Below are 230686 nucleotides of genomic sequence, written 5' to 3' on the forward strand. Positions count from 1 at the left end.
AAAGCTGCCGAACCAGCAGCGTGCCGCCCGAGCCAGCCCCGATAATAAGCGCGCGGGAAGAGGAGCTTTGTTTCTTCCCGATCGTTTCCTTCAGCACTCGCGAGACCATGCGGCTGCCGCCGATAAACAAAAGCTGGACCATCCAGCTGACGGCCAGAAGACGGAACAAGACCGTATGGAACACCGCATATTGAATGGCTGCCGTCATGGCGGCAGACAGCGTAATCCCCTTGATCAGAGCGAGCAGTTCACCGATCCCCGTATACGTCCACACCTGCTTATATTGATGAAACAAAAAAGCGCATACATGGTGGCTGATAAGCATGCTGACCGCAGTCAGCAGCAATGCTCCGGAGTCGTGAAAATGATAAGAATCCTCAAAAAATTGATATCCTATAATAACAGAAAGTAAAACGAGATAAGTATCCAATGCGAAAATCATTGAAAGTCTTCTCCGGTAACTCAATCTTTCCCCTCCTCATTTATCGGTTTAGCTGATACGGTTTTCTTTTAAAAAAACAGGCGTAACAGCTAAACCGATAACCTGTATCATCTTGAAGATAAAATGGGCATTTAACCCGTCCTCACACCCCGCCACCGACGACCAGCATCTAAGGCAGCTTCAACCGCTGCCCACAGCAGAGCCGAGTGCCTCCGTTGATAAAGGTAAGGAGACATCACCTGCATCGCTCAATACGAGTAATGCTCTGTTTTTTTGATTTTCTTTTTATTGAGCAGCGCGCCCAAGAGCTTCGCTTTAGACTGCTGGAGCGCGTCCCTCGCTTTTTGGACGGTATCCATTTTGGTTTTTCCGCTTAATACGACGAGCACGCTTCCATCTGTCTGATTCGCCAAAATCTGGCCGTCCGCCACTGCCAAAAGCGGCGGAGAATCAAAAATCACCAGGCTGTACTGGGTATAGATCTCCTGGATCAGCTCTCCCATCGCTTTTGAAGAAAGAAGTTCAGCCGGATTCGGCGGCGTCGGCCCGCTCGTTAATACGTAGAGATTATCAATCAGCGTTTTTTGAACCGTTTCACCGAGTGAAGCGTTTCCAACCAACACATTCGTCAGGCCCTGTACATTTTCAAGCTGGTAAGTCTCGTGAATCGTCGGTTTTCTTAAATCCGCATCCACAAGCAGCACCTTTTTCTCCTGCTGCGCGAATACTGCCGCAAGATTAGCGGCGCTGAATGACTTTCCTTCTCCCGGAACGGAAGACGTGACGAGAATGGAGCGTAAATGGGTCTGGACAGAGGAAAACTCAATGTTTGTCCGAATGGTTCGATATTGTTCGGCTACCAATGATTTATGATGTAACACGGATATTTGAGCCAACCCTCGTCTTGTTTTCTTTTTTCTAAAGCCCAAACGCCTCACTCCCCGAAATATTTTTCGTCAGATTGTGTCTGCTGATTTTTGATGTCATACACAACCCCTAATACAGGCAAGTTTGTTTTTTCGCTAAGCTGCCGCTCACTTTTAACGGTTTCATCAAGAAAATGCAGAAAAAACGCCAGTGTAACACCTGCCATAAGAGCCGCACCGAATGCCATGATGATGTTTCGGATGCGCGAAGGCTTGACCATCGGACTTTCCGAAGCCTTTGCCTCAGACAGAACGACCACACCTTTCATATTCATCCTGTCGCGGACCTCTTGTTTAAATGTTTTGATCAGCGTGTTCGCAATAGCAGCCGACCGGGCCGGGTTTTTATCCTGCACTGCAACCGTAATGATTTCAGATTCGGTTTCGCTGCTAGTCACAATCTTTCCTTTTAAGGCAGACGCCGTTTCAGAAAGGTGTAAGGAGTGTTTCACCTTCTCCAGCACAACCGGGCTTTTCATAATGGTTTGAAATGTGTTGTTGTAGTGAAGATTCAGCTGGATGTCGCTGAGACTCGAGTTTTTTTCACCGCCTGTTTCATGAATGAGCACTTGGGTCGACGCCTGATAAACGGGAGAGATCACCCGAAACTGAATGTATCCCGTTATGAGCGTCACAACTGCAGTCATGATGAAGATCAGTAAAAATCTGTGCTTGATAATTCCGAATAACTCTTTAAAACTCATATTCTCATTCATGTAATATATAGCCCTCAGCCTTATTGCAGCAGGCTTTTACGCCCCCTTCTGTTAATGATTGGATTATAAAAGAAAACCTTGAAATTTGAAAATTTCAAATTAAGCCATTAAGTTCTCTTTAGAGAACATTATCATGATTTTCCTCTTATTTACTGCACTTACCTTATAATTTTAAATTTTATAAAGAACGAAAAATTTCTTATAATGAACGAAATAATGCCAGTACACAGGGGAGAATCCAGCACAATGATTGGAAGAATAATTCGTTTATACCGCAGAAGAAAAGGCTACTCTATTAATCAGCTAGCAGTTGAAGCGGGTGTCTCTAAATCTTATTTAAGCAAGATAGAAAGAGGCGTTCACTCAAATCCGTCTATACAGTTTCTGAAAAAAGTATCATCCACCCTGCAGATAGATCTGACAGAACTTTTTGATGCAGAGACGATGCTGCATCATATGGGGGAGACAGAAGATGAATGGCGGATTCATCTTGTGCAAGCCGTGCAGTCGGGACTGCCAAAGGAAGAGCTGTTCACCTTTACGAACAAACTGACCGAAAAGCGGCAGGAGCCTGCCCGCTACAGAAACAGAAAACTGACTGAGTCCAATATCGAAGAATGGAAAGCGCTCATGCAGGAAGCAAAAGACCTGGGCCTGTCCGTACAGGAGGTCAGATCATTTTTAGAACGGAAGCGATACTCATGATATGCTTATGAAAGGGCTTTTATTCGCTTCCTTTCATCATCTCTGTTTATAATGAAAAGAAAAAAGGGGATGATGTTATGACTAGACTTACCGTTAAAACTCGTTACGGAGCCTTAAAAGGAACAGCCGAACATGGCGTCCATTCATGGAAAGGCGTTCCGTATGCACAGCCTCCGGTCGGAAAATTGAGATTCAAAGCGCCTGAGCCGCCCTCATCTTGGGAAGGAGTAAAAAATGCCGATTCATTCGGTCCGATTTGTCCGCAGCCGAGTGATTTGCTGTCCATGTCATTTTCAGGAGACGTGCCGCCCCAATCTGAAGACTGCCTTTATTTAAACGTCTTCGCTCCCGGCTCCCCCGGAACGAACCGGCCTGTCATGGTATGGATTCACGGCGGCGCGTTTTATTTAGGAGCAGGCAGCGAGCCGATGTACGACGGGTCTGTGCTTGCCGGACAGGGTGACGTCATTGTGGTGACACTCAACTACCGGCTGGGCCCGTTCGGTTTCTTACACATGGGTTCAGTTGATGAATCCTATGCCAACAACATCGGCTTGCTCGACCAAATCGCCGCGCTCCAATGGGTGAAAGACAATATCTCCGCTTTCGGCGGCGACCCTGATAACGTCACGGTGTTCGGAGAATCTGCAGGCGGCATGAGCATCGCATCCCTCATGGCAATGCCTGATGCAAAAGGCCTGTTTCATAAAGCGATTTTAGAAAGCGGCGCCTCTCAAACGATGCCGGCGGACATGGCCAAAGACATCACAACGGCATTTATTCATGAAGCCGGCACTGATCAATTGCAAGCGCTTTCCGTTAATGACATTCTCGAGACTGCGGATAAAGTGCGGAGCACAATTGAACAAAACATTTTTCAGCTTTTGTTTCAGCCCGCCATCGATCCGGCCACATTGCCTGCGGAGCCGGCAAAAGCCATAGCAGACGGAGCTGCGGCAGACATACCGATGATCATCGGAACCAATCGTGATGAAGCATATTTGTTTTTCACCCCTGATACAGAAATTCACTCTGAAGAAAAGCAGCAGGATTATTTGCTTTACCACCTCCAAGAAAACTACTCCAAACAAGCGGCTGATTTGTACCCGCATTCCTTAACCGGTCAAATCGATATGATGACGGATTTGATTTTCTGGCGGCCGGCCGTCGCTTTCGCCCAAGGACAGTCGCAACACGCGCCGGTCTGGATGTACCGCTTTGATTGGCACGGCGAAACACCGCCGTTTCATAAAGCCGTGCACGCTTTAGAATTGCCGTTTGTGTTCGGAAACTTTGATTCTCTGAAAAAGACACTGCAAGAACCGCTTGGTGAGGACACAAAACAGCTTTCCAAACGAATACAGTCCGCATGGCTGGCTTTTGCAAAAACCGGAAACCCGAACACTCCTCACTTCAATTGGCCTGAGTATCAAACCGATTCACGCGACACTTTCATTCTTAACACGGCTGCAGCTGTTGAAAGCGATCCCGAATCAGAAAAACGCCGCATCCTCTTTCAAGCATAAAAAACCCCAAGGGAGCCGGCTCCCTTGGGGTTTCATTTTCATTTTACTTCATAATGCAATTCAGCAAATTGCTTATAACGCCTGACATCAGTCAGCTTCAGCCTGGTCTCCCGGTCTCTCGGTTTAAATAACGGAATTCCCCGGCCGAGCAGAACGGGAGCAATCTGAATGATAAACTCATCCACAAGTTTTTCCTCCAGAACCGGGTGCAGCAGCTCACCTCCGCCGACAATCCAAATTCGCTTGCCCTCTTGACGTTTCAACGCTTTGATAAAATCAGCAGGATCTTCATGAATAAATTGCACATATTCAGCAGAACCGGTCAATGTCTGGGAAAACACAAAGCACTCTTTACCCTTATACGGAAATTCCTCAGGCAATAAAGTTAATATTTCCTCGTACGTTTTTCTGCCCATAATGATCGTATCGACAGTTTCATAGAAGTCTGCATAATCGGTATCTTCTTCACCTTCAGTTCCGATTAACCAATCCAAAGAATGATTTTCTCGGGCAAGATAACCATCTGCGCTTACCGCTCCGTAAAATACCAGCTTTCTTTGACCGTCCATCTTCAGTCCCCTCTCGTTCTATGCCTCTGTTCATAATGAATTTACACAGACCATTATACTGCAAAGAGCCGGATAAGCAGGCAGATAAAAAAATCGAAATTTACTTTTACAATCGCTGAAGCCGGATACGGTTAAATGGTGACATAAAACTCGCCCGCACCGTACCACTTGAGAACGGAAGTTATAAGCTGCAGTTTGAAAACGGACAGACGGCCGTCTTTGATCTTATCATTGCAGCCGACGGCGCCTTTTCACGAATCCGTCCGCTTCTCAGCGATGCCCCATTGAATATTCCGACGTCAGCATGCTTGAGCTCAAAATAATGAATGCGGCCGCTGATTTTCCTGACATTTCTGCAGTTCACGGCATCGGCAGCATGTTCGCCCTTGATGATCGGAAAGCCATTATGCCCAGCTCAATGGGAATGGCAAATATTTACCAAATAGAGGGGAATATGTTATATTTCACCGCAATGAAACCCACTCAGTGAAAAAGGAGATATTGTATGAGAAACTCAGGTTATATCGGGGCTGCTGCCGTGGTGATTGGAGCGATCATCGTTTTACTTTCATTCCTCTTTCTTCGTGACACTATTATTATCCAGTCCGGTGGATAGGAATCGTTCTTATGTTCGGTGGCTGTACTTACGGTCCAGCCTCTACGGCCAAAAAATCAGAAAACAGCCATAAAAAAGAAACCCGGTAGCCGTACCGGGTTTCTTTCCTTATTATTTCAATTTCCCCGCGCGAATATCATCGGTCATTCCTTCATACGGAGCTTGAGATATTAATGTTTCGTTATTGATCCCCGCATTGTTGAGATACGTAATATCCGCAAATTCAGGAACGACGTATTTAGGATACGTATCATATTTCTCACGGGATTCTTTCATGACGTCAATGAAATCATTTTGATAGCAAACCGTGATTTCAGGATGCTCATGAACCCATTTCGGGAAGAAAATGATACCGTGCATCCGTTTTTCATTCGGCATAAAGTTTAATGAAACGTCAGTGCCTGTCGGTTCAGTCCAGGATACTTTAAATACGCCTTCTGTCAGCTTCACGATATTCACTTCCTGGTCGCGCACCCAGCGTCCGCCTACCATGCCGCTATGAATCCGATAGTCAATCGTATGGTCATTTTTAATATAAATTTCATACTCCCAGCCGTTTTCATACGTATAGATCATGTGGCTTCCGATAAAGTTCTCCATTCTGATTCACTCTCCATTTTCATTATTGACTTCATAAATATCTAATAGAATGCGATCCGGCATTCTGACGAATGATCTGTGCATCAGCGCCGCCCGTAAGAACACGTCCTTTTATAGCACCGCTCACGGTTCCGTCCCGAATCGGAAACAGCTGCCTCTTCCCCCATTCAGTCTGCCCAGCAACAATCTTCATCCACTTCGATTTGCACAGACAGCGCTTTTTCCAAAGAAGATTCATTCAAGCCGTATCACTTCCATTGGTATTATGTCTATATATACATGTAACTATTTACATAATTAATTGTAACTCCGTTATCATAAGCTGTCAAATGTTCCGCCCGCTTTCTTTGAAAAACAAATAACAAAAAAAGACAGGGGATCTCCTTGCCTTTTTACGCCCTTATCGTTTTATACATTTAAATACTGAGCCTGCGCTGGAGATTCAATGTCACTAAATAAAAAGAGTGATGAACGTAGATCCGCTCACCACTCCCTTTATTCTTCCTACATATCCTTCCTTCTGAAAGGCCACCAGTTCCCTTCTCTAAACGTTACGATAATTGCCGGAATCAGCAGAGGAATGATGATGATTCCATAAAGCAGCAGGCCAATAATGACAACAGTTGCCACTTCCATCAGCGTAGTGACTCCTGAGGGCATCATGGCTGCAAATGTACCCGCCAAAATGATAGCAGCCGTCATGATAACGGATCCCATTTTGCTCATTGATTTTATGATGCCTTGCTTGATGCCGAGATGGACTTCTTCTTTAAAGCGATCAAGCAGGAAGATTGAATAATCTATTCCTAATGCAATTAAGATGACAAAACTAAAGAATGGAACAGCCCAGCTCACTCCATCATTGCCAAGGATATTTACATAAATTAATTTCGTGATAGAGATCGACGTGTAATACGTGATTAACAATGATGCCATCATATAGAGCGGCATGATCATCGAACGGAACAGAATGGTTAATACGATAAACAAACTAACAAGCATAATCACCATTGTTCGTGATAAATCTGTTGTTGAGACATCTTGTAAGTCTGCATTCTGGCTGGTCACTCCGCCGTAAACAATAGCGGAACCTTCCAGAGGCGTATTGATCACTTCATCAGCTGCGGCTTTTTTTATTTGATTGACTGTGGTAATGGCTTGTTCCGAGTAAGGATTGATGTCCAATACTACACTTAATTGAACGCCCTTGCCATCCGCAAATCTGTAATTGTCTATGGATTTCTTAAAATTTTTGTTTTTCATGACGCGATCTGGAATGAAAATCCCGGTGTCCTGAACGGTTGAGCTTTTACTCATTTTCTTCAGCATATCACTTGATGCCGATATTCCGTCAGAAATTTTTGTCAGGCCGTCTTTTGCGCTCTGTACGCCGCCCGCAAGCTGACCGAGACTATTCTTTAAGGTGCCGGCTTGCTTCTCTTGTTCTGCAAGCTGCTGATTTGCCTGCTCAAGCCCGCTCTGAATTTGCCCCAGCTGTCCGCTGATGGCTGTCAGCTGAGATTCCGTTTGATTGGCATTACCCGTTTGAGCGGTCTGCTTTGCAACGAGCTGCAGCTGCCCGTTTACTTTTCCTAACGCATTCGCTGCATCTGTCAGTGAGCCTCCAGATTCTCCATTTTCAGCTGAACCAGCGGTTTGTCCGGCTATTTGTCTTAAACCGCCTTCTATATTGGATAAACCGTTTTGAACATCGCCAATTCCTTTCGTTGTTTTATCCAGCCCGTCTGACACTGCTCCCAGCTGATGATGAACCGTTATATCCGTTATTTCCTTTCCGGTTGGCTGGGTTATTGTCATCACGGATTCAACATGATCCACTTTTTCGATAGCTTTACTCACGTTTCCGAGATAAGGAATGATGCCGGCTGTTGTCAGCTTTTTATCTCCCTTGATCACGACATTCACTGGGAAAGCTTTTCCTTCGCTGAAGCCTTTCTTTATGGCCTCAAGTCCTTTTATTGATTGATAATCACTGCTTATTTCTGCTGTAGAATCGAAGGAAATTTGTTTATCATATGTCAAAATAAAAGGCACGGTAATGATCGCTGTGATGATGAGAAATAGAAATGGGCGGGCAACAGAATGCTTGCCGAGAAAGGCCCACAGCTTATTATCACGATGAGATAAAGCTTTCTTAGACGGCCAAAATATTTTCTCCCCCATCATCATCATAAAGATTGGCAGCAAGGTATAAAGAATAATCAATAATACCGCAACTCCGACTGCCACTCCCACGGCAGATTGAAAGATCGCAAATTTCGCAAAGCCTAAGGAAGAGAACCCGATCAGTACAGCAAAACCGCTGATAAGGATCGTTTTCCCCGCTGTTTGGTATGCTGTAAAGGTTGATTCAATCTTGTCATGTCCATTTGCTAATTCTTCACGGAAACGATTGAGAAGAAGTATACAATAATCCGTCCCGATTCCAAACAGGATGGCCACTAAAAACGATTGGGTGAACGAAGAAATAGGAAAATCAGCATATTTAACTAAAATCGCCAATAAGGATTGGCTGATTAAATAGGAAAACCCAACAGCAATAATCGGTATAAAAGGAGTGACGATTGATCTGAAAACAAGCAGCAGCAGCCCAAGAATCAAAAACACCGTTATGAATTCCGTTTTCTTTAAGCCGGCCTCTGAACTGTGCGCAAAGTCTTGATTGATAAGAGATGCTCCTGTAATGTACGCCTTCATGCGGTCAGGCATGATCCGATAAATGTGATCCGCGATGTTTTCCGCCTGTTTATCCGCTCCCGTTACATTAACAGGAATAAGCACCGTCTTTTGATCCTTAGATATAAGCTGATCGCGGATGTCCTTGTCACTTGAAAGCGGAGATGTGACACCTTCGACCCCATTGATTTTTTTTATGTTATCTGCTAATTCGCGTATCTTCTTTTGATCGTCTTTTTGTAAAGCATGGTCAAGTGTAATGACAACACTTATCGAACGATCATTTTCCCCGCCCTGTTTTAAAAGCGTGCTTGCTTTTTGTGATACAGCATCAGCCGGAAGCTGAAATTGGCCTTCTTGACTAGCCAGCTTCGTTAAATTAGGAGAAAATATACTCAATATCACGGTGAATACTAAAATAGCTGCCGCAATGATCCATTTGAATTTGGCAACAAACCTCATTCTCCAGGCCCTCCTTTGAATTTGTCTTTTAGCATAGTGAATATTTCAATAAAGGAATCCAAATGTTCTTCATCTGTATCATCCATTACTTTTTTTACAGCATTATAAATAGCCTTATCTAAATTCTCTTTTGTTGCTTTGCCTTTCTCTGTAACTTCAATAAGCTTAGATCGTTTATCGCTATTATTTGGTGAGTCAGTCCATTCAACTAACCCTTTTTCTATCAGCTTCTTCACCCTGTTTGAAATCGCGCTCTTATGTACATTTTGTATAAGAGCCAAACTGCTCGGAGAAGAAGGGCCTTTAATTGTTAAAATCGTTAACAAATCAAGCTGTTCCCTTGAAATATGTTTCATTACATCTTGATTAATTTCACGATGCACAAACTCCGATCCTTCAAAAAGGACTTCACAAAACAGAGCGATTGCTTGAGATAGCTTTTGTTCCAATGCCTTTCACTCCTTATTTAGTTGATACCTCTAAACCTTCCGCGAAAATAAGTTTATCCCTATAAACTATGTATTGTCAACAATATAATTACCGGAAAACCGAATGTTTATATGAAGGTGTACGCAAAAGAGCTAAAACGCTGATTTTTTTTATTAAACTAACGATGCAGGATATTCTAATAAAGCTGTTGTATAGTTTATAGTACTGTTATCACATGACAAATCATGATTTCTTTCATGCGATAAAAAAACGTTAAAAGAGGTGTTTTTCAATGGTTATAGGGATTTATCCTTATTTAGTAATGAACGGGAATGGGCAAGAAGCTGTTACATTTTATGAGAATGCATTGGATGCAAAAGTTGTCAGGGTACAAACTTTCGGAGAAATGCCTGAAAATCCGGAATTCCCTACTCCCGCTGAAGCAAAAGACCGTGTATTGAATGCACATTTAAAAGTGGGTCATACGGACCTTATGATTTCTGATACATTCCCGGGCCAGCCGTATCAAATTGGATCACAAGTGACCGTCGCCGTCACGATAGACAATGCAGAAAAATCGATAGAAGTGTTCGAAAAACTAAAAGAAGGCGGGAAGGTAGAAATGCCGCTTCAAGAAACGTTTTGGAGTCCATCATATGGACAAGTAACAGACCAATTCGGTATCACCTGGCAAATTTCGACACAAGCTGCTGATAATAAGTAATGAATGAAAACAAAAAAAGACAAGGGCGGCAATTTGCCAAAACCCTTGTCTTTCCTGACTTTATAAGACGCGCTCGGAGGGATTCGAACCCCCGGCAGACGTGGTACCGGAAACCACCGCTCTATCCAACTGAGCTACGAGCGCACGTTTTTTCAATCAGATACCTTTATATTATAATAAAGAAACGTACAGAAAGCAACTCTTTTTCAGTGAATACGTGTTCTTTACAGCCATAATAAAGAATGGCTGTGTTGAAGTATGCATAGTGGCAGGATTATGCAGCGCCTAAAAGCAGCATCATCCTGCATCACTAAGAAAAAGGCGTCGGTTCAGCGGCTAATGGGTTTCACAAGGAATTCACGGGCTGGCACTCTATGAAACGATTTATATTTCAAGTTGTTTAATCAATTTAGCTGGATTACCCCCAACTACAGCATTATCTGGTACATTTTTAGTAACTACAGCACCTGCACCAATAACAACATTGTTACCTATCGTTACTCCTGGATTTATTACCGAACTTCCTCCAATCCATACATTATTTCCGAAAGTAATGGGCTTTCCATATTCTAATCCCGTATTGCGGTCAGTCGGAAGAAGCGGGTGTGCAGCTGTATAGATTTGCACACCCGGCCCAAGCATACAATTATCTCCGAACCGCACTTCACATATATCTAATATGGTACAATCAAAATTCGCGAAAAAGTTTTCGCCTACAAAAGTGTTATATCCATAATCAAACCTGATATTTGGTTCCATATATACGTTTTCTCCTGTTGAACCAAGTAACTCCCGCAATAAATTAGTCCGTTTAACTGCTTCGGTTTCTAAAGTCTGATTATACATTCTAACCAGCCGTCTTGCGTTTTCTCTGTCTTTTGCTAATTCGGAGTCAGCCGGGTTATATAATTCCCCGGCTAACATCTTCTCTTTTTCTTTTATCATTACTATTTTCTCCTCTTATGTGTTGTTACAGACAGTTATGCAGGGGTGTCACCCGTTTATCAAAGACTTTATTTTTCATTGATTCCCCGCCTGGACGAAATAAAGTTCAGCACATGCTGTTTCCCCGGTGCCGCGTGAATCGCTCCTTTTACAGAAGCGGTGAGGGCTCCGCTTGCATTTGCAAACGTCAGCAAGCGGCGGTGATGTTCACTTATCTGTTCGCACAGCGTCTCCTTTGATATGCCGATCGACATCAATTCAGATAAAAAACCGCCGATAAAGGCATCGCCCGCACCGGTTGTGTCGGAAACAGCGACTTTAAAGCCTCTATCTTCATATGACTCGCCATTTTTTAAATAAACCGCCGCACCTTCGCCTCCTTTTGTCAGGACAACGGCGTTGACACGGCCGGTAAAAAGCGAAGCAACGGCTTCTTGCTCGTCATCGATGCCGGTGATAAACCGCAGCTCCTCATCAGAGACTTTCACGATATCCGCAAGAGGCAAAAACGTTAGAATCGTCTCTCGGCAGCTTGCTTCATCAGGCCATAAAGGGAGCCTGATATTGGGGTCAAAACTGATCATCCCGCCGATTTTTTGAAAGTCTTCGATCACTTTGATATGCGCTTGCTTCATCGGACTTTCAACCAAGTCTATCGAACAAAAGTGAAGCAGATCTCCTTGATGAAACCATTCCTGCTTTACCTCTTCCGGTGAAAGCAGCAAATCAGCGGCATTCTTCCGGTAAAAATGAAAACTTCTTTCCCCGGACTTATCTACGGAGACAAAAGCCAATCCGGTTTCGCCTTCATCGCTTCGAATGATATAAGAAACATCTACGCCATTTTCCTCAAGGACGCCAACGATATAATCCCCGAAATGATCATTGGCGATTTTCGTCAGCATGACGGCATTCGCGCCGTATTTTGCAGCAGCGATCGCCGCGTTCATCGGCGCGCCGCCGGCAACCCGCTCAAAACCTGTGACCTCTTGTAAAGCCTTTTCTTTTTGGACGGGAATAAAATCAATCAGTGTTTCACCGATGCAAAATATTTTTTTCAAGCGATTCATCTTCCTTCCCAAATGTCTTTTAGCGTCCAATGGGTGAATTCTTCAACCCTTACAGAGCCTTTCTCAGAAAACAGCTCAATCCCCAATCTGCCTTCTTTCGGATAGATACGGCTTGTCATCGTTGTTTCCCCATGGTTGGCGAATACTTCAATCGAGGATCTGTCAATAAATATACGCAGTGTCAGTCTTCCATTTGCTTCCGCCCGCGCCTTTCTCACACCATCCTGCGCTTTACCCATCTTGGTGCAATCGAGTGTCAGCTTTTTATCCGTTAAGCCGTACTTGATAACTGTTTCTTCTTCTTCAAGGCCGCGAATCTTAAAACCTACTGTTTCGGCACTGCAATCGTTTAAATCATACACGACTTGAACTTCAAGAAGCTCTTCGGCTGTTTTTGCCAAGTAACTCCCTGAGATCGACTGATTGGCACATTCCCGGTGTTCCAATTTCCGCAATAACTTGGTTTCTTCCACAGGATTCATCAAAATTTTATGATCATCACGCAATGTCAGTTCTCGCGGCAAAGTCAATGCACCGCACCACCCGTCTGCTTTTGTCGGCATCTCAGATTCCCACATTTCCATCCAGCCGATGGCAATTCTGCGTCCTTTATCATCTAATAATGTTTGCACGGCGTAAAAGTCATGGCCGTGATCCAGTTCTGTAAAAGCGCCGTGCGCAAAGTCGTTCGTTTCGTCATCAAAATCGCCGATCAAATAGCCGGTTTGAAACAGGTTTTTATATAAATCACCGTCCGCCTCTATGCCTTGCGGAGAGATCAGCAAGACATGTCTGCCGCCTAATTCAAAGAAATCGGGACATTCCCACATATAGCCGAGGTGTCCGTCACTTTGGGCGAGAACGCCTGCGTATTCCCAATCCCGCAAATTAGGTGAGCGGTATAAAATGACCCGTCCGACGTTTTCTTTTGAGGAATTTCCGACCACCATATACCAGCAGCCACGATGCTTCCATACTTTCGGATCGCGGAAATGGCGGGCGCTGTCTTCCGGCGGTTCCGCAATAACAGGGTTTTCTTGAAGCTTTTCAAACACGGCCCCATCTTGGCTGACAGCGATATTTTGAGTTTGATAGAAAAGGTCTTTCTCTTGATCTATCATATTATGCCCTGTATAGATTAATGCAAGTCTGCCATCATCATCGACCGCACTTCCCGAAAAACAGCCGCTTTCATCGAATTCGTCGCCCGGAGCTAAAGCGATCGGCAGGTGCTCCCAATGAATGAGATCTTTGCTTTTCACATGCCCCCAATGCATCGGCCCCCAATTCTCATCATAAGGATGATGCTGATAAAAGACATGGTATTCTCCTTTATACTGGATCAGACCGTTCGGATCATTCATCCAGTTGGCCCGCGGCATGATGTGATACCCTAGCCGATATCGTTTATTCAATCTTTCCTCCGCTTTCTTCAGTGCTTTTTCCGCCTGCTGAATTCTTTCCATTTGTGACATCCTCTCTATCCGATTTTTTGTAAACGTTGCACACGTCCGCTGTTTTTTTTCGAGTCTGCTAAAGTAAAAATGGAGATCATAGTAAAACAAAAGACCAAGATTCCCATGATGAGATAGGTTTGACGGAACCCTACGCTGTCATATAATCCTCCCGCAAGCGGCGATAGAATTGACGCGCCTGCTTGGGATGCAAATTGAAAGCCGACGAGATAAAGGACGGACGAAAGACGCGTATCGAAATTGGCCGCCAAATATTTAAAAATCGCGATCAGCATAATCGGCAATTCCAGTGCGTGGATGAGTTTCATTGATGAAATCCCGAAAGGCCCGGCTGCAATTCCGGATCCGACGATGCGGAAAGCCATTAAAAACCCCGCTATAATCAAGCTGTTTTTCGCCCCAAATTTATTGACGATAAAAGGCGCAAGAAACATCATGCCAGCCTCTAAAAATACCTGGAATGAATTCAGATAGCCAAATACTTGGTTGCCCATCGACGCCGCAGGAAATAAAGAAGCATAGTAGATCGGGAACTGCTGATCATAGACGCTGTAAACGCAAGTCACCCCGATAATGTACATCATAAAAAACCAGAAATCTTTTAATAAAAAGAGCTGACCCACATCTTTTAACCGGACCGAATCCGCTCTGTTCCTCTCATAGTCGGTCATTTCGATTTTCACAGACATGATAATGGCCATTAATATAACCGCTGAAACAGATGCAACCCAGAAGTTGATATTCGGGTTGATATTGAAAAGCTGCCCTGCAAAAAATGCAGCTGCCGCCCAGCCCAGCGAGCCCCACATTCTTGATTTTCCATACTCGAATTTATATTTCCGGCTGACCTTTTCAACGTAGGTTTCAATCGCACCTATCCCCGCCAGAAAAGCGGCTCCTAAATAGAAACCTCCGACAACGGCGCCAAGGAAGACATTGTATTGCAGGAGCGGCCCATAGATGAAGATATAAAACGGACCTGTAAATATGAGAAGAAAGCTGATCATAAACAATATCTTTTTCTTCAGCCCCAATTTATCAGAGATAAAACCGTAAAGAGGCTGCATGCACAAGGCAAATACGGCGTTTACAGAAAAGATAATGCCTGTCGCCGATCCGTTTAAATTGATTTCTTGCCCTAACCAAATCGCAAATAAAGAATAGCTGGAAGACCAAGTGAAAAAGAAAAAGAAAAAATAAGCACTCAGTTTCCAATACAGACTTTTTGAGCTTTTCATTTTTACCGCTCCTTTAATCGGACATGGATATTTATTTAATCCCCGTTCCCGAGCCGCCAAGCCCCTCCAAAATATAGCGCTGAGCCACAATGTAGATCAGAATCAGCGGAATGGTGGAAATCGTCAATACAGCCATTACCTGATTCGTATAAACCGGCTCTGTGCTGTTGATGGCAGTAATCGCCACTTGGATCGGGAATTTCGACTTATCCGTCAACACCATCAGCGGCCAAATATAATCATTCCAGCTGCCGATAAAGGCTAATGTTCCGACGGTTGCGACAGCCGGTTTAGACATCGGTATCATAATCCGCCAGAAAATCTGCCATGTATTCGCCCCGTCAAGCTTTGCTGATTCAATCATCTCTCCCGGAATTGCCATGAAAAAATTCCGGAACAAATAAATATTGAAAGCTCCGGCTAACGCCGGCAAAATAACGGCGAGGCGTGTGTCGAGCAGACCGATCTTATGAATGATCGTAAACTGTGAGATTAATATCGTTTCAAACGGCACGATTAAAAGCGCCAGCAATATGCCAAAGAGCACCTTTTTCCCCGTGAACGGCAGCTTAGCGAAGGCGAAGCCCGCCATTCCGTTGATTACGACGGAACCGGCTGCCACGCACAACCCGTAAAACAGACTGTTGCCGATATACATAAGCAAATCAAAGCGTGACAGCACTTCTCTATAGGAAGAAAACCATTCCTCCGGATGAAGAGACGGCAGAAACGCTTTAATGCTGCTCAGGTTGTTGTAAATTTCCGCTTCGGGTTTCATCGAGGATGCGACCATCCAAATCAGCGGAAACATAAACAGAATGGCCAGCAAAACGAGGCACAAATATTCCAGAATCGTCAAAGGCCCGAATTTCCGTCTCATTCGGACTCATCCCCTTTCACCAGCTTGCGCTGTGCAAGCGTCACTAATCCAATAATCGTTCCAAACAAGAGCGCGATCGAGCTTGCATAGCCGACCATCCGATCGGTAAACCCAGTTTGATAAATATAATAGACAACCGTCATCGTTGAATTGACCGGCCCGCCTTGGGTCATCACCATCGGCTGAACGAGGAGCTTAAACGCGCTGATCAGCGTCGTGATAAAGATAAAAACCGACGTCGGTTTTAACAAAGGCAAGGTAATGTAAATAAAACGCTGCCATTTATTCATGCCATCCAATTGCGCCGCCTCGTACACATCCGCGGGAATGTTTTGCAAGCCCGCTAAAAAAATCAGCATCTGAAAGCCTGCTCCCTGCCAAGCGGAAACGGCAACAATCGTAAAGATCGCCTGATCAGGGCTTGTCAAAAACGGCTGCGGCGATAAGCCGAGGTGCGTGAGTACATTATTCATCATCCCTTCATTCGGATTCAGCAAGTACAGCCACAAAACAGAGATGACAACAAGCGACATAACGACGGGACTAAAGTATGCGACTTTGAAAAACGTGTTGGCCTTGCGCTTTTTATTCAGCAGGAGGGCAAGCCCGAGAGCTGTCCCGACCTGTAACGGAATCAAAAAGACGACAAATTTAAGAGTGTTGCCCAAACTTTTCAAGAAAATAGGGTCGTTGAAAAGTTTGATAAAGTTATCTAAACCGGTAAACTTGCGCAGATCAGGCGTCAGCAAATAATAATCTGTAAACGCGTAGTACACAGCCATGATTGCAGGAATCACGAGAAACACTGACAAAATCAGCAGCGCCGGCCCTAAAAACATATATGCAGCCGCATTCTCCCGCCAGCGTACATTATTCGCACCTCTCCTTACATGAAAGGCAGGCCCGGTTTCTTTCAACGGAATTTTATTCATGGCTCCACCCTCTAGTCCGCCTTATCGACGGCTGCTTGTATTTCTTTCGCATGCGTATCCAGCACTTTTTGAATGTCCTGATTTTGGTCATAGAAGCTGATGTCATCGACCGCTTGCTGAAATGCCCGGGTCACCTGCGGATATGCCGGTGTCACCGGCCGTGCACGCCCTGTTTCTTTCAGTTGCTGCATGAAGACATTCATTTCATCCGGGAATTCTTTTGCCAGCACTTTCTCTGATGAATAGCGCACGGGCAGCGCGGCGATCGAACGGCTCAATTCAAGGTTGGAATCCTTATTTGTCATCCAGCCGACCAATTTTGCCGCCCATTCTTTGTTTTCGGACGTCTGTGTCATGGCGAACTGCCAGCTTCCCGAAGGAGAAACAAGCTTTTTGGTTTTTGACGCCACAGGATACGGCATCACCCCGTAATCAACGTTTGAAAAGTTTGTTTTCAAGTCGGTTACCGTCCACACACCGCTCATTTTCATCGGATATTTTTCAGTTTCAAACGCTTGTTTCACAGGGGTTCGCGTCGTATAGCCCTCTTTCAGCATCGTTTGAATAAATGTCATCGCTTCAACGGTTGGTTTGCCGTTAAAAACACCATCCGCTTTCTTGCCGTCTTTTGAAAGAATATCGCCGTCAGCAGACCAAACAAACGGTAAGAGCGCGTATGTCAGCATTTCGTCTTTTGACTGTAATTGCATATCGATGGCTGGTTTGCCGTATTTATTTTTCAGCTTTTTGCAAAGCTCAAGAAATTCATCCCATGTCCAAGGATTACCAACCGTTGGCAGCGCTTTCAAATCAATACCGGCACTTTTGAGCATTTTTTTGTTATAGTAAATTCCTGCCGACGATTCGCTGATACCGATCGCATACAGTTTACCTTGGTAGGTCCCCTGCTGCTTAATACTCGGCAATAAATCATCCTGGTCATTGATATACTCATCTAATGGCGCAATAACGCCCGATTTCGCATAAGCCGCCGTATTTGGTCCGTCCAGAGTGATGACATCCGGCAGCGTATTCGTGGTCAGCGCCGCATTTACTTTGTCCTCATAACCGCCTCCGTTCCCGCTTCTGGGAATGAATTCAATTTTGGCTTCGACATTATCTGAAGCGTACTTTTTATTAAAAGCATCCACCCGCTTCTGATACACCTTTCCTTCTTCGTTATCATCAGATACATGCGCCCATATCGTAAGCGCTTTTTTACCGCCGCTATTCGCACTTTCGCTTTTGCTGCATCCCCACATCGCAAGCATCAGCAGCAACAATAAACTTCCCGCCAGCCATCTCTTCATATTCGTCACTTCCCCTCATTTTCCGTATAAAATGTAAAGCGCTTTCAAAAAGAATTGTATGTCAACCGGTTCCATATGTCAATCGGTTGACATGAATTTTTCTGATTATTCAAATTAACCAAAACACACCTCGAAATGTGAAAACAGAAACATGGAATTTCCTTGCACATGTCAGCCCTATTCTCTAAAATAAGTGCGTGACGAGAATTGTAAGCCATTTCAGTAAAGCAGGAGGGCAAGGGAATGAAGCCTAACATTCACGATGTTGCAAAAATAGCGGGAGTTTCATCTACAACCGTTTCGCGGGTATTAAATAACCGCGGCTATATCAGCGAAAAAACAAAAGAAAAAGTTTACAAGGCGATGGAAGAAATCAATTACTTTCCAAACGATTTGGCCCGCTCTTTATTTCGAAAACGAACCAATTTAATAGGGCTTATCATCCCAAACTCCAGCAACCCGTTTTTCGGCGAACTCGCCTTTCATATTGAAAGCATCTGTACGTCCATGGGCTACAAACTGCTGCTTTGCAATAGTTTAAATCGAAAAGACAAAGAAGAAAAATATTTGGAAATGCTGATAAGAAACCAAGTGGACGGCGTCATCGCCGTGACTTACAACCGGGGAATCCTCAATTACCACCAGCAAAATCTGCCGATTGTCGCGATTGACCATTACTTATCGGACACGATTCCCGTCGTCGGCTCAGACAACTATGACGGCGGAAAAAAGGCGGCAGAACTGCTGATCGAAAAGGGGTGCCGGCACATCGTCCACATCAACGGCCCGATTGAACTCAAAACACCGGCAAACCTCAGAAGAAAAGCATACGAAGATATCATGCATGAACACGAACGGCAGCCCATTACATACGAAGTGCCCTTTTATCAAAATTACCAGGACATTATTTCAAAGCTATTCGATGAACAGCCTGAAGCCGACGGAATTTTTGCCAGCGATGATATCATGGCAGCAGCAGTGATTACTGAGGCCAAAAAACGGGGAAAAGACATCCCGGATCAATTAAAAGTGATCGGTTATGACGGCACTGAAACCGTTCAATCGCTCCTGCCGGAATTGACAACCATCCAGCAGCCGATCGAGTTAATTTCCAAAACAGCCATCGAGATCTTAGCAAAAGAAATTGAAGGCGAATTTGATGATTTTCCGCTGGAAACGTATTTGCCAGTACAGCTTATGGAAGGCCGGACAACTTAATATGGCAGGATGGCCGTTCTTAGACAGTTCGACCGTACGGTGCCGGTGTGCCTGCGGTCTATTTCGATTTCTACGGCCATATAATTACTTTCTAAAAGCTCCAGCAATAAAGACCGGCTATTCCTCATATTCATCGCTATACAGACTCATCAAGTCAGGATGCAGCTCGGCAGTCCAAATGATCACTGACCATTTACGAAACACCTTGTAACATCGTTTTTCTTTTACTGTTTGAACTTTTTATTTTCTGGGAAAAATGGTGTTAGAAGAAAAGGTTGGCATTTTACTCAGCGTTTTGTTTGACCTTTATTGACCAAAAATGTATCATGTAACTACATACTTACCTAAAAGGTGAAGGAGGAGCATTATGAATTTAATACCTACAGTCATTGAACAAACGAACCGCGGGGAAAGAGCCTATGACATTTATTCCCGTCTTTTGAAGGACCGTATTATTATGCTTGGATCTGCGATTGATGACAACGTTGCGAACTCCATCGTGTCACAGCTTTTATTCCTTGAAGCGGAAGACCCTGAAAAAGATATTTCAATTTACATCAACAGCCCGGGCGGATCAATCACTGCCGGTATGGCGATCTACGATACAATGCAGTTCATCAAACCGAAAGTGTCAACGATCTGCATCGGAATGGCCGCATCAATGGGAGCATTCTTACTCGCCGCCGGTGAAAAAGGGAAACGGTACGCGCTTCCTAACAGTGAAGTCATGATTCACCAGCCGCTTGGCGGAGCGCAAGGGCAGGCGACTGAAATCGAAATCGCGGCAAAACGCATTCTCTCGCTTCGCGATAAATTAAACAAAGTGCTTGCAGAACGCACAGGCCAGCCGCTTGAAGTCATTGAGCGCGATACAGACCGCGACAACTTCAAATCAGCTGATGAAGCCTTAGAATACGGCTTAATCGATAAAGTGCTGACACGCAATACGGAAGATCAGAAGTAATACACTGCCTGCAAGAGAAATAATCTCTTGCAGGTTTTTTTATTCTAAAGAGATTTCCCCATCATTTCCCGGCATCCCATTGCATCGGTGTTCTTGCAGATCCAGTCCTTTTTTCGCAGCGGCTTTTAAAAAATCCTCCTCTGACATCGCCTTGTTTTTGATCACCAAGTCCCGATATGCACTTTTTATTTCGAGATCATCATACATCTCTAACGGAAAATCGCTGTTGACCATGCCGATTTCTTCTCCTTGATAAATAAACGGCGTTCCCTTCATACCGCAAAGAACTGTTGCAAATGCCTTGGCACACTGTTTTCGTAAATTACGATCATTGCCCCAGCGGAAAATCACCCTTGGCTGATCATGATTTTCAAAATACAGACTGTTCCAGCCGACATTCATTAGAGCGGTCTGCCAGCGGGTCAGCGTCTTTTTTAAAGCAATTGGATCAAACGGCTTAAGCTGCCATTTCCCATTAGGCGAACGCTGGTCTGTATCAATATCCATACGTTCAAAGGTAAAGATCATATTCAGCTCTCGCCTGCCCGCATCCCTATACTTTTTTGCCTCTTCAATGTCTGAGCCGTTTGCTTCTCCAACCGTCATTTTAGAAACATTCGCTTTTTTCGCCATATCTGACAATGTTGCCATTTTTCATCCCCGCCTCACCAGTGAATATTTAAATTATTAACAAGTCTGTTTTTGGGATTTGATAACAAATTCATTATATTATGTAATCCAGGAGAAAGAATAATAAAGGAGATTTCCTTTAGGAAACATCATGCCGCTGAAAACTGCTTAATCTGCAAGAATTCAAACATATAAATCATTTCTGTCAGATGCGCTGTCATCAAATGCGAAGATTTATCGACACGCAAAAAGCCATCCCTTACGGATGGCTTTTTTGATTAGATTTCTGTCCACTTCTTTTCTAAAATCGGGTATGAATAGTTCTCCATCTGTTCAATCAGTTCATCCGGCCGGGATGAGCTGTGAATCAGCTTCAAATGCGAATCATTCGAAAAACCTTCTTGAATACTGTATTTAACCATTTTCATCATCGGCTCGAAATATCCGTTGACATTGTAAAGGCCGATCGGCTTTTGATGGATACCGATCTGCGCCCAGCACAGCACTTCAAACAGCTCTTCATATGTGCCAAATCCGCCCGGCATGGCGATATAGCCGTCCGCCAGCTCACTCATTTTCGCCTTTCGTTCATGCATGCTGCTCACTTCAATCAGCTCTGTCAGATTTTGATGAACAATTTCACCGCTGAACAGTCCGCTCGGCATCACGCCGACCGCTTTTCCGCCGCCAGCCATCAGCGCATCAGCGACGGCTCCCATCAGGCCGACCCGTGAGCCTCCGTAAACGAGGCCGATGCCCTGCTCCGCCATATAAGCGCCAAGTTCTGTCGCTTTCCGTTTGTACTCTTCATTTCCCCCCGGGTTTGATCCCGCAAATACACAAATCGTTTTCATCTTGTCATCTCCGCATCTATATATGTACATAAAGAAAGTGAAATACACTATATATTGTCCCATCTCCATGTGATAATATCAATAGGAATCATACAGAGATAAGGAGTGTTTCACATGCAGACGGCTGAAGCTGAAAAATGGATGAAAGATTTTTATGAAAAGAGAGGTTGGACGGAGTATGGACCGTTCATACGGATCGGCTTTTTAATGGAGGAGGCAGGCGAACTCGCGCGGGCTGTCAGAGCGTATGAAATCGGGCGGGACCGGCCGGATGAAAAAAACGCCACACAGGCTGAGCGCAAGCAGGAGCTGATCGAAGAGATGGGAGATGTCATCGGAAATCTGGCCATTCTCGCTGACATATACGGCGTAACATTAGAGGATGCGATGAAGGCCCATCAGCAAAAATTGATCAAGCGGTTTGAAAACGAATAAAAAAAACGGCTTGTCCTTGAAAAATGATGGACAAGCCGTACCGTTTAACCCGTTATTTCGTCCTGATGTTCAAAGAAATGCTGCTTTCCGATTTTATGAAACAGCCCTGTCTTTCGGATCAATTCCCGCGGCTGGGATTGAAGCCCGACGATCATCAATCTGCCGTTATGGCGCTTGATCCGGTTCATAACGTTCCCCAGCACTGCTTCCGCGGAGGTATCCATGTAATGCACATTATTCATGAGAAGAATCAGCGTCTTCGGCTTTTCCTGAAGCCGTTCTAATAACGACGTTTCCAATGAATCAATCGAACCGAAAAACAGCGGACCTTCGATCGAATACGTGCTGACAGACGAATCGTTTTTGACTGCAGCTTGCGGAGCTTTGATGCTTGTCGTTTCACTCATTTTTCTGATGAAGAAAACAAAAGCGAGCACGAGTCCGGCAGAGACGCCGATGATTAAATCAAAGACCACCGTCAGTAAAAAGGTCACCGCCAATACGAATGAATCCGTGTTTTTCAGCCGCATCATATTGGCGACTTCCTTCCGCTCACTCATATTCCACGCCACAACCATTAAGACCGGCGCCATACTTGCCAGCGGCACGTGAACGGCAAACGGAGCGAAGACTAGCAGGACGAGGAGGACGACCACCCCATGCACAATACCGGAAATCGGAGAAACAGCGCCGTTTTTAATATTTGTTGCGGTCCGCGCAATCGCTCCCGTTGCCGGTATGCCGCCAAACAGCGGCGCGGCCATGTTGGCAATGCCCTGCCCGACCAGCTCTTTATTGCTGTCATGCCTTGACCCCTTCATATTATCTGCGACCATTGCTGATAATATCGATTCAAGACCGCCGAGAAGCGCAATGATCAGAGCGGACGGAAACATCATGATCATGTTATCAATCGAGAAATCAGGAAGCCGGAAAGCCGGCAGATGGCGCGGAATTTCCCCGTAAGCCGAACCGATCGTCGCCATTTTATCAGGGAAAAACACGACGGCCGCTAATGTTGAAACCAGCAGCGCCACTAGCGCTCCGGGAATTTTCGGCATCAGCTTGGCTGATAACAGTAAAATAGCCAAGGCGATTCCCGCGATTAAAATGCTGTACAAATTTAAGGTGCCGATCTTCTTGCCGATTTCCGCAATATTAAGCACAAAGCTTTCATGCTTTTTGACATCGCGCAAGCCGAGAAAATGAGTGATTTGTTCCGAAAAAATCAGCACGGCGATACCTGCAGTAAATCCGACAATCACCGGCTTCGGCACAAATTTCATAATCTTCCCGAGCTTAAAAACGCCGAACAGCACAAGCATCACGCCGGCCATAAAACCGGCGACAAGCAAATTATCAAAACCATACTGCATCACGATGGCAAATAAAATAGGAACAAACGCCCCCGTGGGTCCTCCGATCTGATATTTAGATCCGCCGAACATTGAAATGAGGATGCCCGCCACAATCACGGTATAGAGCCCATATTCCGGTCCCACCCCGGAGGCGATGGCAAAGGCCATTCCAAGCGGTATCGCTACAATCCCTACGACAGTACCTGCAATAACGTCTTTCTGAAATTTCTGCAAATTATAACCCTGATACCTGCCTGAGAATTGCATGGTCAGCTGCATCCTCCTTTGACTTTTTCATAACCGTCCGCGACAACCTCTAACGTTCCCGTCCCCGGATCGATCACCAATCCGTGTACCGGAACCTCATCCGGCAAGAGCGGGTGATGCTTGACCATGTTCACACTGTAGGCCACGCTTTCTTCGACGCTGTGAAAACCGGTCAGCCACGCTTCTAAATCGACTCCTGCATGATGTAAAAGGCTGAGGCATTTTTCCTCCACGCCGCGCTCTTTCGCTTTATCCAAAATAGAAGCCGCATTTAATCCCGACATTCCGCACTCGCGGTGCCCTACGATGCAGACTTCCTCAGCTTGCAGTTCATAAATGGCAACCAAAATACTGCGCATGACACTTCCAAATGGGTGAGAAACAATGGCTCCTGCGTTTTTTATGATTTTGGCATCGCCATTTCTGAGTCCCATTGCCTGCGGCAGAAGCTCCGTCAGCCTTGTGTCCATACAGGATACGATGACAAGCTTTTTTTTCGGGAATTTTGTCGTTTGGTAAGGCTCATACTTCCTCTCTTGGACAAACTGCTGATTGTGCTCCAAAATGCTTGATAAAGAAACCATTTTCTATTCATCTCCCATCCAATTATATTGCAAGCCTTCTTACCCAGCTTACAGTAAGGAATTATAGCACAGAACAAGGCGGCGAAAAGGCTTTCAAAAAAAGACACGATAAATTGACTGTAAATTCAGATTATGTTTATTTATATCTTTCAAAAATAATAAAATTTATATTTACACCATCCTATAAAGCTCTGAAAAACAGCGGAAAAACTCAACTTCAAGGAGGAAATATAGGTGAATCTTGATATTGAATGGAGAAAAAAAGCATTTAAACATCTTTCTCGAACATTTTAAGTTCAAAAGAACCAGAAATTCATTAAAACCGCAAGAACATTTCTCACTTTCCAGCATGTCCTATATAATAAAATAGATAAAGACAAAGGAGGAGAAGCCGTTGAAACCATATGTATTCATCGCAAAACCGATACCGCCCGAAGTCGAACAAATGATAGGCGAACATTGCCGCTATGATATTTGGAAAGAGGATACCATTACAAAAGAAGAGCTGTACGAAAAAATGAAGGATGCTGAAGGCCTGCTGACATCCGGGACAGCCATTGACAGTGATTTATTGGATCACGCGCCGAATCTCAAGGTCGTCAGCAATAATTCAGTCGGTTATGACAACTTTGATACAGAAGAAATGAAGAAAAGGGGTGTCGTCGGCACGCACACTCCGTACACCCTTGATGATACTGTTGCTGATTTGGCTTTTTCGTTAATTCTTTCATCCGCCAGACGGGTTGCCGAATTAGACCGCTTCGTCCGCGCCGGCAAATGGGGCACCGTTGAAGAAGAATCTCTTTTCGGAATGGATGTTCACCATCAGACACTAGGCATTATCGGTATGGGCAGGATTGGCGAACAGGCTGCGAAACGCGCGAAATTCGGCTTCGATATGGACGTGCTGTACTATAACCGCCACAGAAAACAAGAAGCTGAACAGCAGCTCGGCGTTACATATGCGGACTTAGATACGCTGCTTAAAACGTCAGATTTTGTGCTGCTGATTACGCCGCTTACTGACGAAACCTATCATATGATGGGAGAACGGGAATTTAAACTGATGAAGGATACGGCATTTTTCGTCAATATTTCCCGGGGAAAGACGGTCGATGAAAAAGCGCTCATCCGCGCTTTGCAAGAAGGCTGGATAAAAGGAGCCGGTTTAGATGTATTCGAAGAAGAACCGACAGCTGAAGACAATCCGCTTTTACAGCTTGATAACGTCACATTGCTTCCGCATATCGGCTCAGCAACGGCTAAAATCCGTCTTAATATGTTCAAGCAAGCCGCGCAAAACATGATTGATGCCGTATACGGAAGAACACCGAAAAACCTGACAAAGGAATTTCAATAAAACTCCAGCCCCGGTTGCCTAAGCCGGGGCCTATTTCCTAACTAGCCGAAAAGGACTATTTTCAAATTGCGCCTATTCCTTTCTTCTATTGCTGATACAATAAAAAGGAATTAGCTTCATATTTTTTAAAAACGGGAGGGATTACATTGAAAAAACGATTATCGTGGATTTCCGTTTGTTTGCTTCTGCTTTTCTCTGCGGCGGGTATGCTGTTCTCAACGGCTGCCAAGACGGAAACATCTGCCCACACGGCACACACGCAAGCTCAAACGCAGGTTATTAACACCTTTGACGGAGTGGCAGATTATCTTCAGACCTATCACAAGCTTCCTGATAATTACATTACGAAGGCAGAAGCCCAGGCCCTCGGTTGGGTGGCATCGAAAGGCAATTTGGCAGATGTCGCCCCGGGGAAAAGCATCGGCGGAGATATATTTACAAACAGGGAAGGCAAGCTCCCGGCCAAAAGCGGACGAACATGGCGTGAAGCAGACATTAACTATACATCAGGCTTCAGAAATTCAGACCGGATTCTTTACTCAAGCGACTGGCTGATTTACAAAACAACGGACCATTATCAGACCTTTACAAGAATCAGATAACGAAAAAAAAACGGCTTCCCCGAGGGAAACCGTTTTTTATGAATGACAAAAGAATTCATCAAGCTTTCGCTCAAAGTCATGAGGCGTAATTTCTTCTTTGCCCGTTTCGCCTTTTTTGCAGACCGTAAAATGACGGTCAGACAAAACCAAGTGCCCCTCCGGCGTCCGCTTAGAAGCGAGCGGGCTTTTGTTGAACGGGGATTGGTCATGCTCACAGATAATATGTTTCATGGCCCCCAGATCCTCTTCACCGATTTCTTCAAGAGAAAATGCGTAACCGGTCTGCCAGCCGAATTTCAGCACCAGTTAATTCTCGAAAACCTGGAATGGGAATATAATAATCCATAGCTGAAAAAGAAGGAGATTTATTTCTGATTGCTTGTTGAATCTTTTTACCTGCAATTTGATTAAGTTCTTCCTCTGCATAATTTTTATCAGCGATCTTTTTTCTAATTCACTTGCTTAGCATATTGAAGTCCGTATTTTTAATTTTTTGAATCATACTCTTTTTCACAGATTAACTCCCCCAAAAATGCATTAAAATGTATCATATAAATAGAGTGTATCAACAATTATTTTCATTAAAGAGATTTTTTGATATCGTTGTAGTAAATCTGCGAAGAGAGTGATTAATTTGAAAAAAATATTAATAATACTCTCTATTCTTTGTATTATTTCTGCTTGTGAAAAAAACTACACAGGTACATACACTGAATTGGGAGATACATTAACTGAAAGCAATAAAAAGTGCTTTAAAGAAAACCAAATTCCTTATAAGATTGACAACGGTAAAGTATACATACCTGAGGATGCTTTTGATATAGCTATTAAAACTTGTTCTTGATAGGCGTACATAATAGATGTATTTAATGAAAAAGCTGTTTCTTTGAAAACTATATTGAGGCTGTAAAAGTTCACTTCCTTATTTAGTTAACTAAACAAAAAGCTTGCAGAGATGCTGCAAGCTTTACACTTTACAAAAAATGAGAATTAAATTTCTTTTCAAACTCTGAACGGTCAATGCTGCTTTTTTGCAATGTACCGTTGTTTCTTTGAATCGTAAAATGACGGTCAGACAAAACCAAGTGCCCCTCCGGCGTCCGCTTAGAAGCGAGCGGGCTTTTGTTGAACGGGGATTGGTCATGCTCACAGATAATCTGTTTCATGGCCCCCAGATCGTCTTCACCGATTTCTTCAAGAGAAAATGCGTAACCGGTCTGCCAGCCGTCTCCTTTGTTGATTTCAAGCAGATGTGTTCCGAATTCCGTTTGTTCTTTTCTCACACGAAACGCCCCGGCGGCAGATACCGTCTCGGCGCCGGACAGCGGAACGGGCTGCATGGCGAGATTAAGGCCAAAGCCTGTATCGGCGATGAATTGATCCCCTCCGGCAGAAAGCAAGACAGCCGCATGCGTGTCGGGCAGCGCCCAGCCGTTATTCCAGACCGTCCCGCGAATCAATTTGACGTCAAATCCGGCTTCTTTCAGGATGAAATAAAGCAAGCCGTTCAGGTCATAACACAAGCCGCCATAAGGCTCCTTGACCATATGCCGCCAAAGCCCTTCTTTCGTGACGTCATACTCTTTTCCTTTTAAAACTGAGCGATTTTCAAATGGAAACCGGTATGCAAGCGCCTCTAAAAAATCGGGAAGGTCGTCAAAATCAAGTGATTCCTTTTCCCAGCCTATCGTTTGAAAACAGTCTTTCAGGAACTCATTCATAGTCCCGGCCCCCTTACAAAGCGCTTACACTTCTTCCTGAACGTAAGCCGTCAGCTTTTCAAGCGCTTCCTCTTCATCTTCGCCGTCTGCGATCAAGGTGACTTCCGCCCCCGTGCTGACCGCCAGGCTCATTAATCCCATAATGCTTTTGGCATTAACTTTCTTTCCGTTCTTCTCAAGAAACACATCTGAGGCATAACGATTTGCTTCTTGTACAAATAATGCAGCGGGACGCGCCTGCAATCCCGTCTTTAATCGCACTTCCACTTTCTCTTGAACCATAAGATCTCCCCTTTTCTGTACGGTTATTTCAAAGTGATGCTTTGCCCTGTCCGCAGCTGTTCTGCGATTTCGTCGAGCTTTCTCAGCCTGTGATTGATGCCGGATTTGCTGATTTTCCCGCTTGTTACCATTTCCCCTAGTTCTTTCAGCGTGACTTCTTGGTAATCTATCCGCAGCTGCGCAATTTCACGCAGCTTTTCGGGCAGCGCCTCAAGCCCGATTCGTTCATCAATGTATTTAATATTCTCCACTTGTCTGAGTGAAGCCCCGATAGTTTTGTTTAAGTTGGCTGTTTCACAATTAACGAGCCGGTTCACTGAGTTTCTCATATCTCTGACAATCCGCACATCTTCAAAACGCAGAAGCGAATTATGGGCGCCGATGACATTCAGAAATTCAGTGATTTTTTCCGCCTCTTTTAAATAAGTAATATAGCCTTTTTTGCGCTCAAGCGTTTTGCTGTTAAGCTGAAACTCATTCAGCAGCTCGCATAATGAATCGTTATGTTCCTTGTAGAGCGAAAAGATTTCCAAGTGGTAAGACGAGGTTTCCGGATTATTGACGGAACCTCCGGCCAAAAACGCCCCTCTCATATAAGAGCGCTTGCAGCACCGTTTTGCAACCAACTCTTCAGAAATATTCCGTTCAAATACAAAGTTCTCTCCGAGTATTTTTAATTCCTCTAAGATCAGCTTTGCGTTTTCAGAAAAGCGTACAATATAGACATTATTTTTTTTCAGCCGCATTTTTTTTCTGACTAACAGTTCGACCGATACATCATATTGTTTCTTCAGCAATGTATAAATGCGGCGGGCAATCGCCGCATTTTCGGTTTGAACGTCAAGCACGAGATGGCGGTTTGAAAATGACAGTGAACCGTTCATTCGAATCAGTGCGGACAGCTCCGCCTTGGCACAGCAGCCCTTCACTTCCAGATTCGTCAGTTCTTTTTTTGTTTCTGATGCAAATGACATATGAGCCACCTCATTTCAAGGCTTCTAGTCTCTTAATAAATCCACGAGAAGAGAAGCCACTTTATGTGTATCGTGACGGATTACGCCATTTTTATACGTTATGATTTGATCCCTGATCACCTCAAGCCCCATGGCTTTCAGTTTCTCGACATTAAAATCGACCGGGCGTGCCAGTTCCTTCGCATACTTACTCTTTATTTCGTCAGGAATGTCCTCATTGTTGATTAAAATCGTATCAATAAACGGCTGTTCCATATGGTCATTCAGCGCTTTGACATGATCAGCCGCGCTGTAATTGAGCGTTTCGCCGGGCTGTGTCATGACGTTGCAGATATATACCTTTTTGGCACTAGCCTTGACGACTTCCTCGCCGATTTTCGGCACGAGCAGGTTTGGAAGGATGCTTGTGTACAGGCTTCCGGGACCGATAATAATTAAATCGGCTTGACGGATCACTTCGATCGTTTCCGGCAGCGGATCAATTTTTTCAGGTGTCAGAAACACCCGTTTAATGCGCTGCCCGTAAGAAGGGATCGTTGATTCTCCCGAGACGACCTGCCCGTCCTCCATTTCAGCATGAAGAACGACACTGGTGTTGGCAGCGGGCAGCACCCTGCCGCGGACATTCAGCACCTTGCTCATTTCGGTGACAGCGTGAAAGAAATCACCGGTTATATTCGTCATTGCTGCCAAAATTAAGTTACCCAGTGAATGGCCGGTTAAGTCGCCTCCTTTATTGAAGCGATGCTGAAACAGATTTTCAACGAGCGGCTCTACATCTGATAAGGCGGCTAATACGTTGCGGATATCACCCGGCGGCGGAATTTGCAGTTCGTCCCTCAGACGCCCCGAACTTCCGCCGTCGTCAGCGACCGTGACAATCGCCGTAATATCAACGGGCTTATGCTTTAATCCGCGAAGCAGCACGGACAGCCCCGTTCCGCCGCCAAAGATTGCGATTTTCGGTTTTTTATTCATTTTATTTCCTGCTTCTCTTTTCAATGTCCCGGTGAGTGACATGAGTATAAAAATCCTTTTTAAAATAGTCAGCCAAATACTCAGCGAGTGTGACGGAACGGTGCTGGCCTCCCGTACATCCGATCGCGATGACGAGCTGGCTTTTTCCTTCCCGTTTATAAGACGGCAGCATAAAACCGAGCAAATCAACAAGCTTTTCAATAAACTTCTGTGTTTCATTCCACTTCATGACATACGATGAAACTTCTTCATCTTTCCCCGTGAGCGGACGCATGCTTTCAATGTAAAACGGATTCGGCAGAAACCTTACATCAAACACAAGGTCGGCATCAATCGGCAGCCCGTATTTAAATCCGAATGACATGACGTTAACGGTAAAGGTTTCCCCCTGATTCGTAGCAAAGTGCGCGACGATTTTTTCACGCAAATCGCGGGGCTTCATGTCTGATGTGTCATAGATCAGCTGGGAACGTCCTTTCAGCTCATCAAGCAGCTGGCGCTCAAGAGCGATTCCTTCAAGAGGAAGCCCTGTCGCGGCCAGCGGATGGGAACGTCTCGTTTCTTTGTATCTCGTCACAAGCATTGAATCCTTTGCATCTAAAAAGAGAATGCGCGGTGTAATCCACGGGCTTTCTGCCATTTCATCCAGCGCCTCAATCAGCCTGTCGAAAAATTCACGGCCCCGCAAATCCATGACAAGCGCAACCTTGCTCATTTTTGAACTTGATTCTTTCATCAGCTCCAAAAATTTCGGCAGCAAGGAAGGCGGCAGGTTATCGACACAAAAATAACCGAGGTCCTCAAAGCTTTGAATTGCGACGGTTTTCCCCGCTCCAGACATTCCCGTTATAATGACGAGCTGAATATCATGATTTTCATTCACACTCATCTTTCTCCCCCCTGAGGTCTTTCATTTATTTAATTTGCTGCGGATCTAAACGATAGCTGAGCAGCTTAAAATCCGGCGTATACGTAAAGGTGCCGTGTAAAAGCCCTTGCCCCTTGATCATAAAATCAAGGATATGCCCGTCTCCGGGCGCCATCGGAAGGCTGTGGATATCTTTTACATCGTGCCACTGCAAAATGCCTTCTTCAGATTCAGCGACATTTCGGCCTGTGTAGGAATCTGCGACAAATGTAAACATCATCCACTCTGACACGATTTGTTCCTGTTCCTTCATAATAAAGGTGAATACGCCTTTTAACTGCGGATTTAATATATAAATACCCGTCTCTTCTCTATACTCTCTGATGACGGAATCTCTGACTGATTCGCCGCTCTCCATTTTCCCGCCGGGCGCGACCCACCAGCCGCGTCTCGGCTTTTGGAGAAGGAGAACTTGATCATCAGTCTGAAGCACACAATTTGTCACTCTTTGCACAAGTACGTCACCTAACTTTCTCAACAAATCATCGTCTCTTCATTATACCGTTTCGGCATGCCTCTCACAATGCAGAGACACCGACAACCTTTTCTTTTATTTGACAGAAAACAAAAATTCGCAAAAAAAGGACACGGATACTGGAGGATCCGTGCCAAAGTGTATTCATATAAAAAGGGGGTCAATTACTAGTTTTATCTTAAAACATCAGTATTTCACCCGTGTTACAGAGGAATTAAAACCCAGTAACGATTAGAAAACCAAACATTACAGCCGATTATTTGACGGTTTTCAGCGTCTCTTGAAGCTCTTCTACATAATGCTGAACGCTCTGCGCGGCAACACTGCCGTCGCCAGTGGCTGTTACGATTTGACGAAGTGATTTTTCACGGATGTCTCCGGCAGCGAAAATACCGGGCACTTTTGTTTCCATCCGGTCATTTGTTTCGATGTAGCCTTCTTCATTTGTAATGCCCAGATTTTCAAACGGTTTAGAAAGCGGAAGCATGCCGACGTAGATAAAGACGCCGTCTGCTTTAAATTCTTCCTCTTCTCCGCTGACTGTATCCACAAGAGTGAGCTTGCCGACTTTTCCGTTTTCCTCATGAATTTCTTTTACGGTTTTATTCCATTTGAAGTCCACTTTTTCGTTATCAAAGGCACGTGCCTGAAGAATGCTTTGTGCGCGCAGTTTGTCACGTCTGTGGACAATTGTGACCTTTGAAGCGAATCGTGTTAAATAGACGCCTTCTTCAACCGCGGAATCTCCGCCGCCGACAACGACAAGCTCCTTGCCTTTAAAGAAAGCGCCGTCACATACCGCACAGTACGATACGCCGCGGCCGCCCAACTCTTTTTCTCCGGGAACGCCGATCTTTTTGTATTCTGCTCCTGCCGAAATCACGATGGCGCGGGCCTTGTATTCTTTTGCTCCTGCTTTGACCGTTTTGTACTCTTTTCCGTCAACGATTTCTTTAATGTCGCCGTACGCATATTCCGCACCGAATTTTTTCGCATGCTCAAACATTTTATTAGAAAGTTCAGGGCCGAGAATGCTTTCAAAACCCGGATAGTTTTCAACATCCTCTGTGTTGGCCATTTGGCCGCCCGGAATTCCTCTTTCAATCATTAATGTGGATAAATTCGCTCGTGATGTGTATACGGCTGCCGTCATCCCCGCGGGACCCGCGCCGATAATGATCACATCATAAATCTTTTCTTCAGACACCATGATTCACTCCTTTTCGAAATGGGGTGTAACCTATATGATAAGAATCCCCATCAATCGTATTCCTTACCCATATCCTATAAAATCTTAGGGCAATTCGCTATTTTTTTGCTCATATTTTCTAAAAACCATGATTAAGCAAGTCTTAATCGGGTATACAAATAAAGAAAGAGCCTTCCGGGATAGAAGGCCCTTGTCTGTATCAATTATTGTACGACACGTCTTACGTTGCCGTTGAATGCTTTTTTCCAGTAAGGATTGCTCATAGAATCAACAGATACACCATGGGATGTATTGTCATTCAGGAACGTTCCGTTACCTAAGTAAATGCCGACGTGGCCGTTTGTTTTATACGTATTGAAGAATACTAAGTCGCCGCGTTTCATATCAGACGCGCTGACTGCTTTTCCTCTTCCGATTAATGTATCAGTGTTTGTTCCGCTGGCAGGTCCAAGGTTAACGCCTGCGTTAGCGAAAGCCCAGCGTACAAATGATGAGCAGTCAAAAATACGGTTATTAATATCAGACTGAGTGCGTCCGCCGCCGAATTTGTACGGAGATTGTCCGACAAGGCTTGATCCTACGCTGATTGCACCTTCAATGCCGCCTGAATTAGAAATAACGGAGCCGCCGTCAGAGTCATCTGAACCCCCGCTGTTATGAGACGAGCCGCCGGATGTGCTTTTTGGCGTGCTTGAGCTGTCAGATGAGCTTGATGTATCAGCTGAAGCTGCTTTTTGGACAGTTTTTGTTGTCGCTGCAGGCTGGCTGTCATCTGTTTGGTTTTGGTCTTCAGAAGCTTTTTTCGCTTCTTCTTGTTTTTTGATCAACGCAGCTGCTGCCGCTTGCTCTCGTTTAATGCGTGCCTGCTCTTTTTCAGTGCTTGCTTTTTCATTTGCAAGCTGTGACGCTTCTTTTTTCAGTTCAGAAATAGCGGATGCCGCTTTCTTCTGGCTGTTTTTCGCTTCGTCAAAAAGCTTGTCCTTTTGATCGAGCTGTTTGTTCAAGTCTTTTTGCATTGATTCGAGCTTCGCTAAATCGTCTTGAACCTTTTTCAGCTTCACGTTAAGTTCCGCTTCTGAATCTTCTAATTTCGCTTTATCCTGTTCCTGCTGTTTGATCAGGTCTTTATCTGCGTCAACGATAGAAGATACCGCAGTCGCACGGGAAATGAAGTCTCCGAAGCTTGTTGCTCCTAAAAGAACATCTATGTATCCTTGAGAACCGCCGTTTTCCTGTAAAGAACGAACACGCTTTTTCAGGATTTCATTGCGCTTTTCAATGCGTGCTTCTGTTTCTTTGATTTCTTTTTTCAAATCAGCGATTTGTTTTTTCGTTTTATCGTTTTCTGCTTTTTTATCTTCAATTTTATTACTTGTATCCAACGCCTTCGCGTTAATGTCTTTCAGTTCTTTTTCAATCTTCGCCTGCTTGTTCTGAAGGCCGGACAATTCCTTTTCCTTCTTTTCAATGCTTGAAGCCACGTCAGATTGCTTGCTTTCAATTTTCGCTTTTTTGCTGTCTAATGTTTCCGCCGATGCAGTTTTTGTAAACGGGATCAAAAAACTGCTTGTCCCGATGACGGAAGCCAAACCAAGTGTTAATAAACTCTTTTTCACTTTTTCTTTCCTCCCTTTTACTTTAAACCTGTTCTCATTTGGAATTTCTATTATGAACATCAAAGTTACGCTTCCCCACACACAGTGAGGCTGATGATATTTATGGTATAAATCTCTGAAACTGTTTAACTGGCATACATTTCACAACATATGTAAAAAAAACTAATCTCTTATGTACGAGACTCATTATACCATCATGTTTCGACAATTTTTATTACAGTTATGTTTCAATGTGATGTCAAGTTTCATATTTTGCAAAATTAACTGCAATAATGCGCTTCGTTTTAAGCATAAAAGGTCGGAATACGTATAAAAATCAGCTTTTTTATCTGTAAAGTTCTGTTTTGCGATATTCAGTTCCGATCTTTTTGACATGGCAGCAGTGAATCTGCCGGATGTTACATGAATTTTGCTTTTCAGGCAAAAAAAGAACCGATTCTTTATATAGAAAGAATCGGTTTTTTCCTATTCTAATATGTCATCGATTTGTTTAATATATTTTGTCAAGGTTGCCGGTGATACTCCGTAACCGGCGGCTGTTTCTTTTTTCGTCGTCTTTTCGCCGTTAGCTTCTTTCCAGACGTATGCAATGGCGGCGGCCCAAGCCCGTTCATTTTTTACCGCAGCTGCGGCGCGGATGTGCTGGATGACGTGAAAAACCCAGCAGCTCATGACGTCTGTCTTTAAGCTGGCTCCTTCCGCCTTCTCCAAAAGCTTGACCGTACGATATGTGAACAGGGCATCGGGAGAGACGCGGGTTGCGTCTTTTTCTCCTGCAAGAAGCAGGCGGACGAAATCTTGTTCGAACGGGGATGTGATCCGTTTAGACGTCAGCACCTTTTCAAGCTGGTCAGTCTCTCCTTTGGCGCTGCTGATATAATACGCGGCAAGCCGCTGTTCAAGAGATACAGGCAGCGGCTCCTGCCGTTCCGCCCAAGGCGCCGGCCGGTCTGATTCCGGAAACTCGTCCTTCAGCTTTTTCCAGATGGTTTCGGCGAACGCCCGGCGGCCTGTCCAATATGCCGAACCGGCAAGCCAGTAATAAAACGTGTCATCGCCTTCAAACCCGCTTTTATACAGAGAACGGAGCCATTTGTAGCCGAGGTCGTGCCTGCCGACAAGCGCCAGGGTGGCCCCCAGTTTATAGCGCTGTTCGAATAAGATCGGGTATACGTTGGCGAGCCTGCCGCTTAATTCACCGACTTTCTCATCCTCCCGCTCGTAATAGCAGAAAACTAGGAGGTTGCATAAGGCGTGAAGGTTGCCTTCGTTTTTTTCAAGCACTTCATATACTGTCTGTTTCGCCTTTGAGACATTGCCTGAATAAAAATAAGCGAGCGCCAAATTATTGTAAGCGGACCAAAGTTCAGGATAATCGGCTGTAATCTCCTCAAGCATGACAACCGCCTCATCAAGCCGCCCGCCTTCAAGAAGCGCTTTAGCCCGGTCTTGTTTGACAAGCAGGTCATCCTGATCATACAATGACTCGTTTTCACCGCCTTCTCCGAAATCAAGCAGCTCCATCAGATCTTCAATCTCTTCGCTGAATTCTCCGTTCGGCTCTGCGTCGGAATAAGCAGCCGCTTCCTTGTACGCTTCCTGAAAGAGACCCAAATGCGCGTAATTATTTGCTTTAAAATAGTGGCACTCCGGCATTTCTTCCTTCAGGTTCACCAAAATGAAGTCAAACAGCTCGTTTGATTGCTGGTAATGGCCCATCTCCGAATAGATGACAGCCAGCCGCGAGAGCATTTCAGAATCGTTCGGCTCCAGACTGACGGCGCGCTGGATGAGCTTGCTTGCCCGTTTTAAGTTCCGCTCTTTATATGCTTTTAAGCCTTTATGAAAAAAATATTGTCCATCTTGAAGCAGCTGGACAATTTGTGCGTGTTTTTTATGTTCAGAAGTGTGTTTTCCCACAAATACCCTCCGTTTTATACGTATTACCGTCAGTAGTATACCATAAAACGGCATTGCCTCAATAGTTCAAAAGATAGGATTCACTGTCTTTTTTACTGGCTGGATCGACCAGATTTTAGATGTTTTTTTCACGAGGCTCAGCAGGAAGCATCACCCGAAAGCAGGTTCCTTCTCCGGGCTTGCTTTTTACCTCTATCGTACCTCCGTGAAGCTCAACCAATTTATGGGCGATGGACAGGCCGAGTCCGCTTCCTCCGGCATTTCTCGCTTTGTCCGCTTTGTAAAAACGTTCAAACACCCGCTCCGCCTGTTCAGGCTCCATTCCGATTCCGTTGTCGGCGATTTCTACAGCCGTTGCTTCCGGCATGTCTGTAATGTTAATTGAGATGCGGCCGCCTTCACCGGTAAATTTCACCGCATTATGAATGAGATTCATCCACACTTGGCTGAGCAGCGCTTCATCTCCATAAACAAACGACTCTTTTAAATCAATGAGAAACTCAATCTGTTTGGCAGACCACTCCGGCTCGCAAGTCAGCACGACACGCCGCAGCTGTTTGTCAATGCGGAACGGCTTTTTTTGAATGGGTTCCTTTTGGCGTTCCAGCGCAGTGAGCTTCAGCAGATTTTCACTGATTTTTGATAATCGTTCCGTTTCTGTTTCAATGATGTGTAAGTAGCGTCCCCGCTCCTCATAGGATAAGTCCGGTTTTTTTAACAAGTGGGCATAGCCTTTTAAAGAAGTAAGCGGGGTCTGGATTTCATGAGAGACGTTAGAAATAAACTCTTGTTTCAGCTTTTCCATTTCATTCAATTCCAGGGCGAGGGTTGTCAGTTCATCCGCAAGCTTCGTTACCGGGTGATCCCTTTCAATTTTCTCCATCTTCCGGGCGGCAGCTTCAGTGAAGTTGCCGCTCGACATTTGCTTAATTATGGCGGTTAACGAATCCCAAATCGCATGATGTCTTTCACGCGCTGATCTTGAGAAAGCAACCATCGATAAGATCAGCAATCCGAAGACGAGCCAGAGCGTGATGATCTGCTCTGTATACGGCGTTAATAAAAACGGCCACAGCAGCCCGCATCCCTGAATGACCAGGTGGGCGATCAGCCATAAGAAAGCGGTAAACGCTAAAAGGATGATGATTTTCCCTGAGGTTCTGATGACCCGTTTCATTCTGTCACCACAAACCGATATCCGAGCCCCCGCACCGTATGAATGACAAACGGGTAGTCACTTTCCGGAAACCGTTCTCTCAGCCTTTTAATATGAACATCAACCGTGCGCTCGTCGCCTTCGTAATCAAAACCCCAAATATCTTCTATTAATTGCTCTCTTGAAAACGTCTTATTCGGATACTCTGCAAGCTTAAACAACAGCTCGAATTCACGCCGGGGGAGGGTCATTCCCGTCCCGCCGCTCTGTGTTACGGTGCGTGATTGTTTATCTAATGCCACCGTGCCGATTGTAAGCAGCTTTTCCGCAGTGATCCGATAGCGCTTCAGCAAGGCCTTAACCCTTGCTTCAAGCTCAAGCGGCTCAAACGGTTTAACGAGATAATCATCCGCCCCGGCAGTAAAACCTTGGACTTTGTCCAAGGTTTCGCCTTTTGCAGTCAGCATTAAAATCGGAATATCCGTAAAGCTCCGGACGGCTTCGCTGACTTCAAAGCCGTCCATTTTCGGCATCATCACATCCAATATAATGAGGTCCGTGTGTGATGATTCTATCAATTGAACCGCCGCTTCGCCGTCTTCGGCCTCTATGACGTCAAAACCGCTTTGCTGCATCATGAGACGGACAAGCTCACGGATATGGCGGTCATCATCCGCAACCATTATGACAGCCATCAAAATCACTCCTCTACACAGCTTTGTTTTCTAAATCGGCGTTCAGCTTAAGCTGCTGCTCAGCAAAATCGCGGTACAGAGAGTGGGCAGCCATCAGTTCGTGGTGTGTTCCCCGCCCTGTAATTTCTCCCTGCTCAACAAACAGAAGCTGATCCGCATCGACAACCGTGGATAAACGGTGGGCAATCACGATGGTTGTGCGTCCCTTCATCAAGACCTCAAGCGCCTGCTGCACCCATTTCTCGGACTGGCTGTCAAGGCTTGATGTCGCTTCATCCAGCATGAGAATGCTCGGATTGCGCAAAAGCGCTCTGGCAATGGCGATACGCTGGCGCTGTCCGCCTGACAGCATTATGCCCCGTTCTCCGACTTCGGTGTCAAATTGCTTCGGTAAATCTTCAATAAACTGAAGGGCATATGCCATATCGGCCGCTTTTCTGAGTTCTTCATCGGTCACATCGCGTTTTAATCCATAGCAAATGTTTTCGCGGATCGTGCCGGACATTAACGGGCTTTCCTGAGACACGTAGCCGATGTGTTCCCGCCATGATTCAAGCGAATAACCGTCAATCGGTTCATCTCCGAGCTTAATCGTGCCGGCTGTCGGATTGTAGAAGCGTTCAAGCAGCTTAAATAATGTTGTTTTTCCGCCGCCGCTCGGCCCGACAATCGCAGTTACCTTGCCGGCTTCAATCGTGGCCGTAATGTTTTTTAAGATGATTTGATCCTGCTTATAGCCGAATGATACTTGTTCCAGCTTAATCGGCTGATCAGCGTTTTGGATGTCTTTTCCGGATTGGATGTCTTCTTCTTTTTCAGCAAGAATTTCAATCATACGCTCCGTTGCGCCGATGGATTTTTGCAGCTGTGTAAAAAATGAAGTGATCTGGCCCATCGGCATAATGATTTGAAACAAATACAAAATAAATGCGACGAGTGCGCCGGCGCTCAGTTCGCCTGACGATACCTGCATTCCGCCGTAGCCGATGACAGCCACCAGCGCGGCCATTAACACAAGTGTAATGAGCGGACCGACGAGCGACTGCACCTTCGCTTCACGCAGACCGAGCTTGAACAGCGCCGTAATGCCTTCTTTTCCGCGGCCGTATTCGGCGTCTTCAGCGTTAGATGCTTTGACAAGTCTGATTTCCGGAAGAATGTGGTTCAATAATCCCGTGAATTTTGCTGTTTCATCCTGCGTTTCCCGTGAAATCTTAAACATTTTCCGGCCGATCGGCACTAAAATGAAAGCAGCCAGCGGCACGACGACCACGACAAGCAATGTCAGCTTCCAGTTCATAATAAATAAAATCGTAAGTGATCCGATAACAGAAATCACTCCGGTAATAAACCCGCTGATATTATTTGTGATCAACTCTTTCACAACCATCGTGTCATTAGTGACGCGGCTGATCGTTTCCCCTGAGGCATTTTTATCAAAATAAGAGACGGGCAGTTTAATTAATTTCTTCCATAATAGATCACGCAGCCCCGAGATGATTTTCTGGCCGCTGTAATTAAGCGCGTATGTCGCGTATGCGCTTAAAGCAGCCTGGACGACAAATACGGCTATGATCAGACCGATTTGTCCGCCTGACAATGAAGACATGGAAAAGCCGTCAACGAGCTGCTTTGTCAATAATGGAATCAGCAGGCTGACGAGCGTCGTCACGATACTGAGGGACAAGGCAAAGGCCAGCATTCCATATGATGGTTTTGTTTTTTTGACTAACGAAAAAAATGAACTGAATTTCCCTTTTGGTTTTGGTTGTTTATTCGGCATATGTTTTCCTCCTATATCACTGTCTATACTATAACGGCTGAGCATGAACGGAATATGAACAAAACGCACATTTTTTATAAAAACCGGTCTGATTATACACGAAAAATATTCGTTCTGCTTCTACTAGTCAATATTACCAAATTCACTTCCGCTAGATTGCAATATTAGGAATATTTCATTAAAATATAAGAAACCTCACGGATCATCCCCGTGAGGTTTCTTCAGTCAGACTCAGAATGGCGTTTTTTGAGCACCTCAAGCACATCATCAAGCGGAAGTGCCTGCTCGCGTAACAGAACGAGCAAATGATACAATAAATCGGCTGATTCCCATTTTAATTCTTCATGGTCGCGGTTTTTCGCGGCGATGATTACCTCAGCGGCTTCTTCACCCACTTTTTTGAGGATTTTATCGACGCCTTCCCGGAATAGGTACGTCGTATAGGCTCCTTCCGGCATCTCTGCCTGCCGTTTGGCGATCACACTTTCCAGCTCATTTAAAATACTGAAGCGATCCGCCCCTTCCGCTTTTTCCGGTGAAAAACAGCTGTAGCTGCCTGTATGGCAAGCGGGCCCGGACGGCTCCACAAGCACGATCAGCGCATCCTGGTCGCAATCGTAACGAATGCCTTTGACGGCTTGGGTATTCCCCGATGTCCCCCCTTTATGCCATAGCTCCTGGCGTGAACGGCTGTAAAACCATGTTTCGTTCGTTTCCAGCGTTTTTTCATAGGATTCCCGGTTCATGTAAGCCAGCGTCAGAACTTCCTTGCTTGCCGCATCCTGTACAATGGCGGGAATCAGCCCGTCCTCGTTAAACCTCAGTTCATCTGCCCGCTTCATCTTACATTCACCCCGTGTTTCTTCATATAGTCTTTCACTTCTTTAATCGATGTTTCTTTGTAATGGAATATTGATGCCGCAAGCGCGGCATCCGCTTCCCCCTTTGTAAAGGCTTCAAGCATGTGGCGGGCGCTGCCCGCGCCGCCTGAAGCGATCACCGGCACGGGTACGGCTCTTGACACGAGCTTTGTAAGCATATGGTTAAAGCCTTTTTTCTCCCCGTCTGAATCCATGCTTGTCAAAAGGATTTCGCCGGCTCCGCGTTTGACGGCTTCTTTTGCCCAGGCTGTAACCTTCCAATCGGTTTTCTTTCTGCCGCCGTGTGTATAAACCTTGAAGGAGTCACAATCCTTGTCGTATTTGGCATCAATGGCCAGCACGATGCATTGCGAGCCGAAGAATTCCGCTCCTTCCGTAATCAGCTCGGGGCGGAGGACGGCCGCAGTATTGACCGACACCTTATCCGCGCCGGCGCGAAGAATTCTTTTCATATCACTCAATTGATTGATGCCGCCGCCGACCGTAAACGGAATAGCCAGCTTTGCCGCAACTTGTTCAACGACGTCTGTCATCGTCTTCCGCCCTTCATGCGAAGCGGAAATATCGAGAAAGACGAGCTCGTCAGCACCCTCCCTGTCATATGCCTCAGCCAGCTCGACAGGATCGCCTGCATCTTTCAGTCCGAGAAATTGAATGCCTTTGACAACGCGGCCCTCTTTGACGTCAAGACACGGAATCACCCGTTTCGTTATCATGTGCTCTTCACCCCTCTGAGCGCTTCCGCCAGTGTAAACTGTTTCGTATACAGCGCTTTTCCGATAATCGCTCCTGATACGCCGTCTTCCTTGAAGCGGGCGAGCGCCTTGAGATCAGCGACCGAGCTTACTCCGCCAGAGGCGATGACTGTTTTGCCCGTCTCCTTCGCCAGCCGAACGGTACTTTCGATGTTCGGTCCGGAGAGCATTCCGTCGGTTGCAATATCAGTAAAGATGAAAGTTTCAGCTCCTTCATCCGCCAATTCACGGCCCAGCTCTTCTGCCTTTACCGCAGAGGTCTCAAGCCAGCCTTCCGTTGAGACAAAACCGTTTCTCGCATCAAGTCCGATCGCGATTTTCTCTCCGTATTGTTTCAGCATTTTTTTCACAAACGACGGGTTAGAGACGGCTGAACTGCCGAGAATGACACGATCAACGCCTTGAGATAAGCAGCCGTACACATCTGCCTCGGAGCGTATGCCGCCGCCGACTTCGACTTTCACATCAAGCTGCTGCGCGATGTTAAGCACATGGCGGTCATTCACTTTCTGCCCTTCTTTCGCCCCGTCGAGGTCAACGAGATGAATCCATTCGGCTCCTTCTTGTACAAACAATGCTGCCATGTCTAACGGCGAGTCTCCGTAAATCGTTTCCTTATCATAATCACCTTGAATAAGGCGGACGCATTTGCCGTTTCTCATATCTATTGCCGGATATAATGTAAAAGCGCTCATTTCTTCACCTTCTGTTCCTCTGCCATTTTTGTAAATCGGGTTAAGATTGCCATTCCGACGGTGCTGCTTTTTTCCGGGTGGAACTGCGCTCCGAAAACATGATGTTTGCCGACGACCGCGGGAACAAGGACGCCGTAATCGGCGCTTGCCAAAAGCGCGCTGTCTTCCATCCCGTCTATATAGTAGGAATGAACGAAGTAAGCGTATCCTTCCTCAACTTCCGAAAGCAGCGGAGACTTATTGTGAAACGTCAGGCGGTTCCAGCCCGTATGCGGCACCTTCAGCCTGTTTCCTTCTGCATCCCGGTCTTTCAGTTTGACGGCTTTCCCGGTTAACAAACCCAGTCCTTTTGCAGATCCGTTTTCTTCGCTTTCTTCAAAAATGAGCTGCATGCCGAGGCAGATGCCGAGAAGCAGCTTGCCTTCATCCGTAATGCGGTGAATGAATTGATCAAGTGCCGAGCTGCGTAAATTGTCCATCGCATCGCTGAATGATCCGACGCCGGGGAGAATGAAGGCATCTGCCTTTTGCAGCTCTTCCGGCCGGTCAGTTACCGTATAGGGAGCGCCCACTCGTTCCAGTGCCTTTGATACGCTGTATAAATTGCCCATTCCGTAATCTATCACACCGATCATTTACAGCATCCCTTTCGTAGATGGTACCCCTTTGACGCGGGGATCGATGGCCGTTGCTTCATCAAGCGCCCTTCCAAGCGCCTTAAACACGGCTTCTATCATGTGGTGGGTATTCGTTCCGTAATGAACGATGACATGCAGATTCATTCGTGCTTCCAGCGCAAGTTTCCATAAAAACTCATGGACAAGCTCGGTATCAAATGTGCCGACCTTGGCCGCCGGAAACTCAGCGCGCATCTCTAAGTGCGGCCTGTTGCTCAAATCGACGACAACCTGGGCGAGCGCCTCATCCATCGGCACAAACGCCGAGCCGTAGCGTTTGATGCCTTTTTTATCACCGAGTGCTTCAAGGAGAGCCTGCCCCAAGCAGATGCCGATATCCTCAGTCGTATGATGATCATCAATCTCCGTATCGCCTTTTGCATTGACGGATAAATCAAATTGCCCGTGCTTTGTAAACAAATCAAGCATATGTGTCATAAATGGCACGTCCGTGCTGATGTCCGCTTTTCCTTCTCCGTCTATTCCGAAAGCCAGCTGAATATCCGTCTCATTTGTTTTTCTGGCCCGTTCCGCTTTTCTCATCTTTTATTCCTCCGTTTCTTGCCTCGATGGATCTTGCGTGTGCTTCAAGTCCTTCCAGCCTCGCAAAGGCGGCAATGCTGTCCGCGTGTGTTTCAAAAGCGGTTTGGCTGTAGGAAATGATGCTTGATTTCTTTTGAAAATCAGTTACATTCAGCGGACTCGAAAACCGCGCCGTTCCGTTTGTCGGAAGCACGTGATTCGGCCCTGCAAAATAATCGCCGACCGGTTCAGCGCTGTAGCGGCCTAAAAAAATCGCCCCCGCGTGTTTGATGCTGCCAAGCAAGGTCTCAGGCGAATGGGTAATGATTTCTAAATGTTCAGGTGCGAGCGCGTTAACCGTATCAATCGCATCTTTCATCGTTTCCGCGACATAAATCTGTCCGTAATCCGTTATGGATGCTTCCGCAATCGCTTTTCGCGGTAGGGTTTGAAGCTGTTTGCCGACCTCCTCGGATACGGCTTCGGCAAGCGTCTGAGAATCTGTGACGAGCACGCTTGAACTGAGCATGTCGTGCTCGGCCTGTGAAAGCAGGTCAGCGGCGACTTCCTGCGGTACGGCCGAATCATCGGCCAGCACGACAATCTCACTCGGCCCGGCAATCATGTCGATATCCACATCACCGAATACTTCGCGTTTTGCCAGCGCCACAAATATATTTCCCGGGCCTGTGATCTTATCAACCGGTTTTATCGTTTCCGTGCCATATGCAAGGGCGGCAATGGCCTGAGCGCCTCCTGCTTTGTAGATCTCCCGGATGCCGAGCTCGGATGCCGCCGCAAGCACGCCCGGCGAAAGCCGTCCGTCCTTTCCCGGAGGACTGACGAGTACAATCCGTTCCACTCCCGCAGTTTGCGCGGGAATGACATTCATTAAAACAGACGACGGATAAGCGGCCGTCCCGCCAGGCACATACACGCCCGCGGAATCGAGCGCCGTTATTTTCTGCCCGAGCATCGTGCCGTCCTTACGATGGTAGAACCAAGAGGATTGCAGCTGCCGTTCGTGATATTCTGTAATGTTTGCGATCGCCTGTCTGATCACTTGCAGCAGCTGATCATCAAGGAGACGGTACGCTTCAGCAATTTCTTCTTCGCTGACGGCAGTCTGAGCCAGATCGATGCCGTCAAATTTTGCTGTGAAGGCGGAGACGGCTTTGTCGCCGTTTTGCCTGACGTCTTCAATGATGGCTCTGACGGTTTTCCGCTGTTCTTCCGTTCCGCTGTCGATGGAACGCTTCAGAGAAAACCGGTCGCTGCTTGTAATGGCTGTTATTTTCATTTTGCCGTTTCTCCTTCCACAACCCGCGCCAATCGGGCCGCCATTTCATCAATTACTTCATCTTTCATTCGATAGCTGACCGGGTTGACGATAAAACGGGATGTAATGTCACATATATGTTCTGATTCGACGAGTCCGTTTTCCTTTAGCGTCCGGCCTGTTGACACAATGTCAACGATTCTGTCAGCAAGCCCGATTAACGGCGCCAATTCGATTGAACCGTTCAGTTTGATGATTTCCACCTGCTCGCCCTGCTCTCTGAAATAACTTGACGCAACATTCGGATACTTCGTCGCAATCCTCGGAGCGACGCCGTTCCAATCAGCGTCCGGCAGTCCGGCAACGGCAAGATGGCATTTGCTGATTTTCAGATCGAGCACCTCATACACATCGCGTTCTTCTTCAAGCATGACATCCTTCCCCGCAATACCGGCATCAGCGACACCATGCTCGACATATGTTGTGACGTCCATCGGCTTTGCTAAAATAAAACGGAGACTTTCCTCGGGAACGTCGATGATCAGCTTTCTCGATTCTTCGAACTCCTCCGGCAGCTTGTATCCGGCCTGGCGCAAAAGACTCGCCGCTTCTTCAAATATCCGTCCCTTTGGCATTGCCATTGTGAGTACCTTACCCATTTTGCTCTTCCTTTCTGGCACCGATAAAGTATGTGACGTTTGCGAATGATTTTGTCATATGATCAATATTTTCAATTCCTGATAAGTCCTGCAAGACGACTTTTCTGCCATTCGCCCTTTCTCCCTCAGCGAATAAAATGGCTTGCGCCCGCTGTTCCTTGCTGAAAATAACGGCGTCCGCTTCGCTTGTTTCACCTTTAATGCCGAGCGCTTCAATCAGCCTGTCAACGCGAAGGCCGAAACCTGTTGCGGGGGCCGGATTGCCGAAATGGCCGAGCAAATTGTTATAGCGGCCGCCGCTGCCGATGACAAACCCGACGTTTGCCGCGTACACTTCGAATAAAATACCTGTGTAATAACTCATATGGCTTACCATGTTCAGATCAAGGCGGACGTTTTCAGTACAGCCGTAATCTTCAAGAATGTCCCATAAATCTTTCATCTCCTGAATTACGCTTTTGCCGGAAGTTCCGATGATGTCTTCCGCTTTGGCGCAAATCTCTTTTCCGCCCCGCAATTCGAGAAGCCCGATCAGCCGGCTTTTATCGATTGAAGAAAGCGGGAGCGATTTGACGTGCTCTCTGTAGCCCACGTAGTTTTTTTCATATAGAAAGCGCCGCAGGACATCCGCCCGTTCTGCATTGCCGAGCACCTCCACAAACAGTTCATCCGCAAGCCCGGCATGGCCGATAGCGATTTTAAATTGGTGCAGGCCGGCGTTTTTCAGAGCGCCGGCCGCCAGCGCAATGACCTCGGCGTCCGCGCTTGTTGAACCATCACCGATCAGCTCCGCGCCGACTTGTTCGAATTCAGCCGGACGGCCGCCTTCACGCTCTTGGGCGCGAAACACGTTCGCCACATATCCGGCCCTGAGCGGATGATCGTGTTTGTGGAGCTTTGACGCCGCCACCCTCGCAATCGGCCCGGTCATGTCGGGACGCAGCACCAATGTTTTTCCGTCCTGATCCAGAAGCTTGAACAGCTGCTGCTCTTCGATTGCGGACTGGACACCCACCGTTTCATAGAACTCAAGTGTCGGAGTCTCCATAAATTGATAACCCCATTTATCAATCAAATCCGTTAACGCGAAACGGACCTTCTTCTTTGCTTCATATAAACCGGGCAGCGTATCTCTCATGCCGTGCGGTTTTTCGAACATAAACATTGCCTGTTACACCCCCGCTTTGTACTGAAGGAAAATTCCGAATCCTTTAGTTCGCTAATATGATAATATGTTAGCAGATAAAAGAACGAAATGCAACGTCAATTGTCCGCCTATTCTTTTCCATAACCATGAATAAATCATGAACAAATCTGTAAACCTATTGGATCGCTCTAATTTGTAAGAACAGAAATGCTATAATACAAAAAACAGCTTCATCAAGAACAAGGGAGAGTATAATGAAGACGCTCGGAACATTATGTGTGCTGATCCTGATAGCCGTTCTTGCCTATCTGGGATTCAACATATACACAAACGACATTAATCTGCCATTTTTTCATCAGTCCGACCCGGATCCTGATGAGAAAACGCCATTGAAAGGGAGCGCGGCACCGATGAATGTTGTGTTATACAGACAAATGGACGCGCCAAAACTGTACAATGGCTGTGAAGTGACAAGCCTTGCCATGGTGCTGAACTATGCGGGATATGATGCATCAAAAAATACGCTGGCGGACAAAATCGACACAGTGCCGCTGACATACAGCAGCGGGCTGAAGGGAAATCCGAATGATGGATTTGTCGGAGACATGGCAAACGGCCCCGGCCTGGGAGTCTACCATGAACCGATATATAAGCTTGCCAAGAAATACGCAGGAAACCGGGTTTATGATCTTACCGGAAAAGATATTTCCTCCGTGTACCGCCAGCTTGAAAAAGGGCGGCCGGTCTGGGTGATTATCACCACTGCCTTTAAGCCGGTTGATAATATGCAGACTTGGAATACGCCAAACGGAAAGGTCAGTATTACATACAGCATGCACAGCGTAGCCGTTACCGGATATGATCAAGATTACGTGTATGTCAATGACCCTTACGGCTATCAAAACCGAAAAACGGACCGGACCAGCTTTGAAAAAGCCTGGAAGCAAATGGGCAGCCAAGCCATCGTGATAAAGAAATAACAAAAAAACCCGCTGACTCTTTAATCAGCGGGTTTTCCCATTCGTTCCTTCATTTCTTTGTCCGTATAAATCAGCTTCATCGGGTTGCCGCCGACAAGTGCCCCTGCCGGCACATCTTTATGCACAAGCGTACCGGCGGAAACAACGGCCCTATTACCGATTGTCACGCCCGGGAGAATGGTTGTATTCGCCCCGATCATCGCCTCGTCACCGATTTTCACATGGCCGATCCGGTACTCATGAATTAAATATTCATGGGCCAAAATCGTCGTGTTGTAGCCGATAATGCTGTTTTTTCCGACAGTAATCTTTTCAGGAAACATGATATCAGGCATCACCATCAGTGCGAAGGATGTCTGTTTCCCGATGTCCATGTTCAAAAAAGTGCGGTACAGCCAATTTTTCATACCTAAAAAAGGCGTATACCTCGCGATTTGAATCACGATGAAATTTTTCATCACCTTTAAAAAAGGAACCGTTTTGTAAACATGCCACAGTGAATTCGCACCTGAAACCGGATGACGGTCTGTTTTTCTCACGGATCACTTCACTCCGGTGATTTGTAATAAATCACTCATTTTCTCGAGCATGTAATCCGGTTTGTGCTTGGCAAGCTCTTTTGCGCCTTTGATCGTCCATGCGACACCCGCGGTTTGCGTGCCGGCGTTTTTTCCCGCCAATACGTCGTGATAGTTGTCGCCTACCATCATGGCTTCAGAAGGTTCGCTTCCAAGCTGCCGGAGCGCGAGACGCACAGGCTCCGGATCAGGCTTCGGGTTTTTGACATCATCAAGCGTGACGACCGTTTCAAAAAACGGCCCGATCCCCGTCAGCGCAAGACCCATATTTACGGTATCCCTTAGCTTCGTGGTGACAATACCGAGCTTATATCCCGCCTTTTTCAATTCATCAAGCGTTTCATAAACCGTTTCATATTCTGTCACGAGCGCATCATGCATTTCATGGTTAAATGCCCTGTACATGCTGATCATTTCATCGCATTTTGCTGCGTTTATACCTGAAAAAGTTTCGTACAGAGGCGGGCCGATAAACGGAAGTACGTCCTCCCGCTGATACCGTCCCGGGCAATAATGGTCAAGCGTATGGAGATATGAAGCGATAATCAGCTCATTCGTATTAATCAGCGTGCCGTCAAGATCAAATAAAATGGTGGTTACACGTTTATCAGTCATCATACGTCCTTTCCGGTTTCCAGACGTCAGTCTGTGTCCGCATACCGCTTATCGGCATAGCCCTTGACTCGTCTGAAAATCATCAAAATGATAGCAAGAACAATTAACACAATTGAAATCACTTGAGCGATGCGAAGGTTGCTCGTCAGCATCAGGCTGTCCGTCCGCATACGCTCAATAAAGAATCTGCCGATGGAATACCAGATGATATAGGTCAAAAACAGGTTGCCCCTGCGCAGGTTCGCGCGTCGGAGCAGCAGGAGAAGAATGACGCCGACAACACTCCACAATGATTCATACAAGAAAGTCGGATGATAATATTGCCCGTTTATATACATCTGGTTCACGATGAAATCAGGCAAATGAAGGCTTTCTAAAAATGCCCGGCTGACAGGCCCCCCGTGAGCTTCCTGGTTGATAAAGTTCCCCCAGCGCCCGATGGCCTGCCCGAGTAAAATACTCGGCGCGGCAATATCCGCAAGCTTCCAGAAAGAGATGCCTCTCACTTTCGAAAAGACGATTCCCGTCGCAACCGCACCGATTAAACCGCCGTGGATCGCGATGCCGCCCTTCCAGATTTTTATGATTTCTCCCGGGTGTTCTGAATAATAGCCCCACTCAAAAAGAACATAATACACCCGTGCGCAAATAATGGCGATGGGAATGGCAAAAAGAACAAGGTCAATAAAAATGTCTTTTTTCAACCCGCGCTTTTCACTCTCTCTCATCGCCAGCCACAGCCCTAACAGAGCGCCCGCGCCGATAATGATCCCGTACCAATGGACGGAAAGGGGTCCCAGCTGTAAGGCAATCGGATTGATTGGTGTGATTGCTTCATTCATTGTATTGCCAACTCCTATTCGTCTTGTTCCCCGTCTTCAATGACACCCGCCAGCTTATGCGTAAATTGCTCGGCAGCATTTAAGCCCATCCGTTTTAATCTGAAGTTCATCGCCGCAACTTCGATAATGACAGCGAGATTTCGTCCGGGACGGACAGGGATTGTAAGTTTTGTAATTTCTGTATCAATGATTTTTATTTTCTCTTCTTCAAGTCCGAGACGGTCGTATTGTTTCCCTTGCTCCCATAGCTCCAGATCCATAACGATTGTAATTCGTTTATTGCTTCTGACGGCTCCGGCGCCAAACAGCGTCATGACATTGATAATGCCGAGCCCCCTGATTTCGAGCAGATGCTCAATCAGATCAGGCGCATTGCCGACAAGCGTATCCTGATCCTCCTGACGGATTTCGACGCAGTCATCGGCGACAAGACGGTGTCCGCGTTTGACAAGCTCCAGCGCGGTTTCGCTTTTTCCGACGCCGCTTTTACCCGTAATGAGTACGCCTACGCCGTATATGTCCACGAGCACGCCGTGAATGGCCGTCGTCGGCGCAAGACGGCTTTCAAGAAAGTTTGTCAGTCTGCTTGACAATCTGGTTGTTTTTAAAGGTGATCTGAGCACCGGGACACCGTTTTGTTCGGACGCTTCAATAAGCTCCGGCGGAATCGGCATATCTCTGGAAAGAATGATAGCCGGTGTGACATCGGTGCAAAGCGATTTCATTCTTTGTTTCTTATCTTCGTCAGGAAGCTGTTCAAAAAATGACAGTTCTGTTTTCCCTAGAAGCTGCACCCGTTCCCTCGGGTAATATGTAAAATAACCGGCGATTTCAATACCGGGCCGTGATAAATCACTCATCGTAATCGGGCGGTTAACCCCTTCTTCTCCGCTGATCAATTCTAAATTGAACTGCTCCATTACGTCTTTGGTCCGAACCTTTGCCAAGATATGTTCCTCCTGTTCTGGGATGTTCCGAGCTTTGAACAGTTATATTTTATCACTTTAGAGACTGAACCAAAACAGATTTATACAATTACGGCATAACTGGTCTAGATAACTAGTCTTAAAAGGAGTAAAATAAACATAACAAATCATCCAGAAAGGCGTGTTTTTAGTGGCTGAAAGCATTTTAATCAGCGGTGCCCGCATTGTAACAGAAAATGGAATCATCCAAAACGGATTCCTCGGAATGAAAGACGGCGTTATTTCGTATGCGGGTGACAAGAAGCCGCAAGAAACGTTCGATAAAGAGTGGCGGGCGCCAAAAGACTCTTATGTGCTTCCCGGTATGATTGATATTCATATCCACGGCGGCTATGGCGCAGACACGATGGATGCCGATTTTTCGGCTCTTGATACTTTGTCTTCCCGTCTGCCTGAAGAAGGAACGACATCTTTTTTAGCAACAACGATCACACAGCATCATGAAAGCATTGAAAAAGCGCTTGTTAACGCAAAAGAATGGACATCTTCCTCCGCACAAGCGGGTAAAGGCGCAGAGCTGCTCGGCATTCACTTAGAAGGCCCGTTTGTCTCGCCAAACAAGGCCGGAGCACAGCCAAAGCAGTGGATCACCCCCGCAGATCAGGACCTTTTTCAAAAATGGGAGCGGCTGGCGGGAGGGCTGATCAAAATCGTAACGCTTGCACCGGAAGAGGACGATGATTTCAGCTTGATCCGTTATTTAAAAGGGCAAGCGATTATCCCGTCAATGGGGCATACAAACGCAGGCTCCGAGCTTTTAACAGAAGCGGCAGAGGCCGGCGCGCTGCATATGACCCATCTTTACAATGCTATGAGCTCTTTTCATCATCGCGAGCCGGGGGGCATCGGTACGGCTCTTGCCTGTGAGAACATTACGGCCGAGCTGATTACTGACGGTATTCATTCACATCCCTTAGCCGTAAAGCTTGCTTATTTGGCGAAAGGCAGCCAAAAGCTGATCATGATAACCGACTCTATGCGGGCAAAAGGGCTTCAGGACGGCGTGTATGAATTCGGAGGACAGAAGGTGACGGTCCGCGGGAACACAGCCCTTCTTTCTGATGGAACGCTGGCAGGCTCCATCCTGAAAATGAATGAAGGCGCAGCGCTCATGCGCAGGTTTACAGATTGTTCTTGGCTGGATATAGCTAATATGACGTCAGCGAATGCCGCGCGCCGGCTTGGCATCTATGACCGCAAAGGAAGCATTGCGGAAGGAAAAGACGCGGATATTATTCTGACTGACGGACAGTGCAGCGTATTGGCAGCCATTTGCCGCGGAAACGCCGCATACATCTCAAAGGAGGTTGACTGGTCATGAATGTGATCAAATGCAGAAATTATGAAGAACTAAGCCAAAAAGCCGCAGCTATCATCGCTGAAACAGTGAAGCAAAAGCCCGATGCCGTCCTCGGCCTTGCGACTGGCGGCACACCGGAAGGCGTATATAAAGAGCTGGTGCGGATGCACCGAACGGAAGGCCTGTCATTTCAAAATGTCAGCACCATCAATCTTGATGAATACGCAGGGCTTTCTCCTGAGGATAAAAACAGCTATCATTATTATATGAATACACATTTATTCGCACATATCGACAGCCGTAAGGACCGCCATTTTCTTCCCGACGGACGGGCAAATGACCTTGAGGCTGAATGCGAACGCTATGACCGATTGGCGGAATCGCTCGGCGGCGCAGATATTCAGCTGCTGGGCATCGGACAAAACGGCCATATCGGCTTTAATGAACCGGGCACGCCATTTCAATCCCGGACGCACGTCGTTGAACTGGACGAAGAGACAAGACAGGCAAATGCGCGATACTTCCCATCAATCGATCAAGTCCCGAAAAAAGCCGTTACAATGGGCATTGAAACAATTTTGTCCGGCAAGCGGCTATTGATCATGGCATCCGGAAAAAGCAAGGCCCAAGCGGTTAAACAGCTGCTGGACGGGAATATCAGCGAATCATTCCCCGCCTCGGCCCTGCATTCACACCCGGATGTCACGGTTTTGATCGATGAAGAGGCTGCGGGCTGACGCTTGAAAGGATTTTAACCTATGCATATTGATAAACAATCCCCGATTCCGATTTATTTTCAGATTATGGAGCAATTAAAGACACAAATCAAAAACGGCGAGCTGAAAGCGGACGCGCCGCTTCCATCGGAGCGCGAATACGCGGAGCAGTTCGGCATCAGCAGAATGACGGTGCGGCAGGCTCTTTCCAACTTGGTAAACGAAGGGTTTTTATACAGACAAAAAGGCCGGGGAACCTTCGTCAGCAAACTGAAAATGGAGCAGCCGCTGCAAGGTCTGACAAGCTTTACGGAGGACATGAGGAGCCGCGGTATGAAGCCGGGAAGCAGATTGGCAGAATATCAGCTGATTCCGGCTACTGAAGAATTGGCTTCTATTTTAGGATGCGGATATCCCTCAATGCTTCATAAAATCATCCGCGTCCGGCTGGCCAATGATATTCCGATGGCGCTCGAGGCTTCGTATATCCCGTTTGACATGGCGGGGAAGCTGGATGCCTCCCATTTTCGGTCATCCATGTATGAGCACATCGAGGAATACAATCAAATGCCGATTTCACGCGCAAAGCAGGAGCTTGAACCGGGAACAGCCTCACAGGAGGAAGCAGAGCTTCTCGGCATTCAGCCCGGCGCGCCCGTCCTTTATATTAAGCGCACCACCTACCTGCAGGACGGCACGGCCTTTGAGCATGTCAAATCGGCATACAGAGGCGACCGCTACACATTTGTGCATTATATGGACAGACTCAAATAAAAAAATCTCCAATCCGTCATGGATTGGAGATATAATTTAGAAAAACAGCTATAAATCCGCTTATCATCAAGGGTTTATAGGAATTAAATAACCGCTTATTCAGATTTCTTACTCCATTTTACTCCACTGTAATAAAGTAAGTGGAGCACCAAGAAATACTTCCTCCCATTCCGTTAAAGAACGAGGGGAGTTTTTTTATGCTGCCACTCTATCCGAGGCAACTTTCATCGTTGTATCAGTGCCATTCACGTCATACGGCACAAACAACAAAATACTAGTCAATGCCACCACTGTTAATAGAATCCGGCTTATTTTCATTGATAACCTCTCCTTTTTTGATTTTCTTTCGTGCTTCCACACTTAATCTGTAATACTCACTTGATCTTTGAAAATCACGTTCCTGGTGAAAATAATCAGCAACATCAACAGCATAATTCTCCAAGTCAGCATACATCTTCATCATATCAAGATACCTAAAAGCCTCTCTAATTAAATCATATTCACCATTAGAAAAATAAAGTCCTTCTAATATTTTGAACTTTGCAGAATATTCATCATCGTTATTTTTAACAACTAAATCGCACCCTTTTTCAAAGTATAACTTGGCTGATTTTTTATCCCCTTGTTTCACTTTGACATGAGTTAAGATAAAAAGAGTCTTAGTTACAAAACTATGATCTGTAATTTCAAGGAATTCCAATGCACTTTCCAAATGGAAGGAATGACGCCTTGGAATATTCCTCTAATTCATCATAACAAATACCAGTATTAATATGAGCCATACCAATCAAGTAATCGACTTTTATCTTTTCTGCAATATTCAATGAATCCAGAAACGTTTCTAAAGCCTTTTCGTATTCTAATGAGTCTAAAAGGTTTCCACCCACTATAAATTTACACCTTAAAGATTGGATAAAATAGTCATCATATTTTTCATAAATCTTCAGCACTCTATTTGCATAATTCATCGAAAAGTATGTTTGCTTCATATAATAATAAACATAAGAGACTTTAAAGAAAAATTCAGCTTTTTCTATCTCATCATCTAATTCAGCTAATTTATATTCTGCCTTTCTATGCCGCTGTTAATTCCTTTCTTCTGAACTCATACATTCCCATAAAGAAATGAAAATAATATTCTAACATTCCCGTTACATTACCTGAAGCTCTAATTTCTTCATTGCTATTTAACTCTTCCATCTTTTCAGAATTTAAATAATTTATCATTAGCTCATGTCTAAATTCAAGCAATTGATAATACAACAAAGCATCTTTATTTTCTTCCATGCTTTTAAGCTCCAACTCTACTTCTTTTTTTATACTTTCAGCCCGGTTTACTTGATCGTTTTTATAAACGTATACCAAGCGTTTAATTTTTTGGCTACTACATCATATGGAATTTTATCTTTATCCACAAAAATCTGATACAAAAAAACTCCCCCCATCCATACAAAAATTGTTATAATTTTTACATTAATTGTATTATGGCAGATTGAACATTTCTTGACAAAGTTAAAATGCAAAAAGGTACGAATTGTCTATTGAAGAATTTATTCTTTTCGTCTTTATTGCGGTTATTGTAAGTCTCTTTTGTTTCTTGACAAGAAATCAGCGCATAAAAAAAGAGCAGACACAAAGTCCACTCAACTATTTGAAGGGTTATGCGGTTTTAGTTTTATTTCTAAACAATCTTGTTATCAGGGTAACTAAGGAAGAGGATATTAAGCTTACCAAGATAGGATTCACAATTGTTACAGCTTGTATTCCATCTCTATATAGCTAAACAAAAGAAGAATTATTAGAGAACTTATACACACCCCTTGTGGGTGCTAAAATCTTACGATTTCCGTCAAGCGTGTTATTGCTATAAAGAGAAACTAGAAGTCTATTTTATTTGCCTTAAAAAGGAGTACAGAAATTATCTTCTGTACTCCTTCAAAATCTAAATATGAAATCAATCTTGAGATAAATAAATCCAATTTATATCGTCAAATTCTTTAATAACATAATCTGATCCTATACTTCGTAAAATTCTATTAAAGAAAATGATGTCATCTTCATCATCGTAATCATATAAATCCTTTTGAACATATTCTTTAATAATAAAATTCGTTAAATTTGTGTTATTAACAAATTCGGAAAAGTAAGATCTTATAGAAATTGAATCATCTTCATTTAATTTTTCATCATTAACAATTGAAATCTTAAAAACATTTAAAATCGCATTAATATCTTCTTCGTCCATATAACATAATGGTTCTAGTTTTTTGTCTTCTTCTGTAAATGGCTTTCGAGTATCTTCAATTATTACGTAAGATAAAATGTTACCATCTTTCAGCACACGAAAAACTTCTAAATCTCGTAATTTTAAAGCTCTATTAAGTGATATCATAATTTCCCCCTACTCAAATATTACCCAAATACTAACTTTGGATGCTTTAGTAATTGACCCATTGTTACACCTACTAAAGCTGCTAGCGTTATCAAATATGAAGGGTGCCATAATATATCAGTCCAACTAAATTTAGAAACTTTTTTTCGTTCTTTATCTAGTTTTTTCTGTTTCTCTAACGCTTTTTTAAAGTCACTAGTCTTCTTTACATTTTTTTGTACAGTTTTAGGAACGCCAGCTGAATTTAGAGTTTTATTATGACTTTTCCCTCCAGTTACTCTTTCAGCTCCTTTAATCTTACCTTTTTCAACATGTACATGCCAATCATTATTGACTCCATCAACATGTGGTCCGTCAACACGATATTTCCAACCAGGAGAACCCGGTACTTGTTTCATAGTAGCAGCTGAAGCTTCACTAGTTCCAAGGCATAAAAACATAGTTGAAAGGAATAAAGTACATATCATTGTTAAAATAAAACTCTTTTTCATAAAAACCTCCAAATATATAAAATTATTGTAGTACTAATGATATATAAATGGAGACTTTATGTATATATTAAATTGTTAAAATTAAGGTAATTTTAATAAATGAGACGCTTGACAATTTCATTTTCTTCAAAATTTACTATATTCCTATATATTTCAACAAAATAGATGGTGCAAGTAAGTAGTGCTGTCATAGAAAGTACAGCTGTACTAAAAAACCCCTAGAATAAGTCGGTATTCATTTCTAATTGATTATAAAATTCTTAATGCCAACATGCCAATGCGCCATGACCTTAAATGTCTCCTACTACCTCATCACCATCTTCTTCAATCCTGATCAGATCTCTATCCTCGGGATCCGTCAAATTGAGTTCCTAGTGTATCTCTTTCAAGACCCCACCGTAACCGATCAATTTCCTGGAAACCAAAGCATCATCCAAATAATAGACCGTATCCAAGTTCTCCTCGGTCACTTCATTCCCACGTATCACATCCTTGACTTGATACTTCAAGATTTAAAGAATGATTTCTATGTAAATTTTACAACTTGGTTACAACGTTATCAAGTCTTATTTAAGCAATATTTCTCATGCTCCCTGAAAAATTTATTAGGAGTAGACATTAAGTCTACTCCTTAGTTTTTGTTTCCTTGCCTTTAACTTCTTCATAATCCGGTGTTTTCTTGTACAAGCCTAGGCGGTCATACTCTCCAGTCGAAGGCATATGCTCCATTTCTTCATAATCATTCCCCATTTTTTCATAGTAATCATACGTTGAATAATTGAGCAAGCCATCATTATGGAAAGCGAGCTGAATATATTTCCCACCATCATATACACGTATTACTGCACTATCCCTTTTGACATCATCAGTATCATAACCATCCTCAATTAAAGAGTCCTTATATTTTTTAATTACATTATCAATCGCATCATCATATTTATTTCCACCACATGCAGGCAATAGAAGGGTGGCGGAAATACTAAGGAAAATAAAAAGGTTCTTCAAAATATGTACCCCCTCTTTTTTCAATATTCATTATACTCAAAATATAGGAGTTTTTCCACTTCTTACCCATTTCCTTTCACCTGTACATCATCGACCAGCCACTTGTTTTTTTCCTTTTTCATCTTCGTTTGAATAATCAGCACTTTCTGGCTGGTTACTGAAACCTTCACTTCAATAAATATGATAGTCACAAAAAAATAAATCCTTATTTTAATGATTGTGTAATTAAATTGTTAACAGAAGAAGACATCAGCCAATACCGAGAGTCACTTAAAAAAGAAAATTTAAAGCATACGTACATAAATAAAATAATGGTTTATTTAAAACTAATTCTCTATTTAGCAATAGACGAAGGAATGTTAAACCAACATCCCATGAGAAGAATGAAAAGTTTATCTAATAAAGATACAGTCGAAGAGGATATTAAGTTTTGGACACCGGAACAATTCAAATCTTTTCTCCCCCTTATTAGTGATAAAAAACACTTTTTCAAAAAAGTATATTTCACATTTGCCTACTTCACAGGTGCAAGAGTGGGGGAAATGTTAGCTTTAGAATGGTCAGATTTTAACAGCTACACAAACGAAATTAAAATAAACAAAAACTTGTCTAGAATAAAAGAAAATAACGATTTTCTTGTTACCACTCCCAAAAATCCAAATTCGAGAAGAAACATTTTAATAAACAAAAAATTGGTACTCAAAGAGTGGAAGTTGAAACAAAAAGAAGGGCTAAGGAAATATGGTATAGAACAAACAGAATCTACAAGAATTTTCAAATTCAATCACAATACTCCTGACAGAGCAGGATTAAACCTTTATCTCAAAACACTCTGCAAAAAAACTCCAGCCTTAATTTACCCCCAATTAGCATACATGATTTCAGACACTCACATGTTGCACTACTCATAAATAGGGGCGAAGATGTTTATTTAATTTCCAAAAGGTTAGGGCATAAGAGTATAAAAACGACCCTTGATACCTATGGCCACCTTTTCCCTGGCAGACAAAAAGAGCTTGCTGATCGATTAGATGATTTGTTCTAAACAATCAGCAAGCAACATCAAGAAAACAAACCAATTTTACTCCACAATAGAAAAAAGAATATAAAAAACAAGCAAAAATGAATAAAAATTAACCATTTTAACAGCCAAAACAAACTATTTAAACGAATAAACAGTTCGTCATGGATTGGAGACATGCCTGAAATCAAGCTGATCTGGAGAAGGGTGATAAGGCGGGTTCCCCGTTTTTAACATCCAGATCGGCGATTTTGTTTTGCCATTGAACGGGTCCTTCACGACGGTATACCAATAATAAACGGAATCTGCCTGAAGATCGTTCCAAACCCAATGTGCCGTTTTTCCGCTTTTTACGTGCTTTTTATGACCGAGCAGCTCATTCGTATAGATATTGCATTCAAAGTAATCGGTCGCTACCTTTTTCATTTTCGGTTTTAAATCCATTCCGGCTGAGAAGTCATCTTTATCGCCGAACAGGTCTGCATCGTAGTAATTGATGTCATCTGTATACGGCGAGTAGGAGAACATATGCACTTGATTGGAGGCCTGGTCAAATTGCATCAGACGCATGTAGCCTTGTCCGCCTTCCGGGCCGTCCTGATAATCAGTCAGGATTTGATGCACGAGGCGGTCCGCTTTTCCGTCCCCGTCATCATCAAGCGCGTCTGTTTTTCTCATTGCGTTATGGTAGTGGCCGCTTAATACCATCATCACATTGCGGTTCGGCTTGACGACTTTTTTGTAAATCGTCTCTCCGATCGGGCTTCTGTTCCCGCTCACAAGCAAATATTCATGAAAGCATAAAATCGCCGTGCGGTCAGGATACTGCTTGAGCACATTGTTGATCCAGTCAATATCTTGGCCGGTAATGCCCCAGCCCATATAAATCATAATAAAGTCATTCCCGCTGCTTGACACTAAATCATAATGGCCGCGGTTATTTTTATATGATCCGCCGTAATGCAGTTTCTGATCAAAACGTTGGCTGCCGAAGTAATCCCCGAATGTCCGGTATGTGCCGTCCTTATGGCCGACATCATGATTACCGGCAAGCACTCCGTAAGGAATCCCCGCTTTATCGAGAGTGCGCATCGAATGATCGGCGTTTTTCCACTGTTTCATATCCGTTGAATCATCGACAATATCACCCGTGTGAAATACATATTTAATATTGTGCTTTTCCTTATTTTCTTTCATCCAATCGGTCATCTTATCAAAAATATGCGGATGGCTTTTCGCATAATACTGCGTGTCCGACATCCAGACAAACGTATAATCGCCCTTTGCCGGGATCTCGTCCTGCACGATGACATTCATTTTAGAATGCTTCACAAAATCAGCTGCCGAAACGGAGGCCTTTAAGGTAAACGTTTTTTTATTTTTGGCGAGAAAACTGTCAGCCTCCTGCCAGCAGCTTGTCCGGTAATTCCATATATACATGGTTACCTTTCTGCCGGGCAAAGAACTTCCTTTCCAAACCGCTTCAGCCTGATCCGTTTCATCAACAGACGGATCAACCGTTACTTCAAACCGGTGATAAGGGAAGCGCTCCATATTTTCGGTTGTTACTGTCTTTCCGTCATTTGCCGAGATCTGATTCATTTCCGGCAAGGTAAAAGGCGTTTCATTTTCCTTTATTCCTTTCGGCGGCTCAGTCACCGAGGCGTGTTTATACACTTTTACGCTGCCCGGGTTCCGCGCCGTATAACGGAAGCCCCGATAAAAAGATAAATCCATCGCGTCCTTCGTCGGATCTTTTACACGAACGGACAGTTTTGCTTTATGGCCGCTCACTTTCTGACCGATCAGCTCAGGCTGGTTCGGCTGCTCCCGTTCGGTGGTGAAGGTGCGGACTGCCGTCGTCTCATTTCCGGCCAGGTCAGCCGCACTGATTTTAAGAGTGTGCTTTCCGGGCTCAAGCTCCGCAGATGACGTATGGTACGGGAGTGAAATGCTTTCTCCGTCCAAAAACGCTTTTACCTCTTCAACCTTACTCCATGTATCACGGATTTTCGCTTGCAGCACCAGATTTCCTTTCACCTTTTGGCCTTCGGTGATTCCGGGATCAATCTCTGGCCCCGTGTTATCAACGCGCACGGACATACTGACCTGTTCTTCACCGTCGCTGACAAAAACATGGTGATAGCCTTCAGAAAGCTTCGCCGTATTCCACTCCAAAAGACGGGATGTGAACAAATGATCCGGAAGGCTGAATCGGAAAGAAATGCTGTGATTCGCGCGCTGATTATCCCCGATAAACAGCTGCTTTCCCGGAGCTTGCTCCCCGTCTCTGATGACGGTTCCGTCGGAAAGCACAAGGCGGGCATTTTTCACCAGAAAATCATCGCGATTTTCCCCCGTGTCATAAGGGGAAACCTTTGACCCTGAACGGATCGCGACGCTCGGTGTCTTTCCGCCTTTTTGCAGCAGCCGCTCCGGCAGCAGAACCGAGTACGTTCGGTAGCGGTGGGTCGGATCGTCAAAAATTTTAATAACCTCGTTTTCCATCATGACCGCATTTTGAAAATAGAGATTCGTTTTTCGGGTATCAAAGGCAAAATAAACCTCTTTCTCCAGTGCCGGGCGTGTCTGCTGAAGCTTCCCGTCAATCCACAGCTTAATCTTATCCGCGCTGATGTCTGATGTGGCTTTAAGCAGGTGTGTGCCCGATATCGTATCATTAGATTCAATGTTCATTCGCAAACCGTGTGACTTGCTCGTCTGCTCAATGTCAATCATTTTGACAGGCGTTTTCGCTTCATTTTCTCCGTCACCTGCAGCGATATAATACTCAAGCTGATCCTGTCCGATCAATTCGGGAGAATAAATGATATGGTGATATAAATTATCGTTGCGGTCTTTTTCGGCCAGTATTCTTTTAAATGGTTTCTTTTCATTGGTCCGATAATAAAAAGCAGCCGTTTTGACAAGGTTTTTGTCACGAATGTCAGCTTTCAATTCAATGCTTTCCGTCGGGCGGACGGGTTTTCTATTCGTGAGGTCTTCAATGACTGGCTTTTCCTTGTCAGGCTTAGTCGGCCGTTTTTGCTGAGGGACCTGCGCCTGATAAACGGAGCCCGGTGACGGCTTCTGTTCGCTTGTGGAAATCGCCAGCAGCTCTTCCGTTCCGTTCAGCGGATATTTATAAAGCAAAGAAGACAGGCGCCTGAATGCGTGCTTTCGGTAATGCGCAACCGCTATGTCTTTTCCTGTATTCGTCGACAGCACCACGGCACGCGGCCGTGAATTCGCCATTCCTTCCGTCTCTTCAATGACTGCAAGATTTTCCCCTTCTTTCAAACCGGTTCCGTAATAGCGGTTAAAATCCTCTGCTGTAAGCTCTGATGAAGCGCGCCTCAGCCAAAACACATAGGCGCCGCCGGATGGAATGACCGCGTCTTTTGCCGGCTTCCATATTAAATCGGATTCCGGCCCTTCCTTGGGATAGCGGTAGCGGATTTGATAATCTTTAAAATGAATCGGCCTGTCCGTTGTGTTATAGACCTCAATAAATTCATAGGCGTCACCGCGGCTGTCATTTTTCGTATCAACGGCCAGCTCCGTAATCATCAGCTCGGGAATGTGCGCCAAATCGGCTTGATAACCGTCAAGCTTCAGCCGCTTCTTTTCCGATTCCGCACGCTGTTTGCCGTTCGAGAAGACAATGTAATATTCTAATTCCCCATTCCAGATCTCACGTTTTGAAATCTGCGCCATAAATGCCTGAATGGAACCGGGTGCAGGCTCCATCGGCACCATTTTAAACCCCAGCTCATTGCTTTGTTTATAAAACAGAAAAGCCGAAAATGCTTTATATGAGGCATCGCGTACATGAGCTTGTATGAACAGGTTTCTTTTCATTTCCGCCTTCACTTCTATTTGGGGAGGACTCTCCAAAAGCGGTATGTAATGAGGCGGCTGTCCGAAATCCTGCTGAATTACGGGGGTCACCGTTCCTTTGTGCGCCGCGTCTGCAGAAGGACTCACACAAAGCAAACCAATCAGAAAAAAGAGCGTCATCACACATTTCATCTCATTACCTCCCTATGCATTATGTTGCGTCAGGAGGGGGCCGCTTATGTAAACGGCAAATAAAAAAAGCTGCCGGCAGACAGCTCTTTTTTATCTCTTTCTCAGCGGCTCCAATATACCTTTTTGAATCAGCAAATGAAAAACAGAAAGAACGACGGATGCCCAAATGGCGGTGCCGAAGCCGTCGATTTGGAAGCTGCTTCCCATTAATGCCGCGGTCATCATTAAGGTAATGGCATTGACGACAAACAAGAAGAGACCAAGTGTCACAACAGTAACGGGCAATGTCAAAATGATGATGATCGGTTTGATCAGCACATTTAACACAGAAAGAATCAGACTTGCGATGACAGCCGCTCCGATACTGCTGATATGGACGGAATCAAAATATCCCGCAATGACGATTAATAATAAAGCATTTACTAAAATGCTGACTGCCCATTTGATCATTTATTTCAAATCTCCTTCTAAAGGTACAACAAAACACCAAATAATATAAACAAGCGGTACGAGCCCGCTCGTTAAAAGCGTTAAGACAACGGCTATGATGCGCAAAAGTGACGCATCCATATTGAGATACTCCGCCAATCCGCCGATGACACCCGCAATTTTACGATTTTTTTCTGAACGATAAAGTCTTTTCATACGATCACCTCTGAGTATGCTTTAGCTTAATTGCGCCTGTTAATGATTCTGAGAAAATGGATATGCTCTGATCATGGCCTTGATTTGACGCCAGCATCAATTCTTTTTGTATTGTATCGTTTTTTTCCTTTAAAATCTCCGCATCAATCAGCTCGTGGGTGAGAGAGCCGAGATTGCTTTTCAGCTCCGCCTTAACGGCCACATCATCAGGCAGGGCAAGATCCACATTTCCGGTCGTGGTTTTTGTGTAAACGGAGCGGCAATGCGGCGCTGTTACGGTGAGCGTAATATTGCCGTTAAAGCTTTGAACGTCAATGGATTCACTCTCACCGCGTAAATCAATCAGGCCATTGATTGTTTCCGCTTCAATCGTTCCGCATTTGTGTCCGGCCAGCTTGATTTGTCCGTTAGCCGTTTCCGCCGACGCTTTTTCAGCCGTTAAATGGGAAAATGACAGAACGCCGTTTGTCGTTTTCGCCGAGAATTCTTTTACATGTAAATGTTCCCCTCTTATCGGGCCGTTAAACAGCTTCACCCGTATCTTATCGTACTCCTTTTGGGGAACATACAGCGTCACGTTGGTCTTCATTGTTTTCTTTTCCGTGCGGATAAAAAACTTATTGCCCTTCACTTCACATTCAATATGCTGAAGAAACGCGGTGCGCGCAGCGTCCTGGCTGTCCGCCCGGTAAACCTTTGCCTGGCACTCCGCCCTGATATCTTCGTCCGCCCACGGCACGATATTGACGCTGCCGTTTGCAATCTGCATGTCAATGCCGGAGAATTCACTGTCTTTAAATTGGAAAATATGCTGCACATCGTATGCATGGCCGAAATTTAAATCAAGATCAGCTTCTTTCACTTTTTTCACGGCCGAATCAATCCAGTCAAACAGCTTAGCCCCGAGTGACGGCTTTTGGGCTCCTTTGACTCCGCTTTCCGCTTCTTCGGCAGAGTCAATTACATTCGTTGATAACGCGGTGATCTCCTCTTTTTTTTCTTTATATTCATTGTCCAGCTTCTCAATGAGCGTAAGGGCTTCCTGCGCAGTCAGCTTCCCTTCCTCCACCAGCTTTAAAATCCGTTCTTTCTCCTGCTTCATACAAAACTCCTCCCCATCTCTTCTTATGCCTGGCGTAAAACCTTAATTCCCTGAATAACATTCCAAATGACCATCCCAATGACGATGAGGAAATAAACAATCGCTCCTGTTATCATAACAAAAACCGGAAGTATACTCTCCTCCTGAGCCGTGATCGCTCCGCCGACAACTCCGGCAATGACAATCAGCCCTCCCGCAAACGGAATGATGTGAGAAATAAGAGCGCGTACGGCATGCCGCTTCGTTTCTTTTTCATCGACGACAAAATAAGCCACGATCGGAACGATAAGCGGTGCGATAAACACGCTGAAATAACAGATGGATGAAATAAGCGCTTGATTGCGATTCAAATGAAAACACTCTCCTGTGATATAGTTTAAAATACCATTCCTTATACATACGTATGACGAAACTCTGGGTTTCATTTTCATTCTATGGACATGCTTCAATATGCGTAATTTTTGATTTAAGAGAATTCGCTATAGAATCTTTCCCCCGAACCGATTACAATATGTAACAAAGCCTGACCGTATGCAAGGAGGACATACAAATGGAGAAAGACCCCGGAAATGAGCAAGTAACAGAAGAAAATCTGCTGAAATTGATTCGTGAACAAAAAAGGATGAACAACGAAATGCTGGCTGAGCTGGAACAAATCAAAGCAGCTTCTCCCATTTCTCATGATATTCAATATATAAAAGTGCTGCTGGACAGCAGCAGCACCCATATTCTTCAAGATCTGATGAGTTTAAGCAGACAGCTTCCCCATCAGAAAAAAAGCCTGTAAAACAGAAGCCCAAAACCGTTCAGTTTTGGGCTTTTTTCATTCATATATTACGTAGCCGCTGTTTCTTTTTCGGCCAGAAGGGTTTTCATTCGTTTTTTATCGCGTTCCATGACCGGTTTTAAATATCGGCCGGTATATGATTCTTTCACTTCGGCAACCTCTTCAGGCGTCCCCGACGCTACGATCGTACCGCCGCCTGATCCGCCTTCCGGCCCCAAGTCTACGATATAATCCGCCGTTTTAATAATATCGAGGTTATGTTCAATGACCAAAACGGTATCCCCGTTGTCCACAAGTCTTTGAAGCACAACTAACAATCTCGCGATATCATCCACGTGGAGACCTGTCGTCGGTTCGTCCAGAATATAAAGCGTACGGCCTGTTGAGCGCTTATGCAGCTCGGAAGCAAGCTTGACGCGCTGCGCTTCTCCGCCTGACAGCGTCGTCGCCGGCTGGCCGAGTGTCACATACCCTAAACCTACATCAGCAAGGGTTTGAAGCTTGCGTCTGATTTTCGGAATACTTTCAAAGAAAGCCAGAGCATCTTCCACGGTCATATCGAGCACGTCGGAAATGCTTTTTCCTTTGTATGTGACCTCAAGCGTCTCCCTGTTGTAGCGTTTGCCGTGACACACTTCACACGGCACGTACACATCAGGCAAAAAGTGCATCTCAATTTTAATGATTCCGTCGCCGCGGCAGGCTTCACAGCGCCCGCCCTTCACATTGAAGCTGAACCGGCCTTTCTTATAGCCGCGCACCTTCGCCTCATTCGTCTGCGCGAACACATCGCGGATATCATCAAACACGCCTGTATAGGTTGCCGGATTCGATCTCGGCGTTCTGCCGATCGGCGCCTGATCGATATCGATCACCTTATCGAGATGGTCCAGCCCCTTGATCTCTTTGTGGCTGCCCGGTTTCGCTTTTGCTTTATGAAGTTTTTGCGCCAGCGCCTTATGCAAAATTTCGTTAACGAGCGTGCTTTTTCCGGAACCGGACACACCCGTTACCGCGGTGAATGTTCCGAGCGGGAATTTGGCATTCGCTTTTTTCAGATTGTTTTCTGCAGCGCCTTTAATTTCAATGAATCGGCCGTCTGGTTTTCTTCTTTCCGGAGGCATCGGGATAAATTGAGCTCCTGATAAATATCTTCCGGTTAAAGATTTCTCATCATTCATGACCTCTTCAGGCGTACCCGCAGATATGACCTGACCGCCATGAATGCCGGCTCCGGGGCCGATGTCTATTAAATAATCGGCCGCCATCATCGTATCTTCATCATGCTCGACGACAATCAGCGTATTGCCGAGATCCCTCATGTTTTTCAGCGCGCTGATCAAACGGTCATTGTCACGCTGGTGAAGGCCGATGGACGGTTCGTCGAGAATATAGAGCACACCCGATAAACGGGAACCGATCTGTGTCGCAAGCCTGATACGCTGCGCTTCCCCGCCTGACAGGGTTCCTGCCGCACGGCTCAATGTCAGATAATCGAGCCCGACTTTGTCTAAGAAACTGAGGCGTTCCACGATTTCCCGCAAAATTAAATCGGCGATCTGCATATCTTTCTCTGACAGTGTCAGATTCTTAAAAAATTCGAGCGCATCACGTACGGACAGCTCAGTGATGGTGCCGATATGCCGTCCGTTAATTAAGACGGCAAGCGCTTCTTTTTTCAGGCGGTAGCCTTTGCACGTCGGGCACGGCTTCTGGGACATATATTGCTCCATCTGTTCACGAATATAATCAGAGCTTGTCTCTTTATATCTTCTCTCGATGTTGCGCAGCACGCCTTCAAATTCAATCTCATTTTCGCGCACTTGTCCGAAATCATTTTCGTATTTAAAATAGATCCGTTCATTGCCGCTGCCGTACAGCACCTTATCAAGCTGATGCTTCGGCAGGTCTTTGACGGGAATCTCCATATCTATTCCGTAATGGCTGCACACTGCCTGAAGCAGCTGCGGGTAATACTGTGAACTGATCGGCGTCCACGGCGCAATCGCATGTTCCTTCAATGACAGCTCCTGATTTGGAATGACCAGATCCGGGTCCACCTCAAGTTTCAAGCCAAGTCCGTCACATGTCGGGCATGCGCCGAACGGACTGTTAAACGAAAACAGACGCGGCTCAAGCTCGCCAATCGAAAAACCGCAAAGCGGACAGGCGTGATGCTCACTGAACATCAGCTCCGCCTGGCCGATTACATCAATTAAGACACGGCCTTCGCCTAAGCGGAGGGCGGTTTCCAGCGAGTCGGAAAGCCGCGCGGCAACGCCTTCCTTCACAACAATCCGGTCAATGACAACTTCAATGGAATGCTTTTTATTTTTCTCAAGCTCGATATCATCGGAAAGTTCGGCCATTTCTCCGTCAATCCGAACTCTCACATAGCCTTGTTTTCTGATTTGTTCAAGCACTTTGACGTGCGCGCCTTTCCTGCCGGATATAATCGGCGCGAGCACTTGAAGCTTTGTCCGCTCAGGATATTCAAGAATCCGGTCGACCATTTGTTCGATCGTTTGGGACGTAATTTCAATGCCGTGCTCCGGGCAGTGCGGCTTACCGACTCTCGCATATAAAAGACGGAGATAATCATAAATCTCCGTTACCGTTCCGACTGTTGACCTCGGATTGCGGCTTGTCGTCTTCTGGTCGATGCTGATGGCGGGAGAAAGCCCCTCAATTGCATCAACGTCAGGCTTATCCATCTGGCCTAAAAATTGGCGCGCATAGGCAGAAAGCGATTCGACATATCGTCTTTGTCCTTCTGCGTATATCGTATCAAAGGCAAGGGACGATTTTCCCGAACCGGACAAACCCGTCACGACGACGAGCTGATCCCTCGGAATCGTCACATCAATGTTTTTCAAGTTGTGCGCCCTTGCCCCTTTCACCTCGATCCGGTCTATAGCCATGTTTTCATCATCCTTCCGCTTTTAGCTCTAACAATAAGTCACGAAGCTCCGCCGCCCGCTCAAAATCAAGCGCTTTGGCTGCTTCTTTCATTTCAAGTTCCATTTGCTCAACGACTTTCTGGCGTTCTTTTTTCGTCATTTTCGCCAGCTTCGGCGCGGCTTTTGTTTTATATTCTTCTTTATCCTCGGCAGCTTGCGTCGCGCGGATCACATCGCGTATTTCCTTATTGATCGTTTGCGGCGTGATGCCGTGGATTTCGTTAAAGCGCTCTTGTTGTTCACGGCGCCGCTTCGTCTCATTAATCGCGACTTCCATGGAATGCGTCATTTTGTCGGCGTACATGATAACGCGGCCCTCTGAGTTTCGGGCAGCCCGGCCGATCGTTTGAATCAGCGAACGCTCGGAACGGAGGAACCCTTCCTTGTCCGCATCCAAAATGGCGACAAGCGACACTTCCGGTATATCAAGCCCTTCTCTCAGCAGGTTGATTCCGATTAACACATCGTGTTTGCCGAGACGGAGATCCCGAATGATTTCAATCCGTTCCAGCGTCTTAATTTCGGAATGTAGGTAATTGACTTTAATGCCGATTTCCTTCAGATAATCGGTCAGATCCTCTGACATTTTTTTCGTCAGCGTCGTGATGAGCACTCGTTCATTCCGTTCAGTTCTCGCCTGAATCTCGCCGATCAAATCATCAATCTGCCCCTCAATCGGACGCACCTCAATGATAGGATCAAGAAGCCCCGTCGGCCTGATGATCTGCTCGACCATTTCCGGTGTATGTTCGATTTCGTACGGTCCCGGCGTAGCCGATACATAAACGATATTGTGCATGTGTTTTTCAAATTCCTCGAATCGAAGCGGGCGGTTATCAAGCGCGGACGGCAGGCGGAAGCCGTGGTCCACAAGCACCTGCTTTCTTGCCTGGTCACCGTTAAACATGCCGCGCACCTGCGGAATCGTCACATGTGATTCGTCAACGACAATCATAAAGTCGTCGGGAAAATAATCAAGCAGCGTATACGGCGTAGAGCCTGCCGGACGGAGCGTTAAGTGTCTCGAATAGTTCTCAATGCCGGAGCAGAAACCCATTTCCCGCATCATTTCAAGGTCATATCTCGTCCGCTGCTCCAGACGCTGCGCTTCAAGGAGCTTGCCGTTTTCATGCATGACTTTCAGGCGCTCCTCAAGCTCTTTCTCAATGTTTACAACCGCTTTTTCCATCTTTTCGGCCCGGGTGACGAAGTGGGAAGCAGGGAAGATCGCGACATGGTCGCGGTCGCCGAGAATTTCTCCGGTCAGCGCGTCAACCTCTCTGATCCGCTCAATTTCATCGCCGAAAAATTCGACTCTGATGCAGTGTTCGTCACGGGAGGCCGGGAAGATTTCCACAACGTCTCCGCGCACGCGGAACGTCCCGCGCTGAAAGTCGATGTCATTGCGGGCATACTGGATGTCTACAAGCTTTCTCAGCAGCTCGTTCCGTTCAATCTCCATTTCCGTTCTGAGCGAAACGACCATTTCGCGGTATTCTTCCGGCGAACCGAGGCCATATATACAAGACACACTCGCGATAATAATGACATCTCTCCGTTCAAAGAGAGAGGATGTCGCGGAGTGCCTGAGCTTATCAATTTCATCGTTAATGCTTGCGTCTTTCTCTATAAATGTATCCGTTTGAGGCACGTACGCCTCCGGCTGATAATAGTCGTAGTAGCTGACAAAATACTCAACAGCGTTGTTCGGGAAAAATTCTTTGAACTCGCTGTAAAGCTGTCCGGCAAGGGTTTTATTATGAGCGATGACAAGTGTCGGTTTGTTTACTTCTTTAATCAGATTCGACACTGTAAAGGTTTTACCCGTTCCCGTCGCTCCCAGAAGAGTCTGGTGTTTTCTGCCTTCCTGAATGCCTTTGACAAGCTTCTCAATCGCTTGCGGCTGATCTCCCTGGGGCTGGTATTTCGAGACTAACTCAAAACGATCTTTCACAAAAAAGCCTCCGTTTCTTTACGAAATCTTCCTATTGATATAGTAACACAATGACGGTAAAAATCACTAAAAATACGAACTAAAGTTCGATGGCTTATTTTTTCCAAGTTAATTTCTGTATAAAAAACCTGCTTTTATGGTGTAAAAGCAGGCATTCACATTTCATATTCACTATGTCAGGCATTATCTTTCTTTTTGTCTGCTTCTTTTTTGGCCATGTACAAACCGCCGGCCACCAAAGACACCACATCTAATCCAACGATAAAATACGTTTCTGTGTACCCTTTTAAGTAGGATGCGAAAAGCAGTGCGGCGGTGAGAGCAATAGCCACATAGTGGTTAAATGTAACCCGCGTAAAAAGGACGACCAGCATAAAAGGGAAACATAATGCAAAAACGGCTTTTGTAATCACAAAAACCCTCCTCGGGAATTCTTCATCTCATCTGATTATAGTAAAAAATGAAGAATCGGACAATCGTTCCCCTATTATTACAATACCCTTTTTCAGCAATCTTCAATCATTCATCTGAAAAATATGAATGTATATCAATTGAACTATTAACAAGATGAATCGTTATACCTTTATTCATCCAAAAGGTGCAGGAGGATTAGGCCTTTGTGTCTTTGACAGTTTCTTCCTCTCTCTTTACAATGGAATGATAGTGTTCACTATCATTTTCTTGGTGATCAAAAGAAGGGGGCCATATCACATGTATTCAGTACTTTTTAATAAAGCTGAGGAATCCAGCCGCTTAGCCGGCGCAAAAGGGATGAATCTGATTAAACTGACGAAAAACGGTCTGCCCGTTCCCGACGGTTTTGTCATTCAGACGAATGCCCTGACACGTTTTATAGAAGACAACCAGCTTCGGGACGGCGATGAACAGATGGGGCGCGCTATCATGAACGGAACGTTTTCTAAAGAGCTGAAAGATGAACTGACCGCATCGTTTTATGATTTGAGAGAATCATATACTTCGGTGGCCGTACGTTCCTCATCAGCATCTGAAGATCTGGAAGGCGCTTCATTCGCCGGTCAGTACGAAACCTATTTAAATATAAAAACGGAGGAAGAGTTTCTCGGAAAAGTGAAAGAATGCTGGGCTTCCTTTTTCTCAGCCCGGGTGAGCCGTTATAAAGAGAAAATGCAAAATGACATTACGGAGCCGTTAATGGGCGTCGTTGTGCAGGGATTGATCGAGTCAGAAGTGTCAGGCGTCATTTTCAGCCGCAACCCTGTCACGCATGATGACGGAGAACTCATGATCTCAGCGAGCTACGGCCTCGGGGAAGCAATCGTCTCCGGCAGCGTGACGCCCGACACGTATCTCGTCAATAAGGAGACATTTCAGATTGAGAAAGAAATCGGATTAAAGGAAATGTTTATATTTTCTCAAGCAGAAGGCGTGGCGGAAAAGGAAACGAGCGATGATATGAGAAGCCGCTTTTGCCTTGATGACGAAAGGGTTAAAGAGCTTGCCGAGCTGACGAAAAAAACGGAGGCGCTGTACGGTTACCCCGTTGATCTTGAATTCGGAATTGCCGAAAACAAGCTGTATCTGCTTCAGGCCCGTCCGATTACCACAATAGAACAGGATCAAAAAGCGGCTGACGAGGAGCGTGAATTTATGATTACACCTCTCGATCAGAAGGATTTTTGGCTGAATATGGAGTCCAATATCGAAGGACCCGTCAGCCCGTTATTCGCCTCTCTCATCGTTCCGGCTTTAGAATACGGGCTGCAGCAGAGCGTGAAAACATTTCCTGTAATGGGTGTGGAAATTGAGCGGGTAAAGCTTCATCAGGGCCGTATTTTTTCCAAACAAAGAAAAGTAGCGGAGCAGCCGCCTTCAGAACAAACAGAAGCGCTTTTTCCGGTTTTAGCTGAACGCATGTACGATATTATTAACGAAACATTTCTTCCTTTTTATAAAAGGCTGGACGAACTGGCGCATGTCACCCATACGCCTGAGAGCGCCCTTGATGCGTTCCAAAAACTGAAAGCCTTCTATTTAAAAGGATATGAAGAACATTTCAATATCATCTTTCCCCAGATTGCTTTAAGCATGAAACTGGAAGCCATGTACGGACAGATCGAAGAAGAAAACAGCGCCCTTTTGTACGAGATGCTGGCGGGAGTGATGAATAAATCATTGGAGACAGACAGGCATCTTTGGCTGCTCGCGCAAAAAGTGAATAACAGCCCGGCATTACAGCGCGTATTCAGCACCTATCATGCCGATGAACTGCATCAAACGCTCCTGCAATCCGAAGAAGGGAAGCGCTTTCTCCAGAAAGTCGGCCACTTTTTAGAGGAATATGGATGGAGATCTGTGAAAAGTCATGACCTGATTGAAGAAACTTGGGCGGAAAACCCTTATTTCGCATTGTCCAATATCCAAAACTATGTCCGCAGCGGCTACGATTTTGACAGCGAATTCAGCAAAACGATTGAAAAAAGAAAACAGCTCTACGCTTCGTTTTTGGAAAAAGTCGAGGATGACGGCTTCCGGAAAACCTTTGACCGCTATTATCAGTGGACGCTGTCTTCATCCGTGATTAAAGACGATCACCATTTTTATATTGACGCGATGCTTGACGCAAAAGCACGCCTATGTCTCTTGAAAATCGGCGAGCTGTTAAAAGAGCAGGGCGTTATCAATGATCGGGAGGATATGTGGTATTTATACGGCGATGAAGTCGAGGAAGCCTTAATGTCTCCGGCGCCGATGCAAGAAAAGGCGGCCGAACGGAAACAGCTGCTTCGAGACTATCAATTGCTTGAAGCGCCCGCTTATCTCGGCACGCCGACTCCCGAACAGCTAAAAGCGGCAGAACAGATTACAGGATCAATTACAGAAGATGAAAAAAACACCGAACAACATATTTACGGCCTCGCGGCTTCAAGCGGCATCGCCAGCGGTCCGGTGAAGATCATTCGTGACGCGAGTGAATTTTCCCGCTTTTCATCTGGAGATGTGCTTGTCTGTAAAATGACGACACCGCTTTGGACCAGTCTGTTTCAGGATGCGAAGGCAGTCATTACAGACACCGGCGGCATCTTATCGCACGCGGCCATCATCGCAAGAGAATACGGGCTTCCTGCCGTTCTAGGCACACGTGCTGCGACTGACAGGCTGAAAGACGGCGACACCGTCACAGTTGACGGCACGAGCGGCAAAATCACCATTGTCAAACGCGCTTCATATTAGGTTTCCCTCTTTATCATACCGGCGGGGCGGGTGTATACTTGTCCTGCCAGTAATTACGCGAGGTGAAACATGTTGAGGACGACAAACAGGAGAATTCTTGACGCTGCAATGGACCTTATTATTAAAAAAGGGTACCGCGCCGCAACAACAAAGGAAATAGCGGAACAGGCGAATGTAAGCGAAGCAACGATTTTTCGTAATTTCAAAAACAAACAAGGATTAATGAAAGCCATCATTGAGCAGCATACGCAAACCCCGGAAAGCATCATCGAAAAGACAGAAGGCGACCCGTATAAAGATTTGCTTCATATCGGCTCCTGTCTCTTAAAACAATTAGAACATAAAAAAGAGGTGTTTCGGATTTGCTTGCGTGAACCGGAAATGTTTGAAGATCTGCTCCAGGATATTGTCGTGTGTCCGCAATCTATAAAAAAGTATTTGATTGTTTATTTTAAAGGGCTGACAGAGAAAAACATGATCCGCCCCGGCTGTGAAGAAGCAAATGCAGACGTTTTTATGACGATGATTTTCGGTTATTTCATGCACCGCCTGCAGCTTGGGAAAAGAGTCATTTCTCTTCCTGAAGAAACCATGCTGAGACACAGCACTGAGATTTTTGTCAAAGGAATCATCAGCCGGTAATTCCGGCTCCAAAGGAGGATATGAATGGGTTCAAAGAAAGAATGGGCGCTGATCGTTTCACTTTTGCTGGGGGCAATTCTCGTCCCTATCAATTCTACGATGATCGCAGTAGCCCTTTCATCCATTTCCCGGTCATACAGCGAATCTCTCGCCAGCATCACTTGGGTTGTGACCGTCTATTTAATTGTAATGGCCGTGACACAGCCCATTGCCGGCAAGCTCGGTGATATGTACGGAAACAAAAAAATGTATTTATGGGGCGTCGGTCTCTTTCTGATTGCGTCGCTGGGATGCGCCCTCTCGCCGAGTCTTTTCTTATTAATGGTTTTCCGCGCGCTCCAGGCAGCCGGCGGCGCTTTGCTTACGCCAAACAGCATTGCCATCATCCGGCATGTCGTGTCTGAAAAACGCCTTCCGAAAGTATTCGGTTTTTTCGGCCTCGGCGCCGGCCTGGGCGCGGCTCTCGGCCCGTTTATCGGTTCACTTTTGATTGAAAGCTTCAGCTGGCATTCTATCTTTTGGGTCAACATCCCGTTTCTCGCTATCGCATTTGTGACGGCATTGATGATGTTTCCTAAATATAAAGAAAAAACCTCTGACGCGCCGCTTGATTTGATCGGCTCGCTTTTGCTTGCCGGAAGCATCGTATCTATTATTTTGCTGACGAAAAATGAAAGCACTTGGGGCTATTGGCTGTACGGCCTGCTTATTCTTTTGTTTGTTCCGTTTTTTTTCAGACGGGAGATGCGGACGAAACATCCCATTATTGATTTTGACCTTTTCAAAAACTCAACCTTTACGAGCGCCAATTTGTCAGTCTTATTAAGTAATTTAATGATGTACGCCGTCTTATTGATCATGCCGCTGTTTATGACAAACCATTTCAGTTTAAATACATCTCAAAGCGGCATGGCGCTGTCGGTCTTTTCCGTATTCATGTCAGCAAGCAACTGGGGCGGCGCTCAGCTTCATCATAAATGGGGCGCAAGAAGAATGATTTTTCTGTCATTCGGATTGATGGCCGGAGCGAATATCTTATTTTTATTCTTGGTTCATTCCCATTCCGTTCCGTTCCTCATGACATCGCTTATTTTAGGAGGCCTCGCTTCAGGTGCAGGACTGACGAGCATGCAGGTGTCATCCCTTGCGACGGTCGAGCCGGGCATGTCCGGAATTGCGTCCGGCATCTTTTCCACCTTCCGCTATTTCGGAAGTATTATATCTTCCGCTTTGATTGGTTTGATTTCCGGGTTTCATATTCTGTTTATGATCCTGATCGGTGTTTCCATTATCGGCTTGTTCGTGTCATTAGGCATTAAGTCCGGCGAAACAGCCCAAACGCAAAATCATTCAGCTTAACAGAAAACGGTTCCTGAGAATATGATTCTCGGAACCTTTTTCTGGTTTTTATCCTTAATTTTCTCTCTCGAAGTACCGCCGTCCTCCCCGCCGCCTAGAGTATCGTAACGCCGTTTGATATAAAAAGAGAGAAAAGGGGAATGTAAATGGCTGAGAGTTTAAAATAAGTTCGCCCGCTGGCGCCGGTACTGATCGTCAATGCCGTTCAAAATAATGCGGAAGGAACGGCAGCTGATCCTGTTCTTACCTATTCGCCAGATACGGCAGATACTGTCACAGGCACTATTGCATCAGAAATGCATCCCGATGACATCGTGTTCCGCCCATAAACAAAAACAGCCCGGCTGCACCGGGCTGTTTTTTTATAATGCAGCTGTCTCTTCCTGCTCATGTTCATCTTGCACAAACAAAATACCTAATTCGTGATGTTCGCCCTCATAAGACGCACGCTGATCAAAACGGATTTGGCCGTTTAAACTGATGATCTCCATTTTTACAAATGCGCGGTTTTTTTGAAGTGCTTCATAAAACTCCGATACATGCTTCACAGGGATGCCGTTTACTTTCGTAATGATCTCACCGATCTTCAGGTCGAGGTCCTCTGCCGGCGTATTCGGAATGATGCCGAGAACCATTAAACCTTGATCACGTTTAGAAAAATAAAACGGAGCCGCGTTATCATTCATGCGCTGCCTTAATGACAAAAACAGACGTCCGGCCACCGCTGTACAAGCAGCAGTCCCCGCAAGCGGAGTCCACCAAAGACCCGCAGCTCCGACAGCCGTAACAATAAGCCCGAGAATCATGATCCGTTTCGCCGTTATCCTTATGCTTATTTTCGGAAGCGACCCTTGCACACGCTGTCCGAAACCGACAATGTAAGGAATCCAGATAAAATGGAAAGAGCCGCCCGGCACGGTAAAGACAGGCCACCAAGAAAGGTGTGACTCAAGTCCGTTGCCCGGCACCAATATGAAAAGCGGAAGCAGCCAGGCGCGATTCGCCAATTGACGCCCAATCGGCAGGCCCCTGCTGCTGACAACAAGCGCAGGAGACGTTTTCAGATGGGCCGAACGGTATGCAGCCGTTCCTTCCGTGATAATCAAAAGACCCAAAAACACGGCGGCAGAAGCCCAATTCACTCCGAATGCTTGCGGAAACCGCTCTGAAAAAGGCTCCGACTGGTTAAACTGAAGGATAAAGGCAATCAGCATAGCCGTGCTGACAATATAAGCCGATGACAGCCAATTCATGCGGAAAGTAAGCGCCGCAAGAGCCGTTACAGCAGCAATAATGCCTAAAAGACCGAGCGGAATTGAGATCCCCAGCCCAAATAACAGTATCGAGAGAAGAATTCCCGGTATTAGACCTTTAATGTATGTAAAAGTAAGCTCATCATACATATCTGCGATTTTCGTATGAAACGTATGCCTTTCACGTTTAATCCGCAAATATCCGCACGCGAGACTTATGATGATAAAAAACCAAAATAGCGGGTGCAAAAAAAACAGACCAACACTTTTTAACAGTTCAATCCCCCATTGAACAGACACTACTTTCACCGCCTCAAGCCAAACATTTTAATTCTATTCTACCAAATAATAATTGGCTTGGATATGATTAAACGCCTACCTCTCCTGTGTCATCCACAGCGTAACATTCGAGAGAGAGAAATCCTTCAGATAATGGTCGACTTCAGCATCGATCACTCCGCTGATCAAGAGCATCGACCTTTTGATGTCCGTCAGATTGATTCCCAGACGTTTATGATTTTTCATTAAGTAAGTGAAATAATGTTCTGCACATTCCTCGTTAATGTCGTTAACGCATTCAACATTTGTGTAATTCACCAGATATCTGCTGAACAGCATAAGAAGACTTAGTGCTTTTGTTGCTGAAAATGTGACGTCTTTTGTTCTGTCTTTTAGTTGTTCCACTAATTCGTAATATTTTTTTTCACGCACAATACTTGCCCTCTTCAATTGTGAACCCCCATTTTTTTATCCAAATAAGCACGGGTGATTACAGCTGCCGTGCTGAAGTGCTGACAGTCGCTGCCGGCACTATTCAATTCGAAGTGCAGCTGCCAAAAAACGAAATCTGTTCTCTATTAGAACCTTCTTTAATTGTAAGAACTAAAACAGGCTGAGGCAACTTGCAAAAGTTTCATTTTAAATACATATTAACTCGGCATAAAGTCTCTCTTCTCTATAAATATCGGGTATTGTTTGTCCTTTATAAATGTTTAAATGTGAAAATTTTTTTAATATCTTGTCAAAATCGTCATAAATATGTGTCTTTTAGTTCATTTATACAACGTGACAAAAGAAACAGGAGGCGAAAAAACCGCCTCCCTTCCTTTATTTCACAAATAATGATTTTAATGCTGTTTGCAGCTGTAAATCATTATTTTCATCAGATTTCTTCTCATTGATCAGCTGGTTCATTTTCTCCGCTGTTTTTTTGTCAATGACTGCCGTTTTATCAAGCTTGTATCGATCTTGAAAAGCAAGAACGGCTTTTTTCATCGTTTTGCTGTAATATCCGTCCGCCCGGCCCGGATCAAAGCTTAAGCCTTTCAGCAGAATTTGGGCGTGTTTCACATCCGCATTGTTCATATCAGGCTGAAGAGGCTGTTTAAGCTGAAGAGGCCCCGCAGAGAAATACTCCGGCTGGCTCATGGCGATTGTCGGCGTAATTCCTTTTTTATGAATCCAGTTGCCTTTCGGTGTGAGCCATTTGTAAAGCGTCAGTTTAATGTTGCTTCCGTCACCCATAGGCACGGCCTGCTGAACCGTTCCTTTTCCGAAGGAGGTATCGCCGACAACGTCATAATGTCCGGCTTCCTTCAAAGCGCCCGCGAGAATTTCAGAGGCGGAAGCACTTCCTTTATCCGTAATGACATTTATGGGGTACGGCTTTTTCTGTTTTAAGGTTGAGAAATATTGTTTTTTATCCCCGTCACGTTCCGCGATTTGAATGTACGGCATGTCCTTTGTAATGAAATGCTTCAGAATCTGCTCCACGCTTTGGAGATAGCCGCCGGGGTTCCCGCGCACATCAAGAACCAATCCTTCAATTCCTTGTTTTTCAAGCTTGCTCAGCGCTAATGAGAAGTCTTCTGCCGTATGTTCTGAAAATGTCGAGATCCCGATATAGCCGACAGGACGCCCCCCTGCTTCTTTTCGGGAAGAAAATACGGTTTCCAGCGGAATCTCCGCTCTTTTAATGCGGAAGGACAGCTGTTTTTCCGTACCGGGACGCTGTACTTTAATGGAAACCTTCGAGCCTTTTTTTCCTCTTATTTTGAGTACGGCATCATTTAAATCTTTCCCGTCCATTGATTCGCCGTTAATGCTGATGATCTCATCATTCGGCTTGAGGCCGGCTTTTTCTGCCGGTGATTGCTTAAACGGTGATACGATAATAATTTTATTGTCTTCCATTCCGACTTCAGCGCCGATTCCTTCAAAAGAGGAATCAAGCGAATCAGAAAACTGCTTGGCTGTCTGCTTGTCCATATAAACGGAATAAGGATCGTTTAATGTAGACAGCATCCCCTGAATCGCTCCTTCAAGCAGCTTTTCCCTATCTACCTTCTCTACATACTCATTTGAGATTAAGTCATATGCTTTTTCAATTTTCTCCATCGCTTCGCTTCTTTCAGCGCCGGATGGATCAGGCTGTGCCGCCGCGATGTCCGCACCGCCGCACAATATGCTGGCTGCCGCTATGACTGCGATCATTTTTTGCTTCATCTTTTACCTCCTCCTGTCCTTTTACGAAAACCTGGAGATAGTATATGTAAAGCTGAAAGAATTCATGTAATGACAGTAAAAAAATGAAAACGTTCGATTGTTTCACATAAATGGATAACGTATAATATTTTGTATGAACTACATCAAATATACAGAAATGAGAATCCAATATGAAAAGGAAAATTTCTATTTTATCTGCCGCCGTCTTAGCTGCTGGCATTACCGCCTTTGCCTTTACTAAAACGGAGGCCAATGAACAAAATCAGGCTGACTGCCTGTACGTTTCCCCTAGCGGAAATGACCAAAATGAAGGAACGAAAGAAAAGCCGCTCCGCACGCTGAAGCATGCGTCTGAAGAAGCCGCAGCCGGAACAACCGTATTGATTCGGGAAGGGACATATGATGAAACCTTTGAAGTGAAGCACAGCGGCACGGCCGAAAAGCCCATTACGTTTAAAAACTATGAAAATGAGAAAGCGGTCATCAGCGGAAAATCTGCTGCGCGCACCGATTCTGAGACGCCGTTAATTCAGATACGCAATAAGAATTACATTACCATTCACGGTGTAACGCTTGAGAACCTTTCTGTCTCATCAGAAGATGCAACAGCCATGGGGATTTATGTGACTGGATCAAGCAGTCATATTACCATTGACAGCAACCATGTTCAGAACATTAAAACAACGGCTGATGAAGGCAATGCACACGGAATCGCGTTCTACGGCACTGACGGCATGAAGGACATCAAAGTCACAAATAATACAGTTGAAAAGCTGACGCTCGGCGCAAGCGAGGCAGTTGTGCTGAACGGAAACATTGACGGCTTCACGATCGCTGACAATACAATCCGCAACAATAACAATATTGGGATTGATGTGATCGGATACGAAGGAACAGCGAAACAAAACGATTATGTGCGAAACGGCGTCATTGAGAACAATACAGTCAGCGATAATTCCTCTTACGGAAATCCCGCATATGGGAACGAATACTCAGCGGGCGGAATTTACGTTGATGGGGCAGAACATGTCGAGATTAAGAAAAACACCGTTTATAACAATGATCTCGGAATTGAAGCCACATCTGAACACAGAGCGAAATACGCCACAGATATTCGGATCACTGAAAATAAAGTGTACAATAATGCTTACACGGGTATTTCAGTCGGGGGCTATGACACAAAGCGCGGCGGCACAATGAATTCTGTGATCGCTCACAACATTCTTTACCGCAATGATACGAAGGGGCTTGATGGCGGCCAGCTGCTGCTTCAGCACGATACAAAAGGGAACACCATCGAGAAAAACATCATGACGGCAAGCCGTTCACGTATATTTATCGCAAATGAATTTACGAAAAATGAAGACAATATCGTCAATCATAACGTCTATCACAAAGAAAGCGGAAAAGACGGCACCTGGTTTTGGAAAAAGAAAGAATATGGCACATTTTCAGCCTATCAAAAAGGAACGGAAAATGATTCGGCTTCGATTTATGCTGATCCGATGTATCGTGACGAAGCGTCTTACGACTTTACATTAAAGCCGGAGTCACCGGCATGGCCCGTCATCAAGTAACGGAGATATCAAAAAAGCCAGTCTGTTATCAGACTGGCTTTTACATTACACACGTAAGAATTTGCGAATAGATGTCAGGCTTCCCCATACGCCGATCACCGCACCGATCAGAATAAGCACTAGTGATATTTGGAACACAAACGGACTGTATGGCAAGAGGGAAACAAATGATCCCTGAACCTTCGGAGCCACCCAGCCGACCATTGATTGATACGTACTCAGTACGAGAGCGATCGGTATGACTGAACCGAATACCCCAAGCAGCAGCCCTTCAAGGAAAAACGGCCAGCGGATAAACCAGTTTGTCGCGCCGACAAGCTTCATGATCTCAATCTCTTTTCTTCTTGCGAAAATCGTAATCTTAATCGTGTTGGAAATAAGAAACATTGCCGTAAACAGAAGGCCGATAATTAACGCAATCCCGATATTGCGTGATACGCCGACGACTTTAAACAAACGGCTGACTTCTTCTTTTCCGTATGTCACTTTATAAACATGATCAAGTTTTTCTATTTTTTTCGCCACTTTCGGCGTATCATGCGGATCTGTCGTTTTGACAACAAACGCGTTGTTCAGCGGATTTTCCTGATCTTTCATTTTCATGGATTTTCCGCTGTCGCCAAAGCTTTTGACCAATTGGTCTAGCTCTTTATCTTTAGATGAAAAATCCACGCTTTGAATGCCCGAGAGCTCTTTAATCTGGCTCTGCAGCGTATCCTGCGCTTTTTTATCAGCTGTCAAATCAATTAAAACCTTAATTTCCACTTCTTTTTCAGCGTTTGACGCCATATTATTTAAATTCAGCATAATGACTAAAAACACGCCGACCAAAATCAGTGTAACGGTTACCGCACTGATAGATGCAAATGTCATCCATGTGTTTCTCCCGAGAGATTTAAAACTCTCACGCAAATGGCGCCCGAGAATTTTAATCATAAGAACCATACTCCCCTCTTGACTCATCACGCACAATGATCCCGTCTTCGATTGCAATGACCCGTTTCTTCATGGTGTTTACTATTTCTTTATTATGCGTCGCCATAACGACAGTCGTTCCGCGATTATTAATCTCTTCCAGCGTCTTCATGACTTCCCACGAAGTATCCGGATCGAGGTTTCCCGTCGGTTCGTCAGCTATGACAACATCAGGGTTGTTGACGATTGATCTTGCTATGGATACACGCTGCTGTTCCCCGCCGGAAAGCTGGTCGGGAAATTGTCTCGCTTTATGCTTCAGCTGCACAAGATCGAGCACTTCAAGCACGCGTTTTTTAATGACTGACTGCTGCTCGCCGATCACCTCAAGCGCAAACGCGACGTTTTCAAAAACCGTCAGTTTCGGAAGAAGTTTGAAATCTTGGAAAACAACTCCTATTTTACGCCGCACGAAAGGAATCTCTTTCTCCTTAACCGTTGCGAGATCTTTATTATTAATCAATATTTGGCCTTTTGTGGGCTTTTCTTCTCTGTAAATCATTTTGATAAAAGTGGATTTTCCGGCTCCGCTCGGTCCTACGACATATACAAATTCTCCGGGATGAATCTTGATTGACAGCCCGTTAATTGCCTTTACACCGTTTGGATAGGATTTATATACTTCTTTCATCTCTATCATGAAATCACCTAATCTTTTATTTATGTCTTGCAGCCATAGAGTTCGCTCATTACCGGCGGTTTATGGCCGAATGTCAGGAAACAGATGAAAAATCTGAAAGTTCCTTTTCCTCAGTACACTTCATTATACGTCAAATTTAGACATAATACTATTACAGTTTCTTTTCATTCCCAGTCCGTGAAAAAACCTTGCCGTCATGAAAGGCAAGGTTTTTTGCTGTTATTTTTTCTGTGACAGCCATTTCGCGATCTTCGCGGCGTCCTCATCACTTACAAGGTGGCTCGGCATGTTGCCGCGGCCGTTTTTAATAATGCTTTCAATTTTGGCTTCATCATACTTCCCGCCGACTTCTTGTAAATTCGGGCCTCCGCCGCCTTCTAAATCCTTGCCGTGGCAGCCGATGCAGCTTTGCTGATAAAGCTCTTCCCCTGCGGAAGCAGACGCTTTTGAGCTTCCTGAGCTTTCTGAGCTGTCTTTTTTCGAATCATTGGAACCGCATGCCGCCAGCAGGAAAGACATGGTAAGAACCAGAATAAGTATCGCCCATTTTGATTTCATATGTAAGATGCACCCCTTTACGATATTATAACCTCGTTCAGGCGCGTTTGAAACCCTCACCGAGCACCTCGCTTGCGTCTGCCACAATGACAAAAGCCGACTCATCAATTTGTTTGACCACTTGTTTCAGTTTTGTGAATTCTGATTGCCCAACGACACACATTAGAATCGGACGGTCATGATCGGTATATCCCCCGACAGCTGAGATTTTTGTCACACCTCTGTCAATTTGCGTAAATACAGCCGATCTGACCGCTTCTTCATGTTCTGTAATGATTAAAGCCATTTTAGAACGGTTGAAGCCGACCTGTACGACATCGATCGTTTTGCTTGAAATAAACACGCCGAGCATCGCATAAAGGCCCTGTTCAATACCGAAGACCAGCATGGCGCTTACGACAATTAATCCGTCAATAACGGCAAGACAAGTCCCTAAAGAAAGCCCCGTGTATTTATGAATGATTTGTGCCGCCAGAGCCGTTCCCCCCGTTGAGCCTTTTCCGAGATACACGATGCCGATCCCCGTTCCGATTCCGACGCCTCCGAAAATAGCCGCAAGCATTTCATGCGTCGTGGCGGGAGGCAGATCCCGTGTTAAAAAGACGACGAGCGGCAAAACGATAGACCCGACAAGTGTCTTCATTCCAAACTTGCCGCCGAGAATGATCACTCCGGCAATAAACAATGGAATGTTAATAATCCACTGCACGTAAGCCGGTTCAAAACCAAACATCTGCAAAATGGTGCTGATTCCGCTTACTCCGCCCGCTGCGATCCGGTTCGGCAGTAAAAACACATTAAACGCCACACCTGTAATCGCCGCGCCGATAATGATATACAAATAATCCTTTATCAGGCGGAGCGGCTTATTGTGATTCACATTCATAATAAATCCTCCGTTCTCCGATTTTCTCTCGATAGCATTTTAAGTCTTCCCGGCTTAGAAGTAAATAACAGCCGAATACCGTATTAATTGGCTAAAGCGCTATTGTGAAAACGGATAAAGCGAATGGAATAAAAAAACACACCCTGCCGGAGGCAGGTGTGTTTTCCTTATTATGAAAGCTTAGAGCGCAAATAAGCATCGATGAAGATGTCAATATCGCCGTCCATTACCGCTTGTACGTTCCCCATTTCTGTATTTGTCCGGTGATCTTTCACCATGGAATACGGATGGAAAACGTAGGAACGGATTTGGCTGCCCCAGCCGATTTCTTTCTGTTCGCCGCGAATTTCGTCAAGCTCAGCCTGCTGCTCTTCAATTCTGCGCTGATACAGCTTCGCTTTAAGCATTTTCATCGCTCTGTCGCGGTTTTTAATTTGCGAACGTTCCGTCTGGCATGTGACGACCACATTTGTCGGCAAGTGGGTAATCCGAACGGCCGAATCCGTCGTATTGACGTGCTGTCCGCCCGCACCGCTGGCCCGGTACGTATCGACTTTAGTATCCTCTGTCCGGATGTCAATATCGATTTCTTCATTAAATTCAGGCATAACCTCACATGAAACGAATGACGTGTGGCGGCGGCCTGAAGAATCAAACGGAGAAATCCGCACGAGACGGTGCACGCCTTTTTCAGCTTTTAAATAGCCGTATGCGTTATGGCCTTTAATCAGCAGTGTAACTGATTTAATTCCTGCCTCATCTCCCGGCAGATAATCCAGCGTTTCAACTTTGCATCCGCGTCTTTCCGCCCACCTGGTATACATTCTGAGCAGCATGGAGCCCCAATCTTGAGATTCCGTACCGCCGGCACCCGGGTGAAGCTCTAAAATCGCATTATTTTTGTCATAAGGTTCGCTGAGCAAAAGCTGAAGCTCAAATTCATTCAATTCCTTCGTTAATGACTTCAGCTCTTTCTCAAGCTCCTGCTGAAGCTCCTGATCAGGCTCTTCTTTTAAAAGATCATACGTCATTTGCAGCTCTTCATGAGATTCGCTCAGCTGATGATATGAGTTCACGTAGTCTTTTAAACCGTTTGCTTCGTTTATGACGGTTTGGGCCTTTTGCTGGTCATTCCAAAAGTCCGGCTCCGCCATTTTTTCGTCTAATTCAGCAATGCGGGCTTCCTTTGCTTCGAGGTCAAAGAGACCCCCTAAAGTCCGCTAAACGAGAAGCCATATTTTCGAGCTCTGCCCTGATTTCTGAAAATTCCATTCCACTCACCTCATTAAAAGATCCGGGGCGCCAAAAGGCGCAGACCCGGTCGTTTATCGCTTATATCCAGACGGATTTTATTCTGTCCGGCCGCAGCAATTTTTATATTTTTTTCCGCTTCCGCAATGGCAAGGCGCGTTGCGTCCGATATCAACGACTTTGCGAACCGGCGCTTTTTTCGCCTGTTTCGCCTCATCGCCGTCCTGCGGCTGATGAGCAGTCGTTTGCCCCTGAACAACCTCTTCACGTTCCAGATTGCTTTCAATTTCGGCCTTCATCACAAACTTCGCGACCTCGTCCTCAATGGACTCGATCATGTTCTCAAACATCGCGAAGCCTTCCATTTGATATTCACGCAGCGGATTTGTCTGCGCGTAGGCGCGAAGGTGAATCCCTTGACGCAGCTGATCCATCGCGTCAATATGATCCATCCATTTTGAGTCGACGGCGCGCAGCACGATGACTTTTTCAAATTCACGCATCTGCTCTATGCCGAAGTTCTCTTCTTTTTCATTATATTTCGTCATGATCCGATCCATGATCAGTTCATGCATTTCTTCCGGTTCTTTACCGAAAATGTCGCTCTTCTCAAGCGCACCTTCATCAAGATACGTCGTATTTACAAGCTCCGCGAGCCCGTCAAGATTCCACTCTTCAGGAAGTTCCTCTCTCGGCGTATAAGCGGCGATCGCCCGTTCAAGAGATGACTTGATCATGCCTTCTACAATATCCCGCAGGTTTTCAGACTCAATGACTTCAAAACGCTGCTTGTAAATGACCTCGCGCTGCTGGCGCAGCACATCGTCATATTGCAGAAGCTGTTTACGTGAATCGAAGTTGTTCCCTTCCACACGTTTTTGAGATGATTCCACGGCGCGCGACACCATCTTGCTCTGAATCGGCGTCGAGTCATCCATACCGAAACGGTCAAGCATCGCCATCGTCCGCTCAGCACCGAATCTGCGCATAAGTTCATCTTCCATAGAAAGATAAAACTGTGTAATGCCGGGGTCTCCCTGACGTCCTGAACGCCCGCGAAGCTGATTATCAATCCGGCGCGATTCATGGCGTTCCGTACCGACGACAGCAAGGCCGCCCAGCTCTTTTACGCCTTCGCCGAGTTTAATGTCGGTTCCGCGTCCGGCCATGTTCGTCGCGATCGTGACAGCGCCTTTTTGCCCCGCTTCTTCAATGATCTGCGCCTCACGCTCATGGTTTTTCGCGTTCAGCACCTGATGCGGAATTCCTTTATTCTTCAAAAGCTTAGAAATCAATTCAGACGTTTCAACGGCAACGGTACCGACCAGCACAGGCTGTCCCGTCATGTAGCGCTGGGCCACATCCTCAGCCACCGCCTTGAACTTTCCTTCCATTGAACGATAGATTAAGTCCGGACGGTCGTCACGGATAACGGGCTGGTTAGTCGGAATGGAGACTACCTGCATATTATAAATATTGCGGAATTCTTCCTCTTCCGTTTTGGCGGTTCCGGTCATCCCGGCAAGCTTTTCGTACATCCGGAAATAGTTTTGGAACGTAATCGTCGCCAATGTCATGCTTTCGTTTTGAATTTCCAGACCTTCCTTCGCTTCAATCGCCTGGTGAAGGCCTTCGCTGTAACGGCGTCCTTTCATCAGACGGCCCGTGAAGGAATCGACGATAACGACCTGTCCGTCCTCAACAACGTAATCTACATCCTTCTGCATTGCCGCATGGGCTTTTAAAGCTTGGTTGATATGATGATTGAGCGCGACGTTTTTGACATCAAACAGGTTGTCGATGCCAAAAGCGTTTTCCGCCTTCGTCATTCCTTCTTCCGTAAGCTGGACACCCTTCGTTTTGACGTCATACGTGTAATCCTGATCCTTCTTCAGCGTGCGGACAAATGCATTTGCCTGCACATAAAGCTTGGTCGATTTTGCAGCTTGTCCGGAAATGATCAGTGGCGTTCTAGCTTCATCGACTAAAATCGAATCGACCTCATCAATCACGGCAAAGTGAAGCGGGCGCTGCACCATTTGTTCTTTATAAAGCACCATGTTGTCACGCAAATAATCAAAGCCGAGTTCATTATTCGTTGAGTAAGTGATGTCGGCTGCATATGCTTCGCGTTTTTCGTCTTTTGACATCGAATTCAGGTTCAGGCCGACCGTCAGACCCAGAAACGTAAAGATTTCGCCCATTTGCTGAGCATCACGGCTTGCCAGATATTCGTTGACCGTTACGATGTGAACGCCTTTTCCGCTCAGCGCATTTAAATAAACAGGAAGAGTTGAAGTCAGCGTTTTCCCTTCCCCTGTTTTCATTTCAGAAATATTCCCCTCATGAAGGGCGATGCCCCCCATGAGCTGCACTTTAAACGGGAACATGCCGGTTACGCGGCGTGAAGCTTCCCGAACGACCGCAAACGCCTCAACGAGAAGATCATCCATCGTTTCTCCTTTTTCAAGACGCTCCTTAAATTCAATTGTTTTATGTTTAAGCGCATCGTCAGAGAGGTTTTCGTAATCTCCTCTTACAGCATCAATATCGTTAGCTATTTTTTCGTATTTGTTCAGCGCACGTTTGGTCGGATCAAACATTTTATTTAAAATCCCAAGCATCTATAACGCTCCTCTATGTTCACATGCGTTTTCACGCATGGATAAATAATAATTTACTGTCCATGTATACCTCTCATTATCATACCATACCTTTTGTTATTTCCAAAGAATTTGCAATTAAAGAAAGAGAAAAACCTTCCGCGTGTTCACGGAAGGCTGGATGTGTTTATTCAGTCGGTTCAATTAATCCGTATTTCCCGTCATTCCTGCGGTAGACGACATTTGTGAGATTCGTCTCCGCATTTGTAAATACGAAGAAATTATGGCCGAGCATATTCATTTGTAAAATCGCTTCTTCATTATCCATCGGCTTTAAATTGAAGCGTTTTTGACGGACAATATCAGGGCTGTCATCCTCTATTTCATCCTGAACTGCTATGCCCGTATCAGCGGCGCTGCCGTTTTCGAATAAATGTTTCGGTGATCCCTGTTCGCGGAATTTGCGGTTTACCTTCGTTTTATGCTTGCGGATTTGACGTTCCAGCTTGTTTGTTGCGAGATCAATGGCATTGTACATATCCTCGTTATGCACCTCAGAACGAAGTGCCAGATCAGTCATCGGAATGGTAACTTCAACTTTTGACTCCTTATCGTTGTAGAATTTTAAGTTGACGTTTACGTCGGCGTTGACGCTTTGCTCGAAATACCTCTCCAGCTTGCCGATTTTTTTCTCCACATGATCCTTTAACGCGGGTGTAACCTCAATGTTTTCTCCTCTGATATTGTAGTTCATCAAAGAACGCCTCCCTTTATCTAAGGATATGTATCTATTTCTCTATTACCCTTTATGATCCCTGCCGAAACGAAAAAATATTGTGTAAAATCAGTGAACGATGACGAATGTTGTCGGTTTTGCCTGACTTCCCTCAGCCAGTTACAAGTATATGCAAAACACGCAGGCAAAAGACCTGCCAGATTCCAGCAGGTCTAGTGGATGACATACGGTTTGATACAATGGTGGGTCTGCTCCATCCACAGCTTATAATGGGGCAAAAAGCTGTTTTTTAAAAACTCCTGAAATGATTCAGACGGAAAATCATAATTATTTAACACGCTGAAATCCTGAAAGATATCGTCAAATGATTTGATGGCGATTTCCACGCATTGATTTTCAACAATTGACAGAAGGAGCGTATGGGAAGAATCAAGATGGAAAAAAGCCTGAATCAGATCGTTGTAAATCCGTTCGCCTTCCGTCTTAAAAAAATCATCATGCGTATCCAATAAGTAGCAAAGCCCCTCATCAATCGTAAAAAGAAGCTGGTAGTAAGCTGACACCAAGTGGTAATCGTTCAAACTTCTCAAAACACTCACCTATTTACGTTTGTCGTAATAACGGCCGTCACTCGTTGTTTGATGATACGGATTAAAATACGTGTTGTGATATACACGTTTTTTCTTAAGCATCTTGATTTCGTTTCTGACAATCTCTTGAACCCTTTTCACTTCGTCTGTAATCAGACGGTCCCAAGCCGTCACCTGCTGCAGCATCGCTTTTTCTTCCTCGGAGAAAGGCGGCTTTATAGACGCAAGCATCCCCTCCCTTTTCTCCGTAAACGCCGTGATGCTTTCAACGAGGCTGTCACTTTCCGGAGCGCCTTTTAATGCCGAATACATGTCCTTCGTTTCGTTATATAGAGAAAAGACACCGCTGTTCATCAGGCAAGACCGCCTGTGCCATGGTTATTTTTCCGTTCAGTCTGCATGGCCTGCTTCCACGTATCGCGAAACTCAGTAACAAGCTTTTCTGCCTCATCTAAAAGATCTTCATTATTTTGCACATTCGCTTCGATTAAACGGCCGCGGATGTAATCATAGATAGATGACATCTGCTCAGAAATTTCAATCTCCCGGTTTAACGTAAGGCTGAGCTCTCGAATAATGTTTTGCGCCTTCACGATATTTTCATTTTTGGCTTCAGGGTTTTTTTGCCGCATAGCCTGCTTGGCCAATTTGATAAAACGCAGACATCCGTTATAAAGCATGAGTGTAAGCTCTTCGGGGGCGGCTGTATAGACGGATGTTTGCTGATAAGCAGCAAAGGGATTATTTATTGCCATTTTTATTAAACCTCCAAAATTATGATGTTGAAGATCCTAACATCGAAGTGAGATATGAAGATTGGCTGTTCAATTTCTCCAATGCCGACTCCATAGCGCTGAATTTTTTATAATATCTCGTTTCGATGTCATCCAGCTTCGTTTTCATATCAGAAATATTCTTTTCTATCTCATTCAAGTTTTTTCCGATTGAAAAGCTGGTCGATACAGAGCTTTCAGTTCCGGCTTGTTTTGTGATTTTTGTTTGCATCGCGCTTAACGTATCTTTTAATCTTCTGGCAATGCCCTGCTCTTCCGGATTTTTGATGGTCTTCCCGGTTGTGCTGTCTGTAGTCGTGCTGTCTGCATTAAACAGCTTAGCCACCAGAGAAGGATTTTCAGTAATTTTCGCTTTCAATTTCGCTTCATCTTTAATGACGAGCTTTCCTTGATCGGCATAGTTCTCAGACGTTTCGATACCAAAATCGGCAAGCTGATATTTTTTCCCGTCAATCGTCACGGGTGAATACAAATCAATCCGCATCTCCGTCAAACCGCTTTGCAGCGTGCTGTCGCTCCGAAGTAAACCGCTTTTTGCTTTTTCCTCCCACTGCTCAATCTGCTTATCAGTCATTGCCTCTCTTTGTTCATCGGTTAACGGTGTATAGTCGCGATACTTTGATTCAGTCACCTTCGCGTTTACATTTTTAATTAGCGTATTGTATTTATCAACAAAATCTTTAATATTATTAAAAATGCCGTCTGTATCGGTCGTGCTGTTAATCGTTACCGTCTTATTGTTTTCCGTTACGCTGTTTAACGTATATTTGATCCCGTTGATCGTAAAATCATTTGACGTTTTCGTCATTTCAAGACCATTAAACGTAAATTTAGCGTTTTTTCCTTCCGCATTGGCTGTCAGTTCATTTGTCGTATCATCAACGGCAAAGCCAAGCTGACCCGTCAAAAAGCTTTTTGTCGCATCATCTGCGGCTGAAAGTTTGAACCCTTCCCCTGTTTTATTGGATGTCAGCGCGATCGTATCCACATAATCCGTGCCGTTAGAAATCTTTTCTTTTAAAGCCGTGACACCGAGACCGGATTTGTTCAGTTTAGAAACGACATCATCAATCGTGTCGGTTGCAGTAATACTCACGCTTACTTCAGTCGGCTTTGTTTCTCCCGGATTTGTGACATTGAATTTCAGGGTGCTGGCTTGACCTGAAGTGAAATTGATGGCGCCCGCGGATTTATACGTCGTCGGCGTTGCCAGCTGCTGAACTGACATGCTTGTTGATATATTTTGCTCGGCACCGACTGCAACAGCGCTGACGCTGGAATCCGAACTCGTCACTGTTTTTTTATTCCAGTTTGTGGATAGCATCATATTATTAAAAGTAGTTGAATACATGTCGGTAATTTGGGTATTCATGTCCCGATAAGCATCACGCTTCCATTCAAGCGTCTGCTTTTTCTGACTTAATTTATTCAGCGGCTGTTTTTCGGCATCCATCAGCTTTTTAACCAATGAATCTACATCAAGACCGGAATTAAGGCCTGTAATTCTTGTGACCATATGTACCTCTCCTTTTCGACTTTAGTCGTAGACGGCTCTATGAAAACAGGGAGTTTCCGACTGTTTATCATATCACAGCACCGTGATTGCATGATCTTATTCTTATATCGGTCAGATTAAAATGTTTTCAATATTTTAACTGCAAATTATAACGTTTCATTTTGTTAATTTTGTTCTTGCTTTAGGGCGCCGTGTGAGGTTTTGCCTGAGGGGGAATGCTGAAGAAACAAAAAAAGACCCTGGATAACCAGGATCTTTCTGTCATTAACCTTTAAGCAATTGAAGAACTTGCTGAGGCTGTTGGTTAGCTTGCGCAAGCATCGCTTGAGAAGCCTGAGTAAGGATATTGTTTTTCGTGTACTCCATCATCTCAGAAGCCATGTCTACGTCACGGATACGTGATTCAGCAGATGTCAGGTTCTCAGAAGAAGTACCAAGGTTGTTGATTGTGTGCTCTAAACGGTTTTGAACCGCACCAAGTTTAGCGCGCTCGCTTGATACTGTGTCGATAGCTGTTTTGATTGTTGTAAGAGCTGAAGACGCAGCTTTAGCAGAAGATGAGATGTCGATACCTTTTGTTACTTTATCGCCTGCAGTTAATTTTTCAGAAGCTACGATTTTGCCATCAGCATCGTAATACCCAGCAGCTTTATTTGTGGCCGCGTCTGCATCTGCCCAAGTGGCAGTGCTTTTTCCGTCAGCCGATGTAAGTGTATTTTGATCATCAGATACAGTATAAGTCGTACCGACCTTCAGGCTTTCAGAATCCATTTTATTAATAGACAGGCTCATTGTTTGGCCTTCGTTAGCTCCGATTTGGAACGTAAGGTTTTGCGCAGTACCGTCAAGAAGTTTTTTCGTGTTGAACTCAGTGTCAGTAGAGATTCTTGTTACTTCAGACGCTAATTGGTCCATTTCTTTTTGAAGCTCAGAACGGTCAGAATCAGTGTTCGTATCGTTCGCCGCTTGAGTCGCAAGCTCGCTCATACGCTGAAGAATGCTGTGAGTTTCGTTTAATGCACCTTCAGATGTTTGGATAAGAGAGATTCCGTCTTGAGCGTTTTTAGACGCCATGTCTAAACCGCGGATTTGAGAACGCATTTTTTCAGAGATCGCAAGACCCGCAGCGTCATCACCAGCGCGGTTGATGCGAAGACCTGAAGATAATTTTTCCATGTTTTTTGAAGCAGCGTTTGAACCTGCGTTCAGCTGACGGCTTGTGTTAAGAGCCGCGATATTGTGGTTGATTCTCATTTTGTATTTCCTCCCTGAATTGTTTTTCGCACGTCCTTGTGCATATTTGCAGCTTCATTCAAAAGAAAATATTTCCTCCCAATGGCTACATTATATATATCGGACGGCCGCTTCTATTGTTTATATGAAAATAAAAAAATCCTCACTTTTTTTGTGAGGATAAATTAAGCAATAAATCAGTATTAAAAGAAACCGCTCTGTTGTTTTCTTCCAGAATGGACAGGTATATTTCTTTGCGGTGGATATCAACGTGCTGAGGAGCCTCGATTCCCAGCTTCACTTGCTCGCCTTCAATCGCAATCACTTTTATTTCAATATCGGGACCAATCTGAATCGATTCATTCACTTTTCTCGATAAGACTAACATGATCCTCCTCCTATCAAATGTTTAGTTTCAAAGGAAGCATCATGTAGTATGATTTGTTTTGCCTTCATTTCCTTTTTATTGACGACAATCGGCGCTTTTAAATTGGCAGTTGTGTTTTCAAACGGCTCTTCAATCGTTAAAATCGCCATAACCTCAACGTCTTCTATGTTTTCGATCTTCAAAAGCTCAATCGTCGCGTTATCAATGTCGAATTCATACCCTTTAAAGAAAATAAACGGACTGGCGACAATGAAGGCGATGTGCTCCTGTTTGACAGATTGCAGCGCTAAAAACGGCGAATCCTCTGACAAAGGAAGAACAACAAACTGGGTCTCGTCATTAAACCCGGGCAAGCCGTTTTCAAATGAGATGATCTGCCCTTCGTCTATTCTGATTTCCCCGTGGTATTTTGTTTGAATAATCATGCTTCACAATCCTTTACAACTTTCATCTTTTATTCTGTTTTGCCGTCTTCAACCGATATCGTTACTTTTGGGTCTTGTATCATATTAATCTGCACATTAGCCGGTGTGAAATTCCATATCGGCTTATGGGCGGTTGCTTCAATTGACGGCTTGTGAGCTTCAATATCAACCGTAAGCTCTGAAGGAATACAGTCAATGTCGACAAGAAACTGCGCAGGCAGAAAGTCACTGAATTCGCCAAATGGGTCGGGCGGGCTGACATCGGCTGCCTGTCTGGCCATTACATTACCCGTTTTCTTTTCAATAGCGGCCATTTCTTTGCCTTCCCTGACCGTTTTTGCAATAAATTCACTGCAGGCTTCCGCCCCTTTTTGGGCAGCTTCGGCGTTGAACTTATCAAACGACTTCAGATTCAGATTCTCCCAAGCCCTCGTCTGATCAATGGTCAATTTTGCAGGTGTGCTTTCAATTTTTAAATCGGCCGGCGGCTGCTCAATTTCCAAGTCGGCCGGCGGCTGCTCCATCTCGATTTCTTCCTTCTGAATGGTAATACCGATTTTAGCAGGCACACTGTCAATAATCAATCTCGGCATCTGCACAGAAATCCCTCCTCAGTTTGCATGTTCTAGTAAAAAAAGCGATCTCCCAGTTGTGAGTCGCTTTTTTTTACAGAGTTTGAAATAGCAGACGATATGTATTGTTACTTCAGAAAGTCAATCAGTGACGGCTGAATGATATTCGCATTTACAGACAGCGACGCTCTATGAACAGCTAACTGAGTCATATAATCAACAATCACATCTTCCATTTCTACATCTTCATTATCCGATAACACTTTTTCCGCTGTTGTCTCTTGAGATTCAAGCCTCGCCTGAACGAGTTCCAAACGGTTTGTCCGTGCGCCGATGTTGGATTTCTCAGCATTCATGCTATCCGTAAAACCGTCGATGTCTGACAGAATCTTATCTGAATCAGCTTCGGACAGCGTCCCTTTGCTTAATGACTCTTCTAATGAATTAAGAAATTGAAATACATTATCACCGTTTTGAGCGACTCCCCCAAAGGCTGAATTCGGATCTGAATTCACCTTCAGCACAGCTCCGTTCGAGATGTTAATATTAACGTCTGAAGAGCTGGTGTAGTTCTCATAATTGTACGTGTAAGTACCATCGGCGTTTTCAGTGATCGGCGGAACATCTGAATTAGTTCCGTTAAACAGATAACGGCCGTTTACTTGAGTGTTTGCGATAGAAACGAGCTGTTTTTTCAGCTGGCCGACTTCGGTTCCGATTGCCTTTAATTCTGTTTCACCGTTGGAATCACTTTTGGCCTGAACCATCAAGTCACGGATTTTCCCCATAATATCCGTTGCCGAATTTACGCTTGATTCCGAGTTTTCCAGCCATGTAAAACCTTGCGAGACATTTCTTTGGTACTGGTTAACCTGTGCAAGCTGAGTGCGGTACTGCATTCCCTTCATCGCTACAACCGGATCATCAGAAGCTTTCGTGATTTTTTTTCCTGTATTCACTTGCTGCTGAAGCCGATCGAGTTTGTCATAACTTGAGCCGATAAATCGAAGAGAATTTTTAGCGATCATCCCTTGAGTTACTCTCATTTACTTATCTCCTATCTTCCTCCGGTGCCCATACCGTTAATAATTTTATCGAATATTTCATCCTGCATTGTAATGATTCGCGCGGCTGCATTATAAGCATGCTGAAACTGAATCATATTTGTCATTTCTTCATCTAACGAAACCCCACTGACCGATTGTCTCCGTACATCAGCTGAAAGGGTATTGCTTTCAGAATTTTTCATGAGATTGGCGGCCTTCTGCGAATTGACGCCGAGTTTCCCGATAAGGGATTCATAAAAATCGTTAATCGTTGTGGTCTCGCCGTTAATTGTCAGCTTGCTGTTTTGCACTGCGGCTAATTGAGTCGCATTTGTGCCGTCGCTTTTTTGTCCATTTAACGAAGCGGCGATATTGTCAGTGGATGCAAGAATTTTGTCACTGACTTTAATTTTGGCGGCAGCCCCTTTTGTCGGCACGGCTTCATCCCCGCTGAAATCAAAGAAGGCTTCGCCTTGTTCGCCAGTGTATGTCTTTCCGTTTTCATGGACTGCGTTAAACGCATTCGCAAAGGAAAGAGCCATGTCATCAAGAGCCGAAAGCATTTCTGGATAAACCCCTTTTTCTTCTCCATTTGACATATAGCCGTATGACTCAATCAGGCCTAGGAGTGATCCTTTGCCGGAAAAAGCATCTGCATTAACGGTGCTGTCCCCTACGGAAACAGTCGTGACAAGTCCGCTGTCTTTGTCATAGTTTATTTTCATTTCAGAAACGGTTTTGGTTTTACCGTCCAGCAGCGTTCCGATTGAATTGTTACTGCCGTTGAGCAATTCCACATTAACCGTGCCTTCAGCGACTGCCAAAGGGTTGCCGCCTGACTTATTATATGAAACCTTTATATTTGTCATAGAAGATAATTGATCAAGCAAACTATCTCTTTTGTCATATAAATCATTAGGCAGCATGCCGCTCGGTTCAACGGCGGCTATTTGAGTATTCAGGTCGTTCAGCTGATTAAGAATAGAATTGACCTGATCCGCGGTATTATCCAAATTCTTTTTAATATCGCCTTGAATATTCGTCAGTGAGTTTGATATATAGTTAAAACTCTCCGAAAGAGACTTGCCTTGCTCTTGTAATACCGAGCGCGCTCCCGTATTTTCCGGATTCGTCGCCAGATCCTGAAGTGCATTCCAAAAAGAATTGAGCGATCCGTTTAAACCGTTATCGTCAAGTTCTTTCATGACGCCTTCCATTTGTGATAATGAATTTGAACGGGCGGTATAGTAACCTAGTTTTGTATTTTCAGTTCTGTATTGATAATCTAAAAAGCTGTCTCTGACACGTTCCACCGAACCCGCTTTTACACCGGTTCCGATTTGTCCCGCTGTCAGCTCGCTATTTTTCGATACAGCAGGGTAAGGGCTCGTTGATTGCAGAGATACACGCTGCCTTGTATACCCTTCTGTATTTGCATTTGCAACGTTATTTGAAACTGTGCTCAAAGCAGTCTGCTGCGCACTCAGCGCACGCCTGGCTGTTTCGAGGCCCATAAAAGTCGATGGCATTGAAAATCCTCCGTTCTAAGCTTTTGAATCGAACAATGTCAAGCGGCTGACAGGCTGGCGGGCCGCTTGCGGCTCTTTATAATTCATATTTTCTTTTTCACCCGGCATTATCATGTCAAATGCAGTGGAAATGAATTGCAAAGCCTGAATCGTCAGCTGCTTATTCATCTCATTCACTTCTTTAAGACGGTCAAGAAGCGCAGAAAGAGATTGAAATAATCCTTCAAGCTCCTGTTTTTCGCTGCCTGAAGTTTTGGCGATACACGCAGCGATCGTGTTACCCTCCCCACGGCTGAGAAATTGAGAAGTTAACTTGATCCGTTCTTCTTCTGTCTGTCCGATTGCCTGAATGTATTTTTGCTCTTTAGTTAATATGTTAGAAAGCTCTTTTGTTTTACCTGTTTTCAGCGCTTCCGTTTTCTCCTCAGACAGCGTCAGCAGATGTTCATGCAATACGCAAAGTCGCTTCAGTTGTTCAATAATTGGCTTTGCTGACATTCGCTTTCTCCTTTTTATTGCTTTTTATAGAAATTAACTATTTTTTCAGCGATGCTGTTTGAATCTATTTTATATGTTCCGCTCTCAATATCAGCTTTCAGCTGAGCGATTTTTTCGTGGCGTGATTTAGTGACCGCATCTGACGCATTTTGAAGCACTTTTGCATGAGAAGAAATTTCCACTTTGTCTTTCAGCTTTGCAGCCTCTTTTTGTACGGCTTGCTTTTCGTAATTTTTTTGATATGGATTAACGGATTGTGTTCCGTACTGATTGATTTTCATAGGATTCCTCTCGCTTTCTGTTTGCAGTCTAATTCTTTTATCGACTGCGTTATCAGTTAGTTTAGGGAATCAGGTGTTTTTGGTATTATAGGCATAGTATGTGTCTTTAGAACCACTTCCGTCCTTAGATTCAGCGGCTTTCTCTTGGTTCATATGGTCTAATTGCGTCTCAATATCAGACTGACAGGTCGTACAGAATTTACCTGTTCTGATTGGGTTTTTGCATCGTTCACAAGGATATGCTACATTCGGAAGCTGGCTGATCTGAATCCTTTTTTGTTTGATAAACTTGAGGATCAGCTCTTCTTCCACACCTGTTTCTTCAGTAATCTGCTGCATCGTCGACTGCCTGTTTGTTTGCTTTCTTAAAAATTTATAGACGGTTTCAAAAGCTTTTTCTTCTTCTTTAATACACGCTTGGCATACGGTTTGCAGGTTCGTTTTAAAAAATAAAGCATTACACTTTGGACAATTCGCCAATTCACCCATCGTTTTAACTCCTATTCATTCATTAATCTGCCGGATATTTCTATCAATTATATCGGCAAAAAATGAGAATAATTTAGCTCCTGATTAAAGTAAAAGAGGAAACCGATAACGCTTTGCCTTTCGTCAACAAGGCTTCGGCAGCCTGATGTAATGTGGCGCCCGTCGTATAAATATCGTCTATTAATATGACGTTCATACCTTTGGCGGAGTTTACTCTGCATGAAAACTTTTTTTCTGCGAAGAGCCGTTCCGCTTTGCTTTTTTTGGATTGTTTTTCATTGTTCAGCCGGATGAGGGGAGAAATGACCGGCCGTCCGAGAAGCGAAGCCAGCAGCTCGGATTGATTGAACCCGCGTTCCGCTTGCCGTTCAGCACTCAGCGGAATAGGGACGAGGATATGTGTGTTTGTTGGGTAGGCTGCGTTAAATCCGGCAGCAAAATCATGTTGGAAGGCTTTGATGATTTTCGCATCACCTCTGAATTTAAACCGGGCTAATGAGTCCTTCATCGCTTCATTATACAAATAAACCGAGCGGTTTTGCCCCAATAAAAGGCGCGGTTCTGTTTTTGCTTCCCGCGCCAGACAGTCAGCGCATTTCCGGCTTGTTTGCTGAGGCCTTCCGCACGCAGTGCATACGGGTCCTCGAATCTTTTCAAATTGATTGCTGCATGCGCTGCATACATCATGGTCCGGTGCCAGAGAAAATAACGACCTCCATGTCAGTGAACCGGAGATTGGCGAATCGCATAATAAACAGTTCAGAGATTTTACGCTCCTTCCTTCTTCTCACAGAACTCGCTCGGATTGACAGAAACAATCGCCGCTGATTCAGCCAGGATGACGAGCAAAGCCGTATTTTTTTGTTTATCAACCAGCACCGCTTTAGCATAGGCCACTTTCTTTTTATCTGTAACATAGGCCGGTTCAGCCCGGTTTAACGAAAGTGCCAGAACATCATTTTTACAGACTCGGCACGTGCATTTCATATGAAGCTGGGGCATATAGCGATCGAGAAGTTCCTTCAATACGATTTCTTTTGAATTGACAAGCATGTTGACAGCTCCTCATAGGAAAAGTATGAGTATACTGTATCACGTTTTCAGAAATTAACTAGTCTACCAATTTATTTTTTTGTGCCAATTTGTTCATATATTTTATATGTTTTCTTGCTTTTTTCATACCATTCGTTATTCCAAAATGAAACAAGATGACTTCCCCGTTAAAATGTTTGTGATGTCTGCCTGTCCGGCCTGCGATTTGTACAAGAGCGCTCTCAGTGAAAATAGGTGATTCAGCGCCGAGGACACATGTTTGAACCTTCGGAATGGTTACTCCTCTTTCTAAAATTGTGGTGGTAATTAACAGATCGAGCCGTCCGTCTCTGAACCGCTTTACTTTTTCCTTTCTGTATGTATCTTCCGCGTGAACGCCTTCTGTGCGAATGTTTAATTTTTTAAAATAATCGGCCGCTTTGTTAAGCACGGGGACCGATGGAACGAATAAAAAACAGGCAGCCCTGCTTTTAGCTTTTGATATACCCATTCCATGACGGAGGCCGGCAGCTTTCCGCTTGCAAGCTTCTTCTGCCAATTACCGCACCATAAAAAACGCGGCTCAGGCAAAGGCTTTCTATGATATCTGGCTGGTATACGAACGGCTTTTAAGAGACCTGATTCGGCTTTCTTTTGTAATGTTTCGCCAGGAGTGGCAGTCACATAAACGAGGGTGCTGTTTTTCTTTCTGGCTTTATCGACAGCAAATTGGAGTGTTTGATCGGCAGAAAAGGGAAATGCATCTACTTCATCAATAATCATTACATCAAAAACATCTCTGTAGCGTATGAGCTGGTGAGCAGTCGATATCATGAGCGGAGTCAGGCTGCCTTTGTCTTCACTGGCCCCGTACAGGGCAGAAATTTCGATGTTCTCAAAGGCTTTTTTCAGTCTTGGCAGCAGCTCTAATACGACATCAGTCCGTGGTGTAGCGATACAGACGCGCAAACCGTGATTAAGCGCAAACTCTATGCCCGGAAACAGCATTTCCGTTTTCCCCGATCCGCAAACCGCCCATATCAGCAGCTCTTCTTTCTTTTTCATCGCTTCTATCAATGCGCAGGCCGCTTCCTGCTGTCCTTCTGTAAGCGTTCCTTGCCACGAGAGCTTTACAGACTCCCAGCGTTTTTCATCGCTTTTGTTCCAGCTATATAAATGGGTTAATTCATCGGCCCTCCCCATCATGACACAAGAACGGCAATAGATGATGTGCCTGTCAGCAGATGCGGACCAAAAGGAAGCGAAGTATTCCTGTTCACTTTGGCCGCAGCGGCGGCAAACACAGCGATTTTTATGCTGAATAACCGACGGCTCAGCTGTTATAAATCCTTTCTCCATATGACGGCTAATGCATTCATCAGAAAACGGAAGCTCCGTTCTCAGCAAATGGCGCCCATAAAGGAAATCGCGCAGAACAGATGATTCGGCATCGGTCATCTTCCCGGCCTCCTTTCTGAGCAAAGTATGCCTGACGGGGACTTTTATGTCGAATTGCGAAAATAAGAAAATAAAAAATCTCCGTCCTCGAAAACGGAGATTTCCACTTAATTTTTAAAACACCAGGCAATTCCGATTGCGCCTTCGCCAAGATGGGTTCCGATTACGGCTCCGAAATAGCTGTTATAAAATTCGACATGAGGGTATTTCCCGCTCAGCTCTTTAATGATATCGCCGGCTTCTTCCTCTCTGTTTGCATGGATGACAGCAGCCTGCATCGGGATTCCTTTACTTGCATCTTCGTCTAAAAGCTCAAAAATTCTAGAAATCGCTTTTTTGCGCGTCCGAATCTTCTCAAAAGGCACAATTACCTTATTGTCAAAATGAAGAATAGGCTTTACCTTTAACAGACCGCCGATAAAAGCCTGTGCACTGCTTAAACGCCCGCCCCGCTGAAGATGTGCTAAGTCATCGACCATAAAATAGGCCCGGACAGTTTTTTTCATCTCTTCCAATTCTCTTATGATCGCTTCCGGAGAATCAGCGCCGTCCTTAATAAGCTGTGCCGCTTTTAGTGCATAAAAGCCCTGTGCCAAACAGCTGATTTCCGAGTCAAAAGGATAAACTTTGATATGGTCAACCATCGCATTGGCCGAGGCTGCGCTGTTATAGGTTCCGCTGATCCCGCTGGAGAGATGAATGCTGATGACTGCATCGTATGTTTTGCCGAGTTCTTCATACAATGCGATTAATTCGCCAATAGAAGGCTGGGACGTAGTCGGAAGCTCATCATGATTTTTCACTTCTTTATAAAAGCTTCTCCAGTCCAATTCCGTTTCTTCACGGTACGTTTTCTCTCCGAAAACCACTTGAAGAGGGATCATGTGAATATGATTCTGCTCCCTCATCTCTTCCGGAATATATGCTGTACTGTCTGTTACAACTGCAATATTCATCACTATACCTGCCTTATAAAGTACTTAATCAATATTTTAATTGATATTAAGCTATAAAAAAAGACTTGCCATAATAGGCAAGTCTTCATATACATGACTAACGCATTTCTACCCAGCCGTTTTTAATGGCTACGACAACGGCTTGTGTCCGGTCATTTACATTCATTTTTTGCAGAATATTACTTACGTGGTTTTTCACTGTTTTTTCACTGATAAACAGTGACTCACCGATTCCGCGGTTGCTTTTTCCGTCTGCAAGCATTTGCAGCACTTCACATTCCCGTCTTGTTAATATATGTAATGGTCTCCGAATTTCCGGATAAACCTCATGCTGAGGATGAGCAGAAACTCCGCTTGTAGCAAGACGGCGGAATTCATTGACAAGATTGTGGGTTACTTTCGGGTGAAGGTAAGAACCGCCCTCGGCTACCACTTTGACTGCTTCAATTAACGTATCCGCATCCATTTCTTTCAGCAGATAACCTCTTGCACCTGTTTTTAAAGCATGTGTTACATAATTTTCATCATCATGAATGGAGAGGATGATCACCTTAGACTCAGGATACAGCTCAACCAGCTGTTTAGTAGCCTCTACTCCATTTACATTCGGCATATTAATATCCATTATGACTACATCGGGATGATAGTGCTCAACAATACGAGCCGCTTCATCTCCATCGTCACCTTCTGCTACCACTTCAAAGGTAGGTTCAAAATCCAGTATTCGCTTTACACCCTCACGAAATAATTGATGGTCGTCGATAATAACAATGTTTACTTTAGTCACACGCTACGCCTCCTTATCCTATTGTTCTATATACGCCGCTGTTCGGTCAATATGTCTTTTGGCTCTATTTAACAGTTTATAGGCCAAGCGACAAAGGAACCTTAATCATGATAAATGTCCCAAGACCTATTTCAGAGTCTATCGTTATTGTCCCTTCAAGCAAATCTACTCTTTCTTTCATTCCAAGCAAACCGAAAGACTTGTTCTTTTTCTGTTTTGCTTCCTTAATATCAAAGCCTTTTCCGTTATCTTTTATGATGAGGATAACAAAATCTGCGGTCACTTCTACTTTAACTGTAATCTCTTCCGATTCCGAATGCTTTAACGCATTTGTGACAGCTTCCTGGGCGAGTCTGAAAAGAGCCACTTCAAACTGAGGGGCAAGCCGCCTGCTTTCCGTATCTCCAATACACTGAAAATGTATTTTCACCTTTCCGTTGTATTCTTCTGTTGTATAAAGATATTTTCTCAGTGTCGGAATCAGCCCCAGGTCATCGAGAGCCATCGGTCTTAAATCATATATAATCCTTCTGACTTCGTAAAGGGCATTCCGCACATTTTGACGGAGATTTCTGATTTCCTGAAACCCGTCCTCCGTGCCGCGGTCGCGGAAAATCCGTTCAATTAATTCAGATCTCATCATGACATTTGCCAGCATTTGCGCAGGTCCGTCATGAATTTCTCTCGATACTCTTTTTCTTTCTTCCTCTTGGGCTTCTATAATTCTCAAACCGAAATCTTGTTTAGCCTGCGCATCGGCAAGAAGCAGGCCTACTTGACGGAGATCTTGATTTAAGTAATTGAGAACAACGGTTATTTGGCTGACCAATGATTCTGACCGTTCAATGATTTCCTGAAGGCCCAAAAGCCGGCGTTCTAAATCATCCCTCCGCTCCCGCAGCTGTTTTTCACGCTGCTGAATCATCGTCAATTCCACTTGCAGCTTATGCGCCTTTTCATAGGCATTGCGAATTTCTTCTTCGCTGAATTTGTGGAAATTTCTGCTGACCTCTGACAAGCGGTTTCTCGCATGCCGAGTATGAACTTCAAGTTTATCGCCAAGCTCAATGACTTCGTATACTTGCTGTTTGATCTGTTTCAATTCCTCGACCAATTGCTCGTATTGCTGGCGCGACTGTTCTCCGATTTGAAAAACCTCGTCCTTGCTCCCGTCCACGGTTTTCAGCATTTTCATGAGTATAGAGTCCAAAACCTTGGAGTCCATCTTCGATTTGTTCATCAATCTCCCTCCGTAACGGTGTTGTTATGTATTTTTATTATAAATGTAATTGAACTGCAATTTATGTCGAATTATAATGAAAGAATGCGTATATTCTAGAAAAAAACATTTTTATATAGTTCTTACTCTTTCATGATACCAAAATATGCGCAAAAATTCTAAAGTCTGTTCGAATTTGTAGAAACAAGTCTTTTATGCTTGTCAGGAGGGTCAGCAATCATGCTGCACAGCTATTTAACTGTTAAAGAAGCGGGTGAACATGAGATTGTGATTGAAAAATCACGGTTTATCTGCCATTTAAGCCGTGTTGCTTCTGAAACGGAAGCGCAGGAGTTTATTCAAAAGATAAAAAAACAGCACTGGAATGCGACTCATAACTGCTCAGCTTATCTGATCGGAGAAACAGATCATATACAAAAGGCGAATGACGACGGTGAACCAAGCGGCACAGCGGGCGTTCCCATGCTGGAAGTGCTGAAAAAACGGGGGCTGAAAGATACCTGTGCAGTGGTTACCCGGTATTTCGGCGGAATTAAGCTTGGTGCTGGCGGATTGATTCGCGCTTACGGAAAGTCAGTGTCTGAAGGATTAAATCATATAGGAGTCGTGGAGCGGAAGCTGATGCGGGTAATGCATACATCAGCTGATTATACATGGCTCGGAAAGATAGAGAATGAACTGAGAGAATCAGTTTTTTTACTGAAGGAAATCCATTATGCGGAAAATGTCGAATTCGAAACGTACGTTGAAGAAAAAGACAAAGAAGCATTTATCGAGTGGATAACAGAGTTAACGAACGGCAAGAGTGATAATAAAGAGGGAGACCTGACGTATTTAGAAACAGACGTCAATCCTAAAGGAGACTAATGTAATGACTGAACGTGTAAGAGTACGTGTTCGAAAGAAAAAGAAGAAAAGCAAACGAAAGATCATATTCAAAAGAATTCTGCTGCTGCTCACCCTGGTTTTGTTAGTCGCGGCCGGATTTGGCGGATATAAAGTATACAAAACAATCAATGCGGCCGATAATTCCTACGATGCCCTCTCCCGCGGAGATAAGTCAAAGCTCCGAGACGAAGTCATCGACATGAAGAAAAAACCGTTCTCCATTTTGTTTATGGGGATTGAAAATTATGCGACAAGCGGTAAAGGCGGCCGGTCAGATTCCCTTATTGTCGTTACCCTTGATCCGAGAAATAAAACAATGAAAATGCTGAGTATTCCGCGGGATACGCGAGTGACGCTTGCCGGGGATACAACTGGCAAGAAGACCAAAATCAACGCCGCTTTTTCTAAAGGCGGTGCGGATGAGACCGTATCAACTGTTGAAGACTTTTTAGGCATCCCGATTGACAAGTATGTCACGGTCGATTTTAACGGATTTAAGGATGTCATAGACGAGGTTGGCGGAATTGATGTAAAAGTTCCGTTTGATTTTGATGAGATGAGTGACGTCAGCAAAAAGAAACGGATCTATTTTAAGAAAGGCAACATGCATTTGAACGGCGAGCAGGCCCTTGCTTACGCGCGTATGAGAAAGCAGGATAAACGAGGGGACTTCGGCCGTAATGACCGGCAGAAGCAAATCTTAAATGCAATGATCGATCAAATGTCTAAAGCAAGCAATATTGCCAAGATCGATAAAATCGCTGAAAAAGCAAGCAACAATGTGCAGACGAATATTCGTATCACTGAAGGTCTGGCTCTGCAGCAGATTTACAGCGGCTTTACCAGCAAAAAGATTGATACACTGAGCATTACAGGATCAGATTTATATCTAGGCGGAGGCGGAACCGCATCAACGGGCGGAACTTACTATTTTGAACCGGATGCAGCCAACCTCGCTAAAGTACGTGAGACATTGCAGAAACATTTAGATTACCCGACAGGAAGCACGAGCACAGACAATACGACTGACTCTACTTCAGACAGTACGGGCACAGGCACCACCAGCACAGACGGAACCGGCAGTTCACAGACAACTAACGGTACTGGCGATCCAAATTCAAACAGCACTTCAGGTTCTTCCTACTGAAATATGAAGCCCGATCCTTTGGATCGGGCGTTTTTTTTTATATAATAAGAGATAATGAGATTCAAAAAAAGCAGACCATTATGATCTGCTTTTTCAATTCTTTTTTACCAATCTTTTGTAAAACTTGGTAAATGGTTTAAATTGTTCATTTACTAACCCTGTTACCTCTGCTATGATTTGCATAAATACAATCAATACAAAAATGATAAACAGCGAAAGCCAAATCGTCGCGCTTTTCAGCAGGATTGCACTGATGCTGAAAATGAAGCCTATTAAATAGATGATAATGACCGCCGTGCGGTGAGACAGCCCGAAGGCCATCAGCCGATGATGTATGTGTGACTTATCTGGTGCGGAGATGGGCTGTTTATTTAATATCCGCCTGATCACAGCGAATGTCGTATCAAAAATCGGCACGCCCAGAATGATGATCGGAATGATGATACTGAATAACGTAACACTTTTATAAAGGCCTAATAATGAGAGAACTGAAATGACATACCCCAAAAAGAGTGAGCCTGTATCCCCCATAAATATTTTCGCCGGATGAAAATTATAAAATAGAAATCCGAGTGTACTTCCAATGACAACGAGAGAAAGTGACAGGATGAGGATTTTCCCTCCGGAAAGCGCCATCACGGCGATCGTTGACAGTCCGATAATCGACAGGCCCGCCGCGAGTCCGTCTAATCCGTCAATCAGGTTCATCGCGTTTGTTATTCCTACGATCCACAACACAGTTAACGGGTAAGCGATCCATCCTAATTCTAAACGTTCCGTTAAAAACGGAACTGAGAAAAAGTCCATCTTCAGCCCTGTGCTCACAATCATAATGGCAACGGCTAATTGGACGAAGAATTTCACTTTTGCGCTTAATTGGTATTTATCATCAAGAATTCCTAAAATGACAATAATAAACGCGCCTACCGTAATGGCAGTCAACTTATTTTCATTATATATGCCGGCTGCAAGAACACCTGCCGCCACGCCGATAAAAATGGCCAATCCGCCCATACGGGGCATTATTTTATCATGTACTTTTCGGTTGCTGGGCTGGTCAACTGCACCTATTTTGATCGCAATTTTTTTTACGATAGGAGTTAGGATTAAAACCGTTAGCAGAGAGACAAAAAACGCAACAACTATGCGAAACATGCGTTCGTCAAGCATAAAGAAGTCTCCTTTGGAATTATATGAAGTCTTTTCTGATATTGAACCGTTCCTTCCATTATAATTCTTACTAGTTATTATAACAAGCTTCATCAAAAAGAAACACGTATAATAAAAAATGCGCCTTCCCTTTTAATGGGAGTGCGCTTTTTTAAAAATGCCCGTGCATTCCATCATATGATGGAATAAAACATTCCAGTCCCGGCGGCGGGCCATTTCACGGCGCAATGCCTGATAAGATCCGTGCCGTTCTGCTTCTAACAGCTTGTCACAAGCCGAGATAAAGTCTGATGGATCGCTGCCTTCGATGTATTCATAAACATACTGTTTTTTTATTTTTGCCGTTGAAGAAAGGTTGCAGCCGACAACCGCTTTCCCGGCCGCTAAAAATTCGAAAAGCTTAAGCGGAAAGACTGCATCATTATACGGTGATTTTTTATAAGGCATAATCCCGACGTCAATGAGCTGCATATAGGACGGAACCTCATCCGGCGCGGCCGGTCCCGTCCAAATGACATTCGGGCGTTTCAGAAGTGAAATGAAATCCGGGTCGTCCTCTGCTGTATTCGGCCCCACTAACAAAATCGTCCAATCAGGACGCATGTCTGCCGTCTGTGCCAGCAGTGAGAAATCAAGCTTCGGTTTGATGCCACCGATGAAGCCGAGAACCGCTCCGTTTCTTCCATGTAAAATGTCTCGTTCAAGTTCCCTGTTATCCCCTGTAAACAGGTCATATTCAACTCCGTTTTCAATAGTAAATACATTTTGACGCTGATCCGCCAGCTTTTTGCCGACTTCCCGATGGAGGCAGTCTGATGTGCAGGTAATCGAATCGGCACGCTGAATGATTCTCATTTCCGCATGTTTAATGATGTTTCTCCTTACATTTGCCAGAATGCCGGCGCGGCCGTTAATCGGCGCCGCCCATAGGTCACTGCAATCATAAATGACTTCATCCCACGGATACAGTGCGGACAAAAGCGGAAAGCCGGGAAAGGTATACCATAAACAGCAGCGCACTCCGTCCCCTTCCTTTTTCAGCATCTCTAATAACGGGGAGAGTTTGTGCTTGTAACAAATGTCTGTGTACCTGCCGAATCGAAACATCTTTTTTTGCAGCAGGTCCTTCACCGCAAATTGCCGGATCCCCTGTGAAATGTCTGTAAATGAGCCCTTTTGCTCTTTTGGCGACGGACACACCCAGATGACGCTCTTCGTTTCTTTTTGCCGGGCGAGAAATTCAGCCAGCCTGTGCCGTCTGTACCTCAGCTGGTCATGGCCCCATTCCGCCGCGCCAACGATGACATGAATCATTGGTTCCACCTTCATCACCTATCTCTCCGGAACGCCTACAGCCTTTTCATGACTGCGTTTTTCGCATATTGCACAAAGCACCACGAAGCCTTGATAAAATGCAGGCGTTCAATTTCTCTATAGACAAACCATGTTTTTTTGGCGGCTTTCCACTTGTTGCTTGAGATTGAGTTTTGAACCAATCTGTATTCAGACAAGCATTCATTTAAGCCGTAAGCGGTAAATCCTCTTTTTAAGAGAGCAAGCCATGTCGCCAAGTCTTGGCGCGTTCTTATGTCCGGCATCTGAATCTGCCCTGTCTGCTCTCTGTCAATCATGACCGTCAAACATCCGATAATTGTATTTTTTAAGGCTTCTTCATATGACAGGCTTTCGGGCGCGTGAATCGTTTTGTCAGTCGGCGATCCGTCCTGCTCCATCAGGCTGTAGCCGGTGAAGGAAAACGCGCAGGCGCGCTCAGACATAAATGCAAGCTGCTTTTGAAGCTTTTCCTTTTTCCATCTGTCATCACTGTCCAAAAATGCAACATAACGACCCTGTGCATGTTCGAGGGCTTTATTTCTGGCAGCGGCGGCTCCTCGGTTTTTGTCTAAATAGACTACGCGGATCCGCTTATCCTTTTTTTCGTATTGCCGTAAAATGTCTCTCGTTCCGTCGGTTGAGCAGTCATCCGCAATAATCATTTCCCAATGCGGATGACTTTGATCCAAAACCGATTGAATCGTGTCTTCGATATATTCACTTGCGTTATAAGACGGTGTAATGACAGATACGAAAGGTTTCCAGTTTGTCATGGTCACATCTCCATCGCAGATTTTTAAAAGGACTCTCTAAAAAACTCGGGAATGACAATGAACATAAACGCAATTGCAATACCGATCAAAACGCCCAGAACCGCTTTCTTTTTCGGCGGCATTCCGTGTCCGGCTAATTCATTCGTCGGTTCTGAATTCATGACACTGGCTGCTTTTAAATTGAGCTGTGTGTTTTTCAGTTCGTATAAAAACCTTTCCTTATCTACTTTGGCATCCGCACTGACCGTTTCTCCTTCCAGCGCACCGATGCTCTGCCGAACCACCTTGGCTCTTTTCTCAAACAGCGCTTGATCATTTTTCAGAAAAGCCGCTATGATTGCCCGAAACACCGATTCGGTCTCCTGCTTATTTTGATCGGTGTAGCTGACAGTGACCAGTGCATCCGATTCTGTATTGACGGTAAGTTTACTTTTGACGGCCGCTCTGTCTTCGTCCGTTTTATCAGGCAAGGCCTGCTTTAAAAAGGCATCGCTTGTGATGAGAAGGGGGATTTCCTTTGTATTGTTATAAAGCGGATGGTCATAGTTTCCGGCCGCGATCGCTGCTTCTGATGTAAAACTGCTGCTGCCGGTGATTTTCGACGGCACTATATAACCCGCCGCCCCTAAAATGACGGGCAGCGCAATGAGCCAAATGATATTCTTTTTGATACGCCGGGCTATTCTTGTCAACATATCCTTCATCTCGCATCTCCCTGTTTTTCATAGTTCGCCGTAACGGCAGGCTTCTTTTGTGAACGCCTCAGAATGTTAACAGCCGCAATCACGAGTGAGAGAAATACCCAGTGAAAAAATAAATTTGATACGGAGCTTGGGCTGATGCTGCTTACTAAAAAACCGATCAGTGCCGTGATAAGTCCTTCTGCGATCAGTTTTGACTGATTTTCCAATTTTCTTTCATGAAATTTGTAAAGTGTCAAAAAAAGGTACAAATAGACCGTGAGATAGCCAAGCATAATGAGCAAACCGAAGTTGGCCATAATCTCGACGAGCCAGTTGTGCACCTCGGCTACACCGCCTGTATCATACACAGGTTCCGATGCTAAATAGTAAGACACATTTCCCGCCCCCACTCCGAAGCCGTAAGAATCAATCACATAGTGAAAGGCGTTTTTCAACAGATTTGCCCGCGCCAGGTTGGAAGGAAGCGGCTGATGCGCTGACACAATTTGCGGGGCAAAAAACAAATTCCAAACTGCATTAATGATACGGCCGGCAAATAAAGCGGCAAACGCGGCAGCGCCTGCGGCCGCAAAAAAGACGGCGAGTTTTTTTAACAAGGAAGGCAGCAGAATGAAGATATAAACAGCCGCCCCCACACAAACGCCGAGCAGGCTCGCACGCGAACCGGTCAAAATGATTAAGTACAAGGCGCTGATCGAAAGAAGGAGACAGACCGCCTTCACATAACCGTTTTTAACGTTTTTGACTGCCGCCGCATACAAAAAGAAACTGATTGACAGAAACGTCGCGAAATCATTTTGATTAAAAAAAACGGACGTCGGATAATGCTGTTTGTACTGCGGCCCGTTATAGAGCGTGGAAGTCGGCAAATGGTGCAGCGTAAAGTGGTTGTAAAAGCCGAGCCCCATGATAAAAACGGTCATCACAAGCCAAATTGTATAAAAAATGACCAGCTGATCCATCTTCTGAATAAACATCACGATGAGATAAATCATAAAAATCCCCATCGCCATTAAAGCTAAATATTTAATGCCGTATGTCACAGACTTTGCCCACAGCAGCGAAACGAGCCCGTATGTAAACCATAAAGCGAAAAACAGCAGGATGCCTTTTACATTCACCCGATTCCATCTGTCGATATGAGTGCGGTTTTTCAGGATGCCGGCAATGTGCAGGACTCCAGCGGCAATTAATAGGAGCCGGTACAAAAACAAGCTGAAAAATCCGAGATGGATGGCGAAGAAAGCTTGATTTAAAAATGTACAGGCGATCAGTAAATAGATCAGCCCCATAAACATCCGGCCGTTCGTTGTGAAGGCGGATAAAAAAGCAAGGCCGGCTGTACCGATCATAAACACAATCAGCAGGACGGTGATTTTTCCAAAGCTGACATCCGTTCGGACCGCCTCCAGCATGATGAAGATTCCTGCGGTGACAGCGGCAAGCATCACAATGATATGGGCCGCTGAACATTTGATACTCACATGACAAACCCCTTTCCAAAACCGGCAGCCGAGCCGCGGCATGCCGGGAGCCTGAACCCTTTTCTATTGTGCCAGCTCTTTCATTTGCCGATCAGCATGAACCGCCGGACGGCCGATTGAATGATAGGTGAACCCGGAAGCCCTCATATATTCCAGCGGGAAGATATTTCTTCCGTCAATGATGAGCGGCTGTTTGAGCAGCTTCTTGACTTTCTGAAGATCCATCTCCTTCACTTCCGGCCAATCGGTTGTGATTAAACATGCGTCCGCATTGGCTACGGCATTGTACAGCTCTGTGTGATATTCAATGCCGTCCCCTAAAACAGCCGACGCTTCCGGAATCGCGATCGGATCATAAGCTTTAATGTGAGCGCCCTCCTTTTCAAGCCTCGCAATAATATCGAGAGCCGGGGCAGATCGCACGTCATTTGTATTCGGCTTAAAAGCAAGGCCTAATACGGCGATGGTTTTTCCCTTTATATTTCCTGCGGCATTGATCAATTTTTCCGTGATACGTTCCCGCTGCTTTTCATTCGTTTCAATCACGGCTTCCATCATCTTAAACGGATAGTCAGCGGCGTTTGCCATATGCAATAAAGCTGTCGTATCCTTCGGAAAACAGGAGCCGCCGAAGCCGATTCCCGCCTGAAGAAATTTATTGCCGATGCGGCTGTCCAGCCCGACACCCTCAGACACTTTAGAAACGTCCGCTCCGACCCGCTCGCAAATATTGGCGATATCGTTGATGAAGCTGATTTTAGCGGCCAGAAAGGCGTTTGCGGCATATTTAATCATTTCCGCGCTTTCCAGATTGGTTTTTACAATCTGCGTGTGAAAAGGCTCGTGAAGCTCTTCAATGACCGCGGCGGCTTTATCGCTTGTCGCCCCGATTACCGCCCGTTCCATCTGCATCGTGTCACGGACCGCTGAGCCTTCCCGGAGAAATTCGGGATTGGAAGCGACATCAAACCGATAGTTTCCCTTTGAAGCTTTTCGGATGATATCATAGACGAGCCTTCCCGTCCCGACCGGAACGGTGCTTTTGTTCACAATAATTTTATATCCGTTCAGCTGTTCTCCGATCGTTTGCGCCGCAGCCTTGATATACGTCAAATCCGCTTCACCCGTCTGTGACATCGGTGTTCCGACGGCTATATAGATGATGTCTGCGTCCTTTACCGCTGACGCAATCCCGGTCGTGAAGGAGAGACGCCCGTTTCTGACATTCTTTTCGGCTAATTCGTCAAGCTCCGGTTCAAATATTGGGATGACTCCGTTTTGTAAGCTTCTGATTTTCGCTTCATTGATGTCGCAGCAAGTGACGTTATGACCGATTTCCGCAAAACACGTTCCTGATACGAGACCTACATACCCGGTTCCTAATACAGCGATTTTCTTCACAGCTTCATCCCTCTCTCGAAACATTATCCTCTTTCACGGCCCGTTTGATGACGGCCCGGTATCTCTCTTTCAGCGCCTTGGCGTTTTTGCTTGCGTTAAAATGATTGCGGACGGTTTGATACAATTCATCGGCTGTTTCCGGCGTCCAAGCCCCCCCATGTTCATATTGCACAATGGCTTCTGCCAAGGCTTCAGGTGAGCCGGGCTTGATCAGCAAATACCGATGTCTTCCGAATAAGGAAGCCACACCGCCTACATCAGTGCAAATCACCGGAATCTTCAGCGCGAGCGCCTCGATGACAACCGTCGGCATCCCTTCACTGTAGGAAGGCAGCGCCAGCATATCTGATGCCAGCAAGTAGTCCTTTATCTTGTCATTCGGCACTTGGCCTGTGATGATGTGCCCCGCCTGCTCCCGCAAGAAAGGTTTGGCGGCTCCGTCACCGACAAATACGGCTTGATACGTGTCATCCAATGATTGAACGGCTTTTGACAAGTCGAACACGCCCTTTTCTTTTACGAGCCTGCCGATGAAAACGATCAGCTTTTTGTCCGGCGGAAGGCCGAGCTGCTTTCTGATGTCTTCCTTTGTCTGCTTCCGTTCTTGAAAGGCATCAAACGCGATGCCTATCGGGAGTACGGAGCAATCCGTTTCGCTGAGCTTTTTCATCTCTTCCCGAAGCCTGCCGCTGACAGCATATATATCCGCGGCCCCTCGGACTGCAAGTGTGAATGCCTGATGAGCGCTTTTGCTGTAGTGCGGATAGATATTGACATCACTGCCGTGCAGTGTCAAAACATAAGGAATCCCCAGCTCCTTAGATACGATGGCGGCAGCTCCGCCTGACGGCATGGCAAAGTGGGCGTGGATCAGCTCGGGCTTCAAGCCTTGCCTTTTTATGGCAGAAAGAACCGATGCCGCTATTCTTTTATGAGGCTGCGCCCACTTTAATTGACCGGGAACAGCCTGATAAAACGGACGGTGTACAGAAATACCTTCCCGCCATTCATGAGCGGGTCTCGCTTCCTTTTTCCGATATGACTTTTTCAGCATCCGAAACGGCGCGGCCAGTTTAGGCCTCGGGCAGATAACGGTCATCTCCGCGCCAAGCTTTCGCAGCTCCTGCGCCTGAGTTTCATGAAAAACGCCTTCTCCCGGTTTTTCAGTGCTCGGATATACACTTGTCATCCACAATACCTTCATAACAAACGCCCTTTTCTTAATTTACTTTTCATATGCGGATACGCTTTTCCTAAAAGAAATAGATAAAACAACGCGCCGCAAGCCACTGAAATCGCCAGACGGAGCTTCACATCCAAACTGATGCGCTCCGTCCCGAAGCTGGCTGCAAATGCAATGATGCCCATCGCCGCCGTAAGCAGAAACGGTTTTGCCACGGCTTTGAAATAAGCCGACAGCTGCAGCTTAATGACATATGCCAAAAGCCAGCGCCCGATCAGAAAATTCAAGATGCTGATAAAGGCGTACGTCCAGGCTACAGTTAAAAGGTTTCCGGACAGTACGGCTGCGTAAAGAGATGCACCGTAGAGCAGCATGACGCCGGCGTCCCAATAAAACGCCAGATCCGCTCGCCCTTTTGCCAGCAGCACAGATCCGTTCGGATTCATCAAGACTCTTAAAATGCCGACAATGGCAAGAACGTTTAAAACAGGAACGGCCGCAAGCCACTTTTCTCCGAAAACCGAAGCAACAAACGCATCCGACACAGAGACCAAGCCGAGCAAAAGCGGAAATGACACCAGCGCGAGCATTTTTGTCATATTGAGGAATCCTTCTCTGAGGACGCTGTTTTCATGCTTATTTTTCGCAAAGACGGGAAACGCCACTCTTGTAATAATCGGATTAATCTTTAATACCGGGAGCGTGACAATTTGATAAGCAAGATTATAAATGCCGAGCGCCTCAGCGCCCATGAATCCGCCGATCAAAATCATGTCAATGTTCGCCCCGAGCCGGTTCACAAGCCGGGATGACAGCTGAAAGGCTCCGAAAGAAAAGAAGCCTTTCATTCCCCTCAGATCAAAAACAAGCGACGGGCTCCATGTTTCCCTGTATGAAGCCCAATACAGAAGACCTTTGCTGGATTGCAGCAGCACCTGGGAAATCACATATGCGAGAATCGGGTCCATATAAAAAACCGAGACGGCCAAATAAACAAAGGACAGCATATTTGCAAAGATTTCAATTTTACTCAGCGCATTAAATGCCAGCGCTTTTTGAAGCATATACTGATATTGCTGCCCGATCGGAGCGATTAAAAACATAATGGCCAGCACACGGATTAAGTGCGTCAGCTCCTCCCGCCGATAAAAATCGGCGATAAACGGGCTGCTGAAAAACAGCAATGCAAACAGCACAATACCTGTCGCGATATTCATCCAGTATAAGGAAGACAGCTGTCTTTCTGTCACATGATCTTTTTGGATCAGCGCAGCGCCAAATCCCATATCAAGCGCAATTTGGGCAAACACCACAACCGTTGTGATCATGCCGACAAGACCGAATTCCGACAATGACATAACCCGGCCAAGCAAGGCAAACTGAATCACCTGTATGACCGTAATACATGCGGTCGAGATACTTGTCCACTTAGCGCCGCTTAAAATTTGATTTGTAATACTAGGCATCGTTTTCCCTACTTTTTGTCTGCTGACATGATTTTTCTATCTTGCCCCGTCACCAGTCCAGATCACTTTGCATGTTTTGATCATAATTTTCACTTCCAATGAAAAGGTCAGGTTGCGGATATAATATAAGTCAAACATCAGCTTTTCCCTTGGTGTCATGTCATATCCCCCGTTGACCTGAGCCCAGCCGCTTAATCCCGGCTTAACGGCAAGACGCTCTGTAAATCCCGGAATCTCAGCCTGAAACTGCTTTGTAAAAACAGGCCGTTCTGGACGCGGGCCGATCAGGCTCATTTCTCCCCGTAAGACATTCAACAGCTGCGGCAGTTCATCAATACGCGTCCTTCTGATAAAAGCGCCGACCTTTGTCACACGGGGATCTTTTTTCAGCGCCCACACCGCCCCCGATTTTTCAGCATCTATTTTCATAGAACGGAGCTTATACAAATGAAACGCCCTCCCGTTTTTTCCGACGCGCTCCTGCTTATAAAAAGCCGGGCCGGGCGACTCCAAACAGATCAATATGGAGAACAGCGCCATGATCGGCAGCGCAGCCAAAAGCCCCGTCAGCGCAAACAAAATGTCCACGAATCGCTTAAAAGCCAAATAACGGGCTGTTTTTTCCGTTACAGCAATGGTATTGCCTTGCCGCAGTAAATACTCATCATTCACATTCATGCTTTTCTCTGCTCCCACTGACACACACCTCACGATTTGTTGGGATGTTTGATGACCTATGCCAGTGAGTTTAGCAGATGGATGTTAATTGGAAGTAAAAGCAATGTTAATGTTTGTTAGAATGTTTTGATTTTTGTTTTTTTATTGTAAATCTATTCATATCCATATTTGAGGAAAAGCATAATAAAAAATAAAAAACAGACCAGTCATTAACTGGTCTGTTTACAATGTAAAGCCTTATCTGAAATATGAAGAAACACCTTGGGTGATTCCCGCCGCGAGACTGTCCTTTTTCGTTGACTGTTTTAAGATATTTGCATCAATCGGGCTTGTGACAAACCCTGTTTCCAGCAAGACACTCGGCATTTTGGAATATTTAATAACATAAAACCCGGCTGTTTTCACGCCGCGGTCACGTGTGCCGAGGGCGGAAACCATTTTCGGCTGAATATTTTGGGCCAGCCTCAGGCTGTTTGCAGATTGATAGGTTTTATCGTAATAGGTTTCCGTACCGTTTGCACTGCTGTTATCATTCGCATTTGCATGAACGCTGATGAAAATATCGGCTTTCGCCTTTGCTCCTTTACTCACTCTCTCCTCAAGCGAATCAAAGGTGTCACCTGTTCTGGACATCACAGTGAGTGCGCCTGCACTGTACAATTTATTGTTAAGACGCGTTGCAATATCAAGGTTCACATTTTTCTCAAGCAAGCCATTTCCGGTTGCCCCAGAGTCCTGATAGCCATGGCCCGGATCAATAAAGACCGTTTTGCCGACAACGGGATTTTTAAGCTGTGATGCAACATTGTCGCTCAAAGAAGAAGCTTTCCCTATGACTGTGAAGCTATTGATGCTTTTACTGCCTATATACGTTCTGACGTCCTTTGACAGGCTGTCCCCATTTGTCAGCAGGTGAACTCTTCCCTGTTTGGCACTCAAAACGCCTCCGACGATCGTATCGGCTTCTTTAAACCCATTTGTAATAAATGTATAACCTGTACTTAAGCTTGTTTTTTTTGCAAGATTCACAGACAGGTTATACCGGTTTTTAGCACTGACTCTCGAAGGATTCGGAAGCTTATTATAAAGCGAGCTGCTTATGCTGCTGGTTCCGCCGATCACAATCGTGTTTTTAATTCCAAGACTTTTTATCGCATTAGACGTTGATCCATTTAACGTTGAATCATTAGTAAATAAAATCGGATATTTTTTAGAAGACGCATAAGAAATCGCAGCCATACCGTCTGCATCAACAAAGCCGTTAACTACAAGGGCTGTTGAAGAACTTGCCATTGCATTCGCAACCTTCGCGGCAGTTGCATATCTTGTGCTGCCTGACAGTCTCTTTACACTGATACCTAATTTAGCAATTTGATTTTCCGTGTTTTTTGATACGGCAGGTGTGCCGCCTACGATAATAACATTTTTCGTTTTTAAATCTATTAATCCTTTTTTTGTGCCGGCAGAAAGCTGGTCTTTATTGGTATACAGCAGCGGCGCATTTTTTTGGTATGCAAGCGGCGCAGCGGCAATCGCATCCGGATACGCGGTTCCGCCGACGATGATTGCTGTTTTCGCCTCGCTCCATGATTGTTTCGCTGCCAATACAGCTGTATCATACCGGGTGCTTCCGCCTACTCGATTGACTGTATGATCAGCAGCTAAAGCGGAAGGAACAAAAAGGATGACTCCGAGTATGAATACAGGGAGACATTTCAATAAAAATTTCAATACAATCTCCTCCACAGAAGTTTAGTAGCTTGAAAGTGTTGTACCAGGATAATAGAACGAAAGGATGGAATTATATGATTCTCCTGCTTCCGCTCTTTCTTTTGCCCCGTATTGACTCAGTCCGACACCGTGACCGTACCCTTTTCCTGATATCGTGAATTGTTTAGAATTACTCTCCACACCGGCGTATGTACTTTTAAATGAAGAGGCCCCGATCATTGTTCTGAGTTCAGATGCTTTCACTTCAATCGTCGCATTCTTATTCATGACGTAACCTTTTGATTTATCATTCACATGGTAGGTCAATTTCACCACGGCATTTTCAGCGCGCTGTCCTTTTGTTTTTCCGGTTAAAGAAAGATCAGAGATACTTGAAATTTTGATAGAATTTGCATTGGTCTCTTTATTCTTTATCAGCCAATTTTTCATTCCTGTGAGCTGGGCCGCATTTTCTTCATTGGTGTTAGACCACCACGAAGCGGGGTTTTTCAGATCTAAGCCAGTAGAAAGCTGCTGTTTTTCCAGCGTTAAAGACCAGCTGATTTCCGGATCTTTTGTATCCTTTTTGGCAGTTAAATACGGCACTTGCGATCCCCATACCTCGCCGCTTGCTTCCGTATACCCGCCATTGCTTGATGAGTAGTTGGCGTCTATCAATTTACCCGAGTAAGTGAGTACTTTCCCCTTTGTTCCATCGACAGCTTTTGTGGCGTTAGGGTACCAGCTGTATCCCCCATAAACCTGAAAAGCTGTTGTATCCGCAACCGTTTGTCCAGCCTTGCTGATTGAATAGGTACGGGCGGCCACCGCTTGAGCTTTTAACGCTTCTATCGGCCAGCTTCCGGGCATTTCATTTGGCAAAACACCTTTTAAATAATCCTCGAAAGGAATGTTTTCATTAACGGGTCGTACATATTTGCCTGATTCAACAGAAAAATTCATATCTCCCAAATAAGATTTTCCATCGATGCTGATGGAGTTAGATGTTGAATATTTTTCCGGAACCGCTTTAAATGAGGTTTTTCCGCTGTTAATATTGGCAACACCCAATTTACCGCCGGAAGCCTTCATTTGGTACGTTTTACCATTTACAAGATAAAATTCTTTGGCGTATGAAGATTTTACTGAATCCGCAATTGAATTCGTGCTGCCTATTAATGTATAAGAATAGGTCCCTTTGTTTTTAAAGAGATTTACAGCGTCAGTTGGCGTTTCGCTTTTTTTGATGTACAGCAGCGGCATATGATTGGCAGCGGCTATATTCGATCCGACTAAGACATCCGCTAATTTCGTTCCGTTTGCTGTAACAGTTTTGCTTGCGTCCATACCTAAGCTTGTGACAACGTTTGCGGAAATTTGATATCTGTTTGAACCGCTGATTCTTTTGGTAACAGCAGCTTTCTTTTTAATTTGATTCTCGACTTCTTTGCTGACGCTTGAGGTGCCTCCCATTATGATGACTTTTTTGGGAAGATTGTAGCTTGGCAATGAGTCTTTTTTTGTTAAAAGAATGGGGTAGCCGTTTTGCGCAGCATAAGGTGCAATCGTTAATGCATCTGTATACACGTCGCCTGTTACCACAATAGCCTGATCATAGCTGCCCATTTCGCCCGCTATATTTTTGGACAGGTCATACCTGTTTTTTCCGCTGATCCGTTTGATATGACCGTATTTTTTTAAGGTTTTTTCCGTGTCTGATGAAATACTGTTAGTTCCGCCGATAATTAAAATATTATCCGGACTGAATTTTTTAATTTGTGCCTCTGTACTGCTGCTGAGCTTTTTAGCTTCCGTCAGTAAAATAGGAGCTTTCAGCTTATTCGCTAAAGGAATGACGGAAAGCGTATCGGCAAAATAGGCATCCGTATTCACGACGACTACGTTCGACGGATTTTTCCAGTATTTTGATGTTGCGGTGTTTGCCGTATCATATTTTGATGCGCCCCCCAATCTGGCAACGGAGGACACATTGTTTCCCGTCAGTTTATAAGTTCCGGAGGGTTCGATATTCAGAGTCGATTTATTACCAATATAATTAGTCAGTTTGACTGAAATATTTGAACTGGCCGCAAAAGTGCTTTCCGGTAATAAAGCCAGGCTGAATATCACAGAAAAACAAACAGCCCATAATTTTTTCTTCAATTTTGTTCATCCCGCCTTTTGATTCATGCTGATTTATTTTGCTTTCTCGATTTCCTTTATCTCTTTTTGGCCCTTATCGTTTGTAAAATAAGAAATTTTCACTTTGTCATTCTCGTTGAATTCATTCAGAACTTCAGAAAAGTCATCCGTAAACTCGAAGCTGACCGGCTGATCATCAACCTTTACTTCTATAGTGTGCGTATCTGCCATGCCGACATAATAGGCGGTTTCTTCTTGAACCTGGGAATTTGAAGATCCGCTTCCTTTCTTAGATTGTTCTGCTGTTCCGCATGCTGCCAACACAACTGAAAAGAGCAGTATTAAGAACGATGATACGACAGTTTTTTTCATTTTTTTCACCTCATCATTATGTATCGTCTTATACTAACCTTTTTTTAAGGTAATTTTAAGGTTTTTTTGTAACCTTTTTTTAAGAATTTCGTCTATTTCATGGTTAGAAGTAAAAAAATAACTAGTTTATAAAGATCAGTAAAATGCATCATGAAAGATAATAGAAAAGGTGATGAACAAATGAGAGCTGAACGAAAAAGAAAGAAGAAAAAAGTTCTTCTGACAATTTTAATGATCATCGGGCTGTTAGTTTTATCATCAGGAGGTTACGTATACTACTTGTGGCACAAAGCGGCTTCAACGGTAGCAAGTATCCAGGAAGATTTAAAGAAATCCGATAAACGGGATGGAGATATAAACCTCAGCAAGAAGGACCCGATTTCTATATTAATTATGGGAGTCGATGAACGGAAAAATGATAAAGGACGCGCGGATACACTCATTTATATGACAGTCAATCCAAAAACAAAAACAACTGAAATGGTAAGCATTCCGCGTGATACATATACAAAAATCTCCGGCAAAGGCACAATGGATAAAATCAATCATTCCTATGCCTTCGGCGGTACGCAAATGGCCGCAGACACAGTTGAGGACCTCTTGGATGTTCCGGTCGATTATTTTGTCAAAGTAAACATGGAAAGCTTTAAGGACACCGTAGATACACTTGGCGGGATCACGGTGAACAGCACGTTTGCTTTCAACTACGACGGACATTCTTTCGGTACGGGAAAGATCAGCCTGAACGGCGAAGAAGCGCTCGCCTACACCCGCATGAGAAAAGAAGATCCGCGGGGGGACTTTGGGAGACAGCAGCGTCAGCGGCAAGTCATTGAAGGAATTATCTCCAAAGGGGCAAACATTTCCTCTGTTACAAAATTCGGCGATATGTTTAAAGTGATTGAAAACAACATGAAAACAAACATGTCGTTTGACGATATGTGGACGGTCATGACGGATTATAAAAACGCACGCAACAAAGTTATTCAGCATGAACTTAAAGGAACGGGCGCGAGAATCAACAATATCTATTACTATAAGTTAGATGAAACAAACCTTTCTTCAGTAAAAAAAGAATTAAAGAAAAGTCTGGAATAATAAAAAACTCTGCATGCTATGCAGAGTTTTTTATTATTTAAAAGGATGCGGACGCGCCTCTCTCAAGCCATATCTATACAGCAATTCTTCCGCAATGCGCTTGGAAGCCAATCCATCACCGTAAGGGTTTGAAGCCTTTGACATCCTCTCATATTCGGCTTGGTCGGTTAACAGTTGTTTTGTCAGCTGATAAATCGTTTCTTCATTGGTACCGGCGAGCTTTAACGTTCCTGCTTTTACGCCTTCGGGACGCTCTGTTGTATCCCTTAATACAAGAACAGGCTTGCCAAGGGAAGGCGCCTCCTCCTGTACACCGCCTGAATCCGTCAAAATGAAGTGAGATTTCGCAGCAAAGTTATGGAAGTCCACAACCTCTAAAGGTTCAATCAAATGCACTCTGTCTGAATCCGAAAATTGGGCCTCTGCGGCTTCACGAACGGCCGGATTCAAATGGACGGGATAAACGACTTGAACGTCCTCAAATTCTTCGACGACTCTTCTGACGGCCTTAAACATCTGTTCCATCGGTTTGCCTAAATTCTCTCGTCTGTGCGCAGTAAGAAGAATCATCCTGCTGGAACCCAATGTATCAAGGATCGGGTGGTGATAATCTTCCCGCACAGTCGTGTTAAGCGCATCAATTGCAGTATTTCCTGTGATAAAAATGGTATCCGGGTTTTTATTTTCTGCAAGGAGATTCTTTTCGGCCTGACTTGTCGGGGCAAAGTTTATATCAGCAATGACACCCGTCATTTGCCTGTTCAGTTCCTCCGGGAAGGGAGAGTATTTATTTTGTGTGCGCAGCCCTGCTTCAACATGGCCAACAGCAATCTGATGATAAAATGCGGCAAGGCTTCCCGCAAACGTTGTCGTCGTATCTCCGTGAACCAAAACGATATCAGGTGTCACCTCTTGAAACAGCCTGTCCAGTTTCAAAAGTGCGTGAGACGTTATTTCTGACAGCGTTTGGCGCTCCTTCATAATGTTCAGATCATAATCAGGTGTTATACTGAATGCTTTCAGCACCTGATCAAGCATCTGTCTGTGCTGAGCCGTAACAGTCACCATCGAATCGATGTCCGGATGTTTTTTCAGCTCTAATACCAGCGGAGCCATTTTAATTGCTTCGGGTCTTGTACCGAATACGGTCATTACTTTTAGTTTTTCCAACGGTTTGTCTGCACCTCGTTTATATGTCGAATATTCCCTTCATGTTAACATATTTATGCTGTTTCATTGATATTTTAAAGCTTAATGACAAACAAAGCAAAATCCCTATGCGGCTCTATGAAAGCGGCAGCTGTATCGTATTAAAAGGTGTGAATTTTAATCAATTGTGGTAAAGTGGAAAAAGACTAGGTTATAGTTCTTAAAAAAAGATTTCGCAGAAACAAGGATGGTGTTATTCAGTGAAGAAAGTACGTAAAGCCATTATCCCGGCAGCAGGATTAGGTACTCGTTTTTTGCCAGCGACAAAAGCAATGCCTAAAGAAATGCTTCCAATCGTTGATAAGCCGACAATTCAGTATATTATCGAAGAAGCTGTCGAATCTGGCATCGAAGACATTATTATTGTAACCGGAAAAGGCAAAAGAGCAATAGAAGATCATTTTGACAATGCTCCGGAACTGGAACGCAGCTTAGAAGAAAAAGGAAAAATAGAACTGCTTCAAAAAGTGAAAAAATCTTCAAATATCGCGGATATTCACTATATTCGCCAAAAAGAGCCAAAAGGGCTCGGACATGCCGTTTGGTGCGCACGTAACTTTATTGGCGATGAACCATTCGCTGTTCTTCTCGGTGACGACATTGTACAAGCCGAAAAACCAGGACTTCGTCAGCTAATGGATGAATACGAAAAAACTTTATCCTCCATTATCGGGGTTCAGCAAGTTCCTGAAGGTGATACACACCGCTACGGAATTATTGATCCGTTAACAAACGAGGGCCGCCGTTATCAAGTGAAAACGTTCGTAGAAAAACCTGAACCGGGAACAGCTCCGTCCAACCTGGCTATTTTGGGCAGATACGTCTTTACGCCTGAGATTTTCATGTATTTGGAACAGCAAGAAATCGGAGCAGGAGGAGAAATCCAACTGACGGATGCGATTCAAAAGCTCAATGACATTCAGCGTGTCTTCGCTTATGATTTTGAAGGAAAACGCTACGATGTCGGAGAAAAACTCGGGTTTATTGAAACAACTCTTGAATTCGCCCTGCAGGATAAAGATATCCGCCATAAGCTAATTCCGTTTATGAAAGATCTTCTAAAAAAAGAAGAAACGAATGAATAAAAAAAGCTGCCGAGTCAGGCAGCTCTTTTTTGTGTTTCTTATTTTTCAGCAGAAACAGTGAGTGTTTTTTCAGCATTGTTGACTGAGAATGTGTATTGTCCACTTTTAAGAATGTTCAAGGTCTCATTTGATGCTTTGCTGCCTTTTTCAGTCAAGGCCGACATGTCAACGGGACGAGACAAATGAAAAATCACTTCAGACACTGTATTGTTTTCAATAATAAAATCCGTCTTTTTATCGGATACTTTCAATACTTTGCGCCCGTCATCTGTTTGGTCCGTTCCAAGATTGCTTATTTTATCTTTTAGATCATCTTGGCTTTTATTCAAATAAGAGAGAAATTCTTCATAAGCGCCAATGTTTTGACCGGATAAATTGCTGCTGAAATCACTGAGCTTAACATCCGTCTTTTTTAAAGAGGTTACTTTATACAGATCAGCCTTTTTCATAAAGTACTGTTTATCATTCAATTCAACTTTGGCCGCCTCGTTATTTTCCGCTTTTATCTGCACCTTTGTGCCAAAGCTTACATTCGCAGAGGCTTTCCCCTTCAGACTGTGAGACGAGTAAAGGTCCGCCTTTTCAGCTTTAACCAAAGCCGGTTTGTTCACAGACTCATAAAGACCTGCATTCCCTTGCTTGACGGCGCCGAAAGTTGCGAGCGTCCGTAAAGGCTTGTCCGAGAACATCGCAGCAGCCAGACATACCGTCAGAAGCGCAAGAACCGTGATTTGAATCGTATTCGCAATGAATTTCGGCTTCGCCTTTTTATTTTGAGCATGCGCGATTTTCTGTTCCTCGGCAGCCCGTGTTCTGCCTTCAATCTGTTCATTTTGGTATTTCTTTTTTTCCTTCTTCGACAGCTTATTGAACCAATCCACAAAGGCTTTATATTCTTTCACAACGACTTTTGTTTCATCGAACATCCGCATTTCGCCATAATGCATCCAAGCCACGCGATCGCACATTTTCTCAATCTGTCCGATTGAATGGCTTACGAAAAAGATTGTTTTTCCCCGCTCTTTAAATTCAGTAATGCGGTCTACACATTTCTGATAGAATGTCTGGTCTCCCACAGAGAGCGCTTCATCTATAATAAGAATATCCGGGTCCATGTGCGCCGATATCGCAAAGCCGAGCCGAGATTTCATACCGCTTGAATAACTTTTAACAGGTTGGTCAATAAAGTCGCCAATGTCCGCAAATTCAACGATTTTTTCATAAAGATCATCAATTTGCCGATTGTTGAGGCCCATCATCAAACATTTTAAACGGATGTTGTCCTTACCGCTTAATTGGTTGTTTAATCCGGCGGAGATGGCAATGAGGGACGGCTGTCCGTTCATGTCAATCTCTCCGCTTGTCGGCGGAATGATTTTAGCCAGCAAATTAGACATCGTCGATTTTCCTGAACCGTTGATACCCACGAATCCAATAGTTTCTCCTTCATACACATCAAAAGAAACATTTCGGACAGCGAAAAAACCTTTTTGATTTCTGTTCGGGAAAAACAGCCCTTTTATTTTGTCAGACTGTTTTTTATATAGAAAATACTGTTTTGAAACATTTCTGAACGAAACCTTTAGTTTCATTGTATAATCTCCTTACTATATTAAAGAAAGTCAACAAATTTATCTCTGAATTTCATATGCAGAAGTGAGCCGACTGTTAACAAAAGCAGCGTGATGAACCAGAAATACAACGTATACTTCATATCGTGGAAAAACCACTGCCCTTCCATAAAACTGTCTCTAAAGCCTTCTATAATATAAAAGAGGGGGTTTAACTTTAATATGGTCAATACTTCTGGTCTATTTCCAAATTTCTCTGCAATGTCCCAGAAAATCGGCAAAAGAAAAAACAGCAGCCTTGTCACCGCCTGAAGCAGGAATTGATAATCCCTGATTAACACGCTAATGGTTGAATTAAACAGTCCAAAAGCAAACATAAAAGCAATCATACAAAACAGGTAATAAATATATTGCAGCCAGTGAAGTGTCGGAAAAAGACCATTGCTCAGCAGCACAACGATATAAATCCCCATCATGACAAAATAACTGAATAAGTTAGACGCTATCACAACTGAGGGCAGTGAACTGATCGGAAAGTTCATTTTCGACACTAAGTTAATCCGTTTATACACACTGTTGGATGCATCAAGTATCGTCGGACTGATAAAGAACCAAGGAATTAAGCCTGCAAGCATCCACACAATGAACGGTACGCTTGCTCCATTTCCAAGCACCACATCATGTCCGTTGCGAATCCCGAGACCGAATACAAACCAGTAGGCCAGCATTTGAATCATAGGATTAAGAAACTGCCACAATATACCCAAATAATTGACTTGATACTTTGATTTCGTTTCATACACTGCAAGCCGCATAATCAGCGGGAATGAGTTGAATTGCTCTTTCAGAATTTTTACCAATGCATTCATTCTAATCTTCCTTAGTCGTAAGTTTTAGGTAATAGCTTTGACTTACAAAAGCACCGCTCATAATTGTAACAGATTACGATGTTTTTTTCACTTCATAACAAGCCGGCGCCATTTAACGAATAATGCCGTCTTTTAAGCAAAAAAGCATAATTAACATGGTTAAATTATGCTTTTTTGTCTTTATTTACTTTTCCCCGAAGATTACTTTTACAGCTTTCTCGGATGATTCTCCGGTTTCCAAATAACAAAATTTCTCATAAAAAGGACCGAATGATTCCGGAAGAACATAGTCTTCTGATTCAGTTTCTTTTACCCATTCAATGACATCACCGGTTTCCTTCACAAGCGGTCCCGGCGCTTCTTTCTCAAAGTCAAAGTAAAAGCCTCTGAGTTTATCGCGATATGTCTCAATATCAGGTACATAAAACAGCATCGGTCTTTTTAAATTTGCATAATCGAAGAAAACAGAAGAATAGTCCGTTATGAGTAAGTCTGAGACCATGTACAGCTCACGAATATCCTCGTAACTGGAGAAGTCATATGCAAATCCTTCATAAGGACCCAGATCAAAGTTTTCTGCCACCAGATAATGCATCCTTAAAATAATGACATAGCGATCACCTATCGCTTCTCTCAATTGGTGAAGGTCTAAATCAAGATCAAACTTATATTTCCCCTTCTTATAAAACTGGTCATCCCGCCACGTCGGCGCATAGATAATGACTTTTTTATCTTGGGGAAGATTCATTTTTTCTTTTAACGTTTTGATAACAGAAGGGCTGTTATCTGTCTGAAGAAAATCATTCCGCGGATAACCCGATTCAATCATCGTTTTATTAAACTGAAATGCTCTTGCGAAAATTTCAGTAGAATACGCATTCGGTGATATCAGGTAATCCCATTTGGATGCCTCAGCCGTAAAGTTTCTTTTATATTTTTCCGTGTTTGTACCCGGCATATGCACTTCATCCATATCCACGGCAAGACGCTTTAAAGGCGTTCCGTGCCATGTTTGGACGTATGTCGTATGTTCAGGTTTTGGAATCCATAATGGCAAACGGCTGTTGACAACCCAATACTCCGCTCTTGCCATAGCAAACAGCCATTTTAAAGAGAAGCGTTCCATATAAGGAATTCCTTTATCTTTAAATGTCTGTGAATAAGCAGGATTTACACTCCAGCACAGCCGGTATTCAGGCATTTCTTTGCTCATGTATTCATAAATCGCACGCGGGTTGCAGCTGTATTGTTTTCCGGCAAAGCTTTCAAACATCACAAGCTTCTGTTTGACAGGCAGTTTTCCTGCAAATTTAAACCCGGCTTTATAAGTGTTTTGAATTCTTCTTTCAATGAATTTTTTCAGCTTGTTTTTTCTTTTACGGAAAAAAGCGGCGCCGCGTTTCAGCTTGCCTTTTACAAAATACTCTGCGCGGGTGCTGAAGCTGTAATCATTCATTCTCAGATGAAGGTATTTCGTTTTCTTTTTTGTGAATACATGAAATCTGGCAGGCCCTGTTTCTGTTTTAAGAACAGCGAATTGATTAGGGTTTACATGCTCAGTTTTTAACACCTTTAAAGGTTTGCTGTTGGTGATAATTTCTTCGCCTGTCTCAGCATCTTCAAATATGAATTGAATGTGAAATTGAAAAATGAGCTGCTGGTTTAATTCTTTATATAGAGAGTGTAAGTCAATCTTTGTATCAAAGCCTATCGTTTCAAGCTTCGATTGATCATGAACATATTCAGAAAGATCATGCCTCGGCACATCATGAAGCGGGTACTTCAGGATGAGAGGCTCCTCATCTTTGCCTTTTTTCATTTTCAATATCAGATTTTTTTCTTTTATCTTTAGTGCTTCTGCCGCATTCAGACGAAAAGCAAACCCCTTCAGGTTCAAGATGCCTTCAGATGTCAGCTCGATCTCATCAATTCGCGTGACGAATTTTTTCAGCAATAATTTTAAAGAAAAATTCCCCTTTTTGGTTGTGTAAGGGAAAAAGAAAACGTTATTAGCCTCATCTTTATAATGGGACAGCTCAATGGGTTCATGGCTGGATTTCAGTCTTTTTTTGCTGATATCACTGTCATCATTAAAAAAGGATACATAGAAATCCAGACATCCTCTGTTTTCCACGTGGTCCGAAAGCAAGTGGATATCAATGACGGCATGAAATTGCTGATCTTGTTCATCAATTTTTTTTAAAGGGACGGAAAGTTCTGCTTTTGTCTTACGGTTTAAAATCTGAAGATTGGGCTCTTCCGTTAATGCTGCATTCTCACATGAAATAGTAATGCTGAGTTTCTCTTCCTCTATATTAAGATGCTTCAACTTGTAACTGACAGGATTTTCTATACCCATAAAATAAGTCTACTCCTCTATTTCAATTAAACATATCCAATTACAATAATTATTTTGTCACTTTTAACGAAAGGTTCTCCTTCACCGTCCGATAAAATTGATATTGTCGTCCGTTTGCCTCTGCCATTACCTTCTGATCGTCTTCTCTATATAAAGTGACACGTTCATAATCGTTATAAATGATATACATAATATAACCGCCAAGTCCGATCTTTTCAATATCGCTCAACGGAATTTCAAGCGTATACCGCCCGTCTCCCAAGGATTGGACTGAAAACTGATGATATACTTTCATATTGTCTCTGTGCTGAAACTGTACATATTGGGCATTATTTCTGTCTTGTCCGAACAGTCGGAAGGTGATTGCGAATTTTCCATCCGACAACTCTGTGCTTTCCGTTTCACCGTGCATCCGCAGTTCGATTAATTTGTTTTCTTCGTCTGCCAGCGGGCTTTCTAAATAAGCCAAACCGTCTTTTGTTACGATATTTTTATTCGGCTCTTTTTTAGACCAGCTAAACAGCTTTTCAACCTCATCATACCGTTTTTGATTCAGCAGCCGGTAAGCGGTTTTATGAATCGGGTGAAAGAACGTTTCAGAGATATCATATTTTGTTTTCTTTAAAACACTCAGAATTTCATTGAATTTATTGTAATAGGCTTCCTTATTTTCGCTTTTCAAAAAGTGCATTCTATCGAAAAGGCGCGTAATGGAATCGAATTCAATCAGACGGTTCATAGCCATCTTTTCTTTTTCAGCATCCAACTTTTTATTCAGAATATACTTCATAACCGCTATGTTGGTGTCGGTTTTTTCCATTATATTCGTCTGTTTTGTAAGTGACTCGTTGTTGTCCATTCTGTTCAGATAATAGATCGGTTCTGTTGAGGTTGAGATATCTCCGCACGACAAAAGAACATCCATAAAAAATTGCTTATCTTCAGCAAATTTCATTTCCGGATATCTGATATTATTGTCTTTTAGGAATTGTAAGTTCATCATTCTTGCACGCGGTCCGAGATGATAGAAAATATGCCGGATTGAAAATGGAGAGACTTTCTCTCTGTTCAGTGCAGACTCATGCTTCCCGATCGCTTTTTGCCCGTTCACTTGCATCTCAATCGTCTTTCCAACCGCATAATTCACATTATTTTTTTCGAGCATATCGAATAAAATTTTAACTCCGTTTGGCGCAAACCAATCATCAGCATCTAAAAATGTAATGTATTTTGCGTTTGCAAGTTCAATTCCCAGATTTCTCGGATAAGCCGGTGTTCCGGTATTGTTTTTCAGAAATGCGACTGTAATATTCTCATACAGTTCGGCGTATTCAGTCAGAATATTTCTTGAATCATCTGTAGAGCAATCATCGACCAGAATTAAAGAAATATGCTGAAAGCCGATATTTTGAAGAATGACTGAATCAACGGTTTTTCTTACATATTGTTCTGCATTATAAACAGGCACCACTACTGCGACCTTTTTCTCGTCTGTCAGAGCTTCTTTGTTTAAAATCGTATATTCACGTTCTTCTATGGACGGCTTGGACTCTTTTTTATTCAATTTAAAAAAGTTACTAAGATTCATTTTTAAATTCTCCTCTTATTGTCTAGCTTTTTCAAAAGCGCATAACAAATATAGCGAAAATAACCTTATATTACAAGAAGTACTCCCTCTTCTGAAGGGAGTACTTCTTTATTATCTGCATATCCGAATGTTTCAATTACACCCCGGCAATTTCTTTTTTAATCTGCGTAGTAGAGATGCCTTCAGTTCTGGGAAGATAGACGACTTCGCATTGATCTTTAAGGAAATCAAATTTGCCTTCCCAATCGTCTCCCATAACGAACACATCGATGTTATGATCTGCTACATCCCGTACTTTTTGATCCCAGCTGTTCTCAGGAATAACCTCGTCTACATAACGGATGGTTTCCAGAATCAACTTTCTGTGTTCATAGCTGTGGTATGCTTTTTTCTGTTTTTGAAGATTGAACTCGTCAGTTGAAATTGCAACGACCAGGTAATCTCCAAGCTGCTTTGCGCGCTCAAGCAGTTTAATATGACCCCAATGCAGTAAATCAAAAGTTCCGTAAGTTATGACCTTCTTCATGAAAACAAAAGCTCCTTTCTGTATTCATACGTATAACAAGTAACTGCCCGTCATAGCCGGCGCAGCTGTATCCTTAATCACTAAAGTGCCAATTTCGTACTCATGGAACCTAATTATATCACATAGCCCTGAAAAGGTTAAGCTTATGTAAAGATCACGCCGGTTCCACTTATTTACAAATCTTGTTTTACTAGGAGTTTAGCAGGGTTTTGCGTCGTATGATTTAAAAAATGTTATCTTATTTATAATTTTGTAAAATGATTGTTAAGTTTAGCTGAAGGTTCTATGTTAAAATAAAGCTTAGCCTTAATAACTGAACTTGAGAAAATCCCGTATAAAAGGAGGGCGAAACAGATGCAGACTGAAATGGTGCACAACCTTTCTTATGTTAATGGAAATTTACAGGAGTTTATTTCATATTTAGACACTTATTATATCGCACAAAATCAAGGAGCCGTCATTGCGACGGTCAACCCGGAAATCGGATATGCGGCGGCTAAAAATAAAGGTTATCATAATGTCATTTCATCGGCGGATTTCGTCCTGCCGGATGGTATTGGCGTCGTGTTAATGTCGCGTTTGACCCAGCACCCGCTAAAATCAAGGATTGCGGGATTTGATGTTTTTATCTCACTGCTCGGTCTCGCAAACCAGCAGTCTAAAAAAATATTTTTATACGGCGCAAAACAGGAAGTGCTGGAAGCGGTTTTGAATCGGATCGCCAAAGAATATCCCCAGATTGATGTCGTCGGATACAGCGACGGCTACGCCGCGGATAAGCGTTTTGTCGCCAAACAGATTTCCAGGGCGAAACCTGATATTGTGTTTGTCGCTTTAGGGTACCCGCATCAGGAACATTTTATTTATGAATACAAGCATCTCTTTCCACAGGCTGTAGCAATCGGTTTGGGCGGAAGCTTTGATGTATTCAGCGGAACGGTAAAAAGAGCGCCTAAATGGATGATCAAAACAAATTTAGAGTGGTTTTACAGACTTGTTATGAATCCTTGGAGATGGAAAAGGATGCTGAACATTCCGAAGTATGCTTTCACCGTTCTGCGAGATAATAAATCAAATAAAAGCCTTTACCCCGAACAGGCTGAAGATCAGACAAAACAGCTTTAAACAAAATATAACAGCAAAAGAGATTGGTAATCTATGAACTTGCGATCTTTATTCGCCACTTTATATTCTATATATCTATCTGTTCTCGGCGTCTTGTTCAAACGGATAAAACCCGGGAATCGGGTCACGCTTTTGGTTTCTTTTGAGGAAAACGCACAGGCTGTCATTCGTTCTTACAAGACGCACGCTGAATCACTTTCCTATGATGTAACGGTTCTTTATACCAGACATGCCGTCAGTTTAAAGAATGAGCTCTCGGGGATTCACTCATTTTATCTTAACGAGAAAAACCCGCTTCACCTTTGGAAGGCTGTTTCTCTCTTATTTAAGAGCAAATTTGTGATCACTGATAATTACTTTCTTCTGACAAGCGTATTAAACGGCCGGCCGCAGACCAAGTGCATTCAAGTTTGGCATGCGAACGGTTCGTTGAAAAAGTTTGGTTTGGAGGATGTGACAAATCAAGACCGGACTCAATCAGACATCAAACGATTTAAAAAGGTATACAGTTCATTTGATTTTGTCACAGCCGGTTCCGATGCAATGACTGACATCTTTAAAAAGTCATTCGGAATACAGGACAGCCAAGTATTAAAAACAGGAGTGCCGCTGACTGACGTATATTATGATGAGAGCAAACATGCTTTACAACATAAATGGCAGAAAAAAATCATACTGTATGCCCCTACATTCAGGGATTATGATATGCAATCGGTTCGTCTCCCATTCACCGAGGAGCAGCTGGCCGGCCCGTTAAACGGGGAGTATGTGCTGCTTGTCAAGCTTCATCCTGCCGTGCAGCATCATATCACGATCCCGTCTGAAAACGAATATATCAAAAATGTGTCTGATCTCCATCTGCACGGTCTTTTGAAAGCTGCTGATATATTGATTACAGATTACTCATCCGTTCCTTTTGAATTTGCGATCTTAAATAAACCGATCCTTTTTTTCACGTATGATCTTGAAGAATACGACCGAAAACGCGGGTTAATCGATCATTATGAAACCGTCATTCCCGGAAAAGCATGCCGTGACAGTGAATCACTGCTGAAGGCGATCATAAAAGGATCGTACAATTTGAAAGAAATAAAGCAGTTCTCTGATACATGGAATAAGTATTCAGAAGGAAATTCGAGTGAAAAATTATTAATGTTTGTGGAGAAACAAATAAAGAAAAGTGACTGAACACTTGCCGGAAACAGACGGCGAGTGTTTTTTATACGCTGCGCAACATCATACTAAAAAGGGCTGAAGCGATCACTTCAGCCCTTTTTTTATCCTTTCAGATATACAGGAACATCATAATAAAGCGTATAGTCATCCAGAAGCGTATATAAGCTGTACATACGGTTTACCTGCTTATATGCCCAGCCGATGTCAGTGGCGTACTGGTGGGCCGCGGCTGCGGACCACCTCATTTTGTAGAGAGTGTCCTGCTCGTAGGCCGGATTATGAATGTAAGATGAACCTATAAATGCAGCACCGCCGATAATGGCGGCTTCGGGAGTAAACCAGCCTTGATTATATGCGTATTGGGCGCCGTAGTAGTTCGGATTGCTATCATAAGCGCCGATTCCGTACATGTTATAAACGGTTTTTCCATTGTATTTGATGCCGTTTGCAAGCTCTGACGTGCCGTTGCCCGTTTCAAGCAAAGCGTGCGAGACCAAATACAATTCATTTATGCTGTACTTGTTGGCGGCAGTAATAAAGGCTTGTCCTTTCCCCGTAAGAATCCCTTTATCGGCCAGTACTTTTTGGTTGATTTCAGATGCATTAAGCCCAGCCGTTTGAGAGAGCTTGAGAAATTGAAAGTAATATTTGCTGTCCAGCGTGTAATTGTCTGGGTTGACGTATTGTTCGACTTCATCACTGCTGGCATTTCTCCAGTTCATACTGATTTTGGCCCAGCCGTTTGTTTGGCCGATGATGTTGACTTTATCGCCTTTTTTTAATTGGCCGATGACATTGCCTGAACTGACTTCCGGGCTTGATCTGACGTTCAAAACATCAGCTGTGACTGTTTTAGAGGCCGTATTGATAAACGTCAGCGATGCGTAAGCCCCGGCATCTGTTTGCGGGCTGACCGTCATCTGCTTTTTGACCATATCTTTAAGCGAGATATTGTAATTTGTATTCATGATTTGCGGGCCATTTTTTATTTTCACAATGGACACTGTCCAGCCGTACAGCTGCTTCAGCTTTGCAGAGGCGGCAGATGCTGAATCCTTTCCTGTGAATTGATTATTGATATGAAGCTCGTAAATCGGAAGGCTTTTACTCGTATAGCTTGCCTGTAACTTCTTGGTGCTGAAATATTTCATACTGTTGTTTAATACGGTTTTACTGCTGATCCTCTCTGTTGTTATGGTGTATTGTGTATATGCGGTTTTCCCCGTCTCTTTCACAGTGCCGGCCGCTTTGTTTTGCTTTAAAAAAGCTAACGCACGGTCAATGTCTTCCTTCAAAAGCAAGGGAGCCGTTTCGATTTGGAATTGGGTATAAGCCGTTTCCCCAGTCTTTTGTGATGCGGCAGATACCTTTTTTCCTTTGAAGAAGTCCAGTGAACGATTGATTTTTAATGGATCAAGCAGAGGCTCGGTTGTGATTTTAAAAGCTGTGCCCGTCTGCTTTGTCACGGATTTTGAAGCGGCGCTCAGGTTATATCCCTTTAACAAGCTCAATCCTTTTTTAATCTTTGACTGGTCGGTTGTTTCCTGGGAAAGCAGCTGATATTCATTCTCCGTTGTTTTTCCTGCTGCGGACCTTGTCATTTTCACACCTTGCTGACGGAAAAACACATCCGCTTTGTCAGCCTGTGCAGCTGTGATCTGTGCCGTTGTAATTCGGTAAACAGAAGATGAAGCTGTCTTTTTTGCCGAAGACGCTGAACAGTGCCATTTCTTCTTTTTAAAGAAGGATTGAATGCTTTGCAGCTGCTGAGGCGTCAACCCGTTCATAATGACCGTATAATTATTTTTCGTGCCGGCTTTTTGGTAATTGCTGCTGATGCCTGTATTCGTCTTGATTTGACCGACCGCATTTTTTACAGCGTTTATGCCGTTAAAATATCCCGATTGAACATTGTACACGTTCACCGTTTTGTTTTGGGTGATCTTTTGAACGGCGCCTTTGATTCCCGTTGTCTTTTCCAGCTGCTTAGCTAAGTCTCCCGCGCCCTTTGCGTCCTTCATATCAGAGGAGGTCACGGTATAATTGGACCGGCCTTTTGCCGTCATGTTCAGCGACGCTTTTAATCCTGTTTGTTTCTGAAAATCGGTTTGGATTTGAGCAGCTTTTTGATCTCCGATGATTGTCCCGGATTGAATCCGGAACTGGGCGGCTGCCTGTGTGACCGGCTGGTATGCGGCTTTAACGCCTGTTTGTTTTGTCAGGTCTTGAATCAGCGCTTTTGCATTCGTTTCTGAAGCCAGCTCTGGGGTCACGACCTGTACGTACGGCTGTTTTGACCCTCTCGGCTTGACGCCACCGGTCACTCCCGTTTCTTTCTTCAGTTTGGCAAGAAGGTTTTTCGTCTGCTGTTCGTCCGATAAAACGCCTGAGGTAACGGTCACATAAGGCTGTTTGCTGCCGCTTGCGCTGTAGGTGCCGCCCACACCCGTCTGTTTTGTAAAATCATTCATTACGGTTTTTGCATCAGCTTCATTATGTATGCCTGAGGCTGATATTTGATAAGTGAGCGGCGCATTTCCGGCTGCCTGAACGTCAGCCTGCCATCCCGTATCCTTTTTCAGCTTGCCTGCTGCTTGCAATGCCTGGCTCTCTGTTTGAAATTGCTGTTTCGTTTCCAATTGATAAATGGAATAGTCGCTGTACACAGCCTTTGCAGGAAGCGACATTGTGCAAAAGACAAGGAAAACGGCGGACACTAACATAGGTGCAACGAATCTCTTTTTCATTCCTTCTCCTCTTTCTTATTCAATTGTTATCTATCAAACTAGTTTATTTATCGGCGGGATTTCTCTATTTTTACAGAGAGAAGGCTCCCAATTTACAAATAATAAAACTTAATCCCATTCCTGAGATTAAGTTTTCGTTTTTATATATGAGAGACGATTAATGTACATTCGCCGTTTATCGTAAAGTCCGGCATCTGATCCGGCAATATGAAATGGGCGCCTTTTTCAAGCTTGCGGGAAATTCCTTCATAACTGAGGGTTCCGCTCCCCTCTATGACGCTGCACAGCATAAACGAGGTATCCTGCGTCAGCTCGGCCGTGCCGCTGATATCCCATTTGTATACAGAAAAATATTCTCCCTGCACGAAGGTTTTGATGGTGGCGCCTTTTCTGGTTTCTGTTGATTCATCTATAAATCCGTCCACATGAGGAACGGTTGCGGCGTTGATTGCCTTACGAAGATGAAGATCACGCTGGCTTCCGTTGCTGTCCGTGCGGCCGTAATCATATATCCGGTAAGCGGCATCTGAGTTTTGCTGTGTTTCCAGGACGAGCGTTCCCGCGCAGATGGCGTGAATGGTTCCGCTCGGCACGTAATAAAAATCCCCGGGTTTGATTTTCACGCGCCGCAGCAGGCCTTCCCAATCCCCGCTGTTGATCATCGTGACAAGCTCTGCTTTGGATCGGGCTGTATGGCCGTATATGATCTCCGCATTTTCTTTACAATCAATGATATACCAGCACTCTGACTTGCCCGTTTCGCCGTTTTCATGTCCCTCGGCATCATAATCATCCGGGTGGACTTTGATGGACATGTCTTGTTTGGCATCAAGCATTTTCGTCAGAAGCGGAAAGCGGTCTCCTTCGATTCCGCCAAATAATTCTCTGTGCCGGTCCCATAGTTCGTTCAGGGTTTTTCCTTTATACGGACCGCTTTTTACTGTGCTCAATCCGTTCGGATGAGCGGAAATCGCCCAGCATTCTCCGGTCGTGTCTGAAGGTATGTCGTATCCGAATCGTTCGCGTAATAAAGTGCCGCCCCAGATTTTCTCTTTACATACAGGCTGTAAAAAAATCGGCTCTTGCGTCATGTTCGTTCCCCTCCCCTTAAAAAGCGGCTCATATCCCATTCCCGCTGTGCCTCTGTTACAAACACAGGGAGTGCCGCTGGTAAAACATATGTATAAATGGCTGACCTGCTCATTATACCATTCAGATGGGGCCGAATGCTCAGTCATTTCCTATTCCAGAATAAATCTTCTTGTTTGTCGCAAATTAAAATAACTGATGTAAAGGAGGGGGAACATCTTGGCAATAGATGCTGAGCTAAAGCACAATCTTGAGATCTTAAAAAAGCGCTTCGGCCAAAATGATGACATCATGTTTTATTCCTTTACTTTCGGAAACGATGAATGCAGCGCCTGCCTGCTTTATATAGACGGGCTGACAGAAAATAAATTGCTTGCTGAATATATTATTTCACCGATGCAGGCCGCCGAGAAAAAACAAGAGGATGGGTCTGAAGAACCGCTCTCAGCCATATCTTTCGGTTATCGCCACACTCGGCTTTCCTCACTAAAAGACGTTGAAGCAGACATTTTTTCCGGTAAATCGGTTCTGCTGGCCGATGGCTGCTGCGAAGCCCTTTCCTTTGAAACAGAAACGTTTAAAATGCGTGATATTGAAGAACCGCCGTCAGAGCTGCTTGAGCGCGGGCCGCGGATAGGTTTTGTCGAAAAGCTTCGCACGAACACCGCGCTTTTACGGGACCAGGCGGGTGATCCCAACCTGCTGATCAAGGAGATCACACTCGGCAAAAGAACCAAAAAGAAAATCGCGGTGGCGTATATTCGGGATATTGCCCCGGATGATGTGGTAAAAGAAGTGTTTAAGAGACTGGATTCGATTGAGATTGGCCATATTCCTGAATCTGGGACGATCGAACAGCTTATTGAAGACAATACGTACAGCATTTTTCCGACGATTTTAAGCACTGAGCGTCCCGACCGGGTCATCGGCTCTTTGTTTGAAGGACGGGTTTCCATCATTGTAGACGGCACGCCTTTTGTCCTTTTGGTTCCCGCCACTGTCGATGAGTTTATTCATTCTCCGGATGATTACAATCAGAGGTGGATACCCGTTTCATTGCTCAGGCTGCTTCGGTATACATGCATTTTAATTACCATTTATTTACCCGGTCTTTACATATCACTTGTTACGTTTCATGTAGGCCTCTTGCCGACAAGAATGGCGATTACAATTGCAGGGAGCAGATTAAATGTTCCTTTTCCGCCTTTTGTTGAGGCATTTATTATGATTTTTACGATTGAACTGATAAGAGAAGCGGGGCTCCGGCTGCCAAAGCCAATCGGGCAGACCATCGGATTGATTGGGGGCGTTGTCATCGGACAGGCTGCCGTTCAGGCAAATATCGTCAGCGCGATGATGGTGATCATTGTCTCCATTACTGCCTTGGCTTCTTTTACAGCTCCGTCATACGCATACAATTTCCCGCTGAGGGTTATCCGCATCTTCTCGATGATTTCTTCCGCCGTCTTGGGGCTATACGGGCTGATTATGTGCTATCTGCTTGCCGTCGGGCACATTATGCGCCTGAAAAGCTTTGGCCAGGACTATATCATTCCGATCATGGCTCAGCCCGGCCAAGATTTGAAGGATACGGTCGTCCGGCTTCCGACACGGTTCCTCAAAAAGCGGCCGACAAGAAAAGAGACGAAAGATAAAATCAAACAAAGGTGATACCCATGAAGCAATCTGAAGATAAGCTGTCATTTATGCAAACCCTCCTCATGGTAAGCGGAACGATGATCGGCTCCGGCGTTTTAACGCTCCCCCGTTCTGCCGCATTAACAGACAGCCCGAGCGGGTGGATCATTATTCTGATTGAGGGCGCCGTGTATATCGGCCTCGTCCTGCTTTTTATGCCTTTTCTGCAGAAGAACAGTGAAAAAACCATTTATGAGCTGAATCGGGACATTATGGGCCGCGTCCTCGGGTCTTTATTGAATGTATTTATCAGTTTTTATTTCATTCTTACCGTTTGTTTTCAAGCCCGATTTCTCGGAGAGGTCACGAATTATTTTTTATTAAAAAATACGCCGATGAGTGTGGTCGTATTTATCTTTCTGGCGGTCGGCCTTTATCATGTGACAGGCGGCGTCTATCCGATTTCTAAGCTTTACGCCTATATTTTTCCGATAACGATTGTGATCTTTCTTGTACTTCTGGTGTTCAGCCTGAGATTGTTTAATCTCGATTTTATTCGTCCGGTCATGGAAGGCGGATACAAGAGCTTTATTAGTCTCTTTCCGAAAACCCTTCTTTATTTCTCAGGCTTGGAAGTGATTATCTTTTTAGTGCCGTTTATGAAGGATCCGCGCCAGGCGAAAAAAGCGGTAGCCTTCGGGATTGGGGTCTCCTCTTTGTTTTACAGCATTACCTTGCTGATCGTCATCGGGTGTATGACGGTCGCTGAGGCGAAGGCGGTGACGTGGCCGACGATTTCTCTTATTCACGCGTTAGAAATTCAGGGCATTTTCATTGAGCGGTTTGATATCTTTTTGCTGGTCATGTGGACCTGCCAGCAGTTTACCTGCATGCTCGGTTCTTTTAAAGGAGCGCATCTCGGATTAAATACCCTTTTCCGGCTGAAAAATAAAAATAATGCCTGGCTTTTGACGGGATTATTGGCGGTCACATTCGGTATTTCTATGTACCCCCAAGACATTAACAGCGTGTTTGAATACGGAACCATGCTCGGATATCTGTTTTTTGCCGTGATCATGATTCCTTTTCTCATTTGGTTTTCAAGCTGGGTGAAAAAAACATTCAGGAGGAAACAGACGTCATGAGACATTTCGTAAAATTGACGGCGGCACTGTTCGTACTGATTGCACTTTCCGGCTGCTGGGATGCCAAGGAGGTCGAGAGGCTTTCATTTGCGCGTGGGCTGGCTATTGATGAGACAAGTGACCATCAATATAAATTAACCTATCAAAACCTGCTCCCCCAAAGCGAAAACAGCCAGGCTTCCGGCAGACCCGCTTTTGTGAATGTGACAACGCGGGGGGATACCGTTCTTGAAGCGGTCAGTGACGTATCTTTAAAGGACCCGCCCGTTTACAGCGATCATTTAAAGGTTCTTATTTTCAGTGAAAAACTGCTGGCTGACCAAAATATGCAGCAAATGATGAATCATTTTATCCGTGATGATGAATTACGGCGAAGCAGCTATATTTTTGCGGCGAGAGGAAAAGCATCTGATATTTTGACAGAGCCGACGCCAAGCCAGCAGCAGCCTATGCCGGCAGAGAAACTGATCGATCTCACCAATAACGGAGGCTATAACGGGAAAATTTTAATGCCGCTTCGGATCGGAAGGGCATCCATTTACTGTCACAACAAGCTCAGCTTTCTGATTCAGGCGGTCGTGAATAAGAACGGAAAAACGGTATATGACGGAACCGCCATTATAAAAAGCAGAAAACAAAATAAGCTCGCCGGTTTTTTGTCGGCTTATGAGACACAGAGCCTCAATTGGCTGATGGGGACAATTAAAGGCGGTGTTTTGCCCGCAGAGGATAAAAACCGCCCTATTACCTTTGAAATTAAGAAATCAAAGTCAAAGATTACTCCCCGCTTAAAAAACGGAAAGCTGTCATTTCATATATCTGTGAAAACAAAGGGGCTGCTGTCCGAAAATCAATCGACCGCTGAAGATTCATTCGATAATCGCTATTTAGACAAAATGGAGCGGATTTTTGAAAAAAAATTAAAAAGTGACGTAAAAGAGGTCATTGATAAGCTCCAAGGCCAATATGAAGCTGACCCTGTGTTCTTTTCCGACAGTGTCAGAATTCACTACCCGAATTATTGGAAGAAGGTCAAACATCATTGGGACAAAACGTTTTCTGAAGCGTCGTTTGATTATGACATCTCTCTTCAAATCGTCAATTTCGGAACGATAGGACGATAAACGTCAGCGTTTTTTTCAACGCGACCCTTTCGTATGATATATATCCTATTTTTTCACTAAAAGCGAAACATTCCCTCCCTCCTTTCGTCCAATGTAATAGGCTGATCTCTCACGTACGCCGGAGAGAATGCTGTAAACAGAGGAGAAATGAGAGGTAGCAAAGTGGAACGATCCGAACGTCACAATAAGAAAAAGCGCCTGAAAAAATGGGCGGTCATTATAGCAACAGCTGTTTGTTTTTTTCTGTTTATCGCTGCTGCTGCCGGAGTTTACGCCTATATAAAACTGAATCATGCTTCTAAGGAAGCCCACGTTGAACTGGAGCGGGGCAAGCAGTCCGTCAAACGGATTAAAGAATTTGATCCGAAGAAAGATTCTTTCACGATATTGCTGTTAGGCATTGACGGGAGAGCCTCGCAGGGTGAAACGGTCGATGATGCAAGAAGTGATGCGAATGTGCTCGTTACGTTCAACCGTAAAAAGAAAACAGCGACGATGCTCAGCATTCCGAGAGATTCTTATGTCAACATACCGGGTCATGGCCATGATAAGTTCACCCACGCTCATGCTTTCGGGGGATATACCCTCAGTTATAAAACGGCTGAAAGCTTTCTTGATATACCGGTAGATTACGTTGTGGAAGGAAATTTCAAAGCATTCAAAGATGTGGTGAATGAATTAGACGGTGTCCAGGTCAATGTAAAAAACCAAAAAATCGCTGATCAAATAAAAAAAGATACAAAAGGAAAGGTCGCATTACAGCCTGGTGTGCAGATGCTTGACGGGGAAGAGGCGTTAGCTTATGTAAGAACTCGTAAAGCGGATACTGATTTCAAACGCGGCGAACGGCAAATGGAAGTGCTGAAATCCATTATCAAAAAATCAAAATCGTTAAGCTCGATCCCTTCTTACGACAATATTGTCGATACGTTAGGAAAAAATATGAAAATGAGTCTGTCTTTAAAAGAAGCAATCGGTTTGTTTCCTTTTATCGCGTCGATCAAATCTGTCGATTCATTGCAGCTGACCGGCTCAGATCAGTATCTTTACAATGACGGAGAGGGAAAAAAACTCTACTATTTAAAATTAGATGAAGACACACTTGAAGAGGTAAAAACGAAGTTAAAGGAAGAATTGGCTGATTAAACGGCTGCGAGGGCCGGTTTGACACCGCCCCTCTCCCGCCTGATGTTACGGATTAACCGTTTGCTGATTTTCGGCTGATCCCGTGTCTCCGTTACGGTTTCGCAAATCTTGTTCAATTTCTTCAAGGCTTTTGCCCTTCGTCTCAGTCACTTTAAACCGGACAAATAAAAAAGCTGCGACGCCGATTGCGGCATAAATGATAAATAAATAGCTGATGCCGACGGCCTCCATTAACATAGGATACGTCAATGAAACAATTAATGTTCCGGCATGCAGCATTAAGGTCGATACACCCGTCCCAATACCTCTGACGTGAAGCGGGAATAATTCAGGAAGCATGACCCACACGACAGGCCCCCAGCTGATGGCAAACACGACGATAAACACGCCTAAACAAATGACCGTCGTCCATGATGCGGCGGCCGTATGTTCAAAAAAGAGATTGACTCCGGCCAGAACGAGCAGACTGATGACCATGCCTGCGTTCCCCGCCAGCAGCAGCGGCTTTCGCCCGACCTTATCAATGATTTTAATAGCCGCAAGCGTCATGATGACATTTACCGCACCGATTCCGACCGTCCCTAATATAGACGCGGAATTGCCGAATCCGACATTCGTAAATGTTTTTGGCGCATAATAAATGATTGTATTCGTTCCGATAAACTGCTGCAGAAACGCAAGTCCGAGACCGGCGACCAGCGCAGGTCTGACCCACGGCTCAAACAGCTCTTTCAAACCGCCTTCGTTTTCTTTTTCCGCTTCTTTCATTTCATCAATTTCTTCATCAATATCCTTCGTTCCCCGCAATGCTTCAAGAATCTTTCTCGCTTTCTCTTCTTTGCCGACGGTAAACAGCCAGCGCGGGCTTTCAGGCATAAATAAAATCCCGATCAGCAGAACAGCTGACGGCACAGCCGCCAAACCGAGCATCCAGCGCCAAGCCCCTGATTCGGCAAAAATGTAATTCACGATATAAGAAATGAAAATGCCGACCGTAATCATCAGCTGATTCAGTGAAGACAGCGCACCGCGTGTATTTTTCGGGGCCAATTCTGATAAATACAGCGGAACGATTGTTGTGGACGTTCCTACGGCAAGTCCGAGAATGATTCGGAAAAGGACCATCACCTGTGTATTCGGAGCCAGTGCGACGCCGATTCCGCCTATACAAAATAACAGCGCGGCTGCCATGATGGCTTTTCGTCTTCCGAACCGATCCGTTAATTTGCCGGCGAACCCCGAACCTATAATCGCCCCCGCCAATAACGAACTGACGACGAGACCTTCCGTAAAAGCGTTCAGCCCCAGTTCTTTTTTCATAAATAAAATGGCCCCGGAAATAACTCCGGTATCATACCCGTATAACGCGCCGCCGAGGGCGCCGAAAAAATAGAGCCATTTATTCGAATGTATGCTTTTCATGTGTGCAGACTCCTCTCATCCTTCGCTGATCGTCTGTATCAGCGCGGAGTTTTTCTAGACATCCTTTAGCCTGTTTTCTTTTATTTCAAACCTTTCGCCCTGTTAATTCCCAATTTTTCACTAATTATTTTTTCACAAAGTGACGAAACATTTCCTGATTCCTGCCGTCAAATATAATGTGAACCTGATGCAAAAATAACAGAAAGATGTTGTCGAAATAGAGAGAACGCTCTGGAAGCTCCCGGATGAAGATTTGCTCCAAGTCAACTTTTATGGTACGCTTCACAAAGAATAGAAACGAGAGGTAATGATATGGAACGATCACAACACAGGAAAAAGAAAAGACGCCTGAGAAAATGGGTGAAATTTGTAATGGTCGCCGTTGCTTTCTTATTGGTTATTGCCGGTTCCGTCGGCACTTACGCCTATGTGAAACTCAATAACGCGACGAAAGAAGCACACGTCAACCTTGACCGCGGCGATCAATCCGTAAAACGGATTAAAGAGTTTGACCCTAAGAAAGATTCTTTCACGGTATTGCTCTTAGGAATTGACGCCCGTGATAATAAAGGCGAAACAGTAGATGATGCAAGAAGTGACGCCAACGTGCTCGTCACCTTCAACCGGAAAAAGAAAACAGCAACGATGCTGAGTATCCCGAGGGATTCTTATGTGAACATCCCCGGACACGGCTATGACAAATTTGCGCACGCTCATGCTTACGGCGGTTATAATTTAACTTATAAAACAGTAGAAAACATGCTTGATATTCCGGTAGATTATGTGGTTGAGAGTAACTTTGACGCGTTCCGGGATGTCGTAAATGAATTGAACGGCATTACGGTAAACGTGAAAAGCCAAAAAATTGCCGATCGTATCAAAGTGGATACAAAAGGAAAAGTCGTGTTAAAGCCGGGAGTCCAAACGCTGGACGGAGAACAAGCACTGGCTTATGTCAGAACACGTAAAGCCGACACCGATCTGATGCGCGGACAAAGACAGATGGAAGTACTGAACGCCATTATAAAAAAATCTAAATCATTAAGCTCTATCCCTTCTTATGACGATATTGTCGACAGCCTAGGGAAAAATTTAAAAATGAACTTATCTCTGAATGACGCCATCGGTCTGTTCCCGTTTATCACATCTTTAAAATCAGTCGATTCTTTGCAGCTGACGGGAGCTGACAGCTATATTTACACCCCTCAGTACGGCAAAAATATTTATTACTTCAAACTGGATGAAGAGAAGCTTCAAGAAGTAAAAACAAAATTAAAGAAAGATTTAGCCGAATAAAGGCTGACGGTGGGGTTTTAGATAACCCCGCCGTTTTTCTGTTGAAAAAAAGAAGATGAAGGTATAGCCTTTTACTAACGGCTTTTCTGTTGATTTCGCAAAAAGCTGAACATACTAACCGAAGCAGCTTTATTTTTAAGGAGGGCATCCATACATATGAAACTGATAGCAATTGACTTAGACGGCACATTATTAAACTCGGATAGTGTGATTTCTCCGGAAAACAGAGCGGCTTTAAAAAGAGCGGACGAGGCGGGCATTCTCGTGGCCATCTGCACGGGCAGAGCCACTTTTGATGTAAAAGCGCTTCTCGAAGGTTTGGATATTCCGATCATTGCGGCAAATGGCGGCACGGTTCATGATAAAGGCTATCGCCTCGTGAGCCGGATGCTGATGGACCAGCAGGCCGGAAAAGATATCGCCGCTTATTTAACGGCAAAAGACATTTATTTTGAGGTGTACACGGATGATCATTTACTTTCACCTTATGATGGTGAAACCAAGCTTCAGGCTGAGCTGGACATCCTGAAAAGCGCCAATCCAAAGGAAGATTTTCAAACGTTATGGCAAGGCGCAAAGACGCAGTTCAAGCAATTCGGGATTAAGCCCGTTCAGGATATACAGGCGGTGTTTAACGGAGACGAACATATTTACAAGCTGCTTTGTTTCTCCTTTGATATGGAAAAACTGAAAAACGCCAAAGAGGAAATCAAACATCATCACAAACTGTCCCAAACCTCCTCCGGAAAGCACATTATCGAAATCCTTCCGGCAGAATCCGGCAAAGGACGGGCCCTGACGGAGCTTGCATCGCTTTACGGAATCGAAAAACAAGATATTTACGCCATCGGCGACAGCCCCAATGATTTATCCATGTTTGCGGCAGCCGGAAACAGAATCGCTATGGGCAATGCGATTGATAAGCTGAAGGAACAAAGCACGTACATTACAAAAAGCAATGATGAAAACGGAGTTGCGTATTTTATTCATCAGCTGCTTGAGAATCAAATATAAAATCCGCACACCGATGACAAAAGCCAGATCATGTAATGATATGGTTTTTTGTTTTGCAATGAACACCGCACCTTACATTTCTAAAAAATGATTCCCAAAGCTTAAGATAAATTGTAAAATAAAGCAAAAAGGAGTTATATAATGTCAAATGTTATGTTTGTGCTTGGATTTCTCGCTTTTCTCCTTGCACTTGGCTACGGATTTTTCCACCTCATATGCAAAGCTGTAAAAAAAGAAAAACGATTCTCAAAACTGCTGTTTTGGCCGCTTCTCATCGGCGGACTCGCCCTTACCCTCATCAGCGCTTCCTTCGCCGGGCCGGATATCGCCGCCACAAAGGCTGATGAAAAATACAGCACGCTTGATTCGGCCTATCAAAAATTATCGACAGAACATCAAGCGCTTGAGAAAAAATATGAAAACATCAGTGAAGAGGCTAAAAAAGAGAAAGCGGAAGCTGAAGCAAGCAATGAAGACAAGCTCAGCAAGCTGAGCAAAGAAATCGACGAGCTGAAAAAAAACAACAAATCGTTAGAATCAGACAACAAGAAATTGCAGGATTCCCAAAAGAAGCTTGAAAAAACAAACAAAACACTGCAAGCAGAAAACAAAACGCTGCAGAAGAAAAAAGAAGAAACAAAAACAGCCGGAGCGGCTGAAACGGCACAGGGCGCCGCCCATTCCTCCGGAGGAAATTCAAATACGAAAACACCCGACACCGCTCAAGGCTGCAGCATTAAAGGCAGCCGAAACGGCATTTATCATACGCCGGGGAGTACATACTACAGCCGGACGACAGATCCCGTCCGAATGTTCTGCTCCGTTGAAGAAGCTGAGGCCGCGGGCTACAAAGCGCCGAAACGATGAAAAAAAGACTTCAGAGAGTTCCTCTGAAGTCTTTTTTACGGAATCCTGACACCGCCTGCATACTTATCCTTCCAGTATTGGCTTGTGTTCATATTGGTAATGGTGACGCCGGACGATACGGTGGCATGAATAACTTGCCCGTTTCCGATATAGATGGCCGGATTTAAGCTTTCCGCTTTTAAAAAAACCAAATCACCAGGCTTTACATCTTGTTTATCAATCCGAGTTCCCGCCTGCATTTGCTTTTCCGCATAACGCGGCAGGCTGATGCCTGCGGCTTTTTGATAGACGTATTGGATAAAGCCCGCCGTATCAAAGCCTGTTTTCGGTGAGACGCCGCCTTTTTGATAGGGGGCGATTCCGATATAGAGAGCCGCCTCTGAAACGATTGGGTTTTCTTTGGGGATCGATAAATTGTTGAATCTGCGTACACCGGAAAGCCGTTTTTGCCAATAATCCTCCGATAAGTAGGAAATGGTGACCTTTTCTGTGCGGCTGGCATGGATGAATCTGCCTCCGCCCGCATAAATACCGGCGTGAGATATTCCTTTTTTATATGTGTTGCTGAAATAGATAATGTCACCAGGCTTCATATCCGCCACTTTGATTTTTTCACCGACCGTCCACTGCTGCTCGGCTGATCTCGGCAAATAAATGTGCAGCTTGTTTTCAAAAACATATTGAACAAATCCTGAACAGTCGAATCCTTCTTCTGGCGTGCTTCCGCCAAAAACATACGGAATGTCGAGATACCGTTCGGCTTCCTGCACAATCGGGTTATTGGACAGTTCCGGATCTTTTGAAATCCGTCTTGCGCCGAGATATAAGTTCATCCAATAGCTGCTTTTTTGAAAATTTGTAACGGTTACTCCCGCCGACTGGGAGCTGTGAATCATTTCCCCGCCTCCGATATAAAGGCCTTCATGGACAGGCGTGTTTCCTGACGAATCCGATTTTCTGAAAAAGACAATATCACCAGGCGAAAGATCGCCTTCTTTTACGGCGGCTCCGACTTTCCATTGATCACCGGCCGTTCTCGGCAGATGAATGTTCTGCTTTGCGAAAAGATAATGAATGAATCCGGATGGATCGAAGCCTTCCCTCGGCTGTTCGCCCCCGTAAAGATATCTATATCCGACAAGCTTTTGCGCCTTCTCTATCATCGGCGCAAAAGCTTGAGAGTCCGCTTCGGCGATTTCCGTTCTCGTTATTACAGGTGTCACAAGGCAAATCATAAGGCCAGCAAGCATATACTTCCTCCAGCTTGTGAGCATGTTCCCTATTCACTCTCCCTCCTATTTAGTAGTTTTAACATCGGTATGTTTTAACAAATGTTTAGGAGGAAGCATATAAAAAAAGACTTGCCGGGGAGCCTGAATACAGGCTGCCGGCAAGCCGGGAGCATTGCTGCTTATTTTGCGTCTGATGTTTCTTCTAGCTGAATCTTTTGCATTTCCGCATCAATTTTTTGTTTCTCTTGATCTGTCAGCTGATCGTTAAATTTAAAAGCTGACATAAACATAAATACCATAATAATAGCTGCGAACGGCCAGCCGGTTTTAATGATTTTCATTGCTCATCACTCCGCTTTCTTTTTTAAAATATCACTGTGATCGACATCAAACGTTAATTTTCCGTCTTTAACACTCCACTTGAAATTCGATTCTTTTGTCAGTTCGCGAATAATCGTTTTTTCATTGATGCTGCCTTTTTTGACCGGGGCAGGTGTCGCTTCATGAATTTTCATCGGCGTGATTTCAAAGCGTCCCGTTCCGTTTTTCTGCAAATGATATTGGACAAGCGCGCTGTCTCTTGTTCTCGTCCATCCTTGGTCGAATACGAAGTTCCCCAGGCTGTAGAAAATGACGGTGCCGTGGTACATTTCGATCGGCTCTAATACGTGCGGATGGTGGCCGACGATAATATCCGCGCCTGCATCTGACATGGCTCTTGCCAATTGGCGCTGCCTGTCATTCGGATCGTTATCATATTCCTGGCCCCAGTGCGTCTGGACAACGACAAGGTCCGCGTTCTTTTTGGCCTTAGAAATCATCGGAATAAACAGCTCCGGATCAGCCGGCAGCACGCCCGGTGCATTTCGTTTGGCGGTAAAGTCTTTTCCGTATACATCGGTGAATCCTAAAGTTGCGATTTTGATTCCGTTTACATCTTGATAAGAAATATTCTGTTCGGCTTCCTTCAGCGTTAAGCCGGCTCCGACGAGTTCAAGATTTTGCTTTGAAAATTCTTCAACTGTATCCTGCATTCCTTGAGGGCCGTAGTCCATCGCATGGTTGTTAGCGCCTGTCAGAACGGTGAAATTCATATCCTTTAATACTTTTACGGCATCTTTATTTGACTGAAGGTGGATATTTTTATCCGCTTCTTTGTAGTTCTTTTTATATGTGACCGGGTTTTCAAAGTTCCCTGACACATAATCGGATGCTTCGAAAAATGGCTTCGCGTAACGGAAGACGCTTTCTGTTCCCTTGCGGCCTGTAACTTTTTCCACATATCGGCCCATCATGATATCTCCGACAAAAGAGGCTGACACTACGTCATCGGCATTCCGTTTCACACTCGGCGTTTCCGCCTTCCCTGTCAGTATGCAGACAAACATCAGGCAAAAGACGATAGGCAGAGCGATAAAAACGTGAAGATTGGTCTTTTTTTTCTGCTGTTTTGTCAGTTTTAACAGTTTTTCTTGAAAGCTTAATTGTTTTTTCATCGTTTGACACACCTTACATTAGATTAAGTAGTAAGCAAACATAATGGCAAAAGTCGCGCCGCTTAAGAACAGCGTGCTGGCAAATGTGATCGTTAATCCTTGTTTCTGAATGGTGTTGGCAATTAATCCCGGGACAATGATACCGATTCCGCGGAATTCGGATATCTCAAACGGGACAATCGGATAGAGAAAATCAAGTGCAATTTTTAAGCATATCCCTGTAATGAGCATCGCCGCGAACTTTCTGCGGCCGTACAAGATCATAAATCTGGATAGCCCGTATTTGACGATGACGTATGTAAGAAGGCTGACGAATAGCACGAGCAATATAAAGACCGGCTGATTAAAAACAAGCCCCAAATATCCCGGTACAACTAACCCGGCAGGCACAATACCCGTTTTTTCCGCAAAAATTAAACTGATTAACACGCCTAAAATAAGTGAAATATATAAATCTGATCCGAACATTTACTTTTCCTCCTAGCTAACGAGCTGTTTCACCTTATACTCTTGGATTTTTTCGATTAAAGGTTCCGCTGAACCATGGATGTTTCCGACGCCATATATGACACGGTTATGCATTCTTGTTTTCAGTACTTCCATAATTTCATCTGTTGATTTGTATTCAAGATCATGCAGCGTATCGGCCGGTATTTTGCCTTCTTCATAGGCTCTGACAATCGGTTCCGTCGTTTCGCCGATCAGGATGAGTTCTTTCGTTTTAATATACGGCAGTACATCATTAGCGAACTGGATGGTTCTGTCCACACGGTCCGCGCGGCAGTTCATGATAACAACCGGTTCATCTGTCGGGTAGCCGATTTCCTTTACGCGTTTCCATATATTTAAAGTAGAAGATGCATCATTTGCGGCAAAGCCATTAACGAAATGACCTGGCTCCGTCGTACTGAGCAGCGGCAGAATTCTCATGGCGCCAGGATCAGGCGGCGCATTCAGCATTCCTTTAAACGCTGTTTCTTCATCAATGCCGAGAGCTTGGGCAACGCCGAGCGCAAGTGAAGCGTTATCCGGAAAGACCATATATTCAAATTTCCGCAAGTACTCATCCGTAATTTTAGAGTTATCAGCAACGATGACTTCGGTATTCCGCTCTGCGGCTTTTTCTTTAAAGAATTCTGTGTATTCACTATCTGTAATAATGAGATGGCCGTTATAAGGAATTGTCGCGGTAAATGCTTCGGCAATCTCATCAAGCGTCGGTCCCATTACATCCATATGATCTTCAAGCACGTTTACGATGACGCCGATATTGGCTTGAAGCAGTTCTTCCTGAAAGATAATCTGGTAATCCGGATTCACCGCCATACACTCACTGACAATGGCGTTGGCCCCGCGTTCTACGGTTTCCTTCATTACTTCTTTTTGCTCGCCGATGTTAGGGCCTTGCGGTTTCCGTTTGATCGGTTTTTCCTCCGGCGTATCCCAATAGATCATTCTCGCATCTGTTCCCGTCGTTTTTCCGACTGTTTTGTAGCCCGCCTCCATTAGTATTCCGGTCGTCAGCCTCGTTACGGTCGACTTGCCGCGGATACCATTAATATTGACGCGTACTGGCAGAGCATCGATATTCTTCTGATGCCGCCTTTTTTCTATGATTCCGATGACTAGTACGGCAGCACAGGCTATAATGAGTAACCACATTGATTTTTGACATCTCCTTCTGTATTGATAAATTCATTCATCAGTATATAGGTTCACTATGAATTCTCAATCGGCATTATGTAACATAATCTTCCCGGCCTCACTGAGCCAAACTTCTCTATTACTGGCGCTTTTCTTCCTATTATTGAATTGCTATTTTTGGGAATAGACAGGACTTCACTCTTACTCCGATTTTTTTCCTGTCTAATGAATCCGCTTTCATTTTGACAGGGTTTTGAATTTGGACTAATTGGACTATAAGAGGCCGGAAACAAAAAGATGCACCTGAAATCCATCTTTTTTCAGCCCGTTCTGTCAGCCGTCCCCGCTCACAGCGCATGTTTTCGTCTGTATATTCGCAAACGGACGGACAGCCTGTTTTTTAAGGATAAGGTCATAAAGTCATTCATTTATCCCCCACACCCGACTAACAGTCCTATTCCAAAATAACTACCAGTGCATCATGAAATTGACAGAGAAAGGGGAGTCCGGCTTCTTTACAAGAAATAAACATTTTCTATGCGGAAAGTCCATCTTCTTTTTTCCCATTCACAGGCCATTTCTCACCCTTTTGAAACAATTTTAACAATACTTAATTTTCGTTCAAGAAATGTTCATCCATAATTTTGAAGTTTTTGGTAAAACATCAAGGAAAATCAAGAATTCCTGCGTTTTATAAAATGAATAAAATAGGAATGGCCGCTGAAAACTACAGATAACCCTGAGAAAGGAGGCGGTCTGATGCCTGGAAAAAAGCAAAGCAGGCTGTTACCGGGTGATTTTGAATCCGCTGTCCGAAAATTGCAGGAGCTTATGTGTGTTTGCGGAGATTTAAAGATACGAAGGATCAAACTGCAGGAGCGTCAAACCGCTTTTTTTTATATTGAACACATGATTGAGGAACAGAAGCTGAATGAGTTTCTGCTGAGCGACACCGTGCAGAGCGGCTCCCTTGAGAACACAATCGATTCCATCAGCAGCACAGAAACAAATGAAGTCCGCAGCATTGTGGATGGCATTCTAGCGGGGCAAGTGGTTTATCTCAGCGATGCTTCTGATCAGGCGAAGCTGTTTTCAGTCGGGCAAAACCCGCTGCGCGCCATTACGGAACCGGAATCTGAAAGCATCGTCCGCGGCGCCCATGACGGCTTTGTGGAAAGTTTAGATACGAACATTCATCAGCTTCGGTTCCATATTCAAGACCGCCACCTCTCTGTTCATTACATGGATATCGGAGAAAGGGCAAAATCGAAGGTTGCCGTGATCTATATCGAAAATATCGCCAATCCCGAAATTGTTGACGAAGTGAAGCGGCGCCTGTCCTACCTGCAGATTGACAGTGTGCTGGCACCGGGAATTATCGAGGAGTCGATAGAAGACAATTCTTTTTCCATTTTTCCGCAGATCATTCATACGGAACGGCCTGATAAAGCAAAAGCCTCTGTCATGGAAGGCTGCGTTCTTGTCATGATGGATGGAAGCCCGTCCGCGCTGATTGCGCCGATTACCTTTTTTTCTTTTTTCCAATCGCCCGATGATTACAGCACAAGGTGGATTTCTGCGAGCTTTTTGAGAGTGCTCAGATTTTTCGCTTTTATGATTGCGATTACGCTGCCCGCATTTTATATTGCGCTGATAGCGTTTCACTTCGAGGTCATTCCTAATGATCTGATTATTACGATGAAAAATTCAATTGTCGATATTCCTTTTCCTCCGCTGATTGAGGCCATGATTATGGAAATTACGATTGAGCTGATCCGCGAGGCCGGTATACGGCTTCCGAAACCGATCAGCCAGACAATCGGCATCGTCGGCGGGCTTGTCATTGGTGACGCAGTCGTTAAAGCAGGGCTTATCTCCAATATGATGGTTATCGTCGTAGCCGTGACGGCTGTTTCATCTTTTGTTCTTCCTTCATATGAAATGAGCACGTCCATTCGCACCATCAGGTTTCCGCTCATGTTTCTGGCGGCTTCATTCGGTTTTATCGGAATCGGGCTGGGGTTCGGGGTCATTCTGATGAACTTGTGCAAGCTCGAGTCACTGGGCGTGCCTTATTTATCATCTCTTACCCCTTTTCATTTCAGTGATTTAAAGGATGCCTTTATTCGTCTGCCGGCTTGGTTCATTAAAAGAAGACCTTTTTATCTAAGACCGAAAGATTCTAAACAAATTAACCACGTTCGGGGGTGGAAAAGAGATGAAACCTAAAAAAATAAGCCAGCTTCAGGCGGTGTTTTTCATTCTTCAGACGCAAATCAGTATCGGGGTGTTGGCGCTGCCTCATTTACTGATAGTGAAATCGGGAAGCAGCGGATGGATTTCCATCCTGCTGACCGGGGTGATCGTTCAGCTCACCTGCAGTCTGTATATGGTGTTATTTTACCGGTTTCCGAAAAAGAATCTTTATGAAATGTTTGATGCGGTTTTCGGAAAATTTCTCGGAAAAGGGCTGCAGGTGCTGTATATTTTATATTTTGCGCTTCTTTGCATACTCATTCTTTCCGTTTTCACACGAATATTGGATATTTGGGTGCTTCCGCTGACTCCTAACTGGGTCATCAGCTTAATGATCATCCTCGGCTCTGTTTATATTGCGCAAGCGCCGCTGAACGCGATTGCCAGGTTCAGCTTTGTCTTAACTCCGCTTTTGTTATTAATATCTCTGCCGCTTCTGTACACACTCGGAAAAGCCGATATGACTTACATTCTGCCGGTTTTTCAAGGGAACATGAAGGACATGCTCTCAGGGGTGCAGCAAACGCTGATCAGCATCACCGGCTTTGAATCGATGCTTGTCTTGGGTCCCCTCATTAACTGCACCGTCAGCCAGCGCTACAAAGTGATGACGATAACCAATGTTCTGGTTACTTTCTATTATCTGTATATCACCATTACTTGTTTCGTCACTTTCAGCCCCGAGGAAATCAAAATCATCCCGGAGCCTGTGCTGTATTTGTTAAAAACGGTTTCATTCAGGATTATCGAACGGACGGATTTATTATTTTTGACGTTTTGGTTCGTTACCGTTTTTTCAACATTGGCGAATGTGTTTTATCTGGCCAGCACCGGCATGGCTAAGCTGTTTAATAAAAAACAGCACAGCCGGTTTGTTTATTTGCTGGCCGTACTCGTCTTTCTTCCGTCCATTTGGGCCACAAGCACTGATAAAACGATTTCCATCCTGGACCATATCGTCCGCCTTTCAGATATTATCTTTGTCTATCTTTTCCCGGCATGTATGGCGCTGATTATCGTCCTTTTGAAAAAGGGTGTCCGCCATGCCCATTAAAAAAGCGATCCTCCTGTTTGTCATGTGTGCATGTCTTACGCTGACGGGCTGCTGGGACCAAAATTTATTAAAGGATATTTCTCTCGTGCTCTCCGCAAGCCTTGATGTCGATCATGACGGAAAAAATAAGATCGGCATCACCTATCGAAAAGTACAGTCTTCCCAAGCTGAACAGGAAACCGGCGGCTCATTTATTACAACGGTGCTCAGCTCTACGGGCCATACCATCCGCGAGGCGCGGTTTAACTTGGATAAGCTTGTGGATCAGCGGATTGACACGTCCAAACAGAGGGTATTATTAATCGGAGAAAAAATGACGGAAAAACCGCTTTTTCCATATCTGGATGTGTTCTATAGGGACGCTAAAAGCCCCCTTCTCGCACATCCGGCGGTCGTAAAGGACGGAGAAGCGCTTGATATGCTTAAGCTGATTGTCCGGCAAAAATTGATTGTCAGTAAATACTTAACGAATTTATTAGCAAGCGCCGACGCGGAATCGAATATCAGCCTGGAAAATTTGCAATCCATCCGTTCAAGCATGCTGACGGCTGATGAGGATTTTGCCCTTCCCTACTTAGCAATCCACGGACAAACCGTGAAAGTGGAAGGCTCGGCTTTGTTCAGAGGGCAACAAAAAGTGACCGAGGTGCTCGGCCAGGATTCCACCCTGCTGACGCTTTTAAACGGCCATTTTTCTAAAACCGCCAACATTAACCTGAAGCTATGGAACAAATATAAAATGGATATTGAAAATTATATTTCTCTCACCGTTACCGATGCAACGCAAAAGATTACATTTTTGGATGCAGACCCTCAGCATATCAAAGTGAAGGTTTTCTTAAAGCTTAACGCGCGCGTCGATGAATATCCGAAAGACAGGCTTGATTCGTATACCGCCATTGAACAAATCAACAAACAGGCTTCGGCAGACTTAAATGAACGCGCCGCAACAGTGATCCGCAACATACAGGAACACAACACTGATATCTTGGGAATCGGCCGAAAATATCAATCGCGTTATTTTGAACAGGGCAAACGCCTCAAATGGCGGAAGGTCTACCCTTCGATAGAGATTATTCCTGATATTCATGTGAATATTTCTCAAATCGGTATTGTGGATTAAAAGGAGGCCGACCTCCTTTTTTTATTGCCAACAGAAAAACTTCGTGATAATCTTATGTAAACGGTTACACACATTAAAAGGAGGAGTGCTTGTTGGCAACGATTAAGGATGTCGCAGGCGCTGCCGGCGTCTCTGTTGCTACGGTCTCCCGTGTGCTGAATGACAATGGCTACGTGCATGAGGACACAAGAACAAAGGTTATGCTTGCGATGGAGAAACTGAATTATTATCCGAATGAAGTTGCCCGCTCTCTTTATAAAAGAGAATCCAGACTGATCGGGCTTTTGCTTCCGGATATTACGAATCCCTTTTTTCCGCAGCTTGCCCGCGGCGCTGAAGACGAATTACAGCGCCAAGGCTATCGGCTGATCATCGGCAACAGTGATGAAGAATTGGAAAAAGAGCTTGATTACCTTCAAACATTTAAACAAAACCAAGTCGCCGGAATTTTGGCTGCTACAAATTATCCTGATCTTCCCGAATACAGCGGCAGTTTTTACCCGGTTGTTTTTCTGGACCGGGCAAAAGAAGGCGCTCCGTCCGTATTCAGCGACGGACGGGCCGGAGGAAAAATCGCGGCCGAGGAAATGCTGCGCGGAGGAAGCAAATGCATCACGCTTGTCAAAGGCCTGGACCATCTTCCCACGGCTCAGGAACGGTTCAGCGGCGCACTTGACGTGCTGCAGCACGCAGACGCACAGTTCCAAGTGCTGTCAGCCGCTTCATTTTCACTGAACGATGCAGCGGCTTTAGCGGAAGAATTGTTTGCCGCATATCCGGAGACCGACGGAGTCATTGCCAGCAATGATATGGCGGCGGCGGCCGTTTTGCACGAGGCGCTGCGGCTCGGAAAAAAGGTCCCGCAAGATATCCAAATCATCGGCTATGACGATATCCCGCAAAGCAGGCTGCTGTTCCCGCCCCTTTCCACCGTTCGCCAGCCGGCATATGAGATGGGAAAAGAAGCTGCAAACCTGCTGTTACATATGATAAAAAAAGAACCGCTGACAGAGACGGCCATTCAAATGCCTGTCACTTTCATCAAAAGACAAACGACGAGAAAGGATGATGATCATGAGTAAAATTTGCGTAATCGGCAGCTGTTCTATGGATTTAGTCGTCACATCGGATAGACGTCCGAAGGCTGGTGAAACCGTACTCGGCACAGCCTTTAAAACCGTGCCCGGCGGAAAAGGCGCAAATCAGGCCGTAGCCTCCTCCCGCTTAGGCGCAAACGTTTATATGGTGGGAAAAGTCGGAGATGACAGCTATGGAAAAGCAATTGTCGACAACTTACAAGCAAACGGCGTAAATACGGAATATATGGAAACGGTTACACATAAAGAAAGCGGCACGGCTCATATTGTGCTGGCCGAAGGAGACAACAGTATCGTCGTCGTCAAAGGCGCAAATGATGACATCTCCCCTGACTATGCGACAAAAGCGATCGCTGAGCTATCCAGCATTGATATCGTACTGATTCAGCAGGAGATTCCGGCAGAAACCGTTGAGGAAGTATGCAGCTATTGCCGCGCACGCCATATTCCGGTCATGCTCAACCCGGCGCCTGCCCGTCCGCTGAAAGCAGCAATCATTGAAGATGCCGCATATGTTACGCCGAATGAGCATGAAGCATCCATCTTATTTCCTGACAGAACTAAGGAAGAAGCGCTGGCTGCTTATCCCGGCAAACTGTTCATTACCGAGGGAAAAAAAGGCGTGCGGTACTCAAATGGCGCCTCAGAACGCCTCGTTCCCTCCTTTCCTGTTGAGGCAATAGATACGACCGGCGCGGGCGACACCTTTAACGCGGCATTTGCCGTCGCTCTTGCGGAAGGACAAGACATTGAACAAGCGCTTCTGTTTGCCAACCGTGCCGCCTCCCTGTCGGTGCAAAAATTCGGCGCCCAAGGCGGCATGCCGTCCAGAGAAGAAGTTGAGGAGCTGCTGTCATGAAAAAACACGGTATCTTAAACAGCCACATTGCCAAACTATTAGCCGATTTCGGCCATACAGACCTCATTGCGATTGCAGATGCCGGTTTGCCCGTCCCCGACGGAGTGATCAAAATTGATTTGTCCTTACAGGCGGGTGTTCCCGCCTTCCGGGACGTCGCCGGATTGCTGGCTGAGGAAATGGCCGTTGAAAAGGTCATTGCCGCTTCAGAAATCAAAGACGCAAACCATGAGAATGCCAGCTTCTTAGAAAGCCGATTTTCAGAGCAGCCGATTGAATACATCCCCCACGAAGAATTCAAACGGCTCACACAGAAAGCAAAAGCCGTCATTCGAACAGGTGAAATGACACCATACGCCAACTGCATCCTGCAGGCGGGTGTGATTTTCTAGAAAGAAGGGATACAGAATGCACATCGTCATGACTGATATTCATAAAGCATTCGGAAAAAACCAGGTGCTCTCCGGCGTCTCATTTGAGCTTCAGCCGGGGGAAATCCACGCTTTAATGGGAGAAAACGGAGCGGGCAAATCCACTTTGATGAACCTGCTCACCGGACTGCACCGCCTCGACAAAGGGCATATTTCAATTAACGGGACAAGAACGTGCTTCTCCAATCCGAAAGAAGCCGAGAAGCACGGAATCGCTTTTATCCATCAAGAGCTGAATATATGGCCGGAAATGACGGTGCTGGAAAACCTCTTTATCGGCAAAGAGCTGACGACAACATTCGGCGTATTGGATATGAAAAAAATGAAAGCGCTAGCAAAATCACAGCTTAAAAAACTGGGCGTCTCTCTTCCTCTTGATCTGGAAGCCGGACAATGCTCTGTCGGCCAGCAGCAAATGATTGAGATTGCCAAGGCGCTGATGACAAACGCCGAAGCCATCATCATGGACGAACCAACCGCAGCGCTGACAGAACGGGAAATCAGCAAACTGTTTGAAGTAATGACGGCATTAAAAAAAGATGGCGTGTCCATCGTCTATATTTCTCACCGGATGGAAGAAATCTTTTCGATTTGCGACCGCATCACAATTATGCGGGACGGCCTCACTGTCGATACGGCCAACATCAAAGACACAAGCTTTGATGATGTCGTCAAAAAAATGGTCGGGCGTGAGCTGACTGATCGTTATCCGGAACGCACCCCCTCTCTCGGCGACAAGGTGTTTGAAGTAAAAAACGCTTCGAAAAAAGGGAGCTTTTCAGAGATCAGTTTCCATGTGCGCGCCGGAGAAATCCTCGGTGTCTCCGGTTTGATGGGTGCGGGACGGACAGAAATTATGCGGGCGCTGTTCGGCATCGACCGTCTTGATTCGGGAGAGATATGGATGTCAGGACAGCAAATAAAAATTCAAGGGCCGCATGACGCCATTCAAAAGGGACTCGGCCTGATCACGGAAAACCGCAAAGATGAGGGGCTGCTGCTGGATACATCCATTCGGGAAAACATCGCATTGCCGAGCCTGACGAGTTTCTCCCCTAAAGGCATCATTGACCGAAAACGCGAAGCGGAATTTGTCGAGCTGCTCATCAAGCGGCTGACCATTAAAACCGCTTCTTCTGAAACTGCTGCGCGCCACTTGTCCGGAGGAAATCAGCAAAAAGTAGTCATCGCCAAATGGATTGGGATCGGCCCTAAAGTTCTTATCCTCGATGAACCGACAAGGGGCGTGGATGTAGGTGCGAAAAGAGAAATTTATTCATTAATGAATGAACTGACCGATCGCGGCGTCGCCATTATTATGGTGTCTTCCGAGCTTCCGGAAATCCTCGGCATGAGTGACAGAATCATCGTTGTCCACGAAGGGCGCATCAATGGAGAAATCAATGCGGCAGGCGCCACACAAGAACATATTATGACACTTGCCACGGGAGGGCAGCAGGATGAAAACTGAACCAATGAAATCAACTGAACAAAAGCGTTTTTCTTTTGATACATTTACGCAAAAACTCGGCCCGTTTCTCGGATTATTGATTCTCGTGATCATCGTTTCCATTTTAAACCCGAGCTTTTTAGAGCCGTTAAATATCCTCAATTTGCTTCGCCAGGTTGCGATTAACGCGCTGATCGCATTCGGAATGACCTTTGTGATTTTGACGGGCGGGATCGACCTTTCTGTAGGAGCGATTCTCGCCTTATCCAGCGCCTTGGTCGCCGGAATGATGGTGTCCGGCATTGATCCGATTCTCGCTGTCATCCTTGGCTGTGCAATTGGCGCGGTCCTCGGCATGATCAACGGTTTATTAATCACAAAAGGAAAAATGGCGCCATTCATCGCCACTTTGGCGACAATGACGGTTTTCCGCGGATTGACCCTCGTGTATACGGACGGCAATCCGATTACGGGGCTCGGCTCTGGTTACGCTTTTCAATTATTCGGGCGCGGTTATTTTCTCGGCATTCCCGTTCCCGCCATTACCATGCTGATCACGTTTGCCCTTCTGTGGATTCTTCTGCATAAAACACCATTCGGGCGGCGGACGTACGCAATCGGCGGCAATGAAAAAGCGGCGCTGATATCCGGGATTAAAGTGCCGCGCATCAAGATCATGATCTATTCTCTGACAGGTTTGTTATCGGCTCTGGCCGGCGCAATTCTGACATCCCGTTTAAACTCCGCGCAGCCGACAGCCGGAGAATCATACGAACTGGACGCCATTGCCGCGGTCGTTCTCGGCGGAACGAGCCTTTCCGGCGGACGCGGACGCATTGTCGGGACATTAATCGGGGTTTTGATTATCGGGACGCTCAATAATGGATTGAACCTTCTCGGCGTGTCGTCTTTTTATCAGCTCGTCGTCAAAGGAATCGTTATTTTAATCGCGGTATTGCTGGACCGCAAGAAATCGGCATAGGAGGATATATATGAAGAAAGCCATCATTGCGATAGTCACATTATCATTGTTTTTGCTGTCTGCCTGTTCACTTGATCCGCCTCAATGGGCGAAACCGTCATCCTCGAAACATAAAAAAGAATATACGATCGGCTTGTCCGTGTCCACGCTGAACAACCCGTTCTTCGTGTCACTAAAAGAAGGGGTTGTGAAAGAAGCGAAGAAACGGGGCATGAAGGTCATTATCGTAGATGCCCAGAATGATTCATCTAAACAGTCAAATGACGTGGAAGATTTGATCCAGCAAGGAGTCGACGCATTGTTAATCAATCCGACTGACTCATCGGCGATTTCCACGGCCGTCGAATCGGCGAATTCACTCAGCATTCCTGTCATTGCTCTTGACCGCTCCGCTGAACACGGCAAAGTCGAAACGCTCGTTGCGTCTGACAATATCAAAGGGGGCGAAATGGCGGCTGACTATCTCGCGGATCAGCTCGGAAAAGGCGCCAAGGTCGCTGAACTGCAAGGGGTTCCGGGCGCTTCTGCAACGAGAGAGCGGGGCACGGGCTTCCACAACATTGCCGACAAGAAGCTGAACGTCGTAACAAAACAAGCGGCCGATTTTGACCGGACAAAAGGACTGACCGTCATGGAAAACCTGCTGCAAGGCCATCCCGACATTCAAGCCGTGTTCGCCCATAATGATGAAATGGCGCTCGGCGCGCTTGAGGCGATCAATAGCTCAGGAAAACACATTCTTGTCGTCGGTTTTGACGGAAATAAAGACGCCCTCGCTTCTGTAAAAAATGGGAAGCTGACTGCCACTGTGGCCCAGCAGCCGGAACTGATCGGAAAATTGGCGGCTGAAGCGGCTGAGCAAGTTCTGAAAGGAGAAAAAGTCAAAAAAAACATTTCCGCGCCATTAAAGCTTCGGACACAAAAGTAACCGCCTGATGTTTATTCTTTAGCCAAAACGTGAAAAGAATAAAATAAAAGGAGAGAGATAGATGAAGAAACCAGCAAAAACAGCGTCCATTCTCACCCTGGCCGCAGGGATTACGGCGGCTTCCGCAGCCGGCATCGCGCCGATTCCGGAAAGCCATGCCGCAGAAGCGGTCAAGATTGACGACCTATACAGCTATCCGTTAGACTCTTATCTCGTTTCAGCCGAGGCATTGCACGTAAGAACAAAAGCGTCAGCAGCAAGTCCGAAAGCTGATATCCTTCATTTAGGCGACAGCTTAAAGGTTATTTCATATCCGAATGCCGACTGGGCTAAAGTTCATTATAAAAACGGAAAAACCGGATTTGTATCGACTCATTATATTGTCAAAGAAGCAACGACGGTGAAAACAACAGCCAAAACAAAGGTATATACAGAAAAAGCCGTCAAAACAACCCTTCCCAAAAGCACAAGCGTTTCTTTTCTAGGCTGGAAAAAGACCCCTAACGGCGGCTTTGATTTCGGCTGGGCGCTTGTCGATTACGGCGGCTCAACCGGATATATCAGCACAAAAGATCTCCAAAAGTTAAAATAATGTCAAAACGGATTTCGCAATTCAGCGCGAAATCCGTTTTTTATTCCCTAACGGCATATAGAAATGTCGGAAGACCGGAATATTTCCTGAGAAATATTGTCGGATCCTCGCCGGATTAATGCATCACCTGTCCGCCCGTGACATTTATAGATTGGCCCGTCATATAGTTCGCCTTATCAGAGGCATAGAATATAACGGCATTGGCTATATCATCATACGTGCAGCCCCGCTTCAGCGGAACTTTATCCGTGTACACCCGTTCAACCTCGTCCTCCTGTATTCCGAGCTTTTTCGCATATTGAGGAATAAGACTTTGGAACATTGGGGATTTCAGCAAATTTCCCGGCATAATGGCGTTTACGCGGACATTATGCTCTGCTAAATCCAGCGCCAGGCTCTGCGTCAGACCGACACCGCCGAACTTAGATGCCGAGTAAGCAGAATTATGTTTGCTGCCGACTTTTCCGGACTTGGAGTTAATCTGAATAATATTTCCACCGCCTTGTTTGATCATGACTTTCGATACCTCTCTGGCACAGAGAAAATAACCGGTCAGATTGACATCCATCGTGGCATTCCAGTCATTGAGATGAAAATCGGTAATTTTCGTGCTTTTTGCCACACCCGCTACATAGACCAGCAAATCAATCCGCCGAAAAGCGCGTACAGATGTCTCGACCATCTCCGCCACTTCTTCTTCTTTCGTGACGTTCACTTTGACGGCAAGCGCCTCTCTCCCGTATGTAGCCTTTATGGAAGCCGCCACCTTTTCAGCTTTCTCAGCCTGAATGTCTGCCGCTATGATGTCATAGCCTTCTTCGGCGAGACGGCAGCAGAGCGCTTCTCCCAAACTTTGTCCGCCGCCCGCTACTAACGCTACTTTCCGCAGTTCTTCCATTTCATTCGCCCCTCTTTACAATTTGTATTTTACTGTCTGCTTTCGGTAATGTAAGCCCAGCTTTTTCTAAATATAATGAGCCGGGCAGTTCAGGGACATCAGAACCGTCAAACTTCAAGGTGATGTGGCCCAACGCTTCCAAGTTTTTCTTTACCGCCTCTCCGACCGCGGTTATGCAGTATTCTTTCCCATTTAAGGTTAAAATGTCGCCGGCTTCAATGCTGCCGTTGACCTTATTTATCGAAATGAGCAGGCAGAAATCCGATAATTCCGCCGGCGCGTTTTCCCCGAACAGAATAAACATCCCCTCTGAAAGAAAATCCGCCGCCGAAGCTCCGATCTGCTGAATGTTTGTTTCATATAAAGTTTGCAACACAAGCTCCCCTTTGTTAATCGTATAGACCATAGCTCGCCAGCCATGCAATAAACACGGTCGGCGCTCCCGTTAAGAAACGGGAATACAGCACCGAAGGCACGCCGACTTCAATCGTTTCCGTTTCAGCATCCGCGAGCCCCAATCCGACCGGGACAAAGTCTGCCGAAGCCTGTGAATTGATCGCAAACAGCGCGGGCAATGCCAAGTGCGGCGGAATATTTCCCTTTCCGATTTCCACGCCGATTAATGACCCGATCACCTGGGAAATGACGGCGCCCGGTCCCAAAAAAGGTGATAACAAAGGAAACGAACAGATTAATGAAATCAATAGCAGGCCCCACAAGGTTCCGGCGAACGGTGATAAATACGATGCAAAGAGATCACCGATTCCTGACGCTTTTATGACACCGATCAGCATGGCGACAAACGCCATAAACGGCAGAATCGTTTTAATGACAGTATCAACCGCATCTCGGCCTGCCTGATAAAACACACTGACGACAGACCCCATCGCCATTCCGACTTTGGCCATTAATCCCTTAGGCTTTTGCTGTTCACTAATTTTTTTATCTGCGCTATACTTAGCCTGAGTATCTTCTTTAGGCGAAGAACTGCTCTTGCTGACATTGGATGCATGAGGTGTGGCAGCACCTTCTGATAATGCAATGTCAGCTTCTTTTACTCCTGAAACATAAATATCTTCTGTAATATGTTTTGCTAACGGACCGCTTGCGCCGGTCGGCATTATATTAATGGTGGGAATCCGTTTTTGCGGATAAAGCCCGCAGCGCAATGTCCCGCCGCAATCAATGATGACACACGCCATTTCCTGCTCCGGCACACTGGTCTTAAAACCGTCAACAAGCTCTCCTCCCGATAATGCCGCTATTTTATCGGCAATGGCCGGCTTAGCCCCTCCTGTGACGTACACAATTTTATTTTTTCCGTCAGCCGGCGTTATCGTTAACGGCCCTCCAAAACCGCCCGGTCCCGCTTGAATTTGAATAGAATGATATGTTCGGCTCACCTGAACTCCCCCTTAAAGGTCTACCGTATTTTTCAGCTTCACATTCTGCTGTCTGGCTGCAAATGCTGTCGTCGCATCTGTGATCCATCCCCTGAAAAAGTTTGTCACAAGGCCTACCAAAAAGTAGCGCAGCGCAAGCTCAGTCGTATCAAGCCCGAGTGTGGTAATTCCCGCTGCGATGCCTAAAAAGACGAATAATTCCCCCGGATTGACATGCGGAAACAGGCCGTTGTGCGTATGGCACGAATACGAAGCCGCCGCATAATAACTCGGTTTATATTTTTCCGGTAAAAATCGTCCCAGTGACAATGTCATCGGATTGGCCAGAATAAAGGTCCCCGCGGCCGGCAGGATAAAATATCTGCTGAAGGGATTTTTGCCTGATTTTTTAGCGATTGCTTCCACCCGCTCCTGACCGACAAACCGGATCAGCGCATTCATGGCAACAAGAAGCATAATGAGCAAAGGCACAATATCTGTCACCAGGCTGACAAAGGTCTCCCCGCCTTCTCTGAATAAGTTCATAAAACCGTTCGCGGCCTTTGTAATCATATCCATTTCATCACCCCGTTTTCTTTTTTCTCCTTACCGGAAATAAATCCGCTAAGCTTTTTTTCTGTTGAAGCTCACCTCCTTTAGAGAGAATGTGATAGCTGTTTAATGCGTCACGAATGGCGATTTGCGTCAGGCGGTCAGCTGTGCTGATATCCTCCTCAGTCAGTGCGGGAAAATATTTTCCGTTAAACCCCTCCAATTGTCTGATTCTTGAGAAAACTGTAAGCCCTTGCATTTTTTTAGCGGCTGTGATGCGGTTTTTTCCGTCAATCGCAAACATTACAACCGTACCGGCCTGCACCCGCGCCGTTCTTTTGCCGATGACCACTCTCCCCAGCTTTCTCAATTTTGCATATTCTTGATTAAAATGCCTGATCTGCAAAAAACCGAATGCACTTTGGAGAAGCCACGCCAAAGCGATGATAGCAATCATCCACATCATAGGCGCGGCTCCTTCAATAAAGAGTGCGCGGTTTCGTCTGTCGTAATGAAGCAGTTCATGTAACCGCCTTTCAAGGCACCGAGGATGGACGGCACTTTTTCTATTGATTCCGCGATGCCGATCGTGTATCTCGTTTGTTTCAGCTGCTCCAGCTCAATCGCTATCGTACGGTCGGAAAGCTCTGAATCCACCAGTGCCCCGTCCCGGCCGTAAAAACGGGAACAAATATCGCCAATTGCTCCAAGCTCATTCAAATCATTGATATCCTTGTCGCCGTAAAAACCCGTCCAGATCATATTGGAAGATTTGATCGGCGCGCCGATTCCGATAACCGCTACCGACAGCTTGCGCCAGAAATCGGATATTTTAGAAAAGTAGTGGGATTGGACGATGTCCCGCTTTGTTTCTTTTCTCTCTACCACCGCCGAGGCATCAATAAATTGAGCGGTTCCGCCAAAGTCGTTCGCAATGTTATAGACGATTGTATTGACATGATATTTCGTGTCCATTGTACCCGGACCGCCGACTAAAGGGACAAAATAAGCGTCACGTTTCGGGCAATTATGCAGTTCCCCCACCATTTCGGCCAATGTGCTTCCCCAAGCAAACCCGACGACATCGTTATCTTTTACGATCCGCTTCAAAAGCTCGGCACCGGCTTTTGCGATCAATGATTTTTTTTCCTGATCGGTCTGGCCCGGCTGAACGGGAATGACGATGGCTTCCTTCAGGCCGAATGCTCGCTCTAATTCTGTCTCTAAATTGATTTGCCCCGCTAACTCATTATCAATGGTAATCTTGACGATTCCTTCCTCACGGGCTTTTTTTAACAGCCTGCTGACCGACGTGCGGTATATGTCGAGCGCTTTTGAAATATCACTTTGCGTCATGTCATGCTCATAATACATTTGAGCGATTTTGACTAAAAGACGCTTTTCATCTCCTTGATTCACCTGTCTCACCCCTTTGCACAAATGTGCAATATATAGTCATATGTGCTATGGTTGCGCTTTCAGTATACGGTTTCATACCAATTGAGTCAATCATTTTTTATATAGAACAAATGAATGATATAAAGCCGATTCGTTTACCTTAATAAATGGAGGTGGCATCATGGATCATTTTGAAGAAGCGTATGAACAATATAAGCACCGCGAGACTGAGAAACAGCCCCCGGCACATCCGGGTGAGGAAGAAATTATCGCTGTCAGAAGAAATGATGACGGCAATATCATCGCCGTGAAGACAAACAGGGGCAGAGAGCTTGATTACCCTTCAGCATTAGCCGAAGCTAAAGCCGGCCTGCTTGCCCACACGGACGTCTTTCATAAATACGGGCGGGATATATTGCGCAGTGAGCCGGACGGGATAAAGGAAAATAATTTAAGCGAGCTGCCTGAGTTTTAACAAAAAAAGCCCTGATGATCAGGGCTTTTGCTTAAAATGATTTTTTGATGTAGCCGGCCAGCCGTTGTGCGCTGTCGGCAATGTCGGCCGCACCGGTGTTCATTACGCCGTAAAACGCGAAAGGCGGCAAATATGTCATGCCGGTAAAATTGCACGTTGCCTGAAACGGTTTTAAAAGCTCGCTCAATGAAAAATGATTGGCGCCGCCGGCCTGGTATTTATCCTCTTCGGCACCGACGGAAACAGCCAGCATCAGTTCCTTTCCGCGGAGCGCTTTTCCTTCAGATCCGTAAGCCCATCCATAAGTCAGCACATGATCAAGCCATTTTTTTAAAAGCGGAGGCGAGCTGTACCAATACAGCGGAAATTGAAAAACAATCCGATCATACTGTTCGCACAGCTGCCGCTCCTTCTCCGCGTCAATTTTTTCATTCGGATATTCTTTATAAAGCTCACGGACAGTAATATCATCATGGGTTTTTAATTCTTCCGCCCACGCCTTATTGACTGCCGAGTTTTCCATATCGGGATGAACAACTAAAACCATTGTTTTCACAGCAACCACACCTTTATCTTTTTGACTATATTTTACTTTATTCCGTTCAGACAAACAAAAGAAAAGCACCTCCACATTTTAGATTTTGTCTAAAATGCGGGGTGCACTTCAAAAAGGACTTTCTTTTTTATTGATTATTCAGGGCTTCCTTCTGTCGTTTCAATATCTTTCGCAAAGTCAGGGTTATCTAAGTTTGCGTTGAAGAAGTCCGCCGTGTTCGGAAGTTTGAGGTTCATGTTCAATTTTTGAGAAATGGTGACGGTGCACTCTTCAATCACATAGTCAAACACGTGCCCCCCGGAATTGCGGCCTTCATCAATGAAATGCAGATGATAGCCGGAAACAGCAATACCGTTTGCGTAACCAGGTGTCCAGAAGCCCGCGATCGTTCCGTTAATGTTGTCGAAGTTAAACACAGGCTGTGTTTTTACCGCTTCAACCATCGGCACGTACGGTTTCTCCTGACGTTCTACCGTTCTCGTCTGCACTTTTTTAAATACGCCGTCTAAACGGATCGCATAAAATAAGTTTTTGCTCGGCAGAAGGCTTGCGATTTCCTGTTCAAATTCTTCGCGCGTCATTCTCGCATCAATTTTGTGCGTGATATCCGGTGTAAAGAACGTAAATGAACAGAAAGGTGACAGGTCTCCGCTTTGCACGGGCGTTGCCGTTCCGTCGCCGCGCAAACGGTAAAATTCTCCGTCAAACCCGATCAGTTCGCCGTCCAGTTTGTTAAAGGTGCCGATTCCGAAATCTCCGAATTTCGGAATGTCAGCCATATCAAAATCTCCGTCATACACTCCGTCCAACAGAGAAGTCATTGTTGATACTTGATAGACCTGATCCTCGGGCCGGCTTTTTTTTCCGCGGCTCAGCACTTGAATGTCGCTTGTATTTTGCATATTCCCTTCACTCCTTTTAAGTTTGGTCTGTTCATCTGAAAACAGGTTCGTGGTGCGCAGAGTGCTAGAGAGCTTTTGCTTTCATTTTTTCTTCAAATTGCTTCGGAAGCATGTCGCTTGAAAGATGGACGTTGTCGCTGTAATCGACCGGAATGTCGATGATAACAGGCCCCTCTGTATTCAAGCCTTTTTGCAGCACGTCTGCAAGCTGTTCCGGTGATTCGACACGCAATCCGGTAGCGCCGAAGCTTTCTGCATACTTTACGATGTCAATGTTTCCGAAATCTACGCATGATGTACGGTTATATTTTTTCATTTGCTGGAACGCAACCATGTCATATGTGCTGTCATTCCAGACAAGATGAACGATAGATGATTTCAGGCGGACCGCCGTTTCCAATTCCATTGCCGAGAACAGGAAGCCGCCGTCTCCTGATACGGAAACCACTTTTTCACCAGGATTCACTAATGTTGCGGCAATTGCCCAAGGAAGAGCTACGCCCAATGTCTGCATTCCGTTGCTGATCAACAGCTTCAGCGGCTCATAAGCACGGAAATAGCGTGACATCCAAATGGCGTGAGAGCCGATATCACATGTAACAGTCACATTGTCATCGATTGCGCTGCGTAATTCCTGCACGATTTGCAATGGATGCACTCTGTCGGAATTGTGTTCAGCAGGAGCCTTTTCACTTTCAAGAAGCATTTCTTTTAATTCGTCAAGCACTTCTTGTTTATGGCTGCACATATCAAATTTCACCGCATCATGTTCAATTTGTTTGACAGTGGCGGCGATATCACCTAACAATTCAAGTTCCGGCTGGTATGCATGGTCGATATCCGCCTGAATCTCGTCAAGGTGGATAATGGCGCGGTCGCCTTTTACATTCCAGAACTTCGGATCGTACTCAATCGGATCATAACCGATCGTTAATACGACATCCGCCTGTTCAAGCAGAAGATCGCCCGGCTGGTTGCGGAACAGTCCGATCCGGCCGAAATATTGGTCCTCCAGCTCTCTGGACAATGTGCCGGCACCTTGATATGTTTCCACGAACGGCAGTTTCGTTTTCGCAAGCAATTCGCGGATCGCTTTGACCGCTTCCGGTCTGCCGCCTTTCATACCGACTAACAGAACGGGGAGTTTCGCCGTCTGGATTTTTGCAATGGCTGCGCTGATTAATTCTTCCGGTGCAGGTCCTTGTTTCGGTGACGGCACGCTGCGCACGTTTTTCACACTTGTGATTTCATTCACAACATCTTGCGGAAAGCTCACAAAAGCTGCGCCTGCCTGACCTGCTGACGCTGCCCTGAACGCGTTCGTTACCGCTTCTGGTATATTCCCTGTTTCCTGTACTTCTACACTGTATTTTGTAATCGGCTGAAATAACGCCGCGTTGTCCAATGATTGGTGTGTCCGTTTTAACCGGTCGGACCGAATGACGTTTCCTGCCAGTGCCACTACCGGATCACCTTCTGTATTAGCCGTTAACAATCCGGTTGCTAAATTGGATGCCCCCGGGCCTGAAGTCACCAGGCATACTCCCGGTTTTCCCGTTAACCTTCCGACAGCCGCTGCCATAAACGCAGCGTTTTGTTCATGACGGCACAAAACCAGTTCAGGTCCTTTATCTTTTAACGCATCAAATACCGCATCGATTTTTGCACCCGGAATGCCAAATACATGTGTGACACCTTGCTCCACTAAGCAATCAACAACAAGCTCCGCCCCACGATTCTTTCCAGAGGTTTTTAATTCATTTGCTGCTTTTGCCAACACCCTCACTCCTTATTATGCATATTAAATATAAAATTTTAAGTAATTTGTGATATTATTCACTATACACTCTTTGGAAATTGACCTCCAATATCAATTCGCCGTATGATTAATATGTTTCACGAATAATTAACCAAAGGAAAGGAATGGTTAAGGATGGAGCTGCGCCACCTTCAATACTTTATTGCCGTTGCCGAAGAACTTCATTTCGGCAAAGCCGCGCTTCGGCTGAATATGACCCAGCCGCCCCTAAGCCAGCAGATCAAACAGCTCGAAAAAGAAGTAGGCGTGACCTTATTGAAGCGGACGAAACGGGTTGTGGAGCTTTCTGCAGCCGGAGAAAGTTTTTTAAAACACAGCAGAAACGCAATCGAACAAATAGACAAAGCGATTGAAATGGCTCAGCGGACAGCCCGGGGGGAACTCGGCCGCCTCGTCGTCGGCTTTGTCGGCTCGGCTACATATGAATTTCTGCCGCCGATCATTCGGGAGTTTCGTGAATTATTCCCCTCCGTTAAGGTAGACCTGCGTGAAATATCTTCTTTCAGACAGCAAGAAGAGCTCTTAAAGGGGAATATTGATATCGGCATCCTTCATCCGCCTTTGCAGCACTCGGCATTACATATGGAAAAAGTGCAAAGCAGTCCGTGCATTCTCGCTTTGCCGAAACAGCACCCGCTTGCCGCTAAGAAAATAATAGAAATTCAAGATTTAGAAAATGAACCGATTATCACCTTGGCTAAAGAAACATGGCCGACTTTATATCTTGAATTTGTAAATTTCTGTGAACAGGCAGGTTTTAAACCGAAAATCATTCAAGAAGCGACGGAATACCAAATGGTGATTGGATTGGTAAGCGCGGGCATTGGCATTACCTTTGTGCCCTCTTCAGCCAAAAAGCTGTTCAACCTTGAAGTCGCCTACCGGGACATCAATCATATACAGCTTACCGCCGAATGGGTCATCGCCTATCGCAAGGATAACCAAAATCCGATTTTGAAACATTTTCTCGATATTGTGAATAAACGCCAGGCTTTATTACAAGCGAACGTGACAAACACATAAAAAAGGAGGCACGCCGAAGAGCAGCCTCTTTTTTTTGTGTGGCTTTTATGGATTTTTATGAAATTAATAGAAACGCTCAGTACACCTTACAGCCGGTACTCGTATACATACAGTACAACTGATTAGAAGGGATAAAAATACTGGTGCGGCATTTACCTATTCAAAAGGAGGCAGGACATATTTCACATATAAACGTCATGTTAACCCTGATTTCATTTTTGTTGACAATCATTCTTATATTTTGGAGACCAAAAGGATTAAATGAAGCCGTGCCTGCAACACTGGGCGCCATTCTCGTTTTACTATGCGGGACTGTTTCCCTTTATGACTTGTGGGATATTGGGTCAAAAGTCACCGAAGCATCTCTTACGATTATTTCCACGATGGTCATGGCTATTGCGTTAGAAAGCTTCGGTTTTTTTTACTGGGTGGCAGCCAAGCTGCTTCATCGAGCAAAAGGATCAGGCATCCGGCTTTTTTGGTTAACGAATCTGCTTTGTTTTTCTATGACTCTTTTCCTGAATAACGACGGCAGTGTGTTAATCACCACCCCCATTTTACTGTTGGTTTTAAAATATCTCGGGCTGAAAAAACATCAAAAAACACCTTATTTGATAAGCGGCGTCTTAATTGCGACAGCGGCAAGCACCCCTATCGGCGTAAGTAATATCGTTAATTTAATTTCCCTCAAAATGATTGGAATGGATCTTTATTTGTATACCAATATGATGTTCGTCCCCGGTATATTGGGGCTTATATTTATGGCGTTCCTGCTGTTTGCTTTCTTTTACAAACGCCTGCCGAAACAGCTGCCCGAAATTCCGTCTTATTTTGATTCCCTGGAGCATAAAAGATACCATCCTCTCCAGCCCGGCCCTGAGCTGACAGGAGACAGCCGGACGAAAGTCATGTTTTGTGTCTTGATGTTTGTTTTTTTAGTCAGAATCAGTTTATTTGCAGCTTCGTACACCGGCATATCAGTTTCACTTGTGGCAGTTATCAGCTCTGTCATCCTGCTCAGCTGGAGATGGTGTTATTTAAAAATAGGCCCAAAAGATTTATTATTAAAAGCGCCTTGGCATATTTTTGTTTTTGCCTTCACTATGTATATTGTCATCTACGGGCTGCATAATATCGGACTGACCGCATTGCTGGTTCAATATCTCGAGCCTTATGTATCACAAAGCATCGCCCACGCGGCATTTATTATGGGTCCGGCTACATCTGTCCTCTCTAACCTATTTAACAACCATCCCGCCTTAATGATCAGCACCTTGACGTTAACTGAAATGACGATTGACCCATTAACCGCAAAAATCATTTATCTGACAAATATTATCGGCAGTGATATCGGGTCTTTGCTTTTGCCGATCGGAACATTAGCTACACTCATTTGGATGCACATTTTAAAACAGCACGGCGAAAAAGTCTCTTGGAAAGAATACGTGAAAACAACTATCATTGTGATTCCGCTTACTGTCTTATTTACCCTGACTATTTTATATCTTTGGATCAGTTGGATTTATCTATAGAAGTGGAACAGGTTCAATAAAAAAACTGCCTTCTGTAAAAAGAGGCAGTTTTATCATTTATGGAAGATGCATGGTTTTTAAATGATTCAATTTCCAAAAAACCGTATTTCCGCTCGCATCGTTCAGTTCAAGGATATTATCTGAAACATTCTTTAACAGCCCCACTTTGTTCGGCAGATCCCCTAAATCCAATATAATCAGCTGACCGATATATTTTTTTAATTGCTCTTCAAAATTTCGGACAAGCGGGACATTAGAAGGAACAACCGGCAGCTCTGAGCTTTTTAATGTGTAGGGCGTTTGCTCAGTGGAGTAAGGAGTCAGCCATTTTAAATGATGCATTGAGATAAAAAGAGTCTTATAAACAGGAGAGAAGAATACGATATAGTCATTTAAAACACTTGTTACATATCCATGGATGGAGCGGTCCCCTGTAACGAATATTTCTGTAAATTTGCCTTTTATATTGAGAAGCGTATTCCGGTAAGAAAATGAATTCTCCAGCGTTTCGGAATGCGGATTTTCTTTTTTTGTGTAAGCTCCTTCATTTAAATCGCCCGGAAACGCCAGATTCATCCGCTGAAGGTGCAATAGCGGTATATATAAAAAATGCCGGCCGTCATAAATCACAATGATATCCTGCCCGATATCTAACAGTGTCCCTGTGAAATTCGTATTTCCCGAAATCTCGATGTCTACTTGTTTATCCACAAACTTGCTCAAACCAGCCATTTGTTTCCCCCTCTCCGCCTTATTTGTCATTCATCGCTTTCACTTACGGCCGCGCTTCCACCGATAATCCACCGTTCTTAACACCGTTCCGTAATTGTATGAGTCCTCTTTGTATGAGTCCTTTTCTCTTCTTTTTGAGGATCGATGTGATCTTGAAGATCTTGAAGATCTTGAAGATCTTGAAGATCTTGAAGATCTTGAAGATCCTGAAGATCGTGATGAAGTCCCAGTTCTTTTAGAAGAAGTATGTGACGGCACTTCTTCTGATTTCTCCTCGGCGGACTCCTTCTCATTTTGTTCCTCTTCTTTTTTAGCCGCACCTTTAGAACCCGCGCTGATGCTTTTGATATGAAAAGGATGGATCCGCAGAACTTCTTTATCCTTTACAAGGGTATAGTGACCTTCCGAATTATCAACAAGTATACCTTCTACGGCTTCCGGACCCCCGCGGTTGATGGAAACCCATTTGTGGGTCATGCTTTTAAATATACCGTGAAAGTCATCAGCCATTTCATAGTCCGCTGGCTCATCAGTTTCGTCATCTGCCGCGTTTTCCACGCTCACACTTTTAATATGGTCCGTGTTAAAGTACACAATTCCGTCATCCTCGGTTTCCAGCACAAGGAAATCATCTCCGGCTTCGTGAAGCTTTCCCTTTTTTGATTCCGGACCGCCCTGATTCAATTGAACAGTCTGGCTGATCATCCGGTGAATCAATTCTTGAAAATCATCAGCCTCGGCACATTCAATTGCCTCAGCCGGAGATAAGGTATTATTCGTATCTTCAGTAACGCTTTTGACATGCTTCCATTGATAATAAATGATGTTATTATCAACCTGGAGAGCGATATAATCCGTTTTGATATCTGCTAATCTGCCGGTCTTAGACTCGGGACCTCCCCGGTAGACAGTAATCACTTTTCCTTCCATCGAATTTAGAAAGTTGTAATCAGACCGTTGCCGATTCGTATTGCGTCTCATCTATTGTCCTCCTAGTTATTTATACATATTGGCAAACCATAATGCATATATACGTATCCCGATTATTTTAGGAACTGCTTCACCAGCCTATTTGTATAAAATCCTTCTTTCTGCCCAATTCAGACATTCCATTGTCTTAATTCACTCATAATGAAGGCTGACCGTTCTTTAATATATTCGCAGATCACATCGGGCTCCCGATCAAAGCGGTCAATCTCATCTTTTTTATAAGGATCGTTCAGAACATAAGGCCTGATTTGCTCATAGAGCGACATGACTTTCGGTTTCATATGTTCAATTGTAAATTGCGTTTTGAGCGTCTCATCCAAAATCCTTTGATACGCTTTGCGGAAATACGGTTCATCCAGAAGCCTTGCCGTCAAAGTATTAAACCCCTGGATTCTGACATAATCCGCATCCATCCGCTCCCCGTGAATGTCTCTTCCCCACGTGGCATCGTAGTCCCATGGGATGACTTCAAACAGGCCTGTTTCATGATTCCTGTACAATGCGTAATTATGAACAAACCCGTCGTAGTTTGACGTAAAGACGATGCCGGCAAGCCACCGCAAATACTTATCCACATGCAAGTGCTTCACAATTTCCGCCTTGAACTCTGACTTTGGCACCGTATTAATTTTATAGATCATATCCTGTAAGCGGAAATCGTCTTCTTCCGTTCCCGTTTTCTTTTCATATCCCAGTTCAAGTGATGTTTTCGTATCCCGCTCAAGGTCGCTGACGAGTGAGAAATTGGCGTCATCATCAACTGCGTAAAATATAGCGCCTTTGGCCATGTTCCTTTTCGCCAGAAAGTATTCATCTACTGACTCAAGCTCAAGATAAATCCCTTCATTTTTACCGTTGATTTGGATGGAAACGAAATCCGCTCTCGGTGACAGTGTGCCAAGCTCTGCGAAAAAATCCAGAGACAGTTTGTTCCGCATCATGGACGGGTCCTTGTACTCGGCATTCAAATGGATTTCTTTAGCTCCGCGATATGTTTTTGGCTGATAAAAGGCGATGTGATACGATTTTTTCTTAAAATCTCTTATATGAGAGCCGCGATACGCCAGATCAATATCCAGCCGTTTTTGTCTAACTCTCAGCACAGCAGGCACCGGATCATCATCCCAGATGTCTTTTTTCAGCTCCCGTAAGTCTTTCGGGTGAACAAACAGCTGGTACAGAGGCAATGTTGATTGGTTTTTCACCTGTAAACCCCCTTGCAGAATTTTAGGCTATTCCATTTTTACAAAACTCAGCAGAACACTTATACACTTTTTTCATCCCAGCGTACTATGTGGTAGTAAGGAGCGCATCCTTAAACTAAATTTCAAAGAGGAGGTTTCAAAATGGGCCACTATTCCCATTCTGATATCAAAGAAGCGGTAAGATCCGCAAGCAACGAGGGATTGAAAAGTTATTTGTACCAAGAGCCGCACAGCAGAAAAAGCAGTAAGAAAAAATCTCGCAGCCATAAAAAATCGCACCGTTCTCACAAAAAATCTCGCAGCCATAAAAAATCTTTCTGTTCTCACAAAAGATCCCGCAGCCATAAAAAATCTTTCTGTTCTCACAAAAGATCTCGCAGCCATAAAAAATCTTTCTGTTCTCACAAAAGATCCCGCAGCCATAAAAAAAATTGCCGTTCCAAAAAACGCTCTTACAAAAAACCTTACCGTGCTCAAAAGAAAAAACAAAACGGCAAAAAAGACGATTACTGCAGCAAAACAGAGTATTGGAAAGACGGAAATATATGGGTTGTAAAAAAATCCTACAAATAATCCGTGAAAAACCGAATATTGTTTGTATATAGGCTGCCGGCTAACGGAAGCCTTTTTTTTCCTCCGCTTTTTCCTCATATAGATATATGTCACGAAATAAGATATGCAACCCGGTCTCTTTTGTTGTTTTTCTGGATTTTCTTTCGTTATAATTAATTCATACTCAAGAAAGGCGGTCGATGTCATGTATACATTACGAGCGGAGGAACTTAGCGGAAAGGCCATCTACAAATTGCTTTCGGGTACCGTGGTACCGCGGCCGATCGCATTTGTCACTACGCTTTCATCCATTAACGGCGCTATAAACGCAGCGCCATTCAGTTTTTATAACGTTGTCAGTGCAGATCCGCCGCTTCTTGCCATCTCTGTCAGCAGAGAGGACGGACGACAGAAGGATACCGCCAGAAACGCACTGGCGAATAAGGAATTTGTCGTGCATGTCAGCGATGAGTCAATCATTGAGGACATTAACAAAACGGCGGCACGACTTGACCCTGACGCCAGTGAACTTGATCTGACAGCCCTTTCCGCTGCAGAGAGCGCCTGTGTCAGCGTACCCGGCATTAAAGAAGCAAAAGTCAGATTTGAATGCAGACTGGAGCACCATCTTCCGTTCCAAAACGACCGCGGGGAAACCACGACTGACCTCATCATCGGCAGAGTCGTTTGTTTTCATTTAGACGATAAAGTATACGATGCAGGTAAAGGCTACATACGGACTGATGCATTACAGCCCGCAGCGAGGCTTGCGGGGAATGAGTACGCCAAACTCGGTGAGAAATATACGCTTGTTCGTCCAACCTGAAACAACCGCCATTTTAATAGAAGAAACTAGTCAAAAAGACCCCTTTTACAAAGGGGCTTTTTTCTCTTATTTATAAAATTTACAAAGTCTTTAAACTGCATGCCCGCTCCCTGCACAGGGTGCCAAAACGCATTTGCGTAATGAGCTTCCAGCTGGCAGGAATGTCCCGCTCTTTTTTCACTTCATCATCAACAAACTGAAGCATGCCTGATGACTGTTCAGACCACATAGGGAAACTGTCGGCATATATGCAGTGTATGTATTTCCAGAAAACAATCACGGAATTTCATTGAACCGCTCGCTATTTTCCAATAACCTCCCCTGGACAATTCAGAGAATCTCTTCGTTTTACATCTTTTTATATTTTTCATTTCTTCTGAGATCCATCCTATCCGCATTGCGCAGAACTTTTAAGATGGTTATGCGTAAATAAAAGAAGACAGGAAAGGAGTAAGTGATATGGATTTGCTTCATATTTTTATCATCCTGCTGACCGCAGCTGCCGTCATTGCTGTTTTTTATTATGCCGCCCGAAGGATATATAACATCCCCAAACAAAACGGGCATTATGAACACGTGAATAGGGTTCATAAATGGATTGAAATTGGAATGATTATTTCTTATTTCGTAATCATTGTTTTTTATCAAAATATTTTTCTGCTCACCTTGTATTTTTCTTTATTTTTTCTCGTAAGAGCTGTTATGGAATGGAGGTACAGACCGGAAGAGAAGCAATATATCCTTTATTTATTTAATATAGGCCTCATTTTTGTGTTTGGAATAATACTATTTTTTATGAATGGATAAGTGTTATTTTTGAAGGAGTAAAACAAAGCAGCAATTAGAACACTTTTTATGCGAAGCTTTAAGACATCGGGTCTGTTATCATAACATAAGGTATCGAAAAGCCCCCGACCAAAGAGGCAGGGCATTCATTACTGTAGATAAAAAAGGTAAACATGAAGTGTTACAGTATTTTTATCGGATAAGATGCGAAGCGGAAGGAATAACCGTACCGTCTCAATAACTGAGACGGTATGATGCCGTTATATCCCGACAGCTGCCCCGTCGCCGCGCGGGTCGGCTCCTCCTTGGAGGAAGCCCTCTTCATCTATGACAATGGCGCCCGCGTGTCCCATGAGTCTGTCAAAATCGCCGACGATTTCTACATGATGGCCGCTTTGTTTCAATTTTTCTGTTGTCTCCTGGCTGATTCTATTTTCCACCCTCAGCCCTTCATAATCTTCTCCCCATGTTCGCCCCCAGACCCAGCGCGGCTCACTGACCGCCCGCTGCGGATCCATCTGATAGTCAATGATGCGCGTGATGACCGCTGTCTGTGTTTGCGGCTGTCCTTCTCCTCCCTGCGTGCCGTACAGAATTTTCGGCTTCCCCTCTTTGCAGGCCATCGCCGGCATGAGCGTGTGAAAGGTTCGCTTACCGGGTTCAAGCGTATTGACGTGTGATTCATCCAGTGAGAAAAAAGAGCCGCGGTTTTGCAGCAGAATGCCTGTCTCTCCTGCCGTTACAGCAGATCCGAACTCAAAATAAAGGCTTTGAATAAATGAAACGGCGTTTCCTTCCGAATCAACGATGGCGGTATAGGCCGTGTCACTGCCGACCGGCCTGCTTTCGGCCGGTGCAGCCAAATAGCCGATTTCTTCAGCAAGCTGCTTTGCATACGTTTTATCAAGCAGACGGTCAAGCGGAATATGGGAAAACGCCGGATCCGTCAGCACCGCGTTTCGATCTTGAAAGCTCTTTTTCAGCGCCTCCACCAGCACGTGATAATATTCAAACGAACCATGTTCAATATGATAAAAATCATAATTTTCTAATATATTCAGAGTCATTAATCCCGTAAAGCCCTGTGAATTCGGAGGCGCCTGACAGATGCTGTATCCGCGATAATCAACCGTTACCGGATCGGACCATTCGCCGCGGTGCGCTTTAAAGTCCTCAAGCGTCAGATGGCCGCCGTTGTTTTGAAGAAATGACGTGATGCTTTGGGCGATATCCCCTTCATAAAAAGCGCTCCGGCCCTTCTCGGAAATTTTCTCCAGGCTTTGCGCCAGCTCCCGTTGTACAAACCGCTCTCCCGGAACGGGCGCTGTTCCGTTTCTCGTAAAAATGTCCGAAGTATACGGAATGGAAGACAGAAGATCGAGATTTCGTTCTGTATGGGCGCATTGATCGGCGGACACGGGAAATCCGTTCGCCGCATAATCGAGCGCCGGCTTCAGCACCTCGGCCAAGGACAGACGCCCGTATGCTGTCAGAACGGCATCCCAGCTGTCTGCCATCCCCGGAACGGTAATTGCACTTTCTATCCCCCTCAGCGGAATGGCCCCTCTGTCTTTATACGTTTCTCTCGTCACATGCTTCCCTGAGCGCCCGCTGCCGTTATAAGCTTTGATCCTGCCTGTTTCTTGATGGTATGTAAGCCAAAATGAATCTCCGCCAAGCCCCGTCATATGCGGATAAACAACCGCGAGGCAGGCGCTGACCGCAACCGCCGCATCGAACGCATTTCCGCCCCTTTCCAGAATGCCTGCCCCCGCTTGGGAAGCAAGATAATGCGGACTGACGACCATTTGTTTCGTCCCGATGGTTGAAGTATTCATGACACGGCCCCTTTATATGAAATTTTCTCCAGTATAAAAAAGCTCCTCTCCCAGCATCAACTTCCCTGAAAGATAAGTTCACATACTTTTTCTTTTCGAAAAAAACACCCTTAAAATTTTTTCATTACGAAAATAAATTAAAATCAACACCTTCAAAACGAAAGGTTCTATGATAAAATATTGTCTATCCAAATGAAGGAAGGTGAAGCCTTTGGAACATGAATACAGCATTCCTCATCTTGTTCTTGATGAAACGGATAAAAATATTCTCTCTATTTTGCACGAGGAAGGCAGGATTTCTTATACAGACCTCGGAAAGCGGGTTAATCTATCGCGGGTAGCCGTTCAAAACCGTATTCAGCACTTAATGGAGGCCGGTGTGATTGAAAAATTCACCGCCGTCATTAATCCGGCGAAAATCGGCCGTCATGTGTCTGTATTTTTCAATGTGGAGGTGGAGCCGCAGTATTTAGAGGCGACGGCATTAAAGCTGGAGCAGGAGCCTGCGGTCACAAGCCTTTACCATATGACCGGACCGAGCAAGCTGCATATGCACGGCATTTTCGCAAATGATCAGGATATGGAAGAGTTTCTGACAAAGCGGCTCTATACGCAAAAAGGCGTCGTCAGTGTCGATTGTCAAATGCTGATTAAGCGATATAAAAGCAGAATGGGCATGAAATTGTAAGGGGGAAACATCAATGAAGCATCCCTATCGGGACATTGCGGCGGCGATGGTGCGCACTGGCATATTAGGATTCGGGGGCGGCCCGTCCGTTATACCTTTGATCCGCCATGAAGCCGTGAACAAATATAAGTGGATAGATGATGATGAATTCGGGGAAATTTTAGCGATCGCAAACGCACTGCCGGGTCCGATCGCCACAAAAATGGCTGCATATCTCGGCTACAAGCAAAAAGGAGCGCTTGGCGCCGCGCTTTCTGTCGCCGCTCATATTTTGCCGACCTGCTTTGCCATGGTCGCTTTGTTTGCGGCCGTTAATGTGATCAGCCGCTCCTCCGTTGTCGCAGGAATGATCGGAGCCGTGACGCCGGTCATTGCTGTCATGCTCGGCATCATGGCCTATGAATTCGGACAAAAGGCCGTCAAAGGGTTCGGCTGGGTGACGGGCATTTTGTTTTTTGCGATTGCGTTTATCGGCCTGCAGACATTATCCATTAATCCGGGCGTTGTGATTATTATTTTTCTCGCATACGGCGCTTTTCACTTTAAACTGAAAGCACAGCTGACGCGTAAGAAAAAAGATAAAGGGATGACCGCATAATGCTATTATTTCATATCTTTCTGGCCTTTTTCATTTCGAATTTGTTAGGGTACGGGGGCGGTCCGGCCTCTATTCCGCTGATGTTTGACCCTATATATAAATACGGCTGGATGTCCGGCGGCGAGCTTTCCAATATGCTGGCGCTCGCCAATGCTCTCCCCGGTCCGATCGCCACAAAGATCGCGGCCTATGTCGGCTATAGCGCAGGGAGCTGGCCGGGTTTTATTCTCGCACTGGCCGCGACGGTTTTGCCGTCTGCCATCGCGCTGATCGTGCTGCTGCGGATCATCCGGCGCTTCCGCCAATCCCCGGTTATGAAAGGCATGACTCTGGCCGTTCAGCCTGTGATCGCGGTCATGATGCTTGTTCTTACGTACAAAATCGGCGCCGACGGCATACATGCCATCGGCTGGGTTCAATGCTTGGTTATTGCTGCCATTTCGCTTGTTGCGCTAACTAAATTAAAATGGCACCCGGCGATTCTGATCGTGGCGGCTTTCGTATACGGAGGGCTGGTGATTCCTCATATATAATTGTTTATTTCGGCCCGGCGTTTTGGTTTATGATGGTGTGCGTTTCCACTTTTTGATTCATGTTTAATGGATGGAGCCCACACGTTCAGCTTTTGCGGGAGTGACATGAAAAAAAAGCAGGTTTCGCTGCCTGCTTTTTATTGTTTCAGTATTCATGATTAAGTTCTTTCATAAAAATTCGATCCAGCTGTTTCACTAGTTCGTTCGGCTCTTTGCACATTACATCTTCTAAGGGATGTTCCCAATCTTCGTTTTTAATGAGCTCTATCCCATAGCTTCCTGTCGGGTCTCCCTCGGGATACCACCCAACATCCGGCAGCAAGTTTTTCGTTTTATGAAAAATTTGCGGCAGATCCTGATTAAAATCAAATAACCATGCTTCATCCCCTCAGGATACCATCCTAAATCCAGCATATGACAATCTTTCATAATTTAAAGGTAATAAACCATAAATAAAGGATAACCTCTATATTTCAACATCAGGCGATAGAACTTTTAATTGAAGCTGTGATGAGCGGCAGTTAGTCTAAACGCCAATTTATTCACGTCCTAAAGGTTTTAGATAAATTTTCGTTTTCATATAAAAGCAAACAAAAACCTTGAAGAGCCAGAAGCCACTCAAGGTCATTGATATCATTTGTTTTGAAAATGCGATCGCAGTGCATGCGTTTCAATATCAGCAAGACGGACAGGTATTGGCAGCCTACTTTCTTTCGTAATCAAGCTCATTGTAATGTGATAACTGCTTTCTAAATCTATAAAGTTTCCGCACGACAGAAAAATCGGCTTCACATTTTGTCTTGTTCGCACTGCCCGTCCATACACCTCTTCGTCAATCATAATATCTGTATAAGCTCCGACTTCATTATAAGGCATAATGAAATCATGCCCCTTAATCTTGAGATAAGTTTTTGCAATTCCTATAGTCGGTTTGTTGAGAAAAAATGAAGCATGTGTTGCAATTCCCATATGGTTATAATGAAGATAACCGTTTCCATCAAATAAAAATATATCAGGTTCAGTTCTTAATTGACGAGCAGCTTCTATGATAAGGGGAAGCTCTCGAAACGCAAGGAATCCGGCAGCATACGGCACACTGATCTTGCCTTCACTATGAACTTTTTCAATCACTTCTTTTGTCTGAGCGTTCAGTACGATGATGCTGCAAACTCCATACGTTTCGCCGTCCCGCTCCCAGTAGGCTAAATCGACACCTGCAAATGTTTTTATTGAATGTTTGTTAAACGTATTTGATAAATTGATTCGTTTTTTTAGTTCTAGTTGTATGTCTAAAAACTCGTGACTGTTTTCTGCGTTGAAATCATGAACTTCGTTTAACTTCATAAAGTAAAAAAGATACCTCACTCTCGGCCTAACTGATTATGTGTTTCCCTGCGGGATTCTAAAATTTCGAAATGAGGACTGTTTTTATCTATTTTATACTCTTGTATTACATTTCCTTCTTTATCCCATTGCTTTTCAGAAATAAGTATGGAGTGTTCATAATGTTGCTCACTTTTCTTGCTACCATCTTCAAACCAAGTAACGTTTATCCCTTTTAATTGTCCATAGCGATAATTTTTTTCATTTTTTTTATTTCCATTTTCAAAAAATTCGCGGGTCAGGCCATGAGCCAGGCCATCTTTGTATTCAGTGAAGTAAATGATATTTCCGTTAGGATACAATTCATAAGCGAGACCTGAAAAAGGTTTGCCGCCTTCATCTTCAGGATTATCTAAAATCTCATCACTTTCTGAAGAAAACCATAAATCTTCAAAGTCCACGCCATTTTCTTTTATATCTCTCATACTGTAGTCATTTTCCATACTTTAAAGCCTCCGGAATATAATTTGTATTTTGAGTTATATATTCACAATGCGGACATCTAGGCATAGGAACCCCTTCTGGCATCTTTTTGTTGATTTTTTTAGCACTGACTACATATATCATTAAATCTTTTAAATCAGCATCTTTTCTTTGCAGCAGAGCTTCATTCAGAGCATTAACTTCGGCATGAGAACCTGCTCCAGATGTCTTTATATAGCCTTCTTTGAGCTCTTTAGGCATATTTACTATTCTATCATGAATTACCGGATGCAGTATTTTGGGAGGTACTCCATCAATATTGTTAATACCAAAATAATATTTTCCTGTTTTTTTATCTAATACACCGGCTATAGCTGGACCTCTTTGTTTCTTTGTAAGTCCGGAATCTTTTATTCTGTTTAACTCATTTATGACTTCTGCCCTTAGATTAATTCGATGATGTAAATCATCTTTAGACAATACTCCGTATTTATTTCTTAAATATTGGAGTCTGGTTTTATCTTCCCCACCAATTTCAGGAATTTTGCTGCCTGGTTTTTCGGCAGTAACTTCACTGACTAGTGGAGCATTTTTTTGATATAACTTATCGAAGTAATGAGCAAGACCTGCACCGCCAATCATGGTAATAGATTCCAGCGCTCCTTGCTTCCGTTTTTCTTCTGACACTTGATTTCCGAACATATCCCGGCCTGTGACGGCTTCTGTGAATCCGTTTGAGGCGGCGAGGCCGTAGGCGCCCATTTCCGTCATTTTGAGGATGCCCATTGATTTGCCTGTTTTATAGGCGGCGAGGGCGCGTTCTGCTGCAATGACGGTTTTTCCGGTTTTGTATATGGCTTTTCCGCCTTTAAAGGCCCGGCCCGCCCAGCCGACGACCGGGATGAAGCCCGCTGCCGCCATGGCGCCTGCGGTGATTCGTTCTGCGGCGGATAACGTTTCTCCCGTTACCGGGTCAATCCCTTCAGCTGCTCTTTTATAATCATAGTAGCCGCTGATTTCGCCTGTAAAGGTGCAGATGCCATCCCATGTTTTTTCGTACCACGGCTTATTGGCTTCTGCTTCCTGCTTTTCTTTTAACCGCCGGGCTTCGGCTTGCTGCGCTTTTGCCTCAATATAGGAAGCACCTTGTTTTTCAACTTCTATGGCGCCTTTATAAATGTCATTGCTATGGAAGGCTTTTTTGTCAAAGTACATAGGGGACGCGCTTTTCCCATTGCTAGTCGCCTGCATTAAAACAGAATATTTATTAAGTACGGCATGATCTAAAGCTTCTAAATTTTGATATTCCGCTGTCAGGGAATGGTCAAGCTCTTCAATCGCTGTTACGGTGTCCCGGCTGATGTTTTGGGCCTTTGACATGTCATCAGCGAATTCATCGAGTGAATACGGTTCTAAGGCAATAATATCGCGGATGCCTGATAAAATGGAATCGGCTTCGGCTTTTTGCGCCGACATCATTTCTGACGCTTTTGCCTCTCCGTTGGCAGCCTCATGCTCCAGAAATGATGTTTCTGCATAGGAATCACTGAGGTTTCGGTCTTTTATCTCTCCTGAGATCCCTTTTAAAAAGGCAATTTGAGAGGAGACAAGGGTCAGCCAGCTTTCGGCGATTTCCGCTTGTCCCTGAAAGAAATCTTTAATATTGTCTGCGCCTTTTCCTTTAAAATCGCCATCCAGATCGGCTATGCCTTGAAACGCTTGTTTCAGCGTATTCAGCTGCTCTTCAAGCGCTTCATACTGTTCTTTTCTCTTTGAGGCTTCGTCAATTAAAGATTGTGATTCAAACACTTTGCTCATCTGACTGCCCTTTCTATAGCTATTTTACGGCTATCGCCTCGTCTTGTTCTTTCAGTGAATCTACGTTGTCTTTCACATCGGCAATGTTTTTATGAACGGCTTGTTTATATTCGCCGATCATCGAATGCAGCTTTGCCTCGCGCGAATGAAACTTCGAGGTATAGTCGAGCTTGTTTTTTCCGTTCGACCCGGGACCGGCGATGGAAACAGCCTCCAGGGCGCGGCTGACCGCCTCAAGCTGTTTGATGACCGCGCCGTATTTCAGCTTTATTTCTGCCATTAAAACCAACTCCAGCTTCTTTTAATTGATTGTATTTTTTCTCCTACTGCGTCAATGGCTTCTTCTCCGAGCGTCATCAGGTGCTCTGCCTCTCTCGCGATGCTTCTGGCGGCAAGGAGGCCTCCTTTTTCAATTTCAAGCTGTGTTATCTTTAAACCGATTCGGTACACATAACCGTCGTACTTGTCTCCGACGATTCTGTATGCCTGTGTGTGGGCCTGATCGCGCCGCTCATCAAATTCCTCAGCGAATTTACCGGTCCAATGATGATCCAGATGCGGTCTGAGGATGTCTTTGATTTCAGACATGCCCTCCTCCTGCAGGGATTCTATATGTTTCTTCGCTTCTTCTAATTTTTCTATTTGGTGTTCGATCTCACCCAGTTTATGGCTGATTGTGCTGTTAATATGGCTTAATGTGCTTGAATGGCTCATCTTTTTTTCACCTCGTCTTACTCAAAAAGTCGTACGAAAAGCACAGACTTTTCCATACTATATTTCCATATATTATATTTTAAAATAGACAGAAGATGGCTTAAATAGGTTAAACGGCTTATTTTCATCAGGAGGTATGTTCAGATATAATGCCAAAAGACTTACAAGTCATCCATTCTCACAAGCGCTTTTTAATCATAATTGACCGTGATAAACCTCCTAAAAAAAGAGACAGAAATTTACTGTCTCCTTTGCTGATAGCTATGTCTTGAAACGAGGTGCGAAACCATGACCTTTATCAGCCCTATGATGTGGTTTTTCGTTGTGTATCCTTTTCTGTCCATTTTTGTATTCGGGATCATCGGTACGCTGATTTTCAAAAAACATGCTTTGTGGCTCATGCCGTCTGCCGTCTTGTTATCATTGTTTGTGTTTATGCTGTATTTTGAGGCTTTCGGGTTTGATTTTGTCATTTGGCTTGTCTTGTTTCCTTTACTGACGCTGCTGTCGGGAGCCCTGACCCTTTGGGTGAAGCATTAAGAGCAGTCACAGTTGTATAAAACGCTTGAGAAGTCTTTTTTCTTCAAATCATCAGGTGCGATAAAGAAATTCGCGATTCCCGGGGACCAACTTGTGTAAAGGAAGCATATCCGCCGATTTTGTGGCCGAATCCGCTTTCCTTATATTCGTCATACACATCGTCATCAAATTGCTCGAATTGAAAGTCAGACGGCCGCACCCGTTCAACGGACAGTTCCGGGGTGATTGCAGCCTCAGATTGAAATCGGAAAATCATCATCTTCCTTAACCTGAACAAACGAAAAATCATCAACGAGTTCAGTTTCATCTTCCGTTACATGCTCAAAGTATTTGATCGAAAAACCAGTTTGGCCGCATTGGTCCTCAAAATCCAGCCGCAGACATCATCACTGAATACGTAAAACTGAAGAATACCGGAAACAGGGAAATAAGGAAGCTCCGGCATTTCGGCAAAATTGATTTGGAGGGCAAGCCATTTCATCGGTTTGCCGCTCTCGTCAGCCGGATATGGTTCATGTTTAGGGAAATAGGGTTCCCGTGCGATTTTTTACAGCCATACCGCTCCGTTCTCGCTTTTTTGGACGTGTAATTTTAAAAACGGCCTCGCTGATTTTTCCAGCGTTTGGCGGCTTGCTTCCATCTGCGCAGGCAATTGAAACGATTTTTTTCACTATGTATCACCCTCGTTTACGCTTATCAAAAGAACGGCGCGGGCGGCCAGTCAAGTGCACAATTATGTTGCAGGAATGACGGCTCTTCTTCCGATTGAGACATATTCCACGCCCGCTCGCTCCGCTTCTTCCAGAGAATGGCAGTTTCTTCCGTCGAAAATGATCGGTTCGGCCATCAGCGTATGATAGGACGCTAACGGAAAGTGTTTAATATCTTCCCAGTCCGTCAAAATCATAACTGCATCCGCCCCTCTGACAGCATCTTCAATGGATTCGTGATATTCGACCGCAACAGGGAGCAATTGGGACGCCCGCCCTGAAGCAATCGGATCGTATGCTTTCATACGGGCGTCAAGGGCGGCCAGGCGATTCGCAATAACGATAGACGGCGCATCCCGCATGTCATCCGTATTCGGTTTAAAAGACAGCCCTAATAAGCAAATGGTCTTCCCCGTTACGCCGCCGAGCCTGTTCAGCACTTTATCGACAAGCAAAGACGGCTGGTTATTGTTCACTTTAATGACTGATTTCAGCAGCTCAAAATCATGCGCCACATGTCCGGCAATTTGCACGAGGGCGTTTGTGTCTTTCGGAAAGCATGATCCGCCGTAACCGATGCCGGCTTTTAAAAATTGGTTTCCGATCCGTTTATCCAGCCCCATGCCGTGAGCGACTGACTCAACATCTGCTCCGACTTTTTCACATATATGAGAAATTTCATTGATGAAACTGATTTTTGCCGCTAAAAAGGCGTTTGACGCGTATTTGATCATTTCGGCGCTTCTGATATCTGTATGATAAATCGGGATATCGAACGGTGCGAAAACCCGTTCAAGTGTTTCTCTCGTTTGCAGATCTTCAGCCCCGATCACAATGCGGTCGCCGTGAAAGGTATCGTGAATCGCAGAGCCTTCACGCAGAAATTCAGGATTTGAGGCAATAGAAATCATCACGTCCGCTTTGAGGCGTGAATGAATGATTTCACCGATTCTGTCATTCGTTCCTACGGGCACCGTGCTTTTTGTCACCACGATTGCATCTTTCTCTATATGTTCAGCAATCTGTTCGGCGGCATTTTCAATAGAGGTGAGGTTTGCGTGCCCGTCTTCCTTTTGCGGCGTGCCGACCGCTATAAAAATGACCTCGGCTTCCGCAAGCCCTTTTTCGCAACTGGTTTCAAAGATCAGCCGCCTTTGGCCGATATTTTTTTTCATCATATCTTCAAGGCCCGGTTCAAAGATAGGGGATAATCCCTTTCTCATTTGCTCAACTTTACGTTCGTCAATATCTATGCATGTTACGTAATGGCCGATTTCTGCAAGAGACACTCCCGTCACAAGACCGACGTAGCCTGTTCCGATCACTGTTATCTTCATCGTGTTCCCCCAACCGTTAAGAAATTGCTGCTTGGCAGCTTTACCGTTATTATCATATGAATCCGGCTTCTGTTGAATGCCGGACAGACGTATCCCCAGTCATATGTAGTAAGAACGGCTCCGGCCGCTGATAATAGCATAAGCATAAAAAGATGATCTTGCAAAACAGCCGCTTCTTCCTAGGAAACAGAGGCTGGTACAAAATCATACATATATGCGGGGAAACTTTGTTTTTTATTAAAAAAGACCCCAGCGCTTACGCCGTGCTGCGGGCAGCGGAGGTTCCTTATAGAGAGATTTGTTCTGCAGCAGAAGCGCCGCGTTTTCCGCAAACATGTAAATCAGCTCGGTTCCCGCCTCTTTTTCCAAAACGCCAAGCGCTTCTTGATAACAAAAATTCCTCGTCCCGAGATTATGGGCATCCGATGCCAGAAAATGAATCAGATTGGCCTCAATGAGCCGAAGCGAAAAGGACTTCGCCTTTCTCCCGAATGCTCCGGCAACGCACCCCGCCGTCACTTGGGCGGCCGCGCCTTTTTTCACAAGACTGTACAGCACGGACGGATTTTCGCAGATTTCTCTGTTTCGTTCCGGGTGGGCGATGACAGGAACATAACCGTTCAGCTGCATCTCATAAAAAAGCCTTTCGGCATAGGCCGGAACGTGATCAGCCGGAAACTCCGCCAAAACATATTTCGTATCATGCAGGGGAATCAGAGCGCCTCCTTGAAGATCACGCAGCATTTCTCCGCCTATTCTGATTTCCTGACCGGGAAGAACGCTCAGCGCAATGCCTTCATTATTCAAACGTTTGTTTAACCTTCCGACCGCTTCTCTGACAGTATTCCGGTCAGTGTCATACCTGCCTTTGATGTGATGCGGCGTCGCAATGATCGTATCAATCCCTTGTCTGACGGCCTCTCTTGCCATCTTTAAGCTTTCTGTTTCATGCGCCGCGCCATCATCTATTGAAGGAAGGATGTGACAGTGGATATCAATCAAACCTCAATCCCTCCTATCTTTGCTGTTAAAAATAACGGACCGCGCCCATTATCGGCATCAGTGTCCGTAATAGGCGTAGTCCGAGTGTTTCGTTTGTTTCTTTCCGTTCATGACTGCTCCGATAAGCTTGCTTCGGCATGAAACAAGTGCGTCTTTTGCCTTGGCTGCTTTTTCTTTGTCGGTTTTTCCGCTTGAAATCACCATGATAGAACCGTCTGTATAGCTGCCCAAAATTTTTGTATCCGCTGCGGCCAGCACGGGCGGCGTGTCTAAAATCACTTTATCGTAAATGGCGCCGGCTTCAGCGAGCACGGCTTTCATTGCCTTTGTTGATAATAGCTCCGCCGGGTTTGGCGGGATCGGTCCGCTCGTTAAAATATCAAGATTGGCTTCCCCGGACGGCAGGACGGCTTTCTTAAACGGGATTTGGTTTAACAATAGCGACGTTAAGCCGGTTCCGTTGTCCAATTTAAAAGTGAAGTGCACAGTCGGTTTCCGTAAATCCGCGTCAACTAAGAGCACTTTTTTTCCCTGCTGCGCAAACACGACGGCAAGATTAGCGGCCGTTGTTGATTTTCCTTCTTCCGGCCCGGCCGATGTGATCATGAGCGATTTCACTTCTGTGTCGATAGAAGAAAACTCGATATTCGTGCGAATGGTTCGATATTGCTCTGAATTGATCGACTTTGGCTCTGACATCGTGATCACGCTGCGTTTGTTAAGCTTATTTTTTCTACGCGTCAACATGTTCACTCCCCGCGTGTTTTGATTCAGCCCCTTTCAGGCTCTTGGCTGGGTTTTCTTTGGTGCTGATTGAAGTAACCGTTCCCAAAATGGGGATGTCCAGCAGTGATTCCAGCTGCTCCTCCGATTTGATCGTATTGTCCAAATATTCCAGTAAAAAGGCAAGGCCGATCCCTCCCAGCAGCCCAAGTGCAAACGCAATCGCGATATTCAGGCTGCGTTTAGGCTCCACAGGTGAGGGGCTGTCCGACACTTCCGCTTTTGAAAGAATGCTGACATTGTCCACATTCATGATGGATGTGATCTTGTGCTGAAAGACTGAAGCAACCGTATTTGCCATATCAGCCGCCCGTTTTGCATCCGTATCCCGCACCGCGATCGTCACGACTTGGGAATCCTGCTCGCTGGATACCGTGATTTTAGAATCCAGCTCTTTTGAAGTCATCGAAAGATTCATGTCTTTGATCACCTCATCAAGAATGGCCGGGCTTTTAATGATGACATTATACGTGTTGATTAATTGGAGGTTGGTTTGAACGTCATTAAATTGGACTTCTTTCTGATCGTTTTTTGATTGATTGACCAATATTTGGGTTGAGTTTTCATAGACCGGCGTAAGAGCGAAGAAACTGATGAATGCGCCTGCGGCAACAGCCGCTGCGGTTATGATAAGTATAAGCAGCAGACGCTTTCGCAGTACTGAGACGATTTCCTTTAAGCTTTTAGATTCTCCCATATAACCTCCATATCAGCTTGATACATTGAGATGTATTCCTATTCCCTCCAATTAACTTTTTTCCAATTATGATTATACAGCTTTGAACCGCCATTTCTAACCTTTTCAAGTGACAACATTCGACAAATATAGACAATTGCTTCTATTCCGATTATTCTTGTAAGCGCTTCACAAACTGATATGACCACGGCTTTATTTTTTGTTATTCGGAATTTATTCAATAAAAAAATCCCGAAGCTTAAGCTCGCGGGACCTTTATGTTGCATATCCATTTTTAATATGAGAAATCAAATTCTCAAGCATTTCTTTTGTGGTCATCTCAGAGGACTGCTCACCAATGTCGTGCGCATGCATTAAAATCTTCAGAAACTCCTCTTGATTTAACTTCGTGTTCTTCATCATTCGTTTCCTTTCGTCTTCCATTAAATTGAAAACAAGATTATTATATGCTGTCGGATGCTGTTTTGCAATCTCTAATACATCATTCGACACATCCGGGTTTTTATGTCCTTTTTTAGGAAAAACTTTTTCCCGGCCACGTGTTGCGATATAATAGAGGAATTGGAATCTTTTTATTTTGTGACTCGGTTAGGAGCGATAATCATGCTTCAGGATATGATTTCTAAAGAAGATGTGCTGGCTGCGGCTGAACAGCTGAAGGAACTTCTCCCTTACAACGAAGAAAATGTTCAGCTGATTAAAAAGGCACTCATTTTATATCGGCAGGATTCGGTCTATCGTTTACAGGCAGCAGGCCCGACAGAGGTTTCTGCTTATGTCCGGGACGTTATGCCTGTGCGGGTCACGCTGAACTTGTTTCTTATCGTGAAAAGCGGCTGTTCATGCCCATCAGACACGATCTGCCGCCACGTGCTGGCCGCTTTTTTATATGTATATGCAATGTTTGAGCGGGTCGGTTCCTTTACGGAGCATTGGCTTGAGAGAGAAAAGCTTGAGGAAAGCAAGGAGCTCATCCGCCGGCAGTTTCAGGAAAAGGTGCTGCCTAATGAAGAGTCGCTGTCAAGCTGGCTGGCTTTTTTCGAATCTGAATACTCGCTGTGGGAAGCGCGGACGCCGGACGGAAGCCAAACGATGCAAGGGCTTTACTACGGCTACCTGTCAGCGCTCAAAAAACATGCCCCGAAAAAACCCGAGCTGAAAAGCTTATATCAAATACATTCGGCTCTTGCCGTCTGGCTTCACATGTTTACGCTGATGGAGTCAGGCAAATTGGATGCCGAGAAAGATTTCTACAGCATGAATCCGTATGTGGAGCAGCTGATGGATACGATTTACACTTCCATTGACAGATTGAAAACGTACGCCCTGTCTTTTTCGCTTGATCCCTTTTTGGATCGGACACCCCCTGTATTGCGCAAGCTGCTGTTTAAGGAGGATCTCTTCCAATATGAACGCCTCCGGGTATTCGGTGAAATTTGGAGCGCACTTCTTAACCGGCCGAAATGGGTGGCGCGTGAACAGGAAATTCTCGCAAAAGAAGCAGGACGCCGCTTTTCACCTGAAGTGCGATTCGGAAGGCTTCATTTGGCGTTTTTGCAGAAAGACGATGAAGCTGTGTTTGAAGAAATCACCCGCTTTCCACCTGACGCGCTGCCGTATACGTTCCAATGGCTGAGTGAGCTTGGCGCGAAAAAAGACTGGAAGCGGCTGAAAACATGGTACGGACATATCGAACCCCTGGCGGTGAATTATACGAAGCTTGATAAGCCGTTTAAAGAAATGCGCGAGTGTATAGGCGAGCTGTTTGTCATGCTGTCAGACTATGCCAAGCATTCTCATGACGATTCGCTGTTTGAACGATTTGCTTCAGGCTGCCTTCCCTATACGTTTACAGAATACAGCCAGTACTTGTACGAAAAACGGCGGTATGCGGAGTGGGTGGAGATTCACAGCCTCGTCGGCTTTTCCGTATGGGAAATTGAAAAGAACATTCTTAAGGAGATTGCCGCAAACGATCCGGAAGCTCTCATCCCCTCCTATCACAGAGCGGCCGCCTTTTTTATCGACCAAAAAAACCGCAATGCTTACAAAGAGGCTGCCCGCCATTTGAAAAAACTGCGGACATTATATAAAAAGGCAAAAAAACAGCAGGTATGGGAGCGGTATATCAACCAGCTGAGCGGCAGCTACAAACGGCTCCGCGCCCTTCAAGAAGAATTGCAGAAAGGAAAGTTGATTGATGGCGAGTCTTAAGGAGATTTTCATTCATGTTGAACAAATGGAAGATTGGACATTTACGCTGTCAAGCTATGATGAAAAAGAACAGCCGCTTACTCTCAGCCAAATGAAGACCCATTTGTTCCAGTGGCATGAGTCCACATTTTACGGAACGTTTCTTGAAGACGTCAGCTTCATCGGCACCCCGGCGGTTTTGCTCAGCCCGTGGATGACGGTCGAGCTGCTCGGCAAAAACTCGTTCAACTCATTCAGTACCGTACAGCTGACAAAAGAAACGGAGCCATTGATCGAAGCGGCTTCCACCATATATGAATTTATCGCGGACGGCGATTTTCTGCCGGATTATGAAGCATGGAAAAATGGAGTGTTGCGCTGGAAGGATCGTGAGCTGCTATTGGAAGGGTTTACGGCAGATTGGTTTTCCGCCGCCGTTCAGGACTACATTCAGTATCATGATGACCTCCGGAAAAAATGGCAGAATATCGAAACCCGGTCGCCGGCGGTTCATACGTTCAGAGGGTCCTTTTTGGATGAGGATGATTTTCTGGAGGGGATCGGCTGGCATGACGACCTGACGCCGTTTACCGTCGGGCTTCGGTTAAACGAGCCTGATTTTGACGGTGACGACTGGAAAATCGAAGTGTTTTTACGTGATAAAAAAAGCGGCGGCATTACCTTTTTCGACGGATTGAAGGGACTGAAAAAATTGTGGCAGGCGTACAGCGGCAAAATCGCGCGCGAACAGGACCGATTTCACAGAACGGTCCCCTGGCTTTCGTTTGATTCGGGGACGACCCTCATTTCTGAGGAAGAGGCGTGGATTTTCTTATCGGAAGCGAGTGAGACGCTTGTCGACATGGGTGTGGAGATTCTCCTCCCATCCTGGTGGCAGATTGTCAGAGACAGCAATATGATGCTTAAAGCGAAAGTGTCTTCCGCGCCGCGGGGCGAGTCCTTCGTCGGCATGAACGCGCTGCTGGATTTCAACTGGCGGTTCGCCACAAACGGCATTGAGCTGACAGAGGATGAGTTTAATGAGCTTGTCGCAAGCAACAGGCGGCTTGTCAATATACGCGGTCAGTGGGTGAAAATTGATCCGCAATTCATTAAACAGATGAAAAAGCTGATGGAAAAAGCGGAATCAGAAGGCCTTCATATGTCCGATGTATTGGCACGCGAGCTGATGGATCAGAATGAAGGCGGAGCCGAGGACGCTGAATTCATTGACTCGTCAGCGTTTGCCGGCATTCAAATTGAACTGTCAAAGCAGCTTAGAAGCTTGATTCGTAAACTGACGAACGCGGCGGATCTTCCGGAGCATGAAGTCAGCCCGGCTTTTCAAGGTGAGCTCCGCCCTTATCAGACATACGGCATGAACTGGCTCCTGTTTTTGCGGGAGAACGGCTTTGGCGCCTGCCTCGCCGATGATATGGGTCTTGGAAAGACAATTCAAATGATCGCCTATTTTCTCCATGTGAAGGAGAGCGGGCGGCAAAAAACACCGGCCCTGATCATTGCGCCGACATCGGTGCTCGGCAACTGGCAGCGTGAGCTTCAGACGTTTGCGCCGCAGCTGAAAGCCGCGCTCCATTACGGGCCGCGCCGCCCGAAGGAAGATACGTTTGCCGCAGCTTATGAAGACGCGGATGTCGTCCTCACGTCTTACGGTTTGTCGCACGCCGATCACGAGGAGCTTTCCTCCGTGACGTGGAGCACAATCTGTCTTGATGAAGCACAGAATATTAAAAACGCACACACGAAACAGTCACGCGCGATCAGAAAGCTGAGAGGCGTCCATCATATCGCGCTGAGCGGAACCCCGATGGAAAACCGCCTGACAGAGCTTTGGTCGATCTTTGATTTTATGAACAAAGGATATCTCGGCAGCCTGACCGGCTTTCATAAACGCTATGTCCTGCCGATTGAAAAAGACCGGGATGAAAAAAGAATCGGGCAGCTGCAGCAGTTAATCCGCCCGTTTTTATTGCGGCGGACAAAACGCGATGAAGAAGTGGCGCTCAATCTCCCTGACAAGCTTGAAGAAAAAGAATTCATTCCGCTGTCTGCCGAACAGGCGTCGCTTTATGAACAGCTTGTCAAAGATACGTTTGAGCATATGGCTTCTTTAACCGGCATGCAGCGGAAAGCACTGATTTTGAGCATGCTCGGGCGACTGAAGCAAATATGCGACCATCCCGCACTCTATTTAAAGGAAGAGCAGACCGAACTGTTAGCCGGGAGATCCGTAAAACTGGAAAAGCTGCTTGAATTGATGGCGGCTATCCGGGAACAGGGCGAAAGCTGTCTCATTTTCACCCAGTACATCCAGATGGGCAACATGATGAAACGCCTTCTGGAAAAAACATTCGGGAAACCGGTTCAGTTTTTAAACGGGAGCCTTTCCAAGCAGGAACGCGATTCTCTCGTTGAACGCTTTCAAAAGAAGGAGTATCCGACGCTCATCCTGTCACTGAAAGCAGGCGGCACCGGACTGAATCTCACGGCCGCCAATCACGTCATCCATTATGACAGATGGTGGAATCCCGCGGTTGAAAATCAAGCAACTGACCGCGCCTACAGAATCGGTCAGGAGCGGTTTGTCCACGTTCATAAATTAATTACAACGGGGACAATTGAAGAAAAAATCGATTTGATGCTTGAAACGAAACAAACACTGAATGACCAGATTATCCAAAGTGAGAATTGGATTACCGAGCTTTCGTCCGAAGAGCTTGAAGAATTATTTACACTCAGCGCCTCGGCGCAATCACACTGATGACAAAAAGGCCGGCTCTCTAATTGAGAGCCGGCCTTTTATACGTCCTTACTGTTACGCCGCATTTGCCATGAATGCGTCACGCCAGTCATGAACAGTATAGCCAAACCTGTTACAGTAAATTCTTTATCATATACGCGATGCCGTTTTGGTCATTTGTCAATGTGACGGCGTCAGCGATTTCCTTAATATCTTCCCGCGCGTTTCCCATCGCCACCCCTATTCCGGCAGCCTGAAGCATTGAATAATCATTTAAGCTGTCACCGACTGCTGCTGTTTCAGCCATTGGTATGCCGAGCCTTTTTGCCAGCCGTTTGAGCGCCTGCCCTTTAGAAGCGTTCCGGGCGGACAGCTCAAAATTGTGGTCTGCTGAACTGACCAAAGTCAGGTCCTCTTGATCTCGGAATCGGTCCCATCCCGCTTTCAGCTTCTTTTCGTCAAATGAAAAACCAAGGATATTGTAGAATTCCAGATGTTCTTTTGTCTCAAACAGCTCCCGGTATGATTGAATGTAAGCAAAACCGGACTGGCTGTATTGCACCTCTGCCGCCTGCTGCAAAACGGAAAGATCAGTGTCAGGATTGGCGCTTTTCACCCGGTCAATCTCGATGTCAAGCAGCTGCCGCCCTGTTTCAGGCGTATAGATGGCCTGATTCGTAAATACCTCATAATAATATTCCTCGTTTTCAAGCCAGGACAAAATATCACGGGCTCTTGACGTTTGAATCGTTTCACAGTGGTACAGGCTTCCGTCAGGGGCATGGATAGCGGCCCCGTTTGCGCTGATGACCCACGTTTTTATTCCGAGCGGTTCAAATATGGACAACACGTCAAAATGAGCGCGTCCGGTTGAAACGACAATTTCGGTCCCTGCCTGCTGTGCTTCTTTTAAAACCTGCTCGTTTTCAGTGCTCACTTGGTGCCTGCTGTTCAGCAGTGTGCCGTCCAAATCAATGGCAATCAGTTTCACATGTCCTCATCCTCTTCTTCAGAATCAGTTACAAGCAATTCTACGCCGTGCCGGTTGAGCAAATCGCAAAAATCCTGATCAGGCAGCCGATCCGTAATCAGCAGGTCAATTTCGCTTAATGATGCATATTGGTAAAAACTCGTACGGCCAAGCTTGGAATGATCACTTAAAACGATCACCTGCTTCGCCTGCCGGATCATTTTCCGCTTGACCATGCCGTCCTCTTCATGCGGAATGGTAAGCCCGTGCTCTGAAATGCCGACAACGCCAATCAGCACTTTATCGGCGTGATAATCCCCCAATTTTTCTACGACGGAAGCGCCGTATAAAAACCGGTGTTCCTTTTGCAGCTTGCCGCCAAGCAAATGGATGTCTATTCCCTTTTTTGCAGAGAGGATTTCCGCTTGATTGATCGAATTTGTAATAACAAGACAATCGGTGACATTTAAATGCTCGGCGCAAGCCTGAACGGTTGTCGACGTATCCAGTATGATCCGGTCGCCTTCATGGATTAACGATGCGGCCAGCTTGCCGATTTTATTTTTTTCTTCAGAAACGGTTTTCAGCCGCCCTGAATAGCCTTGTATTTCCTGATGCTTGGCCGGCAGTATGGCGCCGCCCCGTGTCCTGATAATGGCCTGCTGCTCTTCCAGCTTCACCAGATCCCGCCTGGCCGTGTCTCTTGAAATGCGGAGCAGCGAACAAATTTGTTCTGCCGTAATTCGCTGATGCTGTTTCAAATAATCCATAATCGCAATCAGTCTTTCTTCTTGGTACACGTCCTCATTCCTTTTCCTTCACTCATCTGTAAGTAATTATAAGTTTTTAGTTAAAAATAATCAATCAAATTAAGTGTTATTAAGTGAAATTGCTTCTTTATAACCATTTTTTAGTCCAAACTTAAAAAACCAGTCTTTCGACTGGCGAATGCGAGGGGGTATTGCGGGGTCCGCCGTTAAGGCGGGAAAAAGAGAGGAAAAGCAAGTTACTCAGCAAGCGGTTCCCTTGGTTTTTGATCCATAAAACGAACGGTATCAGCCATTACCTCAGTTACGTAAACTTTCACGCCGTCTGCTTTTTCATAACTTCTCGTCTGTATTCTGCCGCTTACGCCGACTATTGACCCTTTTTGACAATAAAGCGCGGTGTTTTCAGCTGTCTTTCTCCAGAGGGTGCAGTTGACGAAGTCTGCTTCCGTTTCTCCTGACGCGCTTTTAAAACTGCGGCTTACCGCCAATGTAATATGGACGACAGCCGTGCCGGCCGATGTAAAACGCAGCTCAGGATCTTTAGTCAGCCGGCCGACCAGCATTACATGATTAAACAAGCCGTATCCTCCTCTCCTTTCGAGGCTGGCTCTATTGTAGAACATGTCTTTCCAAAAGAAAAAAGCGGAAAATGGTGTTTTCTGCTTGGGCCGTTCTTATGTTTTCGCTTTTCTTTCTGACAAAAAAAATTTCTGCTTTTTTCCGCCTATGTAATATGTATTTTTCAGAAATCGCGAGAATAATTTCGTTCTGAACCAGTCATTCTCACTCATGCGGACAAACCTTCCGCCGTCCCATGCGAACCAGTGAAAACTCAGCTTTTTTTCAGGCAGTGAAAGCTGAATTTTATACTGTTCCATGCGGTCCTTTGTTTCATATAAAAATACGACATTTCCCTTCCTGTTAAGATGCACCTCACAATCTTCCTTTTTGCATACTAAGTAAGTCTTATCGTGTCCCCGGCGCGAGTACCCTTCTATATAGATTTCCTTCAGGCGCAATTGGTTCATAAGCATCTCTCCATGACAATATTCTTTTACATTATAATGAAAAAATAGAAATGATTAAATGTGCAACAGCTACAAAAGAAGAAGAGGCATGTTTTGCAGGATTTTTCCGGCAAAAATGATATGTGTTATAATAAATGAACGAAATCCATGGCAACAGGGGTGAAAAAAGATGAAAACCTTTAAACTGGTTGATCTGAATGTGGAACGATTAGATAAAGAAGGTCAGCCGCTTGAGCAGTTTCCCCTTATAGACGGACTGATTATTAATAAAGAAGACGGTGAAAATCACTGGTTAATTGAAGCTCTTGTCCCGGCCGAACACCTCTCCTTTTTTCAACAGCTGATGCAAAGCAAAAAAGAAGCGAAAGTGTTTGTCACCATTACGAAAAAGAGCAACCGTCCCGCTCAGCTGACGGGAAGCATAAAAAACATCGTCGAACTGGAAAGAAGCATTTCAGTCTTAATTTACGGTCAAATGGTCTCGAGAAATCATCCGGGATCGGAAAGCATTTTGGAGTCGCTCGTGAAAGAGGGCTACACAGGCAGCCGCTTAATTGAAGCGTTTAAACAAAAATTATAAAGACAGCAAAAGGCCGGACGTCGATCATCCAGCCTTTTTTTGCGCCTATCCTCTTTCGTTGTCATGTGCCTGCTGTTTAAGTAAATCTCTGATTTCGGTTAGCAGCTCTGTCTGCTGATCTGCCTCTTCGGCTTCCTCCGCTTCTTCTTCAGCTTCTTTTTTACGTCTCAGCTTGCCTAATGTCCGAATCACGATAAAAATAGAAAATGAAATAATGAAGAAGTTGACAATCGTTTGAATGAAGCTTCCGTATTTAACGTGGGCATCACCGAATGTCACTGCAAGCCCTGAAAAATCAAGACCGCCAAGCAGCAGACCGACAAGCGGCATAATGATATCCTCAACGAGCGATGTGACAATCTTGCCGAAAGCGCCGCCGATGACGACACCGATTGCCAGATCCATGATATTTCCGCGCATCGCAAAGCTTTTAAATTCTGACCACATCCTATTCGCCCCTTTCTGCACACAAAATGGGCTTTTCAAAAGCCCATTTGTTTGTTTTTCAGTCCTGCTTATTCACCAAGCGCAAAGGTTAATTCGGCTTCGCAAACCACTTCGCCGTCAACTTTGGCAACGCCTTTTCCGCGTCCGATCGTACCGCGTGCACGAATGATGTCAACTTCAAGCTCAAGCTTGTCACCCGGCTTTACCTGCTTTTTGAAACGGCAGTTATCAATTCCCGCGAAAAACGCCAGTCTGCCCCGGTTTTCTTCTTTTATCAGCATTGTCACCGCTCCGACCTGAGCCAAAGCCTCAACGATTAATACACCCGGCATGACCGGATATTCAGGGAAATGGCCGTTAAAAAACTCTTCATTGGCCGTTACGTTTTTATATCCCGCCGCCCGTTTGCCTTCTTCCACTTCTGTAATTCTGTCTACGAGCAGAAATGGGTAGCGATGGGGAATTATTTCTTTAATTTGCTGAGTATCAAGCATTCTCTTGACATCTCCTTCATCGACAATAGTATGTATAGAAGGTATACGTGTAAACCAACCTGTACATTTGGAAGTATATTATGAATCAATTTCTTTTTCAACTGAAGCTGAAACTGTAACCAGCTGGCAATGAGCCTCGTCCATTAATGTGTTATGATAAATATAGATTTTTACCATATGCAAAGAGGTTGGAAGATGATTGCTAAGTTTACTGACAAACGAATGCTGACGATGCTGAATGAATGGTATACAGCCATGGGAAGGCGCCAATTCGATCTTGCCTGCTCCCTTCAAAAAAAAATCAATCAGCATCTTCACAAAATAAAAAAGAATACAAAGCTTTGGATCAGGTACCGGCTGTTTTTCTCACGTTTTCAGCTGCTGTTTGAGAAAAAAGACGGCCTCGAGGCGCTTTTCAGTGAGCTGAAGGCGCACAAGGATGAAATGGATCGCGAATTAACTTATTATTTCTATTTTTTCAAAGGGCTATTCGATATGGTGAATGCCGCTCCGAATCGTGCGGTTTGCCGCTTTAAGGAAGCTGAACAGCATCTGCCGGCCATTAAAGACCGGTTTGAAGCCGCTGAATTTTATTATAAAACCGCCGGCGCTTATTATATGATGAAGTCACCTCCGCTTTCTATTCAATATGTCAATAAAGCCTTAAAGATCTATCAAAATCAATTCGGATACATCAAAAAAGTCCTCAGCTGCCAGCTGCTGCTCGCCGTCAATTACATTGACGAGGCGCGCTATGAAGAGGCAGAACAGCTCTTCAATGATTCCATAAAAAAAACAGCCCAGATCAATGACAATAACCTGCTGTGCCATGCTTATTATAATTTAGGTTTCTTGAAAACCACCGAAAAAAAAGATAAAGAGGCGCTTCGCTGCTACAAAAAGGTGTTGGAAAATCAGCGCTTCGAAGAGGAATCACCCGTTTCCTATCTTCATTGTGTATACGAAGCGGTCAGATCATTTTTCAAAACCGGTTCATCTGCTGAAGGACATGCCGTGCTGCAAAAGGGGTTAGATATTTCTGAAAGGGTGCAAAGCAGGATCATGAAGCTGAAGCTGGTCACGCTTGAAACGCTTTACACATCTCAGCAAGACCCTTACGACAAATTGCAAAAGCTCGTGCTGGAGCTGGAAAAGATTGAGGCTTGGGTGGATTTAGAGGTGCTGCTGGAGGACATTACGGAATACTACAAAAAGAAGGGCGATTTTGAGAAAGCCGCATTTTTTATCATGCGCGGCTGATCAAAACGCCCCTTCTTCTTATCTGACTGAGTTTATTAATCCAAGCATTTGATCTCCCATGGTAATCGTCCGGCTGTTTAGCTGATAGGAACGCTGGGATACAATTAAGTCTGTCATTTCTTTCGACATATCGACATTTGAATTTTCAAGCGCTCCCTGCTCAATGCTGATCGCCTGCCGGTTCGCTCCGGTAAGCTCTTCAAGCGCTGCAGCCTGATTGCCGTTCAGAGAAAACAGATTGTCTCCTTCTGCATGAAGCTCCTGAGGATTGTTGACGTTGACGACACCGAGATTAAAGGACTGAGACCGCCCGCCCGTTTTCCCGTCAGAAGCCGTCAGCGTTCCGTTTTTGCTGATCTTCAGCTGGTTCAATGAACTGTCGATTTGGATGGCCTTTCCATTCTCATCGAGGATGGGATTGCCGCCCGCCGTCATAAGCTGAAGAAGACGATCATTTCCGGCAGCCGGCTTTAAATAAAGTGAGCCGTCTCTTGTATATTGCCGCTGGCCGCCCGCATCTACTTGAAGGTATTGATATGGAGATGTAAATGCGATATCAAGGTCACGGTCGGTTTTTTTAATGCTTCCCTGTCCTGAGTCCATCCGTGGCGTCATGGCCGCTCCGACGCCGAGACGCAGGCCGGGCGGTGTTTTCCGTGCTTTTGCCGTATTCTCATTTTTGTCATCTATCTGGTTAAATTGCTGCCTGACAAGCTCGGAAAAGCGGGAATCCCTCGCTTTATACCCTGTCGTATCACTGTTTGAAAGGTTGCTGCTGACTGTATCCATCTGCTGCTGAAGCTGATTCAGCGCTGTTGAAGCCGTCAGCATTGATCTGAGCATCATAATTGAATGTCCCCCATTTTCTTACTTACACTTTTCCGATTTCATTAGCGGCTTTATCCATGCTTTTATCGTACGCCTGAATGACTTTCTGATTGGCTTCAAAGGATCTGTACGCTTCCGTCATATCTGTATACGCGCTTGTCACATCTACGTTGGAAAGCTCTGAGACGCCTTGTTTTAATGAATAGGAAACTTGCGGATTTGCCGCTGCGCTCGGCAGATCGGCGCCGTCGGCCGTACTGTATAAGTCATTGCCGTCCCTTTTCAGATTGCGCACGTCCTCTTCCATTCTGATGTCAATCCGTCCCGCCGTACGTCCGTTTGTTGTAACCGTCCCGTTTTCTGAAACGGCAAACTTTTCGTTATCGACCGCGATGGGCTGTCCCGTTGTTGATAAAACAAGGTTTCCGTTAATCATAAGCTGATTGTTTTCATTTAATGAGAACGTGCTGCTTTTTGAATAACGTACGCCGGACGCCGTTTGAACGGGGTAAAACAGCTCAGCGTTTTCATTTGTTTGTGCATTCTTTGGAACCTGGTTTTCCACAAGCGCGATATCCGTCGGCTGATCGGTCGTCTTCAGGCTCCCCTGTGTAAACAGCGGTTTCAGCTCCTGCATGTAAACACCTGTATTAACAGAACCGATCTTCGTTTTTTTGTCGCCTTCAATTCTGCTCAAAAGCATCTCGGGAAAAGCGCGGATGGAGCCTTGATCTTCCTTGTAGCCTGACGTATTTGCGTTGGCGATGTTGTTCGACAGCATCTCCGTTCTTCTCTGCTGTGTAATCATTGCGGACGTTGCGGTATATAATCCTTTTAACAAGTTTTCCACCTCTAAAATAGCATTTTTTCCAGTTGTTTTATCGGAACGTTTGTTCTATAATGAAAGTCAGCATTTTACTATAATATCGGTTTTTCCGATCTGTTCTTGAAGGGTTTTACGAAAAAAACCCCATTCTTTTTCAGAATGAGGTTTTATAATCAGCTCAGTTTGCGTTTTGGAAGCTTGTCCATGTTATCAAGCATTACACCGGTTCCGATCGCAACACAGTCCATCGGGTTTTCAGCGACAAGCACCGGAACCCTCAGTTCTTCAGCGAGCAGCTGGTCAAGGCCGTTTAACAGCGCTCCGCCGCCGGTAATAATGACGCCGCGGTCGATAATGTCAGCGGACAGCTCAGGCGGTGTTCTTTCAAGGACTTGCTTGGCTGCCTGCACAATGACAGCGACTGATTCACGAAGGGCTTCCTCGACTTCTTTACTGTTGACCGTAATCGTTCTCGGCAGACCGGATACCATATCCCGGCCGCGAATGGTGATTTCTTCATGACGTGCGTCTGGGAAAACCGTTGCAACCTTCACCTTAATATCTTCAGCGGTACGTTCGCCGATCAGCAGCTTGTACTCGCGTTTGATATAATTTAAGATTTCCATGTCAAACTTATCCCCAGCCATTTTAATAGAAGAGGAGGTGACAATATCGCCCATTGAAATAACTGCGATATCAGTCGTACCGCCTCCGATGTCTACAACCATGTTACCGCTTGGCTGAAATATTTCCATACCCGCGCCGATAGCGGCAACTTTCGGTTCTTCTTCAAGGTACACATGCTTTCCGCCGCTTTTTTCAGCTGCTTCTTTAATCGCTTTTTGCTCAACGGACGTAATATTCGTCGGGCAGCAGATCAGCATGCGCGGTTTTGAGAAAAGGCCCTTTACATTCAGTTTGTTAATGAAGTGCTTCAGCATGGCTTCTGTTACTTCAAAGTCTGCGATTACTCCGTCTTTCAGCGGGCGAATCGCAACAATATTCCCAGGTGTACGTCCAACCATTCGTCTGGCTTCTTCGCCGACAGCCAGCACTTTTCCGCTGTTTTTATCAAGCGCCACAACGGACGGCTCATTAAGAACAATTCCTTTACCTTTTACATGGATCAGTACATTTGCAGTACCGAGGTCAATTCCAATATCCCTTGCAAACATCTATTTATATCCTCCTTGACATCTGTTTCACAGTAAATATCCACATTGTGCCCTAATTATATATATTATCATAATTTATCAAAAAAAAGCTCCTGTTCTCCATAAGTTCTTTACAAAATTTTGCGGATATTCGTGAAAAAATGCCGGGAAGATAAAACGGGCAGGAAGACGTCAGACATTACGGCTGCTGAACGGGCTCCCCTTCGAGAATTTCATCTTTTTTGTACTTTAATTTGGTCGCCTCTCCTCCTCTTAAATGCCGGATGGATTTATGATAATCGAGTATTTCTTTCACTTCATTTGCCAAGTCAGGATTGATTTCAGGCAGGCGCTCTGTTAAATCCTTGTGTACGGTACTTTTGGAAACACCAAACTCCTTCGCAATGACACGAACAGTTTTTTTCGTCTCCACGATATACTTTCCAATCTTGATTGTTCGCTCTTTGATGTAATCGTGCACACCACTCGACCTCCCCAGTTGGATGTGAGAAGTGTGAAATGAGATCCGTATTCTGTAAAGATTCACTGATGATGTCGCTTCTTCGTTGTCCGATTATATAAGTAGGTTTTTGAAATATGCCCACGATCCCTCACCTCAAACACTCTCTTTGATAGGTTTGTAACAGTGTATTAGCATTCCATTGGGAATATGCTAAAAACTCAATGAGGACAAGGGGTGAAACACAATTTTCTTTTAATTAGGGGAGCCGCATGGTCTTTACATCTTCGCGCTCCTCCTGTAGAATGAAACAATGAAATTAGTTACTTAGGTAAGTTTTTCAGAAGGAGAACGGAAATGACCCACGTCAACAGACGCCTCATTCATCAAATCAATCAATGCGCCCGCCTGATCACCAAAAAAGCCAATGAACGGCTGGAGCCATTCGGCTTGTACTCCTCTCAATGGTCGATTCTATATTGCTTAAAGACGATCGGACCAATGACCCAAAAAGAGATCTGGTCCTATTTAAACGTGGAGGCGCCAACCGTAACAAGAACGATCAAACGCCTTGAAGAAAACGGCTGGGTTCAGCGGGAACAAGGAGAAGACAAGCGGGAGAAGCTCGTCGTCCTGACTGAGGAAGCTGAATTGAAATACGATGGCATCAATAAAGAGATGCTGAAGTTCGAGAAAGACATGCTTGCGGATTTCCAAGACGGGGATAAGGAAGCTTTTTCTGAGTTCCTGAATGTGTTTTTAAATAAGTGTTAAGAAAGGGAAGTGCTGTACTTTTGAATAAATCTGACTCGATTTGGACCAAAGATTTTATTATGGTCGTGCTCGTAAATTTATTTGTATTTGTGTTCTTTTATACGTTTTTAGCCGTGCTGCCTATTTATATGATTCAGGAGCTGGGCGGCAGTGAATCACAAGGAGGGCTTTTGATCAGCCTTTTCCTATTATCCGCTATTATTACCCGGCCTTTTTCCGGGACGATTATCGAACGGTTCGGGAAAAAAAGAATGACGATTGTGTCGCTGGCTGTGTTTGCCTTATCTTCTTTTCTGTATTTGCCGATCCACAACTTTTATCTGCTACTCGGACTGCGCTTTTTCCAGGGCATCTGGTTCAGCATTTTAACGACGGTAACCGGGGCGATTGCCGCCGACATCATTCCCGTCAAACGGCGCGGAGAGGGGCTCGGATATTTCGCGATGTCTATGAACCTTGCCATGGCGATTGGCCCGTTTCTCGGTTTGAGTCTTGTTAAGGTGATTTCGTTCCCCGTATTCTTTACGATTTTTGCCGTTTTTGTTTCTTTAGGCTTGCTGATCGCTTTAATGATTAAGGTTCCGGGCAAAAATGACAGCGGAACGACTGTGTTCCGTTTCTCTTTCTCCGATATGTTTGAAAAAGGCGCGCTTAAAATTGCGATTGTCGGGTTATCGATTTCTTTTTGTTATTCAAGCGTGACGTCTTATTTATCCGTTTATGCAAAAACGATTCATCTATTGGATGTCAGCGGTTATTTCTTCGTTTGTTTCGCGGTGACGATGATGGCGGCCCGTCCTTTCACAGGGAAGCTGTTTGACAAGGTCGGACCGGGAATCGTCATCTATCCGTCGATTATCGTGTTTTCCGCAGGCCTGTGCCTGCTTTCTATGACAAACAGCGCCTTTATGCTTCTCTTATCAGGAGCTGTGATCGGTCTTGGCTACGGATCGATTGTGCCGTGTATGCAGACGCTGGCGATTCAAAATTCACCAGGCCACCGTTCCGGCTTTGCGACGGCGACATTCTTCACCTTCTTTGACAGCGGAATTGCCGGCGGATCTTATGTATTCGGCCTCTTCGTCGCTTCCGCAGGGTTCCATACGATTTATCTGGCAGCGGGGCTGATCGTACTGATTGCTTTGCTCCTGTATGGCTGGAGCCAGAAAAAAAGAGCGCCGCTCGAAGCGGACGGAAACGTCTCGATTGCAGACTGACATGACAAGAAGCCGGGTGCTGCGCCCGGCTTCTTTTTTATTCAGCGGCGCTCTCCCTTACCATTTCTTTCACTGCCTGCGTATAAGGCGGGTGAAGGTACATGAGTGCCGTGTAGCTTAGAAATGATGCCAGTACACCCGCAAACCACGAAATGTCGTAAATCCTGCTGAACGCGGGCACGTACATTCCGATTAAGGATATAAACGCGCCGATCAAAGTTGCGGCAAATGCCCGGTAGTTGTAGCCTTTGTAATAAGTGTAGCGCCCTGTTTCTGAATAGAGGTCTTCTACAGCGAGCTGTCTTTTTCTGACGATAAAATAATCAGCCATCATAACACCGGCTACAGGTCCGAGCATGCCGCCGATTAAGCCGAGAAACGCATACACATTCGTGGCGCTCTCCATCAGCTTCCACGGGATTGTAAACAAAGCGAGAATGGCCGTCAAATACCCGCCCCGCCGAAATGTAATGTATCTCGGCAGAGCATTCGCCAAGTCATATGCCGGAGAAACGATGTTCGCCGCCACATTCACCGAGATGGTGGCGATGCAGAACGTAATGACCGAAAGAGCGATGACGAAAGGATTATCAAACTCGGCCAAAATCTCGACGACATCCCAAATCGGTTTTCCGAAAGCGACCTGTGATCCCGACGTCACCGTAATGCTTGCAAAGGCAAACAGGGCGAAAGTTCCCGGCAGCCCGTAAAACTGGCCCCGGATTTGTTCTTTCTGTGATGCTGCGAACCGGGTGAAATCGGGAATGTTCAGTATCAACGTCGCCCATATGCCGATGATCCCCGTCACTCCCGCCGCAAACGGCCAGAATGTTTCTGAAAACGTATGGAATTTTCCCGGCTGAGAATAAATCGGACCGAGCCCGCCGGCGATATCAACGGCCCACCAGACCATGCCGCCGAAAACAAGATAAACGAGCGGACCTGCCCAAACCTCAAACTTTCTGATTGATTCCATCCCATGCCGAAGCACAAGAAGATGAATGCCCCAAAAGAAAATGAAAGAAAGCAGGCCAGAAAGGCGCAATCCCAAAATATTCCATCCGACGCCGATGCTTCCCCAGCCCGGCCAAAGATTCAACAGTAAAATGTGTAAAGCGGTGCTTCCTGCAAAGGTTTGAATTCCGAGCCACATAATCGCCGTAAACGCCCTGAGAAGCGCCGGAATGTTTGCACCATATATTCCGTAAGACGCTCTGATAATCACCGGGAACGGGAGCCCGTATTTTGTGCCTGCATGCCCATTTAAGGCAAGAGCGCCGAATAATATGAGCGAAGCTGTCACAATAATGGCGAGAACCTGCCATGGTGAAAGACCGATCGCAATCAGCCCGCCCACCGTCGCATAGGTCGGGATGTTATGAATGCAGCCCATCCAAATGGACGCAAAATTCACTGCTTTCCACGTCCGTTTTCCGTCTTCTAAAGGCAGCAAATCTTCATTGCTCAGCCGACTGTAAACCTGCTTTGGCTTCTTCATCTTTCCCCTCCTGTATGTACGAATTCCTCACATCTCATGTTACATAATATATCGGAAAATTAAACCAATAGCATTGGACGTTGTCTACAATCTTTGTTTTTATATTTGAACACATTACACATAAAAAAGAGACAGACCGCGTCCGCCTCTTTCATAAATATGCCGTGTTTTATGACGCCTTTTTCAGCAATACCGAAAACCGGAATGCCATGAGCAGGCTTAAGACTCCGACAATGATCAGGATTGTGCCGAGCATATGAAAATGGCCTGCGGTAATTTCTTTTCCAAAAAGGATGCCCAATATGACAGATGACAAAATCGACCCTAAATAACGGCAGGTTTGAAACAAACCGGACGTTGTTCCAACCATATCGGAAGGGCTTGTTTTCAGCATGGCCGCTTGAAACGTCACGTTTCCGAATCCGTAGCCGACCCCTAATACAGACAGGATCAGCCCCTTTCCTATCATGGGCGCTTGAAGGAAAAAAAAGGTTAACAGCACTGCTCCCGCGGCCGTCAGACACGTTCCGGCGACAATCGGCTGAAGGAGACCCTTTTTATCTATCCATTTTCCCGTCAGAGGCGATACCACAATGCTCATGCCTGACATAAACAGCATAATTAAACCGCTTGTCTGAACCGATAAATGCATTTCATCCTGAAAATAGCTAGGAAGCCCAAAAAAGATACAGTAAAAAAAGATATTCAGCAAAATAAACTGGATGTACACCGACGAGAGCTTTCGATGCGTTTTAAACAGCCTGACATCGATAAACGGCTTTTCCGTCTTTAACTCGCGCCAGATAAACAGCCCGACAAACAACAGCCCGAATACACCCTCTATATAATGCGGTTTGGTGCTGAAGGACAGCAAAAAAGACAAGAGGAGTATAATCGCGCCGGCAAACAGCAGAATACCTGCCGTATCCAGCTCGCGGAGAATTGCTTTCAGTCCGCCGGTCTTGCGCTTCTCATCTTTCGGGAACATATACATGCCGAGAAAAAAGCTGAGAATGATAAACGGCAGATTGACGAAAAAGATCGCCGGCCACCCTCCCCACACAATCAGAAAGCCGCCGAGGGTCGGGCCAAGCGCCGTCATAGCAGATGCGAAGATGGACAGAACCGCTAATGCCGATGCCTGCCGTTCCCGAATGTTCGAACGGATCAACCCGACGCCCGACGGATAAATCGCACTGCTTCCGATGGATTGAAACAGCCTCATGATCAGCAGGGTCATGAAGGTCGGCGCAAACGGCGCTCCGATGGCTGAGACAGCGACAAGAAGTAATCCGAACAGAAACAGCTTTTTCCTGCCGAGCATATCCCCGAGTTTTCCGGTTACAGGCTGCGCCACCGCGCTCGCCAGGTAAAATGAAGAAATCAGCCAGGACACCGTAGTAAACGACAAGTGAAATTGATGCTGAATACTGTGAAGCGCAAGAGAAATCATTGACGAATTCAACGGGTTCAGCATCGTCCCGGAAGCCACTGCCGTCAGAAAGAGGGCACGGCTTTTTTTAGAGATCGTCATTTTGTTTGCGCGATAAATTCTTCCGTCGTCCGGTTTCTGCCGATTTTCGGGAAGATAAACTTGAGTGTCGCCTCATGCTGCTCTTCACTGAATGAAGCCATCGCGTCAGTGACGAATACTTGATGATACCCAAGCTGAAAAGCTTCTCGCGCCGTGCTTTCCACTCCGATGTTTGTCGCAATTCCGCACAATACGATCGTGTCAATTCCGCGTCTTCTTAGCTGCAAATCTAAGTCCGTTCCGAAAAACGCGCCCCATTGCCGTTTTGTTACCGTATAATCATTCTCTTTCACTCCGATTTCAGGCACAAACTCCGCCCAATCTGAAGCGGGTGCTGTACGGCTTTGCGCCGGTTCATCCGTCAGCGGCTTCAGCGCGTCCGCTCCGTCATGAAATGCTACATTTACAAAACTGATGAATCCGCCCTTCTCCCGGAATACATCAATTAATTTTTTCGCATTCGGTACAACGGCGCCGCTCTTATCAATCGGCACGATGCCTTTTTGTAAATCAATCATGACTAAAGCCGTTTTTTCAAATTGAAGATTCAGTGATGTTGTCATAATCATTCCTCCTGATGCGGTTAGTGTTTCTCACGCCGTTTATTTTACTCTTTCTCAGAAAGGATTTCTCACGGCGCGCTCAGCTTGTGTTTATATGGATACAAAGTCATGCTTTTCGCTATCGGATGGCCGGCATAACATATCACAAAAAATCATGTTAGAAAAACTGACATGAAAATGTTTTATCGTTCTTTTTTCTCTATAATAATGAATTAATAATTGTTTTCATTCTGAAAGAGACGGAGGAATAAGACATGGAAATGGGCGATACAGTATTTATGTTCTTTTGTGCTTTACTCGTGTGGCTGATGACCCCCGGGCTGGCATTATTTTATGGCGGAATGGTAAAAAGCAAAAATGTGCTCAGCACAGCGATGCACAGTTTTTCTTCTCTTGCCATCGTATCCGTCGTTTGGGTATTGTACGGATATTCGCTTGCCTTCGCTCCCGGCAATACGCTGCTTGGCGGCACTGAATGGGCTGGGCTGAAGGGAGTCGGCTTTGAACCCGGGTCTTACAGCGACACGATCCCGCATTCATTGTTCATGATGTTCCAAATGACATTTGCAGTGCTTACGACGGCGATTATTTCCGGTGCGTTTGCTGAGCGTATGAGATTCGGTGCTTTTCTTGTATTTTCCTTTTTATGGGCATCACTTGTTTATACACCTGTTGCGCACTGGGTCTGGGGCGGCGGCTGGATCGGCGAAATGGGCGCGCTTGATTTCGCAGGAGGAAATGTCGTTCACATTTCCTCCGGAGTGGCGGGGCTTGTGCTGGCGATTGTGCTGGGAAAACGCAAGGACGGCACGGCGGCTTCTCCACACAACTTAATTTACACCTTCTTAGGCGGGGCGCTCATCTGGTTCGGCTGGTTCGGATTCAATGTCGGCAGTGCTCTGACGCTTGACAGCGTGGCTATGTTTGCCTTCATTAATACAAACACCGCCGCTGCGGCCGGAATCATCGGCTGGATTTTCATCGAATGGATTCTTAACAAAAAGCCGACAATGCTGGGCGCTGTCTCGGGTGCTATCGCGGGGCTTGTCGCAATTACACCGGCTGCGGGATTCGTCACACCGTTTGCTTCTATCGTGATCGGTTTTATCGGCGGGCTCGTCTGCTTCTGGGGCGTCTACTGGCTCAAGAAGACATTCGGTTATGACGATGCGCTTGACGCTTTCGGCCTGCACGGCATCGGCGGAACATGGGGCGGCATCGCGACCGGTTTGTTTGCCACAACATCCGTCAATGAAGCGGGAGCAAACGGGCTGTTTTACGGTGAGCCGGGCTTGCTTTGGAAACAAATTGCAGCGATTGCGGCAACTTATGTATTTGTATTTATTGTCACTTTCGTTATCATTAAAATAGTAGGTCTTTTCATTCCCCTCCGCGCCAGTGAAGAAGAAGAGTCACTTGGGCTTGATTTAACCATGCACGGGGAAAAAGCATATCAAGACTTATAGGGTGAGGAGTGACTTAGATGAGCGGTCAAATGTTTAAAGTAGAAATCGTTACACGTCCGGCTAAGTTTGAGACACTGAAGCAGGAACTGGGTAAAATCGGAGTCACATCGCTGACTTTCTCCAATGTACACGGCTGCGGCCTCCAAAAAGCGCACACTGAGCTGTACCGCGGGGTCAAAATCGAAAGCAATGTATATGAGCGTCTGAAAGTGGAAATCGTCGTCAGCAAGGTGCCCGTCGATCAAGTAATAGAAACAGCGAAAAAAGTTCTCAAAACAGGAGAACCCGGTGACGGGAAAATATTCGTTTACGAAATCGGAAACACGATTAATATCCGCACCGGAGAAGAAGGCCCCCAAGCTTTATAATGATAAAAAACGCCCGAAGACTGAATGTCCCGGGCGTTTTTTTCGGGCTTCATCAGAACGAAGAAACCTTTTTTTCTTGAGAAACCGGGCGCTTATGCCGCACGGTTTGTTTTTTTGCATATGTACTGATGTTGACAAGTATGCCGCACAGAAACAGCGTCATAATTAATGAAGAACCGCCGTAGCTGATAAACGGCAGCGGTACGCCCGTTACCGGGAGAAGCCCGCTCATCGCTCCCAGGTTCAGTACAACTTGAAACATTAATTGAAACGTGATGCCGATGGCAAGAAGTTTACCGAATGGATCCGCCGCCCGGACGGCCGTTTTCACGCCAAGAAGCATAAACGCAAAGTATAATCCAAGGACGATCAGCACACCGAATATGCCCAGCTCCTCAGAAATCACGGCCATAATAAAGTCAGTATGCGCCTCAGGCAGAAAGTTCATTTTCTCCACGCTGTTCCCAAGCCCTCTTCCGAAGAATCCGCCGCCGGAAATGGCGAAATAGGACTGGATCAATTGGTAGCCGTCTCCATTGGGATCAGCGAACGGATTTGTAAACGAAACAAGCCGCTTCACACGGTATGAAGCCGAAAACGCGAGATACACGACGCCTGACACCGCCGTCGCGCCAAGCACGAACAGATGGCGTTTTTTCAGTCCTGCGCACAATAAAACAGCCCCGCAAGCCGCCAATATTAAAGAAGCTGTCCCTAAATCAGGTTCTGCCAATGTCAGCAGAAAAGCTGTCCCTAAAATCAGTAAAGGCGGCAAAACGCCTTTAAAAAATTGATGAATATAAGGTTGCTTTTTCGTATAAATCGCAGCGAAATAGAGAATCATGGCGATCTTAGCCAATTCAGACGGCTGGACGACAAGTGAACCCGCACCTAACCATCTGCGTGAAAAATTCCGCTCCAGCCCGATCCCCGGTATTAACACGAGCAGCAATAAAAGCAGCGACCCGACAACAAACAGCGGCACCATCCGTGCATATTTTTTATAAGGCAGACAGGCGGCGAAAACAAATAAACATAATCCAATCAGTAACGAAGTTCTCTGTTTATGGTAAAAATAGGTTGGGTCTCCGTATCGCTGAGACCCGATGACATCACTGGCGCTGTACACCATTACCAAACCGAATCCGCAAAGCAGCAGTATAATGAACACCAGCAGCAGATCGGCGTTTTTCAAACGTTTCAGCAACGGACAAAACTCCTTCAGCTATTCTTTTCCCGCATACTTGACGCATAGTAATACAGACTCGTTTCATTATGTTTACTTTTTTATGATTATTTTTAATACCAATTGTGTCTCATAGAAAAAAGCATTACACTGTTCATATAAAATAATGATAAAAGGTGATATCTGTGAATTACGAACTATTTAAAGCAATCCATGGTTTGTCCCATCATAGTGCCATTCTCGACTCGATTATGGTATTTATTACGGAATACTCGATTTATGCCTATGCCCTCTTCCTGCTTGCCATGTGGCTGTTCGGAAGCACAAAAGGCAGACAAAACGCCTTATATGCGGGCTTCACGGGCATTGCGGCGCTTATCGTCAACTACCTCATTACAAAAATCTATTTCGAACCGCGCCCCTTCGTCGAGCATACGGTGCATACGCTGATTCCGCATGCCGCGGACGCTTCATTTCCGAGTGACCATACGACAGGCGCATTGGCCATCTCAATCGCGATTTTGTTCCGCAACAAAAAGCTCGGCTGGCCGCTTGTGATTTTCGGCCTCTTGACCGGCTTCTCAAGAATTTGGGTCGGCCACCATTATCCGATTGATGTGCTCGGAAGCATCATTGTTTCAATCATTGTCGGATTCCTGCTGTTCAGATTCTCAAATGTGCTTCGCCCTCTTGTCGATCTTATCGTGCGAATCTATGAAAGTGTCGTTCATAAAAACAAATCAACAAACCATAATATATAGAAAAAAAGCCGGTGTCTGTCATAGACTACCGGCTTTCATATTTATCAGAGACGGAATGCTTTCTTCTTTTTGCAGCCGCGTACAGGATATAGAACGCGCCGATGCCGACGCTGTCAATCAGCACATCACGCAGACATCCGTTTCTGCTGAAATACAGCTGGACAATTTCAGTTAAAAAGGCAAAGGCCAGCGCACCGATCACCGCCCGCTTCACCCGCCTGCGCTCTCTGAAAAACAAATAGGCCAGCACAAAGAATGAAAAAGCGTGCCCGAGCTTTTGAATCGCGGCTTCGGGTATGGCGAGCTCTGCCAGATCAAAGGAAAAGAAGCCGGCTGCATCCGGGTGCGGCGTAAAGCGGAATACCACCGTCTGCGACACTACCATATCGTGAAAGCTTTCAGTCAGTGCAGAAATGAAAACAAAGACCAGCCATCCCGCCAGCAGACATTTATTCATTCAGCATCTCCTTTTCCTGTAAATTAGTTTCTATTAGTATAAAGGCACATACAAGCGATGAAAAGCGCCTATCTGAGCTGATAGGCGCTTTTGCATGAAGATTGCCCCGATTACTTCGATGAGCCGTCTTCTTTTAGATCTGTTTTGTCTTTTGAACCATCCTGTTTATCACCGGATTTTTCTTCAGTTTCTTTTGCAGGCGTAACGTCTTTTTTCTCGGAAGACTGCTGAATGGAACCTTCTGTTTCTTCTGTAACAGCGTTTTTCTCTTCAGCCGCGGCTTTTTCAATTGATGTGACCGGTTTGTCCATAAAATTCAGCGGATTCATGGCCACGCCGTCTTTACGGATTTCAAAGTGCACGTGATTGCCGCTTTCTTCACTGTAAAGGTTTTTGCCTGATTTTCCAATGACTTGATTTTGCTTGACCTTGTCGCCTTGTTCGACACCGGTTTCAGAAAGAGATTGATATACGGTGGACAGGCCGTCTGAATGTTCAATCTCAACCACATATCCAAGCACCGGATCTTTAGCAGCTTTGACAACCGTACCGCTCAGAGAAGCGGAAACATCAAATGCTTTCCCGTCTTTCTCAGCTAAGTCAATTCCTTTACTTAGGCTGTACGTGTTATTATAGTTAACGAGTGCTGCTTCTTTTTCTTCTTTTGCGGCATCAGTTTCATAAAACTTTTTCACAACAGAAACATTTTCAGAATGAGCAGCCGGCATTGCGACATTTTCCATTGGCTTGCCTACTTCGACGGCATCGTCTTTGCCGCTGTCATACGCGGAGTTTCCGCCGTTGTTCGTCAGATTGTCCTTAACATCGTTTGAAACGGATTGATACCAAAGGACAGCTGTTAAAATGACGGCCGCACTGACTAAGTAAATTGCAGGGAATATCCAGCGTTTGCGAAAGAACCGCTGAAGTTTTTTGACTTGAGAAGTTTTCTTTTCTTCCTCTCTCATTGTTTCATCACCTCAGCAACATTCTGAACACTTTTCTGAAAATATATACACATTCTTAAAAAATCTTTTTGGAAGTAGTATGTGCAGATGTTTTTTTATTATGTAAAAGAATTTGAAAGGAGAGCTTGAATATAATGAATTTGACCCTGCGCAGGGCCGTATTGGAAGATGCAGATGCGGTTGTGGCCATATATAACTCGACGATTGCCTCACGAATGGTAACGGCTGATACCGAAGAAGTGACAACTGAAGACCGGATGGATTGGTTTTTGCGGCATACAGACAAGCGCCCGCTGTTTGTCGCTGAAGATGAGAACGGCAAAGTGGCGGCCTGGATCAGCTTTGAAACGTTTTACGGCCGTCCCGCCTACGAGAAAACAGCTGAAATCAGCATCTATCTTCATGAGGATTGCCGGGGCAAAGGCGCAGGAAGCTTTCTTCTTCAAGAAGCGCTCCGCATCGCTTCTGAAATCGGCATTCGAAATATAATGGCGTTTATTTTCGGGCATAATGTGCCGAGCATTAAACTGTTTGAAAAATTCGGTTTTACTCAATGGGGAGTACTCCCGGGTGTTGCCGAAATGGACGGAAAACGATATGATTTGAACATTTTGGGGAGAGAGCTATCATGATCAGTATCGATAAAGAGAAAGAAGAAGGTCAACAGCAGAGCAAAAAGGCCCGTTCCCTCGCCGACATTGCGAAGTGGGGAAAGATTACCGGTGTGCTTCTTATTATTGCCGGCGCCCTTTCCGCGTTAACAGCTTTAATTACCGTACTCGGCGCCATCCCCGGTGTGCTGCTCATCATTTCCGGCGTGATGCTGCTGCGCTCGGCAAAAGCGGCCGCCAGTCTTCAGAACGGCCTCGAGGAGGATGCCGAAGAAAACATGCTCGACAATTACGCTTCATTTATCAAAATGCAGTTTTTTTACGCTGCAACGAGCATTGCGGCAGGAATTATCGGTTTTATTTTAATGATCATTGTCCTCGTCATGATCGGAATTTCCGCTTATTACAACACCGGTGCCATTGATTCACCGGATTCTTATTATTACGAGAACGACCCGTTGTTTGAATAAAAAAGAGCTGATCCCGCATCAGCTCTTTTTAATACAGCATTTCTTTTTTTCGGTCTTCTTCCGTTAAAAACTCAATAAAACTCTTCATTGCAGACGGCTCCTCGGCGATTAATCGTGTATATGCGTTTTTCCGCTCTTCAGACAAAATATCGCTCTTCCTTATCCTGTTCAGCATGTAGAGCCGGATCGTTTTCTGTATCTGTTTATGCTGATAGCCGGCTTCTTTAAAAAACGCCAGCCCCAATGCCGCCAAGAGTGCAAAAATGCCGCCCGATATGAAAGTTCCTCTGCCCCCAGGAGCCAGAAACAGCAGCGACGCCAAATGAAATAGAGAAAAAGCGGCGAGCGGGAATGCGAGGAAACGGTAAATGACGCTTTTTTTCATCAGAGGCGCTATGACAGTTTGCATCTTTTGAATTTCTTTTTTGATAAAACCCGGCAAATGTTCTGCGTGCTCAAGCTTCATACCCTCTCCCCTTTGCTGTCATTTGTCTTCTTTTTCATATATGCTTATTTTAACGCAGCTGGAACTTCCTTTGAAAGAAAACTGCATTGATCTTTGTCTTCGCCTCTTTATTCTTTCAAAATGTCAATGTTATAATTTGAAATGGGAATCAGATTGCTGCACTTAACGGAATACTAATGGGCACAGTCTTGATAAATATGATATAGCGGGGTTGCAAAGTGAGCATTTCATTTATTCTTTTCGGATTTTTTTTCGTTTTAAATATACTTTTGGGCGTGATCATGATCTTTAAAGAAAGACGCGATGCCAGCGCTTCATGGGCTTGGCTGCTTGTTCTTTTTTTTATTCCCATATTAGGCTTTATTTTATACATGTTATTCGGCCATAATCTCAGACGCAAGCACCTGTTTCAGTGGGAGGACCGCAAAAAGATCGGGATTGAAAAGCTGCTCAAATTCCAGCTCAAAGATTTGAAGTCGAGGCAGTTTCAATTTAACAACCGGGCGACTGTGGATAATCAAGATCTCATCTATATGCTTGTCATGAATAACCACGCTGTGTTCACAGAGGACAATTCGGTAGAGATTTTAACCGACGGGCGCGATAAGTTTAAACGCTTATTGAAGGATATTGCCAACGCCAAAGATCACATTCACCTGCAATATTATATTTACAAAGGTGATGAATTAGGGAAAAAACTGCGCGACGCCTTAGTAAAAAAGGCAAAGGAAGGCGTAAAGGTCAGGGTTTTATATGATGAACTCGGTTCAAGATCACTCAGAAAAAAGTTTTTCAAACCGCTGAAGGACGCGGGCGGCCATGTAGAAGTCTTTTTTCCTTCCAGGCTCCGTCCCATAAATTTGCGGCTTAATTACCGCAATCACCGCAAGCTTGTCATTATCGACGGCGGAACAGGTTATGTCGGCGGCTTTAACGTCGGAGATGAATATCTCGGACTGAACCCGAAATTCGGCTATTGGCGTGATACGCATCTCAGGATACAGGGCACGGCGGTTCATGCGATTCAGACACGGTTTATCCTCGACTGGAACCAGGCCTCCCATCACCATACGCTCACATACGTACCGAATCATTTTCCGGAATGCGAGCCGAAGGGCAGCGTGGGAATGCAGATTGTCACGAGCGGGCCGGATTCAGAGTGGGAACAGATTAAAAACGGCTATATTAAGATGATTACAACGGCTAAACGGTCGATCCTGATACAAACACCTTATTTTATTCCTGATTCAAGCCTTTTGGATGCTCTCAGAATCGCTTGCCTGTCTGGCATCGACGTGAAGATTATGATTCCAAATAAACCGGATCACGCGTTCGTTTATTGGGCGACCTTGTCTTATATCGGCGATCTTTTAAAAGCCGGGGCTTCGGTCTATATTTACGATAACGGCTTTATTCATGCGAAAACGATTGTTGTCGATGATGAGACGGCTTCGGTCGGGACGGCCAATATCGACGTCAGAAGCTTCAGGCTGAACTTTGAAGTCAATGCCTTTATTTACGATGTCACCATCGCGAAAAAGCTCATCTCCTCATTTAAAGAGGATTTGCTCGTCTCAAGAAAATACACATACGAAGAGTATCAGGAGCGCTCGTTATGGATCCGCATTAAAGAATCGGTTTCAAGGCTTTTGTCTCCGATTTTGTAATTCCCGGGGTTACGCCCGGGAATTTTCATTTTCGCAATACACAATAATCGCCTGCCGCAAAAAGGCGGACAGCCCTTTTCCGTATCGGTCAATGTTCTCCGTAAACCGCTGATCGGCCGTATATAAATCGCCTAATCCCCTGAAGATGTCAGGCGTGCAGTCATAAAAATAGGTGCTGATGTGGTTTCTGAAATCACCAACTGCCTCCTGTACCTCGGCGTCGTCCGGCCCTTTTTCCATTTTCTTCGCGATGCGTTCATAAATGGCCCCCCATTCTGACATAATGGCGCTCCAATCTTTTTGTGTATACGCGGCCGTTTTCTTCTCCGTTTCGTCTGTCATGGCTTTTCCGTACAGCGCTCTCGCTTCATCCGCATATTTCATTTGGCGCTCTTCGATTTCTTTCATGCTCAGTCCTGCAAATAACTCCCGTTTCTTCATTTCTGCTCCTCCTTCTATGGAAGCGATGGTTTTGTCCGCCGTTTCAATCATTCGGTCAATTCTCTCTCTTTTTTTCAACAGAATGTCTTTTTGGCTTTCGAGCGCGGCCTTCCGCTGAAAGGCCGGGTGATCCAGCATATTTTTTATATCCTCCAGCCGGAAGCCGATTTCTTTAAAAAATAATATGTGCTGCAGCCGCTCAAGACACGCGTCACTATACAAGCGGTATCCCGCTTCAGAAACTTCTTTTGGCGTAAGCAGTCCGATATGATCATAGTGGTGGAGCGTCCTCACGCTGACTCCCGACATATCGGCCACTTGTTTGACTTGATAGAGCATGTAACCACCTCCATAATGGAATCGTAAACGATAACGTTACGTCAGAGTCAATCACAAAAACACATTTTTATATTCAAAAGACTGCCCGAATAGTGTATAAATGAAAAGTGAGTATTTTTTTGTAAAGGAGTGCTGGTGTGTTGAAGCCAGAATCTGTTAACCGTTCGCTTGTCACCATTTCTAAATGGGGGAAAGCAACAGGCATTTTATTTATTATTATGGGCGCTTTTGCGGCGCTTTCAGGAGCATTTTTCTTCTTAATCGGAGCAATTCCCGGCGTTTTGCAGATCATTGCCGGAATTTTTCTTATGCGGTCAGCAAAAGAAGCGGGGCAAATGGCAGAGCAATTCAATGAGCTGTCAGAGGAAAATATGCTTGATAATTACGCAAAGTTCGTGAAGATGCAGGGGATTTACCTCATTGTGAGCATCGGAATTTCAGTTATTGCTGTTATTCTTTTCATTATTTTTTTAATGCTTGGCATCGCTGACGGCGTGTTCAATGATTTTGACACAACTTCATATTAAAAGAAAGTCCCGGAGCTTTGCGCCCGGGATTTTTTCTTTATTCAGCTTCTCCGACTACAGTAAAGCGCTCATTTTGATGAGAAGGTTTTTCAAGTTCATCTAATACGGCGATGGCATAGTCCGCATAGCTGATATAGCTGTCTCCTTTAGAGTTGACAAGGAATGTGTCTTTGCCTTTCTTGTATGATCCAGTACGCTTTCCGTTCGGATCAAACATAGCCGCAGGACTGAGGAATGTCCAAGAGACGGAGTCTGTGTTTTCCAGATCCTCTAAATTTTTTGCCTGATTGACTGCGGTCGCCAAGTATTGCTTTGGAAATTCCGGCGTTTCAGCAAGGCGGGTGGTTTTGGCTTCATCAACGAAGAGGCTGCCGGCTCCGCCGACGACAAACAATCTTGTATCTTTCGCTTCCTTGAAAATATTGATTAATGCTCTTCCTGCTTCCACATGAAGCTGCTCCTGCCCCGCCGGAGCTCCGAACGCATTCACTACGGCATCGAATTGTTTTACATCTTCCGCTTTTAAATCGAATACGTCTTTTTCGAGAACAGTGACGCCCTGGCCGTTCACTTTTGAAGCGTCTCTCACAATCGCTGTCACATCATGTCCGCGATCTTTCGCTTCCTTTAAAATAACACTTCCCGCTTTTCCGCTTGCACCGATAATTCCAATTTTCATTTCTTTTTCCTCCTTATTTGTAACCATTTTTGTTACATCTTTGGCGGTATGAAGCCATCTCTTTTTAAGAAAAGAGATGATTCATTACATCATAAAGTGACTTGCTTGCCAATTCATTTTCCATTGCCCGCTGCACACTTCCGAACGTCTCATCAAGCGCCAGCTGAATATTTTTGCCGACCGGACACTCCGGATTCGGATTGTCGTGAACCGCAAAAAGCTCTTCCTTTTTCTGCACCGCCCTGTATACCTCTAAGAGGGAAATCTCGGACGGATCTTTTTTCAGGCTGGCACCGGGAACCCCCGCCCGGGATGTGAGAATACCGGCTTTTTTCAGCTGGCTGATTGTTCTCCGCACAACGACAGGATTCGTGTTTACGCTTCCGGCAATCATATCTGAAGAGGCCCGTTCATCCATCGAGATCAGGGATAAGATGTGAATGGCTACAGCAAGACGGCTGTTAATCATGTTTTTCACCACCGTTGTAACCATAATAGTTACATTTCATTAGTTTGTCAACTACTAATATACACTAAAATTCCTCAAAGGATGATATCCAGTTGGCAATAGAGGTGTAAAAAGGCCGGCGGGACCGGCCTTGGAGGGATTAAAACAAGAAATATCTTTGTCCGAGCGGAACATGGCTGGCAGGCTGACATGACAGTTCTTCTCCGTCAGCGAATACCTGATATGTTTTCGGATCAACTTCAATGTTCGGCATCGCGGCGTTCAGCTTCATATCAAGCTTGCTCAGCTTGCGGATATGCTGCACCGGAGAAATCATTTTTTCAAGCCCCAGTTTGCCGGGTACGCCGTTTTCAATGCTCGCCTTGGACATAAAAGTGATGGATGTATTGCGGTTCGCTTTTCCGTAAGACGCGTACATCTGGCGCATAAATACAGGTTCAGGCGTCGGAATCGACGCATTCGGGTCTCCCATCTGGGCGCGCGCAATCATACCGCCTTTGAGCACAAGGTCAGGCTTGACGCCGAAGAAAACGGGGTCCCACAACACTAGATCGGCAAGCTTTCCTTTTTCGACAGAGCCGACTTCATGGCTCAAACCGTGGGTGATAGCCGGATTGATCGTGTATTTTGCGACATAGCGTTTGGCGCGCACATTGTCATTGCCGTTTTCCCCGGCAAGGGCGCCGCGCTGCCTTTTCATCTTATCGGCAACCTGCCATGTCCTGATAATAACTTCCCCGATCCGGCCCATCGCCTGCGAATCAGATGATGTCATGCTGATCGCGCCGATATCGTGAAGGATATCCTCTGCCGCAATTGTGGCCGCCCTGATGCGTGAATGGCTGAATGCCACGTCCTCAGGCACATTAGTATCCAAATGGTGACAGACCATCATCATATCAAGGTGCTCGTCCATCGTGTTGACAGTATACGGAATCGTCGGCGTTGTAGAGGACGGCAAAATATTGGCATAGGACGCGAGCTTCATAATATCCGGTGCATGGCCTCCGCCGGCTCCTTCTATATGATATGTATGGATAACCCGGTCGCCGATTGCATCAAGCGTATTTTCTAAGAAACCCGCTTCGTTAATCGTGTCTGTGTGGATGGCAACCTGAATATCCGCATCGTCCGCAACTGCCATACAGGTTTTAATGGCGCTTGGCGTTGTTCCCCAATCTTCATGGAGCTTCAGGCCGATGGCGCCCGCTTCCACCTGCTCAATGAGGGGAGCCTTGTCAGAAGCATTTCCTTTTCCTAAAAATCCGACATTGATCGGGAATTGCTCGGCTGCCTCAAGCATTCTCGACATGTACCATGCGCCGGATGTGCAGGTTGTCGCTTTACTGCCGGTCGCAGGGCCCGTTCCCCCGCCAAGGAGCGTTGTCACTCCTGAAGAAAGGGCGACCTCCATCTGTTGAGGGCATATGAAATGGATATGGGTATCCACGCCGCCGGCCGTTATGATTTTTCCTTCGCCGGAAATGACCTCTGTGCCTGCGCCGATGACCATATGCGGGTCAACGCCATCCATGATATCGGGGTTGCCGCTTTTTCCGACGCCGACAATACGGCCGTCCTTAACGCCGATATCCGCTTTCACGATTCCGGTATAGTCCAAAATGACAACGTTTGTGATGACCAGATCAAGCGCTCCGTCTTTTGCCGTAATACGCCCGTTTTGTCCCATGCCATCCCGAATCGTCTTTCCTCCGCCGAAGATCATTTCCTCTCCGTAGACGGTAAAATCTTTCTCAACTTCAATCCATAAATCGGTGTCTCCGAGTCTGACCTTATCCCCTGTTGTCGGTCCGAACAGCTCTGCGTATTGCTCACGTGTCATCTTCATCGGATCACCCCCTCCATCCATCCGGCTTTCGTAAGGTTCGATAAGGTTTTATCCTTTCCCCGTTCATCCATATAGGTGTCAGCCATGCCGTTTAACCCTCTGATCGTTTTTCTTCCGCCGATTTCAACGAGCGTAACTGTTTTCTCCTCGCCCGGTTCAAAACGGACAGACGTGCCTGAAGGAATATCCAGACGCATGCCGATTGCTGCATCCCGCTTGAAGGATAGGGCGCCGTTGGCTTCGGCAAAATGAAAATGTGAACCGACTTGAACCGACCGCGTTCCCGTATTGGTAACAGACACTTCCTTTGTTCTTCGGCCTTCGTTAATGGCAATTATCCCTTCTGCGACTTGAATGGCTCCCGGCTTCATGACTTCACCTCCGCTGTGATCGGCTGAATCGGCTGATGAACGGTAACAAGCTTGACTCCGTCCGGAAACGTTGCTTCAACCTGGATCGACTCCAGCATTTCCGGGACGCCTTCCATGACGTCCTTTCCCGTTAAAACATGGCGGCCGGACTCCATCAGCTCTGCGACGCTTTTTCCATCCCGCGCTCCTTCCATCAGATAACAGGTCAAATAAGCAGCCGCTTCAGGGTAATTGAGCAAAACGCCGCGCTCTTTTCGCTGTTTAGCCAGCTCTCCCGCTGCAAAAATAAGCAATTTTTCTTGTTCAACCGGTGTTAATTTCATCTGTACTCCCCCTTAGTGATAGCTCAAGCGCAATTCATGTTCATACCGAAAATGATGCAGGCGGGTACCACCCCCTTCACCTCATGAAATGTTAAGTGATGAAAGAAATTCGACGGCCAATGGCTGAATTCCTTTTACAGAAAATTGAGATATCTGATTTTTTTCTTTTGAACAAACGTTTAATCAAATGGACAGATAACCTGAAAATGTAATGAAAGGTAACATCCTATGTGAATATTATAAAGAAACCATTCATAATTTTATAGAAAATTTAAAAAATTAGTGGAAATGAACCAAACAGAGCGGCTTTTTTGTCACAACTCATAACAAAAAGCCCAAAACGCTTTGGGCTTTTGTTTCTTTTATATCAGATTAATCATTATTGAGTTTATCTTTCGTTTTACCGACGCCTTTTTGCAGGCTGCCTTTTGCTTTATCCTTTTTTCCTTCCGCTTTTAAATCGGATTTGTCTGCCATATCACCGGCTTTGTCCTTGGCTTCACCTTTCATTTTGTTCATGCCGCCTTTGACTTTGTCTTTTAATCCATGATCGTTACTCATCATCTCTTCAGCTCCTTTTTTTAATGTGTACTTGTTTTCTTCCCTTTCAGTAAAATGGTAAACCGTTCAACTCTCAGTTATTGATTTCACAGCGTTCCCCGAAGCGCAGCACTTTGTAGACGGCTAATCCGTCCGACAGCTTATTTTCCGCATATTGTACCGGCAGCAGGGCAAAAAAGACATAATACGTTGAAAAATAAACAAATTGGTAAAAAAATAAGTTTGGTTCGAGGACATCCTGTATGATAAGCAGATTAATTAAAAAAATGGAAGCGAGATTAAACAGACAGCCGCCCGCATAAACAAGCGCATTCGTCAGCCGGTTATCGATCTGTAATTCACCGAACTGGCAAAAGGAATCTATGAAATAGATACGCCGGACCCGAATAGGTCCCAATTTAAAGAGGCGCTTCCCCATTCCGATATCTAACGATGCCTTGCCCCCGAATAACAAGGCCATAAAACTGTGACCGGCTACATGTATGACAGACACCATTGGCAAAATGATGAGAAAAGACACAAAAAACTTTATCATGTCATTGAATCCGAACAACAAATCCCTCCTTTCAAAATCACTCTCATTTTGCGATTTTTCCGATTTTTTTTATGTTCAAACGTATTAATGCGCAAAAAAAAATAACCATCTGAATTCCAGATGGTTAATCGTTATATATCGTATAAACATTCTTCTTTTTGAAGGTTCTCTCTCATGCAGATTGCTTTTTCATAAAAATACGCCGCTTCTTTATACTGTTCATGGGCGCTTGTGTAAACAGCCGCCTCTAAGGCGAAATCTTCTATATACACATACAGCGATTTGTCATTCATATAATGAAACACTTCATGAATTAAATCAAGATTAACAGATTCCAAATAAAGCGCTTGTAAAAATTTATATTTCTCTAAGCTGAATCGGTCGCCGCGGTCTTTCGCGATCTTCATCCCTCTTTCATAATAAGCGAGAGCGGCTTGATCATCATGCAGTCTGAAAAGGGTGTGCGTTAAGCTGAACAGCGCCTTCGGAAGCTGTTCAAGCTGATGCTCCTCAAAGACGGGCAGCGCTTTTTTAAAGTAGCGGGCCGCTTCATCCAGCTCTCTCTTTTCAGAATAACAATTCCCCAGATTGTAAAGCGCCGATCCGATCAGGCGGGGCTGCCCTTCCAGCAAAGCAAGGCGGAGCGCTTCATCTAAATGCTCAAGCGCTTTGTCATAGTTTTTGCAATCGATATAATTTCCTGAGATGACGAAATGGCATTGAATCCTCCGCACTCTGTAAAAATCGTGCTCCATATACGTTTCAAGCGCCTGAATCGCGTGATTCATGGAAAAATGAGTCTGCTTCATCACATAAAAAACTTCAGACATCTTAAAGTGGAACTCTGCCCTCTCAATATCATCTTCGACAAACGAAAGTAATTTCTCAGCTTTCCGGTAAAAAGAAATAGCTGAAACGTAGTTATTCTGATCGAATTCATACATACCTCTGAATAAATGGAAATAATACTCTGACAGTCCTGATATGCTGTCCGTACTTTCAATCGTTTTTTGCAGCTCGCTGTACTGGATCTGTGATTGCTCCGTGAAGTCCGGCTTGACGTAATCAAGCATAATATGATGGCGGTAGCTGATCAGCTGATAATATAACAGCAGCAGCTGGTCTTCCTCCATCTGTTGTATATCCTGGTCAATTTCCTCTTTCAGCTTTATGGCATCAGCCGCTTGAAACGTTAAAATGTGCTTGTACCATTTGTTGATTTTGACTCCAACTTGAGATGACGGAATCTCGTATGCGGTCATGCCCCTTTCACAACCTTTTCTAATTTCTATTGGTTATATTTTATCATAATGTATGGCTTTGGAATTAATTTATCTTGATACAGCGTCCATCAAAATTCCTACTTCATATATTTCGGCTGAGGCCGGGTTTTTTTGAACAAGCGCCTTCAGGAATAAAAAAAGCTTGCTCCGCTCTAATCGGGCAAGCTTTTTTTCATCCGCCTATATAAGACATTTCCACTTTCTTTTTCCCGGCCGTTTTAGAAAGCGTGCGATCAATCGAATACTGATCGGTACGGTTTTTCCAGACGGAAGCGATGGCGTCCGTCAATTCATCATCAGTTAAGCCGCCGCGCACAAGCTTTCGCACATCATAGCCTCCGGAAGCGAACAGGCATGTAAACAGCTCGCCTCTGGCCGACAAGCGCGCCCTGTTGCAGGAGGCGCAAAATGCATCTGAGACTGAGGAAATCACGCCGATTTCGCCTGAACCGTCAAGGTAGCGGAACCTGGAGGCGACCTCTCCCTGATAATTCGCTTCTATCGGTTCTGTCGGCATGCTTTTATTGATCAATTCGATGATCTCCGCCTTCGTAATGACGTCTTTTTTATTCCACTGGTTCGTATTGCCGACATCCATAAATTCAATAAACCGGAGAATATGGCCCTTTTCTTTAAAATAACGCGCCATCAGTAATATGTCCTTTTCATTCACGCCCTTTTGGACGACCATGTTGATTTTCACGCCGAGACCGGCGGCTTTTGCCGCCTCAATGCCTTCAAGCACCTTGTTCACGGAAATGCCGCGGCCGTTAATGGCCTTAAATCTCTCATCCTCTAAAGAATCAAGGCTGACGGTCACCCGGTGCAGCCCCGCCTGCTTCAGCTTCTCTGCGTAGACGGGGAGCAGCGATCCGTTTGTGGTCATCGCGATATCCCGAAGACCCGGAATACGCGCGAGCTTTTTGATCAATTCAGGCATATCTTTCCGCATGAGCGGCTCCCCGCCCGTCAGTCTGATTTTTTCAACGCCGAAGCGGCCGACAAACAGCTTCGCAAGCCGCTCCAGCTCTTCAAATGAGAGCAATTCTGTCTTTTGTAAAAATGGATAATCCGGTCCGAATAATTCGGCTGGCATACAGTACGTGCATCTGAAGTTGCAGCGGTCAGTGACAGAGATGCGCAGATCTCTGAGCGGTCTGTCCCTTTTGTCTGACAACCGGCGCGTTTCTGTATTCATAAGCCAAGACCCCTTTCTATTTTCCAACCCGTTCAGGATGTGTGTATACGTTAAACGATCCGTTTCTGACAAAACCGATCACCGTGATGTTCAGCTCTTCCGCCATTTGCAGCGCAAGCTCGGTCGGCGCCGATTTAGAAATAACGATCGATACACCGATTTTTGCGGCTTTTAATAAGACCTCCGAGGAGATCCGGCCGCTGAAGACAATCAGCTTGTCGCGGACTGGCATTCCGTTTTGCAAGCAATGCCCATAGAGCTTATCCAGCGCATTATGGCGGCCGATATCCTTCCGCATGAGCAGCATCTTTTCCGTATCGCACAGCGCCGCGTTATGGACACCGCCTGTTTCTTGGAAGGTGCCGCTCCCGCTTTGCATCGTCTTCATTAATTCAAGACACGCCTCAGGAGTTATTTTGATTCGGCTGACGGCTGTTTTGGCCGTTTTGACATCCTGCTGAAAGTAAAAATGCCGGCCTTTCCCGCAGCATGACCCGATGACCCTCTTCGTATAGTCTTTTTGCTCCAGCACTTCAGGATGCGTAAGTTCCACATACGCAAAACCGAGACTTTCATCTATTATAAAGCTTTTAATCTCTTTTTCAAATCGAATAACGCCTTCTGACGCGAGAAACCCGATGACCAGTTCCTGTAAATGATCAGGCGTGCAGACGAGCGTTACGAACTCGCGCCCGTTCAGCATGACAGTCAATGGATACTCAGCTGCCATCCGATCTGTCGTTTTCGTTAATTCCCCTTGTTCGTAACGGTATATTTCCCTCACCGCTGTTGCTTTATCTTCCACTGTTTTCCCCTCCGCAATATTCTTCTTTTTTATTCTTCCACACTCAGCGTATTTTGTCGAATATGCGGTTTAAAAAAAGAGCCCGCCCCGGACTCTTTATGTTTCTTTATGACGCTGTTTTTTGCTCAGGATAGTGAATAAAATGACTGCGGCAATAATGGCTAATATGCTGACGAAAATGAATGCGGCCAGCTTCAGAAAGATGCCGATCAGCACAAAGACCACTGCCGCCAGCACTAATATAATGCCAGCTCCTTTTAGCAAACGTGTCATCTCCTTTTAGTCGTATCATTCCCGCTACCCCAGTTTCTAAACAAAAAAAAGACGCCTTTCACCGGCGTCTTTTCTCGAAATTCTATTCATTTGCCAATTCCTGTGCTGCGTCATCCCAAGCCTGCTTAAATTCAGCAGCGCTGTCAGCAGAAACATAAGTTCCTCCGCCTGCTTTGGCCGCTTGTTCAAGGCTTTCGCTTCCTTTTACGCCAAAGTTAAAGCCGATGATGTTGACAATCGTGTTGACGTTCGCTTTACGGAGTTTCTGAATCTCCGCTTGAGGATTTCCGCCGCACGTTTCCTCACCGTCTGTAATTAAATAAACCACGTTTTTCCCTTTAGCTCCAACCCGCTCAAACTCTTCTCTCGTATCAGAAAGCGCTTTTGCGATCGGTGTCCAGCCTGTCGGTTTAATTTGGCTGAGTGATTGGTCGAACGGAGACACAGAATACGGCTGAAGACCGTAAAGAGTTTCCGTTGAATTGCATGACACGGCCTTGCCGGACATTTTGTTGTTGCCTTTATGTCCGAATACCCGCAGCATCAGATTCGTATCTTCAGGAAGGACTTCTGCAAATGATTTGACTGAATCCTTGGCAACGTCAATTTTACGCTCTCCATCTGTTTTTTGAATCATACTGCCGCTTGCGTCAAACAAAACAGCAACGTTTGTTTCCTCATGCGTTTTCTCAGCCGCAAAAGCAGGTGATCCGAGAGAAAGCGTCAAAAGACCGACAATCCCCGCAGTAAACATTTTTTTCATCATACTCATTCCTCTCCATTCGTTTTTCACCGATGGGCCCCTCGGCTCTCCTTTATGCTAGATTAGGCAACAGTAAAAAGATATAGGACGAGGTGCCTCTTATGGCAATAACGGCACGCCCCCAAAAAATGGGTAATATAGACGCTTCATCCTAAAAAGATTGGATAAAATATGACAGCCTTGACGGCTTTTTTCGTCCTTTTTGTAATATAAGGCGGGAAACTGATTCTTTTTACAGTTTTCTCTTCAACTGTTTTTGAATAATTTGTTAAAATCATGACAAAAAAAAGGCGCCGAAAACGGCGTCTTTTTTTATTCCGCTAATGCACGTGCTTCCAATGTAAAAATGTGATTGATATCCTTTTTGCTTTGAGCTTCGTAGTATTTTCCTCCGCCCGCTTTGGCAATTTCATGAAGCTGGCCGTTGTAGCCTTCTTTAAAGTCAAATCCGATAACATTGACCTTAATATGATGTTTACGAAGTTCTTTCGCCGTCTGAATCGGATTTCCGCCGCACGTCTCCTCGCCGTCAGTCAAAAGATAAACAGCTTTATGACCGACTTTGCGCCCCGCGTTAAAAGAAGCCTTCGCATCTTCTAATGCTTTTGCGATCGGTGTCCAGCCCGTAGGCCCGATTCCGTTAAGAGAGTTCAGAAAGCTTGGTCTGTCAAATGCCTGGAATCCGTATACGCCGCGGATGGATTGACAAGATTGTACTTTTCCTGAATTTTTATTATTTCCTTCAGAGCCGAATACCGTCATTCTGACTTGTGACTTAGACGGAAGTGAGTCCGCAAAACGAACGATTTCATCTTTTGCCATGCTGTATTTAGAAACGCCGTCTATCCGTTTCGCCATACTGCCGCTTGCATCCAGCAGAATGGCGATATTTTTTTTAGGTTTGATGATTGTTTCGCTTGCTTTCTCAGCAGCATAAGCAGGAGATGCAGCAGTCAGCAGCAATCCCAGCATGAGTATAAGTGAAAATGTTTTTTTCATCGCTCTTCCCCTTTTCAAAGTGTTTCACGTTCAACGCCGAACAACTCCTATCGTAAATGAGATGAAAAGGGAAATAAATAGGACGGGCTTCCTCTTTATTTTTGCGTATATTCACATAGAAGCGGCTGTTTATATCAGTGAATTTCACCTGGCGTGTGAGACTCGGATCCCGATTGTCCGCCTTTAGGCTTTCGTTATATGAGTCTGTTGGTTCCCTCACCATTTTTGGAATAGTTTTCCGCAAAAAAAGACGCTTATCTCAGCGTCTACTTTTTTGCCATATATTTGTTTAAAAACGCGTCGGCGTCGGAAATGTCTATTCCCTTATAATAATGCTTCACAATATCCGTAACGGACTTTCCCTGCTCCGCCATGTAATTGGCGCCGTATTGGCTCATGCCGACGCCGTGGCCGAATCCTTTTGTCGTAATAGTGATGCTGCTGCCGTTTCGTTTCCATTCAAAATCGGCTGAGCGCAGACCGAGTTTTTCCCGAATGTCCCTTCCCTTCAGCTTCTTGCCGTTTATTACAGCTGTCGCGACTTGATGGCCGGGTGTTCTGGCGGTAATCTGCCCCACCGTATTTTGTCCCGAGAGCTGAACGCCGAGCTTTTGCTGAAACTCCGCAACGCTCACTGTTTGGGTGGAGAGGTATTTAGGCGATTTTTTATCCCACGGGCTTTGCACGCTTTTTAAATAAGGAATGGCGCTTGTCCAATAGGCTTCTGCATTTTCTGTATAACCGTTGCTCGTAGAGAAAAAGGACGCCTCAATCGGCTTATTGTCATACGTTAAAATCTTCCCCTGCGTGCTGGCTACCGCGTTTGTGATTTTCTTCAGGTTTTGTGCGTACTGAGATCCCCATTCTTTCTTCAGCTGGCTTTTGCTTTGATAGACTTGAAACATTTGCGTGTCGTCCACAAGCGATCCTTTCGGCGCCTGGACGGCAGAGTCAGCTACCATTAGCCTGACAATAAACGTTCGGGCTGCGAGCGCCTGGGCTTTTAATGCCTCAGGTTTAAATTCTACGGGCATTTCGGAAGCCACGACTCCGATGACGTACTCTTCAAGCGGAATGTTTTCTACAGAATGATTGGATGTCCGATAGACCGGAATAGATACAGACGATTCTTTCAATGTCTCTGCTCCTTTTGCCTCTCTTATGGTGTGTGTTGTTCTGTGTCCGGATTCTCTGTTTAGCGCAGCTCCTTTTTCTGTCTGAAACGGAATGACAAGGAGCGTGGGCACGAGAAGAATGAGTACACATAGCCCGGATAGTAGAAATACAATTGGTTTCATATATCAGCTGCCTCCTGCTCAGGATTCGACTCTACTTCATCTTATGGGCAGGGACAAGCTAATATGACAATCCTTTTTGGACAGAATCTTTATTCCTTTTATTCACACTAAAACGTATTCTTTTTTGCAAATCAGAGCATAATAATGATGATAAACCCTATGAAAAAACAGTATGCCAGATTGACATACTGTTTTAGAAAAATTATGCGTTTAAGTCAGCGACTTCTTTGTTTTCTTGCTCAGCCGCCGTTTCATCTACTACACGTTCGATGTCGGCGCCGAGGCCCGCAAGTTTTTTGTGGAAGTCCACGTAACCGCGGTCTACATGCTTCAGTTCCGTGACGCGTGTATGACCTTCAGCCACTAATCCCGCAAGAATCAGCGCCGCGCCCGCACGCAAGTCTGTAGCGGCAACTTCTGCACCTTGCAGCTGTGCAGGACCGTTAATGATAACAGAACGGCCTTCAATTTTAATGTCTCCATTCATCCGGCGGAATTCTTCAGCGTGCATAAAACGGTTTTCAAACACGGTTTCTGTAATCATGCTTGTTCCGCCCGCACGGAGAAGCAGTGCCATCATTTGCGACTGCATGTCGGTAGGGAAACCAGGGTGAGGCATCGTTTTAATGTCGATCGGTTTCAGCTGGGCAGGTCCGATGACACGAAGGCCCTCTCCTTCGTCCGTAATTTTAACTCCCATTTCTTCCATCTTAG

General features: G+C 45.1%; 230 protein-coding genes, 1 tRNA gene and 8 pseudogenes (2 of these 239 only partly in view). 67 read left to right on the top strand and 172 right to left on the bottom strand.

What is annotated here, in order from left to right; genetic code table 11:
- The 3 genes from J7E26_RS02185 to J7E26_RS02195 form a co-directional block, all read right to left on the bottom strand.
- On the bottom strand, positions 1 to 466 hold the 5' end (the start) of the coding sequence (locus J7E26_RS02185) for a polysaccharide biosynthesis protein (RefSeq protein WP_214813054.1). The gene continues 1355 nt to the left of window position 1, outside the view; the window shows 466 of its 1821 coding nt (coding positions 1–466); the start codon lies at positions 464 to 466; its stop codon lies off the left edge, out of view.
- Positions 467 to 690: 224 nt separating this feature from the next.
- Entirely contained in the window at positions 691 to 1371 is a 681-nt protein-coding gene (epsB, locus tag J7E26_RS02190; RefSeq protein WP_214813056.1) for a protein tyrosine kinase EpsB, read from the bottom strand.
- 5 nt (positions 1372 to 1376) lie between these two features.
- On the bottom strand, positions 1377 to 2084 hold the full coding sequence (locus J7E26_RS02195; RefSeq protein ID WP_214802751.1) for a YveK family protein: 708 nt from the start codon (positions 2082 to 2084) through the stop codon (positions 1377 to 1379).
- Positions 2085 to 2330: 246 nt separating this feature from the next.
- On the opposite strand from J7E26_RS02195, the gene slrR reads away from it, so the two are divergent.
- Together slrR and J7E26_RS02205 are read left to right on the top strand one after the other, a co-directional pair.
- Positions 2331 to 2789, top strand: a complete 459-nt coding sequence (gene slrR, locus J7E26_RS02200) for an HTH-type transcriptional regulator SlrR (protein WP_214813058.1) — start codon at positions 2331 to 2333, stop codon at positions 2787 to 2789.
- Positions 2790 to 2866: 77 nt separating this feature from the next.
- Positions 2867 to 4315 (top strand): carboxylesterase/lipase family protein, encoded by a 1449-nt coding sequence (locus tag J7E26_RS02205; protein WP_214813061.1) that lies wholly within the window; start codon positions 2867 to 2869, stop codon positions 4313 to 4315.
- A gap of 38 nt (positions 4316 to 4353) precedes the next feature.
- Here the strand turns inward: J7E26_RS02205 and J7E26_RS02210 are convergent, their stop codons facing one another.
- The 5 genes from J7E26_RS02210 to J7E26_RS02230 all read right to left on the bottom strand — a co-directional run bounded on the left by J7E26_RS02210 (position 4354) and on the right by J7E26_RS02230 (position 9708).
- Positions 4354 to 4884 (bottom strand): dihydrofolate reductase family protein, encoded by a 531-nt coding sequence (locus J7E26_RS02210; RefSeq protein WP_214802743.1) that lies wholly within the window; start codon positions 4882 to 4884, stop codon positions 4354 to 4356.
- A gap of 727 nt (positions 4885 to 5611) precedes the next feature.
- Positions 5612 to 6100, bottom strand: a complete 489-nt coding sequence (locus tag J7E26_RS02215; protein WP_214802740.1) for a phenolic acid decarboxylase — start codon at positions 6098 to 6100, stop codon at positions 5612 to 5614.
- Positions 6101 to 6131: 31 nt separating this feature from the next.
- Positions 6132 to 6338, bottom strand: coding sequence for a DUF3237 family protein (locus J7E26_RS02220; protein ID WP_214985113.1), 207 nt, complete (start codon positions 6336 to 6338; stop codon positions 6132 to 6134).
- A gap of 266 nt (positions 6339 to 6604) precedes the next feature.
- Positions 6605 to 9259, bottom strand: a complete 2655-nt coding sequence (locus tag J7E26_RS02225) for an MMPL family transporter (RefSeq protein WP_214802737.1) — start codon at positions 9257 to 9259, stop codon at positions 6605 to 6607.
- Entirely contained in the window at positions 9256 to 9708 is a 453-nt protein-coding gene (locus J7E26_RS02230; protein WP_214985116.1) for a MarR family winged helix-turn-helix transcriptional regulator, read from the bottom strand. The genes J7E26_RS02225 and J7E26_RS02230 overlap by 4 nt, the downstream gene beginning before the upstream one ends.
- A 272-nt stretch (positions 9709 to 9980) precedes the next feature.
- Here J7E26_RS02230 and J7E26_RS02235 point away from each other — a divergent pair, with 272 nt between their 5' ends.
- Positions 9981 to 10412, top strand: coding sequence for a VOC family protein (locus tag J7E26_RS02235; RefSeq protein ID WP_214802734.1), 432 nt, complete (start codon positions 9981 to 9983; stop codon positions 10410 to 10412).
- A 68-nt stretch (positions 10413 to 10480) separates the two neighbouring features.
- Here J7E26_RS02235 and J7E26_RS02240 read toward each other — a convergent pair.
- From J7E26_RS02240 to J7E26_RS02275, 8 genes are all read right to left on the bottom strand, one after another.
- A tRNA-Arg gene (locus tag J7E26_RS02240) sits at positions 10481 to 10556 on the bottom strand.
- Between the two features lie 240 nt (positions 10557 to 10796).
- Entirely contained in the window at positions 10797 to 11357 is a 561-nt protein-coding gene (locus tag J7E26_RS02245) for a sugar O-acetyltransferase (RefSeq protein WP_214802731.1), read from the bottom strand.
- Between the two features lie 68 nt (positions 11358 to 11425).
- On the bottom strand, positions 11426 to 12418 hold the full coding sequence (locus J7E26_RS02250) for a carbohydrate kinase family protein (RefSeq protein WP_214802728.1): 993 nt from the start codon (positions 12416 to 12418) through the stop codon (positions 11426 to 11428).
- 5 nt (positions 12419 to 12423) lie between these two features.
- Complete coding sequence (locus J7E26_RS02255) at positions 12424 to 13893, bottom strand: glycoside hydrolase family 32 protein (RefSeq protein ID WP_214802725.1); 1470 nt, start codon at positions 13891 to 13893, stop codon at positions 12424 to 12426.
- A 14-nt stretch (positions 13894 to 13907) separates the two neighbouring features.
- Entirely contained in the window at positions 13908 to 15140 is a 1233-nt protein-coding gene (locus J7E26_RS02260; RefSeq protein WP_214802724.1) for an MFS transporter, read from the bottom strand.
- A 31-nt stretch (positions 15141 to 15171) separates the two neighbouring features.
- Complete coding sequence (locus tag J7E26_RS02265) at positions 15172 to 16020, bottom strand: carbohydrate ABC transporter permease (protein WP_214802721.1); 849 nt, start codon at positions 16018 to 16020, stop codon at positions 15172 to 15174.
- A complete protein-coding gene (locus J7E26_RS02270; RefSeq protein ID WP_214802718.1) occupies positions 16017 to 16952 on the bottom strand; it encodes a carbohydrate ABC transporter permease in 936 nt (311 codons plus the stop codon). Before J7E26_RS02270 ends, J7E26_RS02265 begins: the two co-directional genes overlap by 4 nt.
- 11 nt (positions 16953 to 16963) lie before the next feature.
- Positions 16964 to 18262 carry an ABC transporter substrate-binding protein gene (locus J7E26_RS02275; protein ID WP_214802716.1) on the bottom strand — a complete coding sequence of 433 codons (1299 nt, stop codon included), beginning with the start codon at positions 18260 to 18262 and terminating at the stop codon, positions 16964 to 16966.
- A 243-nt stretch (positions 18263 to 18505) separates the two neighbouring features.
- On the opposite strand from J7E26_RS02275, the gene J7E26_RS02280 reads away from it, so the two are divergent.
- A complete protein-coding gene (locus tag J7E26_RS02280) occupies positions 18506 to 19480 on the top strand; it encodes a LacI family DNA-binding transcriptional regulator (protein WP_214802714.1) in 975 nt (324 codons plus the stop codon).
- A 367-nt stretch (positions 19481 to 19847) separates the two neighbouring features.
- The gene (clpP, locus tag J7E26_RS02285) at positions 19848 to 20444 is read left to right on the top strand and encodes an ATP-dependent Clp endopeptidase proteolytic subunit ClpP (protein ID WP_214802712.1); all 597 of its coding nucleotides are present in this window, start codon (positions 19848 to 19850) and stop codon (positions 20442 to 20444) included.
- A gap of 64 nt (positions 20445 to 20508) precedes the next feature.
- Here clpP and J7E26_RS02290 read toward each other — a convergent pair.
- Together J7E26_RS02290 and J7E26_RS02295 are read right to left on the bottom strand one after the other, a co-directional pair.
- A pseudogene (locus tag J7E26_RS02290) lies at positions 20509 to 21050 on the bottom strand (alpha-amylase family glycosyl hydrolase); the annotation flags it as partial.
- A gap of 302 nt (positions 21051 to 21352) precedes the next feature.
- A complete protein-coding gene (locus tag J7E26_RS02295; protein WP_214802709.1) occupies positions 21353 to 21928 on the bottom strand; it encodes an LOG family protein in 576 nt (191 codons plus the stop codon).
- A 114-nt stretch (positions 21929 to 22042) separates the two neighbouring features.
- Here J7E26_RS02295 and J7E26_RS02300 point away from each other — a divergent pair, with 114 nt between their 5' ends.
- Positions 22043 to 22363: a MazG nucleotide pyrophosphohydrolase domain-containing protein gene (locus J7E26_RS02300; RefSeq protein WP_214802706.1), complete on the top strand. Its 321-nt coding sequence runs from the start codon at positions 22043 to 22045 to the stop codon at positions 22361 to 22363.
- Between the two features lie 44 nt (positions 22364 to 22407).
- Here J7E26_RS02300 and J7E26_RS02305 read toward each other — a convergent pair whose 3' ends face one another.
- Together J7E26_RS02305 and J7E26_RS02310 are read right to left on the bottom strand one after the other, a co-directional pair.
- The gene (locus J7E26_RS02305; protein ID WP_214803091.1) at positions 22408 to 23988 is read right to left on the bottom strand and encodes a SulP family inorganic anion transporter; all 1581 of its coding nucleotides are present in this window, start codon (positions 23986 to 23988) and stop codon (positions 22408 to 22410) included.
- Positions 23989 to 23990: 2 nt separating this feature from the next.
- Positions 23991 to 24572 carry a beta-class carbonic anhydrase gene (locus J7E26_RS02310; RefSeq protein ID WP_214802703.1) on the bottom strand — a complete coding sequence of 194 codons (582 nt, stop codon included), beginning with the start codon at positions 24570 to 24572 and terminating at the stop codon, positions 23991 to 23993.
- Between the two features lie 394 nt (positions 24573 to 24966).
- Between J7E26_RS02310 and J7E26_RS02315 the strand changes: the two genes are divergently transcribed.
- Entirely contained in the window at positions 24967 to 25932 is a 966-nt protein-coding gene (locus tag J7E26_RS02315; protein ID WP_214802700.1) for a 2-hydroxyacid dehydrogenase, read from the top strand.
- A gap of 206 nt (positions 25933 to 26138) precedes the next feature.
- Positions 26139 to 26534 (top strand): ribonuclease, encoded by a 396-nt coding sequence (locus J7E26_RS02320; RefSeq protein ID WP_396019847.1) that lies wholly within the window; start codon positions 26139 to 26141, stop codon positions 26532 to 26534.
- A 36-nt stretch (positions 26535 to 26570) separates the two neighbouring features.
- Here the strand turns inward: J7E26_RS02320 and J7E26_RS02325 are convergent, their stop codons facing one another.
- Positions 26571 to 26837: an arylamine N-acetyltransferase gene (locus tag J7E26_RS02325; protein ID WP_214985123.1), complete on the bottom strand. Its 267-nt coding sequence runs from the start codon at positions 26835 to 26837 to the stop codon at positions 26571 to 26573.
- Positions 26838 to 27168: 331 nt separating this feature from the next.
- Between J7E26_RS02325 and J7E26_RS02330 the strand changes: the two genes are divergently transcribed.
- Positions 27169 to 27378 carry a hypothetical protein gene (locus J7E26_RS02330; protein WP_214802694.1) on the top strand — a complete coding sequence of 70 codons (210 nt, stop codon included), beginning with the start codon at positions 27169 to 27171 and terminating at the stop codon, positions 27376 to 27378.
- 130 nt (positions 27379 to 27508) lie between these two features.
- Here the strand turns inward: J7E26_RS02330 and J7E26_RS02335 are convergent, their stop codons facing one another.
- From J7E26_RS02335 to J7E26_RS02430, 20 genes are all read right to left on the bottom strand, one after another.
- Positions 27509 to 28255, bottom strand: coding sequence for an arylamine N-acetyltransferase family protein (locus J7E26_RS02335; protein WP_214802691.1), 747 nt, complete (start codon positions 28253 to 28255; stop codon positions 27509 to 27511).
- Between the two features lie 24 nt (positions 28256 to 28279).
- Entirely contained in the window at positions 28280 to 28537 is a 258-nt protein-coding gene (locus J7E26_RS02340; protein ID WP_214802687.1) for an HPr family phosphocarrier protein, read from the bottom strand.
- Between the two features lie 23 nt (positions 28538 to 28560).
- Positions 28561 to 29511 carry a DNA-binding protein WhiA gene (gene whiA / locus J7E26_RS02345; RefSeq protein ID WP_214802684.1) on the bottom strand — a complete coding sequence of 317 codons (951 nt, stop codon included), beginning with the start codon at positions 29509 to 29511 and terminating at the stop codon, positions 28561 to 28563.
- A gap of 24 nt (positions 29512 to 29535) precedes the next feature.
- Positions 29536 to 30489, bottom strand: coding sequence for a gluconeogenesis factor YvcK family protein (locus tag J7E26_RS02350; protein WP_214802681.1), 954 nt, complete (start codon positions 30487 to 30489; stop codon positions 29536 to 29538).
- A gap of 1 nt (position 30490) precedes the next feature.
- The gene (gene rapZ, locus J7E26_RS02355; RefSeq protein WP_214802678.1) at positions 30491 to 31378 is read right to left on the bottom strand and encodes an RNase adapter RapZ; all 888 of its coding nucleotides are present in this window, start codon (positions 31376 to 31378) and stop codon (positions 30491 to 30493) included.
- 25 nt (positions 31379 to 31403) lie between these two features.
- Positions 31404 to 31871, bottom strand: a complete 468-nt coding sequence (locus J7E26_RS02360) for an 8-oxo-dGTP diphosphatase (RefSeq protein WP_214803084.1) — start codon at positions 31869 to 31871, stop codon at positions 31404 to 31406.
- A gap of 277 nt (positions 31872 to 32148) precedes the next feature.
- Positions 32149 to 33099 (bottom strand): thioredoxin-disulfide reductase, encoded by a 951-nt coding sequence (gene trxB / locus J7E26_RS02365; protein ID WP_214802675.1) that lies wholly within the window; start codon positions 33097 to 33099, stop codon positions 32149 to 32151.
- A gap of 206 nt (positions 33100 to 33305) precedes the next feature.
- A complete protein-coding gene (gene cwlO / locus J7E26_RS02370) occupies positions 33306 to 34718 on the bottom strand; it encodes a peptidoglycan DL-endopeptidase CwlO (protein WP_214802672.1) in 1413 nt (470 codons plus the stop codon).
- Positions 34719 to 35183: 465 nt separating this feature from the next.
- Positions 35184 to 36638: a tetratricopeptide repeat protein gene (locus J7E26_RS02375; protein WP_214802669.1), complete on the bottom strand. Its 1455-nt coding sequence runs from the start codon at positions 36636 to 36638 to the stop codon at positions 35184 to 35186.
- A gap of 115 nt (positions 36639 to 36753) precedes the next feature.
- Complete coding sequence (locus J7E26_RS02380) at positions 36754 to 37815, bottom strand: sensor histidine kinase (RefSeq protein WP_214802666.1); 1062 nt, start codon at positions 37813 to 37815, stop codon at positions 36754 to 36756.
- Positions 37812 to 38489, bottom strand: coding sequence for a response regulator transcription factor (locus J7E26_RS02385; RefSeq protein WP_214802663.1), 678 nt, complete (start codon positions 38487 to 38489; stop codon positions 37812 to 37814). The genes J7E26_RS02380 and J7E26_RS02385 overlap by 4 nt, the downstream gene beginning before the upstream one ends.
- Positions 38490 to 38502: 13 nt before the next feature.
- A complete protein-coding gene (locus J7E26_RS02390) occupies positions 38503 to 40272 on the bottom strand; it encodes an ABC transporter ATP-binding protein (protein ID WP_214802660.1) in 1770 nt (589 codons plus the stop codon).
- A 221-nt stretch (positions 40273 to 40493) separates the two neighbouring features.
- Entirely contained in the window at positions 40494 to 41114 is a 621-nt protein-coding gene (hisIE, locus tag J7E26_RS02395; RefSeq protein WP_214802657.1) for a bifunctional phosphoribosyl-AMP cyclohydrolase/phosphoribosyl-ATP diphosphatase HisIE, read from the bottom strand.
- Entirely contained in the window at positions 41111 to 41869 is a 759-nt protein-coding gene (hisF, locus tag J7E26_RS02400) for an imidazole glycerol phosphate synthase subunit HisF (protein ID WP_214802654.1), read from the bottom strand. Before hisF ends, hisIE begins: the two co-directional genes overlap by 4 nt.
- Entirely contained in the window at positions 41866 to 42603 is a 738-nt protein-coding gene (gene hisA / locus J7E26_RS02405; protein ID WP_214802651.1) for a 1-(5-phosphoribosyl)-5-[(5-phosphoribosylamino)methylideneamino]imidazole-4-carboxamide isomerase, read from the bottom strand. The genes hisF and hisA overlap by 4 nt, the downstream gene beginning before the upstream one ends.
- Entirely contained in the window at positions 42600 to 43238 is a 639-nt protein-coding gene (hisH, locus tag J7E26_RS02410; protein WP_214802648.1) for an imidazole glycerol phosphate synthase subunit HisH, read from the bottom strand. Before hisH ends, hisA begins: the two co-directional genes overlap by 4 nt.
- Positions 43239 to 43823, bottom strand: a complete 585-nt coding sequence (hisB, locus tag J7E26_RS02415; RefSeq protein WP_214802645.1) for an imidazoleglycerol-phosphate dehydratase HisB — start codon at positions 43821 to 43823, stop codon at positions 43239 to 43241.
- The gene (hisD, locus tag J7E26_RS02420) at positions 43789 to 45102 is read right to left on the bottom strand and encodes a histidinol dehydrogenase (RefSeq protein ID WP_214802642.1); all 1314 of its coding nucleotides are present in this window, start codon (positions 45100 to 45102) and stop codon (positions 43789 to 43791) included. The genes hisB and hisD overlap by 35 nt, the downstream gene beginning before the upstream one ends.
- Complete coding sequence (gene hisG, locus J7E26_RS02425) at positions 45099 to 45740, bottom strand: ATP phosphoribosyltransferase (protein ID WP_214802641.1); 642 nt, start codon at positions 45738 to 45740, stop codon at positions 45099 to 45101. Before hisG ends, hisD begins: the two co-directional genes overlap by 4 nt.
- Entirely contained in the window at positions 45733 to 46905 is a 1173-nt protein-coding gene (locus tag J7E26_RS02430) for an ATP phosphoribosyltransferase regulatory subunit (RefSeq protein ID WP_214802639.1), read from the bottom strand. The genes hisG and J7E26_RS02430 overlap by 8 nt, the downstream gene beginning before the upstream one ends.
- A 236-nt stretch (positions 46906 to 47141) precedes the next feature.
- Between J7E26_RS02430 and J7E26_RS02435 the strand changes: the two genes are divergently transcribed.
- Positions 47142 to 47867 (top strand): C39 family peptidase, encoded by a 726-nt coding sequence (locus tag J7E26_RS02435; RefSeq protein ID WP_214802636.1) that lies wholly within the window; start codon positions 47142 to 47144, stop codon positions 47865 to 47867.
- Between the two features lie 20 nt (positions 47868 to 47887).
- Here J7E26_RS02435 and J7E26_RS02440 read toward each other — a convergent pair whose 3' ends face one another.
- From J7E26_RS02440 to hprK, 4 genes are read right to left on the bottom strand one after another with little or no spacing between them, the layout of a single operon-like run.
- Positions 47888 to 48406, bottom strand: coding sequence for an acyltransferase (locus J7E26_RS02440; protein ID WP_214802632.1), 519 nt, complete (start codon positions 48404 to 48406; stop codon positions 47888 to 47890).
- A gap of 3 nt (positions 48407 to 48409) precedes the next feature.
- Positions 48410 to 49060: a pyrophosphatase PpaX gene (gene ppaX / locus J7E26_RS02445; protein ID WP_214802629.1), complete on the bottom strand. Its 651-nt coding sequence runs from the start codon at positions 49058 to 49060 to the stop codon at positions 48410 to 48412.
- A 26-nt stretch (positions 49061 to 49086) separates the two neighbouring features.
- Complete coding sequence (gene lgt, locus J7E26_RS02450) at positions 49087 to 49902, bottom strand: prolipoprotein diacylglyceryl transferase (protein WP_214802626.1); 816 nt, start codon at positions 49900 to 49902, stop codon at positions 49087 to 49089.
- A gap of 14 nt (positions 49903 to 49916) precedes the next feature.
- Positions 49917 to 50849, bottom strand: a complete 933-nt coding sequence (gene hprK, locus J7E26_RS02455; RefSeq protein ID WP_214802623.1) for an HPr(Ser) kinase/phosphatase — start codon at positions 50847 to 50849, stop codon at positions 49917 to 49919.
- Between the two features lie 169 nt (positions 50850 to 51018).
- On the opposite strand from hprK, the gene nagA reads away from it, so the two are divergent.
- The 3 genes from nagA to J7E26_RS02470 are packed head-to-tail and all read left to right on the top strand — an operon-like array spanning position 51019 to position 53678.
- Positions 51019 to 52209: an N-acetylglucosamine-6-phosphate deacetylase gene (gene nagA, locus J7E26_RS02460; protein ID WP_214802621.1), complete on the top strand. Its 1191-nt coding sequence runs from the start codon at positions 51019 to 51021 to the stop codon at positions 52207 to 52209.
- The gene (gene nagB / locus J7E26_RS02465) at positions 52206 to 52925 is read left to right on the top strand and encodes a glucosamine-6-phosphate deaminase (protein WP_214802618.1); all 720 of its coding nucleotides are present in this window, start codon (positions 52206 to 52208) and stop codon (positions 52923 to 52925) included. The genes nagA and nagB overlap by 4 nt, the downstream gene beginning before the upstream one ends.
- A 21-nt stretch (positions 52926 to 52946) precedes the next feature.
- On the top strand, positions 52947 to 53678 hold the full coding sequence (locus J7E26_RS02470; RefSeq protein WP_214802615.1) for a GntR family transcriptional regulator: 732 nt from the start codon (positions 52947 to 52949) through the stop codon (positions 53676 to 53678).
- A 274-nt stretch (positions 53679 to 53952) separates the two neighbouring features.
- On the opposite strand, the pseudogene J7E26_RS02475 reads toward J7E26_RS02470, so the two are convergent.
- The 6 genes and pseudogenes from J7E26_RS02475 to J7E26_RS18160 form a co-directional block, all read right to left on the bottom strand.
- Positions 53953 to 55123: pseudogene (locus J7E26_RS02475) on the bottom strand (response regulator aspartate phosphatase).
- 509 nt (positions 55124 to 55632) lie between these two features.
- A complete protein-coding gene (locus J7E26_RS02480; RefSeq protein WP_214802613.1) occupies positions 55633 to 56070 on the bottom strand; it encodes a terpene synthase in 438 nt (145 codons plus the stop codon).
- A 20-nt stretch (positions 56071 to 56090) separates the two neighbouring features.
- Entirely contained in the window at positions 56091 to 56561 is a 471-nt protein-coding gene (locus J7E26_RS02485; protein ID WP_214802610.1) for a hypothetical protein, read from the bottom strand.
- A 241-nt stretch (positions 56562 to 56802) separates the two neighbouring features.
- Positions 56803 to 57073: pseudogene (locus J7E26_RS18155) on the bottom strand (protein rep); the annotation flags it as partial.
- A 112-nt stretch (positions 57074 to 57185) separates the two neighbouring features.
- Positions 57186 to 57566 carry a cystatin-like fold lipoprotein gene (locus tag J7E26_RS02490; RefSeq protein ID WP_214802607.1) on the bottom strand — a complete coding sequence of 127 codons (381 nt, stop codon included), beginning with the start codon at positions 57564 to 57566 and terminating at the stop codon, positions 57186 to 57188.
- A gap of 62 nt (positions 57567 to 57628) precedes the next feature.
- Positions 57629 to 57727: pseudogene (locus J7E26_RS18160) on the bottom strand (hypothetical protein); the annotation flags it as partial.
- A gap of 69 nt (positions 57728 to 57796) precedes the next feature.
- Here J7E26_RS18160 and J7E26_RS02495 point away from each other — a divergent pair.
- Together J7E26_RS02495 and J7E26_RS18585 are read left to right on the top strand one after the other, a co-directional pair.
- A complete protein-coding gene (locus J7E26_RS02495; protein WP_214802605.1) occupies positions 57797 to 58477 on the top strand; it encodes a tyrosine-type recombinase/integrase in 681 nt (226 codons plus the stop codon).
- A complete protein-coding gene (locus tag J7E26_RS18585; RefSeq protein WP_353618109.1) occupies positions 58438 to 58611 on the top strand; it encodes a tyrosine-type recombinase/integrase in 174 nt (57 codons plus the stop codon). Before J7E26_RS02495 ends, J7E26_RS18585 begins: the two co-directional genes overlap by 40 nt.
- A gap of 138 nt (positions 58612 to 58749) precedes the next feature.
- Here the strand turns inward: J7E26_RS18585 and J7E26_RS02505 are convergent, their stop codons facing one another.
- The 5 genes from J7E26_RS02505 to J7E26_RS02525 form a co-directional block, all read right to left on the bottom strand.
- Positions 58750 to 62619 (bottom strand): lamin tail domain-containing metallophosphoesterase family protein, encoded by a 3870-nt coding sequence (locus J7E26_RS02505; RefSeq protein WP_214802603.1) that lies wholly within the window; start codon positions 62617 to 62619, stop codon positions 58750 to 58752.
- 90 nt (positions 62620 to 62709) lie between these two features.
- The gene (locus J7E26_RS02510) at positions 62710 to 63069 is read right to left on the bottom strand and encodes a phage holin family protein (protein WP_214802601.1); all 360 of its coding nucleotides are present in this window, start codon (positions 63067 to 63069) and stop codon (positions 62710 to 62712) included.
- A complete protein-coding gene (locus J7E26_RS02515; RefSeq protein WP_214802599.1) occupies positions 63070 to 63264 on the bottom strand; it encodes a PspC domain-containing protein in 195 nt (64 codons plus the stop codon).
- A gap of 4 nt (positions 63265 to 63268) precedes the next feature.
- Complete coding sequence (locus tag J7E26_RS02520) at positions 63269 to 64366, bottom strand: DUF4097 family beta strand repeat-containing protein (protein WP_214802597.1); 1098 nt, start codon at positions 64364 to 64366, stop codon at positions 63269 to 63271.
- Between the two features lie 23 nt (positions 64367 to 64389).
- Complete coding sequence (locus tag J7E26_RS02525; protein ID WP_214802595.1) at positions 64390 to 64716, bottom strand: hypothetical protein; 327 nt, start codon at positions 64714 to 64716, stop codon at positions 64390 to 64392.
- 200 nt (positions 64717 to 64916) lie between these two features.
- Between J7E26_RS02525 and J7E26_RS02530 the strand changes: the two genes are divergently transcribed.
- Complete coding sequence (locus J7E26_RS02530; protein ID WP_214802593.1) at positions 64917 to 65153, top strand: hypothetical protein; 237 nt, start codon at positions 64917 to 64919, stop codon at positions 65151 to 65153.
- Between the two features lie 47 nt (positions 65154 to 65200).
- Here the strand turns inward: J7E26_RS02530 and uvrA are convergent, their stop codons facing one another.
- The 3 genes from uvrA to J7E26_RS02545 all read right to left on the bottom strand — a co-directional run bounded on the left by uvrA (position 65201) and on the right by J7E26_RS02545 (position 70480).
- A complete protein-coding gene (gene uvrA / locus J7E26_RS02535) occupies positions 65201 to 68074 on the bottom strand; it encodes an excinuclease ABC subunit UvrA (RefSeq protein ID WP_214802590.1) in 2874 nt (957 codons plus the stop codon).
- 7 nt (positions 68075 to 68081) lie between these two features.
- Entirely contained in the window at positions 68082 to 70067 is a 1986-nt protein-coding gene (uvrB, locus tag J7E26_RS02540; protein WP_214802587.1) for an excinuclease ABC subunit UvrB, read from the bottom strand.
- Positions 70068 to 70243: 176 nt separating this feature from the next.
- Entirely contained in the window at positions 70244 to 70480 is a 237-nt protein-coding gene (locus tag J7E26_RS02545; RefSeq protein WP_003151438.1) for a CsbA family protein, read from the bottom strand.
- Positions 70481 to 70778: 298 nt separating this feature from the next.
- On the opposite strand from J7E26_RS02545, the gene J7E26_RS02550 reads away from it, so the two are divergent.
- The 3 genes from J7E26_RS02550 to J7E26_RS02560 all read left to right on the top strand — a co-directional run bounded on the left by J7E26_RS02550 (position 70779) and on the right by J7E26_RS02560 (position 75281).
- Positions 70779 to 73280, top strand: coding sequence for a PEP/pyruvate-binding domain-containing protein (locus J7E26_RS02550; RefSeq protein WP_214802583.1), 2502 nt, complete (start codon positions 70779 to 70781; stop codon positions 73278 to 73280).
- Positions 73281 to 73352: 72 nt separating this feature from the next.
- Positions 73353 to 73922, top strand: coding sequence for a TetR/AcrR family transcriptional regulator (locus J7E26_RS02555; RefSeq protein WP_214802580.1), 570 nt, complete (start codon positions 73353 to 73355; stop codon positions 73920 to 73922).
- Positions 73923 to 73946: 24 nt separating this feature from the next.
- Positions 73947 to 75281, top strand: a complete 1335-nt coding sequence (locus J7E26_RS02560) for an MFS transporter (protein WP_214802577.1) — start codon at positions 73947 to 73949, stop codon at positions 75279 to 75281.
- A gap of 362 nt (positions 75282 to 75643) precedes the next feature.
- Here the strand turns inward: J7E26_RS02560 and minJ are convergent, their stop codons facing one another.
- From minJ to ctpB, 3 genes are all read right to left on the bottom strand, one after another.
- Positions 75644 to 76834 carry a cell division topological determinant MinJ gene (gene minJ, locus J7E26_RS02565; RefSeq protein ID WP_214802574.1) on the bottom strand — a complete coding sequence of 397 codons (1191 nt, stop codon included), beginning with the start codon at positions 76832 to 76834 and terminating at the stop codon, positions 75644 to 75646.
- Between the two features lie 75 nt (positions 76835 to 76909).
- Positions 76910 to 77263, bottom strand: a complete 354-nt coding sequence (gene swrA, locus J7E26_RS02570; protein WP_214802572.1) for a swarming motility protein SwrAA — start codon at positions 77261 to 77263, stop codon at positions 76910 to 76912.
- Between the two features lie 378 nt (positions 77264 to 77641).
- Positions 77642 to 79039, bottom strand: a complete 1398-nt coding sequence (gene ctpB, locus J7E26_RS02575) for a carboxy-terminal processing protease CtpB (RefSeq protein WP_214802570.1) — start codon at positions 79037 to 79039, stop codon at positions 77642 to 77644.
- A gap of 170 nt (positions 79040 to 79209) precedes the next feature.
- On the opposite strand from ctpB, the gene J7E26_RS02580 reads away from it, so the two are divergent.
- Positions 79210 to 80616, top strand: coding sequence for a right-handed parallel beta-helix repeat-containing protein (locus J7E26_RS02580; RefSeq protein ID WP_214802568.1), 1407 nt, complete (start codon positions 79210 to 79212; stop codon positions 80614 to 80616).
- 45 nt (positions 80617 to 80661) lie between these two features.
- Here J7E26_RS02580 and ftsX read toward each other — a convergent pair whose 3' ends face one another.
- From ftsX to degS, 26 genes and pseudogenes are all read right to left on the bottom strand, one after another.
- Entirely contained in the window at positions 80662 to 81552 is an 891-nt protein-coding gene (ftsX, locus tag J7E26_RS02585) for a permease-like cell division protein FtsX (RefSeq protein ID WP_214802565.1), read from the bottom strand.
- Positions 81545 to 82231 carry a cell division ATP-binding protein FtsE gene (gene ftsE / locus J7E26_RS02590; protein WP_214802562.1) on the bottom strand — a complete coding sequence of 229 codons (687 nt, stop codon included), beginning with the start codon at positions 82229 to 82231 and terminating at the stop codon, positions 81545 to 81547. The genes ftsX and ftsE overlap by 8 nt, the downstream gene beginning before the upstream one ends.
- Before the next feature lie 219 nt (positions 82232 to 82450).
- Positions 82451 to 82789, bottom strand: coding sequence for a cytochrome c551 (gene cccB, locus J7E26_RS02595; RefSeq protein WP_214802559.1), 339 nt, complete (start codon positions 82787 to 82789; stop codon positions 82451 to 82453).
- A gap of 37 nt (positions 82790 to 82826) precedes the next feature.
- On the bottom strand, positions 82827 to 83675 hold the full coding sequence (locus J7E26_RS02600; protein ID WP_214802557.1) for a YitT family protein: 849 nt from the start codon (positions 83673 to 83675) through the stop codon (positions 82827 to 82829).
- A gap of 170 nt (positions 83676 to 83845) precedes the next feature.
- Positions 83846 to 84947 (bottom strand): peptide chain release factor 2 gene (prfB, locus tag J7E26_RS02605; RefSeq protein WP_214802555.1). Its coding sequence is split into 2 segments (ribosomal slippage): positions 83846 to 84874 and positions 84876 to 84947, totalling 1101 coding nucleotides; the frame shifts between segments, so codons are not numbered across the junction.
- 77 nt (positions 84948 to 85024) lie between these two features.
- The gene (gene secA, locus J7E26_RS02610; RefSeq protein WP_214802550.1) at positions 85025 to 87550 is read right to left on the bottom strand and encodes a preprotein translocase subunit SecA; all 2526 of its coding nucleotides are present in this window, start codon (positions 87548 to 87550) and stop codon (positions 85025 to 85027) included.
- 166 nt (positions 87551 to 87716) lie between these two features.
- Positions 87717 to 88283 (bottom strand): ribosome hibernation-promoting factor, HPF/YfiA family, encoded by a 567-nt coding sequence (hpf, locus tag J7E26_RS02615; RefSeq protein WP_214802547.1) that lies wholly within the window; start codon positions 88281 to 88283, stop codon positions 87717 to 87719.
- Between the two features lie 194 nt (positions 88284 to 88477).
- Positions 88478 to 88855 carry a DUF8042 domain-containing protein gene (locus J7E26_RS02620; RefSeq protein WP_214802544.1) on the bottom strand — a complete coding sequence of 126 codons (378 nt, stop codon included), beginning with the start codon at positions 88853 to 88855 and terminating at the stop codon, positions 88478 to 88480.
- A gap of 9 nt (positions 88856 to 88864) precedes the next feature.
- Positions 88865 to 89209, bottom strand: coding sequence for a flagellar protein FliT (gene fliT / locus J7E26_RS02625; RefSeq protein ID WP_214802542.1), 345 nt, complete (start codon positions 89207 to 89209; stop codon positions 88865 to 88867).
- Positions 89209 to 89610: a flagellar export chaperone FliS gene (fliS, locus tag J7E26_RS02630; protein WP_214802540.1), complete on the bottom strand. Its 402-nt coding sequence runs from the start codon at positions 89608 to 89610 to the stop codon at positions 89209 to 89211. The genes fliT and fliS overlap by 1 nt, the downstream gene beginning before the upstream one ends.
- Positions 89611 to 89629: 19 nt before the next feature.
- Positions 89630 to 91165, bottom strand: a complete 1536-nt coding sequence (locus J7E26_RS02635) for a flagellar hook-associated protein 2 (protein ID WP_214802536.1) — start codon at positions 91163 to 91165, stop codon at positions 89630 to 89632.
- Between the two features lie 264 nt (positions 91166 to 91429).
- Positions 91430 to 92419 (bottom strand): flagellin N-terminal helical domain-containing protein, encoded by a 990-nt coding sequence (locus tag J7E26_RS02640; protein WP_214802533.1) that lies wholly within the window; start codon positions 92417 to 92419, stop codon positions 91430 to 91432.
- Between the two features lie 142 nt (positions 92420 to 92561).
- On the bottom strand, positions 92562 to 92786 hold the full coding sequence (gene csrA / locus J7E26_RS02645) for a carbon storage regulator CsrA (protein ID WP_003151402.1): 225 nt from the start codon (positions 92784 to 92786) through the stop codon (positions 92562 to 92564).
- Positions 92780 to 93211, bottom strand: coding sequence for a flagellar assembly protein FliW (gene fliW, locus J7E26_RS02650; protein ID WP_214802530.1), 432 nt, complete (start codon positions 93209 to 93211; stop codon positions 92780 to 92782). The genes csrA and fliW overlap by 7 nt, the downstream gene beginning before the upstream one ends.
- A gap of 29 nt (positions 93212 to 93240) precedes the next feature.
- Positions 93241 to 93810: a DUF6470 family protein gene (locus tag J7E26_RS02655; RefSeq protein WP_214802527.1), complete on the bottom strand. Its 570-nt coding sequence runs from the start codon at positions 93808 to 93810 to the stop codon at positions 93241 to 93243.
- A gap of 101 nt (positions 93811 to 93911) precedes the next feature.
- Positions 93912 to 94829 (bottom strand): flagellar hook-associated protein FlgL, encoded by a 918-nt coding sequence (gene flgL / locus J7E26_RS02660; RefSeq protein ID WP_214802524.1) that lies wholly within the window; start codon positions 94827 to 94829, stop codon positions 93912 to 93914.
- Between the two features lie 11 nt (positions 94830 to 94840).
- A complete protein-coding gene (gene flgK / locus J7E26_RS02665) occupies positions 94841 to 96358 on the bottom strand; it encodes a flagellar hook-associated protein FlgK (protein ID WP_214802521.1) in 1518 nt (505 codons plus the stop codon).
- A 15-nt stretch (positions 96359 to 96373) separates the two neighbouring features.
- Positions 96374 to 96856 carry a flagellar protein FlgN gene (locus tag J7E26_RS02670; RefSeq protein WP_214802519.1) on the bottom strand — a complete coding sequence of 161 codons (483 nt, stop codon included), beginning with the start codon at positions 96854 to 96856 and terminating at the stop codon, positions 96374 to 96376.
- A 14-nt stretch (positions 96857 to 96870) separates the two neighbouring features.
- Positions 96871 to 97137, bottom strand: coding sequence for a flagellar biosynthesis anti-sigma factor FlgM (gene flgM / locus J7E26_RS02675; RefSeq protein ID WP_214802517.1), 267 nt, complete (start codon positions 97135 to 97137; stop codon positions 96871 to 96873).
- A gap of 69 nt (positions 97138 to 97206) precedes the next feature.
- Positions 97207 to 97626, bottom strand: a complete 420-nt coding sequence (locus tag J7E26_RS02680; protein WP_214802515.1) for a TIGR03826 family flagellar region protein — start codon at positions 97624 to 97626, stop codon at positions 97207 to 97209.
- A 73-nt stretch (positions 97627 to 97699) separates the two neighbouring features.
- Positions 97700 to 98389: a double zinc ribbon domain-containing protein gene (locus tag J7E26_RS02685; RefSeq protein WP_214803077.1), complete on the bottom strand. Its 690-nt coding sequence runs from the start codon at positions 98387 to 98389 to the stop codon at positions 97700 to 97702.
- A 5-nt stretch (positions 98390 to 98394) separates the two neighbouring features.
- Positions 98395 to 98679, bottom strand: a complete 285-nt coding sequence (gene comFB / locus J7E26_RS02690; RefSeq protein ID WP_214802513.1) for a late competence protein ComFB — start codon at positions 98677 to 98679, stop codon at positions 98395 to 98397.
- Between the two features lie 58 nt (positions 98680 to 98737).
- Positions 98738 to 100116: pseudogene (locus tag J7E26_RS02695) on the bottom strand (ATP-dependent helicase ComFA).
- A gap of 107 nt (positions 100117 to 100223) precedes the next feature.
- The gene (locus J7E26_RS02700) at positions 100224 to 101072 is read right to left on the bottom strand and encodes a DegV family protein (RefSeq protein WP_214802509.1); all 849 of its coding nucleotides are present in this window, start codon (positions 101070 to 101072) and stop codon (positions 100224 to 100226) included.
- Positions 101073 to 101169: 97 nt separating this feature from the next.
- Positions 101170 to 101859: a two-component system response regulator DegU gene (degU, locus tag J7E26_RS02705; RefSeq protein ID WP_003219701.1), complete on the bottom strand. Its 690-nt coding sequence runs from the start codon at positions 101857 to 101859 to the stop codon at positions 101170 to 101172.
- Between the two features lie 76 nt (positions 101860 to 101935).
- A complete protein-coding gene (gene degS / locus J7E26_RS02710) occupies positions 101936 to 103099 on the bottom strand; it encodes a two-component sensor histidine kinase DegS (protein ID WP_214802505.1) in 1164 nt (387 codons plus the stop codon).
- A gap of 219 nt (positions 103100 to 103318) precedes the next feature.
- On the opposite strand from degS, the gene J7E26_RS02715 reads away from it, so the two are divergent.
- Together J7E26_RS02715 and J7E26_RS02720 are read left to right on the top strand one after the other, a co-directional pair.
- On the top strand, positions 103319 to 103966 hold the full coding sequence (locus J7E26_RS02715; protein ID WP_214802502.1) for a YigZ family protein: 648 nt from the start codon (positions 103319 to 103321) through the stop codon (positions 103964 to 103966).
- A 4-nt stretch (positions 103967 to 103970) separates the two neighbouring features.
- A complete protein-coding gene (locus tag J7E26_RS02720; protein WP_214802498.1) occupies positions 103971 to 105134 on the top strand; it encodes an LCP family protein in 1164 nt (387 codons plus the stop codon).
- Positions 105135 to 105227: 93 nt separating this feature from the next.
- On the opposite strand, the gene J7E26_RS02725 is transcribed toward J7E26_RS02720, so the two are convergent.
- The 12 genes from J7E26_RS02725 to J7E26_RS02780 form a co-directional block, all read right to left on the bottom strand.
- Entirely contained in the window at positions 105228 to 106304 is a 1077-nt protein-coding gene (locus J7E26_RS02725; RefSeq protein WP_214802495.1) for a glycosyltransferase family 4 protein, read from the bottom strand.
- A 132-nt stretch (positions 106305 to 106436) separates the two neighbouring features.
- On the bottom strand, positions 106437 to 107633 hold the full coding sequence (tuaH, locus tag J7E26_RS02730) for a teichuronic acid biosynthesis protein TuaH (RefSeq protein ID WP_214802492.1): 1197 nt from the start codon (positions 107631 to 107633) through the stop codon (positions 106437 to 106439).
- 20 nt (positions 107634 to 107653) lie between these two features.
- A complete protein-coding gene (tuaG, locus tag J7E26_RS02735) occupies positions 107654 to 108412 on the bottom strand; it encodes a teichuronic acid biosynthesis protein TuaG (protein ID WP_214802490.1) in 759 nt (252 codons plus the stop codon).
- Positions 108413 to 108435: 23 nt separating this feature from the next.
- Positions 108436 to 109116 (bottom strand): teichuronic acid biosynthesis protein TuaF, encoded by a 681-nt coding sequence (tuaF, locus tag J7E26_RS02740; RefSeq protein ID WP_214802487.1) that lies wholly within the window; start codon positions 109114 to 109116, stop codon positions 108436 to 108438.
- On the bottom strand, positions 109113 to 110600 hold the full coding sequence (gene tuaE, locus J7E26_RS02745; protein ID WP_214802484.1) for a teichuronic acid biosynthesis protein TuaE: 1488 nt from the start codon (positions 110598 to 110600) through the stop codon (positions 109113 to 109115). The genes tuaF and tuaE overlap by 4 nt, the downstream gene beginning before the upstream one ends.
- Positions 110601 to 110663: 63 nt before the next feature.
- Positions 110664 to 112001 carry a UDP-glucose 6-dehydrogenase TuaD gene (gene tuaD, locus J7E26_RS02750; protein WP_214802481.1) on the bottom strand — a complete coding sequence of 446 codons (1338 nt, stop codon included), beginning with the start codon at positions 111999 to 112001 and terminating at the stop codon, positions 110664 to 110666.
- Positions 112002 to 112005: 4 nt separating this feature from the next.
- Positions 112006 to 113205, bottom strand: a complete 1200-nt coding sequence (gene tuaC / locus J7E26_RS02755) for a teichuronic acid biosynthesis protein TuaC (RefSeq protein ID WP_214802478.1) — start codon at positions 113203 to 113205, stop codon at positions 112006 to 112008.
- Positions 113202 to 114650, bottom strand: a complete 1449-nt coding sequence (gene tuaB, locus J7E26_RS02760) for a teichuronic acid biosynthesis protein TuaB (RefSeq protein ID WP_214802475.1) — start codon at positions 114648 to 114650, stop codon at positions 113202 to 113204. The genes tuaC and tuaB overlap by 4 nt, the downstream gene beginning before the upstream one ends.
- A gap of 36 nt (positions 114651 to 114686) precedes the next feature.
- Positions 114687 to 115346, bottom strand: coding sequence for an exopolysaccharide biosynthesis polyprenyl glycosylphosphotransferase (locus J7E26_RS02765; RefSeq protein WP_214802472.1), 660 nt, complete (start codon positions 115344 to 115346; stop codon positions 114687 to 114689).
- A 219-nt stretch (positions 115347 to 115565) separates the two neighbouring features.
- Complete coding sequence (locus J7E26_RS02770) at positions 115566 to 117059, bottom strand: N-acetylmuramoyl-L-alanine amidase (protein ID WP_214802468.1); 1494 nt, start codon at positions 117057 to 117059, stop codon at positions 115566 to 115568.
- A gap of 21 nt (positions 117060 to 117080) precedes the next feature.
- On the bottom strand, positions 117081 to 119201 hold the full coding sequence (locus tag J7E26_RS02775) for a SpoIID/LytB domain-containing protein (RefSeq protein ID WP_214802465.1): 2121 nt from the start codon (positions 119199 to 119201) through the stop codon (positions 117081 to 117083).
- A 33-nt stretch (positions 119202 to 119234) separates the two neighbouring features.
- Entirely contained in the window at positions 119235 to 119552 is a 318-nt protein-coding gene (locus J7E26_RS02780; protein WP_214802463.1) for a LytA, read from the bottom strand.
- 180 nt (positions 119553 to 119732) lie between these two features.
- Here J7E26_RS02780 and tagU point away from each other — a divergent pair, with 180 nt between their 5' ends.
- Complete coding sequence (tagU, locus tag J7E26_RS02785) at positions 119733 to 120650, top strand: polyisoprenyl-teichoic acid--peptidoglycan teichoic acid transferase TagU (protein ID WP_214802460.1); 918 nt, start codon at positions 119733 to 119735, stop codon at positions 120648 to 120650.
- Between the two features lie 33 nt (positions 120651 to 120683).
- Here the strand turns inward: tagU and wecB are convergent, their stop codons facing one another.
- Positions 120684 to 121820 carry a non-hydrolyzing UDP-N-acetylglucosamine 2-epimerase gene (wecB, locus tag J7E26_RS02790; protein WP_214802457.1) on the bottom strand — a complete coding sequence of 379 codons (1137 nt, stop codon included), beginning with the start codon at positions 121818 to 121820 and terminating at the stop codon, positions 120684 to 120686.
- Positions 121821 to 122059: 239 nt separating this feature from the next.
- Between wecB and galU the strand changes: the two genes are divergently transcribed.
- Positions 122060 to 122944: a UTP--glucose-1-phosphate uridylyltransferase GalU gene (gene galU / locus J7E26_RS02795; protein ID WP_214802454.1), complete on the top strand. Its 885-nt coding sequence runs from the start codon at positions 122060 to 122062 to the stop codon at positions 122942 to 122944.
- A 38-nt stretch (positions 122945 to 122982) separates the two neighbouring features.
- On the opposite strand, the gene tagH is transcribed toward galU, so the two are convergent.
- The 5 genes from tagH to tagD all read right to left on the bottom strand — a co-directional run bounded on the left by tagH (position 122983) and on the right by tagD (position 129857).
- Positions 122983 to 124536: a teichoic acids export ABC transporter ATP-binding subunit TagH gene (gene tagH, locus J7E26_RS02800; protein ID WP_214802450.1), complete on the bottom strand. Its 1554-nt coding sequence runs from the start codon at positions 124534 to 124536 to the stop codon at positions 122983 to 122985.
- Positions 124537 to 124556: 20 nt separating this feature from the next.
- Positions 124557 to 125384 (bottom strand): ABC transporter permease, encoded by an 828-nt coding sequence (locus J7E26_RS02805; RefSeq protein WP_214802447.1) that lies wholly within the window; start codon positions 125382 to 125384, stop codon positions 124557 to 124559.
- Positions 125385 to 125568: 184 nt separating this feature from the next.
- A complete protein-coding gene (locus tag J7E26_RS02810; RefSeq protein ID WP_214802445.1) occupies positions 125569 to 127743 on the bottom strand; it encodes a CDP-glycerol glycerophosphotransferase family protein in 2175 nt (724 codons plus the stop codon).
- Positions 127744 to 127792: 49 nt separating this feature from the next.
- Positions 127793 to 129331 carry a glycosyltransferase family 2 protein gene (locus J7E26_RS02815; RefSeq protein ID WP_214802442.1) on the bottom strand — a complete coding sequence of 513 codons (1539 nt, stop codon included), beginning with the start codon at positions 129329 to 129331 and terminating at the stop codon, positions 127793 to 127795.
- A 136-nt stretch (positions 129332 to 129467) separates the two neighbouring features.
- Positions 129468 to 129857, bottom strand: a complete 390-nt coding sequence (gene tagD, locus J7E26_RS02820) for a glycerol-3-phosphate cytidylyltransferase (protein ID WP_010790104.1) — start codon at positions 129855 to 129857, stop codon at positions 129468 to 129470.
- Positions 129858 to 130211: 354 nt separating this feature from the next.
- On the opposite strand from tagD, the gene J7E26_RS02825 reads away from it, so the two are divergent.
- Together J7E26_RS02825 and J7E26_RS02830 are read left to right on the top strand one after the other, a co-directional pair.
- Positions 130212 to 130982 carry a WecB/TagA/CpsF family glycosyltransferase gene (locus J7E26_RS02825; RefSeq protein ID WP_214802439.1) on the top strand — a complete coding sequence of 257 codons (771 nt, stop codon included), beginning with the start codon at positions 130212 to 130214 and terminating at the stop codon, positions 130980 to 130982.
- A 33-nt stretch (positions 130983 to 131015) separates the two neighbouring features.
- Positions 131016 to 132170: a CDP-glycerol glycerophosphotransferase family protein gene (locus J7E26_RS02830; RefSeq protein WP_214802436.1), complete on the top strand. Its 1155-nt coding sequence runs from the start codon at positions 131016 to 131018 to the stop codon at positions 132168 to 132170.
- Positions 132171 to 132259: 89 nt separating this feature from the next.
- Here the strand turns inward: J7E26_RS02830 and J7E26_RS02835 are convergent, their stop codons facing one another.
- Positions 132260 to 134905 carry an N-acetylglucosaminidase gene (locus J7E26_RS02835; protein ID WP_214802433.1) on the bottom strand — a complete coding sequence of 882 codons (2646 nt, stop codon included), beginning with the start codon at positions 134903 to 134905 and terminating at the stop codon, positions 132260 to 132262.
- 140 nt (positions 134906 to 135045) lie between these two features.
- The gene (gene manA / locus J7E26_RS02840; RefSeq protein WP_214802431.1) at positions 135046 to 135996 is read right to left on the bottom strand and encodes a mannose-6-phosphate isomerase, class I; all 951 of its coding nucleotides are present in this window, start codon (positions 135994 to 135996) and stop codon (positions 135046 to 135048) included.
- A 217-nt stretch (positions 135997 to 136213) separates the two neighbouring features.
- On the opposite strand from manA, the gene gerBA reads away from it, so the two are divergent.
- The 4 genes from gerBA (at position 136214) to J7E26_RS02860 (ending at position 141047) form a co-directional block, all read left to right on the top strand.
- Positions 136214 to 137665, top strand: a complete 1452-nt coding sequence (gene gerBA / locus J7E26_RS02845; protein ID WP_214802429.1) for a spore germination protein GerBA — start codon at positions 136214 to 136216, stop codon at positions 137663 to 137665.
- 5 nt (positions 137666 to 137670) lie between these two features.
- A complete protein-coding gene (gene gerBB / locus J7E26_RS02850) occupies positions 137671 to 138777 on the top strand; it encodes a spore germination protein GerBB (RefSeq protein WP_214802427.1) in 1107 nt (368 codons plus the stop codon).
- Positions 138774 to 139901, top strand: coding sequence for a Ger(x)C family spore germination protein (locus J7E26_RS02855; protein ID WP_214802424.1), 1128 nt, complete (start codon positions 138774 to 138776; stop codon positions 139899 to 139901). Before gerBB ends, J7E26_RS02855 begins: the two co-directional genes overlap by 4 nt.
- A 162-nt stretch (positions 139902 to 140063) precedes the next feature.
- Positions 140064 to 141047 carry an LCP family protein gene (locus J7E26_RS02860; RefSeq protein WP_311379519.1) on the top strand — a complete coding sequence of 328 codons (984 nt, stop codon included), beginning with the start codon at positions 140064 to 140066 and terminating at the stop codon, positions 141045 to 141047.
- A gap of 45 nt (positions 141048 to 141092) precedes the next feature.
- On the opposite strand, the gene J7E26_RS02865 is transcribed toward J7E26_RS02860, so the two are convergent.
- Positions 141093 to 142469: a sugar porter family MFS transporter gene (locus J7E26_RS02865; protein ID WP_214802419.1), complete on the bottom strand. Its 1377-nt coding sequence runs from the start codon at positions 142467 to 142469 to the stop codon at positions 141093 to 141095.
- A gap of 312 nt (positions 142470 to 142781) precedes the next feature.
- On the opposite strand from J7E26_RS02865, the gene J7E26_RS02870 reads away from it, so the two are divergent.
- The 3 genes from J7E26_RS02870 (at position 142782) to J7E26_RS02880 (ending at position 145646) form a co-directional block, all read left to right on the top strand.
- Positions 142782 to 143765, top strand: coding sequence for an LCP family protein (locus tag J7E26_RS02870; RefSeq protein ID WP_214802416.1), 984 nt, complete (start codon positions 142782 to 142784; stop codon positions 143763 to 143765).
- 156 nt (positions 143766 to 143921) lie between these two features.
- Positions 143922 to 144779, top strand: coding sequence for a Cof-type HAD-IIB family hydrolase (locus tag J7E26_RS02875; RefSeq protein ID WP_214802413.1), 858 nt, complete (start codon positions 143922 to 143924; stop codon positions 144777 to 144779).
- A 141-nt stretch (positions 144780 to 144920) separates the two neighbouring features.
- Positions 144921 to 145646 carry a sunset domain-containing protein gene (locus tag J7E26_RS02880; protein ID WP_214802410.1) on the top strand — a complete coding sequence of 242 codons (726 nt, stop codon included), beginning with the start codon at positions 144921 to 144923 and terminating at the stop codon, positions 145644 to 145646.
- Between the two features lie 35 nt (positions 145647 to 145681).
- On the opposite strand, the gene J7E26_RS02885 is transcribed toward J7E26_RS02880, so the two are convergent.
- The 5 genes from J7E26_RS02885 to pgsB all read right to left on the bottom strand — a co-directional run bounded on the left by J7E26_RS02885 (position 145682) and on the right by pgsB (position 150036).
- Positions 145682 to 146920, bottom strand: coding sequence for a C40 family peptidase (locus J7E26_RS02885; RefSeq protein ID WP_214802407.1), 1239 nt, complete (start codon positions 146918 to 146920; stop codon positions 145682 to 145684).
- A gap of 137 nt (positions 146921 to 147057) precedes the next feature.
- Positions 147058 to 147219, bottom strand: coding sequence for an extrachromosomal elements maintenance protein EdmS (gene edmS / locus J7E26_RS02890; protein WP_214802404.1), 162 nt, complete (start codon positions 147217 to 147219; stop codon positions 147058 to 147060).
- Between the two features lie 6 nt (positions 147220 to 147225).
- Positions 147226 to 148374 carry a CapA family protein gene (locus tag J7E26_RS02895; RefSeq protein WP_214802401.1) on the bottom strand — a complete coding sequence of 383 codons (1149 nt, stop codon included), beginning with the start codon at positions 148372 to 148374 and terminating at the stop codon, positions 147226 to 147228.
- An 18-nt stretch (positions 148375 to 148392) separates the two neighbouring features.
- Positions 148393 to 148842, bottom strand: coding sequence for a poly-gamma-glutamate biosynthesis protein PgsC (pgsC, locus tag J7E26_RS02900; protein WP_061522619.1), 450 nt, complete (start codon positions 148840 to 148842; stop codon positions 148393 to 148395).
- A 12-nt stretch (positions 148843 to 148854) separates the two neighbouring features.
- Complete coding sequence (gene pgsB, locus J7E26_RS02905) at positions 148855 to 150036, bottom strand: poly-gamma-glutamate synthase PgsB (protein ID WP_214802398.1); 1182 nt, start codon at positions 150034 to 150036, stop codon at positions 148855 to 148857.
- Positions 150037 to 150777: 741 nt separating this feature from the next.
- On the opposite strand from pgsB, the gene J7E26_RS02910 reads away from it, so the two are divergent.
- The 10 genes from J7E26_RS02910 (at position 150778) to J7E26_RS02955 (ending at position 160790) form a co-directional block, all read left to right on the top strand.
- Positions 150778 to 152247 (top strand): spore germination protein, encoded by a 1470-nt coding sequence (locus J7E26_RS02910; protein ID WP_214813073.1) that lies wholly within the window; start codon positions 150778 to 150780, stop codon positions 152245 to 152247.
- Positions 152237 to 153328 (top strand): GerAB/ArcD/ProY family transporter, encoded by a 1092-nt coding sequence (locus J7E26_RS02915; RefSeq protein ID WP_214802392.1) that lies wholly within the window; start codon positions 152237 to 152239, stop codon positions 153326 to 153328. Before J7E26_RS02910 ends, J7E26_RS02915 begins: the two co-directional genes overlap by 11 nt.
- Positions 153318 to 154451 (top strand): Ger(x)C family spore germination protein, encoded by a 1134-nt coding sequence (locus J7E26_RS02920; protein WP_214802389.1) that lies wholly within the window; start codon positions 153318 to 153320, stop codon positions 154449 to 154451. The genes J7E26_RS02915 and J7E26_RS02920 overlap by 11 nt, the downstream gene beginning before the upstream one ends.
- Before the next feature lie 92 nt (positions 154452 to 154543).
- Positions 154544 to 155533 carry a LacI family DNA-binding transcriptional regulator gene (locus tag J7E26_RS02925; protein ID WP_214802385.1) on the top strand — a complete coding sequence of 330 codons (990 nt, stop codon included), beginning with the start codon at positions 154544 to 154546 and terminating at the stop codon, positions 155531 to 155533.
- A complete protein-coding gene (gene rbsK / locus J7E26_RS02930) occupies positions 155526 to 156407 on the top strand; it encodes a ribokinase (protein ID WP_214813076.1) in 882 nt (293 codons plus the stop codon). The genes J7E26_RS02925 and rbsK overlap by 8 nt, the downstream gene beginning before the upstream one ends.
- A complete protein-coding gene (gene rbsD, locus J7E26_RS02935) occupies positions 156404 to 156799 on the top strand; it encodes a D-ribose pyranase (RefSeq protein ID WP_214802380.1) in 396 nt (131 codons plus the stop codon). The genes rbsK and rbsD overlap by 4 nt, the downstream gene beginning before the upstream one ends.
- 16 nt (positions 156800 to 156815) lie before the next feature.
- A complete protein-coding gene (locus J7E26_RS02940; protein WP_214802376.1) occupies positions 156816 to 158309 on the top strand; it encodes a sugar ABC transporter ATP-binding protein in 1494 nt (497 codons plus the stop codon).
- Positions 158299 to 159270, top strand: a complete 972-nt coding sequence (gene rbsC, locus J7E26_RS02945; RefSeq protein ID WP_061527973.1) for a ribose ABC transporter permease RbsC — start codon at positions 158299 to 158301, stop codon at positions 159268 to 159270. The genes J7E26_RS02940 and rbsC overlap by 11 nt, the downstream gene beginning before the upstream one ends.
- Before the next feature lie 10 nt (positions 159271 to 159280).
- Positions 159281 to 160198: a ribose ABC transporter substrate-binding protein RbsB gene (gene rbsB / locus J7E26_RS02950; RefSeq protein ID WP_214802373.1), complete on the top strand. Its 918-nt coding sequence runs from the start codon at positions 159281 to 159283 to the stop codon at positions 160196 to 160198.
- Between the two features lie 61 nt (positions 160199 to 160259).
- Positions 160260 to 160790 carry an SH3 domain-containing protein gene (locus J7E26_RS02955; protein WP_214802370.1) on the top strand — a complete coding sequence of 177 codons (531 nt, stop codon included), beginning with the start codon at positions 160260 to 160262 and terminating at the stop codon, positions 160788 to 160790.
- A 115-nt stretch (positions 160791 to 160905) separates the two neighbouring features.
- Here the strand turns inward: J7E26_RS02955 and srlD are convergent, their stop codons facing one another.
- From srlD to J7E26_RS02985, 6 genes are read right to left on the bottom strand one after another with little or no spacing between them, the layout of a single operon-like run.
- Positions 160906 to 161688, bottom strand: coding sequence for a sorbitol-6-phosphate dehydrogenase (srlD, locus tag J7E26_RS02960; protein ID WP_214802367.1), 783 nt, complete (start codon positions 161686 to 161688; stop codon positions 160906 to 160908).
- A 1-nt stretch (position 161689) separates the two neighbouring features.
- Entirely contained in the window at positions 161690 to 162064 is a 375-nt protein-coding gene (locus J7E26_RS02965) for a PTS glucitol/sorbitol transporter subunit IIA (protein WP_396019846.1), read from the bottom strand.
- 13 nt (positions 162065 to 162077) lie between these two features.
- Positions 162078 to 163091, bottom strand: a complete 1014-nt coding sequence (gene srlE, locus J7E26_RS02970; RefSeq protein WP_214802361.1) for a PTS glucitol/sorbitol transporter subunit IIB — start codon at positions 163089 to 163091, stop codon at positions 162078 to 162080.
- 12 nt (positions 163092 to 163103) lie between these two features.
- Positions 163104 to 163649 carry a PTS glucitol/sorbitol transporter subunit IIC gene (gene srlA, locus J7E26_RS02975; protein ID WP_214802359.1) on the bottom strand — a complete coding sequence of 182 codons (546 nt, stop codon included), beginning with the start codon at positions 163647 to 163649 and terminating at the stop codon, positions 163104 to 163106.
- 4 nt (positions 163650 to 163653) lie between these two features.
- On the bottom strand, positions 163654 to 164088 hold the full coding sequence (locus tag J7E26_RS02980; protein WP_214802355.1) for a transcriptional regulator GutM: 435 nt from the start codon (positions 164086 to 164088) through the stop codon (positions 163654 to 163656).
- The gene (locus J7E26_RS02985; RefSeq protein WP_214802352.1) at positions 164085 to 165041 is read right to left on the bottom strand and encodes a sugar-binding transcriptional regulator; all 957 of its coding nucleotides are present in this window, start codon (positions 165039 to 165041) and stop codon (positions 164085 to 164087) included. Before J7E26_RS02985 ends, J7E26_RS02980 begins: the two co-directional genes overlap by 4 nt.
- 160 nt (positions 165042 to 165201) lie before the next feature.
- Between J7E26_RS02985 and J7E26_RS02990 the strand changes: the two genes are divergently transcribed.
- On the top strand, positions 165202 to 165495 hold the full coding sequence (locus J7E26_RS02990; protein ID WP_214802349.1) for a DUF3892 domain-containing protein: 294 nt from the start codon (positions 165202 to 165204) through the stop codon (positions 165493 to 165495).
- A gap of 31 nt (positions 165496 to 165526) precedes the next feature.
- Here the strand turns inward: J7E26_RS02990 and J7E26_RS02995 are convergent, their stop codons facing one another.
- The 3 genes from J7E26_RS02995 to alsS form a co-directional block, all read right to left on the bottom strand.
- Positions 165527 to 166051, bottom strand: a complete 525-nt coding sequence (locus J7E26_RS02995; RefSeq protein WP_214802346.1) for an NAD(P)H-dependent oxidoreductase — start codon at positions 166049 to 166051, stop codon at positions 165527 to 165529.
- Positions 166052 to 166185: 134 nt separating this feature from the next.
- A complete protein-coding gene (gene budA, locus J7E26_RS03000; protein ID WP_214802343.1) occupies positions 166186 to 166953 on the bottom strand; it encodes an acetolactate decarboxylase in 768 nt (255 codons plus the stop codon).
- Positions 166954 to 167017: 64 nt separating this feature from the next.
- Positions 167018 to 168730, bottom strand: a complete 1713-nt coding sequence (gene alsS, locus J7E26_RS03005) for an acetolactate synthase AlsS (RefSeq protein ID WP_214802340.1) — start codon at positions 168728 to 168730, stop codon at positions 167018 to 167020.
- A 156-nt stretch (positions 168731 to 168886) separates the two neighbouring features.
- Here alsS and alsR point away from each other — a divergent pair, with 156 nt between their 5' ends.
- Both alsR and J7E26_RS03015 read left to right on the top strand, forming a co-directional pair.
- Positions 168887 to 169795, top strand: coding sequence for an acetoin biosynthesis transcriptional regulator AlsR (gene alsR, locus J7E26_RS03010; RefSeq protein WP_214802337.1), 909 nt, complete (start codon positions 168887 to 168889; stop codon positions 169793 to 169795).
- Between the two features lie 197 nt (positions 169796 to 169992).
- Positions 169993 to 171327: an arsenic transporter gene (locus tag J7E26_RS03015; protein WP_286174463.1), complete on the top strand. Its 1335-nt coding sequence runs from the start codon at positions 169993 to 169995 to the stop codon at positions 171325 to 171327.
- Between the two features lie 57 nt (positions 171328 to 171384).
- On the opposite strand, the gene J7E26_RS03020 is transcribed toward J7E26_RS03015, so the two are convergent.
- From J7E26_RS03020 to J7E26_RS03030, 3 genes are all read right to left on the bottom strand, one after another.
- Positions 171385 to 172059, bottom strand: a complete 675-nt coding sequence (locus J7E26_RS03020) for a DUF2642 domain-containing protein (RefSeq protein ID WP_214802334.1) — start codon at positions 172057 to 172059, stop codon at positions 171385 to 171387.
- Positions 172060 to 172098: 39 nt separating this feature from the next.
- The gene (locus tag J7E26_RS03025) at positions 172099 to 173040 is read right to left on the bottom strand and encodes a spore coat protein (protein WP_214802331.1); all 942 of its coding nucleotides are present in this window, start codon (positions 173038 to 173040) and stop codon (positions 172099 to 172101) included.
- 119 nt (positions 173041 to 173159) lie between these two features.
- A complete protein-coding gene (locus J7E26_RS03030) occupies positions 173160 to 174254 on the bottom strand; it encodes a CotH kinase family protein (protein ID WP_214802328.1) in 1095 nt (364 codons plus the stop codon).
- A 141-nt stretch (positions 174255 to 174395) separates the two neighbouring features.
- Between J7E26_RS03030 and J7E26_RS03035 the strand changes: the two genes are divergently transcribed.
- From J7E26_RS03035 to J7E26_RS18660, 4 genes and pseudogenes are all read left to right on the top strand, one after another.
- Positions 174396 to 174827 (top strand): CotG/ExsB N-terminal domain-containing protein, encoded by a 432-nt coding sequence (locus J7E26_RS03035; protein WP_214813077.1) that lies wholly within the window; start codon positions 174396 to 174398, stop codon positions 174825 to 174827.
- A 184-nt stretch (positions 174828 to 175011) separates the two neighbouring features.
- Positions 175012 to 175632, top strand: a complete 621-nt coding sequence (locus J7E26_RS03040) for a flavin reductase family protein (protein ID WP_214802323.1) — start codon at positions 175012 to 175014, stop codon at positions 175630 to 175632.
- 459 nt (positions 175633 to 176091) lie between these two features.
- The gene (locus J7E26_RS18590) at positions 176092 to 176439 is read left to right on the top strand and encodes a DUF4181 domain-containing protein (RefSeq protein WP_214802320.1); all 348 of its coding nucleotides are present in this window, start codon (positions 176092 to 176094) and stop codon (positions 176437 to 176439) included.
- Between the two features lie 28 nt (positions 176440 to 176467).
- Positions 176468 to 176659: pseudogene (locus tag J7E26_RS18660) on the top strand (hypothetical protein); the annotation flags it as partial.
- Between the two features lie 19 nt (positions 176660 to 176678).
- On the opposite strand, the gene ggt reads toward J7E26_RS18660, so the two are convergent.
- The gene (gene ggt / locus J7E26_RS03050; RefSeq protein ID WP_214813079.1) at positions 176679 to 178256 is read right to left on the bottom strand and encodes a gamma-glutamyltransferase; all 1578 of its coding nucleotides are present in this window, start codon (positions 178254 to 178256) and stop codon (positions 176679 to 176681) included.
- 211 nt (positions 178257 to 178467) lie between these two features.
- Here ggt and chrS point away from each other — a divergent pair, with 211 nt between their 5' ends.
- From chrS to chrA, 3 genes are read left to right on the top strand one after another with little or no spacing between them, the layout of a single operon-like run.
- Complete coding sequence (chrS, locus tag J7E26_RS03055; RefSeq protein ID WP_214802314.1) at positions 178468 to 178944, top strand: chromate efflux transcriptional regulator ChrS; 477 nt, start codon at positions 178468 to 178470, stop codon at positions 178942 to 178944.
- 13 nt (positions 178945 to 178957) lie between these two features.
- Positions 178958 to 179542 (top strand): chromate efflux transporter ChrB, encoded by a 585-nt coding sequence (gene chrB / locus J7E26_RS03060; protein ID WP_214802311.1) that lies wholly within the window; start codon positions 178958 to 178960, stop codon positions 179540 to 179542.
- A complete protein-coding gene (gene chrA / locus J7E26_RS03065; RefSeq protein ID WP_214802308.1) occupies positions 179542 to 180075 on the top strand; it encodes a chromate efflux transporter ChrA in 534 nt (177 codons plus the stop codon). The genes chrB and chrA overlap by 1 nt, the downstream gene beginning before the upstream one ends.
- Before the next feature lie 145 nt (positions 180076 to 180220).
- Here chrA and J7E26_RS18170 read toward each other — a convergent pair.
- From J7E26_RS18170 to J7E26_RS03090, 6 genes and pseudogenes are all read right to left on the bottom strand, one after another.
- A pseudogene (locus J7E26_RS18170) lies at positions 180221 to 180460 on the bottom strand (hypothetical protein); the annotation flags it as partial.
- 248 nt (positions 180461 to 180708) lie between these two features.
- Positions 180709 to 181419 (bottom strand): endonuclease V, encoded by a 711-nt coding sequence (locus J7E26_RS03070; protein WP_214802303.1) that lies wholly within the window; start codon positions 181417 to 181419, stop codon positions 180709 to 180711.
- 17 nt (positions 181420 to 181436) lie between these two features.
- Positions 181437 to 181901, bottom strand: coding sequence for a toxin-antitoxin system YwqK family antitoxin (locus J7E26_RS03075; protein ID WP_214802301.1), 465 nt, complete (start codon positions 181899 to 181901; stop codon positions 181437 to 181439).
- Positions 181891 to 183699: a T7SS effector LXG polymorphic toxin gene (locus tag J7E26_RS03080; RefSeq protein ID WP_214802298.1), complete on the bottom strand. Its 1809-nt coding sequence runs from the start codon at positions 183697 to 183699 to the stop codon at positions 181891 to 181893. Before J7E26_RS03080 ends, J7E26_RS03075 begins: the two co-directional genes overlap by 11 nt.
- Before the next feature lie 19 nt (positions 183700 to 183718).
- Positions 183719 to 183979 (bottom strand): YwqI/YxiC family protein, encoded by a 261-nt coding sequence (locus J7E26_RS03085; RefSeq protein ID WP_214802295.1) that lies wholly within the window; start codon positions 183977 to 183979, stop codon positions 183719 to 183721.
- The gene (locus J7E26_RS03090) at positions 183979 to 184413 is read right to left on the bottom strand and encodes a YwqH-like family protein (RefSeq protein WP_214802293.1); all 435 of its coding nucleotides are present in this window, start codon (positions 184411 to 184413) and stop codon (positions 183979 to 183981) included. Before J7E26_RS03090 ends, J7E26_RS03085 begins: the two co-directional genes overlap by 1 nt.
- A 288-nt stretch (positions 184414 to 184701) precedes the next feature.
- Here J7E26_RS03090 and J7E26_RS03095 point away from each other — a divergent pair, with 288 nt between their 5' ends.
- Positions 184702 to 184953, top strand: coding sequence for a hypothetical protein (locus J7E26_RS03095; protein WP_214802291.1), 252 nt, complete (start codon positions 184702 to 184704; stop codon positions 184951 to 184953).
- Here J7E26_RS03095 and J7E26_RS03100 read toward each other — a convergent pair.
- The 6 genes and pseudogenes from J7E26_RS03100 to J7E26_RS03125 form a co-directional block, all read right to left on the bottom strand.
- A pseudogene (locus tag J7E26_RS03100) lies at positions 184950 to 185434 on the bottom strand (DUF1963 domain-containing protein). The gene J7E26_RS03095 and the pseudogene J7E26_RS03100 sit on opposite strands and share 4 nt — an antisense overlap.
- Positions 185435 to 185686: 252 nt before the next feature.
- A complete protein-coding gene (locus J7E26_RS03105; RefSeq protein ID WP_214802290.1) occupies positions 185687 to 187000 on the bottom strand; it encodes a UDP-glucose dehydrogenase family protein in 1314 nt (437 codons plus the stop codon).
- Positions 187001 to 187237: 237 nt separating this feature from the next.
- Positions 187238 to 188002, bottom strand: a complete 765-nt coding sequence (locus J7E26_RS03110) for a tyrosine-protein phosphatase (RefSeq protein ID WP_214802288.1) — start codon at positions 188000 to 188002, stop codon at positions 187238 to 187240.
- 57 nt (positions 188003 to 188059) lie between these two features.
- Positions 188060 to 188749, bottom strand: coding sequence for a CpsD/CapB family tyrosine-protein kinase (locus J7E26_RS03115; RefSeq protein WP_214802286.1), 690 nt, complete (start codon positions 188747 to 188749; stop codon positions 188060 to 188062).
- Positions 188736 to 189482, bottom strand: a complete 747-nt coding sequence (gene tkmA, locus J7E26_RS03120; protein ID WP_214802284.1) for a protein-tyrosine kinase activator TkmA — start codon at positions 189480 to 189482, stop codon at positions 188736 to 188738. The genes J7E26_RS03115 and tkmA overlap by 14 nt, the downstream gene beginning before the upstream one ends.
- A 255-nt stretch (positions 189483 to 189737) precedes the next feature.
- Entirely contained in the window at positions 189738 to 189881 is a 144-nt protein-coding gene (locus J7E26_RS03125) for a YwzD family small protein (RefSeq protein ID WP_156476250.1), read from the bottom strand.
- Positions 189882 to 190085: 204 nt separating this feature from the next.
- On the opposite strand from J7E26_RS03125, the gene J7E26_RS03130 reads away from it, so the two are divergent.
- On the top strand, positions 190086 to 191696 hold the full coding sequence (locus J7E26_RS03130; RefSeq protein ID WP_214802282.1) for an SWIM zinc finger family protein: 1611 nt from the start codon (positions 190086 to 190088) through the stop codon (positions 191694 to 191696).
- Positions 191683 to 194457: a DEAD/DEAH box helicase gene (locus J7E26_RS03135; RefSeq protein WP_214802281.1), complete on the top strand. Its 2775-nt coding sequence runs from the start codon at positions 191683 to 191685 to the stop codon at positions 194455 to 194457. Before J7E26_RS03130 ends, J7E26_RS03135 begins: the two co-directional genes overlap by 14 nt.
- A 112-nt stretch (positions 194458 to 194569) precedes the next feature.
- On the opposite strand, the gene J7E26_RS03140 is transcribed toward J7E26_RS03135, so the two are convergent.
- From J7E26_RS03140 to J7E26_RS03155, 4 genes are all read right to left on the bottom strand, one after another.
- Positions 194570 to 195427: a Cof-type HAD-IIB family hydrolase gene (locus tag J7E26_RS03140; RefSeq protein WP_214802280.1), complete on the bottom strand. Its 858-nt coding sequence runs from the start codon at positions 195425 to 195427 to the stop codon at positions 194570 to 194572.
- On the bottom strand, positions 195424 to 196206 hold the full coding sequence (locus tag J7E26_RS03145) for a transcriptional regulator GlcR (RefSeq protein WP_214802279.1): 783 nt from the start codon (positions 196204 to 196206) through the stop codon (positions 195424 to 195426). Before J7E26_RS03145 ends, J7E26_RS03140 begins: the two co-directional genes overlap by 4 nt.
- Before the next feature lie 206 nt (positions 196207 to 196412).
- Entirely contained in the window at positions 196413 to 196754 is a 342-nt protein-coding gene (gene ssbB, locus J7E26_RS03150) for a single-stranded DNA-binding protein (RefSeq protein ID WP_214802278.1), read from the bottom strand.
- A gap of 96 nt (positions 196755 to 196850) precedes the next feature.
- On the bottom strand, positions 196851 to 197204 hold the full coding sequence (locus J7E26_RS03155; protein ID WP_214802276.1) for a hypothetical protein: 354 nt from the start codon (positions 197202 to 197204) through the stop codon (positions 196851 to 196853).
- A gap of 169 nt (positions 197205 to 197373) precedes the next feature.
- Here J7E26_RS03155 and J7E26_RS03160 point away from each other — a divergent pair, with 169 nt between their 5' ends.
- On the top strand, positions 197374 to 197784 hold the full coding sequence (locus J7E26_RS03160; RefSeq protein WP_214802274.1) for a YwpF-like family protein: 411 nt from the start codon (positions 197374 to 197376) through the stop codon (positions 197782 to 197784).
- Between the two features lie 45 nt (positions 197785 to 197829).
- Here the strand turns inward: J7E26_RS03160 and mscL are convergent, their stop codons facing one another.
- On the bottom strand, positions 197830 to 198231 hold the full coding sequence (gene mscL, locus J7E26_RS03165; RefSeq protein ID WP_214802272.1) for a large conductance mechanosensitive channel protein MscL: 402 nt from the start codon (positions 198229 to 198231) through the stop codon (positions 197830 to 197832).
- A gap of 68 nt (positions 198232 to 198299) precedes the next feature.
- Positions 198300 to 198725: a 3-hydroxyacyl-ACP dehydratase FabZ gene (gene fabZ, locus J7E26_RS03170; protein ID WP_061522573.1), complete on the bottom strand. Its 426-nt coding sequence runs from the start codon at positions 198723 to 198725 to the stop codon at positions 198300 to 198302.
- A gap of 195 nt (positions 198726 to 198920) precedes the next feature.
- On the opposite strand from fabZ, the gene J7E26_RS03175 reads away from it, so the two are divergent.
- Entirely contained in the window at positions 198921 to 199985 is a 1065-nt protein-coding gene (locus tag J7E26_RS03175) for a response regulator aspartate phosphatase (protein ID WP_214802269.1), read from the top strand.
- 18 nt (positions 199986 to 200003) lie between these two features.
- Here J7E26_RS03175 and J7E26_RS03180 read toward each other — a convergent pair whose 3' ends face one another.
- The 4 genes from J7E26_RS03180 to spoIIID all read right to left on the bottom strand — a co-directional run bounded on the left by J7E26_RS03180 (position 200004) and on the right by spoIIID (position 203274).
- Complete coding sequence (locus tag J7E26_RS03180) at positions 200004 to 200828, bottom strand: flagellar hook-basal body protein (protein ID WP_214803071.1); 825 nt, start codon at positions 200826 to 200828, stop codon at positions 200004 to 200006.
- A gap of 28 nt (positions 200829 to 200856) precedes the next feature.
- On the bottom strand, positions 200857 to 201654 hold the full coding sequence (locus J7E26_RS03185) for a flagellar hook-basal body complex protein FlhO (protein WP_214802266.1): 798 nt from the start codon (positions 201652 to 201654) through the stop codon (positions 200857 to 200859).
- Between the two features lie 158 nt (positions 201655 to 201812).
- Positions 201813 to 202814: a cell shape-determining protein Mbl gene (gene mbl / locus J7E26_RS03190; protein WP_061522570.1), complete on the bottom strand. Its 1002-nt coding sequence runs from the start codon at positions 202812 to 202814 to the stop codon at positions 201813 to 201815.
- 178 nt (positions 202815 to 202992) lie between these two features.
- Positions 202993 to 203274 (bottom strand): sporulation transcriptional regulator SpoIIID, encoded by a 282-nt coding sequence (gene spoIIID / locus J7E26_RS03195; RefSeq protein WP_003151236.1) that lies wholly within the window; start codon positions 203272 to 203274, stop codon positions 202993 to 202995.
- Between the two features lie 336 nt (positions 203275 to 203610).
- Here spoIIID and J7E26_RS03200 point away from each other — a divergent pair, with 336 nt between their 5' ends.
- Together J7E26_RS03200 and J7E26_RS03205 are read left to right on the top strand one after the other, a co-directional pair.
- The gene (locus J7E26_RS03200) at positions 203611 to 204027 is read left to right on the top strand and encodes a MarR family winged helix-turn-helix transcriptional regulator (protein WP_214802263.1); all 417 of its coding nucleotides are present in this window, start codon (positions 203611 to 203613) and stop codon (positions 204025 to 204027) included.
- 20 nt (positions 204028 to 204047) lie between these two features.
- Positions 204048 to 205244, top strand: coding sequence for an MFS transporter (locus J7E26_RS03205; protein ID WP_214802260.1), 1197 nt, complete (start codon positions 204048 to 204050; stop codon positions 205242 to 205244).
- A gap of 37 nt (positions 205245 to 205281) precedes the next feature.
- Here the strand turns inward: J7E26_RS03205 and J7E26_RS03210 are convergent, their stop codons facing one another.
- From J7E26_RS03210 to J7E26_RS03220, 3 genes are all read right to left on the bottom strand, one after another.
- Positions 205282 to 206742 (bottom strand): NCS1 family nucleobase:cation symporter-1, encoded by a 1461-nt coding sequence (locus J7E26_RS03210; protein WP_214802257.1) that lies wholly within the window; start codon positions 206740 to 206742, stop codon positions 205282 to 205284.
- Positions 206743 to 206911: 169 nt separating this feature from the next.
- Positions 206912 to 208276: an MFS transporter gene (locus tag J7E26_RS03215; RefSeq protein ID WP_214802254.1), complete on the bottom strand. Its 1365-nt coding sequence runs from the start codon at positions 208274 to 208276 to the stop codon at positions 206912 to 206914.
- Complete coding sequence (locus J7E26_RS03220) at positions 208273 to 208839, bottom strand: isochorismatase family protein (protein WP_214802251.1); 567 nt, start codon at positions 208837 to 208839, stop codon at positions 208273 to 208275. The genes J7E26_RS03215 and J7E26_RS03220 overlap by 4 nt, the downstream gene beginning before the upstream one ends.
- Before the next feature lie 254 nt (positions 208840 to 209093).
- On the opposite strand from J7E26_RS03220, the gene J7E26_RS03225 reads away from it, so the two are divergent.
- Positions 209094 to 210305 carry an ammonium transporter gene (locus J7E26_RS03225; protein WP_214802248.1) on the top strand — a complete coding sequence of 404 codons (1212 nt, stop codon included), beginning with the start codon at positions 209094 to 209096 and terminating at the stop codon, positions 210303 to 210305.
- Positions 210306 to 210322: 17 nt separating this feature from the next.
- Entirely contained in the window at positions 210323 to 210673 is a 351-nt protein-coding gene (locus tag J7E26_RS03230) for a P-II family nitrogen regulator (RefSeq protein WP_061522565.1), read from the top strand.
- 52 nt (positions 210674 to 210725) lie between these two features.
- Here the strand turns inward: J7E26_RS03230 and ftsW are convergent, their stop codons facing one another.
- Positions 210726 to 211880 carry a putative lipid II flippase FtsW gene (gene ftsW / locus J7E26_RS03235; protein WP_214802245.1) on the bottom strand — a complete coding sequence of 385 codons (1155 nt, stop codon included), beginning with the start codon at positions 211878 to 211880 and terminating at the stop codon, positions 210726 to 210728.
- A gap of 164 nt (positions 211881 to 212044) precedes the next feature.
- Between ftsW and J7E26_RS03240 the strand changes: the two genes are divergently transcribed.
- A complete protein-coding gene (locus J7E26_RS03240) occupies positions 212045 to 212620 on the top strand; it encodes an undecaprenyl-diphosphatase (protein ID WP_214802242.1) in 576 nt (191 codons plus the stop codon).
- Positions 212621 to 212645: 25 nt separating this feature from the next.
- On the opposite strand, the gene J7E26_RS03245 is transcribed toward J7E26_RS03240, so the two are convergent.
- Entirely contained in the window at positions 212646 to 213077 is a 432-nt protein-coding gene (locus J7E26_RS03245; RefSeq protein WP_214802240.1) for a VanZ family protein, read from the bottom strand.
- 110 nt (positions 213078 to 213187) lie between these two features.
- On the bottom strand, positions 213188 to 214045 hold the full coding sequence (spoIIQ, locus tag J7E26_RS03250; protein ID WP_214802237.1) for a stage II sporulation protein SpoIIQ: 858 nt from the start codon (positions 214043 to 214045) through the stop codon (positions 213188 to 213190).
- Positions 214046 to 214185: 140 nt separating this feature from the next.
- On the opposite strand from spoIIQ, the gene J7E26_RS03255 reads away from it, so the two are divergent.
- Together J7E26_RS03255 and J7E26_RS03260 are read left to right on the top strand one after the other, a co-directional pair.
- A complete protein-coding gene (locus J7E26_RS03255) occupies positions 214186 to 214677 on the top strand; it encodes a GNAT family N-acetyltransferase (protein ID WP_214803067.1) in 492 nt (163 codons plus the stop codon).
- A complete protein-coding gene (locus J7E26_RS03260; protein WP_214802234.1) occupies positions 214674 to 215126 on the top strand; it encodes a DUF5362 family protein in 453 nt (150 codons plus the stop codon). The genes J7E26_RS03255 and J7E26_RS03260 overlap by 4 nt, the downstream gene beginning before the upstream one ends.
- A 28-nt stretch (positions 215127 to 215154) precedes the next feature.
- Here J7E26_RS03260 and J7E26_RS03265 read toward each other — a convergent pair whose 3' ends face one another.
- A complete protein-coding gene (locus J7E26_RS03265) occupies positions 215155 to 215592 on the bottom strand; it encodes a DUF5392 family protein (RefSeq protein ID WP_214802231.1) in 438 nt (145 codons plus the stop codon).
- 218 nt (positions 215593 to 215810) lie between these two features.
- Between J7E26_RS03265 and cls the strand changes: the two genes are divergently transcribed.
- Positions 215811 to 217259, top strand: a complete 1449-nt coding sequence (gene cls, locus J7E26_RS03270) for a cardiolipin synthase (protein ID WP_214802228.1) — start codon at positions 215811 to 215813, stop codon at positions 217257 to 217259.
- A gap of 9 nt (positions 217260 to 217268) precedes the next feature.
- Here cls and J7E26_RS03275 read toward each other — a convergent pair whose 3' ends face one another.
- Positions 217269 to 218039 carry a MerR family transcriptional regulator gene (locus J7E26_RS03275; RefSeq protein WP_214802225.1) on the bottom strand — a complete coding sequence of 257 codons (771 nt, stop codon included), beginning with the start codon at positions 218037 to 218039 and terminating at the stop codon, positions 217269 to 217271.
- Positions 218040 to 218179: 140 nt separating this feature from the next.
- On the opposite strand from J7E26_RS03275, the gene J7E26_RS03280 reads away from it, so the two are divergent.
- Positions 218180 to 218566: a DUF5362 family protein gene (locus tag J7E26_RS03280; protein WP_214803064.1), complete on the top strand. Its 387-nt coding sequence runs from the start codon at positions 218180 to 218182 to the stop codon at positions 218564 to 218566.
- Positions 218567 to 218603: 37 nt separating this feature from the next.
- Here J7E26_RS03280 and J7E26_RS03285 read toward each other — a convergent pair whose 3' ends face one another.
- From J7E26_RS03285 to murA, 15 genes are all read right to left on the bottom strand, one after another.
- Entirely contained in the window at positions 218604 to 219245 is a 642-nt protein-coding gene (locus J7E26_RS03285; protein ID WP_214802222.1) for an NAD(P)-dependent oxidoreductase, read from the bottom strand.
- A gap of 64 nt (positions 219246 to 219309) precedes the next feature.
- A complete protein-coding gene (locus J7E26_RS03290) occupies positions 219310 to 219714 on the bottom strand; it encodes an Rrf2 family transcriptional regulator (RefSeq protein WP_214802219.1) in 405 nt (134 codons plus the stop codon).
- Between the two features lie 139 nt (positions 219715 to 219853).
- Entirely contained in the window at positions 219854 to 221563 is a 1710-nt protein-coding gene (ureC, locus tag J7E26_RS03295) for an urease subunit alpha (RefSeq protein ID WP_214802216.1), read from the bottom strand.
- Complete coding sequence (gene ureB, locus J7E26_RS03300) at positions 221560 to 221934, bottom strand: urease subunit beta (RefSeq protein ID WP_214802213.1); 375 nt, start codon at positions 221932 to 221934, stop codon at positions 221560 to 221562. The genes ureC and ureB overlap by 4 nt, the downstream gene beginning before the upstream one ends.
- A complete protein-coding gene (gene ureA / locus J7E26_RS03305) occupies positions 221931 to 222257 on the bottom strand; it encodes an urease subunit gamma (protein WP_214802210.1) in 327 nt (108 codons plus the stop codon). The genes ureB and ureA overlap by 4 nt, the downstream gene beginning before the upstream one ends.
- 372 nt (positions 222258 to 222629) lie before the next feature.
- Positions 222630 to 222818, bottom strand: a complete 189-nt coding sequence (locus J7E26_RS03310; RefSeq protein ID WP_214802208.1) for a CsbD family protein — start codon at positions 222816 to 222818, stop codon at positions 222630 to 222632.
- Between the two features lie 73 nt (positions 222819 to 222891).
- Entirely contained in the window at positions 222892 to 223371 is a 480-nt protein-coding gene (locus J7E26_RS03315) for a hypothetical protein (RefSeq protein ID WP_214802205.1), read from the bottom strand.
- Positions 223372 to 223484: 113 nt separating this feature from the next.
- On the bottom strand, positions 223485 to 224615 hold the full coding sequence (locus J7E26_RS03320; protein WP_214802202.1) for a response regulator aspartate phosphatase: 1131 nt from the start codon (positions 224613 to 224615) through the stop codon (positions 223485 to 223487).
- 193 nt (positions 224616 to 224808) lie between these two features.
- Positions 224809 to 225834, bottom strand: coding sequence for a GTP 3',8-cyclase MoaA (gene moaA / locus J7E26_RS03325; RefSeq protein ID WP_214802197.1), 1026 nt, complete (start codon positions 225832 to 225834; stop codon positions 224809 to 224811).
- Positions 225835 to 225850: 16 nt separating this feature from the next.
- A complete protein-coding gene (fdhD, locus tag J7E26_RS03330; protein WP_214802194.1) occupies positions 225851 to 226639 on the bottom strand; it encodes a formate dehydrogenase accessory sulfurtransferase FdhD in 789 nt (262 codons plus the stop codon).
- Between the two features lie 96 nt (positions 226640 to 226735).
- A complete protein-coding gene (locus J7E26_RS03335; RefSeq protein ID WP_214802191.1) occupies positions 226736 to 226903 on the bottom strand; it encodes a hypothetical protein in 168 nt (55 codons plus the stop codon).
- Between the two features lie 91 nt (positions 226904 to 226994).
- Positions 226995 to 227675: a VWA domain-containing protein gene (locus tag J7E26_RS03340; RefSeq protein WP_214803061.1), complete on the bottom strand. Its 681-nt coding sequence runs from the start codon at positions 227673 to 227675 to the stop codon at positions 226995 to 226997.
- 312 nt (positions 227676 to 227987) lie between these two features.
- Complete coding sequence (locus J7E26_RS03345) at positions 227988 to 228674, bottom strand: VWA domain-containing protein (RefSeq protein ID WP_214802188.1); 687 nt, start codon at positions 228672 to 228674, stop codon at positions 227988 to 227990.
- A gap of 266 nt (positions 228675 to 228940) precedes the next feature.
- The gene (gene spoIID, locus J7E26_RS03350) at positions 228941 to 229972 is read right to left on the bottom strand and encodes a stage II sporulation protein D (RefSeq protein ID WP_214802186.1); all 1032 of its coding nucleotides are present in this window, start codon (positions 229970 to 229972) and stop codon (positions 228941 to 228943) included.
- Positions 229973 to 230174: 202 nt separating this feature from the next.
- Positions 230175 to 230686, bottom strand: partial view of a UDP-N-acetylglucosamine 1-carboxyvinyltransferase gene (gene murA / locus J7E26_RS03355; RefSeq protein ID WP_214802184.1) — the 3' portion only. The gene runs 796 nt beyond the window's last position; only the last 512 of its 1308 coding nucleotides appear in the window; the start codon falls outside the window, past its right edge — the gene reads right to left on this strand; it ends in the stop codon at positions 230175 to 230177.

The organism is Bacillus sp. ISL-51, assembly GCF_018613535.1.
Lineage (GTDB): Bacteria > Bacillota > Bacilli > Bacillales > Bacillaceae > Bacillus.

Coding starts and splice junctions, on each gene's coding strand:
- J7E26_RS03070 (WP_214802303.1), bottom strand. CDS start 181,419: ATGAAGTTAAACGAAGTTCATGATTTCAACGCAGAAAACAGTCACGAG.
- J7E26_RS02380 (WP_214802666.1), bottom strand. CDS start 37,815: ATGAAACGGGTCATCAGAACCTCAGGGAAAATCATCATCCTTTTAGCG.
- J7E26_RS03220 (WP_214802251.1), bottom strand. CDS start 208,839: ATGACAACATCACTGAATCTTCAATTTGAAAAAACGGCTTTAGTCATG.
- flgL (WP_214802524.1), bottom strand. CDS start 94,829: ATGAGAGTAACTCAAGGGATGATCGCTAAAAATTCTCTTCGATTTATC.
- slrR (WP_214813058.1), top strand. CDS start 2,331: ATGATTGGAAGAATAATTCGTTTATACCGCAGAAGAAAAGGCTACTCT.
- J7E26_RS03340 (WP_214803061.1), bottom strand. CDS start 227,675: ATGAAAAAAATGTTTACTGCGGGGATTGTCGGTCTTTTGACGCTTTCT.
- hisH (WP_214802648.1), bottom strand. CDS start 43,238: ATGATCGGTGTGATAGATTACGGAATGGGCAATTTATACAGCGTATCA.
- rapZ (WP_214802678.1), bottom strand. CDS start 31,378: ATGAGTGTGAATGAAAATCATGATATTCAGCTCGTCATTATAACGGGA.
- J7E26_RS02215 (WP_214802740.1), bottom strand. CDS start 6,100: ATGGAGAACTTTATCGGAAGCCACATGATCTATACGTATGAAAACGGC.
- J7E26_RS02295 (WP_214802709.1), bottom strand. CDS start 21,928: ATGAAAACGATTTGTGTATTTGCGGGATCAAACCCGGGGGGAAATGAA.
- J7E26_RS02485 (WP_214802610.1), bottom strand. CDS start 56,561: ATGAAAAAGAGTTTTATTTTAACAATGATATGTACTTTATTCCTTTCA.
- tuaF (WP_214802487.1), bottom strand. CDS start 109,116: ATGAAGGATATGTTGACAAGAATAGCCCGGCGTATCAAAAAGAATATC.
- J7E26_RS02225 (WP_214802737.1), bottom strand. CDS start 9,259: ATGAGGTTTGTTGCCAAATTCAAATGGATCATTGCGGCAGCTATTTTA.
- ureB (WP_214802213.1), bottom strand. CDS start 221,934: ATGAAGCCGGGAGCCATTCAAGTCGCAGAAGGGATAATTGCCATTAAC.
- J7E26_RS02480 (WP_214802613.1), bottom strand. CDS start 56,070: ATGATATCACTTAATAGAGCTTTAAAATTACGAGATTTAGAAGTTTTT.
- J7E26_RS02895 (WP_214802401.1), bottom strand. CDS start 148,374: ATGAAAAAACAATTAAGCTTTCAAGAAAAACTGTTAAAACTGACAAAA.
- J7E26_RS03080 (WP_214802298.1), bottom strand. CDS start 183,699: ATGAGCAAAGTGTTTGAATCACAATCTTTAATTGACGAAGCCTCAAAG.
- flgK (WP_214802521.1), bottom strand. CDS start 96,358: ATGCCATCGACTTTTATGGGCCTCGAAACAGCCAGGCGTGCGCTGAGT.
- J7E26_RS02275 (WP_214802716.1), bottom strand. CDS start 18,262: ATGAAGAGATGGCTGGCGGGAAGTTTATTGTTGCTGCTGATGCTTGCG.
- J7E26_RS02580 (WP_214802568.1), top strand. CDS start 79,210: ATGAAAAGGAAAATTTCTATTTTATCTGCCGCCGTCTTAGCTGCTGGC.
- J7E26_RS03155 (WP_214802276.1), bottom strand. CDS start 197,204: ATGAACCAATTGCGCCTGAAGGAAATCTATATAGAAGGGTACTCGCGC.
- lgt (WP_214802626.1), bottom strand. CDS start 49,902: ATGAATGAAGCAATCACACCAATCAATCCGATTGCCTTACAGCTGGGA.
- J7E26_RS02940 (WP_214802376.1), top strand. CDS start 156,816: ATGCACATCGTCATGACTGATATTCATAAAGCATTCGGAAAAAACCAG.
- J7E26_RS02870 (WP_214802416.1), top strand. CDS start 142,782: ATGGAACGATCACAACACAGGAAAAAGAAAAGACGCCTGAGAAAATGG.
- rbsD (WP_214802380.1), top strand. CDS start 156,404: ATGAAAAAACACGGTATCTTAAACAGCCACATTGCCAAACTATTAGCC.
- J7E26_RS03180 (WP_214803071.1), bottom strand. CDS start 200,828: ATGCTCAGATCAATGCTGACGGCTTCAACAGCGCTGAATCAGCTTCAG.
- J7E26_RS03135 (WP_214802281.1), top strand. CDS start 191,683: ATGGCGAGTCTTAAGGAGATTTTCATTCATGTTGAACAAATGGAAGAT.
- J7E26_RS03225 (WP_214802248.1), top strand. CDS start 209,094: ATGGAAATGGGCGATACAGTATTTATGTTCTTTTGTGCTTTACTCGTG.
- J7E26_RS02335 (WP_214802691.1), bottom strand. CDS start 28,255: ATGAATGAGTTCCTGAAAGACTGTTTTCAAACGATAGGCTGGGAAAAG.
- J7E26_RS03210 (WP_214802257.1), bottom strand. CDS start 206,742: ATGAAGAAGCCAAAGCAGGTTTACAGTCGGCTGAGCAATGAAGATTTG.
- hisG (WP_214802641.1), bottom strand. CDS start 45,740: ATGGGTAAGGTACTCACAATGGCAATGCCAAAGGGACGGATATTTGAA.
- hisIE (WP_214802657.1), bottom strand. CDS start 41,114: ATGAAGCGGGCAGATGAACTGAGGTTTAACGAGGACGGGCTGATTCCC.
- J7E26_RS03095 (WP_214802291.1), top strand. CDS start 184,702: ATGACCTTTATCAGCCCTATGATGTGGTTTTTCGTTGTGTATCCTTTT.
- J7E26_RS03265 (WP_214802231.1), bottom strand. CDS start 215,592: ATGAAGCTTGAGCACGCAGAACATTTGCCGGGTTTTATCAAAAAAGAA.
- comFB (WP_214802513.1), bottom strand. CDS start 98,679: ATGCTTGTCAATTCAAAAGAAATCGTATTGAAGGAACTTCTCGATCGC.
- hpf (WP_214802547.1), bottom strand. CDS start 88,283: ATGAACTACAATATCAGAGGAGAAAACATTGAGGTTACACCCGCGTTA.
- edmS (WP_214802404.1), bottom strand. CDS start 147,219: ATGAAAATCATTAAAACCGGCTGGCCGTTCGCAGCTATTATTATGGTA.
- budA (WP_214802343.1), bottom strand. CDS start 166,953: ATGCAAAATACAAGCGACATTCAAGTGCTGAGCCGCGGAAAAAAAAGC.
- J7E26_RS02910 (WP_214813073.1), top strand. CDS start 150,778: ATGCCTGGAAAAAAGCAAAGCAGGCTGTTACCGGGTGATTTTGAATCC.
- J7E26_RS02235 (WP_214802734.1), top strand. CDS start 9,981: ATGGTTATAGGGATTTATCCTTATTTAGTAATGAACGGGAATGGGCAA.
- J7E26_RS03075 (WP_214802301.1), bottom strand. CDS start 181,901: ATGGAAAATGACTACAGTATGAGAGATATAAAAGAAAATGGCGTGGAC.
- J7E26_RS03290 (WP_214802219.1), bottom strand. CDS start 219,714: ATGATTAACAGCCGTCTTGCTGTAGCCATTCACATCTTATCCCTGATC.
- secA (WP_214802550.1), bottom strand. CDS start 87,550: ATGCTTGGGATTTTAAATAAAATGTTTGATCCGACCAAACGTGCGCTG.
- J7E26_RS02810 (WP_214802445.1), bottom strand. CDS start 127,743: ATGGGTATAGAAAATCCTGTCAGTTACAAGTTGAAGCATCTTAATATA.
- ftsE (WP_214802562.1), bottom strand. CDS start 82,231: ATGATAGAGATGAAAGAAGTATATAAATCCTATCCAAACGGTGTAAAG.
- tkmA (WP_214802284.1), bottom strand. CDS start 189,482: ATGGGAGAATCTAAAAGCTTAAAGGAAATCGTCTCAGTACTGCGAAAG.
- J7E26_RS03105 (WP_214802290.1), bottom strand. CDS start 187,000: ATGAAGATAACAGTGATCGGAACAGGCTACGTCGGTCTTGTGACGGGA.
- J7E26_RS03160 (WP_214802274.1), top strand. CDS start 197,374: ATGAAAACCTTTAAACTGGTTGATCTGAATGTGGAACGATTAGATAAA.
- tuaG (WP_214802490.1), bottom strand. CDS start 108,412: ATGACAAACTGGAAACCTTTCGTATCTGTCATTACACCGTCTTATAAC.
- J7E26_RS03175 (WP_214802269.1), top strand. CDS start 198,921: ATGATTGCTAAGTTTACTGACAAACGAATGCTGACGATGCTGAATGAA.
- J7E26_RS02270 (WP_214802718.1), bottom strand. CDS start 16,952: ATGAATAAAATTCCGTTGAAAGAAACCGGGCCTGCCTTTCATGTAAGG.
- spoIID (WP_214802186.1), bottom strand. CDS start 229,972: ATGAAACCAATTGTATTTCTACTATCCGGGCTATGTGTACTCATTCTT.
- J7E26_RS02670 (WP_214802519.1), bottom strand. CDS start 96,856: ATGTCAGCAAAGCCAATTATTGAACAACTGAAGCGACTTTGCGTATTG.
- J7E26_RS02520 (WP_214802597.1), bottom strand. CDS start 64,366: ATGAAGCAGGAGAAAGAACGGATTTTAAAGCTGGTGGAGGAAGGGAAG.
- J7E26_RS02515 (WP_214802599.1), bottom strand. CDS start 63,264: ATGAAAAGACTTTATCGTTCAGAAAAAAATCGTAAAATTGCGGGTGTC.
- mbl (WP_061522570.1), bottom strand. CDS start 202,814: ATGTTTGCAAGGGATATTGGAATTGACCTCGGTACTGCAAATGTACTG.
- J7E26_RS02830 (WP_214802436.1), top strand. CDS start 131,016: ATGAACTTGCGATCTTTATTCGCCACTTTATATTCTATATATCTATCT.
- J7E26_RS02880 (WP_214802410.1), top strand. CDS start 144,921: ATGTCAAATGTTATGTTTGTGCTTGGATTTCTCGCTTTTCTCCTTGCA.
- J7E26_RS03245 (WP_214802240.1), bottom strand. CDS start 213,077: ATGAATAAATGTCTGCTGGCGGGATGGCTGGTCTTTGTTTTCATTTCT.
- J7E26_RS02350 (WP_214802681.1), bottom strand. CDS start 30,489: ATGAATAAAAAACCGAAAATCGCAATCTTTGGCGGCGGAACGGGGCTG.
- J7E26_RS02835 (WP_214802433.1), bottom strand. CDS start 134,905: ATGAAAAAGAGATTCGTTGCACCTATGTTAGTGTCCGCCGTTTTCCTT.
- J7E26_RS02635 (WP_214802536.1), bottom strand. CDS start 91,165: ATGGTCACAAGAATTACAGGCCTTAATTCCGGTCTTGATGTAGATTCA.
- csrA (WP_003151402.1), bottom strand. CDS start 92,786: ATGTTAGTCTTATCGAGAAAAGTGAATGAATCGATTCAGATTGGTCCC.
- J7E26_RS18590 (WP_214802320.1), top strand. CDS start 176,092: ATGGATTTGCTTCATATTTTTATCATCCTGCTGACCGCAGCTGCCGTC.
- J7E26_RS02505 (WP_214802603.1), bottom strand. CDS start 62,619: ATGAAATGTGTGATGACGCTCTTTTTTCTGATTGGTTTGCTTTGTGTG.
- tuaH (WP_214802492.1), bottom strand. CDS start 107,633: ATGAAGGTGGAACCAATGATTCATGTCATCGTTGGCGCGGCGGAATGG.
- J7E26_RS03090 (WP_214802293.1), bottom strand. CDS start 184,413: ATGAGCCATTCAAGCACATTAAGCCATATTAACAGCACAATCAGCCAT.
- J7E26_RS02205 (WP_214813061.1), top strand. CDS start 2,867: ATGACTAGACTTACCGTTAAAACTCGTTACGGAGCCTTAAAAGGAACA.
- tuaC (WP_214802478.1), bottom strand. CDS start 113,205: ATGAAGGTATTGTGGATGACAAGTGTATATCCGAGCACTGAAAAACCG.
- uvrA (WP_214802590.1), bottom strand. CDS start 68,074: ATGGCTATAGACCGGATCGAGGTGAAAGGGGCAAGGGCGCACAACTTG.
- J7E26_RS02805 (WP_214802447.1), bottom strand. CDS start 125,384: ATGAATGCATTGGTAAAAATTCTGAAAGAGCAATTCAACTCATTCCCG.
- tagU (WP_214802460.1), top strand. CDS start 119,733: ATGAGAGCTGAACGAAAAAGAAAGAAGAAAAAAGTTCTTCTGACAATT.
- J7E26_RS02320 (WP_396019847.1), top strand. CDS start 26,139: ATGCTGTTCTCAACGGCTGCCAAGACGGAAACATCTGCCCACACGGCA.
- spoIIQ (WP_214802237.1), bottom strand. CDS start 214,045: ATGAGAGAGGAAGAAAAGAAAACTTCTCAAGTCAAAAAACTTCAGCGG.
- nagB (WP_214802618.1), top strand. CDS start 52,206: ATGAATGTGATCAAATGCAGAAATTATGAAGAACTAAGCCAAAAAGCC.
- J7E26_RS03025 (WP_214802331.1), bottom strand. CDS start 173,040: ATGAGACGCAATACGAATCGGCAACGGTCTGATTACAACTTTCTAAAT.
- J7E26_RS02530 (WP_214802593.1), top strand. CDS start 64,917: ATGGAGAAAGACCCCGGAAATGAGCAAGTAACAGAAGAAAATCTGCTG.
- whiA (WP_214802684.1), bottom strand. CDS start 29,511: ATGTCATTTGCATCAGAAACAAAAAAAGAACTGACGAATCTGGAAGTG.
- J7E26_RS02435 (WP_214802636.1), top strand. CDS start 47,142: ATGAAGACGCTCGGAACATTATGTGTGCTGATCCTGATAGCCGTTCTT.
- hisD (WP_214802642.1), bottom strand. CDS start 45,102: ATGAAAATAACAGCCATTACAAGCAGCGACCGGTTTTCTCTGAAGCGT.
- fliS (WP_214802540.1), bottom strand. CDS start 89,610: ATGGCAATAAATAATCCCTTTGCTGCTTATCAGCAAACATCCGTCTAT.
- J7E26_RS03345 (WP_214802188.1), bottom strand. CDS start 228,674: ATGAAAAAAACATTTTCACTTATACTCATGCTGGGATTGCTGCTGACT.
- J7E26_RS02340 (WP_214802687.1), bottom strand. CDS start 28,537: ATGGTTCAAGAGAAAGTGGAAGTGCGATTAAAGACGGGATTGCAGGCG.
- J7E26_RS02550 (WP_214802583.1), top strand. CDS start 70,779: ATGTATTCAGTACTTTTTAATAAAGCTGAGGAATCCAGCCGCTTAGCC.
- hisB (WP_214802645.1), bottom strand. CDS start 43,823: ATGAGAAAAGCGGAACGGGCCAGAAAAACAAATGAGACGGATATTCAG.
- J7E26_RS02560 (WP_214802577.1), top strand. CDS start 73,947: ATGGGTTCAAAGAAAGAATGGGCGCTGATCGTTTCACTTTTGCTGGGG.
- fabZ (WP_061522573.1), bottom strand. CDS start 198,725: ATGCTTGATACTCAGCAAATTAAAGAAATAATTCCCCATCGCTACCCA.
- ppaX (WP_214802629.1), bottom strand. CDS start 49,060: ATGACTGATAAACGTGTAACCACCATTTTATTTGATCTTGACGGCACG.
- srlA (WP_214802359.1), bottom strand. CDS start 163,649: ATGGATATGATTACAAAGGCCGCGAACGGTTTTATGAACTTATTCAGA.
- J7E26_RS02640 (WP_214802533.1), bottom strand. CDS start 92,419: ATGAGAATCAACCACAATATCGCGGCTCTTAACACAAGCCGTCAGCTG.
- J7E26_RS02780 (WP_214802463.1), bottom strand. CDS start 119,552: ATGAAAAAAACTGTCGTATCATCGTTCTTAATACTGCTCTTTTCAGTT.
- J7E26_RS02220 (WP_214985113.1), bottom strand. CDS start 6,338: ATGAATCTTCTTTGGAAAAAGCGCTGTCTGTGCAAATCGAAGTGGATG.
- moaA (WP_214802197.1), bottom strand. CDS start 225,834: ATGAATACAGAAACGCGCCGGTTGTCAGACAAAAGGGACAGACCGCTC.
- J7E26_RS03040 (WP_214802323.1), top strand. CDS start 175,012: ATGTATACATTACGAGCGGAGGAACTTAGCGGAAAGGCCATCTACAAA.
- ggt (WP_214813079.1), bottom strand. CDS start 178,256: ATGAATACTTCAACCATCGGGACGAAACAAATGGTCGTCAGTCCGCAT.
- ureC (WP_214802216.1), bottom strand. CDS start 221,563: ATGAAGATGACACGTGAGCAATACGCAGAGCTGTTCGGACCGACAACA.
- pgsC (WP_061522619.1), bottom strand. CDS start 148,842: ATGTTCGGATCAGATTTATATATTTCACTTATTTTAGGCGTGTTAATC.
- J7E26_RS03200 (WP_214802263.1), top strand. CDS start 203,611: ATGACCCACGTCAACAGACGCCTCATTCATCAAATCAATCAATGCGCC.
- J7E26_RS03130 (WP_214802282.1), top strand. CDS start 190,086: ATGCTTCAGGATATGATTTCTAAAGAAGATGTGCTGGCTGCGGCTGAA.
- tagH (WP_214802450.1), bottom strand. CDS start 124,536: ATGAAACTAAAGGTTTCGTTCAGAAATGTTTCAAAACAGTATTTTCTA.
- J7E26_RS03310 (WP_214802208.1), bottom strand. CDS start 222,818: ATGAGTAACGATCATGGATTAAAAGACAAAGTCAAAGGCGGCATGAAC.
- J7E26_RS02300 (WP_214802706.1), top strand. CDS start 22,043: ATGCAGACGGCTGAAGCTGAAAAATGGATGAAAGATTTTTATGAAAAG.
- mscL (WP_214802272.1), bottom strand. CDS start 198,231: ATGTGGTCAGAATTTAAAAGCTTTGCGATGCGCGGAAATATCATGGAT.
- manA (WP_214802431.1), bottom strand. CDS start 135,996: ATGACGCAAGAGCCGATTTTTTTACAGCCTGTATGTAAAGAGAAAATC.
- clpP (WP_214802712.1), top strand. CDS start 19,848: ATGAATTTAATACCTACAGTCATTGAACAAACGAACCGCGGGGAAAGA.
- rbsC (WP_061527973.1), top strand. CDS start 158,299: ATGAAAACTGAACCAATGAAATCAACTGAACAAAAGCGTTTTTCTTTT.
- J7E26_RS03320 (WP_214802202.1), bottom strand. CDS start 224,615: ATGACCGCATACGAGATTCCGTCATCTCAAGTTGGAGTCAAAATCAAC.
- J7E26_RS02600 (WP_214802557.1), bottom strand. CDS start 83,675: ATGAATGTGAATCACAATAAGCCGCTCCGCCTGATAAAGGATTATTTG.
- degS (WP_214802505.1), bottom strand. CDS start 103,099: ATGAACAAATCGAAGATGGACTCCAAGGTTTTGGACTCTATACTCATG.
- J7E26_RS03020 (WP_214802334.1), bottom strand. CDS start 172,059: ATGGCTGGTTTGAGCAAGTTTGTGGATAAACAAGTAGACATCGAGATT.
- fliT (WP_214802542.1), bottom strand. CDS start 89,209: ATGAACAGCGGTGTCTTTTCTCTATATAACGAAACGAAGGACATGTAT.
- J7E26_RS02855 (WP_214802424.1), top strand. CDS start 138,774: ATGAGACATTTCGTAAAATTGACGGCGGCACTGTTCGTACTGATTGCA.
- J7E26_RS03125 (WP_156476250.1), bottom strand. CDS start 189,881: ATGAAGAACACGAAGTTAAATCAAGAGGAGTTTCTGAAGATTTTAATG.
- hisF (WP_214802654.1), bottom strand. CDS start 41,869: ATGATAACGAAACGGGTGATTCCGTGTCTTGACGTCAAAGAGGGCCGC.
- J7E26_RS02245 (WP_214802731.1), bottom strand. CDS start 11,357: ATGATAAAAGAAAAAGAGAAGATGTTAGCCGGGGAATTATATAACCCG.
- J7E26_RS02720 (WP_214802498.1), top strand. CDS start 103,971: ATGACTGAACGTGTAAGAGTACGTGTTCGAAAGAAAAAGAAGAAAAGC.
- tagD (WP_010790104.1), bottom strand. CDS start 129,857: ATGAAGAAGGTCATAACTTACGGAACTTTTGATTTACTGCATTGGGGT.
- J7E26_RS02980 (WP_214802355.1), bottom strand. CDS start 164,088: ATGATGTGGATGATTGCTATCATCGCTTTGGCGTGGCTTCTCCAAAGT.
- fliW (WP_214802530.1), bottom strand. CDS start 93,211: ATGATTATTCAAACAAAATACCACGGGGAAATCAGAATAGACGAAGGG.
- alsR (WP_214802337.1), top strand. CDS start 168,887: ATGGAGCTGCGCCACCTTCAATACTTTATTGCCGTTGCCGAAGAACTT.
- J7E26_RS03230 (WP_061522565.1), top strand. CDS start 210,323: ATGAGCGGTCAAATGTTTAAAGTAGAAATCGTTACACGTCCGGCTAAG.
- flgM (WP_214802517.1), bottom strand. CDS start 97,137: ATGAAAATCAATCAGTACGGAACACAATCCGTTAATCCATATCAAAAA.
- J7E26_RS02875 (WP_214802413.1), top strand. CDS start 143,922: ATGAAACTGATAGCAATTGACTTAGACGGCACATTATTAAACTCGGAT.
- rbsB (WP_214802373.1), top strand. CDS start 159,281: ATGAAGAAAGCCATCATTGCGATAGTCACATTATCATTGTTTTTGCTG.
- J7E26_RS02470 (WP_214802615.1), top strand. CDS start 52,947: ATGCATATTGATAAACAATCCCCGATTCCGATTTATTTTCAGATTATG.
- J7E26_RS02510 (WP_214802601.1), bottom strand. CDS start 63,069: ATGATCAAATGGGCAGTCAGCATTTTAGTAAATGCTTTATTATTAATC.
- J7E26_RS02915 (WP_214802392.1), top strand. CDS start 152,237: ATGAAACCTAAAAAAATAAGCCAGCTTCAGGCGGTGTTTTTCATTCTT.
- J7E26_RS02390 (WP_214802660.1), bottom strand. CDS start 40,272: ATGCCGAATAAACAACCAAAACCAAAAGGGAAATTCAGTTCATTTTTT.
- J7E26_RS03285 (WP_214802222.1), bottom strand. CDS start 219,245: ATGAAAATTGGAATTATCGGTGCAAGCGGAAAAGCGGGAAGTGTTATT.
- J7E26_RS02700 (WP_214802509.1), bottom strand. CDS start 101,072: ATGAATATTGCAGTTGTAACAGACAGTACAGCATATATTCCGGAAGAG.
- gerBB (WP_214802427.1), top strand. CDS start 137,671: ATGAAGCAATCTGAAGATAAGCTGTCATTTATGCAAACCCTCCTCATG.
- ctpB (WP_214802570.1), bottom strand. CDS start 79,039: ATGAAGCAAAAAATGATCGCAGTCATAGCGGCAGCCAGCATATTGTGC.
- J7E26_RS03035 (WP_214813077.1), top strand. CDS start 174,396: ATGGGCCACTATTCCCATTCTGATATCAAAGAAGCGGTAAGATCCGCA.
- J7E26_RS02210 (WP_214802743.1), bottom strand. CDS start 4,884: ATGGACGGTCAAAGAAAGCTGGTATTTTACGGAGCGGTAAGCGCAGAT.
- hisA (WP_214802651.1), bottom strand. CDS start 42,603: ATGAGCGCTTTTACATTATATCCGGCAATAGATATGAGAAACGGCAAA.
- J7E26_RS02815 (WP_214802442.1), bottom strand. CDS start 129,331: ATGAATCTTAGTAACTTTTTTAAATTGAATAAAAAAGAGTCCAAGCCG.
- J7E26_RS02725 (WP_214802495.1), bottom strand. CDS start 106,304: ATGCTTGACGAACGCATGTTTCGCATAGTTGTTGCGTTTTTTGTCTCT.
- ureA (WP_214802210.1), bottom strand. CDS start 222,257: ATGAAATTAACACCGGTTGAACAAGAAAAATTGCTTATTTTTGCAGCG.
- pgsB (WP_214802398.1), bottom strand. CDS start 150,036: ATGTGGTTACTCATTATAGCCTGTGCTGCCGTACTAGTCATCGGAATC.
- J7E26_RS03015 (WP_286174463.1), top strand. CDS start 169,993: ATGTTAACCCTGATTTCATTTTTGTTGACAATCATTCTTATATTTTGG.
- cccB (WP_214802559.1), bottom strand. CDS start 82,789: ATGAAATCAAAATGGGCGATACTTATTCTGGTTCTTACCATGTCTTTC.
- ftsX (WP_214802565.1), bottom strand. CDS start 81,552: ATGATTAAAATTCTCGGGCGCCATTTGCGTGAGAGTTTTAAATCTCTC.
- J7E26_RS02310 (WP_214802703.1), bottom strand. CDS start 24,572: ATGGTTTCTTTATCAAGCATTTTGGAGCACAATCAGCAGTTTGTCCAA.
- J7E26_RS02280 (WP_214802714.1), top strand. CDS start 18,506: ATGAAGCCTAACATTCACGATGTTGCAAAAATAGCGGGAGTTTCATCT.
- srlD (WP_214802367.1), bottom strand. CDS start 161,688: ATGGAAGAACTGCGGAAAGTAGCGTTAGTAGCGGGCGGCGGACAAAGT.
- J7E26_RS02990 (WP_214802349.1), top strand. CDS start 165,202: ATGGATCATTTTGAAGAAGCGTATGAACAATATAAGCACCGCGAGACT.
- J7E26_RS02715 (WP_214802502.1), top strand. CDS start 103,319: ATGCTGCACAGCTATTTAACTGTTAAAGAAGCGGGTGAACATGAGATT.
- J7E26_RS02885 (WP_214802407.1), bottom strand. CDS start 146,920: ATGCTCACAAGCTGGAGGAAGTATATGCTTGCTGGCCTTATGATTTGC.
- J7E26_RS02265 (WP_214802721.1), bottom strand. CDS start 16,020: ATGAGACGGAAATTCGGGCCTTTGACGATTCTGGAATATTTGTGCCTC.
- J7E26_RS02255 (WP_214802725.1), bottom strand. CDS start 13,893: ATGGAAAGAATTCAGCAGGCGGAAAAAGCACTGAAGAAAGCGGAGGAA.
- J7E26_RS02305 (WP_214803091.1), bottom strand. CDS start 23,988: ATGCAATTCTCAGGCAGGTATCAGGGTTATAATTTGCAGAAATTTCAG.
- J7E26_RS03275 (WP_214802225.1), bottom strand. CDS start 218,039: ATGCTCTATCAAGTCAAACAAGTGGCCGATATGTCGGGAGTCAGCGTG.
- J7E26_RS02920 (WP_214802389.1), top strand. CDS start 153,318: ATGCCCATTAAAAAAGCGATCCTCCTGTTTGTCATGTGTGCATGTCTT.
- rbsK (WP_214813076.1), top strand. CDS start 155,526: ATGAGTAAAATTTGCGTAATCGGCAGCTGTTCTATGGATTTAGTCGTC.
- J7E26_RS02955 (WP_214802370.1), top strand. CDS start 160,260: ATGAAGAAACCAGCAAAAACAGCGTCCATTCTCACCCTGGCCGCAGGG.
- J7E26_RS03215 (WP_214802254.1), bottom strand. CDS start 208,276: ATGACGATCTCTAAAAAAAGCCGTGCCCTCTTTCTGACGGCAGTGGCT.
- J7E26_RS02430 (WP_214802639.1), bottom strand. CDS start 46,905: ATGTTTATGTTCGAAAAACCGCACGGCATGAGAGATACGCTGCCCGGT.
- J7E26_RS02825 (WP_214802439.1), top strand. CDS start 130,212: ATGCAGACTGAAATGGTGCACAACCTTTCTTATGTTAATGGAAATTTA.
- chrA (WP_214802308.1), top strand. CDS start 179,542: ATGCTATTATTTCATATCTTTCTGGCCTTTTTCATTTCGAATTTGTTA.
- tuaB (WP_214802475.1), bottom strand. CDS start 114,650: ATGCCTAGTATTACAAATCAAATTTTAAGCGGCGCTAAGTGGACAAGT.
- chrB (WP_214802311.1), top strand. CDS start 178,958: ATGAAGCATCCCTATCGGGACATTGCGGCGGCGATGGTGCGCACTGGC.
- J7E26_RS02260 (WP_214802724.1), bottom strand. CDS start 15,140: ATGAAAAGCTCAAAAAGTCTGTATTGGAAACTGAGTGCTTATTTTTTC.
- J7E26_RS03260 (WP_214802234.1), top strand. CDS start 214,674: ATGATCAGTATCGATAAAGAGAAAGAAGAAGGTCAACAGCAGAGCAAA.
- J7E26_RS02195 (WP_214802751.1), bottom strand. CDS start 2,084: ATGAATGAGAATATGAGTTTTAAAGAGTTATTCGGAATTATCAAGCAC.
- J7E26_RS02680 (WP_214802515.1), bottom strand. CDS start 97,626: ATGGGTGAATTGGCGAATTGTCCAAAGTGTAATGCTTTATTTTTTAAA.
- J7E26_RS03115 (WP_214802286.1), bottom strand. CDS start 188,749: ATGTTGACGCGTAGAAAAAATAAGCTTAACAAACGCAGCGTGATCACG.
- J7E26_RS02865 (WP_214802419.1), bottom strand. CDS start 142,469: ATGAAAAGCATACATTCGAATAAATGGCTCTATTTTTTCGGCGCCCTC.
- J7E26_RS02385 (WP_214802663.1), bottom strand. CDS start 38,489: ATGGCTGTCATAATGGTTGCGGATGATGACCGCCATATCCGTGAGCTT.
- J7E26_RS03085 (WP_214802295.1), bottom strand. CDS start 183,979: ATGGCAGAAATAAAGCTGAAATACGGCGCGGTCATCAAACAGCTTGAG.